Origin of the sequence: Lascolabacillus massiliensis, assembly GCF_001282625.1 — a bacterium.
Classification (GTDB): domain Bacteria; phylum Bacteroidota; class Bacteroidia; order Bacteroidales; family Dysgonomonadaceae; genus Proteiniphilum; species Proteiniphilum massiliensis.
Genome location: NZ_CTEJ01000002.1, coordinates 982,914 through 1,213,599, shown reverse-complemented (window position 1 = coordinate 1,213,599; position 230,686 = coordinate 982,914). Strand labels below are relative to the sequence as shown.

184 protein-coding genes and 3 tRNA genes (2 of these 187 only partly in view) are annotated in these 230,686 nt (G+C 37.3%); 104 read left to right on the top strand and 83 right to left on the bottom strand.

What is annotated here, in order from left to right; genetic code table 11:
- The 6 genes from gnd to BN1354_RS09860 all read left to right on the top strand — a co-directional run.
- On the top strand, nucleotides 1-656 hold the 3' portion of the coding sequence (gene gnd, locus BN1354_RS09885) for a decarboxylating NADP(+)-dependent phosphogluconate dehydrogenase (protein WP_053826999.1). Its footprint begins 799 nt before the window's first position; the window shows 656 of its 1,455 coding nt (coding positions 800-1,455); its start codon lies beyond the left edge, outside the window; it ends in the stop codon at nucleotides 654-656.
- A gap of 14 nt (nucleotides 657-670) precedes the next feature.
- Nucleotides 671-1,954: a nickel-dependent putative hexonate epimerase gene (locus tag BN1354_RS09880; RefSeq protein ID WP_045090621.1), complete on the top strand. Its 1,284-nt coding sequence runs from the start codon at nucleotides 671-673 to the stop codon at nucleotides 1,952-1,954.
- 89 nt (nucleotides 1,955-2,043) lie between these two features.
- Nucleotides 2,044-3,465 (top strand): Gfo/Idh/MocA family oxidoreductase, encoded by a 1,422-nt coding sequence (locus tag BN1354_RS09875; RefSeq protein WP_053826998.1) that lies wholly within the window; start codon nucleotides 2,044-2,046, stop codon nucleotides 3,463-3,465.
- A gap of 40 nt (nucleotides 3,466-3,505) precedes the next feature.
- Nucleotides 3,506-4,864, top strand: coding sequence for a 3-keto-disaccharide hydrolase (locus BN1354_RS09870; RefSeq protein ID WP_053826997.1), 1,359 nt, complete (start codon nucleotides 3,506-3,508; stop codon nucleotides 4,862-4,864).
- A 185-nt stretch (nucleotides 4,865-5,049) separates the two neighbouring features.
- Nucleotides 5,050-5,991, top strand: coding sequence for an oxygen-dependent tRNA uridine(34) hydroxylase TrhO (trhO, locus tag BN1354_RS09865; RefSeq protein WP_082331573.1), 942 nt, complete (start codon nucleotides 5,050-5,052; stop codon nucleotides 5,989-5,991).
- A gap of 102 nt (nucleotides 5,992-6,093) precedes the next feature.
- A complete protein-coding gene (locus tag BN1354_RS09860; protein ID WP_053826996.1) occupies nucleotides 6,094-7,281 on the top strand; it encodes a helix-turn-helix domain-containing protein in 1,188 nt (395 codons plus the stop codon).
- A 64-nt stretch (nucleotides 7,282-7,345) separates the two neighbouring features.
- On the opposite strand, the gene BN1354_RS09855 is transcribed toward BN1354_RS09860, so the two are convergent.
- A complete protein-coding gene (locus tag BN1354_RS09855; protein ID WP_045090625.1) occupies nucleotides 7,346-7,846 on the bottom strand; it encodes a flavodoxin in 501 nt (166 codons plus the stop codon).
- A 137-nt stretch (nucleotides 7,847-7,983) separates the two neighbouring features.
- On the opposite strand from BN1354_RS09855, the gene BN1354_RS09850 reads away from it, so the two are divergent.
- The 3 genes from BN1354_RS09850 (at nucleotide 7,984) to BN1354_RS09840 (ending at nucleotide 10,893) form a co-directional block, all read left to right on the top strand.
- Nucleotides 7,984-8,055, top strand: a tRNA-Arg gene (locus tag BN1354_RS09850).
- A 94-nt stretch (nucleotides 8,056-8,149) separates the two neighbouring features.
- Nucleotides 8,150-8,938, top strand: a complete 789-nt coding sequence (locus BN1354_RS09845) for a 3-keto-disaccharide hydrolase (RefSeq protein ID WP_053826995.1) — start codon at nucleotides 8,150-8,152, stop codon at nucleotides 8,936-8,938.
- A gap of 71 nt (nucleotides 8,939-9,009) precedes the next feature.
- On the top strand, nucleotides 9,010-10,893 hold the full coding sequence (locus BN1354_RS09840) for an AMP-dependent synthetase/ligase (protein ID WP_053826994.1): 1,884 nt from the start codon (nucleotides 9,010-9,012) through the stop codon (nucleotides 10,891-10,893).
- Between the two features lie 229 nt (nucleotides 10,894-11,122).
- Here BN1354_RS09840 and feoB read toward each other — a convergent pair whose 3' ends face one another.
- On the bottom strand, nucleotides 11,123-13,696 hold the full coding sequence (feoB, locus tag BN1354_RS09835) for a ferrous iron transport protein B (RefSeq protein ID WP_045090628.1): 2,574 nt from the start codon (nucleotides 13,694-13,696) through the stop codon (nucleotides 11,123-11,125).
- 152 nt (nucleotides 13,697-13,848) lie between these two features.
- On the opposite strand from feoB, the gene fumC reads away from it, so the two are divergent.
- The 6 genes from fumC (at nucleotide 13,849) to rlmD (ending at nucleotide 23,176) form a co-directional block, all read left to right on the top strand.
- Complete coding sequence (fumC, locus tag BN1354_RS09830) at nucleotides 13,849-15,246, top strand: class II fumarate hydratase (RefSeq protein WP_053826993.1); 1,398 nt, start codon at nucleotides 13,849-13,851, stop codon at nucleotides 15,244-15,246.
- A gap of 124 nt (nucleotides 15,247-15,370) precedes the next feature.
- Entirely contained in the window at nucleotides 15,371-17,011 is a 1,641-nt protein-coding gene (locus tag BN1354_RS09825; RefSeq protein ID WP_053826992.1) for a fumarate hydratase, read from the top strand.
- A gap of 41 nt (nucleotides 17,012-17,052) precedes the next feature.
- The gene (locus BN1354_RS09820) at nucleotides 17,053-19,557 is read left to right on the top strand and encodes a glycoside hydrolase family 2 TIM barrel-domain containing protein (RefSeq protein ID WP_053826991.1); all 2,505 of its coding nucleotides are present in this window, start codon (nucleotides 17,053-17,055) and stop codon (nucleotides 19,555-19,557) included.
- 1,081 nt (nucleotides 19,558-20,638) lie between these two features.
- A complete protein-coding gene (locus tag BN1354_RS09810; protein WP_154904851.1) occupies nucleotides 20,639-21,001 on the top strand; it encodes a hypothetical protein in 363 nt (120 codons plus the stop codon).
- A gap of 26 nt (nucleotides 21,002-21,027) precedes the next feature.
- The gene (locus BN1354_RS09805; RefSeq protein ID WP_154904850.1) at nucleotides 21,028-21,432 is read left to right on the top strand and encodes a T9SS type A sorting domain-containing protein; all 405 of its coding nucleotides are present in this window, start codon (nucleotides 21,028-21,030) and stop codon (nucleotides 21,430-21,432) included.
- Between the two features lie 334 nt (nucleotides 21,433-21,766).
- Nucleotides 21,767-23,176 carry a 23S rRNA (uracil(1939)-C(5))-methyltransferase RlmD gene (gene rlmD / locus BN1354_RS09800; protein ID WP_045090636.1) on the top strand — a complete coding sequence of 470 codons (1,410 nt, stop codon included), beginning with the start codon at nucleotides 21,767-21,769 and terminating at the stop codon, nucleotides 23,174-23,176.
- A gap of 39 nt (nucleotides 23,177-23,215) precedes the next feature.
- Here rlmD and BN1354_RS09795 read toward each other — a convergent pair whose 3' ends face one another.
- The 3 genes from BN1354_RS09795 to BN1354_RS09785 all read right to left on the bottom strand — a co-directional run bounded on the left by BN1354_RS09795 (nucleotide 23,216) and on the right by BN1354_RS09785 (nucleotide 25,043).
- Nucleotides 23,216-24,121: a TraB/GumN family protein gene (locus BN1354_RS09795; protein WP_082331571.1), complete on the bottom strand. Its 906-nt coding sequence runs from the start codon at nucleotides 24,119-24,121 to the stop codon at nucleotides 23,216-23,218.
- 16 nt (nucleotides 24,122-24,137) lie between these two features.
- A complete protein-coding gene (locus BN1354_RS09790) occupies nucleotides 24,138-24,446 on the bottom strand; it encodes a hypothetical protein (RefSeq protein ID WP_045090637.1) in 309 nt (102 codons plus the stop codon).
- Nucleotides 24,447-24,515: 69 nt separating this feature from the next.
- Nucleotides 24,516-25,043 (bottom strand): ferritin, encoded by a 528-nt coding sequence (locus BN1354_RS09785; protein WP_045090638.1) that lies wholly within the window; start codon nucleotides 25,041-25,043, stop codon nucleotides 24,516-24,518.
- A gap of 190 nt (nucleotides 25,044-25,233) precedes the next feature.
- On the opposite strand from BN1354_RS09785, the gene spt reads away from it, so the two are divergent.
- On the top strand, nucleotides 25,234-26,424 hold the full coding sequence (spt, locus tag BN1354_RS09780) for a serine palmitoyltransferase (protein ID WP_053826986.1): 1,191 nt from the start codon (nucleotides 25,234-25,236) through the stop codon (nucleotides 26,422-26,424).
- A gap of 103 nt (nucleotides 26,425-26,527) precedes the next feature.
- On the top strand, nucleotides 26,528-28,006 hold the full coding sequence (gene guaB / locus BN1354_RS09775; protein WP_053826985.1) for an IMP dehydrogenase: 1,479 nt from the start codon (nucleotides 26,528-26,530) through the stop codon (nucleotides 28,004-28,006).
- Nucleotides 28,007-28,044: 38 nt separating this feature from the next.
- Here the strand turns inward: guaB and BN1354_RS09770 are convergent, their stop codons facing one another.
- On the bottom strand, nucleotides 28,045-28,800 hold the full coding sequence (locus tag BN1354_RS09770; protein ID WP_154904849.1) for a protein-L-isoaspartate(D-aspartate) O-methyltransferase: 756 nt from the start codon (nucleotides 28,798-28,800) through the stop codon (nucleotides 28,045-28,047).
- 185 nt (nucleotides 28,801-28,985) lie between these two features.
- Between BN1354_RS09770 and BN1354_RS09765 the strand changes: the two genes are divergently transcribed.
- Nucleotides 28,986-30,113: a C40 family peptidase gene (locus BN1354_RS09765; protein WP_053826984.1), complete on the top strand. Its 1,128-nt coding sequence runs from the start codon at nucleotides 28,986-28,988 to the stop codon at nucleotides 30,111-30,113.
- A gap of 17 nt (nucleotides 30,114-30,130) precedes the next feature.
- On the top strand, nucleotides 30,131-31,312 hold the full coding sequence (locus BN1354_RS09760; protein WP_053826983.1) for a dipeptide epimerase: 1,182 nt from the start codon (nucleotides 30,131-30,133) through the stop codon (nucleotides 31,310-31,312).
- On the opposite strand, the gene BN1354_RS09755 is transcribed toward BN1354_RS09760, so the two are convergent.
- From BN1354_RS09755 to BN1354_RS09745, 3 genes are all read right to left on the bottom strand, one after another.
- Entirely contained in the window at nucleotides 31,309-31,692 is a 384-nt protein-coding gene (locus BN1354_RS09755; RefSeq protein ID WP_053826982.1) for a DUF3037 domain-containing protein, read from the bottom strand. The two genes, BN1354_RS09760 and BN1354_RS09755, sit on opposite strands and share 4 nt — an antisense overlap.
- Nucleotides 31,679-32,449, bottom strand: a complete 771-nt coding sequence (locus BN1354_RS09750; protein WP_197272073.1) for a HipA family kinase — start codon at nucleotides 32,447-32,449, stop codon at nucleotides 31,679-31,681. The genes BN1354_RS09755 and BN1354_RS09750 overlap by 14 nt, the downstream gene beginning before the upstream one ends.
- 79 nt (nucleotides 32,450-32,528) lie before the next feature.
- Nucleotides 32,529-33,083 (bottom strand): nicotinamidase, encoded by a 555-nt coding sequence (locus BN1354_RS09745; protein WP_053826981.1) that lies wholly within the window; start codon nucleotides 33,081-33,083, stop codon nucleotides 32,529-32,531.
- 139 nt (nucleotides 33,084-33,222) lie between these two features.
- On the opposite strand from BN1354_RS09745, the gene BN1354_RS09740 reads away from it, so the two are divergent.
- Nucleotides 33,223-33,585: a DMT family protein gene (locus BN1354_RS09740; protein WP_045090646.1), complete on the top strand. Its 363-nt coding sequence runs from the start codon at nucleotides 33,223-33,225 to the stop codon at nucleotides 33,583-33,585.
- A 146-nt stretch (nucleotides 33,586-33,731) separates the two neighbouring features.
- On the top strand, nucleotides 33,732-36,107 hold the full coding sequence (locus BN1354_RS09735) for a TonB-dependent receptor (RefSeq protein ID WP_074010758.1): 2,376 nt from the start codon (nucleotides 33,732-33,734) through the stop codon (nucleotides 36,105-36,107).
- Here the strand turns inward: BN1354_RS09735 and BN1354_RS09730 are convergent, their stop codons facing one another.
- The gene (locus BN1354_RS09730) at nucleotides 36,108-37,529 is read right to left on the bottom strand and encodes an amino acid permease (RefSeq protein WP_074010757.1); all 1,422 of its coding nucleotides are present in this window, start codon (nucleotides 37,527-37,529) and stop codon (nucleotides 36,108-36,110) included.
- Nucleotides 37,530-37,543: 14 nt separating this feature from the next.
- Nucleotides 37,544-38,221, bottom strand: a complete 678-nt coding sequence (locus BN1354_RS09725; RefSeq protein ID WP_053826978.1) for a DUF554 domain-containing protein — start codon at nucleotides 38,219-38,221, stop codon at nucleotides 37,544-37,546.
- Nucleotides 38,222-38,356: 135 nt separating this feature from the next.
- Here BN1354_RS09725 and BN1354_RS09720 point away from each other — a divergent pair, with 135 nt between their 5' ends.
- The 4 genes from BN1354_RS09720 (at nucleotide 38,357) to BN1354_RS09705 (ending at nucleotide 41,535) form a co-directional block, all read left to right on the top strand.
- Nucleotides 38,357-38,809: a DUF4494 domain-containing protein gene (locus BN1354_RS09720; protein ID WP_045090648.1), complete on the top strand. Its 453-nt coding sequence runs from the start codon at nucleotides 38,357-38,359 to the stop codon at nucleotides 38,807-38,809.
- On the top strand, nucleotides 38,806-39,468 hold the full coding sequence (locus BN1354_RS09715; protein WP_053826977.1) for a YggS family pyridoxal phosphate-dependent enzyme: 663 nt from the start codon (nucleotides 38,806-38,808) through the stop codon (nucleotides 39,466-39,468). Before BN1354_RS09720 ends, BN1354_RS09715 begins: the two co-directional genes overlap by 4 nt.
- A gap of 99 nt (nucleotides 39,469-39,567) precedes the next feature.
- Nucleotides 39,568-40,545, top strand: coding sequence for a dihydroorotate dehydrogenase-like protein (locus tag BN1354_RS09710; protein WP_053826976.1), 978 nt, complete (start codon nucleotides 39,568-39,570; stop codon nucleotides 40,543-40,545).
- Between the two features lie 45 nt (nucleotides 40,546-40,590).
- A complete protein-coding gene (locus tag BN1354_RS09705) occupies nucleotides 40,591-41,535 on the top strand; it encodes a hydrogen peroxide-inducible genes activator (protein WP_053826975.1) in 945 nt (314 codons plus the stop codon).
- Nucleotides 41,536-41,723: 188 nt separating this feature from the next.
- Here the strand turns inward: BN1354_RS09705 and BN1354_RS09700 are convergent, their stop codons facing one another.
- Both BN1354_RS09700 and BN1354_RS09695 read right to left on the bottom strand, forming a co-directional pair.
- Entirely contained in the window at nucleotides 41,724-44,153 is a 2,430-nt protein-coding gene (locus BN1354_RS09700; protein WP_053826974.1) for a TonB-dependent receptor, read from the bottom strand.
- A gap of 119 nt (nucleotides 44,154-44,272) precedes the next feature.
- On the bottom strand, nucleotides 44,273-44,623 hold the full coding sequence (locus BN1354_RS09695; protein WP_052673248.1) for a hypothetical protein: 351 nt from the start codon (nucleotides 44,621-44,623) through the stop codon (nucleotides 44,273-44,275).
- A gap of 122 nt (nucleotides 44,624-44,745) precedes the next feature.
- Between BN1354_RS09695 and BN1354_RS09690 the strand changes: the two genes are divergently transcribed.
- The 5 genes from BN1354_RS09690 to BN1354_RS09670 all read left to right on the top strand — a co-directional run bounded on the left by BN1354_RS09690 (nucleotide 44,746) and on the right by BN1354_RS09670 (nucleotide 50,941).
- Entirely contained in the window at nucleotides 44,746-45,282 is a 537-nt protein-coding gene (locus BN1354_RS09690; RefSeq protein ID WP_053826973.1) for an HD domain-containing protein, read from the top strand.
- 64 nt (nucleotides 45,283-45,346) lie between these two features.
- Nucleotides 45,347-45,949: a nucleotide exchange factor GrpE gene (locus BN1354_RS09685; RefSeq protein WP_045090654.1), complete on the top strand. Its 603-nt coding sequence runs from the start codon at nucleotides 45,347-45,349 to the stop codon at nucleotides 45,947-45,949.
- A gap of 1 nt (nucleotide 45,950) precedes the next feature.
- Nucleotides 45,951-47,108, top strand: a complete 1,158-nt coding sequence (gene dnaJ / locus BN1354_RS09680) for a molecular chaperone DnaJ (protein WP_045090655.1) — start codon at nucleotides 45,951-45,953, stop codon at nucleotides 47,106-47,108.
- Nucleotides 47,109-47,269: 161 nt separating this feature from the next.
- A complete protein-coding gene (acs, locus tag BN1354_RS09675) occupies nucleotides 47,270-49,177 on the top strand; it encodes an acetate--CoA ligase (protein WP_053826972.1) in 1,908 nt (635 codons plus the stop codon).
- Nucleotides 49,178-49,306: 129 nt separating this feature from the next.
- Nucleotides 49,307-50,941 carry a sialidase family protein gene (locus tag BN1354_RS09670; protein WP_053826971.1) on the top strand — a complete coding sequence of 545 codons (1,635 nt, stop codon included), beginning with the start codon at nucleotides 49,307-49,309 and terminating at the stop codon, nucleotides 50,939-50,941.
- A gap of 24 nt (nucleotides 50,942-50,965) precedes the next feature.
- Here BN1354_RS09670 and BN1354_RS09665 read toward each other — a convergent pair whose 3' ends face one another.
- The 23 genes from BN1354_RS09665 to lysS form a co-directional block, all read right to left on the bottom strand.
- Complete coding sequence (locus tag BN1354_RS09665) at nucleotides 50,966-51,889, bottom strand: dihydrodipicolinate synthase family protein (protein WP_053826970.1); 924 nt, start codon at nucleotides 51,887-51,889, stop codon at nucleotides 50,966-50,968.
- A gap of 54 nt (nucleotides 51,890-51,943) precedes the next feature.
- Nucleotides 51,944-53,206, bottom strand: coding sequence for an MFS transporter (locus BN1354_RS09660; RefSeq protein WP_053826969.1), 1,263 nt, complete (start codon nucleotides 53,204-53,206; stop codon nucleotides 51,944-51,946).
- Between the two features lie 66 nt (nucleotides 53,207-53,272).
- A complete protein-coding gene (locus BN1354_RS09655) occupies nucleotides 53,273-54,487 on the bottom strand; it encodes a cyclically-permuted mutarotase family protein (protein WP_197272048.1) in 1,215 nt (404 codons plus the stop codon).
- A 15-nt stretch (nucleotides 54,488-54,502) separates the two neighbouring features.
- Nucleotides 54,503-56,458, bottom strand: coding sequence for a family 20 glycosylhydrolase (locus tag BN1354_RS09650; protein WP_053826968.1), 1,956 nt, complete (start codon nucleotides 56,456-56,458; stop codon nucleotides 54,503-54,505).
- A gap of 14 nt (nucleotides 56,459-56,472) precedes the next feature.
- Entirely contained in the window at nucleotides 56,473-58,149 is a 1,677-nt protein-coding gene (locus BN1354_RS09645) for a sialidase family protein (protein WP_053826967.1), read from the bottom strand.
- Nucleotide 58,150: 1 nt separating this feature from the next.
- On the bottom strand, nucleotides 58,151-60,250 hold the full coding sequence (locus tag BN1354_RS09640; RefSeq protein ID WP_053826966.1) for a GDSL-type esterase/lipase family protein: 2,100 nt from the start codon (nucleotides 60,248-60,250) through the stop codon (nucleotides 58,151-58,153).
- A complete protein-coding gene (locus BN1354_RS09635; protein ID WP_053827261.1) occupies nucleotides 60,243-60,917 on the bottom strand; it encodes a GDSL-type esterase/lipase family protein in 675 nt (224 codons plus the stop codon). The genes BN1354_RS09640 and BN1354_RS09635 overlap by 8 nt, the downstream gene beginning before the upstream one ends.
- A 93-nt stretch (nucleotides 60,918-61,010) precedes the next feature.
- Nucleotides 61,011-62,618, bottom strand: coding sequence for a RagB/SusD family nutrient uptake outer membrane protein (locus BN1354_RS09630; RefSeq protein ID WP_053826965.1), 1,608 nt, complete (start codon nucleotides 62,616-62,618; stop codon nucleotides 61,011-61,013).
- 24 nt (nucleotides 62,619-62,642) lie between these two features.
- Nucleotides 62,643-65,888, bottom strand: coding sequence for a SusC/RagA family TonB-linked outer membrane protein (locus BN1354_RS09625; protein ID WP_053827260.1), 3,246 nt, complete (start codon nucleotides 65,886-65,888; stop codon nucleotides 62,643-62,645).
- Between the two features lie 86 nt (nucleotides 65,889-65,974).
- Nucleotides 65,975-67,150, bottom strand: a complete 1,176-nt coding sequence (locus tag BN1354_RS09620; protein WP_053826964.1) for a n-acyl-d-glucosamine 2-epimerase — start codon at nucleotides 67,148-67,150, stop codon at nucleotides 65,975-65,977.
- A 415-nt stretch (nucleotides 67,151-67,565) separates the two neighbouring features.
- Nucleotides 67,566-68,294 carry a nucleotidyltransferase family protein gene (locus BN1354_RS09615; protein ID WP_053826963.1) on the bottom strand — a complete coding sequence of 243 codons (729 nt, stop codon included), beginning with the start codon at nucleotides 68,292-68,294 and terminating at the stop codon, nucleotides 67,566-67,568.
- A gap of 17 nt (nucleotides 68,295-68,311) precedes the next feature.
- Nucleotides 68,312-69,727 (bottom strand): RapZ C-terminal domain-containing protein, encoded by a 1,416-nt coding sequence (locus BN1354_RS09610; protein ID WP_045090665.1) that lies wholly within the window; start codon nucleotides 69,725-69,727, stop codon nucleotides 68,312-68,314.
- A 27-nt stretch (nucleotides 69,728-69,754) separates the two neighbouring features.
- Nucleotides 69,755-71,701 carry an NAD(+) synthase gene (locus tag BN1354_RS09605; RefSeq protein WP_231623100.1) on the bottom strand — a complete coding sequence of 649 codons (1,947 nt, stop codon included), beginning with the start codon at nucleotides 71,699-71,701 and terminating at the stop codon, nucleotides 69,755-69,757.
- Complete coding sequence (locus BN1354_RS09600; RefSeq protein ID WP_231623099.1) at nucleotides 71,698-73,572, bottom strand: peptide deformylase; 1,875 nt, start codon at nucleotides 73,570-73,572, stop codon at nucleotides 71,698-71,700. The genes BN1354_RS09605 and BN1354_RS09600 overlap by 4 nt, the downstream gene beginning before the upstream one ends.
- Nucleotides 73,573-73,637: 65 nt before the next feature.
- Entirely contained in the window at nucleotides 73,638-74,387 is a 750-nt protein-coding gene (locus BN1354_RS09595) for an inorganic diphosphatase (RefSeq protein ID WP_053826961.1), read from the bottom strand.
- Between the two features lie 111 nt (nucleotides 74,388-74,498).
- Nucleotides 74,499-75,371: a PKD domain-containing protein gene (locus BN1354_RS09590; protein WP_082331570.1), complete on the bottom strand. Its 873-nt coding sequence runs from the start codon at nucleotides 75,369-75,371 to the stop codon at nucleotides 74,499-74,501.
- 32 nt (nucleotides 75,372-75,403) lie between these two features.
- Nucleotides 75,404-77,068, bottom strand: a complete 1,665-nt coding sequence (locus BN1354_RS09585; RefSeq protein ID WP_053826959.1) for a RagB/SusD family nutrient uptake outer membrane protein — start codon at nucleotides 77,066-77,068, stop codon at nucleotides 75,404-75,406.
- A gap of 18 nt (nucleotides 77,069-77,086) precedes the next feature.
- Nucleotides 77,087-80,074 carry a SusC/RagA family TonB-linked outer membrane protein gene (locus tag BN1354_RS09580; protein ID WP_074010756.1) on the bottom strand — a complete coding sequence of 996 codons (2,988 nt, stop codon included), beginning with the start codon at nucleotides 80,072-80,074 and terminating at the stop codon, nucleotides 77,087-77,089.
- 71 nt (nucleotides 80,075-80,145) lie between these two features.
- Nucleotides 80,146-80,961 carry a class II fructose-bisphosphate aldolase gene (locus BN1354_RS09575; protein ID WP_053826957.1) on the bottom strand — a complete coding sequence of 272 codons (816 nt, stop codon included), beginning with the start codon at nucleotides 80,959-80,961 and terminating at the stop codon, nucleotides 80,146-80,148.
- Between the two features lie 21 nt (nucleotides 80,962-80,982).
- Nucleotides 80,983-82,110 (bottom strand): SIS domain-containing protein, encoded by a 1,128-nt coding sequence (locus BN1354_RS09570; RefSeq protein ID WP_053826956.1) that lies wholly within the window; start codon nucleotides 82,108-82,110, stop codon nucleotides 80,983-80,985.
- Nucleotides 82,111-82,355: 245 nt separating this feature from the next.
- On the bottom strand, nucleotides 82,356-83,705 hold the full coding sequence (locus BN1354_RS09565; protein WP_053826955.1) for a glucose-6-phosphate isomerase: 1,350 nt from the start codon (nucleotides 83,703-83,705) through the stop codon (nucleotides 82,356-82,358).
- Between the two features lie 46 nt (nucleotides 83,706-83,751).
- Complete coding sequence (locus BN1354_RS09560) at nucleotides 83,752-84,747, bottom strand: NAD(P)H-dependent glycerol-3-phosphate dehydrogenase (protein ID WP_045090668.1); 996 nt, start codon at nucleotides 84,745-84,747, stop codon at nucleotides 83,752-83,754.
- A gap of 25 nt (nucleotides 84,748-84,772) precedes the next feature.
- The gene (lysS, locus tag BN1354_RS09555) at nucleotides 84,773-86,509 is read right to left on the bottom strand and encodes a lysine--tRNA ligase (protein WP_045090669.1); all 1,737 of its coding nucleotides are present in this window, start codon (nucleotides 86,507-86,509) and stop codon (nucleotides 84,773-84,775) included.
- A gap of 278 nt (nucleotides 86,510-86,787) precedes the next feature.
- On the opposite strand from lysS, the gene BN1354_RS09550 reads away from it, so the two are divergent.
- The 10 genes from BN1354_RS09550 to nuoE all read left to right on the top strand — a co-directional run bounded on the left by BN1354_RS09550 (nucleotide 86,788) and on the right by nuoE (nucleotide 95,294).
- A complete protein-coding gene (locus tag BN1354_RS09550) occupies nucleotides 86,788-87,129 on the top strand; it encodes a DRTGG domain-containing protein (RefSeq protein WP_053826954.1) in 342 nt (113 codons plus the stop codon).
- Entirely contained in the window at nucleotides 87,129-87,539 is a 411-nt protein-coding gene (locus BN1354_RS09545) for an ATP-binding protein (protein WP_053826953.1), read from the top strand. The genes BN1354_RS09550 and BN1354_RS09545 overlap by 1 nt, the downstream gene beginning before the upstream one ends.
- A gap of 4 nt (nucleotides 87,540-87,543) precedes the next feature.
- On the top strand, nucleotides 87,544-88,899 hold the full coding sequence (locus BN1354_RS09540; RefSeq protein WP_053826952.1) for a [Fe-Fe] hydrogenase large subunit C-terminal domain-containing protein: 1,356 nt from the start codon (nucleotides 87,544-87,546) through the stop codon (nucleotides 88,897-88,899).
- Nucleotides 88,900-88,909: 10 nt separating this feature from the next.
- On the top strand, nucleotides 88,910-89,257 hold the full coding sequence (locus tag BN1354_RS09535; protein ID WP_074010755.1) for a hypothetical protein: 348 nt from the start codon (nucleotides 88,910-88,912) through the stop codon (nucleotides 89,255-89,257).
- Between the two features lie 23 nt (nucleotides 89,258-89,280).
- On the top strand, nucleotides 89,281-89,997 hold the full coding sequence (locus BN1354_RS09530; protein ID WP_045090673.1) for a PHP domain-containing protein: 717 nt from the start codon (nucleotides 89,281-89,283) through the stop codon (nucleotides 89,995-89,997).
- A gap of 56 nt (nucleotides 89,998-90,053) precedes the next feature.
- Nucleotides 90,054-90,617, top strand: coding sequence for an ATP-binding protein (locus BN1354_RS09525; protein ID WP_053826951.1), 564 nt, complete (start codon nucleotides 90,054-90,056; stop codon nucleotides 90,615-90,617).
- Nucleotides 90,618-90,681: 64 nt separating this feature from the next.
- On the top strand, nucleotides 90,682-91,077 hold the full coding sequence (locus BN1354_RS09520) for a (2Fe-2S) ferredoxin domain-containing protein (protein ID WP_053826950.1): 396 nt from the start codon (nucleotides 90,682-90,684) through the stop codon (nucleotides 91,075-91,077).
- A gap of 10 nt (nucleotides 91,078-91,087) precedes the next feature.
- A complete protein-coding gene (nuoF, locus tag BN1354_RS09515; protein ID WP_053826949.1) occupies nucleotides 91,088-92,914 on the top strand; it encodes an NADH-quinone oxidoreductase subunit NuoF in 1,827 nt (608 codons plus the stop codon).
- Nucleotides 92,915-92,945: 31 nt separating this feature from the next.
- Complete coding sequence (locus BN1354_RS09510) at nucleotides 92,946-94,724, top strand: NADH-dependent [FeFe] hydrogenase, group A6 (RefSeq protein WP_053826948.1); 1,779 nt, start codon at nucleotides 92,946-92,948, stop codon at nucleotides 94,722-94,724.
- 60 nt (nucleotides 94,725-94,784) lie between these two features.
- Complete coding sequence (gene nuoE / locus BN1354_RS09505; protein ID WP_045091060.1) at nucleotides 94,785-95,294, top strand: NADH-quinone oxidoreductase subunit NuoE; 510 nt, start codon at nucleotides 94,785-94,787, stop codon at nucleotides 95,292-95,294.
- Nucleotides 95,295-95,302: 8 nt separating this feature from the next.
- Here the strand turns inward: nuoE and hydE are convergent, their stop codons facing one another.
- The 3 genes from hydE to hydG form a co-directional block, all read right to left on the bottom strand.
- On the bottom strand, nucleotides 95,303-96,391 hold the full coding sequence (gene hydE, locus BN1354_RS09500; protein ID WP_053826947.1) for a [FeFe] hydrogenase H-cluster radical SAM maturase HydE: 1,089 nt from the start codon (nucleotides 96,389-96,391) through the stop codon (nucleotides 95,303-95,305).
- Entirely contained in the window at nucleotides 96,351-97,589 is a 1,239-nt protein-coding gene (gene hydF / locus BN1354_RS09495; protein WP_053826946.1) for a [FeFe] hydrogenase H-cluster maturation GTPase HydF, read from the bottom strand. Before hydF ends, hydE begins: the two co-directional genes overlap by 41 nt.
- 86 nt (nucleotides 97,590-97,675) lie before the next feature.
- Entirely contained in the window at nucleotides 97,676-99,097 is a 1,422-nt protein-coding gene (gene hydG / locus BN1354_RS09490) for a [FeFe] hydrogenase H-cluster radical SAM maturase HydG (RefSeq protein ID WP_045090680.1), read from the bottom strand.
- A 408-nt stretch (nucleotides 99,098-99,505) separates the two neighbouring features.
- Here hydG and dapA point away from each other — a divergent pair, with 408 nt between their 5' ends.
- From dapA to BN1354_RS09445, 9 genes are all read left to right on the top strand, one after another.
- Nucleotides 99,506-100,399, top strand: coding sequence for a 4-hydroxy-tetrahydrodipicolinate synthase (gene dapA, locus BN1354_RS09485; RefSeq protein WP_053827258.1), 894 nt, complete (start codon nucleotides 99,506-99,508; stop codon nucleotides 100,397-100,399).
- A gap of 119 nt (nucleotides 100,400-100,518) precedes the next feature.
- Nucleotides 100,519-102,552 (top strand): M13 family metallopeptidase, encoded by a 2,034-nt coding sequence (locus BN1354_RS09480; protein WP_053826945.1) that lies wholly within the window; start codon nucleotides 100,519-100,521, stop codon nucleotides 102,550-102,552.
- A 47-nt stretch (nucleotides 102,553-102,599) separates the two neighbouring features.
- Nucleotides 102,600-103,211: a riboflavin synthase gene (locus BN1354_RS09475; protein ID WP_053826944.1), complete on the top strand. Its 612-nt coding sequence runs from the start codon at nucleotides 102,600-102,602 to the stop codon at nucleotides 103,209-103,211.
- 26 nt (nucleotides 103,212-103,237) lie between these two features.
- A complete protein-coding gene (locus tag BN1354_RS09470) occupies nucleotides 103,238-103,798 on the top strand; it encodes a nitroreductase family protein (protein ID WP_045090684.1) in 561 nt (186 codons plus the stop codon).
- Nucleotides 103,799-103,978: 180 nt separating this feature from the next.
- Complete coding sequence (locus BN1354_RS09465; RefSeq protein WP_074010754.1) at nucleotides 103,979-105,319, top strand: BamG family beta-barrel-assembly machinery protein; 1,341 nt, start codon at nucleotides 103,979-103,981, stop codon at nucleotides 105,317-105,319.
- 168 nt (nucleotides 105,320-105,487) lie between these two features.
- Nucleotides 105,488-106,852, top strand: coding sequence for a tetratricopeptide repeat protein (locus BN1354_RS09460; RefSeq protein WP_045090686.1), 1,365 nt, complete (start codon nucleotides 105,488-105,490; stop codon nucleotides 106,850-106,852).
- Between the two features lie 11 nt (nucleotides 106,853-106,863).
- Entirely contained in the window at nucleotides 106,864-107,544 is a 681-nt protein-coding gene (lptC, locus tag BN1354_RS09455) for an LPS export ABC transporter periplasmic protein LptC (protein WP_154904848.1), read from the top strand.
- 4 nt (nucleotides 107,545-107,548) lie between these two features.
- Nucleotides 107,549-108,835 carry a hemolysin family protein gene (locus BN1354_RS09450; RefSeq protein ID WP_053826941.1) on the top strand — a complete coding sequence of 429 codons (1,287 nt, stop codon included), beginning with the start codon at nucleotides 107,549-107,551 and terminating at the stop codon, nucleotides 108,833-108,835.
- A 124-nt stretch (nucleotides 108,836-108,959) separates the two neighbouring features.
- Entirely contained in the window at nucleotides 108,960-111,089 is a 2,130-nt protein-coding gene (locus BN1354_RS09445; protein ID WP_053826940.1) for a peptidylprolyl isomerase, read from the top strand.
- A gap of 98 nt (nucleotides 111,090-111,187) precedes the next feature.
- On the opposite strand, the gene BN1354_RS09440 is transcribed toward BN1354_RS09445, so the two are convergent.
- Nucleotides 111,188-112,849 (bottom strand): diphosphate--fructose-6-phosphate 1-phosphotransferase, encoded by a 1,662-nt coding sequence (locus BN1354_RS09440; RefSeq protein WP_053826939.1) that lies wholly within the window; start codon nucleotides 112,847-112,849, stop codon nucleotides 111,188-111,190.
- Between the two features lie 193 nt (nucleotides 112,850-113,042).
- Between BN1354_RS09440 and BN1354_RS09435 the strand changes: the two genes are divergently transcribed.
- Nucleotides 113,043-115,766, top strand: a complete 2,724-nt coding sequence (locus BN1354_RS09435; protein ID WP_053826938.1) for a 2-oxoglutarate dehydrogenase E1 component — start codon at nucleotides 113,043-113,045, stop codon at nucleotides 115,764-115,766.
- 99 nt (nucleotides 115,767-115,865) lie between these two features.
- Nucleotides 115,866-117,227 (top strand): 2-oxoglutarate dehydrogenase complex dihydrolipoyllysine-residue succinyltransferase, encoded by a 1,362-nt coding sequence (odhB, locus tag BN1354_RS09430; RefSeq protein WP_053826937.1) that lies wholly within the window; start codon nucleotides 115,866-115,868, stop codon nucleotides 117,225-117,227.
- 53 nt (nucleotides 117,228-117,280) lie between these two features.
- Here odhB and BN1354_RS09425 read toward each other — a convergent pair whose 3' ends face one another.
- The 4 genes from BN1354_RS09425 to BN1354_RS09410 form a co-directional block, all read right to left on the bottom strand.
- Nucleotides 117,281-119,647 carry an ATP-dependent helicase gene (locus BN1354_RS09425; protein ID WP_053827257.1) on the bottom strand — a complete coding sequence of 789 codons (2,367 nt, stop codon included), beginning with the start codon at nucleotides 119,645-119,647 and terminating at the stop codon, nucleotides 117,281-117,283.
- Between the two features lie 65 nt (nucleotides 119,648-119,712).
- Entirely contained in the window at nucleotides 119,713-120,186 is a 474-nt protein-coding gene (locus BN1354_RS09420) for a hypothetical protein (RefSeq protein WP_045090693.1), read from the bottom strand.
- Between the two features lie 119 nt (nucleotides 120,187-120,305).
- On the bottom strand, nucleotides 120,306-122,891 hold the full coding sequence (mutS, locus tag BN1354_RS09415; protein ID WP_197272072.1) for a DNA mismatch repair protein MutS: 2,586 nt from the start codon (nucleotides 122,889-122,891) through the stop codon (nucleotides 120,306-120,308).
- A gap of 210 nt (nucleotides 122,892-123,101) precedes the next feature.
- A complete protein-coding gene (locus BN1354_RS09410; RefSeq protein WP_045090695.1) occupies nucleotides 123,102-123,791 on the bottom strand; it encodes an SIR2 family NAD-dependent protein deacylase in 690 nt (229 codons plus the stop codon).
- Nucleotides 123,792-123,920: 129 nt separating this feature from the next.
- On the opposite strand from BN1354_RS09410, the gene BN1354_RS09405 reads away from it, so the two are divergent.
- From BN1354_RS09405 to BN1354_RS09355, 11 genes are all read left to right on the top strand, one after another.
- On the top strand, nucleotides 123,921-124,505 hold the full coding sequence (locus BN1354_RS09405; RefSeq protein WP_045090696.1) for a BamJ family beta-barrel-assembly machinery protein: 585 nt from the start codon (nucleotides 123,921-123,923) through the stop codon (nucleotides 124,503-124,505).
- Between the two features lie 32 nt (nucleotides 124,506-124,537).
- Nucleotides 124,538-125,548: a BamJ family beta-barrel-assembly machinery protein gene (locus BN1354_RS09400; protein WP_053826935.1), complete on the top strand. Its 1,011-nt coding sequence runs from the start codon at nucleotides 124,538-124,540 to the stop codon at nucleotides 125,546-125,548.
- 443 nt (nucleotides 125,549-125,991) lie between these two features.
- Complete coding sequence (locus BN1354_RS09395) at nucleotides 125,992-129,072, top strand: SusC/RagA family TonB-linked outer membrane protein (RefSeq protein WP_053826934.1); 3,081 nt, start codon at nucleotides 125,992-125,994, stop codon at nucleotides 129,070-129,072.
- Nucleotides 129,073-129,102: 30 nt separating this feature from the next.
- Nucleotides 129,103-130,704 (top strand): RagB/SusD family nutrient uptake outer membrane protein, encoded by a 1,602-nt coding sequence (locus BN1354_RS09390; RefSeq protein ID WP_074010753.1) that lies wholly within the window; start codon nucleotides 129,103-129,105, stop codon nucleotides 130,702-130,704.
- 573 nt (nucleotides 130,705-131,277) lie between these two features.
- Nucleotides 131,278-134,436 (top strand): SusC/RagA family TonB-linked outer membrane protein, encoded by a 3,159-nt coding sequence (locus BN1354_RS09385; RefSeq protein ID WP_082331568.1) that lies wholly within the window; start codon nucleotides 131,278-131,280, stop codon nucleotides 134,434-134,436.
- Between the two features lie 18 nt (nucleotides 134,437-134,454).
- On the top strand, nucleotides 134,455-136,056 hold the full coding sequence (locus BN1354_RS09380) for a RagB/SusD family nutrient uptake outer membrane protein (RefSeq protein ID WP_053826933.1): 1,602 nt from the start codon (nucleotides 134,455-134,457) through the stop codon (nucleotides 136,054-136,056).
- A gap of 26 nt (nucleotides 136,057-136,082) precedes the next feature.
- Nucleotides 136,083-137,996 (top strand): hypothetical protein, encoded by a 1,914-nt coding sequence (locus BN1354_RS09375; protein ID WP_053826932.1) that lies wholly within the window; start codon nucleotides 136,083-136,085, stop codon nucleotides 137,994-137,996.
- 390 nt (nucleotides 137,997-138,386) lie between these two features.
- Nucleotides 138,387-141,542, top strand: a complete 3,156-nt coding sequence (locus tag BN1354_RS09370; protein ID WP_053826931.1) for a SusC/RagA family TonB-linked outer membrane protein — start codon at nucleotides 138,387-138,389, stop codon at nucleotides 141,540-141,542.
- 22 nt (nucleotides 141,543-141,564) lie between these two features.
- The gene (locus BN1354_RS09365; protein WP_053826930.1) at nucleotides 141,565-143,079 is read left to right on the top strand and encodes a SusD/RagB family nutrient-binding outer membrane lipoprotein; all 1,515 of its coding nucleotides are present in this window, start codon (nucleotides 141,565-141,567) and stop codon (nucleotides 143,077-143,079) included.
- Between the two features lie 28 nt (nucleotides 143,080-143,107).
- Nucleotides 143,108-143,827, top strand: a complete 720-nt coding sequence (locus tag BN1354_RS09360; RefSeq protein ID WP_053826929.1) for a BT_2262 family domain-containing protein — start codon at nucleotides 143,108-143,110, stop codon at nucleotides 143,825-143,827.
- 11 nt (nucleotides 143,828-143,838) lie between these two features.
- Nucleotides 143,839-144,510 (top strand): lipid-binding protein, encoded by a 672-nt coding sequence (locus BN1354_RS09355; protein ID WP_074010789.1) that lies wholly within the window; start codon nucleotides 143,839-143,841, stop codon nucleotides 144,508-144,510.
- Between the two features lie 81 nt (nucleotides 144,511-144,591).
- Here BN1354_RS09355 and BN1354_RS09350 read toward each other — a convergent pair whose 3' ends face one another.
- The 5 genes from BN1354_RS09350 to BN1354_RS09330 form a co-directional block, all read right to left on the bottom strand.
- On the bottom strand, nucleotides 144,592-145,806 hold the full coding sequence (locus tag BN1354_RS09350; protein ID WP_053826927.1) for an MFS transporter: 1,215 nt from the start codon (nucleotides 145,804-145,806) through the stop codon (nucleotides 144,592-144,594).
- Between the two features lie 116 nt (nucleotides 145,807-145,922).
- On the bottom strand, nucleotides 145,923-147,281 hold the full coding sequence (locus tag BN1354_RS09345; protein WP_053826926.1) for a GntP family permease: 1,359 nt from the start codon (nucleotides 147,279-147,281) through the stop codon (nucleotides 145,923-145,925).
- Between the two features lie 32 nt (nucleotides 147,282-147,313).
- Entirely contained in the window at nucleotides 147,314-148,516 is a 1,203-nt protein-coding gene (locus BN1354_RS09340) for a glycoside hydrolase family 88 protein (RefSeq protein ID WP_053826925.1), read from the bottom strand.
- A 301-nt stretch (nucleotides 148,517-148,817) separates the two neighbouring features.
- A complete protein-coding gene (gene rpsO / locus BN1354_RS09335) occupies nucleotides 148,818-149,087 on the bottom strand; it encodes a 30S ribosomal protein S15 (RefSeq protein ID WP_045091064.1) in 270 nt (89 codons plus the stop codon).
- A gap of 85 nt (nucleotides 149,088-149,172) precedes the next feature.
- Nucleotides 149,173-150,441: a carboxypeptidase-like regulatory domain-containing protein gene (locus BN1354_RS09330; protein ID WP_053826924.1), complete on the bottom strand. Its 1,269-nt coding sequence runs from the start codon at nucleotides 150,439-150,441 to the stop codon at nucleotides 149,173-149,175.
- Nucleotides 150,442-150,642: 201 nt separating this feature from the next.
- Here BN1354_RS09330 and nadB point away from each other — a divergent pair, with 201 nt between their 5' ends.
- From nadB to BN1354_RS09305, 5 genes are read left to right on the top strand one after another with little or no spacing between them, the layout of a single operon-like run.
- On the top strand, nucleotides 150,643-152,223 hold the full coding sequence (nadB, locus tag BN1354_RS09325) for an L-aspartate oxidase (protein WP_045090704.1): 1,581 nt from the start codon (nucleotides 150,643-150,645) through the stop codon (nucleotides 152,221-152,223).
- Nucleotides 152,220-153,062: a dihydropteroate synthase gene (gene folP / locus BN1354_RS09320; protein WP_045090705.1), complete on the top strand. Its 843-nt coding sequence runs from the start codon at nucleotides 152,220-152,222 to the stop codon at nucleotides 153,060-153,062. Before nadB ends, folP begins: the two co-directional genes overlap by 4 nt.
- A 5-nt stretch (nucleotides 153,063-153,067) precedes the next feature.
- Nucleotides 153,068-153,832: a diadenylate cyclase CdaA gene (gene cdaA, locus BN1354_RS09315; RefSeq protein ID WP_045090706.1), complete on the top strand. Its 765-nt coding sequence runs from the start codon at nucleotides 153,068-153,070 to the stop codon at nucleotides 153,830-153,832.
- 10 nt (nucleotides 153,833-153,842) lie between these two features.
- On the top strand, nucleotides 153,843-154,943 hold the full coding sequence (gene recF / locus BN1354_RS09310; protein ID WP_045090707.1) for a DNA replication/repair protein RecF: 1,101 nt from the start codon (nucleotides 153,843-153,845) through the stop codon (nucleotides 154,941-154,943).
- A 22-nt stretch (nucleotides 154,944-154,965) separates the two neighbouring features.
- The gene (locus tag BN1354_RS09305) at nucleotides 154,966-155,259 is read left to right on the top strand and encodes a DciA family protein (RefSeq protein ID WP_045090708.1); all 294 of its coding nucleotides are present in this window, start codon (nucleotides 154,966-154,968) and stop codon (nucleotides 155,257-155,259) included.
- On the opposite strand, the gene BN1354_RS09300 is transcribed toward BN1354_RS09305, so the two are convergent.
- The 11 genes from BN1354_RS09300 to rpe form a co-directional block, all read right to left on the bottom strand.
- Nucleotides 155,256-155,870 (bottom strand): hypothetical protein, encoded by a 615-nt coding sequence (locus BN1354_RS09300; RefSeq protein WP_045090709.1) that lies wholly within the window; start codon nucleotides 155,868-155,870, stop codon nucleotides 155,256-155,258. The two genes, BN1354_RS09305 and BN1354_RS09300, sit on opposite strands and share 4 nt — an antisense overlap.
- A 73-nt stretch (nucleotides 155,871-155,943) precedes the next feature.
- The gene (secG, locus tag BN1354_RS09295; protein ID WP_045090710.1) at nucleotides 155,944-156,291 is read right to left on the bottom strand and encodes a preprotein translocase subunit SecG; all 348 of its coding nucleotides are present in this window, start codon (nucleotides 156,289-156,291) and stop codon (nucleotides 155,944-155,946) included.
- Between the two features lie 9 nt (nucleotides 156,292-156,300).
- On the bottom strand, nucleotides 156,301-157,047 hold the full coding sequence (locus tag BN1354_RS09290; RefSeq protein ID WP_053826923.1) for a hypothetical protein: 747 nt from the start codon (nucleotides 157,045-157,047) through the stop codon (nucleotides 156,301-156,303).
- Between the two features lie 5 nt (nucleotides 157,048-157,052).
- Entirely contained in the window at nucleotides 157,053-157,562 is a 510-nt protein-coding gene (lptE, locus tag BN1354_RS09285; protein ID WP_053826922.1) for an LPS assembly lipoprotein LptE, read from the bottom strand.
- Between the two features lie 13 nt (nucleotides 157,563-157,575).
- The gene (locus BN1354_RS09280) at nucleotides 157,576-158,802 is read right to left on the bottom strand and encodes a sigma-54 interaction domain-containing protein (protein ID WP_053826921.1); all 1,227 of its coding nucleotides are present in this window, start codon (nucleotides 158,800-158,802) and stop codon (nucleotides 157,576-157,578) included.
- Nucleotides 158,803-158,820: 18 nt separating this feature from the next.
- On the bottom strand, nucleotides 158,821-159,651 hold the full coding sequence (locus BN1354_RS09275; protein ID WP_053826920.1) for a 1-acyl-sn-glycerol-3-phosphate acyltransferase: 831 nt from the start codon (nucleotides 159,649-159,651) through the stop codon (nucleotides 158,821-158,823).
- A gap of 24 nt (nucleotides 159,652-159,675) precedes the next feature.
- Nucleotides 159,676-161,058, bottom strand: coding sequence for a phosphoglucosamine mutase (glmM, locus tag BN1354_RS09270; RefSeq protein ID WP_053826919.1), 1,383 nt, complete (start codon nucleotides 161,056-161,058; stop codon nucleotides 159,676-159,678).
- A gap of 18 nt (nucleotides 161,059-161,076) precedes the next feature.
- On the bottom strand, nucleotides 161,077-161,637 hold the full coding sequence (locus tag BN1354_RS09265) for a BamK family beta-barrel-assembly machinery protein (protein WP_045090715.1): 561 nt from the start codon (nucleotides 161,635-161,637) through the stop codon (nucleotides 161,077-161,079).
- Nucleotides 161,638-161,708: 71 nt separating this feature from the next.
- Complete coding sequence (locus tag BN1354_RS09260) at nucleotides 161,709-162,767, bottom strand: DHH family phosphoesterase (protein WP_053826918.1); 1,059 nt, start codon at nucleotides 162,765-162,767, stop codon at nucleotides 161,709-161,711.
- 112 nt (nucleotides 162,768-162,879) lie between these two features.
- The gene (locus BN1354_RS09255) at nucleotides 162,880-164,475 is read right to left on the bottom strand and encodes a ComEC/Rec2 family competence protein (protein ID WP_053826917.1); all 1,596 of its coding nucleotides are present in this window, start codon (nucleotides 164,473-164,475) and stop codon (nucleotides 162,880-162,882) included.
- A 39-nt stretch (nucleotides 164,476-164,514) separates the two neighbouring features.
- On the bottom strand, nucleotides 164,515-165,165 hold the full coding sequence (rpe, locus tag BN1354_RS09250) for a ribulose-phosphate 3-epimerase (RefSeq protein WP_053826916.1): 651 nt from the start codon (nucleotides 165,163-165,165) through the stop codon (nucleotides 164,515-164,517).
- A gap of 424 nt (nucleotides 165,166-165,589) precedes the next feature.
- Between rpe and BN1354_RS09245 the strand changes: the two genes are divergently transcribed.
- The 7 genes from BN1354_RS09245 (at nucleotide 165,590) to BN1354_RS09215 (ending at nucleotide 173,602) form a co-directional block, all read left to right on the top strand.
- Nucleotides 165,590-166,702: a TlpA disulfide reductase family protein gene (locus tag BN1354_RS09245; RefSeq protein WP_053826915.1), complete on the top strand. Its 1,113-nt coding sequence runs from the start codon at nucleotides 165,590-165,592 to the stop codon at nucleotides 166,700-166,702.
- Nucleotides 166,703-166,899: 197 nt separating this feature from the next.
- Nucleotides 166,900-167,988 carry an N-acetylmuramoyl-L-alanine amidase family protein gene (locus BN1354_RS09240; protein ID WP_045090720.1) on the top strand — a complete coding sequence of 363 codons (1,089 nt, stop codon included), beginning with the start codon at nucleotides 166,900-166,902 and terminating at the stop codon, nucleotides 167,986-167,988.
- Between the two features lie 12 nt (nucleotides 167,989-168,000).
- On the top strand, nucleotides 168,001-168,894 hold the full coding sequence (locus BN1354_RS09235) for an MlaD family protein (protein ID WP_045090721.1): 894 nt from the start codon (nucleotides 168,001-168,003) through the stop codon (nucleotides 168,892-168,894).
- A 348-nt stretch (nucleotides 168,895-169,242) separates the two neighbouring features.
- The gene (gene dnaA / locus BN1354_RS09230) at nucleotides 169,243-170,646 is read left to right on the top strand and encodes a chromosomal replication initiator protein DnaA (RefSeq protein ID WP_045088756.1); all 1,404 of its coding nucleotides are present in this window, start codon (nucleotides 169,243-169,245) and stop codon (nucleotides 170,644-170,646) included.
- 112 nt (nucleotides 170,647-170,758) lie between these two features.
- Nucleotides 170,759-171,697, top strand: a complete 939-nt coding sequence (locus BN1354_RS09225) for an HNH endonuclease signature motif containing protein (RefSeq protein ID WP_053826913.1) — start codon at nucleotides 170,759-170,761, stop codon at nucleotides 171,695-171,697.
- Nucleotides 171,697-172,974, top strand: a complete 1,278-nt coding sequence (locus tag BN1354_RS09220) for a metallophosphoesterase family protein (RefSeq protein ID WP_053826912.1) — start codon at nucleotides 171,697-171,699, stop codon at nucleotides 172,972-172,974. Before BN1354_RS09225 ends, BN1354_RS09220 begins: the two co-directional genes overlap by 1 nt.
- On the top strand, nucleotides 172,961-173,602 hold the full coding sequence (locus BN1354_RS09215; protein ID WP_394331734.1) for a ribonuclease HII: 642 nt from the start codon (nucleotides 172,961-172,963) through the stop codon (nucleotides 173,600-173,602). The genes BN1354_RS09220 and BN1354_RS09215 overlap by 14 nt, the downstream gene beginning before the upstream one ends.
- 42 nt (nucleotides 173,603-173,644) lie before the next feature.
- Here BN1354_RS09215 and BN1354_RS09210 read toward each other — a convergent pair whose 3' ends face one another.
- Nucleotides 173,645-174,313: a carbonic anhydrase gene (locus BN1354_RS09210; RefSeq protein WP_045088758.1), complete on the bottom strand. Its 669-nt coding sequence runs from the start codon at nucleotides 174,311-174,313 to the stop codon at nucleotides 173,645-173,647.
- Nucleotides 174,314-174,455: 142 nt separating this feature from the next.
- Entirely contained in the window at nucleotides 174,456-176,582 is a 2,127-nt protein-coding gene (locus BN1354_RS09205) for a Tex family protein (RefSeq protein ID WP_053826911.1), read from the bottom strand.
- Nucleotides 176,583-176,683: 101 nt separating this feature from the next.
- On the opposite strand from BN1354_RS09205, the gene radA reads away from it, so the two are divergent.
- Together radA and BN1354_RS09195 are read left to right on the top strand one after the other, a co-directional pair.
- Complete coding sequence (gene radA, locus BN1354_RS09200) at nucleotides 176,684-178,051, top strand: DNA repair protein RadA (RefSeq protein WP_053826910.1); 1,368 nt, start codon at nucleotides 176,684-176,686, stop codon at nucleotides 178,049-178,051.
- 65 nt (nucleotides 178,052-178,116) lie between these two features.
- Nucleotides 178,117-178,187 (top strand) — tRNA-Cys (locus BN1354_RS09195).
- A 20-nt stretch (nucleotides 178,188-178,207) separates the two neighbouring features.
- Here BN1354_RS09195 and BN1354_RS09190 read toward each other — a convergent pair.
- The gene (locus tag BN1354_RS09190; RefSeq protein WP_053826909.1) at nucleotides 178,208-178,522 is read right to left on the bottom strand and encodes a sll1863 family stress response protein; all 315 of its coding nucleotides are present in this window, start codon (nucleotides 178,520-178,522) and stop codon (nucleotides 178,208-178,210) included.
- A gap of 235 nt (nucleotides 178,523-178,757) precedes the next feature.
- Between BN1354_RS09190 and BN1354_RS09185 the strand changes: the two genes are divergently transcribed.
- From BN1354_RS09185 to pgeF, 3 genes are read left to right on the top strand one after another with little or no spacing between them, the layout of a single operon-like run.
- Nucleotides 178,758-179,333, top strand: coding sequence for an adenylate kinase (locus BN1354_RS09185; protein WP_045088761.1), 576 nt, complete (start codon nucleotides 178,758-178,760; stop codon nucleotides 179,331-179,333).
- A gap of 30 nt (nucleotides 179,334-179,363) precedes the next feature.
- Nucleotides 179,364-180,491: a GTPase ObgE gene (gene obgE / locus BN1354_RS09180; RefSeq protein ID WP_053826908.1), complete on the top strand. Its 1,128-nt coding sequence runs from the start codon at nucleotides 179,364-179,366 to the stop codon at nucleotides 180,489-180,491.
- Nucleotides 180,492-180,493: 2 nt separating this feature from the next.
- Nucleotides 180,494-181,309, top strand: a complete 816-nt coding sequence (gene pgeF / locus BN1354_RS09175; protein WP_053826907.1) for a peptidoglycan editing factor PgeF — start codon at nucleotides 180,494-180,496, stop codon at nucleotides 181,307-181,309.
- A 96-nt stretch (nucleotides 181,310-181,405) separates the two neighbouring features.
- On the opposite strand, the gene BN1354_RS09170 is transcribed toward pgeF, so the two are convergent.
- The 4 genes from BN1354_RS09170 to BN1354_RS09155 all read right to left on the bottom strand — a co-directional run bounded on the left by BN1354_RS09170 (nucleotide 181,406) and on the right by BN1354_RS09155 (nucleotide 186,273).
- Nucleotides 181,406-181,981: a superoxide dismutase gene (locus tag BN1354_RS09170; RefSeq protein WP_045090725.1), complete on the bottom strand. Its 576-nt coding sequence runs from the start codon at nucleotides 181,979-181,981 to the stop codon at nucleotides 181,406-181,408.
- A 289-nt stretch (nucleotides 181,982-182,270) separates the two neighbouring features.
- Nucleotides 182,271-184,466, bottom strand: coding sequence for an ATP-dependent zinc metalloprotease FtsH (gene ftsH / locus BN1354_RS09165; protein WP_082057310.1), 2,196 nt, complete (start codon nucleotides 184,464-184,466; stop codon nucleotides 182,271-182,273).
- Nucleotides 184,467-184,504: 38 nt separating this feature from the next.
- A complete protein-coding gene (rsfS, locus tag BN1354_RS09160; RefSeq protein ID WP_045088764.1) occupies nucleotides 184,505-184,864 on the bottom strand; it encodes a ribosome silencing factor in 360 nt (119 codons plus the stop codon).
- A gap of 167 nt (nucleotides 184,865-185,031) precedes the next feature.
- Nucleotides 185,032-186,273 (bottom strand): 3-keto-disaccharide hydrolase, encoded by a 1,242-nt coding sequence (locus BN1354_RS09155; RefSeq protein ID WP_053826906.1) that lies wholly within the window; start codon nucleotides 186,271-186,273, stop codon nucleotides 185,032-185,034.
- Nucleotides 186,274-186,495: 222 nt separating this feature from the next.
- Here BN1354_RS09155 and BN1354_RS09150 point away from each other — a divergent pair, with 222 nt between their 5' ends.
- The 6 genes from BN1354_RS09150 to BN1354_RS09125 all read left to right on the top strand — a co-directional run bounded on the left by BN1354_RS09150 (nucleotide 186,496) and on the right by BN1354_RS09125 (nucleotide 192,205).
- On the top strand, nucleotides 186,496-187,428 hold the full coding sequence (locus BN1354_RS09150; RefSeq protein WP_045088765.1) for a bifunctional riboflavin kinase/FAD synthetase: 933 nt from the start codon (nucleotides 186,496-186,498) through the stop codon (nucleotides 187,426-187,428).
- 4 nt (nucleotides 187,429-187,432) lie between these two features.
- Nucleotides 187,433-188,260: an aldo/keto reductase gene (locus BN1354_RS09145; RefSeq protein ID WP_053826905.1), complete on the top strand. Its 828-nt coding sequence runs from the start codon at nucleotides 187,433-187,435 to the stop codon at nucleotides 188,258-188,260.
- Nucleotides 188,261-188,511: 251 nt separating this feature from the next.
- Nucleotides 188,512-190,416, top strand: a complete 1,905-nt coding sequence (locus tag BN1354_RS09140) for a beta-N-acetylhexosaminidase (RefSeq protein ID WP_053827254.1) — start codon at nucleotides 188,512-188,514, stop codon at nucleotides 190,414-190,416.
- Nucleotides 190,417-190,532: 116 nt separating this feature from the next.
- Nucleotides 190,533-191,162, top strand: a complete 630-nt coding sequence (locus BN1354_RS09135; RefSeq protein ID WP_045088768.1) for a 50S ribosomal protein L25/general stress protein Ctc — start codon at nucleotides 190,533-190,535, stop codon at nucleotides 191,160-191,162.
- Nucleotides 191,163-191,216: 54 nt separating this feature from the next.
- A complete protein-coding gene (gene pth, locus BN1354_RS09130; RefSeq protein WP_053826904.1) occupies nucleotides 191,217-191,777 on the top strand; it encodes an aminoacyl-tRNA hydrolase in 561 nt (186 codons plus the stop codon).
- Between the two features lie 23 nt (nucleotides 191,778-191,800).
- Nucleotides 191,801-192,205, top strand: a complete 405-nt coding sequence (locus BN1354_RS09125; protein WP_053826903.1) for an RNA-binding S4 domain-containing protein — start codon at nucleotides 191,801-191,803, stop codon at nucleotides 192,203-192,205.
- On the opposite strand, the gene BN1354_RS09120 is transcribed toward BN1354_RS09125, so the two are convergent.
- Genes BN1354_RS09120 through BN1354_RS12180 form a run of 3 tightly spaced genes read right to left on the bottom strand, consistent with a single transcriptional unit; the run spans nucleotide 192,202 to nucleotide 193,667 of the window.
- Complete coding sequence (locus BN1354_RS09120; protein ID WP_045088771.1) at nucleotides 192,202-192,909, bottom strand: 2-phosphosulfolactate phosphatase; 708 nt, start codon at nucleotides 192,907-192,909, stop codon at nucleotides 192,202-192,204. The genes BN1354_RS09125 and BN1354_RS09120 overlap by 4 nt on opposite strands.
- 31 nt (nucleotides 192,910-192,940) lie before the next feature.
- A complete protein-coding gene (locus tag BN1354_RS12185; protein WP_053826902.1) occupies nucleotides 192,941-193,348 on the bottom strand; it encodes an ATP-binding protein in 408 nt (135 codons plus the stop codon).
- 34 nt (nucleotides 193,349-193,382) lie between these two features.
- A complete protein-coding gene (locus BN1354_RS12180) occupies nucleotides 193,383-193,667 on the bottom strand; it encodes an ATP-binding protein (RefSeq protein WP_053826901.1) in 285 nt (94 codons plus the stop codon).
- 390 nt (nucleotides 193,668-194,057) lie between these two features.
- Between BN1354_RS12180 and kdsA the strand changes: the two genes are divergently transcribed.
- Genes kdsA through BN1354_RS09095 form a run of 3 tightly spaced genes read left to right on the top strand, consistent with a single transcriptional unit; the run spans nucleotide 194,058 to nucleotide 196,869 of the window.
- Nucleotides 194,058-194,852, top strand: coding sequence for a 3-deoxy-8-phosphooctulonate synthase (kdsA, locus tag BN1354_RS09105; RefSeq protein WP_053826900.1), 795 nt, complete (start codon nucleotides 194,058-194,060; stop codon nucleotides 194,850-194,852).
- Nucleotides 194,853-194,863: 11 nt separating this feature from the next.
- The gene (locus tag BN1354_RS09100; RefSeq protein WP_045088773.1) at nucleotides 194,864-195,439 is read left to right on the top strand and encodes a Maf-like protein; all 576 of its coding nucleotides are present in this window, start codon (nucleotides 194,864-194,866) and stop codon (nucleotides 195,437-195,439) included.
- Nucleotides 195,440-195,474: 35 nt separating this feature from the next.
- Nucleotides 195,475-196,869, top strand: a complete 1,395-nt coding sequence (locus tag BN1354_RS09095; RefSeq protein ID WP_045088774.1) for an aspartate kinase — start codon at nucleotides 195,475-195,477, stop codon at nucleotides 196,867-196,869.
- Between the two features lie 9 nt (nucleotides 196,870-196,878).
- Here BN1354_RS09095 and hflX read toward each other — a convergent pair whose 3' ends face one another.
- The 3 genes from hflX to mnmA all read right to left on the bottom strand — a co-directional run bounded on the left by hflX (nucleotide 196,879) and on the right by mnmA (nucleotide 199,834).
- Nucleotides 196,879-198,132, bottom strand: coding sequence for a GTPase HflX (gene hflX / locus BN1354_RS09090; RefSeq protein WP_053826899.1), 1,254 nt, complete (start codon nucleotides 198,130-198,132; stop codon nucleotides 196,879-196,881).
- Between the two features lie 110 nt (nucleotides 198,133-198,242).
- Entirely contained in the window at nucleotides 198,243-198,731 is a 489-nt protein-coding gene (locus BN1354_RS09085) for an outer membrane beta-barrel protein (RefSeq protein ID WP_053826898.1), read from the bottom strand.
- A gap of 38 nt (nucleotides 198,732-198,769) precedes the next feature.
- The gene (gene mnmA, locus BN1354_RS09080; protein ID WP_045088777.1) at nucleotides 198,770-199,834 is read right to left on the bottom strand and encodes a tRNA 2-thiouridine(34) synthase MnmA; all 1,065 of its coding nucleotides are present in this window, start codon (nucleotides 199,832-199,834) and stop codon (nucleotides 198,770-198,772) included.
- 201 nt (nucleotides 199,835-200,035) lie between these two features.
- Between mnmA and recJ the strand changes: the two genes are divergently transcribed.
- The 3 genes from recJ to mgtE are packed head-to-tail and all read left to right on the top strand — an operon-like array spanning nucleotide 200,036 to nucleotide 205,079.
- Entirely contained in the window at nucleotides 200,036-201,751 is a 1,716-nt protein-coding gene (recJ, locus tag BN1354_RS09075) for a single-stranded-DNA-specific exonuclease RecJ (RefSeq protein WP_053826897.1), read from the top strand.
- 20 nt (nucleotides 201,752-201,771) lie between these two features.
- The gene (locus BN1354_RS09070; protein WP_045088779.1) at nucleotides 201,772-203,742 is read left to right on the top strand and encodes a RecQ family ATP-dependent DNA helicase; all 1,971 of its coding nucleotides are present in this window, start codon (nucleotides 201,772-201,774) and stop codon (nucleotides 203,740-203,742) included.
- Nucleotides 203,739-205,079: a magnesium transporter gene (mgtE, locus tag BN1354_RS09065; protein ID WP_045088780.1), complete on the top strand. Its 1,341-nt coding sequence runs from the start codon at nucleotides 203,739-203,741 to the stop codon at nucleotides 205,077-205,079. The genes BN1354_RS09070 and mgtE overlap by 4 nt, the downstream gene beginning before the upstream one ends.
- 211 nt (nucleotides 205,080-205,290) lie before the next feature.
- Here mgtE and BN1354_RS09060 read toward each other — a convergent pair whose 3' ends face one another.
- The 3 genes from BN1354_RS09060 to BN1354_RS09050 all read right to left on the bottom strand — a co-directional run bounded on the left by BN1354_RS09060 (nucleotide 205,291) and on the right by BN1354_RS09050 (nucleotide 208,512).
- Complete coding sequence (locus BN1354_RS09060) at nucleotides 205,291-206,841, bottom strand: 4Fe-4S binding protein (RefSeq protein WP_053826896.1); 1,551 nt, start codon at nucleotides 206,839-206,841, stop codon at nucleotides 205,291-205,293.
- Between the two features lie 4 nt (nucleotides 206,842-206,845).
- On the bottom strand, nucleotides 206,846-208,222 hold the full coding sequence (locus BN1354_RS09055) for an aldo/keto reductase (RefSeq protein ID WP_045088782.1): 1,377 nt from the start codon (nucleotides 208,220-208,222) through the stop codon (nucleotides 206,846-206,848).
- A gap of 216 nt (nucleotides 208,223-208,438) precedes the next feature.
- Nucleotides 208,439-208,512: transfer RNA gene (locus BN1354_RS09050), tRNA-Arg, on the bottom strand.
- Between the two features lie 203 nt (nucleotides 208,513-208,715).
- On the opposite strand from BN1354_RS09050, the gene BN1354_RS09045 reads away from it, so the two are divergent.
- The 11 genes from BN1354_RS09045 to tsf all read left to right on the top strand — a co-directional run bounded on the left by BN1354_RS09045 (nucleotide 208,716) and on the right by tsf (nucleotide 220,522).
- Nucleotides 208,716-209,648: a ring-cleaving dioxygenase gene (locus BN1354_RS09045; protein ID WP_053826895.1), complete on the top strand. Its 933-nt coding sequence runs from the start codon at nucleotides 208,716-208,718 to the stop codon at nucleotides 209,646-209,648.
- Nucleotides 209,649-209,655: 7 nt separating this feature from the next.
- Nucleotides 209,656-210,282: an alpha/beta hydrolase gene (locus BN1354_RS09040; RefSeq protein ID WP_053826894.1), complete on the top strand. Its 627-nt coding sequence runs from the start codon at nucleotides 209,656-209,658 to the stop codon at nucleotides 210,280-210,282.
- A gap of 47 nt (nucleotides 210,283-210,329) precedes the next feature.
- Entirely contained in the window at nucleotides 210,330-210,680 is a 351-nt protein-coding gene (locus tag BN1354_RS09035) for a cupin domain-containing protein (protein ID WP_045088785.1), read from the top strand.
- Nucleotides 210,681-210,973: 293 nt separating this feature from the next.
- Complete coding sequence (locus BN1354_RS09030) at nucleotides 210,974-211,606, top strand: hypothetical protein (protein WP_053826893.1); 633 nt, start codon at nucleotides 210,974-210,976, stop codon at nucleotides 211,604-211,606.
- A 413-nt stretch (nucleotides 211,607-212,019) separates the two neighbouring features.
- Nucleotides 212,020-215,244, top strand: a complete 3,225-nt coding sequence (locus BN1354_RS09025) for a SusC/RagA family TonB-linked outer membrane protein (protein WP_053827253.1) — start codon at nucleotides 212,020-212,022, stop codon at nucleotides 215,242-215,244.
- Between the two features lie 18 nt (nucleotides 215,245-215,262).
- On the top strand, nucleotides 215,263-217,008 hold the full coding sequence (locus BN1354_RS09020) for a RagB/SusD family nutrient uptake outer membrane protein (RefSeq protein ID WP_053826892.1): 1,746 nt from the start codon (nucleotides 215,263-215,265) through the stop codon (nucleotides 217,006-217,008).
- A 63-nt stretch (nucleotides 217,009-217,071) separates the two neighbouring features.
- Nucleotides 217,072-217,572 carry a hypothetical protein gene (locus tag BN1354_RS09015; protein WP_154904846.1) on the top strand — a complete coding sequence of 167 codons (501 nt, stop codon included), beginning with the start codon at nucleotides 217,072-217,074 and terminating at the stop codon, nucleotides 217,570-217,572.
- A 211-nt stretch (nucleotides 217,573-217,783) separates the two neighbouring features.
- The gene (gene rplM, locus BN1354_RS09010; protein ID WP_045088788.1) at nucleotides 217,784-218,239 is read left to right on the top strand and encodes a 50S ribosomal protein L13; all 456 of its coding nucleotides are present in this window, start codon (nucleotides 217,784-217,786) and stop codon (nucleotides 218,237-218,239) included.
- 5 nt (nucleotides 218,240-218,244) lie between these two features.
- On the top strand, nucleotides 218,245-218,631 hold the full coding sequence (gene rpsI, locus BN1354_RS09005) for a 30S ribosomal protein S9 (RefSeq protein WP_045090730.1): 387 nt from the start codon (nucleotides 218,245-218,247) through the stop codon (nucleotides 218,629-218,631).
- 185 nt (nucleotides 218,632-218,816) lie between these two features.
- The gene (gene rpsB, locus BN1354_RS09000) at nucleotides 218,817-219,674 is read left to right on the top strand and encodes a 30S ribosomal protein S2 (RefSeq protein ID WP_045088789.1); all 858 of its coding nucleotides are present in this window, start codon (nucleotides 218,817-218,819) and stop codon (nucleotides 219,672-219,674) included.
- A gap of 26 nt (nucleotides 219,675-219,700) precedes the next feature.
- Nucleotides 219,701-220,522, top strand: a complete 822-nt coding sequence (gene tsf / locus BN1354_RS08995) for a translation elongation factor Ts (RefSeq protein WP_053826890.1) — start codon at nucleotides 219,701-219,703, stop codon at nucleotides 220,520-220,522.
- Nucleotides 220,523-220,634: 112 nt separating this feature from the next.
- Here tsf and BN1354_RS08990 read toward each other — a convergent pair whose 3' ends face one another.
- The 3 genes from BN1354_RS08990 to BN1354_RS08980 form a co-directional block, all read right to left on the bottom strand.
- Nucleotides 220,635-221,276 (bottom strand): 4'-phosphopantetheinyl transferase superfamily protein, encoded by a 642-nt coding sequence (locus BN1354_RS08990; protein ID WP_053826889.1) that lies wholly within the window; start codon nucleotides 221,274-221,276, stop codon nucleotides 220,635-220,637.
- A gap of 7 nt (nucleotides 221,277-221,283) precedes the next feature.
- A complete protein-coding gene (gene gldE / locus BN1354_RS08985) occupies nucleotides 221,284-222,567 on the bottom strand; it encodes a gliding motility-associated protein GldE (RefSeq protein WP_262494912.1) in 1,284 nt (427 codons plus the stop codon).
- A 124-nt stretch (nucleotides 222,568-222,691) separates the two neighbouring features.
- Nucleotides 222,692-223,135, bottom strand: a complete 444-nt coding sequence (locus tag BN1354_RS08980; protein ID WP_053826888.1) for a single-stranded DNA-binding protein — start codon at nucleotides 223,133-223,135, stop codon at nucleotides 222,692-222,694.
- Between the two features lie 261 nt (nucleotides 223,136-223,396).
- On the opposite strand from BN1354_RS08980, the gene BN1354_RS08975 reads away from it, so the two are divergent.
- Nucleotides 223,397-223,684: an HU family DNA-binding protein gene (locus BN1354_RS08975; RefSeq protein ID WP_045088793.1), complete on the top strand. Its 288-nt coding sequence runs from the start codon at nucleotides 223,397-223,399 to the stop codon at nucleotides 223,682-223,684.
- A 287-nt stretch (nucleotides 223,685-223,971) separates the two neighbouring features.
- Complete coding sequence (locus tag BN1354_RS08970) at nucleotides 223,972-225,540, top strand: Rne/Rng family ribonuclease (RefSeq protein ID WP_045088794.1); 1,569 nt, start codon at nucleotides 223,972-223,974, stop codon at nucleotides 225,538-225,540.
- A gap of 69 nt (nucleotides 225,541-225,609) precedes the next feature.
- Here BN1354_RS08970 and priA read toward each other — a convergent pair whose 3' ends face one another.
- The 4 genes from priA to BN1354_RS08950 form a co-directional block, all read right to left on the bottom strand.
- Nucleotides 225,610-227,856, bottom strand: coding sequence for a replication restart helicase PriA (gene priA / locus BN1354_RS08965; RefSeq protein ID WP_053826887.1), 2,247 nt, complete (start codon nucleotides 227,854-227,856; stop codon nucleotides 225,610-225,612).
- A 9-nt stretch (nucleotides 227,857-227,865) separates the two neighbouring features.
- Entirely contained in the window at nucleotides 227,866-228,507 is a 642-nt protein-coding gene (locus BN1354_RS08960; RefSeq protein WP_053826886.1) for an outer membrane beta-barrel protein, read from the bottom strand.
- A gap of 193 nt (nucleotides 228,508-228,700) precedes the next feature.
- Nucleotides 228,701-229,456: a succinate dehydrogenase/fumarate reductase iron-sulfur subunit gene (locus BN1354_RS08955; RefSeq protein WP_045088797.1), complete on the bottom strand. Its 756-nt coding sequence runs from the start codon at nucleotides 229,454-229,456 to the stop codon at nucleotides 228,701-228,703.
- Nucleotides 229,457-229,497: 41 nt separating this feature from the next.
- Nucleotides 229,498-230,686 carry the 3' portion of a fumarate reductase/succinate dehydrogenase flavoprotein subunit gene (locus tag BN1354_RS08950; protein ID WP_045088798.1) on the bottom strand. Its footprint extends 755 nt past the window's final position, so 1,189 of the gene's 1,944 nt are visible here — the last part of the coding sequence; its start codon lies off the right edge, out of view; the stop codon is at nucleotides 229,498-229,500.

Here is a 230,686-nt window from a genome sequence, read left to right as displayed (position 1 = left end):
GGACTGCCGTAACTGCATTGGAACTAGGTATTCCTCTCACTCTTATTGGAGAGTCTGTTTTTTCAAGATGTCTTTCTGCACAGAAAGATCTCAGGGTAAAAGCATCTAAGCTATTAACCGGTAAAAGTCCTGATTTCAAGGGGGATAAGGAGCAGTTTATTAATGATCTTGAACAAGCAATTTATGCATCTAAGATTATCTCATATGCACAGGGTTATGATTTGATGATGGAGGCTGCAAAAGAGTATAAGTGGAATCTCAATTATGGAGGTATTGCACTTATGTGGCGAGGAGGATGTATTATACGTTCCCGATTCCTTGGAGATATTAAAAATGCATTTGACAATAATCCTAAGCTGGAGAATCTGTTGCTCGACCCATTCTTTAAGGATGCAGTTCAGGTAGCTGAAGAGAGCTGGCGCAGGGTATGTGCAACAGCGCTCTTGAATGGAATTCCTGTGCCTGCATTATCTTCCGCTTTAGGGTATTATGATGGTTTCAGAAGTGAGCGCCTTCCTGCAAACCTATTGCAGGCTCAAAGAGATTATTTCGGAGCTCATCAGTATGAGAGACTTGATAGTCCGCGTGGAAAATTCTTTCATACCGACTGGACTGGCAGGGGTGGCAGCACTGCTTCCACTACTTATGATGTATAAACATATCAAAAAAGATGATTTATTTCGAATATGGCTCCACTCAGACAAGTTTATCGAATGATGATCTTAGAAGAGGACTAACTAAGGCATTGGATAGATTGGGTGAACGGCATAAGGTGCTTGCCGTTCCGCCCGATTATACTCGCCTGCCAAGTAAAGCGGGAGAACTGACCAGATTTTCATGGGAGTATTATGGTGAGAGGCTGACAGATATTCTTCCTGCACTTGGGACACACACTCCAATGACTGACAGACAGATAACCCATATGTTTGGTGATATACCAAGGAGCCTGTTTAGAGATCACGACTGGCGAAATGATGTTATGACTCTTGGAGAGGTGCCATCGGAGTATGTGAAATGGATTTCCGAAGGCAGGGCTGACTTCTCATGGCCTGCTCAGGTTAACAAACTTATTATAGAAGGAGGGTTTGACCTGATACTTTCTATTGGTCAGGTTGTACCTCATGAAGTTGTGGGAATGGCTAATTACAATAAGAATATTCTTGTAGGAACAGGTGGAAGTGAAGGTATTAATAAAAGTCACTATTTAGGTGCAGTTTATGGTATGGAGCGAATGATGGGGCGCTCAGATACTCCTGTTCGCCGTGTATTCAATTATGCTACAGAGAAATATCTGGCTGAATTGCCAATAGTATATGTTCTTACCGTTGTAGGAGTAAACAGTAAAGGTGTTGAGCAAACTTTTGGTCTTTTTATAGGTGATGATACGGAAGTGTTTGACAGAGCAGCCAAACTGTCACTTGAAGTCAATTTTGTGATGGTGGATAAGCCTCTGAATAAGGTGGTTGTCTGGCTCGACCCGGAAGAGTTCAAGAGTACATGGCTTGGAAATAAATCAATTTATCGTACCAGAATGGCAATTGCTGATGGGGGTGAACTAATTGTGATTGCACCAGGATTGAAAGAGTTTGGAGAAGACAGGGAGATTGACAGGTTGATACGTAAATATGGTTATCATGGGACACCATTCACACTAAAGGCAGTATCAGAAAATAGTGAATTAAGAGAGAATCTGAGTGCTGCAGCGCATCTTATTCATGGATCTTCAGAAGGAAGATTCTCTATTAAATATTGTCCAGGTAAAGAGTCATGGAATCTTACAAAAGAGGAGATCGAAAGTGTGGGATTTGAATATGGTGATATTGATGAAGCAATTAAAAAATATAATCTTCCATCTCTGAAAGAGGGATTTAATATAATTCCCGGAGGAGAAGAGATATATTATATTTCTAGTCCGGCTTTAGGTCTATGGGCTTATAAAGATCGGTTTAAATAACAAGAAGCATTTTACACAAATTGGGATTACCAATCTATTGAGTAGGATATAAATACCAGAGAATCGAAAGACAATAATTTAAAAATATCATGACAACAAGAAGAGATTTCATAAAAAGTGCTGCTCTGGCTTCAGCCGGACTGGCAATTGGTTCTGTTAGTAACAAAATGAATGCAGCTAGCTACAGTAGAATAGTGGGAGCCAATAAGAAGATTAATCTGGCACATATAGGAATAGGAAACAGAGGCTGGGAGATTATAGAACAGTTTGATAATACAGGTCTTGCAAATGTGGTGGCTCTGTGTGATGTTGATTTGGGTGCTGAACAGACAAAAAAAGCACTTGCAAAGTTTCCTCACGCCAGACGATTCAAGGATTTTAGGGAGATGTTCGATAAAATGGGCAATGAGATTGAAGCAGTAGCTATTGCAACCCCTGATTTTGCTCATTTCCCCGCAGTTATGATGTCAATGACCTATGGAAAGCATGTTTATGTTGAGAAACCACTAAGCAGAACCTTTTATGAATCAGAATTATTAATTAAAGCTGCTAAGAAGTATCCGAAAGTTGTCACACAAATGGGAAACCAAGGTCATTCTGAAGCCAACTATTTCCAGTTTAAAGCATGGACTGAAGCTGGAATAATTAAGGATGTTACTGCAATTACTGCTCATATGAATAATGCCAGACGTTGGCATGGATGGGATACAAATATAAAGCATTTCCCAGCAGCTGAGCCTATACCTGAAACTCTCGACTGGGATACATGGCTGATGTCACGTGGCTATCATGCTTACAATAAAGATTTTCATAGTGGTCAGTGGCGTTGCTGGTATGACTTTGGAATGGGTGCTTTGGGCGACTGGGGTGCGCATATTATTGATACTGCACACAGATTTCTTGATCTTGGTTTGCCTGAAGAGATTACTCCTTTGAAGCTTACAGGACATAATGATTTCTTTTTTCCGATGTCAAGTACAATTGAGTTTAAGTTTCCTAAGCGTGGTGATATGCCTCCTGTAGTAATTACATGGTATGACGGAGTTGATAATATTCCTCCTGTTCCTGAAGGTTATGGAAAGATGGAACTTGATCCAAATATTCCAGCAGTAGCAGGAGGGAAGATACAGCCTGCCAGATTAAATCCGGGAAAGGAGATATATAGTAAGGAGTTAACATTCAAAGGTGGATCACATGGAAGCATCTTAACTATTATACCAGATGAAAAGGCTAAGGAGTTGGAAAAGAGTCTTCCAGAAGTTCCGGAAAGCACCTCTAATCACTTTGCGAACTTCCTTCTTGCCTGTCAGGGAAAAGAACAGACCAGGTCACCTTTTGAGATCTCAGGCCCTCTAAGTCAAGTATTCTGTCTTGGAGTAGCAGCACAGAGGTTAAATAGAAAAATAGTTTTCGACAGGGATACAAAACGAGCAACAAATGATGCTTTTGCCGATGCTTTCCTTATAGGAGAGCCTCCCAGAAAAGGCTGGGAAGATTTCTACAAAATTTAATGATGATGAATAACTGATAAATAAATAAAAACATAAAACAATGAAGAAAAACATTTTAATGTTAATTGCTGTATTTATGATATTAGCTTCATGCAAGCAGCAAGGCCCGGAATGGAAAGATCTTTTTAATGGTAAGAATCTTGATGGATGGGTGAAATTGAATGGTACCGCAGAATACAGGGTTGAGGATGATATGATTGTAGGTGTTTCCGAGATGAATACACCTAACACATTTTTAGCTACAACTGAGACCTACGGTGATTTTATTCTTGAGTTTGATTTCAAGGTTGATGATGGTTTAAATTCAGGTGTACAGTTCAGAAGCTTAAGTTTACCTGAATACAATAATGGACGTGTGCATGGATATCAGTTTGAGATAGATCCATCAGATCGCTCCTGGACAGGTGGAGTTTATGATGAGGCACGGCGTGGTTGGATTTATCCTATGAACTACAATCCTGAAGGTGAGAATGCATTTAAAAAAGGAGAGTGGAACAGTGCCCGCATTGAAGCTATTGGTAATTCAATACGTACATGGGTTAATGGTGTTGAATGCGCTAATTTGCTTGATAATACAACTACAGAAGGGTTTATTGCATTGCAGGTGCACTCTATCAATAATGAAGAGTTGGCCGGCAAAACTGTATCCTGGAAAAATATTAGAATTCTCACTGACAACCTGGAGCAATATAAAACGCCTGTGAATAGTAAAGTGAAGCAACTTAATCAGATTGCCAATACAATTTCTGAGCTTGAAGCATCAGAAGGTTGGGAGCTGCTTTGGGATGGTAAAACAACCAACGGATGGCGTGGAGCTAAACTTGATGAGTTCCCAGAGAAAGGCTGGGTAATAGAAGATGGAATCCTTAAGGTTCTTAAAGGAGACGGTGGTGAGTCAACAAATGGGGGTGATATAGTAACAACAAAGCCTTATAAAAATTTTATGTTGAAAGTTGATTTCAGAATCACTGAAGGTGCTAATAGTGGAATAAAATATTTTGTTGATACAAATTTAAATAAGGGAGAAGGTTCAGCTATTGGATGTGAGTTTCAGATACTTGATGACAGGAATCATCCAGATGCAAAATTAGGGATAAATGGTAACAGAACTTTAGGTTCACTTTATGATCTTATTGCTGCCCCCGAAGATAAACCGTTTAGAAGTGGATTTTTTAATACAGCTATGGTGGTTGTGCAGGGAAACCATGTTGAACACTGGCTAAATGGTGTAAAGATAGTTGAGTATGAGAGGAATACTGAAGAGTGGAATGCACTCGTACAAACAAGCAAATATAAGGATTGGCCTAATTTTGGCAACGCTGAAGAAGGTCTGTTGCTTCTTCAGGATCATGGAGATGAGGTATGGTTTCAAAATATAAAGATTAAAGTACTTGAGTAATATAGCAGATCGACAGGGGGATATTTAATTATCTCCCTGTTTTTTTAGTCGTCAGAAAAGATATCGATATTCCTTATCTATCATAAAATAAATCTCTTACAACTTATAAAACAGAATAAAATAAGCATTAAATAATAATATCTGTCTATTTTTGTACTATAAGTTAATTATCACAGCTATAAGTTATGCAAGTTCTACATAACCGGTTCTCTAATAAAGAACTAAAAAGACGTATGTTGGAAGAGAAAGAGCCAAGAGTAACTATCTCTTTTTATAAATATTTTCATCTCGATGATCCTCAGCAATTCAGGGATGAACTTTACATTAAATTTTACGAAATTGATGTTTTTGGACGAGTTTACATCGCAACAGAAGGAATAAACGGACAGATTTCTGTACCTGAAAATAAAAAAGACAGGTTTAAAGAAATTCTTTATAATTGTCATCCTGAGCTAAATGGGATAAGACTTAATGAAGCCCTTGATAATGATGGGAAATCGTTTTGGGTTTTACGTATGAAAGTGCGTAATAAGATTGTTGCAGATGGAATTGAGGACCAGACTTTTGATTCATCCAAAACAGGAAAGTATTTAACAGCAAAGGAATTCAATAAATTAAGTGAACAGGATGATACCATAGTAGTTGATATGCGTAACAGCTATGAATATGAGGTTGGACACTTTAGCAATGCTGTGGAGATACCTTCAAGAACATTCCGTGAACAATTGCCTAAGGCAGTTGAGTTGTTGCAAAATCACAAAGATAAAAACATCATAATGTATTGCACAGGAGGTATAAGGTGCGAAAAAGCCAGTGCATACATGCTGCATAACGGATTTAAAAACGTATATCATGTAGAAGGCGGAATAATTGAGTATGTAAAGAAGGCTCGTGAGGAGAATCTTCCCCTTAAATTTATAGGCAAAAACTTCGTCTTTGATGAACGTTTGGGAGAAAGGGTTACTGATGATGTAATTTCTAAGTGTCATCAATGTGGAGAACCAAGTGACAGGCATACAAATTGTGCCAATCAGAAGTGTCATGACCTCATTATTCAATGCGAAAGATGTGCTGAAGAGTTTAAAGGATGCTGTTCACACGATTGTGTGCAGCATTTAGTTCCTTAAAAACTACTATTTAAATTGTGAAAAAATAAAAATATTGCAGCTTAAATTATTAGAAGATTATAAAAAGCCCTATTTTTGTGAAAAATAAACTGCATTATGCATATGGCACAACAATTTTTTACTGGGTTGCCGCTATTTGTGGTTCTTTTTTGGCTGTTACTTTTTATTTTGGAATACAAGAATAGTGATTTAGCAAAGCGCTTCTTGGTTGTTTTCTTAGCAGTTGCCTCGTTAAATTATCTGGCTCATTGGTTTTATTTTAATCATAACTACACTGCTTACAATATTCTCGATAGTGTCTGGGTATTTACCTCTCTTGCAGCTTATCCGATATACTACTACTATATACGTTTACTTACTATAGATACTAAGATAAACTTAAAATGGATTTGGATTCTCTTTCCGGCGATTCTGCTTTCCCTTTTTTCTGCTATCCTGTATCTGTTGATGAGTCCAGAAGAAATCACACTCTTCACAAAGGAAATTCTCTATCATACACAAAGCAACGAGTCAGAATACTCGACTCTGATTAATCTGCAAACTTTAAGAAGAAATCTGGTACGAATAGTATTTGCATCAGAGGTTGTTTTAGTACTATATTTCGGACTTAATTTAATTAGCAGTTTCAACGAGAAGGTTAGATCTTTCTACTCTAATATTGAAAATAAGGAGTTGTCTAAAATCAGGTATATTCTCTATTTCTTGGTTATTGCATCTATAATATCAATTTTATCCAACTTTATTGGAAAAAACTATTTCACAGATCACTCTTATCTTCTGGTTATACCTTCAATTGCACACTCCGTTGCTCTTTTTGGAATGAGTTATGTTGGTTACAAACAGAACTTTACTATTCATGATCTTAAAATAGAAAAACAGAATTATACTTCAGAAGACTCAGATGAGTCAGAGAGGAATGAAGAAATATTTACAACTAATCAGCTTGACAGACTCTATTTAAGGCTCGAATCGTTATTTGACGATAAAGAGATATTTAAAGATCCTGATCTAAGGTTAAATGAGGTGGCTCGTTTATTAGGAACCAACCGGACTTATGTTTCTAAACTGATTAATACCAGAAGAAATGTTAGTTTTAATGATTTTGTCAATGAGTACAGAGTAAGATATTCAGAAAAGATATTGACATCATCTGACTATTTCTCTCATTCCCTTGAAGAAATAGCTTTAGAATCAGGATTTTCGAGCACAAGCTCTTTCTACAGATCCTTTGTGAAGAAAAATGGAATACCTCCGGGTAGATATAGGGAAAAAAAAGGGAGAATATCATGATGATATCCCCCCCCTGCATATTGATAACCTAAACGAATTGTTCAACTTATATTTTATAATATAATTAAACGAATTCTTTTTTTAATTGTTCAACCCATTTAATCAGTCGCTCCTCCGTCAAATCATACTCGTTATCCTCATCAAGAGGTAACCCAACCCATACACCATCTTCTACGGCGGTTGAATCATCATAAGTATAACCTACATCGGGTACTTTGCCAACCACTTCAACCTTATCGTGGATCTCGTCATAAACAACTTTCATTGATTCCGCAAAACTTGTTGAGTAAGAGGCACTGTCGCCCAACGCAAAAATAGCCACCTTTTTACCTGTAAAATCAATTTTTGCAAATGAAGGTAGAAAACCTTCCCAATCGTCCTGTAGATCACCAATACCTGTTGTTGAAGTTCCTACTATTATATATTTATAGTCCTCTATTTCACTAAGAGAAACATCTAATACATTATAAATATCCGCATTTCCTTCGAAAAGATCCTGAACCTGTTTTGCAACAGATTCGACACTTCCTCCCGAAGTTCCATATAATATAGCAATTTTATTCATGTTTGTTTTCTATTATTGTGCTTGTCTACTTTTAGTATCTAACAGTTAAGTCAAAAAAATGTTTTTTGACTGATAGTAAATGTAAATACTTTGAAGATAAAGGGAAATATGCTACTTTTGCACACTAACTACATAACGGCGCGGTAGTTCAATGGATAGAATAGAAGTTTCCTAAACTTTAGATCAGGGTTCGATTCCCTGCCGTGCTACTTTTTTTTAACTTTACCATCAAGCATGTTTACACCTTTAATAACTAAATTATCTTTGCGCTATAATAAATAATATTCAATACACCATTTGTTTATGAAACAGAACAAATTATCTATTTTTATTGCACTATTAATTGCAACTTTTATTTCGTCTTGCAGCCCGAAATCATCTGAAAATGAGTGGATACAACTTTTTAATGGAGAAGACCTGACAGGATGGACTCCAAAAATTGTAGGCTATGAAGCAGGAGATAATTTTGGTAATACATTCAGAGTAGAGGATGGGATGATTAAAGTGAGGTATGAGGAGTACGATTCACTTAGAGATAGATTTGGACATCTTTTCTATAAGGATGAGTTTTCTCATTACAGGCTTAGAGTAGAATACCGTTTTATTGGGGAGCAGACTCCGGGAGCCCCTGGATGGGCTTACAGGAACAGTGGACTTATGCTGCATGGACAAACACCGGAGTCAATGGAACTGAATCAGGATTTTCCAACATCAATAGAAGTTCAGCTTCTTGGCAGCGATTCAGTTGCAGAGAGAACAAATATGAATGTTTGTACTCCCGGAACCAATATTGTGATGAATAATGAATTGATTCTTGATCACTGTATAAACTCATCTTCTGAATTGTTCTTTGGTGATGAGTGGGTTACGGCTGAAGTAGAAGTAAGAGGGAATGATGTAATTTATCATATTATAAATGGTGATACAGTTTTACAATATACAAATCCTCAACTTGATGAAAGGGATCATACATATGCAAGACTGATAGAATTGAATAATGGAGATAAGATGTTAAGTAAGGGTACTATCTCATTGCAAAGTGAAGGGCACCCTATAGATTTTCGCAAGGTTGAAATTCAGATACTTGAATGATATACTGTTAAAATGTCGTTAGCTATTAAAAGTGGACCGGGAAATTATTAATCTTATTTTAGTGTTAAGAGATGGGAAAAACAATCATTGAGCTTTTAGAAGAGTCGGTATCTAAATATGGAGATAAGCCTTTTCTTCATGAGGCACGTTATGGAGAAGATTATACTTCTATTACTTACCTTGATGTGCAGAGGGAGGCTATTCGTTTTGCAGCCGGATTAATTGCTCTTGGCGTTGAGGCTGGAGATAGAGTTGCATTAATATCTGAAGGGAAAAATAACTGGGTGTTAGGAGAATTGGGGATACTTCATGCAGGTGCTGTTTGTGTACCACTTTCGGTAAAGCTTGAAACTGAACAGGATATTACTTTTCGTATAAATCATTCTGATACAGTTATGGTGCTTGCTTCTGATCAGCAGATCGCAAAACTGCGCCCAATGAAAGATAAATTACCTACAGTGAAAAGATATATCTTGCTGGATAAGATTGAGAGTGTGGATGATGGTGAGATATTTTTCGATGCTGTTAAAGAATTGGGTGATGCATTACTTGCTACCGATAAAAAGCGGGTAGATGATCGAATTGCAGCAGTCAAACCTGAGAGTCTTGCTAATATTTCATATACCTCAGGTACAACTGCCAATCCAAAGGGAATAATGTTGTCACATAATAACTATGTATTTAATGCAGAACAGGCTGTAGATCATTTGAATGGCATTCCTTCATATTTCAGAACACTCTTGATACTCCCATGGGATCACTCTTTTGGTCATACTGCCGGTATTTATGCTTTTATGAAATGTGGAGCTTCAATTGCTTCGGTAGCTGCCGGTAAGAGTGCAATGGAGATTCTGCGGAACGTACCTAAGAGCCTTAAGGCTATCAATCCTCACCTGCTAATGAGTGTACCCGCACTTGCAGCTAACTTCAGGAAGAATATTGAGTCGGGTATCGAAAAGAAAGGGAAAACAGCGTATAGTATGTTCAAGCAGGGACTCAAAGTGGCATATAGATATAATGGTGAAGGTTATAACAGGGGGCGAGGTAGTCGTGCTTTACTAAAACCATTGGTGAAATTTTATGATCGGCTCTTCTTCTCAAAGATTAGGGAGAGTTTCTCGAGCAATATGGAATATTTTATTGGTGGAGGTGCACTTCTGGACATTGAGCTTCAGCGGTTCTTCTACGCTATAGGGATACCAATGTATCAGGGCTACGGACTTTCTGAGGCTTCACCAATTATTTCTGCAAATAGTAAGAAGGAGCATAAGCTTGGATCTTCAGGCAAGACAATGCCTCGTATGGAAATTCGTATAGGTGATGATAATATGAATCCATTACCTATAGGGGAGAAGGGAGAAATTCTTATTAGAGGTGGTAACGTAATGATGGGATACTGGAAAAATCCTGAAGCAACAGCAGAGACTATTGTAGATGGGTGGCTTCGTACAGGTGATATGGGCTACCTTGATGCTGACGGATTCCTTTATGTATTAGGTCGCACCAAATCACTTCTGATAAGCAACGATGGAGAAAAATTCTCACCTGAAGGAATTGAAGAGTCAATAATGGCTAAATCAGAATATATCAATCAATGTGTACTTCACAACAATCAAAGTCCATACACAACAGCCTTGCTGACACTCAATGCAGAGGTTTTGAAGCGACGCACTAGCAATCCGGAAGAAGCAGCAGCAATCATTGCCGGCGAGCTGGCCGAGTATCTTAAAGGGGGCAAGAATGATGGTATGTTTCCATATCGCTGGATTCCTTCAGCTTTCGCAATTATTGAAGAGCCTTTCAGTGAAAAGAATGGTTTAGTAAACTCAACAATGAAGATTGTTAAACATAAGGTTTACGAGAAATATGCAAAGGAGTTAGAGATGTTGCATACTCCCGAAGGGAAAAAATATGATTCAGAATATAACTTAAAAGTACTTCAGAATTTATTATGAAAATGAAATGATACACTAACGGAGATTTAACAATTGTTAGGAAAGGATTTTATTTTTCGTTAGGGATATGGTTTTTAATCGGCTCGCAACCTTTGCAACCAGCGCAATAGGAGGAATCTCTTTTAGTGAAGAAAAATCTATAGATATTCCGAAGCAGTATCAATCCTACCACTATTCCTATTATTATAACTATAAAGAGTTGTACGTCCATAATGTAACTGCTTTAAACCTAAATAAATAAACTTCCGATTTGAAAAACAAGTAGTGCAACTAACCAGGCCAGTCCTGTTGAATAGAGGACGCTGAATATTGCCCATTTCCAAGAATGGGACTCTTCTTTTATAGCTGCTATAGTTGCAATACATGGGAAATAAATAAGTACAAATAGCAAAAATGCTGTTACAACAAGTGGTTTAAAAACAGGATTGCCATCAGTGTCGGTTTCTGACAGGAGTCGCGACTGAAGCGACTCCTGGCTTTCACTGTCGCCTGTATATAATACTCCCATTGTGCTAATAACGATCTCTTTTGCAGCCATCCCTGAAAGGAGGCTTACTGACATTTTCCAGTCGAATCCAAGAGGACGCATTATTGGTTCAATAAACTTGCCTATCTTACCAATATATGAGTTCTCCTGATGTTCTATGTTTTGAATAAGTGTTATTTCTGTTAATATTTGATCTCTCTGATCAGCACTTATCTGATTATTTTCAAACCTGGTTTCAATATTAGCTATTTGCTGTTCATTTTCATTGCTTTGGGTGCTGTTTTGAGGGAAGTATCCCAAAAACCAGATTATAATTGAAGCTATGAGAATTGGTCCTCCCATTTTTCGCAGGTATTGACTGGCTCTTTCCCACATGTGTATTACAATCGACTTTAGAGTAGGCATGCGGAAAGGTGGTAGTTCCATTACAAATGGTGTATCTTCCTCTTTGAAAAGCGTCTTGCGGAATAGCAAAGCAGTGAGAGCTGCTATTATAATTCCGATAATATAAAGCGATAATAATGCAATACTTGCATTTTTAGGGAAGAAAGTGCCAATGAAAAGAATATAAACAGGTAGTCTGGCGCTGCATGACATAAAGGGGACTATCAGCATGGTAATCATTCTGCTGCTTCTGCTCTCAATTGTACGAGTTGACATTATTGCCGGAACATTGCAACCGAACCCCATAATCAATGGGATAAATGATTTCCCGTGCAATCCTATCCGATGCATAAGTTTATCCATTATAAAAGCTGCCCGGGCCATATAGCCTGAGTCTTCCATGAATGCGATAAAAAAGTATAAAATTACAATATTTGGCAAGAAAACTATCACCCCGCCTACTCCACCAATTATTCCGTCAACAACAAGATCTTTAAGAGGACCGGGAGACATATTGCTCCTGATAAGATTTCCAATAAATGAAACAAGATTCTCTATCCATTCCATAGGGTAATTACCTAATCGGAAGGTTGCTTCAAACATTATCCAGAGGAACAGAAAGAAAATTGGGAAGCCCAGGTATTTATTTGTCACTATTAAGTCGATAAGTTTACCCTTGTCAACTTTCTCCGGCAGTTGTTCGAGAGTCTCTCTTAACCCTCCCGCAATAAAACCGTACCTCGCGTTTGTAAATGCTGACTCAGCATCTTCTCTTAGTAGCTTTTCAATATAATTGCGTTCTTTATCTCTGCGTGCAATTATCTGATTATGTTTAGGAAGTCCTGCTATATGTTTTTCTACATCCTTGTCGCCTTCAAGCAGTTTTATACAGATATATCTTAACGATAGCTCCTTTTTCAACTTAAAACTGTCATTAAGCTCACGTTCCATTATGGAAATGGATTTTTCCAGTACCCTTCCATAAGGAAGTTGAGCAAAAGTGTGGTTTTTTTCATTTTTTACTCTTATAACCTCCTCTAGCAACTGAGGGATACCTTCGCCCCTCTTGCCAACTGTGGGTACAATTGGAACGTTAATGAGTTTTGAAAATGTGTTATGTTCAAACTTTCTACCACTGCTCTCAAGTTCATCATACATATTGAGAGCAATTACCATTGGCACTTCAAGATCCAGAAGTTCTGTTGTCAGATATAGGTTTCTTTCCAAGGCAGAAGCTGAAACTACATTTACAATGACATCCGGCTTTTCTTCCAGTATGTAGTTACGTGCATAAAGTTCTTCAGGAGAATAAGAAGAAAGTGAATAAGTTCCCGGAAGATCTACCAGTGTAAAATGGTAATCATTATGTCTCAGGTATCCCTCTTTGGCGTCTATAGTTACACCACTGTAATTTCCTACATGTTCGTGAGCACCTGATGCCAGGTTAAATATTGAAGTCTTGCCGGAGTTGGGGTTGCCAATAAGGGCTACTTTAATATTTTTTTCTTTTAATTTCCTTTTATTAGACTCATCATTCAGTATAACTCTGTTTGGTAATTTAATTGCCTCTTGTTTGTGGTTTTTATACTTAATACCATTGAATGTATTAATATTTGTCAACTCATCTGTTGCTGAAGATTTGCCCGAGAGGATATTTACATCGTCTGAATAACCATTTTCGGAATATCCGTTTTGGGTAACTTCGGATTTCATAATGGTAATTTCAATCATCACCGCCTCACTACGACGTAAAGAGACTTCATACTCCATGATCCCATATTTAATTGGATCCTTAAGTGGAGCATTGAGAATTGATTTTACCTCTTCACCGCGTACGAATCCCATCTCCAGGATCCGCTTCCTGAATGCACCATTACCATTTACTTTTTTGATATATGCTGTTTGCCCTGTTTGTAGTTCTGACAGTCGCATCTAAAACCTTCAATTTTTGTCTCGCAAAGATACATCAATTTCTTCTATTATTTATAACCAGTATAAATAATGTAAGGTAATTTAGTTTTTTTACAGAAACTATTAACAGATGGATTTGTTGTAAAATCAAGAGAATATAAAAATCAAAAAATATGGAGTATAGAATCGAAAAAGACACATTGGGAGAGGTGAAAGTACCGGCACAAAAGTTATGGGGTGCTCAGACAGAGAGGTCCCGGAGTAACTTTAAGATAGGGGAATCTGCATCCATGCCAATTGAATTGATCTATGGGTTTGCTTACCTTAAGAAGGGAGCAGCTTATGCAAATCATGAGCTTGGGGTATTGTCAGTTGAAAAACGTGATCTTATTGCAAGAGTCTGTGATGAGATTCTAGAGGGAAGACATGATGATCATTTTCCTTTGGTTGTATGGCAGACAGGATCCGGGACTCAAAGCAATATGAATGTGAATGAGGTTATTGCTAATCGAGCGCATCAGCTTGCAGGTAGAAAAGTGGGCGAAGGAGAAAAGGTACTGCAGCCAAATGATGATGTGAACAAATCGCAATCATCTAATGACACATTTCCAACAGCTATGCATATTGCATGTTATAAAAAGGTGGTAGAGAATACTCTTCCGGGTCTGCGTCAGCTTCATAAATCATTAGAGAAGAAGTCGATAGATATGGCTGATGTGGTGAAAATCGGACGTACTCATCTTATGGATGCAACACCTCTGACACTTGGACAAGAGTTCAGTGGTTATGCGTCTCAGCTCGAACATGGAATCAAAGCAATTGAAAACACATTGCCACATTTGGCGGAACTTGCTTTAGGTGGTACCGCTGTTGGCACAGGCCTTAATACACCAAAGGGATATGATGTTTTAGTTGCAAAATATATTGCTGAATTTACCGAACTACCTTTTGTTTCTGCTAAAAATAAATTTGAAGCACTTGCAGCTCATGATGCAATTGTTGAAACACATGGTGCATTAAAGCAGATTGCTGTATCTCTAAATAAGATTGCAAATGATATACGTTTACTTGCATCTGGACCAAGAAGTGGAATAGGTGAGATCAATATACCTGCAAACGAACCAGGTTCTTCAATTATGCCTGGCAAGGTTAATCCAACACAGGCTGAAGCACTGACTATGGTTTGTGCTCAGGTAATAGGGAATGATGTTGCTATAACAGTGGGGGGGATGCAAGGGCATTTTGAATTAAACGTGTTTAAACCTTTGATGGCAGCTAACTCCCTTCAGAGTGCACAACTACTGGGTGATGCAGCACGCTCTTTTGATATACACTGTGTACAGGGTATAACACCAAACAGAGCCAGAATAAAGGAACTGCTAGAAAATTCACTTATGCTGGTGACAGCCCTAAATACCAAAATAGGTTACTACAAAGCTGCAGAGATTGCAAATGAGGCTCATAAGAATGGTACTACACTTAAAGAGGAGGCTGTACGTCTTGGATATGTGACAGCAGAAGAATTCGATGAATGGGTACGACCTGAAGATATGATTGCCCCGTTTAGTTGATTAAAGGTTAACAGTTATTATAGACGGCGTCGTTTCAAGATGCCGTTTTTTCTTTGTATTTTTGTATACTTATTTATCGATAGACCAAATAATTAACAATAAAATAAAATTTAATTTAAAGTTTATGGCTACGAAACCATTTGTTTATCAGGAACCATTCCCAATGTCGGAAGATAAGACTGAATATTATCTGCTTACCAAGGATCATGTTTCTGTTTCAGAGTTTGAAGGGAAAGAGATCCTAAAGGTCTCAGCTGAGGGATTAACGCTTATGGCACAGACTGCATTTCGTGATGTGGAATTTTTACTGCGTCCTGAACATCAGGAGCAGGTGGCAAAGATTCTGAATGATCCGGAATCCAGTGAGAATGATAAATTTGTGGCTTTAACATTTCTGCGTAATGCGGAGATTTCTGCTAAAGGAGTTCTTCCTTTCTGTCAGGATACAGGTACAGCAATTATAACCGGAAAGAAGGGTCAGAATGTATGGACAGACACCAATGATGCTGAAGCTCTTTCCAGGGGTGTATATAATACTTTTGTCAATGAAAATCTTCGTTATTCTCAGAATGCAGCACTTAACATGTATGATGAGGTTAATACAGGTACAAATCTTCCTGCACAGATAGACCTGTATGCTGTTGAGGGAAATGAATATAAATTCCTTTTTATTGCAAAGGGTGGAGGTTCGGCCAACAAGACATATCTGTATCAGGAAACAAAAGCATTGCTTACTCCCGGAAAATTGGAGAACTTCCTGATTGAGAAGATGAAATCACTGGGTACAGCAGCTTGTCCTCCTTATCATGTTGCTTTTGTTATTGGTGGGACATCTGCAGAAACAAACCTTAAAACAGTAAAACTGGCATCTGCAAAGTATTATGATAACCTGCCAACAGAAGGGAATGAACATGGTCAGGCTTTCAGAGATATAGAACTTGAAAACAGATTGAAAAAAGCCTCTGAGGAACTTGGACTGGGAGCACAGTTTGGAGGAAAGTATTTCGCTCATGATATACGTGTAATTCGTCTACCTCGTCATGGTGCTTCATGCCCTGTAGGTATGGGTGTTTCTTGCTCAGCCGACCGTAATATAAAAGCAAAAATCAATAAAGATGGTATCTGGATTGAGAAACTGGAGGATAATCCTGCAAGATTAATTCCTGAGGAATATCGCCAGGTTGGTGAAGCAGGAGGAGTTAAGATAGATCTGAATCAGCCTATGGAAAAGATCCTTGCAGAACTATCAAAGTATCCTGTTTCTACACGTCTGTCTTTGAACGGAACTATTATAGTTGGTCGCGACATTGCTCATGCTAAACTTAAAGAGCGTATTGACAGAGGTGAAGGTTTGCCTCAGTATATGAAAGATCACCCAATTTATTATGCCGGTCCGGCAAAAACTCCTGCAGGATATGCATCGGGATCTATGGGACCCACTACTGCTGGTAGAATGGACTCTTATGTTGATCTTTTCCAGTCACATGGAGGAAGCATGATAATGCTGGCAAAAGGTAATCGCAGTCAGCAGGTAACAGATGCTTGTAAAAAGCATGGTGGATTTTACTTGGGTAGTATTGGCGGACCTGCAGCTATTCTTGCTCAAGAGAGCATAAAGAGCCTGGAGTGTGTTGAATACCCGGAACTCGGGATGGAAGCGATTTGGAAAATAGAGGTAGAGGATTTTCCTGCTTTTATACTTGTTGATGATAAAGGTAACGACTTCTTCCAGGTGGTTACTCAGCCAAACTGCAGTTTTAGTTAATACTCAGAACTGACAATATTTGGTGGTTTAAAAATAAAATTATGAAGAGAACGAGTTTAATTATAATATCAATATTAGCAACTATTTTCATGTCATTAGGGCAAACACGCTCTGTAGTTACACTTGAAAAGGGTTGGAAGTTTACAAGAGAGGATAACCCTCAATCAAAGGAGGTTGTATATGATGACAGTAACTGGGAATCGGTTCGAGTACCACACGACTGGGCAATTTATGGTCCTTTTGATAAGAGCAATGATATCCATCATATGGCAATTGTTCAGGATGGACAAACCTCAGCAATTGAGCATTACGGAAGGACTGGAGGACTGCCTTTCACTGGTGCCGGCTGGTATCGTATCAACTTCACTATACCTGAATTTAGTGACAGTAAAAGGGTAACCGTTAAGTTTGACGGTGCAATGAGTAATGCGCGTGTTTATGTAAACGGTAAAGAAGCAGGTTTCTGGCCATATGGCTACAACACTTTTTATTTCGATATAACTGATTTGCTTAATGATAACGGTAGGGATAATACCCTTGCAGTCAGACTTGAAAACTTGGAAGAGGGTTCACGCTGGTATCCAGGTGCAGGTCTGTATCGCAATGTTCATATCATAACTACAAATGATTCTCATATACCTGTATGGGGAACATATATTACCACTCCTGAGGTTAACGATGAGTTTGCGAAAGTTGACGTGAAGACTAAGGTTGTAACTGCAGGAGAAGACTATAATGGGAAAGGTGTATATAAACTGGTTACAGAGATTTTAGATGGTGATGCTAAGCTTGTTTCATCTACTGAATCAGTATTGACCACTTTCGATCAGAATGAGTTTTCTCAGACTCTTATCGTAGAGAATCCAAAACTGTGGGATATCAAACAGCCAAATCTATATAAGGCTGTCTCTAAACTTTATAAAGATGACCAATTGGTTGACGAGTACAACACCACATTCGGTATCAGAACTATAGAAGTAGTTGCAGATAAGGGCTTTTATCTGAACGGTCGACTCGTTAAATTCCAGGGTGTATGTCTGCATCACGATCTCGGACCTCTTGGGGCAGCTGTAAATGATGCTGCTATTCGTCGCCAGATACGTATAATGCAGGATATGGGTGTTAATGCGATTCGCACTGCTCATAATATGCCATCACCTGATTTCGTGAGAATTGCCGATGAAATGGGTATGATGGTTATGGCTGAGTCATTCGACAGCTGGAGAATACCAAAAGTTAGAAACGGTTATAATCTATATTTTGATGAATGGGCAGAGAAGGATCTGGTAAACCTGATTCATAACTTCAGAAACAGCGCCAGCGTTATAATGTGGTGTATTGGTAATGAAGTTGAAGAGCAGAGTCACCCACAGGGAGCTAAAGTTGCAAGTTTCCTTCAGGATATAGTTAAAAGAGAAGATCCTACACGTCCTATCACTAATGGGATGGATCGACCGGACCATGTTTTTTCAAATGGTATGGCAGCAATAATGGATGTGCCGGGATTTAATTATAGGTCATTCCGTTATCAGGAAGCTTATGATATACTCTCTCAGCAGGTGATTCTGGGAACTGAGACTACTTCAACATTCAGTTCGCGCGGTGTATACAAATTCCCTGTAGAGCGCAAACAGATGGCGATGTATGATGATCACCAGGCATCTTCTTATGATGTAGAACATGCAGGCTGGTCTAATCTTCCTGAAGATGATTTTATTCAGCATGATGACCTGCCATTTACAATGGGAGAGTTTATATGGACAGGTATTGATTACCTTGGTGAGCCAACTCCTTATTACAGTAACTGGCCAAGTCACAGTTCTCTGTTTGGTGCAGTAGACCTTGCGGGTATTCCAAAAGACAGATTCTATCTATATCGCAGCCACTGGAACAAAGAAGAGGAAACACTTCATATCTTGCCTCACTGGAATTGGGAAGGTCGTGAAGGTGAAGTTACTCCCGTTTTTGTTTACACTAACTATCCGTCAGCTGAACTTTTCATTAATGGAAAGAGTCAGGGTGTAAGAACCAAAGATCTTTCTGTTGGAATTGAAGGCAGCTATACAGCTGAGGCACAAAAATCTTTTGAGCGTCAGAAAAGATATCGTCTTATGTGGATGGATACCAAGTATGAACCGGGAACAGTTAAAGTTGTAGCTTATGATGAAGATGGCAATGCAGTTGCGGAAAAAGAAATTCGCACAGCAGGCAAGCCACACAGACTGGTTCTTGAAGCCGACAGGAATGTTATCTCTGCTGATGGAAAAGACCTTTCGTTCATAACAGTTTCAGTTGTTGACAGAAACGGCAATCTTTGTCCCAATGTAAGCGAACTTGTGAAATTCAACGTAAAGGGAGCCGGATCTTATCGTGCAGGTGCCAATGGCGATCCTTCAAGTCTTGATCTGTTTCATCTTCCACAGATGCATTTGTTCAACGGTAAACTGGTAGCAATTGTAGAATCTTCAGAAACTCCCGGAACTATCACTCTTGAGGCCAATGCAAAAGGATTGAGGAAGGGTAGTATTAAGATTCAGACGAATTAGCATAGAGTTTAAATAATTTACAAGTGGGCCATATCGCTGAAAATGTGATATGGCCTATTTAGATTTATATCAACTATGTTCTTTATTTTAATACATTAACTAAGCTTGTGATTATATAACATAAAATTAACAAAACATTTTAATGGTTTTACATCATATATATATAACCATTGAATGTCTAATGTCTTAAAAATTAATATTATGCCAGAACTAAGTCCACCAGACAGTTTCGCTTGCTAATAAAATCATATTAGCAATATTTACGTTTTATTATTTATTCAAAAAAAACAATTATGAAAAACAAATCAATTTTATTAATTACTCTTTTCACTACAGTAATTTTGAAATTATTGTTAGGATGTGATGAAAAAGTGAAAATGGAATTATCAGAAGATGTATATTCAAACGAACAAATGACAACGCGACTATCGGAAAACCCTAAATGAGATTATCCTGTAAAACCAGGTACAGAAAAATGGAAATCACTAAAAACCCATTCAAAAAAAGTATTATTATGTCAAATACCTGATAGTGTACTTAAAAAATGTTCAACACAAACACTATTAAGTTTATGTTTGAATTATCCACTCAATTTTGACTTTTATGCCTATAGCTCATTGAAAGAAGGTGTTGTAAAAGTGTCAAAAGAATTTAATGGTTTGATCGAACTATTTAATAGGGATGATAATTTTTATGTATTATTGAAATATATCAACTTAGCATTAATCCAGAACGACATAAACTCAAAGATCTATACTGAAGAAAAAGGTGAAGTTATATATCAATATTCATTGATTGAATGCTTATTGAGTTTCGATGAATGTCTTAATAATTCTACAAAAGAGGAATTATTATTGTTGAAGGAAGAAATGGCTAAAATTTTAAATTACAAAATTTCTAATCCCGAATTATTTAGTGTATACTCAAAGGGGGGCCTCTTTACTTTTAATTGCTAACTCATTAAAGAAAATTACACCAGAATTAAATTCTCTGAAGAAACGGAAGTTTTTATAAATACTGGTATACTGAACAATTACGATGTTTATACAGAATTATTAAGTCATCTCTAATAATTATTACTATGAAAAAATATTTATTCATTTTGATTTTGCCTATTATCTTATCTTTTTCTAATTGTGAAAACCGAAGTGAGGCAATGGAAGAGATAGAAATAAGTGTTTGCGGTACTGAGAACCCAGCTTGGTTATTATCTGAAATATCAAAAATAACAGAATTAAGATCTCATAGACCTGTCAAAGTATCGTTTTATATTGATGGTGATACAGAAATTGTATCAATAGAGGATCTGGTAAATTCAAATTTCTCTGAGGGGTTGATGTTTTTTTATTGCAACGGTGAAAGAATAGAATTTAATTCAGAAAAACACAATCAATATTTAAAATTGTTGAAAGACAATAAATTTACATTATTATGGTCTAATTAAGATTTTAAGAAAATGAAAGATTTCATTTGTTGTATCTTATTTATATTGTCATCCATTCTATTACCTTTCATGCTGAAGGTACTTATAGTGTTTCATGCCAGATAATTAGCCCTTGTGGATTTGGTTCTGCAGCAAATACTATTGTGACAGTATCAAGAAGTGGATATTTCACACTTTTCCCTAATCCTGCAACAGATATTGTTACTATAGATATTGCTGGAAAAGAAAATAATGATTATGTAGACGAACCGATTAGTTTTGGGAGTCAGCTTTACAAAATTGAGATTTGGAATGAGTTTGTTATGATTAAACAATTTACTACTGATCAGCGAGCCTCTCAAGTGTCTGTAAGTGATCTACCTGCAGGGGAATATGTAGTAAAGGTGAACTCAGGAGGGAAGTTTTATATACAGACTTTTATTAAAAAGTGAATTTAATTGCTTGCTATTTTTTAAAATGGAGGGGTGATAACATATTTATTTAATTGGCCCCTCCATCTTTGATATGATTCAAAAAGCTGAAACTGACAAGACTGGAAATTACCTTGGAACTATTTGGTTAGAAAAACATAATGCAAATGATATTTTTGTGAAAGACATGAAGATGAGTGGCTGAGGATTTGCTTATTATTTCTTTGATTGTGGATGAAACACAATAGTACATGAAACTCCTCTCACAGGAATGAAGTTGAATTTTGTCGTGTATAGGAATATACCGTATTAACATAGAAAATGCCTATCTTTGTATCTCCAAAAAATATAAAGAATGGCAAGAAAGAGAAAACAACTTCCCCTAATAGAGAATGTGCTTATAACTGATGTGGCAGCTGAAGGCAAAGCAATTGCCAAAGTGGATGGCATGGCAGTATTTGTGCCTTATGCAGTGCCGGGTGATGTAGTAGATATTCAGCTTACACGCAAGAAAAGCAGTTTCGCAGAAGGTAAGGTTGTACGTTTCGAGAGCTATTCTGAAAATAGGGCTGTGCCTTTCTGTGAGCATTTTGGGGTATGCGGAGGTTGCAAGTGGCAGAGTCTGCCTTATGAAGAGCAGCTGAAATACAAACATAAGCAGGTTGTAGATAACCTAGAGCGTATTGGAAAGATTGAATTGCCTGAAATTAGTCCTATACTTGGTGCACCTAAAACAAATTTCTACAGAAATAAGCTGGAGTATACTTTCTCTGATAAGAGATGGCTTACGGATGCTGAGATATCGTCGGATAAGGAGTTCTCTCGTAAAAATGCATTGGGCTTTCATATTCCTGGCATGTTTGATAAAGTGCTTGATATCAATAAGTGCTGGCTGATGGATGATCTCCAGAATGATATAAGAAACAGTTTTCGTAAGTTTTGTCTTGATAATGATTACTCCTTTTTTGATCTTCGTAATCAGGAAGGGTTGATGCGAACACTTGTTGTAAGAAACACTTCTATTGGTGAGTGGATGCTTATTGTTGTATTCTATGAAGATGACCGAGAGAAAAGAGAAAAACTGATGAGTCACATTCAGACTGAATTTCCTCAGATAACTTCATTATTATATGTCATCAATCAAAAGGCAAATGACACAATTACCGATCAGGAAGTTATTACCTGGAGTGGGCGCGATCATATTTTTGAAGAGATGGAGGGCCTGAAATTCAAAATTGGTCCAAAATCATTTTATCAGACAAATAGCGAACAGGCATATCATCTTTATGAGATTGCTCGTGAATTTGCACAGTTAAGCGGTGATGAGTTGGTTTATGATTTATATACAGGTACCGGCACTATTGCCAACTTTATTGCACGTGATACCAAAAAGGTAATTGGCATTGAATATGTTGAAGAGGCAATTGCGGATGCAAAAGTAAATTCAGAGATTAACGGAATTAGTAATACCCTTTTCTTTGCAGGTGATATGAAAGATGTTCTTACAACCGAGTTCATAAGCGAACATGGCAGGCCTGATGTAATTATTACAGACCCTCCACGTGCAGGTATGCATGAAGATGTGGTAAATGCAATACTTATAGCAAAACCTGAAAGAATTGTTTATGTAAGCTGTAACCCTGCAACACAGGCTCGTGACCTCAGTCTGCTGGATTCCAAATATAGAGTAGTACGAGTCCAACCTGTAGATATGTTTCCTCAGACACATCATGTGGAGAATGTTGTGCTATTAGAGAAAAAGTAGACTTTAAATGGATAAAATAGGTTTATAGACTCATTATACCTATTTAACCGGCTCAACAGTATAGCCCAAACTTCTAAGTCCTTCAATCAAACCAACTTCTCCGGGTAAGTGCAGGCAACCTACGGCAATGAATGAAGACTTATCAGCTATTATATCTGGTAGTTTTCTCAGCCATTTATTATTTCGGTCCCTGTTTAGTGCATTTTTCTCCTCTTCTGTACTTGGGCATGGATCATTTGGCAATTCTTTCTCAGAAAGCTCATAAAGTACATTAATGTCATAGGAGTGATATGCAACATGTAGTTCATCCATCTGTTCTTTAAGTAAATCAGGATTCTTAACCATGCACATTAACATCTCTGCTTGACGCTCAGGAGATTGCAGATTAAGCAACACCTCTATCTGATCTTCTGTTGACTCAAGTCCTATTACTGGCCTGTTTCTCAATAATGCTTCTTCCTGAAAGTGCTGATCCATACTAATCTCATTTGAGAGTGTTGGATAAAACTTCTGATATAGAGTTAAGGAAATTAAATTAGAAAGGAGTGCCGGTTTCATGATTCCTAGTTGTTCAAGACCAACTCCTACAAGATTCCTTAACGTGCTGTCAAGTAATTCAATATCTTCCTCTGATATGAGTGAGTCATAAGTTACGCCATTCGGCAACATTGATTCGCTCATTATTTTCATCTGCATCTCTGCCATATTGCTCATGTCCAGCTCTCCAACTACTTGTTCTGTGTTTTCAAAAGAGTGTTTTAGTCCGGGTACTGAATCAAGAAATGTTATGGGTACAAGATGATGCGTCCCAAAAAGATATGAAGGACTTTCCAGTCCATTACCTGAAATACTCCATAATAGTGAGTTGTTGTCAACTTTTGACTGAACTGTACATGACAGCATCATTAATAATGCTGTTAGTAATAACAGTGATTTTCTATTCATAATGTATTTGAATGTTTCAAACTAAGTCTGCCTCTCTTGTGTCGCTAAATGAAGGCTCCTCTTTTCCTATCTTAAGGAAATCGAAAAGTATCCAGAATATGGTAAATGAAGGTATAAAGTCTGTAACAGGCAGCAGTTCCTCAATAAATGTAATTAGTGAGGTGTATTTACCTCTTTTATTGCCAAACAACTTGTAACTTATTGACGCTGCAACTGGTGCCCATATGACATCAATAACTGGTCCGGCAACAGGAATAGCGGCTGATGCCATTCCTATAGCATCAAGTAAAACACATTTGGCTAATTTTATATATTTATTACCCATGGGTAAATTTTAATATATAAACCAGGGAGTTTTAATTCCCTGATTTATATATTTTTATATATGTTTGTTTTAAGCTTCCTGAGAACTTTGAGAACTGTTTAAAGGTGTATAGGATCTGGTTGCAAGTTCCTTGTCCATCATGTAAACACCAATTCCATTGTCTCCAATAAGTTTTAATGCATCAACCATACCTTGTGCTGTTTCCTCTTCTTCTACCTGTTCGTTTACAAACCATTGAAGCATGTTTTCAGTTGCGTAATCATTTTCGCTGCGTGCAATTGCTACCAGGTTATTGATTAACGATGTAACAACTCTCTCATGTTTTAATGTGTCTTCAAACGCTTGTAGAGTTGAATCCCATGAAGTTTGTACTCCCTCAATTGGTTGTAATACAACTTTATTTCCTTTTGAAGTCAGGTAGTTCATGAATTTAAGTGCATGATCCTGTTCTTCATGAAATTGTACTTTAAACCAATTTGCAAAACCGGGCAATGCATTGTTTGCAAAATGAGCCGACATAGAAAGATAGAGATAAGCAGACCATAATTCGGCATTAATCTGTTTGTTGATTGCTGCTTCTAATTTTTCACTGATCATAATTTTACTGTTTTATTATTTTTGTACCATACTTTGTTAAAACGCTCTGTTAAGAAAAATGTTTTGTAAAAGTAATCACTTTTATTATTAATAAAAACTGTGTTAATCATGATGTGAATATTGTTTTTAAATTTATTACTATCTTTGTACAATGGCTTCGTGAAAAAATATTTTTATTAATTTTCTTCAAATGAACTTGCTAAGAGAAAAAATGATGAAATATGATGCCCCGCAACGTGCGAAGGCAGCAGGAATATACCCATATTTCAGGGCTATAGAAAGTGATCAGGATACCGAAGTTGTCATAAGTGGCAAGAAAGTACTGATGTTTGGTTCTAATGCATATTTAGGACTGACAAATCATCCAAAAGTTATTGAAGCTGCAGTAGCTGCAACTAAAAAATATGGGACCGGAATGGCGGGCTCTCGTTTTTTAAATGGGACTCTGGATATACACATAGAATTGGAGAGAAAGCTTGCCAATTTTATGAATAAAGATGAAGCTATTGTATTTTCTACCGGATTCTCTGTAAACGAAGGTGTTTTAGGTTGCCTTACAGGTCGTGAAGATTATATAATATGGGATGAAAGAGATCACGCTTCAATAATTGAGGGATTAAGGACCTCTTTTTCTACGAAGTATAAATTCAGGCATAATGATATGGCACACCTCGAGAAGCAGCTCAAGCGCTGTGATGCACAGAGTGTTAAGCTTATTGTGGTAGATGGTGTGTTTAGCATGGAAGGTGATTTGACCAATCTGCCTGAAATTGTGAAACTGGCTCGTAAATATAATGCCAATATAATGGTTGATGAGGCTCACAGTTTAGGAGTACTCGGTAAAAAATATAGTGGTCGCGGTGTATGTGATCATTTTGGCTTACTGGGAGATGTGGATCTGGTAATGGGAACCTTTAGCAAGTCACTTGCATCTATTGGAGGTTTTATAGCAGGAGATTATCCAGTTATCAACTATTTGAGACACAATGCAAGAACTAATATCTTTAGTGCAAGTATAACACCGGCTGCTACTGCGGCTGCTACTGCGGCACTTGATATTTTAAAGTCTGAACCTGAGAGGGTAAAGCGACTTTGGGAATTGACATACTATGCAATAAATCAATTTAAGGAGCGAGGGTTTGAATTAGGACCTACTTCAACTCCAATTATGCCACTCTATGTTAGGGATAATGATAAAACATTTCTTATTACAAAAATGCTGTTTGAAAATGGAATATTTGTAAATCCTGTGGTTTCACCTGCTGTTTCTCCCGGAGATACTCTCATACGTTTTTCATTGATGGCAACACACACAATAGATCAGATTGATTTTGCAATAGAAAATATCACAAAAGTATTCAAGAAATTAGATTTGTTATAATCCATTGCATTATCCTATACAATGTTATTTAACATCAAGAAAGAGAGTCGTTAGATAAAAAATATATACTTTTGTATGCAATAAAAATATAAAGGTAAAGTTTATGTCATTTATTGCAGATAAAATTGTTATGGAAGGTTTGACTTTTGACGACCTCCTTCTTGTTCCAGCCTATTCTCAGGTGCTACCACGTGATGTAAGCCTGCAGACAAAATTCTCAAAAAATATAATGCTCAATATCCCTATGGTTTCAGCAGCCATGGATACTGTAACCGAAACTGTTATGGCTATTGCTATAGCAAGAGAAGGTGGTATTGGAGTTATACATAAAAATATGAGTATTGATGAGCAGGCAAAACAGGTAAAAGCGGTTAAACGCGCTGAGAATGGAATGATACTGGATCCAATAAGCATCACTCCTGATAAAACTGTATCAGACGCACTGGGTCTGATGTCTGAGTATAAGATTGGAGGGATTCCGGTAGTCAACGGTGATAATATCCTGGTTGGTATTGTTACTAATCGTGATCTCCGTTTTGAAAAGGAAATGGATAAGAAGATAGAGGTGGTTATGACAAAGGATAACCTTGTTACCACAACAATTTCTACTGACCTTGATAATGCAGCAGAGATCCTACAAAAACATAAAATAGAAAAACTACCGGTTGTAGATGCCAACTATAAGCTGGTAGGACTTATCACATATAAAGATATCACAAAAGCTAAAGACAAGCCTTTTGCCTGTAAAGATGAACAGGGAAGACTTCGAGTTGCAGCAGGAATTGGTGTTACTGCAGACTCTATCGAGAGAGCAACCGCACTAGTTGAAGCCGGGGTGGATGCAATAGTTATTGACACTGCACATGGTCATTCAAAAGGTGTTGCTGATATGTTAAAACTCGTGAAGGAGAAATTCCCTCAAATCGATGTGGTAGTAGGTAATATTGCAACTCCGGAGGCTGCAAAGTTTCTAGTTGAAGCCGGAGCGGATGGTATAAAAGTAGGTATTGGACCAGGTTCAATTTGTACAACCCGTGTAATAGCAGGTGTGGGTGTTCCTCAACTATCTGCAATTTATGAAGTATCAAAAGCGCTTAAAGGAACTGGAATACCTTTAATTGCAGATGGTGGACTTCGATATTCAGGCGACATTGTTAAAGCACTTGCTGCAGGAGGCTCTTCAGTAATGATGGGCTCTATGCTTGCAGGGACTGAAGAGTCACCGGGTGAAACTATCATATTTAACGGAAGGAAATTCAAAACATATCGAGGCATGGGTTCCCTTTCTGCAATGCAACAGGGTTCTAAAGACAGATACTTTCAGGATGTTGAGGACGATATTAAGAAACTTGTTCCGGAAGGTATTGAAGCCAGAGTTCCTTTCAAAGGCACCTTGCAGGAAGTTATCTACCAGATGGTTGGAGGTCTGCGTGCCGGAATGGGTTACTGTGGTGCCGAGAATATTGAAAAACTTCACGAAGCAAAATTCACCAGAATTACAGCTGCAGGATATACAGAAAGTCATCCTCACGGTGTTATGATTACACGTGAAGCACCAAATTATAGTAAAGGAAGCGAATAAATAATATTAAGAGATATTTTACCCAGGGGTTGATGAGTTTACTTTTCAACCCCTTTTTGCATTGGTACAAATATAAAATCACCATGTAAAGACTCTTTAAATGACTCTTCTCCGGTTCGTTTTATAATTGTCATTTTTTGTCCCGATCTACCACCTACAGGTACAACCATCCATCCACCAATTCGCAATTGATACATTAGCTTTTCTGGAACCTTATCAGGTGCAGCTGTAACAAGAATCTTATCAAACGGGGCATCATCCGGTAATCCTTCATAACCATCACCATAAAACAGATGGGGGAAGTATCCTAACGAATTCAATCTCTTCTTAGCAGACAGATATAGTTCTTCATATCTTTCAATACTATACACATCCGCTCCCATTTCACACAGTATAGCTGCCTGATAACCGCTGCCGGTACCAATTTCCAGTACTTTCTCTCCAGGCTTAATTCTTAAAAGCTCTGATTGGTAAGCAACAGTAAATGGCTGAGAGATTGTCTGTCCTCTCTCAATAGGCAATGGTCGGTCAATATAGGCTGCACCTCTTAACTCTTCATCAACAAATTCATGTCTCGGAACATTAGCTATAGCCTTGAGAACAAGCTGGTCTGAGATTCCTTTCTGTTCAAGCTGCTTTGCCAGCTTAGCAGCTTCTGTCATCTGCCGGGAGTCCATAATTACTTCAGGATTTGTATTTCTACTTTTAGTCTTATTAGAAGAACAGGTAATTAATCCTGCACAGCAAAGTAGAATTGTTAACAGCGTGATTTGATGTTTTCTTATTGTTTTCATCTTTCAATCTGTTTACATTATTATTACAAAGATAGTGTATTTCTGAACTTTATGCTGAATATCTTTAAATTCAACAATTTTTAAAAGAAATGTCGTATATTTCGAGTATCTATTAAAAAGGGCTTTTAGATATGAACAAAGGTTTCCTAATACTTTTTATATGTATCCTTTCAATACAAAGTTGTATGGTTCAGAATAACGATGCAGAGCAGATAATCCGTAATATTCAGGAGAAATATGCACCTGACAAGAGAGTGGAGGTGTTTAATGTAGAACTATTTCGAAAAGATAATAGATTCATTATTAAAGGAGAAACTACCAGCAGTAATGCACATAAAATACTATTAAGTGAATTAAAAAATATTTATCCTGACATAGAGGATTCTGTTCGTGTTCTGCCTGATATAAGTCTTGGTGAGAAAACCTTTGGCGTTATTTATAACTCTGTCGGGACATTAAGGAGTGCTCCAAGATATAGTTCAGAGATGGTGTCTCAGGCATTGCTTGGAACAATAGTAAGAATTCTCGAAGAGCAGAGAGGGTGGTTGCGGGTGCAGACTCCTGACGGATATATCGGATGGATATCGGGCTCGGTTAAATCCATGACTCAGGAAGAGCTGAATGAGTATGAGAGTAAAGAGAAAGTTATCATTACAAGTAATTTTGCCATCTCATATGAAAATGCCGATGTTAACTCATTACCCGTATCAGACCTTGTAATTGGAAACATATTAAATCTCATGTCTGAAGGGAAAGACTATTTTGAGGTCATTTATCCTGATGGAAGAATAGCTTTTATTAAATCGACAGATGCCTTAAATCTTAGTGACTGGAAGAATAATATAGTACTGACTGGAGAAAGTATAGTAAACACTGCCTATAAGTTTAAAGGTGTTCCATATCTTTGGGGAGGTACTTCAGCAAAAGGACTTGATTGTAGTGGATTTACCAAAAGTGTCTACTTCATGCATGGGATTGTTCTTGCAAGGGATGCATCACAACAGGTTAATCAGGGCGAATTAGTGGATTCTGCAGGAGACTTTAGCAAACTTCTTCCCGGAGATCTTATGTTTTTTGGATCAAAAGCCAAACCAATTGCAAAAACTAAAGAAGAGAGTAAGGAGAGAGTTGTACATGTAGGAATATATATAGGGAATAACCACTTTATTCATGCATCAGATAATATTCATATCAACAGTGTAAACCCTGTAGATGAACTCTATGATAAATTTAATGCAGGCAGATATCTGCGTTCAAAAAGATATATTACAGATGGTAAGGTTATTAATGTAAACAGATTTGAGCCTTTATAATTCAAGTTTATTTTAATATGGACAAAGAGAGACGTCGTTTTATAAGATCGGCTGCAATTGCTGCAGTAGCTTTTGCATCACCTGAATTTTCGATAAACAGTGCTGCAAAAAACAATATGCTCTTCAGTATCAATAAACATCATAACTCTTCCTCTAAGATGAAACTTTCATGGACTCCCTATAACCTACAGCTTAAACATACATTCACCATTTCAGGCTTCTCAAGAACTACTACACCGGTAGTACTCACAGAAATTGAGTATGATGGAGTTGTTGGGTATGGAGAAGCATCTCTTCCACCATATTTGGGTGAATCACAGGCCTCTGTAATTGACTTTTTAAAACGGGTTGATTTATCCGGATTTAACGATCCTACACATATTGAGGATATTGTACATTATGTCGATTCCATTGCCATAAACAATACAGCGGCAAAGGCTGCAGTGGACATCGCCCTGCACGATCTTGCAGGAAAGATTATAGGAGCCCCATGGTATAAAATGTATGGATTTGACAAGAGAGATGTACCAGATACAACTTTTACAATTGGTATTGATACAGATGAGGTGGTAAGAGAAAAAACCATTGAGGCTAAAGATCAGTTTAATATCCTTAAAGTGAAAGTTGGCGGTCCCGACGATAAAAGAATGATTAATGCAATTCGTTCTGTTACAGACCTTCCGTTATCGGTAGATGCTAATCAGGGATGGACTGACAGACATGAGGCTCTGGATATGATCTACTGGCTTAAAGAGCAGGGTGTGGTAATGGTTGAACAGCCCATGCCAAAGAATGATCTTGACAATATATCCAGACTTACAGAAATGAGTCCTCTCCCAATTTTTGCTGATGAGTCCCTGCAAAGACTTAGCGATATTGAACGATTGAAAGGTGTATTCTCTGGTGTAAATATAAAACTGATGAAGTGCACCGGTATGCACGAAGCCCTGAAAATGCGCAACATGGCAAAAGCATTGGGAATGAAAGTGATGATGGGATGTATGACTGAAACATCCTGTGCAATCTCTGCTGCTTCACAACTATATTCAGGAATGGATTTTGCTGATCTTGATGGTGCTCTTTTAATAAGTAACGACTGTTTTGATGGTGCGGTACTCGAAAAAGGTAAAGTTATAGCATCAGATTTGCCGGGCATTGGGGTAACTCCAAATCGTGAATTGAATTTTAGCCATAATTAGACAACCAATTCGATAAATAGTCTGTCAAAAGTTCTATCCAGATCATTACTCTTTCCTGCGTGGACGGGGGATGTCTGAATTATTGTACTTCTTACCGCTGTAAGCCATCTGAATCGTTCAGGTATATCATATAAAGCAATTGGAGCGTAATCGCAGTTTCCATCTGCAATATTTTTAAATGTCTCAAGACTTTCTATCACTTCTTCGTATTCCAGACCTGTGCACATAAGCTGAAACTTTTCTGGACAGAGATGATATTTTAATCGAATATACTTCTCTTCTTTTGAGAAGAGAATAAGTCCGACATTGAAAAACTCCTCCCTCTCCACTTTAGGCACCAGTCGGATAACAGCATAATGATATAATTTATCCTCTCGCATCTTTAGCACTATTAAGGAATATGGCAGAATTTGACAGCCTTTTTGTTAGAAAATTAAAGTAGATTTTCCTTACTTCATCCGGACTTTCACTGATGTGATCCCATTTAACCCAATCATCTGGAATAAGGTCTACAATTTCTCTCAGTATATTATCATTTAGAATATTATGCGCAATCTCATCAGCTTCATCAAGTTTTGATGCTTGCGATAAAAGTATGTGATCTTTAATAAATGGAAATGGATTAAGTGCATTCTTATCAAAATCTTTCCATGAGTGATGAAAATAAAAAGATGCCCCATTATCAATAATCCAAAGCTCCTGATGCCACCAGAGCAGATTGCTGTTATTATGTGTGCGGTCGATGTTGGTTGTAAACGCATCAAACCACACAATAATTGAAGCGAGCAAAGGATCGATCTCTGTTTTCGGGTCATAAGCCAAGGCTCCTGACAGGTAGTGTAATCCCAGATTAAGCCCCTTACTCCCTTTCAGTAAATCCTGAATTTCTTCATCACCTTCTGTACGTCCAAAATCTTCATCCAGATGTGCAAATACCAGTTCTGGAATATTCAATCCCAGGACCGATGCAATCTTTCCACCCAGAAGTTCAGATATCAGCATTTTAGTACCATGACCTGCCCCGCGGAATTTCAGTACATACTTAAATCCGTCGTCCGCTTCAGCTAAAGCAGGCAGGGACCCTCCTTCACGCAAAGGGAGAATATACCTTGATACATTAACGCTTCGTAGAGTAATATCATTTGACATCTTGAATACAAAGATACTAACCAAAAATGATTTTACATTATTGTGAGCATTTCAATCCGGGAGTTTTCTATAAAACATCAGAAATGTCTTCAGATTCTATCAAAATACAACCTTTTGAATACATTTCGTTAAGAGCCTCTTTGCCATCACAAGGCTGAACATTCACAGCTGCAATTGCATCTGTTATAACAAAAGTGTGAATACCGTTTTTAACAGCATCCAGAGCCGTCTCTTTAACGCAGTAATCAGTTGTTAACCCACAGATATAAAGTGTTGTAATCTCATTCTCCTCAAGATAATTTGCGAATGATAAATTTGTAGCCTCAAAAGCAGAGTAGCCATCATCTTTATTATATGTACCCTTAATTAATTTAAGATCAATTTTTTCGCTTTTCAGGTCAGGATGAAATTCAGCACCCTTTGTACCAGCAACACAGTGTACCGGCCACTTTTCAAAATGTACAGAATCTTCAGGATGCCAGTCCTGTGACGATATAACCAGGTCAAATTTCTTGATTATTTTGTTTATAGTTGGTACAATTTTATCTCCATCTTTTACACCCAGTGCACCACCGGGACAAAAATCATTTTGAACATCAACAATTAGCAGAGCTGTTTTCATATAAATTATCTCCTAAATTCCTAAATATATAACTATAACAAAAGATATGAGATGGTGTTCATTAGCTGAAAGTTCGGTAGTGCATAATATTGTTTGTATTCTAAAATGTTGTATTTTTGCGCAATTTTTTTGAAATGATATGAACTACATTCTTACAATCGGACTTTTAGTAATTTCAAATATATTTATGACGCTGGCATGGTATGGTCACCTAAAGCTGGCAGAACAAAGCTGGTTTAGTAAATTACCTCTTATTGGAGTAATCCTTGTAAGCTGGCTTATTGCATTTTTTGAATACTGTTTTCAAGTTCCTGCCAATCGTATTGGATATGAAGGCAATGGAGGTTCTCTTTCATTACTTCAGTTAAAGGTGATTCAAGAGGTTATCACTCTGGTAATTTTTGTTCTGTTCTCCTCATTTGCATTTCAGACAACTTTGAAAATGAATCATCTTATAGGATTTGTCTTTCTTGTGCTTGCTGTCTATTTTATTTTCAAGTAATGTGATTAAAGAAAAAAATCACTAATAGTAGTGATTGTTTCATCGTTCTAATTAATATTACTTTGCATTATATCTTAGGTTAATTTTAAGACTACAATAGAGGATTGATCTATTGTTGTCTTTTCTATTTAAATAAAATTTCAAATATGAAGAAGTTGATATTGTTAATGTCTGTAGTTTGCTACACTTTTATTACTGCTTCAGGAGCAGATTATGAAAAAGAAAATCCACAAGATACATTAAGGGTATATTATTTAGACGAATTTGTGATTAGTAGTTCCGTGAAGGAAACAAATAACCTGAAAAATATGCCAACCGCTGTTTCGGTTGTATCTCCTAAGCAGCTGCAGAATACACAGATTGAATCACTGCCTGATCTAAGCAGTTATATACCAAACTTCTTTATACCCACTTATGGTTCAAAAGTGTCCACTCCTATTTATATTAGAGGTATTGGTGCACGGTTAGGTTCTCAAACAGTTAGTTTGTATGTAGACAATGTGCCAAGCTTCAATCCATCAGCTTTTGATTTTGAATTTCAGGATATTCAGCGTGTAGAGGTATTGCGAGGAGCACAAGGAACACTTTATGGCAGAAATGCAATTGGCGGCATTGTGAATCTTTACACCCTGTCTCCTTTAGCATATCAGGGAACCCGCTTGACAATGAGTGGGGGCAATTATGGCCAGTTTTCACTAATGGGCTCAAATTACAGTAAGCTTTCCAACAATTTTGGTCTCTCTGCAGCAGCATATTATAAGCGCGATGATGGTTATTTTACTAATAGCTATACAGGAGAAAAAGTCGACAATTCAGAAAATGCCGGAGGCAAAATTAAATTAGAATGGCAGGCATCACCTGATTTTAAAGCAATGCTGTTTGGTAATTATGATTATGTTACCGGTGGAGCATTCCCCTATATGCATGTCGATTCAACCAGATCCAGTTTTAATGAACCCTCTTCCTATGATCGCCATCTTTTTACAAACGGATTGTCTCTTGAATGGCGCAGGAGTGGCTTCACAGTTCACTCAACAACCGGATTTCAGTATCTGAAAGATGATATGAAAATGGATCAGGACTATACCTCCAATTCTGTTTTTTCTATAAATCAAAAGCAAAAGCAGCATTCTATTAGTCAGGAGTTTACCGTTAAGTCAGACTTAAATAAAACTTATAGCTGGGTGCTTGGTGCATTTGGATTTTATGACAGAAGAGTTGTAGATACACCTGTAGCAATTAAAGAGGATGGTATGGTTGCCATGCAGGGTCATCTCGATACAGCTATGGAGAGAATGGGAGCCCCGCTTAGAATTGTCTACGCTAATGATAGAATTGATCTTCCCGGAATATATACAAAACCCTCAAAGGGAGCGGCTCTTTTCCACCAATCAACAATAAATGATCTTTTTGGTGTTGAAGGCTTGTCAGCTACAGCAGGTTTGAGATTCGACTATGAGCAGACTGCCATAGATTTCTCTACTGAAAGTGATGGTGGTGATGTAAATCTTAAATTTCAGATTCCAAACAGACCAATGCCTGATATATTTGTTGAGGGAGATACTTTAATTGAAGGGTCTTTCAGCAGGGATTTTGGTCAGCTTCTTCCAAAATTCGCATTAAAATATAATTACTCACCTACTTCAATGATTTATTTATCAGCCTCTAAAGGATATAAAACAGGCGGATATAACGAACAGGTGTTCTCCGAAGTGCTGCAAGGAGCTCTTTCGGAATCAATAATGAGAAATGCAATGAGCGGAATGCCTCCCGGAATGTTGCCTGGTGGTGGTGCTCCCGGAAATGGAGATGAAGATCCAAGTCTGGAGGAGATGCTTTCATATGATCCTGAAACAAGTTGGACATATGAGCTGGGTGGTCGCTATGAAATGTTAAACAATAAACTTTCACTTACATATGCTCTGTTCTACTCTCGAGTAAATGACATCCAGATAATTAAACTTACAAGACAGGGAACTTCAGGCAGAACAGTGGAAAATGCCGGTAAATCAGAAAGCAAGGGATTTGAGTTGAGTGTTAAGTACAGTCCTATTAGTAATCTTTCATTTTATGGTGATTATGGCTTTGCTAATGCTCGATTTAAAGACTATCAGGCATCTGAGGATGTAAATTATGCAGGAAATTATATCCCATTTGCTCCTCGTCATACTTTAAGTCTGGGAGCCGGTTATGTATATAAATTTGGTAATGGATCTTTTATTGACAGATTTATTGCTAATGTTCAATATACAGGAGTAGGAAAAATATACTGGACTGAGTCTAATGAAGATGTAAATGGCGAAGAGCTTTATCAGCCATTTTATGGTTTGGTAAATGGAACAGTAGCAGTTGAGAAAGGTGTTTTTTCTCTGGAATTATGGGGAAAAAACCTATTAGGAAAAGATTATAATTCATTCCTTTTTGAGGCGTCCGATATGACTACAGGAAATACTAATTCATTCGTTCAGCGTGGTTATCCTGCCAGAATAGGAGCTACATTAAGATATACATTTGACAGATAATCAGAGAATGATTTTCCCTGAAAAAATCAGACCGGTTATTATCAGTGATCCAATTAGCAATAAAACTATAACAGCCCACTCCCAAGGTTTGGGCTGTTTTTTTTGCTCTCTTTTTGCTTTTATAAAGAGAAGTGATCCTATGGCATAAAATAGTAAGGAAAGAATAAGATATTTAATACCTACGGCAAATATTACATAAAGAGAGTAGATCGTACCCAACAGTGCAATAATAAGATGATGCAATGATTCCCTTTTTCTGTTAATCATTGCAATCTTTACAGCATAAAGTGATGACAGTAAATAGGGAATAAGCGCCAGCGTAGTTGCAATTGTTATAGCAGCCAGATATGTCTCGTTTAGTTTAGGCGACAATATTGAAATAAGAAATATTTGAGTAAAACCCTGAGTAATCAGAAGTACAGTTACGGGGGTTCCGTTTTTGTTTACCTTTTTAAATATACGGGGAAGAACATTATCAACTGCTGCAACATATAGTGTCTCAACCGACAGCATAATCCAGGAGAAACTTGCACCAAGCACGGAAACCATAATTCCAAGCTTCACTATCACTCCTCCGGCTGCACCTACCGCAGTCTGCTCAAGAACCAGTGCCAAAGGAGTCTCAGATGCTGCTAATTTATCTGCCGGTATAGAGGACATTGCAATAAAAGTGATCAGCATATATACCCCAAGCACAATAAGCAGAGAGATTATAATAGTAAGTCTGACAATCTTCTGACTTTTGGCTCTTCCAGATAATACCGATGCTGCCTCCATTCCCACGAAACACCATAAAATAATTGCCATTGCACTTTTAATCTGTATCGTGGGCGATATTGGTTCACCTGTTGAGGCAAGTCTTGTTTGCCAGTTTTCTACAATGAAGAGATCACTTTTTACCAGTAAAACACCTAGAACTATTATAAGAATAACAGGAATCAGCTTTGCAGTTGTTACTATGAAATTAAGTATGGCGCCTTCTCTTATACCCGCTTTCAGTATAAAAAAGAATATCCAGATAATAAGTGAACCAATAATAAAAGCTTGTAGGGGTGAAATAGCTTTATCGCCCAGCAGATCATTAAATGTCTTAAAAAATAGTACGATAAATCCAATGTTGCCAAGCCAGCCTAACGACCAGTATCCCCATGCTGAATTGAATCCCATGAAATCGCCAAACCCATCACGGGCATAGGCATAGATACCACTTTTCAATTCTGGTTTTCTTGCTGCGAGATAAACAAATACCAGAGCAAGCATCAAAGCTCCGAATCCACCTATAAGCCAGGCAATCATCGCACCTTGTGGATTAGCCGAACTGATGAGATCTTTAGGAGAATTAAATATGCCGGATCCAATCATCGATCCGAGGGCTATAAAAACCAACAGCCATAAACCTAACTTCTGATCTTTCTTTTGCAACTTTTGAGAGGAATTTAGTTAAAAATCCATAGTAACAGCACCACTATAACCAGAGAGGGAAGCATATTCATAATGCGGAGTTTCTTTATTTCAAGTATGTTGATACCTAATCCTATTAATAATATTCCTCCTACATTGGTTAGTCCCAGTATAATATCATCAGTGAAAAAATGGGATGCAAACATGGCAAATAGCGTCAATGATGCCTGAAATAAAAAAAGTGGCAGAGCAGAAAATGCTACACCTACTCCAAATGCAGAAGCCAGGAGTATTGCAGAGAAAAAATCCATCATCGATTTAGTATAAAGGAGATCAGGTGACCCTCCTGTTCCTTCCTGTATAGTGCCAAGTATAGTCATCGAACCTACGCAAAACAAAAGAAAAGCAGTAACCAATCCCTCTGAAAACCTCTCACTCCCAATTTTGAAGCGCTTTTTAAGGTACTCACTCAACTGTTCTGCACCTTTTTCCAGGTTCCACCACTCACCCAAGAGAGAACCAATAGCAAGACTGCTAACTATTATAAGTATTTTTTCCATGCTCACAGCCATAGTGGCTCCTATTGCAAGAGTGAAAAGTCCAATTGCCTGAAAATAAATTGATGTAACTCTTCCAGGCATTTTTTTATTGAGAACAAGACCTAGTAGTCCGCCCACCAGTACCGCTACTGTATTTACAATGGTTCCAATCATTTTATTAAGATAATTTGCAAAAATAGTATTTAAAACCGAATAACTGCAAATCACTTCAGCTTTCACAAAATCTCCTTTTCATTTCTATTTTATCCTTATCTTTGTTATCCTAATAAAATAAATTAATAAGATTATATGTACAACTGGTTTGAGTGTAAACTGAGATATGATAAAATGCTGGAGACCGGCATTCAGAAAACTGTTACAGAGCCTTATCTGGTGGATGCGTTGTCATTTACCGAAGCTGAGGCAAGAATTATAGAAGAGATCAGACCCTTCATTTCGGGCGAATTTACTGTGTCTGATATTAAGCGAGTTAAATATTCAGACTCATTTTTTAATGAAACAGGTGATAGATATTATAAGGCAAAACTGTATTATATAACACTTGATGAAAAAAGCGGTTCAGAGAAAAAAACTGCTGTAAACATGCTCGTTCAGGCATCTGAACTTAAAGAGGCAGTTGAAATTATTGAGGCTGAAATGAAAAAAACTATGATAGACTATTCAATAGCGTCTGTCACAGAGACAGCTATTATGGATGTTTTCCCATATACGGGCGATAAGGTTACTAATAAGGAAGAATGAGTATAAGATCAAAAATAGAGGCGTTAAAAGAGACTGTTCCATCGAATGTAAAGATTGTTGCTGTTTCCAAATTTCATTCAAATGAAGAGATTATGGAAGCTTATAATGCCGGACAGCGATTGTTTGGCGAGAGTCGTGTACAGGAGCTTGTGCAAAAACAACAGGAACTGCCAAAAGATATTGAGTGGCATTTCATTGGGAATCTGCAGCGTAATAAAGTAAAACAGATTGCCCCTTTTGTTACGTTAATTCATAGCTTAGATAGTGAGAGGCTAATGCGTGAAATTGAGAAGCAGGGTAGCGCCAATAACAGGGTAATACCATGTTTGCTTCAGATACATATTGCAGATGAAGACACTAAATCAGGATTCTCTCCCGAAGAGTGTCGCAAGTTCTTGTCAGAAGGCAGATGGAGAGAATGCAGGCATGTGAAAATTTCGGGCCTCATGGGTATGGCCACATTTACTGAAGATGAAAAAAAGGTGAAAAATGAGTTCGATCAGCTTAAGTCGCTTTTTGATGAATTCAAAGATCTTCATTTTAAAGATGATGCTGATTTTAAAGAAGTTTCAATGGGAATGACCGGCGACTACCCCCTCGCAATTGAGTCAGGGAGTACAATTGTAAGAATAGGGACACTTATATTTGGAAGTCGCTGATAAACGATGACATTATTTTTAAATATAACATATCGATTTTATCAATAAAATTCCCTATTTTTGTTTATTATGAAATTTTGAAAAACATTTCTTCATCGTATGACTACAAGTTTACAAACAACATTTGCGGGGTTAAAACTAAAAAATCCCATAATTGCTGCAAGCAGTGGGTTAACAAATTCTATTAATAAGATTATAGAACTGGAAAACTCAGGTGTGGGAGCAATAGTTTTGAAATCTCTTTTTGAAGAGCAGATTGAAAATCATTCAGAAAAACTATCTCAGATAGCAGATTACCCGGAAGCTGCAGATTACATCAATACTTATGTTCAGATGAATCATATGGATAAATATCTTGATTTAATCAGATCGGCAAAGAAGCGTTGCAGTGTGCCAATTATTGCAAGTATAAACTGCTATAAAATGGCAAGATGGACTGAATTTGCAAAAACTATTCAGGATGCAGGAGCTGATGGTTTGGAACTTAACCTGTTTGTTCTAAATGCCGGTGAGTTTGGAGATACATATCTTGAGGATACATATGTTAATATTGTCAGGGAACTAAAAAAGGTTATCCATATACCGGTTGTAATCAAAATGGCAAAGAATATCAGTAATTTACCGGGACTTGTTTCAAAGTTGAAGGCTCTTAGAGCTGATGGTATAGTGTTGTTTAATCGTTTCTATCAGCTTGATATTGATATTAAGACTCTGGAGTTAGTACCAGGTCCGGTTTTCAGCAACCCTTCTGATTTCAGTGATACTTTAAGGTGGACCGCAATAGTGTCGGGTCGAGTGCCTGATTTTGATATTGCCTGTTCATACGGTGTTCATTCATGGGAAGATGTAATTAAGGGAATTCTTGCAGGTGCTGGAGCAATACAATTATGCAGTACATTATATGAAAACGGTTTGGAAACAGTTGATCATATCCTTACATGTATTGAAGAGTGGATGAACCAAAACAACTATACAAATATTGAGGAGTTTAAGGGTAAATTGAACTATGCAAACATAAAGAGTCCATACCTGTACGAACGTGTACAGTTTATGAAGTATTTCTCAAACTACAAGTAATATACAGGTAATTTTTATGTTTCATTTGATTAAAGAATAAGCTTTATGAATATACAACAGTTAGAATATATTATTGCAGTAGATAACTATCGCCATTTTTCCAAAGCTGCAGAGGCATCGTTTGTAACACAGCCAACACTGAGTATGATGATTCAAAAGCTGGAGGAGGAGCTGGGAGTAAAAATATTCGATCGTTCACAACTGCCTGTTCAGCCAACAGAGATTGGAGAACGTATTATCGACCAAGCCCGCGTTGCTGTTGCTCAGGTTAATCATATAAAGGAGATAATTCTGGAGGAGAAAGGTATCGTAAAAGGGGTGTTCAGACTCGGAATAATTCCTACTATCTCTCCCTATCTTTTGCCTAAACTCATGCAGGTTCATCGTGACAATAATTATGATATCAGAATAATTATTTCAGAGCTTACAACCGATCAGATATTAAAAGGTTTATCTAATGATTCTCTTGATGGTGGAATTCTGGCTACTCCGCTGAAAGAACCTTCGATAAATGAAACCCCAATCTATTACGAACAGTTTTTTGCATATGTTTCACCACTTGAGCGATCTCTGTATGCAAAAAATGCATTGGATGAAGATGATCTGAATGCTACTAAGTTATGGTTGCTTGACGAGGTGCATTGTTTCAGGACGCAGATTCTTCACTTGTGCAATCTTAAGAAAAGAAAAGGTGCAAATCAATCCATTTTCTCCTATGAAGCGGGCAGTATCGATACACTTATAAATATTGTAGATGAGAATGAGGGTCTGACTGTTATTCCAGAAATGGCTATCGCCAACCTCAGTGAGAAGCAAAAAAAGAATGTAAGACCATTTAAAAACTCAACTCCTGTACGTGAAGTCAGTCTCGTAACCCGTAAGGAGTTTATCCGCGAAAGGTTGATCAACATTATTGTTGATGAAGTGAAGGAGGCTGTGCCAAAATCTCTCCAGGATGAGGCAATGAAAAAATATGTAATTCCGTTATAATTATATTGACAGTTTACACACTATTGGTACTTGCTTAACTCTTACTTTGCTCTTACCTTGTTCTTATGTTGCTCTTTTAAATAAGGAGCATGTAAGAGTAGAATGTGACCAATAAAATAGATATGTATAAATAAAATAGGTGCAACTTTATGCAGTTGCACCTGTTTTGGTTTAATGTTTTTTGATAGTTAGAGCAATATTTTTGTACCTATGAAAAATGTTCTTGGCATTCCAGGTCCATAAATGTAGTTGCTGGCTCTTCCTGCACCGGTATCAAAATCTTTCTGAAATGAGTTGAAAATGTTTTGAATGCCAGCATTCAGCTCAAGCTTTGTGTCATGATAAACATTAATAGTGTATGCAATTTTTGTATTGAGTTCAAAAAATGATGGAGATTTTTCAGTTATATAAACTGTAGAGAACTTGTCAACACCTTCTACACCAAAACCTGCATCATGAGGCACAAGCATACTGCCAGTATAGTTGCCCGACAAAGAGGCTGTAAACTTATCTGTTGGAGCTAAAGTTATCACTAAATATGCATAACTGTCAGGTGTTCGCATCATTCTTTTCGTAGGTATTACCTTATCTAATTCTTCCTCTTCGGGTGTTTCAGGTTCCCACCATTTTCTCTCCTCTTCATACAGACTTTTTTGAAATGTAGCCCCTGCCTGCAGATCGAGTTTATTGTTTAATGCAATTCTGCCTTCAAGGTTCATACCATACACCATCGCTCCAGAGCTTGCATTCTCTATAACAATTTCATTTCCAAGTCTTACATCAGTAAAAGGGTTGTTTAGTTTTGTATAGAATCCCTCGATAAGCAGGTTTAATAGTCTGTTGTTATCTATCTGATGATAGAAATCTACCGAGCCACTAACACTGTTTGATCTCTCTTCTTTCAGCTTTTCAGAGAGTATCCTCACTATCTGTTTACCTCCTGCAATATCCACATGGAGGTTTTCATCGAATATCTGAGGCGCACGAAAACCCGCACTATATGTAAGTCTGAAGTTAATATTTTCGGTTGGGTTGTACCGCATATTAATTCTAGGACTGAAAATTGCGTTATCCACTAAATTATGCTTATCAAGTCTTCCACCAACAAGAAAGCTCCACATTTCAATTTTCCATTCATTTTGGATGAATCCACTTAATGTATATGTTTTCTGTGAAATTTTCTCTGTTCGGTAGCCACTTATATCATCAAGTTCACTCCCAAGGTATTCAGCTCCGGCAGTAAGGTCAGCCGGCATGAACCACAGATTGCTGAACGATCGGATATAATGACCTCCAATCTGATAGGTGAGTTCAGATGTTGTACCAAAGGAATTTAATCGTGCTTGGTTGTTCTTTATTATTTCATTTATGCTTTCGATTTCATCTTGAGACATACCTGGTTCAATTGCAGGTACATTATTATTAAAAGGAGTACCTGCACCATAGTAACTTGCTCTTTCCGTATGACTGGCAGCTGTATAGAGATTAAGTTTGCTTTTTTGATCAGATGAATATTTATCGAAGCTCAGAGAACCACTATTAATGTAATGCTCAACTTGCTCTGTTATAAAACTTTCATAAGGTTTAAGATCTAATCTGTCTCCACCACGCCGGAACTCATGAATATTCCTGTATTCAAGGGTAAGCTTTGAATATACACCTGTTTTAAGGAAAGATCTAAATCCGAGTGACCTGTTTTTTAACGAGGGCAGCTCTGTAAAGCTATCTCCATCTATATCAAACCCATCTCTTAGGCGGTGCTGACCATAAACCATTATACCTGCATTTCGAGTGTCATTTACAAGTGAGGCATTAAATGTTGTGTTATTCTCTAAACTACCGCTGCTGTTTATACTTGATAAGGTGTGAGAGAACTCACCACTGTTTCTAATAGGTTCCCGCGTTATAATATTAATTGTTCCTCCTATGGCATTGGCTCCGAAAAGGGCAGATCCGCCTCCACGAATTATTTCAATTCGTTCAATCATATTAGCAGGTATCTGTTCCAGACCATAAACACCAGCTAGTGCTCCAATCATCGGCCGAGAGTCGATGAGAATCTGTGAATATGAACCTTCCATACCATTTATTCTAACCTGTGTAGTTCCACAATTCTGGCAATTATTTTCAACTCTTAATCCGGGTTGAAATTTAAGTCCATCCGACAATGTTTTTGAATTTGTTACATCTAATGTTTGCATATCGAGAACACTGACTAGTGATGGTGCAGTTCTTCTTGTTGTCTCATTTCTATTTGCAGATACAACCACTTCATTAAGTGAAGTTGACGACTCTTCCAGTTCAAAATTTATCTCTATTGTTTTTCCGGCTTCAATGTTTACTTCTCTTGAAACTGTCTTGAATCCAATCATAGACACTTCAAGAGTGAAATTGCCTGTGGGAAGATTTCTTAAAAAGTAGTGGCCAGTACCATCTGTAGTTATCCCAATTGTTGTGCCCTGCAGTTTAACTGTTGCATATGGGAGATGTTCATTGGTTTTTTTATCCAAAACATGGCCATAAATATTTGCATCTGTCTGATCTGTAATGTTATTATCCGCTTTGATATAGTTGTTAAATAGTACAACTATCAGAGTGATTATTATAAACTTCTTCATTCTGTTGTTTGATTTGAGTGTATAGTTATTCTGTATGAGACTATCAGACTATGATAGGTCTACTATTTTATCAATCATAGATGAAATGATTGTGTGGTCTGATATCCAGACCGATCTATTCACAGAAATGAAGGAGGAGCCCTGAGCAGTAATGATGTAGTGGGGCTAATTATGTGCAGGTGCTGATAAAGATTGCTATATCTTATCTTTTTTAGGGGAATATTACCTGAAAGATCTACATCAGGTATTATATCTGATGTTATTGATGTGTTGAAAAGCTGATCGAGCAGCTGAAGCTCTTTTTCAGAGTGGTCATGTGAAGGTATTTCACCTAACCTTATAGGGTGTGAGTGAACGTACCTGATGTTGTTAATATAATGTGAATGGGTGAAAAGTGTGATACTGCATACGTATAATGTAAACAGCAATGGATAAAACAAACTAAGCCTATTCAACCTTTTTTTCAGCATATGTTGACAAATATATGTTATTTATATTTTCTCACTTATATGTTTAGACTAAATTAACAAATATGAATCAGCTGACAGATTGATATTTTTATGCTACCTTTGTAGCTGGAAAACCGATATTTATGGATCCAAATATAATTATAAGAAAGTACTATAAAGAAGGAACTAAATTATATGATATCTATATGTCTCATTGTAGCGATGTGACAAAAAAGGCTCTTGATATAGTTAATAAACATCCTGAGCTGGCTGTAGATGTTAAGTTTATAGAGGAGGCAGGAATGCTTCATGATATTGGGATTTTTAAGACCAAAGCTCCTCATATTGCATGTATGGGAGATATGCCATATATATGTCACGGTTATCTGGGACGAGAGCTATTGACCGAAGAGGGGTACCCTAAGCATGGTAAGGTGTGTGAGAGACATACAGGTACAGGACTAAGTCTTGAAACAATCCTCAACAGGAACTTGCCAATTCCAAAAAGAGATATGAGACCCCAAAGTCTTGAGGAGCAGATAATCTGCTTTGCAGATAAATTTTTTTCAAAATCTCAGTTGGGAAAAGAAAAACCATTAAAGAAGATAAGACAAAGCCTGAGCAGACATGGTTGGCATCAAGTAGAAATTTTTGATGAATGGTGTGAATTATTTCTTTGAAAAAATTATGGCAAACTATTTGCAGTAGACTTAGGGTAGATATTGAAAACAAAATAAATTATATATGAAACGTGGAACAGGTCAGCACGATAGTGCTAAAGACAGTGAAAAAGATATTAAGGACAATTTGACAGAAAACAGCGATAATTCAGCTAAGGAAGAAGTAAATAAAGATTCCGGGGAACAGGAGGATATTGACGAGTATACAAAGCTTAAGAGTGAATATGATGAGCTTCAGAAAAGTCATGAAGATCTGAATGACAGTTTCCTAAGGTTAAATGCTGAATTTGACAATTTCAGAAAAAGAACTATAAAAGAGAAAGCAGAGATCATAAAAAATGGAGGTGAGAGAGTTCTGCTTAATATTATATCATTAGTAGACGATTTTGAACGTGCACTTGACTCTTTGCATCAGTCAGAGGATAAGGATGCAATGCTTGAGGGCATGGATCTTATTTATTCAAAGTTCATCAGCTTCCTAAAACAAAATGGAGTAGAAGAGATCGAATCTGTAGGCATGCCTTTTGATGCTGACACTTTTGAAGCTGTTACAACCGTACCAGCACAAGATGAGTCACAGAAAGGTAAAGTGATTGATTGTATACAAAAGGGTTATAAATTGAACGATAAAATTATTCGTTTCCCTAAAGTAGTTGTAGGAGAATAATATGGCCGGTAAAAGAGATTATTACGAAGTTCTGGAGGTACCCAGAAATGCATCAGCTGAAGAGATAAAAAAGGCCTACCGAAAAAAGGCAATTCAGTATCACCCGGATAAGAATCCAGGGGATAAGGCTTCTGAGGAAAAGTTTAAGGAGGCTGCCGAAGCTTATGAAGTATTGAGTGACGAGAATAAACGTGCAAGATACGATCAGTTTGGACATGCAGGTGTAGGCAGTTCTGCATCAAGCGGTTTTGGTGGTGGAGGGATGTCAATGGACGACATCTTCTCTCAGTTTGGAGATATTTTCGGAGGACACTTTGGTGGATTTGGCGGTTTCGGGGGCTTTGGCAGTTCTCAGCGCGGAAGAAGGGTTAACAGGGGTTCTGATCTACGAGTGAAAGTGAAGCTTACACTAAAAGAGATTCTTAACGGAGTTGAGAAAAAGATTAAAGTTAAGAAATATGTCTCTTGTTCCCACTGCGATGGTAATGGCTCTGAAAACGGTAACTCTGTATCTACATGTACCACATGTAATGGTTCAGGGGTTGTAACACGTGTTGCAAACACTATACTTGGTCAAATGCAGACTTCATCAACCTGTCCTACCTGTAACGGTGATGGAAAAACAATAACAAAAAAATGTTCTAACTGTAATGGTGAAGGTATAGTAAGGGAGGAAGAAGTTATATCTATAAAGATTCCTGCAGGTGTAGCTGAAGGTATGCAGCTTTCTATGTCCGGAAAGGGTAATGCTGCACGTAGAGGCGGTGTAAACGGTGATTTGCTGATAGTAATAGAAGAGGAGGAAGATCCAAATCTTATCAGAGATGAAAATGATGTGATATATAATCTGTTCCTTAGTTTCCCAACTGCAGCACTTGGTGGAACCGTGGAGGTGCCAACAATTGATGGTATAGCTAAAGTTAAAATTGATCCGGGAACACAACCGGGTAAGGTTTTACGCCTGCGAAATAAGGGACTGCCCACTGTTAATGGATATGGAAAGGGAGATCAGTTGATACATGTAAATGTATATGTACCGGAGAATCTTAGTGCTAAAGAGCGTAAGCAGATGGAAGAGTTTGAGAAATCAGAGAGCTTTTCTCCTTCAGCAACCGCACGTAAAAGTGTGTTCAATAAATTCAGAAAGATGTTCGATTAGGTACTAAAAGAGAATATTTATATAAGAAAGTAGTGGTCAGATTATTAAAAATTCTGACCACTACTTTTTTTTATTATACAAAGCTAAGGATATCTAAAACTTTTTCACTCACAGATATGTTCAGAATTAAAATTGTTTAAACATTTAAAAATCCGGTAAATATGAGTAGTTACAGTATAGACTCTCTGGAACAATACTTTAAGGTGTATAGGAAATCAGTGAATAAACCTAAAAAGTTCTGGGGTAAAATTGCAGAAAATAATTTTACATGGTATCAGAAGTGGGATAAAGTTGTGGAGTTTGATATGCAGAAAGCGGAGTTTGTTTGGTATAAGAACGCAAAGCTTAATATAACAAAAAATTGTATCGACAGACATCTTGCCAACAGAGGTGATAAAAAAGCAATCATATTTGAACCAAATAATCCCGATGAACCATCAAGATTTTTCACGTACAGTGAGCTTTATACTGAAGTGTCCAAGATGGCTAATGTTTTACGTGATCAGGGTGTAAAAAAGGGTGACAGAGTCTGTATATACTTGCCTATGATTCCGGAACTTGTGTTTACAGTCTTAGCATGTGCCAGAATAGGAGCTATTCACTCAGTCATTTTCGCAGGCTTTTCAGCAAATGCTCTGTCAACCAGGATTAATGACTGCAATGCAAAGGTAATCATTACTGCTGACGGAGGATATAGAGGCAATAAAACTGTTGATCTTAAAAAAATTGTGGATGATGCTCTAAACAAAACTAATACAATAGAAAAGGTTCTCCTGGTAAAAAGAACTAATCAGGAAATAGATTTTAAAGAGGGGCGCGACATATGGCTGCAACCTTTGCTTGAACAGGCAGAAACTACCAGTAAAGCTGAAGTTATGGATGCAGAAGATCCTCTTTTTATACTATATACATCAGGTTCAACCGGCAAACCAAAAGGTATGGTGCATACAACCGCAGGATATATGGTATATGTTGCATATACATTTAAAAATGTATTTAATTACAAAGAAAATGATGTCTATTGGTGTACAGCTGACATAGGATGGATAACAGGCCACTCATATACAATATATGGACCCTTGCTTAATGGTGCGACAACAGTATTATTTGAAGGTATTCCGTCTTATCCCGATCACAGCAGATTCTGGAATGTAATACAAAAACATAATGTGAATCAGTTTTATACAGCACCTACTGCTATTCGTTCGCTTGCTAAAGAGAGAATAGAATTTGTACAGGATTTTGAAATGGATAGCCTTAAAGTGATCGGTTCAGTAGGAGAGCCAATAAATGAAGAGGCATGGCATTGGTACAACGACCATGTAGGTAATAAACGCTGTCCATTGGTAGATACATGGTGGCAAACTGAAACAGGAGGAATTGTAATCTCTGCCATACCTTTTGTTACACCAACAAAACCTACATACGCTTCTTTGCCACTGCCGGGTATCAGACCGGTATTGATGGATGAACTGAGAAATGAGATAGAGGGAAACCAGAAACTTGGTAACCTCTGCATTGATTATCCATGGCCGGGAATTGCAAGAACCATTTGGGGGGATCATCAGAGATATATTGATACATATTTTTCTAAGTTCCCGGGGAAATATTTTTCCGGTGATGGAGCTTTGCGAGATGAGGTTGGCTATTACAGGATTACCGGAAGAGTTGATGATGTGATTATTGTTTCGGGTCACAACCTGGGCACTGCACCTATAGAAGATGCAATCAATGAGCATCAGACTGTTGCTGAAAGTGCTGTTGTAGGATTTCCTCATGATATTAAAGGTAATGCACTGTATGGATTTGTGGTACTGAAAGAGGTTGGTTTATGGCGTGACAGAAATAATCTGTATAAAGAGATCAACCAGCTTATTTCTGATCAGATAGGTGGAATAGCTAAACTGGATAAGATACAGTTTGTAACAGGATTGCCAAAAACAAGATCAGGAAAAATAATGCGCCGTATTTTGAGGAAAATAGCGGAAGGGGAAAAGAGTGATTTTGGTGATATAACAACATTGGTAAATCCTGAAATAGTTGAAGAAATAAGCAAAGAGGCCTTATAATAATATAATTTATATACAATATAGGCAATTTACTGTTTTATTTATTGAGTATATAATTTGTTTTACTATATTTACTAATTATATACACCAGTATTATTAAAATATTATACAAACAAACTAACTTTTTTTATGAAAACTAAAATCTCTTTACTTTTTTTGTTGCAACTTTTTGCACTTACTTTTATAATTCAGGCTGCTGATACAGTACAGGTAAAGCAGACCAAGATTCCGATTCTTATTGACAGAACCGACAATGTATTATTCTATGTAAGGATTGATGCCAAGAGTTCCAAAGAGCTGAATGAGATAAAGCTTCGCTTTGCAGATGAAGTAAACCTTAGCGAAATTGCATCAGTAAAACTTTATTATAGCGGTACTGAAGCACCGCAAAGAAGAGGAGAGCTTCATTTTGCACCTGTGGGACAATATATATCCAGTCACTCACCCGGAGAGACTTTATCAGCCAATGAGTCATACTCCATAAAAATTAGTGAAGAGAAGTCACCTGGCAACGATGTAGTTTTTTCTCCCAATTATAAACTATTCCCTGGTATTAACTACTTCTGGGTAAGTTTGCAGATGAAACCCAACAGCTCTCTTGTCTCAAAAATAGATGTGGAAATGAGTTCTGTAAAACTTGATGGTAAGGATGCACCTTTATCAATGTTTTCAGAGAAGGCAGTTCATAGACTGGGAATTGGTGTGAGACATGCTGGTGATGATGGTTCTGCCTCTTTCAGAATACCAGGATTAGATACTTCAAATGAGGGTACACTTTTAGGTGTATACGATGTACGTTATAACAGTAGTGTAGATCTGCAGGAATATGTTGATGTTGGACTAAGCAGAAGTACAGATAAAGGTCAAACATGGGAGAAAATGAGATTACCTTTAAGTTTTGGTGAAACTGATGGTATGCCAAAGGCACAGAATGGAGTAGGTGATCCGGCAATTCTTGTTGACAAAAAAACAGGTACTATCTGGGTTATTGCAGCATGGACACACGGTATGGGGAATGGCAGAGCATGGACAAACTCAATGTCAGGAAATGGAAAAGAGACTACAGCTCAGCTGGTATTAAGTAAAAGTACAGATGATGGCAAAACCTGGTCTGAGCCTATTAATATTACAGAGCAGGTTAAAGATCCTTCATGGAACTTTTTACTGCAAGGCCCCGGTAAAGGTATAACAATGGAAGATGGAACATTAGTGTTTGCAATTCAGTTTATCGACTCAGAAAGAATGCCTCATGCAGGCATAATGTATAGTAAGGATCATGGAGAGACATGGAAAATTCACAATCCTGCAAGATCTAACACAACAGAAGCACAAGTGGTGGAAGTTGAGCCGGGTGTGTTAATGCTAAACATGAGAGATAACAGAGGAGGGAGCAGGGCTGTTGCTATAACTACCGATCTGGGTAAAACATGGAAGGAACATCCATCATCACGCAGCGTACTTCAGGAGCCGGTTTGTATGGCAAGTTTGATAAGTGTTAAAGCAGAAGATAATATAATTGGTAAGGATATACTCCTTTTCTCAAATCCCAATACAACAAAGGGCAGAAATAATATTACTATCAAAGCAAGCTTAGATGGTGGATTAACATTCCCGACAGAATATGATGTATTGCTTGATGAGGATTACGGTTGGGGTTATTCATGCTTAACTATGATTGATGAGGAGACAGTTGGCATCCTTTACGAAAGTAGTGTAGCACACATGACCTTCCAGGCTGTTAAACTGACTGACCTCATCAAATAGTTAATCAATCATTATAAATAATGATCAGAGCTTGTTGCATCGTTCGAAGAAACCGATTGCTTCAAGCTCTTTTCTTATTATAGCTTCTTCTTCAGATGTTACATTCTGGAATGGAGTACGATTGATACCCAAATCAATACCTAAGAATTTCATTATTCGTTTTCCGGCAACAATATTGCCTCTGTAACGAGCAATAACATTGATAACTTCCTGTGCAAAGTTTTGGTGATCAACAGCTTCGGCAATATTACCTTTATTATATTCATCAATAACGCTAACAAGAGTTTTACCAATGTAACTGCCAGTTCCGCTAATTCCTCCCTGAGCACCACCCATAATCAGAGCAGAAAGTATTGTCTCATCCTGCCCATGGAGCATATCAAATTTACCATTTTCATAGAGCATGCACTGATTGTATTCATACAGACTTTCATATGTGTATTTGATACCAGCCAGATTAGGGATTCTTCCATCTGCAGCTTTAAGGAAAGGAAGCATAGGAAGGAAAACTCCATTTAATGCAGGTATATGATAGAAATAGAATGGCAGATCAGGGGCGCCGCAAGCAATTTCTTCGCAATATTTTACAAGCTCTTCAACTCTTCCTGCTTTTGGGAATGGTGAAGCCATTGCACCTGTACCAAAAGCTCCTATCTCCTGTGCATGCTGAGCAAGCCTGAAGCTATCCTTTATACAGGTTGCCCCCACATGTACAATTACCTTAAATCCTTTGGGAGATACTGATACCCACTTTTCAGCAAGTTTCATTCGCTCTTCAACTGTCAGCATATAACCTTCACCCGAAGATCCGTTTATAAATACGCCTATCAGTCCATTTTTCTGCAACATGGATGCATAATTATCTATAGGGCTCAGATCCACTTCACCTTTTTTGTCAAAAGGAGTAAATGGTGCTACTATTAATCCTTTAATCTTTTCGAATTGCATACTTAGTATTTTTATTTGTTTACGATTTATAATTCTTATTTTTTGCTTTTAGCTTTAATTCTCCTGATTGTAAGTCAGTTCAGGTTTAGGTTTTACAAATATAAGCATCAGTACTACGGCAACTAATACTACAATTGATAATTTGCTGAAGTCTGCTCCCAGATTTCCTGCATCTGTTGAACTGCCAAGCATGAGAGTAACGATATAACCTGCAAATACACCCATCATATTCATTATTCCATATGCTGTTGCCCTTAGTTTCTGTGGTATAATCTGGCAAAGAATAGGCATGTTGTTTGTGTCAAACATACCAAAACCAATACCAAACAGCACAGCAGCACCAATTAGTCCTACATAGCTGTGACCATAGCCTAATAAAATCAGAGATGGAATAGTAAGCGTTAAACCTATAACGCTAGTGTAAATTCTTCCTCTTATATTTTTCTGTACCCACTTGTCAGAAAGTGGCCCACCAATAAGTACTCCAAAAAACGATGCGATAGCAATAGATATCGTAGCCATAGGTCCTGCCTTAGCCATTTCTACACCCAGATTCTCTGAGAATAGAGTAGGTAGCCAGTTTTTTGTTGCCCATCCCGGGAAACTTGGAGCCATAAAATAGAACAGCATTATCCAGAATGAGAGTGTTCCTAATATTAATCCGAATGAACTTAAAACAGAGGCTTTCTTAACTGGAGTTTTTTGAGGATCGACATTGAGTTTTGATGTTTTTGTTCCTGCATGACCCTCTTTATCAAATAGTATGAATATCAATAATACTGAATAAATTATTCCAACTATTCCAAACCAGTGAAATACAGTTTGCCAGGAGTAATTTGCGGCAATAGTAGCACCAAAACCACCGAGAGCCTGACCGGTATAAAGTCCCGACATATGTATTCCAATTGCCAGAGATCTTGTTTTTGAGCTATGAAAATCTGCAATCATAGCAAGTCCGGTAGGCAGATACAGCGCTTCACTTACACCCATTAGCGCTCTAAGCCAATAAACCTGACTGTAGGTCTCAGCATAACCCATTCCCCAGGTTACGGCCGACCAAACGAAAAGGCTGCCCACAATTAGCCATTTACGATTTACTCTATCTGCAATTATACCTGCTATAGGACTCATTAATCCATATATAAGCAGGAATATACCCATTATTCGTCCAAAGTTCTCTGCAATTGCCAGTTCACGGATATCCATCTGCATAGAAGATTGCATGGTAGAAAGCATCTGTCTGTCGAGATAATTCAGAAGGGCTACAAACCAAAGCAATCCAACTACTACCCAGGGATAATATTTACTGTTTCTCATTATTTGTCTTTTATATTGTTTCTTTGATTAATAATTTCAATTTGACCCCATATTAAGGGTGTATATTTACTCTGTTACAACCTCTCCCATATATGATATAGATGTTCTTAAACCAGGCTTTAACTCACCCTGCACAGCATAGAATCTGTTTCCATCAGTTACCAAAGTGGCACCGGCGCGTGCTGAGTTGGTTGTATTATCAATGGTTATCCATTCTCCTGTATGAGTATCATAAACCCTGCATTCAGTGTTGAACTTATAATATTCAACAGGTTGAGTCATATAATGCTTTGAGAAATTTAGATTTTTCTCCTTCTTTTCTTCAGGAGTTAATTTAGTATCAAATCCAATGTTATATTGCGTAGTGATTGCATCAAGGAATATATCATAATTTACACCACCAAGGCATATTATATATCTGTTGTTGATAGCAAACGCAGTTGCTCCTCCAAGTGAGAAGGGATTACCTGTTTCAGGGTCAATCTGCTCACCAACCACTGACCATACATTTTCAGCAACATCAAATCGTAAAATATCAGTGGCCATAGCCGGTTCTTGATTCTCATCACCACCAAAGAAGCCTCCTAAAAGATAAATATAGGTTTTACCTTCTGTTTCTAATGAAACCAATACTGGCTGTACTCGTGGTATTCCTGGGTAATCTGGCAATTCAATCCACTCACTATCAGTTTTAGTATCTAAGCAATAAAATTTATTGGAAGATTTGCCATCCACGATGCCACCACCAACAAATACAGTTTCATTAATGGAGCAACCAGAGAAATTGTCCATAGGAAAAGGTAAATCAGCTAATGGTTTGAGTGAAATTTCATTATTTGGTGATAGCGTCACCTTATAACAGGACTTTGATGATTCTTTTTCATTGTTACCACCTATCCATAGTGCTCCTTCTGAGACAGAAACAGAGACTCCATAGGCTGAGGGTGTTGGGAGCCGGCCTATAACTTTCCAATCTTCAGAAGTATTGTCATAAATCAATATCTCATCGTAAAAAGCTTTTGCTCCACCTTCAAAACCAAGCTTACCGGGAAAATTTGCTCCTCCTGCAACTATTAATTTCCCGTTAATCAGTGCAGCATAAGATGCAGATACACCTTTAGTTAAATCTCCGTTTAAACCGGCTGTTGATAATTTGTTCCAGTTTATTTTCATTGTATTGTTTTTTGATTTTTCACTTGCAGGCTGTTTACAAGAAAGTGTGAATACTGCTACAAGTGAAATAATAAATAGTTGCGATATGAAAGTAGTAAACGAATTCATTTTCAAATTCAACTCTTATTCTTTTATTTTCGAAGGGCTATATATTAATCCCGGCATTGCCTCTTTTCCGTCAGGAGTGACAAATATAAATGTATACATCCATTTCTGCAGCCTTACTTCAGGAGTACTGAATTTACCAACGGGCAGTTTCAAAAGTATCTTGTTCCATCCTTTATTTAACTGAACCTCTATTGGTTCACGGGCTATATAGTTCTCATTCTTAAGTGTAATCTCATTTGTCTTTTCAGTATGAGTATTTTCCCACACAGGAGCCGGAAGTTCCTGATCATTAATCCATATCTTACTACCTCGATAGTCCCATTGTCCCTGTGGTGCTGCAAGATCAGCTTCTGATCTGCTGTAGTCCTGAGTAGAAGCCCATAAACCTACTTTTTGAGACTTAGGAGACCATACCCATGTGTATGCATATGCTGTATGATTTTCCTGAGGGTTATCATAGAAAGCAGGAACAGTTTGACCCCAAACATGTCGTAAATAAATACCTGCACCAACTGCAGGGTTTGCATTATATACTTCTCCTTCATATGTATAACTATCACTTAGATTCTCTTCAGGAGGGAACGACATATCCAGATCTCCTTCGTTTGGAAATGGATCTGTAATATTCCATTTCAAATGGGTCTGTTTAACATAAGGGAAAGGTTCATCAGCAAAAATATACTTTTTATGCCAAAGCATGCGATCCTCAAAATTGGCAAACTCAATGAAAACAGGATCATTTTCATCAGTAGGCAGAATTACACCATTTTTATCAAAATATTCACTGCCGCCACCTCTCCAGGTACGTTCTGCAAACGCCATCATATTTGGATAGAAATAGTTTTGAAGTATAATTTCTTTTTCAGTTGGCAAATAACGATCATTCCAAATTGCAAGTATTGACCCGGCTATATCATCACTTCCCTGCACCTGATTGTATATTCTGCTGTTATATAACGCAACGATATCTCCAAAGGCATCGAAGTGATTTATATAATGAAACTTTGAATCTATCGCAGGTATACCCGGCTGTGCCTTGCCTTTATAACTCCATAGCTGAGTAGCATCAATCTCTCCCGGTTTATAATTCCAGCCGGGATTCCATGAGATTACCTTCTTTCCGAAACCACGGACATATTCTACCATCTCAGGAACAAAATCAGGATTAGTAAATTGCACTTCGTCAGTACCAATATGTATGTACTCAGCATCAGGGAAGACCTCTGTACAGATCTCTTCCATAAGCTCCTTTAATATCTTCATTCCTTCAGGAGATTGCATATCCACACCCATTGCACGTACAAAAGCCGCACTGTGACCCGGCATATCAATCTCTGGAATTAACATCATATTGTGTTGACGGGCCCAATCTGCAATCTCGTGAGCATCTTCAATAGTATAGTATTTTCCGTGTAAACGGGTGAAACTGCTGCTGTCGTTAAGTTGAGGGAATCGCTTGCTTTCTAGTCGCCATCCTTGATTTTCAGTCAAATGCCAGTGAAACACATTTACCTTATACTGTGATAAAAGTGAAATCTGTTTTTTAAGCTCTTCTACAGATATAAAACTTCTGCCAACATCATGCATAAAACCACGGACACGAAAAGCAGGCCAGTCGGTAATAACAACCTGAGGTATATACTGATTACTATTTTGTGCCTGTAAAATAAGTTGATTTAATGTTTGTTTAGCCCAAAAAACACCTTTATCGTTTACAGCTTCTATTATCACAGAGTCAGGAGTTACCGAAAGTCTGTATCCCTCCTCTTCAGGGAATGAGCTTATGAATTTTACTGATATTTTATCAGCATCAATCTCACCGTTTTTAAGCTGATGTTTTTTTGACCAGTCGACCACTACTTCCTGGGGCATTGGGAGCAATTGGAGCGACTCACTATTTTTTTTATTTGAGCAGGAAATAAGTCCTGATACTAAAAAAAGTACAAAAAGTAATTTGCTATTAAGTTTCATTTCTATTGTTTTTATTAAAGCTTTTCAGCCTTTACCCATTCAATTAGATAACCTTTGTCTCCTTTAACCCTGTCACTAAGCAGTTGCAGATAAGAGATGCCATGTAGAGACTCATCTGAAAGAGGTAATGACAATCTTTTTCTTTTATCTACATATACAATTGCAGCAGGTCTGGTTTTATTGAGATCCCATTCAATCTCTATTAAGTGTGGATTAGTATCCCTTATCTTTAGAATCTTAGTATTTAACTTAAGACTGAAGGGGGCAAAATATGATGCAGTTGTATCGGTTGGGTTGAACCATCTATCGTTAAGTATCAGCTCTCCCTGACTGTTTAAATCATTAAATTTAATAGACAGTGACAATTTTCCCTTATGAAAAGCAGGGAAATTCCATACAGCTCCTCTTACAGAGGTAAGCAATGTATCATCTTCGATATACTTTACCAGTAATTTCCCATCCTCAAGAGTACAACCCGGAATACGGTTATAGCCGCAATGGCCCACTATACCTTTGTAGTAATTAAAGACACTCCATTGGTCTAGTCCATCAGAAAAATCGCAAAAACGTTCATTCTCATATAGCCAGTCTACATTAAACCGAAGCATAACCCTGTGTAGTGGATGTTGACCAAGTGATACTAAAACTTCACCAGGATCGACCTCAATAAACTGACTCTGATGAACACTTTTGTCTATACCTGGTATTGTCCCGAAGTCTTCTGCATTTCTCCTGGGATCAAGATATAGTTCACGGAATCCCTGCCAACTTTTCCCATCATCAGAAGATATTGCTGCATGAATTACATTTCTGTTGGTAAAAACATCATCCCATACTCCATTAGTATTATTTACTTCGGGTAGAGGTGTGGTATTTGACCAAAGGAATAAAATCCTTCCATCCTGTAATCTGCCAATTGTAGGCATTGTAATTGTGCCATAGAATGGTGAGGGAGTTGCATCACTCCATGTTTCTCCTCCATCGTCTGAGAACGACTGATAGTGGTGATCTTGAGAAGTTCGTATAATCATCCACAATCTTCCATCTTTAAGTTCAATTACCGTAGGCTCTGCCGCACCGTGATTCCAACGTATACCATCATGAAATCCGCCTCCCTGATGGTCGGGAGTTGTGACAAGTGATGAACGTCTCCAGGTTCTTCCGTCATCATCTGAAATAAATGTGAAACATGCTCTTGGAAGACCTCTTTGCAGTCCATAATGTCCTGCTACAACAACACGTTTACCATTTCTGATAAAAACAGGTGGCTTCAGCATAATGCCCATAGAATCGGATACCTTAACCAGCTCTCTGCCACCGTTAAGCCCTCCATTAGTACGTATGGCATAAGTGCCCATACCCGGTGAAGATATTAGTCTTAAATATTCACCGCTGAGTGGACTGCGGGTATCGGCAAAGGGAATATTGTTTGGAATGTTTACTTTAGTCCATGTCAGCCCTTTATCTTTGCTTGAAAGATAAAAAGTTCCTTCGTCAGCCTGTTCACCATAATTGTAATGTCTGATTTCACCAGACTCAAGTAGTGAAAGACCAATATATGCATCACTTGGAGGAATGCCTATTACTTTTGGTTCCCATATTACACTGTCTGCCAAAGAAGTCCCTGCAAACATTATTGAAAATACTGCACTGAGCAAAAAAGTTGATATCACTCCTCTTTTATATATCATTCTATCGTGAATTATTATTAAACTGTGTTGAGAATGTTGATGCGGGCAATCCCTCAATGTTTATAAGATTGCCATCTGAAAAAGAACTCCAACCGTACCTTACATATCTTGGAGTTTTGACTTTAGAAGAAGTTACTTTAATCACATTTCCCTCGATTACTGTATCAGCAGGATAATAGAGTCCCGGGAATTCAGCAAGCTCAAATGATCTGGGAGCTTTTCCATCAGAAGTTCTAAGTCCTTCAGCATACTCGAAAGAGAGATAAACTGTATCATTTTCTATAAAGAAATCATGAAACAGAGGTCCAGAAGGTATAATATCATCAACACCATATGTTTTATTTAATGCCCAGCGAGCAAGCCTCTCACCTATTTGTCTCTTTTCACGAGGGTGAACATCGGTGCTGTCTCCAAGATCAGAGGAAACAGCCATTCCGCTATTTGGGATTTCGTACATGAGCCGGCGCTGACTATCCCTGAAATGCCCCCAAGTCTCTCTGCCCACAGCCATACTGGATAACTGTACATAGTAAAATGGCAGATCATCACTCCATGCATTTCTCCAGCTTTCAACCAGTGTAGGGAAAATTACTTCGTGCAATTCAACATTTTGTTCATTTGATTCTCCCTGATACCATATAACACCTGCGATATTTAGTCTTGTGATGTCCTGTATACCAGCTTCATAAAGATAAGAAGGTTGATATGGGTGGCGTTGTAAAGGGTTTTCAGAGAGCTCACTGTTTTTTTCTGCTCTTTCTCTGCACCATGGATTTATATAATCATTGTTTTTCCAGTTACGAAACAATCCAACAAGGCGAGGATGGTGCTCCAAAGTAAAACGGTCTATCCATGCCTCTGCCGGAGATCCACCTATAGCGTTCAGTATAAGTCCGATCGGTACATCTGTCTCCTGGTGCAATGTTTTGCCAAAATGATACGCAACTGCCGAGAAATCCTTTGCTGTTTCAGGTGTAGTTCTCTTCCATTCGGTTTTGGTAAAATATTGAAGTCGATTTATTTTATCAAGCGTCTCTTTATCCCATGCTACATTATTTGTATACGCAACAGGCTGCATATTGAACAATCTTACTTCAGGCAGATTTGCATCCTTTATATCATCAGAATAAGTAGCAGCCTGATTAAGTCGGAACTCCATATTTGACTGACCTGAACATAACCATATGTCTCCAATAAGTATATCTTTCAAGCTGATAACCTCATTACCATTTGAGATTGTAATGATGTATGGCCCACCTGCCTCTAAAGGAGGGAATTCAATTTCCCACTTGCCTGACCTGTTTACTGAAGTATCTCTTTTTTGATTATTGAATTCTATTTCTACTATTTCGTTAGCATTAGCTGTACCCCAGAATATTATGGGTTTATTCCTTTGTAGTACCATACCGCTGGTAAATATTGAAGCTGGTTTTAAACCTCCATAATCACCTGTTATGGCACCATATACTTTTTCTGCAATTATTTTTGCACCTTCACCAGTGGGATGCAGATTATCCGGGAAAAGGTCTGGTCGTTTATGTAGTGGCGTATGCAAATCAATCAACTCTACACCACTAATTTCAGCAATCACTTCAATTGTTTCTTGAATCTGCCAATACCAATCTCTGGTACTTGATTCAAAGCGCGAATGACCGGTAAATATTGGAGTCATCCTGCAAATCTTAACATCTGCATCAGGATTTACTTGTTTGAATGTATCGATCAGGTTAATATAGTCTCTTACAAATTCATCTCTGTACTTCGGCCATGCTCTTGGGTCTGTGTCATTTAATCCTAAATGAATTATAACGATGTCTGCTCTGAAATCAACAGCTTCTTTAAATTCAGGTAAATTCCAATAGGGTCTGTATCCATGTTTCATTAAGGTAGCTCCGCTGTGACCAAAATTTCCTACCTCATATTCATTGCCAAGCATTACTTGTAATTGAGCAGGGTATCTTTCTTCAGGATTCTCAATTCCCATACCATATGTAACAGAGTTCCCCACACAGGCAATCTTGATAGGTTGACCAAAAATTGAAGAAGTTACTAATAAATAAAAAGTAACAATAAGAACTATTTTGCTCCAAGTATTATTCATATATATATGGTTTAATTATTTCTATCCATTTTATATATCCCTCTCCCATGAGGTGTAGTCCATCATTTGTATATTCAGGATTAAGATTGTTCGTACCCGGAGTTACAAAATGACTATACAGGTCTATAAACTTTACCTTTTTACTATTTGCAAGAGACTCGAGTTTGTTGTTTAATGACTTGATTATTTCTTTATGCTTGGTATGTCTGCTAAACATACCGAATGAATCATTGACAGGTAAAATGCTTTGAATATAGATTAAACTATTTGGTGAATCAGACTTTATTCTATCTATAATTTTCTCTGTACCGGATACTATGCTGTCCGATGAAATACCTCTTGCGAGATCGTTTATTCCAATCAAAAGAAATATTTTAGAAGGCTCTCCATCTATAATTGAGTTTAGTCTGTCAAGTACTCCTTGACAAACATCTCCGCTGATACCTCGGTTTTTGATTCTTATATCATTCAGCAGTTCAGCCCACTCTCCTCCATTGGTAATACTATTTCCAAGGAAGATAATATCTTCATTAGAGACAGGTAGTTTCTCAAATAATGATACTCTCTGATAATAGAAAGTGGAGTGATTGCCATTCTGAGCCTGAATTGAGGCTACAAAGGCAAATAAAAACAATAATATAACTGATTGTCTAGTTAAGTATCTCATAAGCAAATGAGTAGTCATCTAAAAACTATCCAAAGATAGCGATAAATGTAATAAAATATCGCCATCTTTGGATTAATAAAGAGAATGAAATGTTTAATAACCAGGAGTTTGCTCTAAGGCATCATCATTATCAAGCAATGCTCTATCAATAGGCCATAATACTTTATGAGCTTCTGTTGACTCATTCAAAATTGGCTCACCATTAAAACTTGCCTGTGGTGTAAACACTAGAGGTTTTCCTCCTTTGGTAAGAGTCATACGACGTATATCCCACCAACGTTGTCCTTCCTGAACAAATTCTTTATCTTTCTCTGCAAGGATTGCAAGCTCGTTTGCTGTAAAGTCACCTGCTTCATAAGCAAACTCTGGCGACCAGTTTTCACCATATGCACGTTCACGAACAATGTTTATATATTCTTCAACTTTTGCATTATCACCTTCCATATTGGCAATTTCAGCTAAAGTCAGATATACCCATGAGAGTCTGTAGAAAGGCATGTCTCCAATCCATATACGAATACCACTAGAATTTATCAGACCAATATTTTTTCGTACATGGGTTCCTCTGTAAGTAAGATTACCCTCATCGTCTTTATAATATGCTGCAAGGAATGTAGCATCACGTCTGCTATCTTCAACATCAAATATACGGAAGAGCTCTTCCTTGTATTCATATCTTTGCATTGATCCTGAACCGGCTACCTGTAGTGGGTCTACAAATAAAGATCCATCTTCCAGATAAGAACTATTGGTTGTCTGCCCTGTTCCTATATTATAGACATAGCTTCCAAATCCGTTTGATGCTTCATTTTCAGCAAAACGAATAGCAAAGATAATTTCACTGTTAGCTTTATTTCTTGCATCAAAAACATCTGCAAAATTAGGCTGAAGACTTAGTCCGTAATTGTTTACTACATTCAGGAGGTGCTGTTTAGCTACAGCCAGATCAGAAACATTAGCTGCATTATTACCGGTAGTAACTTTTGAATTCCATAAATATACCTCGCCTATAAGCGCCTCTGTGGCAGCTTTGTTCCAGTAAACCTTGCTTCCCATTCCATAAGGGTTGAAACTGTTTACATCTCCAAAATAGTCAAGTGATTTCTGCAGGTCACTCTTGATCTGTGCCATTACCTCTGCCGGAGTAGAACGTGGTAAATACAACTTTGTAGGATCTAACTCTCCATCAATAACTTCAACACCTAAACGTAAGGGTACACCACCATATATACGATATAGGTCGAAATAGTAGAATGCTCTTAAGCCATAAACTATACCAAGGAAGTAATTCTTTTTATCAGTTCCAATAAAATCAGCATCTGATACTCTGGCAATGAAAAGGTTCAGGTTAGTAATTCTGCCATACAAATCACCAAACTTTGTGACACCCGTATTGTTTGAGTCAAAGTTTTGACTTGCAATTGCTCCTCCTGACACTGAAGATCCGTCACCACTGGTACCAGTAATGTAATGTCCTCCTCTTAACTCACCAAATGTAATTGTATGTTGCCATGCAGCATCTCTAAGATGTTTGTGAATACCATCGATATAACCTTCAGCATGAGCTTCTGTTTTCCAATACGATTCACTTCCGTAATAGTCGATAGGACCAAGATCCAGTGCGTCGCTGCATGATGTGTTTGTAGCCCCAATAAGCAACATCAGCAAGCTTGATAATATAGTTATTTTTGAAATCTTCATAATATTGAATTCTTCTTTAATTGATTAAAATGTAACGTTAACACCAAAAAGTAAAGTTCTAGGTAATCCATAACCTGTGCCACTTGCAATTCCGGCTCCGTAAGAACGTTCAGGGTTTGCAACCGGAGCTGCTGTCAGATAACCAAGGTTCTGACCTGTAACTGAAACATTCATTGCCTGCATATAAAGCTTTTTAGCAATTGTTTGTGGTAGTGAGTATGAAAGAGATATTTCACGGAATGCCAAATAGTCTCCTTTATACGCAAATAAAGTAGATGTACGATTTAAATTACCAGTACCTAATTGGTCAGCCCATACATAGCGTGGGAATTTTGCATTTGGATTTTCTGGTGTCCAGGTATTAAATACATCAGTTGTTGTATTATAAGTACCCTGCATATTTCCAAGGAACCATGGAGTTGAGTTGTCATATGTCCAGAAATCTAATCCGAAGTCGAATCTTCCATATAAAGTGAAGTTTTTATACGTGAAGTTTGTATTAAAACCACCAGTCCAGCGTGGTGTAGTGTTTCCAATTTTTACCTGGTCAAAATTGTCAATTACTCCATCACCGTTAATATCTTTCCACTTAGCATCACCTGGCTCTATTAGTATCGCATTTGCCTTTTGGTTATCTGTTAGAGCATTATAGGCATCAGGTCCATACTGATATTTACCTTGAGCATTCCCTGTTTGTACAACAAGATTTCCTGGTATTTCATCTACACTTTTATAAAGCCCTTCAAATTTGTAACCAACTAATAGTCCTGGTTCCTGACCTTCCTGGTAACCACCAACGAAGACAGTTTCATCTCCATTTCCTGTATAAATCTGAACTCCACCCTGACGATTTTTTTCTAAACCGTTATCAGGTAATGATACAATAATGTTTCTATTGTATGTGATATTACCACTCATATTCCAGCTGAAGTCTTCTCTATTTATGATTCTTCCGGAAAGTTCTAATTCAACACCTTTGTTCTGGAACTCACCATTGTTATTTGTAATAGATGAGAAACCTGTGGTTGAAGGAAGTGCAAATGCTGCATATTTATCCATTGTTAAACGGTTATAATATGTCAGGTTTGCATTCAATTTATTCTCAAAGAAACTAACATCAACTCCAACTTCGAAAGTACGGGTTTTTTCCCATCTTAAGGCTGGGTTAGGAAGTGCTCCGATTAAGAAACCTGTACGGCCATTGTATGTTTGAGGATTATATGATCCTTGTAGTGTATATGCACCAATACCGCTTGCATTACCGTTAATACCATAACTTGTGCGGAGTTTACCAAAAGAAAGTGCTGGCAAGTTCTCTTTTACAAAATCTTCATTACCAAAGATCCATCCTGCAGAAAGTCCAGGGAAGAATCCCCAGCGGTTATCTCCTAATAACGATGAGTACCCATCCTGACGGAATACTGCTGAAAGTAGATATTTCCCTAAATAGTCGTAGTTAGCACGACCGAAATAAGATAAAATACGATATCTTGAGTGCCATGAGTCAATACCTCTCTTATTCTCACCACTGTCAGTTAATCCTAAATCCCAGAAATCATCTGTTGGTGCGTTACCACCTGATGCATTAAATCCTTTGGTATGTCTGTCAAAATACTCCATACCAAGAAGAACACTCACATCATGTTTACCAGCAAGTAGTTTATCATAGTTGATTGTCGCATTATAAGTTTGATTAATACTCCTGTCAAACTGTGCAGAAGAGTTTCTAGAACGATTCCAGTTACCTGGAGTTGTTTCGTAGTCTTTGTTAAATGACTCATAAAAGCCTTCGTCGTAATACCATTGTGCTGATGCTCTGGCTGTAAAGTCTTTTAAGAATTTTGCTTCGAATGACTGAATCATAGTAAATTTGTCAGTCTGGTTATCTCTCATAAATCTATGAGCTTGGTATGACTGGTTACCATCACCTGAGTTTGCTCCAAGCAACATATTTCCATCTTCATCTTCGAAACGTGCTGTTGGAGGAATAGATTGAATACGACCGAAGTAGTTTGCTTCACTTGTTTGAGTTGGAGGCATCGAATTCCAGTCTGCACGGTTGTAGTTGAAGTTTGATTTGCTTGTTAACCAATCAGTAACTTTGTAGCTACCATTTAAAACAAAGCTTAATCTTTCATAGAACGAAGTTATTGGTAAACCCTCTGAGTGGTTATAACCAACACCCGCATAGTATGTTCCTCTATCATTACCACCTGACATATTAATATTGTAATCTTGAGTAAATGAAGGATCAACAAAACTATATTTAGCAATATCAGTTTCTCTGTATATTAATGTATTCTGAGAGTTGATAGGATCGGGCATGGTTTTCCATCCTTTTTCAAGTAGGAATTTATTGTCATCATTCAGATTCATTAGATTCCATACCATTCTTTCATTATATACATTACCTGTACCAAGTGGGTTGGCAGCATTAAGTGAAGCTTTTGAAGCCCATGGTGTATTGTTGTATGCATTTCTCTGATATGTGATATAATCTTCAACACCTAAGAATGTATATGGGTTATTCACATAGTTTAAACCAAATTTAGCTGAGAAGTTTAATGCACGCTGACCGGCTTTTCCGTTCTTTGTTGTAACAAGAATAACTCCATTACTGGCTCTGGCTCCGTAAAGAGCAGTAGCACCTGCGTCTTTAAGAACCTCCATAGATTCAATATCTGCAGGGTTAATATCACTTAAGCTTGATCTTAACTGGCCATCAACCATAATCAGAGGAGAACCTGATCCGTCAAGGTTTGTACCTCCACGAAGTACAATTTGTGGAGTTGCACCCGGATTACCGGATGATTGAATAACTCTAAGACCAGAAACAGCACCTGAAAGTGCTTGAGCAGGGTTGGAGTACACACCCACTGTAAGTGTTTCTTCTGATACTTTGGCAATAGAGTTAGTTAATTTACTACGTAACTGAGTACCACCATAACCGGTTACAACTACTTCCTCAAGTAATTCACTGTCTTCTCTTAAAACAATGTTAATCGTATTTCGACCATTAACTGCAACAGTTTGAGATTGCATTCCTACGTATGATACAACAAGATTGCCATTTGATGGTACGTTGTCAATTGTGTAGTTTCCATCAATATCAGTGACTGTTCCATCGGCTGTGCCTTCAATTACAATGGTTACTCCGACTAGTGGTTCTTTGAACACGTTGTCAGTAACCGTTCCGCTCACTGTGATGTTTTGTGCAAAGAGTGAGGCTGAACTAAAAATCAGGAATAGACTTAACAGCCATCCTCTCAGTGCTTTTTCTGTTTTACGCATTTTCATTTTCATTTTCAATTAGTAACATGGATATTATTTGATAACTATATTAAATTATAAGTCTTTTATTGTTTGTTAATCTGTTCTAATGTCTTCCAGCATTGGAATAGGCCTCTGGGAACATGAAAACAACCTTTCCATTTTCCTCCTTTTAAATCAAGTAAAACTTTACCTTCTCTATTTAAGTATCCCCACCATTCTGGGTGTTCACTGTCTTTAAAGTGATTCCATGTATATTCGTGTAACTTTTCAAACCAGGCAATACACTCCTCAGAACCTGTAAGTTGATATCCTTTTAATAAAGCTATAAGCGCTTCAATGTGTACCCACCATAGTTTCTGGTCCCATTCCAGATGTTGAGGTGGAAATCCTTTACGGTCCATGAAATAAAAAATGCCACCGTACTTTTTATCCCATCCGTATTCCATTAAAGTTAATGTTGTTTTTACGGCCTTCTCAATTAAATCTTTCCTATTAAGTCTGACACCCAGGTCCATAATGAACCACATAGACTCAAGTCCATGTCCGGGATTAACTAGACGACCATCGAATGTATCTGATAATGTCCCGTCTGCGTTTAGGTTTTCCACTATAATTCCACCCAGCTCAGGACGAAGGAACACATCCATTACCTCGTGAATGCATTCTTCCATAGTTCGCTCTATCGTTTCTTTGTCAAGAAGATGCTCAATCTCAAGTGTAAGGTTGCTTAAAATCATAGGTAAGGAGAAGCTTTTCAGTTGGCGTGTTCCAGGATAAGCTTTATTCCATTTACCTTTTGGATTTTCTCTTTTGGAAAGTATCTTTTGAAATGTTTTTATTGCAATTTCAGAATACTCGTTGTTTTTAGTGGCAAGGCTTAACTGACCAAATGCCATACAGGCAAATGTGTATGAGAAAATATTATATGGCTCTATTAAAGGTTTTCCCTCTTTTGTGAGTGAAAAGTACCAATTATAATTACCATCGTGACCATATTTTTTCAAGAATTCAGCACCTTGTATAGCGCAATCGAGCCACTCTTGTTTTTTCTCCACTTTATTGTAAAGCATTGAGAAAAGCCAGACTTGCCTTCCTTGTAACCAGATGAATTTATCTGTATCAAATACATTACCTTCCCGATCAAGGCAGGTAAAGTAACCTCCAAATTCCTTATCCTGAGATTTAAATAACCAGAATGGTACTACGTTTTCTAAAAGTTCAGTTTTATAAAGTTTCTCTAAATTATTATAGTCTAACATTTTCTCACTGTTTTTTGATAAAAATCATTCTATTCATTGCCACTAATAGTTAAATATAAATTCAAATATAACCTACTAAATAAAAAAATTAACTATATGGCAAATTAACTACAAAAATATTTATAATGCAAAGTGTTGATTAAATACTTTATATACTTAACGATAATTAACTATATTATGTTAATAAGTCTGGTGGAGTTGATATAAATTCTTAAGTATTGAAATTGAAAGTAACCACTTATTTTAAAAATTATAAGTAGCTTCCAACAAGTAGAATATATGTTTTACTATCAGAGTATAGGGAATAACTGTGAAGTCAGGAGAGAAAAATATGTTAATTTCAGAGATAGATAAAAATGATCAATAGCAATTAATACCTTACTCACTATTAATAAAAATATTTAATAAATAGATGCTAAGAGAAAAATTTATTTGCTTGTTCCAGTGACTCCATTTTACCTACATCAATCATTTGACTATTTTCATTGGAGTAGTATACTATTTTCTCATCATTGCAGATGGATAGGTAAAAATCTATGATTGAAAACCTGTCCTCAAACTTATGCATTTGGTTAAATATTTCAGGATTAATTATGTGAATGCCTGAAAATGCCATCTGAATATATTGGTTAGAATTGAATTCGGGAATAGAGGATTTCACCTCACCGGTTTTAATATTAACCCACCCCTTCAGTTGTCTTTCCGAGTCAAAGCAGAGGTACCTGGATGTTTTTCTGCAACTGCATACAAGTGTTGCTACAGCATTATTGTTTAAATGGTAATTATAGAGTTGATTCAGATCTATATTTGAAAGGATATCTACATTATGTACCAGAAAGGGTTTATTATCGTTAAAAAAATGGGAAGCCTTTTTTATTCCTCCTCCTGTATCAAGAAGTGATGCACGTTCGTCAGAGAATTCAATTCTTATATCAAAATATTTATTGGATTTCACAAAATCGATAATCTGATCACCAAAGTGATGGATATTTATTATTATCTCATCAAATCCTGCCAGTTTGAGCTTCTCTATAGTATGCTGCAATAATGGTTTACCCCCAACAGGCACCAATGCCTTGGGAGTTGTATCTGTTATTGGTTTAAGACGAGTGCCGAGTCCGGCTGCAAATATCATTGCTTTCATGAGATTACTGACAATACCTATTTAAACTCATGCTCAATATTCTGTTCTCTATGTACAAGAGAAACCTTTACACCAAACTTCTTATGTATATGTTCAGCTACATGCTGTGCTGCATAAACGGAACGGTGCTGACCTCCCGTACAGCCGAAGGAGATCATCAGGTTTGTAAAATTTCTTTCCATATATCGCTTAACATGCATGTCGACTAATGGATAAATGTTTTCAAGAAAATCTACTATCTCGCCATCATCTTCCAAAAATTTAATGACAGATTCATCCAGTCCGGTAACATTGCTATACCTTTCAAATTTCCCGGGATTGTTTATAGCACGGCAATCAAAAACGTAGCCTCCTCCATTACCTGAAACATCGTTTGGTATTCCTTTCTTATAGGCGAAACTGTAAACCTTTACCTCCAATTCTCGTTTACGTGTGTCTGCAAATTGTTGCAGATCAACCATCTCCCGCAGTAGTGTGTCAAGATATGGATATTCACTGAATCCCTCTCGAAGTAGTTCACGTAAGTTGTTAAGAGCAAAAGGGACACTCTGAATAAAATGAGGTTTCTTTTCAAAATATCCGCGGAAACCATATGCACCCAATACCTGAAGTGTTCTGAAAAGTACAAACTGACGTAAACGATATTTAAATTCACTCTCATCAACTTGTTTATATTTGCCGAGTGACGTAATATATGTTTTAATTAGCTCTTCTCTTAGATCAGAAGAGAAATTTGCTTTAGCTTGCCAGAGAAAAGATGCAACGTCATAGTGGATCGGACCTTTTCTCCCTCCTTGAAAATCAATAAAGTATGGAGAGCTGTCAACAAGCATGACATTACGTGACTGAAAATCGCGATACATGAAAGTATCTGACTTATCCTCTAAAAGTGTTGAGGCAAGTTTTTCAAAATCATTTTCCAGAAGGTCTTCTCTGAAATCCATACCTGTGGTCTTCAAAAAACTGTATTTGAAGTAGTTCAAATCCCACATTACTGATCGAAGATTAAACTCAGAAAGAGGATAGCATATACTGAAATCAAGTTCTTGTGCCCCCTTAATCTGGAAATCAGCTAATGAATATATGGTTTTATGAAGAAGCTCTTTCTCCTGGTGACTAAAAACACCGGTTAACCTGCCTCCTTTTATGGTATCAAAAAGTATTGTGTCTCCTAAATCCTGTTGAATATAAAACATCTCATCGTCAGATACAGCTAATACTTCAGGTACATTCAAACCTCTGCCCAAGAAATGTCTGGCTAAACAGATGAATGCGCGATTTTCATCTACTGACTCACCATGTACACCAATTAATGAAATATTATTACTTTGAAGTCTGTAATATTTACGGTTTGAGCCAGAAGTAGGCAAAACTTCTATAGAGGGATTTTTTTTACCTGTAAAATCAGAAAACAGTCCTATTAGTTGTTTCATGAAGACTAAATTTTTTATTCATTTATTCTACTCTATCTCATCTGTCCATATTTTTAAAACCGCATCACTAGGCATTCTCCATGAACCTCGAGGAGAAAGATTTACAGTTCCCACTTTTGGACCATCAGGCATACATGATCGCTTGAACTGCTGTTCAAAGAATCTTTTGTAGAATACCCTTAGCCATTTTTGTATCTCATCACTAGAGTATTTTTCTTTAAAAGCCAGAGTTGCCATAAATAATATGCGTTTTGGTCTATCTCCAAATCGTATCATACGATGAAGGAAAAAGTCGTGCAGCTCATAAGGACCCACAAAATGTTCTGTTTTTTGAGCGATCTTCCCTTCATTATCAGCCGGAAGCAGTTCAGGACTGAATGGAGTGTCAAGGATATCATGTAAGATTTTGCTGGTAGCATTATCAAGCTGAGTGTCGGCAATCCAACGTACAAGCGAAGAAACTAAAGTCTTAGGAACTCCACTGTTTACTCCATACATCGACATATGATCTCCGTTATAGGTAGCCCATCCTAATGCAAGTTCTGACATATTTCCTGTACCTACAACCAGTCCTCCAACTTTATTGGCAAAATCCATAAGAATCTGAGTGCGCTCTCTTGCCTGGCTATTTTCGTATGTAACATCATGTATTGCAGGATCATGACCAATGCTATCAAAATGATGCATAACCGCATCTGTTATTGATATCTCTTTTACTGTAATACCTGCAGATTTCATAAGTGAAACTGCATTTGAGTAGGTTCTGTCTGTTGTTCCAAATCCGGGCATTGTTATTCCAAATATATTCTCACGAGGATAACCGAGTAAGTCAAATGTTTTAACAACCACCAAGAGCGCCAGAGTAGAATCAAGTCCACCCGATATCCCAATTACAGCTTTATCAACTCCAGTATGCAGTAATCTCTTTGCAAGTCCATGTGTTTGTATATTGAAAAGATCTGTAAAACTGTCATTCTCCTCTCCCTTAGAAGGTATAAATGGGTATGGATTAAAGCTTCGGTACATTTTCTCAGGGGATATAGGTACAATCGGACACTCAATCTCAGTTAAATAACCTGATGCATTATAAATAATATTTGTGTCAACCAGCTTATCGTGACGCAGTGAAGTGATGTCAATATCTGCGATAATTACTTCACTATCCAGTGAAAACCTTTTTGACTCAGTAAGCAGTCTTCCATTCTCACTAATGATACAGGCTCCGGAAAACACCAAATCGGTTGATGATTCACCTACACCGGCAGAAGCATAAACATATGCCGAACTGCATCTTGCTGACTGTTGCAAAACAAGTGATTTTCGATACTTGTATTTTCCTACCAGCTCATTGCTTGCGGAAAGGTTGAATATAATATCTGCATCCTGCATTATTGGCTCTGAAGAGGGAGGCAGAGGAGTCCATAAGTCTTCACAAATCTCAATTCCGAAATTTCCGTAAGGGCTTGTGAAGACCATTCCTTCAGAAGTGATGGGAACAACTTCGTTATTTATATCTACATTGAATTCACCAATTCCGGTACCGGTGGCAAACCATCTCTTTTCCTGAAACTCGTCGCTGTTAGGGAGAAACTTTTTTGGAACCAGCCCAATTATTCCTTCGTTTGACAAAACAGCTGCTACATTGAAAAGACTATTTTTAATCTTTAGTGGTAACCCAACTATTACAATGATATCCCTCTTTTCTTTAACAAAATCAGATAAATCTATCAACGATGTTAAAGCCTTTTGCTGAAGTGCTTCCTGAAAAAAAAGATCACCACAGCTATAAGAAGTTATGCTGAGTTCAGGAAAACAGATTATCTGTACATCCTCTTTAAGTGCTTTTTCTATAACCGACTTAATTTCGTTTGTATTAAAGTCGCAGTCTGCCACTTTTAATTTTGGTGCAGAAGCTGCAACCCGAAGAAATCCAAGATCATTAATATTCATTTCTGTAGCCTTATTTGTTGTCATTCTTTCTTTTGTGATATAATCTCCAGCTTATAATCCCATTTGTTAAAATACAGATTCTCTTTTTCGGTTTCAACTTCACCTCTTTGGAAATCTACAGTTTCGCTCCTTGGAAACTGTTTTGCAGGATAAAATTTACCGGAGAAATCGTTGTTGATATACAGTCTGTATGAGTCAATACCTGACATGAAGAATTTTCTTCCAATCCTGTTATTAAGTGGTTCTCCGCGACCAAACGATACATCTACCGGAATCCACCCTACACCTTCAAAATAGACTTCAGCCCAGTCATGAAGATTAACTTCTCCAGGGTGAGTCATCCATCCGCTTTGCCAGCGTGCAGGGATACCTTTGTATCGCAACATGCTTATTAAAAGTAGTGCTACCTGACCACAATCACCTTTATTATATTGAAGCACATATTCCGGTATATTTGGTATAGTTGAATATTCCAATGCACTGGCCCAAGGGAAATTTGAAGTTATATAACTATATATAGATTGTAAATTCTCTATTTCTGATTTATCATTCCTTGTTATGCTGTCGGTCAGACTTCTGATGTTTTCTGAAAAAACAATATGGGGAGGTTTCTGAGAGGTATATTTTCTATAAAGTTCAGAATCTTTATTATATGGTTTAGGAGTTATTTGTGATAAATCAAACCATTCACCCTGTGATGTGAAAGAAAACTCCACAGAAAAAGTAATCGGTTCTCCTTTCTTAGCTACTTGTTCCATATAAATTGAAGTGTGTTCGGTCTGATCTTCAGATAATATATAATTGTCTTGAGACGCATTGATAAAAGAGACATTAGTCTGACGATCAATATCCATTCTTGGATATGGCAACCATGCCTTTACTGTCTCTCCAACATTAACTTTACTTTCAAGTACTGTGATAGTGTATTTCACATGAGTGGATACTTCCGGCAGAACATACTTGCCTTTTATATCAGTTTCAGAAATTTCATTCAGATGAGTGTCTAAAATGTTTTTTGCACCTGCCTCCGCACTCTTTATGATGGATGAATTTATAAACTGACGAGCATCAGCATTCACTCTGAAAATATTTGGAGCTGCGTTTCGGAAATATCTTTTCTCCCCTTCAATAATTCTGAATTCAAGAATCCCTGACTCCTCCCATTCATCAAGTTGTTTCTCGGTTGGAGTAAAATTGTGATTACTCTGAATCCATTTTACTATGTCATCTCTGCTTTTGTTGAAGTCGAGGGCGACTCTTCTGTCAAGTTCATCTGAATTAATTAGTGGCTGGCAGAGTCTGTCAATAAATAAAATGCCATTTAAATGATCATACTCATGCTGGAAAATAACAGAGGTGAAGTCACCCATTCTGCTATATCCTTCAAGACGTTCATTTATCAAATTGCCGGAATCATCATAATATTCAACATCAATCCATGGAAATCTAATAGAATTCCCTCTTAATTCAGGTATTGAAAGACAGCCATCGCGCTCAAAACAGACTGTTTCAATCGGGTGACTTACTATTTTAGGATTTAAAGCTGTCTCTACTAATTGCTCAGGATGATTCATTCTCATAAATAGGAATATGTTCTTTAGAACGCCAACCTGAGGAGCAGCAATTCCTACACCACCCGAAGCATATAAAGTATTTTTTAGTCTTTTAAGAAAATACCGCAAATCTTCATTTCCTGCAATTGAGTCAGCATCGATATCTGCAGATTCCATTCTCAGAATTAATGAATCAACCTTATCTGTAGTTTGCAAAACCCTAAAAGGAGAGTCTTCATCTCCATTATATATTATTTCCAGTTCTCTTTCCGTGAAAGATTGAGAAAAGATCAATGTAAATTGAAAAGAAAACAATATAGAAGCTAGAGTTTTGAATTTCATAACCATACTGCTGATTACTATTGTTGTAACAAAGATATCAAAAAATGCTTATTAAATATTGTCTGTTATATTCTGATTGTATCAGTCAGATGAATTATTTCAGGGAGATTATCGAGAAGTTCAGTCATAGAATGAAACAGAAGTGAGGCACCTGCATCCATAAGCATTTCATCACTTAGCAACCCTGTATTCACAGCAATGGTAAAAATACCAGCAGCCGCAGCAGATTCAATACCAAGTGGAGCATTTTCAATGACCAATGCCTGGTTAGGAGTTAACTTTCCACCCTTCTCTAACCCCATAAGATATGGTTCAGGATCAGGCTTACCATTCACTACATCAAAAGCGGTAACCATTGTTTCCGGGGAAAATGTGTCAGGAAAATGAGAGTCGATCCTGTCCAGTAGTGATGGCTGTCCGGAACCTGTAACCAGTACAGTTTTCATTTCATTATCTTTGACAAATTTGAGAACTTCTTTTGATCCTTTTATAATTGCATTATCATTAATCTGTTGAAACAGTTCTGTTTTGCGTGCATATATTTTATCTTTCTCCTCTCTGGTTGCGCTTCTTTTAAATTCTCTTTCAGTTATGATGTTTATAGTAGATTTGCCAACACGACCTTCATGAAAATAAAACTCTATGGGTTCGGTTGACTTATATCCAAACTCCTCCATTGTCATTTGCCATGACTTTGCATGTGCAGGCATGGAGTCGTAAAGAATACCATCCATATCAAATAGAACTGCCTTTAAATCAAAATTTGTGTAGTTATGTTTTCTGAGATAACTCTCAAACTGCTTACGTATGTTCATAAAAAATAGAAGTATAATATTAATTGCAAAGTTACAATTAATATTATACTTCTAAAGTCTGGTTATTATTGCTGAGCGACGGTTACTTATCAGCGCTCAGTCATAAGACTCTTATTGTAGTTTCAAAGTCATTAATGGAGCCGGGTCACCAGTTGCTGTATTTGGAAGTACACCATTATCAGACCAGTTTTCATCAGATGAGAAAATACCGATACCAATTTCTGGAGCAAGTGTTGCAGGAATCATTTCTTTAATGATATACATCTCAATTGCTACAATATCACCGTTAATGGTTTTTGGAGAGGACATCTTGATAATACCGCTTCCGGGACCTAAAACTTCAGTCCATGCCCAGTCGTCCTGAGCTGCATCTGCCGGGAAGTTGAATACTGTTACATCCTCCAGATTGGCAGAGATGAAACCTTCCAGTAGAAATTCAGCACCACAAGGATCCCACAACCAAGTATTTCCTCCTGTTGAAGAATTATTGTCTGCATTGATAAAGATATCAATTGGGAATACTTTTGACTCTTCAAGTACCAGGTAAATATAGATATAGTTATCGTCAGAAGTTGCTTTCATCTCTTTAAGGGCTGACTCTTCATCCAAAGTAGTTACTGATGCAAGTGCTTCTGCAGGAACATTATCCCAGTCATCGAAATTACCATCAATCTGGATTAATGCAGGTTTCTGTATTTTAAGCATCTCCTTGATGGTTTTAGATCCACCCTCACCTGTAGCAGTAAATGTGATAATATAGTTTCCCGATTCTGCATATACATGCAGCGGATTCTCCTCTGTTGATGTATTGCCATCGCCAAAATCCCACATGTAGGTGGTTGCGTCAGTCGAATAGTTAGTAAACTGCACTGTTATACCATCTATCTGATAATCAAATAAAGCCATTGGCATTTCTGCTTTTTCGCATGATAGTAAAATAAATGCTAAAATGCCTATTAGTGAAAATCTTATGCAATTTTTCATTGTTTTATATATTTAATTGTTATTACTCTTAATTAGTTTACAGAAGTTTCGTCGAAAGGTATAGGATATTGAATCTTAGGATTATCCGGACTAATTACTTCCCATGGCTGTACGCCTGCAAATCTGCGATCCATCTCTTTATTATTGCGATATACATCAAACATGCGGTGCCCTTCAAACGCTAGTTCGAGACGTCTTTCATCCAGAACCACATCCAGCACTGAACTGTATCCTCTTTCTGCTAAATTGGATGTTGTGAACAGAGCATCACCTGATAATCCGGCACGCTGACGGATAACATTTACATCGGCCAGAGCTTCTGCGCTCCTGTTTAGCTTTGCATAGGCTTCAGCTCTGTTGAGAATAACTTCAGCCCATCTGATCATTACAGGTGAACTTAACATCGGATCTCCATCCTGATAAGAGAACTTGCTGATGTAATAGAGTGGGAAACTATTCCTATTCTGCATTCTACGAGTTAATCTAACTTTATGCTTAGTTCCATTCCAAATGATATAGTTTTGCGGATAACCGTTTACAATTTCTGTTTCCACCGTAATGTTCTGTGAGCCTTCGGTGAAAAAGTATTTGTTTGTAGAAACATTGAGTTCAACATCACGCAGTTCATTTGAACGGAAGTCTTCTGTACCTTCACTTGCCACAGGCCAGCTGATCATCATAGATGATGAATTAGGATCATATTTAGGGATTACAAAAGAGCGATATCTGATATCTTCTGGATATCTTTCATAAAGGTCATTCAACGGGTCTGAAGAAAATACTTCACCCCAACCCATACCATCATTCAGATACATAGAGGCGATTGATGATTGACCTTGTGATTCCAGAGAGGTGTGAGCAATTGCCCATAATGTCTCTCTAGAGGTTAAAGCATTCGCGAAATAACCCGGGAATGTTGCAGAAGATTCCAGTTTTGACTCAGGAGTAGCTCCGGCTAGCATTTCATCTACAAGGTCTATAACCTCCTGATTCATTCCCATATAAAGGTAAACTCTGGATAGCAGACCCTGTGCGGCAGCTTTTGATGCAAATCCAGCATTACCTCTGCGGGAACCAATACTCATAAGTCTGATTGCCTCCTTAAGGTCAGCTACAATCTGATCATAAACTTCACCAACAGTAGCGAAGTCAGAGTTGGATGTATCTGTACTTGTACGTAAAATAATTCCCTTGTTTTCTCTGCCCTGCGAGTATGGCTTTGCGTATAGAGTTACAAGGTGCAAGTGAGTAATAGCCCTCAAGAAATAGTTTTCTCCCTTAATATGGTCTGATTCTACTGAGGCCCCATCCTGTACATTTCCGATTACTGAATTTGTACCCAGAAGAATTCTATAACCAAGCCACCATAATGTTGAAACATTTTTCAATGTATTGGTAGTCCTGTAAACCGCTGCCTCATATAGAGGGTCGGTTGTACGTCCTGACAATGTAACATTATCACCCGGATATTCCGTCATCATCATATAGTGTCTGATATAGGTGTTGCCACTGGAATACAGCCCTTTATACTCATATTCATCCTTGAACATTGAATAGTTGCCTTCAGTAATATAAATTGCGCCTCCCGGGTCTGCCGACAGCTGATCCGGAGTCAGTGCATCAGAAGGAAAATAGTCCAGATCGCATGAGGTAACTAAGAACAGAAGTGAAATTGTATATAATAATATCTTTTTCATAATTTCCTTTTTTTAAAATTAAAAGCTTATTTCCACACCAAATAATATCTGTCGACTAATAGGATAGTTATCAGCATAAAGACCAGCAAGTGAATATTCTGTTGATTTTAAACTTACTTCAGGATCCATTCCGGAAAAGTTTGTAAAAGTTAACAGGTTGTCACCTGAGATATAAAGTCTGCAGTTCGACATTGATACTTTCTGCAACTTACTTTGTGGTATATTGTAACTTAAAGTCACATTCTTAATCCTGAAAAAGCTTCCATCTTCAAGGAATCTTGAGGATATATTATTTGATCCTTTGTTACCGTTCATAACTGCTTTAGGGTGGGTTGCAATATCTCCGGGTTCTCTCCATCTGTTCCATCCCAGCTTGCTGTTCTCAATAGACATCTGATTATAGCCCAGGTATGCACCATCACCATCAGAAGACATACGGTTATAATTGTATATTTTATTACCGTATACATAATTGGTATTTACATTGAGGCTAAATCTCTTATAAGTGAAATTGTTAATAAAACCACCACTGAATTTTGGAGTAGCTTTTCCCATAACTTGTGGTGCAGCCTGTGTGTAATCGTTTGTAGTTGTTCGCTCTGTTATATCTCCATTTTCATTTCTGGTGATTTTTTCCCATAAAGGATCTCCATTTTCCGGATCAACACCAACCCATTTTGGCATATACCAGCTGAATATATCCTGACCGGGCTTAACCTCCTGATAAATCATATTTCTTGTAAGCAGGAATGGCTCATTATTGGGAGTTTCAGTAACTCTGTTTTTATTGAATCCTATATTGAACATGGTATTCCATGTGAAGTCAGGTGTAATGATATTTCTAGTATTTAATTGTACCTCAACCCCTTGATTACGTACGCTTCCAATATTTTCCATTCCTTCGAAGAATCCTGTGGAAGGCTTCTTGGGCACAGCAAGCAGAAGATCTTTATTGTCTATATTATAAAGGTCAAAGTTTAATTCGATTCGATTGCCAAAATTAATATCAACCCCTAAACCTGACATATAAGCTGTTTCCCAACCCAGATAAGGATTGCCCGAGCGCTCAGGAGTTGCACCTACTAAATCCTGATATGTACTGTTCAGAGAGAAAGTAGAGAGATAGCGGAATGACCCTATATTAGAGTTACCTGTAACACCATAGCTCGCACGAAGTTTTAGGAAGCTAATAAGATCACTGTCCTTTAAAAACTCTTCATTACTTAATAGCCATGATCCTGAAACTGAGGGGAAATAGCCAATTCTTCTTTCAGGACCAAAAGTAGAGCTGGCATCTATACGGTATGATGCAGTAGCAAAATAGCGGTTGTCGTAGCTATATTGTCCTTGTGCAAATGTAGACCAACCTGCACCCGGTATTCTGTATCCGCCCACTGCATAAACAGCTGCAGCATTCAAGGCATCCATGCCGTTTGGCATACCAATACCTGAAGCAGAAGTGAACTCATTTTCATAGCTGCTATATTCCCATCCAATCAAACCGTTTAAAGAGTGGTCACCAAATTCTGTATTTGCTTTTAGAAGATTTGTAGTACTAAAAGATCTGTCATGACCTACATCATTTTGTAGATAACCCTTAGCAAATTGGGGACTATATGATCTTGGATCAATAAATTGTGCATATTTATATGTGCCTTGTGAAAATCTGTTAGTAGTAGTAAATACAAGCCAAGGTAGTATTGTCCAGTTGAACTGAACATCAGCAACAACTCCGAATGATTTTGATTTACTATAGTTATACTGTTCATTATGGAGTGAGTTCCATTTATCTTGAGAATACCAGGTCTTGCCATTATCAGGGCGAGCAGAGCTTGTTATTTTCACTATTTCACCATTTTCATCATATGGAATATCCCAAGGCATCTTTGTATACGCATCATTTAAGGTTGTCCAGCTTGATGTTCCCTGGTCCTTCGAGTTTGTATAAGAAAGCCTTACATTCAAATCAAGATTGGAATACAATTTGGCATTCAAATTCAAGCGTGCAGAAATCCTATCGTAATTTGTGTTGATAAGTGTTCCATCTTCATTGTAATAGTCAACACTGGCAAAATAGCCTAACCTGTCTGTACTTCCTGAGATAGATGTGTAATAGTTTTGCTGCAAAGCTGTAGAGAAAAATGCATCCTGCCAGTTGTAATCCAGGCCGATAAGATAAAATGGACGCATTTGTTTGAATAGTGAAGGACTGATCATCTCCTTATGCATTAGGAAAAGTTCTCTTGAGTCCATCATTTTATAATTGCCGAACAATGGGCTTTTTTGACCTACTCTGGCTTTGAAGTCTATTTTTGTAGGTTGATTTCTGGATGCTGATTTTGTAGTCACAACGATTACACCACCTGCTGCAGCAGAACCATATAAAGCTGTTGCTCCTGCATCTTTCAATACTGTTATGGTTTCAACATCATTTGGATTGAAGGTTCCATATGGCACTCCATCAACAACGTAAAGAGGGTCAGCATCTGCAGTTATGGATCCTGTGCCTCTGATTCGTATTTCAGCATCTGCTCCCGGCTGTCCTGTAGAGTTGAATACCACAACACCGGCAACTTTACCTTGAAGTAGATTCCCAACGTCAGAAGAGCTGACATCTGTGAGCTGGTCGGCTGATAAGGTTACTACAGAGCTGGAAAGTTCTGCTTTCTTCTGACTTGAATAACCCATCACAATAACCTCCTCCATCATATATGTATCCGGATTTAAGGTAACATTTATTGTACCTTGTCCGCTTACAGTATATTCCTGAGGAACAAAACCTACGAATGTAAAAACAAGCACATTTCCAGTTGCTGTTTCGATCGTATAATTACCATCTATATCAGTAACTGTACCATTCGTAGTACCTTTGACCAAAACGCTTACTCCCGGCAGTGGCTGCTGGTCCTCAGCCGATACTACCGTTCCTCTTATAGTAACCTGTGCATGGATACTAATAGAAAAGAGGAGAAAAAACATGCATATTAACTTTAGTTTGCTTTGCATAATGTTAATTTTATAAATATTTTAAAATCATTCTCTTGTTTTCTGGTACACCTAATTTATCACACTATTTATTATAAGCTCACAACATTATATTTATTTATAAGTAATTCAACAACCTGTTCAGTTGCTTTAGGAAATACTTTGCGCAAATCTATTTCATCACTGTTCAGTAATATCTGTTTCAATGATTTCATGAATGTGTTTTTAATCTCTGTGGCAAGGTTCACTTTTGCAATTCCGTTCTGGATTGATTCTTTAAGCATTTGGTCAGGAATTCCTGAACTTCCATGTAGTACCAAAACGGTATCTATTGCTGCATGGATCTCTTTGAGTCTCTCAATATTTAAATTTGGTTCTGATTTATAAAACCCATGTGCTGAGCCAATCGCAATTGCAAGAGCATCAACACCTGTTTGTTTTACAAATTCGGTTGCCTCTTCTACGGATGTATAGATACTATCTTGGTCCTGGCCAAGCTTTGCAATATATCCCAGCTCTGCTTCAACATTGGCACCATACTTCTTGGCCTCTTCAACAACAAGGCTGGATATTCTCACATTTTCTTCAAAAGTCTCATTGCTGGCATCAATCATTACAGAGTCGAATCCCTGTTCAAGACATCTCTTTACCAGTTCAAAAGAGTCACCGTGATCAAGATGAATCCATCCTTCTACCTGATAAGTTTCAAGTGATTGTCGGGCAAGTGCAACAGCTTCTTTCAATCCCATATACTCAATTGAACTTCTTGTTAACTGCAGTATAACAGGCACATTAGATTTTGATGCAGCAATAAGTATACCCTGCAAAGTCTCTAAATTATAGAAGTTAGTTGCTAGAATTGCTTTCTGTTTTTGTTGATACTCCTTTAGTTTTTGCTGTAATTTCATTATTTAATTAACCTTAAAAAATTAGTAAATGATAACTCCTTCAACTACCCTTGCGATTTTTCCACTCGCTGAAGGATTGTCAGGGTCGAGTTTTAGATCAATTGATTTATAAAATCCGAGTAATTGACCGATTAATACATACAATATAGCATCAAATTCAGTAAAATTCATTCTATCCGGCAACACTTCCAGATCAAAAACTACATTTCCTGTTGAACGTTTTTTCTGTGATACATAAATCTGAGCTATCGGCTTAACCTGTTGGTTAGTCTGAACTACAAGATCTCTTTCATACTGAAAAACTTTATCATCATTAGAGAAAAGGTAAACCAGTAATGTTTTCTCATTAATGGCAGCTTTTGGGCCATGTCTAAGTCCCAGGAATGAGTCAAAGAGACATACAACTTTACCATCTGTAAGTTCCTGTAATTTAAGGTGACACTCTTCTGCAATACCTTTAAGCTCTCCTGTCCCAAGAAAAACAGCCCTTTCAAAATCAAGAGCTGCTATTTTTTTTATCTGGTCACTGTAAGTTGAAATAAAGTATTCTCCCTTTTTATAAAGGTTGTCGATACCCTCCTTTTTATTCACTATTTTCTTAACATCAAAAAGAAGCATTGAAGCCAAAAGCATTGAAGAGAAACTGCTCGTCATTGCAAGTCCCTTATCATTAGTCTCAGGAGGTAAAATCAATATCAGCCTGTTATCTTCTGCATATTCTTTAACCAGTTTGCCATTCTCGTTACAGGTAATGATTATATGTGCAATATTGTTATGACATATTGAGTCGGCAATATTAACAGCAGCCAGGCTCTCAGGACTATTCCCTGATCTGGCAAATGAGACAAGTATATATTTTTTATTTTTATTAAAAATAGCCTCTGGATGGGTAGTAATATCAGTTGTTGGAACTGATTTTACGCTATAAAAGCCATACTTTGGCATTACGAATTCCAGTATATTTCCAATAAAAGATGATGTACCCGCACCGGTAAGTATAATGGTAGTTTCTTCATTGTAGTGACTGGTCATGAACTCAGAAATCTCTTTTTCCTTATCTAAAAGTATTTGATAAGTCTGTCTCCACATTTCAGGTTGTTGGTAAATCTCATGTATAGTGTCAAATGATGTAGTCTGTATGCTTGCCATATTATATAGCTTTAGGATGTATGCAAAAGTAAAACAATCCGAAACCATCGAAAGCTTCGAAAACATGTTTAAAAACATAATTTTTTTGTCGCTAAAGTTAAAGTGCTGTAATTTAATATTATGGATATAAGGATAAAGCGAAAAAAACCTTTCGCGAGGTTTCGGAATAGTATATTAAAAGGGGGAATGAGTTTCGCTATGTTTCATTCCCCCTCTTTATGTCAATTAAAGTCTGTATTATTCAATTAAAGTTTCGATTTGATAGACTTTGTAGCTTCTTCATATCCCGGTTTCTCCAGCAATGCAAACATATTGCTTTTATATGCTTCAACACCGGGCTGGTTGAAAGGATTTACCCCCAGCAGATAACCACTTATGCCACAAGCTTTTTCAAAGAAGTAAATAAGCTGACCTATATATTTTTCATTTAGCTCTGGGATTTCAATTAAAATATTAGGAACTCCACCATCCACGTGAGCTAATCGTGTTCCCAATTCTGCCATTTTATTAACTTCGTCAACTCTCTTGCCTTTCAGATAGTTCAATCCATCCAGGTTAACCTCATCATGAGGTACAAGCACTTTCTTATTAGGCTCTTTAATAGATATTACAGTTTCAAAAATAGTGCGTTCTCCTTCCTGAATCCATTGGCCCATAGAATGGAGGTCAGCTGTAAAGTCAACAGCTGCCGGAAATATTCCCATTTTATCCTTACCCTCACTTTCTCCAAAAAGTTGTTTCCACCACTCAGCAAGAAAATGAAGTTTAGGATGATAATTAACAAGAATCTCAATTTTCTTGCCTCTTCTGTACAACTCATTACGGATTACTGCATAAATAGCAGGTAGATTATAATCAAATGATACTGTTTTATCAGTTGCCTTCTCTATCTCTGCGGCACCTGTAACCAATTTCCTGATATTTATTCCTGCAACAGCTATCGGCAGCAAACCTACGGGAGTTAAAACAGAATAACGACCACCAATATTATCAGGAATGATAAATGTTTTATATCCTTCACTATCAGCTAAAGTGCGGAGAGCTCCTTTCGTAGCATCGGTAATTGCAACTATACGTTTTTTAGACTCTTCATTACCAACTTTTTTCTCAAGTAAATTCTTTAGTAACCTGAAAGCGATTGCCGGTTCTGTGGTTGTACCTGATTTTGAAATATTGATTATACCAAACTCCTTATTTTCAAGATAATCAATCATTTCAGACAGGTAGTCCTCACTAATATTATTTCCCGCATACAATATAACTGGGTTCTTGCGTTTCTTTTCCGGCTGTAACCAATCGAATGAGTTTGTTAACGCATCTATAACTGCACGGGCACCGAGATAGCTGCCCCCAATACCTACAACCACAACTACATCACAATGAGTGCGTAAAACTGTAGCTGCTTCTTCGATGTCACGAAACTCCTCCTCTGTAATTGAAGATGGCAGGTCAACCCAACCAAGGAAATCACTACCTTCCCGAGTACCATCATGCAATGCATTGTTTGCTGAAGTAGCTAGCTCTGATTTTCTTAGAATCTCTTCTTCTGAAACAATTCCGGCAAGATTTTTAATGTTAATTTGAATGCTATCCATATATTTATATGTTATTTAAGTTTGAATACAATGTAACAGAAAATCATTAAAAGAAGTCTATAAGATTTTTTATGGCACTCTTAGGTTCAAGTCGCTCATACAGAATTTTATAAACAGTTTCAACAATTGGTATATTAACCTTAAAACGGTTGTTCATTTCATGTATACACTTAGCTCCATAGTAACCCTCAGCGATCATTTCCATTTCAAGCTGAGCCGTTTTAACTGAATAACCTTTTCCAATCATAGTTCCAAGTGTCCTGTTTCTGCTGAATTGCGAATAACTTGTAACAAGCATATCACCAAGATAATGCTGATCAGTAATATTACGTTCAATTGGAACAACTGTATTCAGAAAGAGCGACATCTCTTTTGCACAGTTACTCATCAGTACAGCCTGGAAGTTATCTCCATAAAGTAATCCCTGACAAATACCAGAAGCTATTGCGTAGATATTTTTCAAAACTGCAGCCAGCTCAATCCCAACCACATCATTTGAAGTACGTGTTTTTAGAATTCTGGAAGATATGGATTCTGACAAAAGATTTGCTTTCTCAATATCCTTACTTGCTGCAGTAAGAAATGAAAGTCTCTCCAATGCTACTTCTTCAGCATGACATGGACCGGAAAGCACTCCAATATTCTCAGTTGGAATCTTAAAATTATCAGCCAGATATTCACTCATAACCATATTATCGTTAGGAATAATTCCTTTCAATGCTGATACCATGAACTTACCTCTGAATGTGCTGTTCCATATGCGTCTGAAATATTGCTTTACATAAGGAGAAGGGATTGCAATGATTACTGTGTCAGAGTCTTTTATTGCTCTTTCGAGATTTGAGTAGAATGTGATCTGAGCCAAATTGAACTTGACATTAGTCAAATAGCTCGGATTGTGTCCGAGTTTATAAAAACCTTCAATCTGATCATCTCGACGGATAAACCAATTTATATGTTTCTGGTTCATCAGCACCATTTTTGCTAATGCCGTTCCCCAAGTTCCTCCACCCAGGATACAGATTTTACCTATTGAATCCATTTCTATTTTATTTCAGCAAGTTGGATTACTCCTGTCCGGAAGCGTTTGCTACCCATGTTTTAACCTCTTCCGGAGAAGGATTATTTAGTTCCAGCTTCATTTTTTTATTCAAGCCGCAAACTTCCTGGTGAAGTTTGTTTGGATTTAAATCGATAAGATCACTAATTTGTGTATAACCTGCCTTCTGTACTAGTTGCACCCACTCTTCAGGAATACCAATTTTTATAAAATCAGAGACTGTATCTCTTTTTACTCTTTTTTCAGGACGCATGAGTGGGAAAAGCAGAACCTCCTGAATAGAAACCTGTCCGGTCAGTAACATTGTTAGTCTGTCCATACCTATACCCATACCGGAAGTAGGAGGCATGCCATACTCAAGTGCTCTTAAGAAATCCTGATCAATGAACATTGCCTCATCATCTCCTTTTTCAGAGAGTTTGAGTTGCTCTTCAAAACGTTTTCTCTGATCAATCGGGTCATTTAATTCGGTATATGCATTTGCAAGCTCCTTGCCGTTTACCATCAGCTCAAACCTTTCAGTTAACTCAGGATTGTCCCGATGCCTTTTACAAAGAGGTGACATCTCAATGGGGTAATCAATAATAAATGTTGGCTGGATATATTTACCTTCTGCTTTTTCTCCGAAAATCTCATCAATAAGTTTACCTTTACCCATTGTTTCATCTTGCTCCACACCAAGCTTTTTGCAAACTTCTCGCAATTGGTCCTCATCCAAACCACTTATGTCAATACCGGTATGATCCTTAATTGCATCAATCATTGTAACCCTTTTATAGGGAGCTTTAAAGTCGATTTCATTTTCACCAACCTTTACTTTTGTAGTACCAAGAACTTTAAGGGCAACATGCTCAAGCATCTGTTCGGTGAACTCCATCATCCATCTGTAATCTTTGTATGATACATATATCTCCATTACAGTAAACTCAGGGTTGTGAGTGCGGTCCATCCCCTCATTTCGGAAGTTTCTTGAGAATTCATAAACCCCTTCAAAACCACCAACTATTAGACGTTTCAGATACAGCTCATTTGCAATACGTAAATATAGATCAATATCAAGAGCATTAAGGTGAGTTATAAATGGTCTCGCAGCAGCTCCGCCGGGGATACTCTGTAATACAGGAGTATCCACCTCAAGATAACCCTCATTGTTAAAAAATTCACGCATCGCATCAAATATTTTTGTGCGCTTTGTGAAGATGTCTTTAACATCTTCATTCACAAGAAGATCTACATATCTCTGACGATAACGTAATTCAGGGTCGGTAAATTTATCAAAAGCCACACCATCCTTCATTTTAACAACAGGAAGTGGTCTCAAAGACTTAGATAATACCGTAAGTTTTTCTGCATGAACTGAAATTTCTCCCGTTTTTGTACGGAAAACAAAACCCTCTATGCCAATGAAATCTCCAATATCAAGCAACTTTTTAAATACAGTGTTGTATAGCTCCTTATTTTCATCCGGGCATATATCATCACGTGTTATGTATACCTGAATACGCCCTTTTGAATCCATAAGTTCAACAAAAGAGGCTTTACCCATTATACGGCGACTCATTATTCTACCTGCAATTTTTACATTACGGCGATCAGAATCATCCTCAAATTCATTTTTTATATCGATGGAGTATGAGTCAACATCAAAACCTGATGCCGGATAAGGTTCTATACCCAACTCTCTTAATTCATCCAGACTCTGCCTGCGAATTATCTCCTGTTCACTAAGTTCTAAATTGTGCATAACTAAATAAAAATCATACAAAAGTACAAAATAATTTACTAAAGTATACTTTTTATAAACTCTACAAATCAAAAGAGTAGAATTAAAAAATAATTATTAACAGAGAATGGATTAATTTATGCATTTTAATATGCTGATAAGTAGTGATTTAATATAGTTTTCTTATTTAACATAGTTAAGACGATAAAATTAAGGAAATATTTCTTTAATTCATCGTAATTTATTACATTTGAGCAGTTATACTGTAAACAACCTGTCTTGTCTAATAATAAGAAAACATGAAGTTGCAAACGATATGCGACATAGTTGAAGGTAGAATTATAAATGAATCTCAGAATTCATCAGATTACACTAAAGCATTTGCTTCAGACTTGATGAGTGATGTACTTAGATTTCCAATGGAAAACACTGTTTTAATAACAGGACTCTCAACAATACAGACAATACGAACAGCAGAAATATCAAACTTGTCATGCCTGATAATTGCAAGAGATAAAAAGGTGTCGGACGAAATGATAGAGCTGGCAACTAAAAGCAGAATCTCAATTATATCTACTCAGACAACAGTTTATGAAATATCAGGATTATTATATAAGAATGGTTTAAAACCTGTTTATTAATGAAAATGCAATACTTTATCAAGGGTGGGGACTTCAGCGAAGGTGGTCGTGCCAGTACTGAGGTAAAAAGTATTATTAAACAGTTTAATATATCCCCGGATAAAGTACGTCGTATAGCAATTGCACTTTACGAAGCTGAGATGAATGTGGTTGCACACGCTTACAAGGGTACTATGGAAGTAGATCTTAGACCCGACTATATAAATGTAGTTTTTGTAGATGAAGGTCCCGGAATTGAGGATATTGAAAAAGCTATGCAGGAGGGTTTTTCTACCGCTTCTGAAGAGGTGAGGCAAATGGGTTTTGGTGCAGGCATGGGTTTACCAAACATAAAAAAAAACTGCGACGAAATGTTGCTTTCATCTTTACCCGGAACAGGCACAAGACTCGAAATAAAAGTTTTGTTTTAAGACTATGAAAGACAGGAACTATACGCATTCGATTCAGATCGATATAAATAAATGTATCGGCTGTTCACACTGTATGCGTGTTTGTTCTACACAGGCAATCCGTATTGTTGAAGGGCACGCATTAATTCAGCCAGAAAGATGTATTGATTGTGGAGAGTGCTATAGGGTATGTCCGCAAAGGGCTGTGTATGCTAAGGATGACGGACTTAAATCTGCAGAAAAATCAGGCTATAAAATAGCTCTCGTTCCATCAGTATTTATTGGTCAGTTTTCATCTGAGTACTCAGCAACTCAGGTTATGGATGCGATTAAACAGCTGGGATTTGATGATGTGTTTGAGGTTGAACAGGCTATTGACTTTATAAAGGAAGAGTATATGAAACTTAAATCAGATGAGTTGCAACGCCCTCTGATAAGTTCATTTTGCCCAGCGGTGGTACGCTTGATTCAGGTAAAATATCCTTCTCTTACACACAATATTATCAGGCTCAAGGCTCCGCATGATATTGCAGCTATATATCTCAGGGAATCAAAGAAAAATTTAGTTAAAGAAGATTCCAGTATCCATATCTATTACATCACTCCTTGTGCAGCAAAGATAGTGGCAGCACTCTCTCCGGTTGGTGAAGATAAGTCTGCAATTGATAGTACGATAAACATGACAGAAGTTTACAATCGTATTTCTGTGATACTGATTGGAGAAAAGAACTCCGGGAAGCACAAAACAGCAGCAAATATGAGTCCTGATTCCGTGCAATGGTCACTTTCAGGAACCGAGAAAAAATATTACGCAGGCAGAAATCTTGCTATCGATGGAATAGAGAATGTAATAGAGTTTCTTGAGAAGCTTGAATCTGGACATATAAAAGATATCGATTTTCTCGAGATGAGAGCTTGTGATCAGGGTTGCGCCGGCGGTATCCTATGTCCAGGCAACCGTTTCCTGACAGTAGAAAGATTAGAACAGAGACAAAAAAGATTGGAGAATCTGAAATCAGTCAACAGGGGAAAAGTATTCAATTCATTATTGGATTACAGTGAAAAACTTCATGAATCTTCTGGTGTTGACCCGGTTTATCCTAGAGATGGTCTGTTGCTTGACGACGATATGGAGAAGGCATTGATTAAATTGCAGCGAATTAATCGGTTAGAGTCATACCTGCCCGGATTCGACTGCGGAGCATGCGGTGCACCGAGTTGCAGAAATCTTGCTGAGGATATTATAAAAGATAAAGCCACAATATCTCACTGTGTGTTTGTTCAGCGTATAATGGAGAAAAATTATAAACTTAGTCCTGATCAGGCTTTTACAGTAATTGAAAAGATATGGGGTAAAGGTAGATTAGATAAATTATATTAGATCAGATCATATGGTAAAGGATCTTAAATATCTTGTAAATAAGTTGGGGTTAGAATGCAAAGCCAGTAAAAATCTGCTTAGCAGGGTCCCAAAAGGAGCATATGTGTCCGACTTGCTAAGTGAAGTAATGGGCAAAGCTCGTGAGGATATGATATGGATAACATCTCAGGCTCATAGAAATATTATTGCAGTAGCCAGTTTAAAAGAGCTGAGTGCAATAATAATTGTAAATGAGAGAGGAGTTGAAATGGATGTTCTAGAAAGTGCAGAGTCGGAAGGGGTTGTTGTTCTCTACTCAAGTTTGCCTGCATTTGAAACTGCGGGTAAACTGTATTGCAGTTTGTATGATATAGAGTAACTACTGTAAAGTGTGGAACTGTTATGGGTTATTTTAATGCTGATCTGCATATTCATACATGTCTATCTCCTTGTGGTGATGTAGACATGAGTCCGCGAAACATTATAAACATCGCTATTGAGAGAAATTTGCAGATAATTGCAATAACAGATCATAACAGTACGCATAACGTGAGTGTTTGTGTAGAGCTTGGCAACAGAAAAGGATTATTTGTGATACCCGGTTGTGAAGTAAACACCATTGAAGAGGTACACTGCCTATGCTACTTTCCTCATCTGTGGGCACTAGATGATTTTCAGAAATATCTTGACAGCCGGATTGCAAATATAAAAAATGATCCTGATAAATTTGGATATCAGGTAGCAGTTGATGAGAATGATGTTATCATATACGAAGAAGAGCGCTCTCTGTTTATCGGTATAATGGATAGTATTGATACTTTGGCAAAAGTGGTACATAAATTGGGAGGATTATTTGTGCCTGCACATATAGATCGTCCTGTAAACTCTCTTTTCAGTCAACTCGGTTTTATACCAAAAGATCTTGACTATGATGCACTGGAAGTTTCTAAGAGAACTACAGTGGATGATTTTACAGAAAAGCACCCTGAACTGAAAGGAGAGTTTTTTCTTCAAAACTCTGATGCGCACTATACTGATGATATTGCTGTAGCTTATAACATGTTTAAGATGGAATCGGCAAACTGGGAATGCTTCAAATTGCTATTCAACAAACAATAATTTCATATTTATATGATGAGAGAATCAGTTGATTATCAAGTATAAGCTGTTTTGGAATGGTAGATATGGCGATGCATATGATGGATATTGCACAAAACTCTATAAGAGCTGGTGCGAAAAACATTTGTATCAGCTTCTTCGAGGATAACGATAACAATGTTTTAATATTCAGAATCATAGATGATGGTAAGGGGATGAGTACTAAAGAGCTGAACAGATTGAGTGATCCCTTTTTTACAACCAGAACTACAAGAAAAGTAGGACTTGGAATCCCTCTGCTTAAGATGACGTGCGAACAGTGTGGTGGCCATCTTACTGTTACTTCTGAAAGTGGAGTTGGAACTACTGTCGAAGCAACATATCGTACAGATAATCCTGACTGTCTGCCTATAGGTGATATACCTGGTTACCTGACAATGTTGCTGATAGCAAATCCTCTATTAAGGATTAGATTTTCATACAAAATTGATAAAGAGGAGTTTATTATTGATAGTACAGAGCTAATAGAAGAGGGAATAGACTCTCAACAGCAAGGAGTATCCGGTCTGATTAAATCATATATAAAAGATAAACTGGAGCAGTTGATTCTCTGCAGATCTGAAAAAAGCCTTTTATGCTGAAATTAAAATAGGAAAAACATCGAAGATATAAATGTCTGTAAATTAACCTGTAAACTTTAAGTATATGAGTGAAATAAAAACATTAGCCGACCTTAAGAAAAAACAGGAGGAGATGCTAAACAGGATTAGATTAAGGGATAGTGCTGAAAATCCCGGATCCTTTGTGCAAGTGAAAGTTGCTATGGCTACATGTGGAATAGCCTCAGGTGCAAAAGAAGTCATGGAGTACTTTGTAGATGAGCTCGATAAAAGATCAATTCGTGCAATTGTTACACAGACCGGCTGTATGGGTTATTGCTATGCAGAGCCAACTGTAGAAGTTACACTGCCGGGAAGAGATCCTATTGTGTTTGGTTATGTAACTGTCAGTAAGGCAGATGAAATAATTGAACATTATATAAAAGAGGGTGAGCTGGTAGATGGCATCATTCCTCAGAATTATAATACCATAAAATCTTAAACAGCTGTATATGAGTAAGTATAAAATACATATTTTAGTCTGTGCAGGCACCGGATGCAGTTCTTCAGAAAGTAATCTGGTCTATGAGATGTTGCTAGATGAGGTCAGTAGAAAAGGACTTAGCGGTGATGTACAGATTATTCGTACCGGATGTTTTGGTTTTTGTGAAAAAGGACCAATAGTGAAAGTTCTGCCTGATAATACCTTTTACACTCATGTCAAACCTTCAGATGCTAAAGAGATTATAGATGAGCATATCATTAAAGGGAGGAAAGTATATCGGCTGCTTTATACAGATCCTGAATCGGGAGAACATTTGCCTGATTCAAAGCATATGGGATTTTACCAAAAGCAAATTCGTGTAGCCCTTAGAAATTGTGGAACAATCGACCCTGAGAATATTGATGAAGCAATTGCACGTGATGCATATCAGGCATTGGGGAAGGTAATCACTGAGCTGGGACAGGAAGAAACAATAAATATTATTAAATCATCAGGCCTGAGAGGTCGTGGTGGAGCTGGTTTCCCAACGGGACTGAAATGGGATATTGCCAAAAAAAATGTTTCCGATCAGAAGTATGTGGTATGTAATGCTGACGAGGGTGATCCTGGAGCTTTTATGGATCGTTCTATTCTTGAGGGTGATCCGCATTCTATCATAGAAGCGATGGCTATTTGTGGATATTGCATAGGCGCCACAAAGGGGTTGGTTTATATTCGTGCTGAATATCCTCTTGCAGTAAAGAGACTGAAAATTGCTATAGCTCAGGCTCATGATTATGGCTTGCTAGGTGATAATATATTTGGTACTGATTTTTGTTTTGATGTCTCTTTAAAATATGGTGCCGGAGCTTTTGTTTGTGGAGAAGAAACAGCTTTGATACACTCAATGGAAGGGAAAAGGGGCGAACCTTCAAATAAACCTCCTTTTCCTGCACAAAGCGGATATCTGGGCAAGCCAACCAACGTGAATAATGTGGAGACTTTCGCAAACATTCCTGCAATAATTCTAAAAGGAGCAGAGTGGTTCTCTTCTATAGGAACAGAAAAGTCAAAGGGAACCAAAGTTTTTGCACTTGCCGGAAAGATTAATAACGTAGGCTTGATAGAGGTGCCAATGGGTATCACTTTGCGTGAGATTATTTATGAAATAGGTGGTGGTATTAAAAATGGCAAGAAATTTAAAGCGGTACAAACAGGCGGACCTTCAGGCGGATGTCTGACAGAAAAACATCTGGATATTCCTATTGACTATGAAAGTCTTACAGCATCAGGTTCTATGATGGGTTCGGGAGGAATGATTGTTCTCGATGAAGATGATTGCATGGTGTCGGTAGCTAAATTTTACCTGGAATTTATTGTTGACGAATCTTGTGGAAAATGTGCTCCATGTCGTATAGGCAATAAGCGCATGTTCGAGACACTCAAAAGGATAACTGAAGGAAAAGGGACACAGGAGGATTTAGAAAAACTCAAAAATCTTAGCTATGTAATTAAGGATACATCTTTATGCGGATTAGGACAGACTTCACCCAACCCTGTTCTTTCTACCATGGAGAATTTCGTGGAGGAGTATAATGAACATGTATTTGATAAAAAATGTCGTGCAGGTAAATGCACTAGTCTGCTTTTCTATATCATTTCACCAGAGGAGTGCATAGGATGTCTTGCTTGTAAGAGGGCATGTCCTACACATGCAATTAGTGGTGAAAAGAAAGAGGTGCATGTAATAAATCAGGAAATATGTATTAAATGTGGAGCTTGCATGGAAAAATGCAAATTTGATGCCATCAGCCTTAGAAGTGACTATCCAAAAGTGTCGGCGGAGATGGCTTAATGATTTTAACTGTATCAAAAAATAGAAAGATATGATTGAACTTACCATAGATAAGAAAAAAGTACAGGTTGAAGAAGGTACAACTATTCTTAAGGCAGCCAGGATGGCTGGAGTAGAGATACCTACACTATGTCATTTCGAACTGTGTGATATGGGTATTGAGAATAAACCCGGTGGATGCAGGATATGTGTAGTTGAGGTTGAAGGACGTAAAAATCTGGCCCCCTCATGTATAACAGAAGCACAGGAGGGGATGGTTATAAATACCCATAATATAAGAGTGCTGAATGCCCGAACTACTGTTTTAAAATTGATTATTTCAGACCACCCGTTTGACTGCCTTGTATGTGCAAAGTCGGGACAGTGTGAACTGCAAAGCCTGGCTACACAATTCAATATCAGAAGTCTGCCATATGAGGGTGAACAATCCAGATACAGAAAAGATACATCACCTTCAATTATCAGGGATATAGATAAATGTATAATGTGCCGCAGATGCGAAATGATGTGCAACGATGTTCAGACAGTTGGTGCACTTTCAGCTGTAAACCGTGGTTTCATGTCAGCTGTAGCTCCAGCTTTCGAGATGAATCTGGAAGATTCACCATGCACTTATTGTGGTCAGTGTCTTTCTGTTTGCCCTACAGGTGCACTTACAGAGGTTGATCATACAAATGATATAATTCGTGCACTTAGTGATTCATCAAAAACAGTAATTGTGCAGACTGCACCTGCTGTCAGAGCAGCTCTCGGAGAGGAGTTTGGGTTAAAGCCAGGCACTTTGGTTACCGGTAAGATGGTGTCAGCATTAAAAGAGCTTGGCTTTGATTATGTATTTGATACAGATTATAGCGCTGATCTTACCATAATGGAAGAGGGAACAGAGCTGTTACAGCGCCTGAAGGCATTTATGTCGGGAGATACCAATGTTCGTTTACCCATACTTACATCCTGTTGTCCCGGATGGGTAAACTTTTTTGAACATAATTTTCCTGATCTGCTGGATGTTCCTTCAACTGCTAAATCTCCTCAACAAATGTTTGGAGCGATTGCCAAAACCTACCTCGCAGATAAGATAGGAGTAAGCAGAAAAGATCTTATAGTGGTTTCAATAATGCCATGCATTGCTAAAAAATATGAGTGTCAGAGAGATGAGTTTAAGGTGGATGGAAATCAGGATGTTGATTATTCAATCTCTACCCGTGAACTGGCTGCTTTTATTAAGGAAGCTAATATAGATTTCCTGAATCTGCCTGATTCAGATTTTGATGATCCTCTGGGTGAATCCACCGGTGCAGGGGTCATTTTCGGTAATACAGGAGGGGTAATTGAGGCTGCCTGCAGAACTGCATATGAACTTTATACAGGGAAAAAACTTGAGAAGGTTGAATTTGATAATTTGCGTGGCATGGAGGGGATACGCTCTGCGAAGGTTGATTTTGGCGGACTTGAGCTTAATATAGGTATTGCTCATGGTTTGGGTAATGCTCGCAAACTTTTGAATGAGGTTAGGGCAGGAACATCCAAATATCATGCAATAGAGATCATGGCCTGCCCGGGTGGGTGTATTGGTGGCGGAGGTCAGCCATATCATCATGGCAAAAGCGAAATTCTGAATAGACGTGCAGCAGCTATTTACTCTGAGGATAAGAGGAAAATAATTCGTAAATCGCACGAGAATCCTTCAATAATCAAACTTTATAATGAGTTTCTGGGCGAACCGGGCAGCCACAAAGCACACAGTTTGCTTCACACTGAATATTTTCCTAAAAGTAATGAGGTTACTCTTCATTTGAATGGTGAGATATAAACAAAATATGTAAATATTATGAGTCAGAATATTAAAGTTAATCCGGAAGTATACAGCTTCATGGAAAAAGTGACCGGAACAGATAATGTGGAGGTTAGAGTTAATCTCTCAAAGGAGAAGGTCGACAAGATAAACAATATATGTAACATGTTTGATAACGAGCCACTTGAATTAATAAACATATTACATGAGGCACAGCATGAGTTTGGTTACCTGCCGGCAGAGGTGCAGGATGTAATTGCACATAATCTGCATATCTCTGTAGCACAGGTGTATGGTGTTGTCACATTTTATTCGTTCTTCTCCATGATACCTAAGGGAGAACATCCAATATCAATATGTACAGGTACAGCCTGCTATGTTCGCGGTGCTGAAAAAGTACTTGAGGAGTTCAAGAAAGAGTTGAATATTAAAGTAGGTGAAACAACCTCTGATGGGAAGTTTTCAATTAACTGTCTCCGATGTGTTGGAGCTTGTGGACTCTCGCCTGTGGTATTAGTTGGGGAAAGAGTTTTTGGCAGAGTCTCTCCTGATGGAGTTAAAGCAATTTTAGATGAGTATAGGAAATAGCTGATATCCTATTCTGGTATACATCTTGACCAGTTTTTAGTATAATGCTTTGAATTTCCCTGTTTATTATAGCCTATCCTATGAGAAATAGTCTCTAATCTTTTTTCCAGAAGGGCAAGTTCATCTTCAAAACTAAATAGAGGCTCTGATCTGTTTTCGTATAGGAGATATTCTTTTCTATAAAATAAAGGAGTGATGTTGGGCATTATTACATTTGCTCCTATTGCTATAGCTTTTTCAGTTGCCTTTTGGTCTAAAACTTTGAGGGCAGTGGTTGCAGCAATATTAATATCTGGCATTAATATCCTTGAGAGTGAAATCATTTTTAATGCAAGACTCAATCGAACAGTAGTAATAGGTAATTGTTCCCTGAATTTATATAAAGGAGTTTTTGTATGTTCAATGTAAGGCCCCATTCCACACATGTCGATATTTAAATCCCTCATGAAAATAAGATCATCTGCAAGCATTTCTGTTGTTTGAAACGGCAGACCAATCATTACTCCAGTTCCCAGCTGATAACCTGTTTTTCGTAATAGCTCCAGAGCATTTCTACGATTTGTATAATTATGTAGTGTATCTTTAGGGTGAAGCTTTTTATATAGCTCTTCAGAAGAGGTCTCAATACGCAGCAGGTATCGGTCAGCACCACTTTCAAACCACCTGAGGTATGTCTCCTCGCTCTGCTCACCACAGGAAAGTGTAATACCTATATTGTTATTGGTGATTTTTTTTGATTCTCTGATTATCTTGTCAATCTTATCTGAAAATGATCTTGATGATCTCTCTCCCGATTGAATGACAATTGATCCGTAACCCTTTTCATAAGCATATTTGACTGACTCTATTACCTCTTCATATTTTAGAGTAAACCGGGTAATGTTGTTGTTTGATTTTCTGATTCCACAATAAAAACAATCCTTATCGCAAATGTTTGATAGTTCAATTAATCCACGCAAATAAACTTCATTGCCAACGTTTTTAAGTTTGGTCGCAGTGGAGTAATCAAACAAAGCTTTCTCTTCCTCACCTGAAGAGGATAAAAGATCAATCAATCTATCCCTCGATAAAGGGTAGTTTAGGATTGTTTCTATCATACTCGTAAAACTTTCTGAAAATTGATACTACTCTCTCAAACACTCCGTTTACATATGCCAGAGCCATTCCATAATTGGTAACCGGAATTCCTCTTTTGATGAAGGGGTTTATTCTGTTTGACAACTGTTTACGTGTTACCATACATCCTCCGCACTGTATAACCAGAGCAAAATCATCAATATTTTCAGGCAAAGGAGACAGACCCGAAATTATCTTGAAGTTTAGTCTCTTCCCTGTGAATTCTTTTAGTTTCTTTGGTATTTTTACTCTGCCGATATCATCACAACTTGTCTGATGTGTGCAGCTCTCCAGTATCAAGACATTATCCCCATCCTTAAGGTTTGAGATACAAGGCGTTCCCCTTAAATAAGCAATCAGGTTCCCCTTTAATCTTGCAAAAAGTATACTGAAGCTGGTTAAAGGGATGTTTTCAGGCAGCTTCTCTTTTACAGATTTGAAAATCTGGCTATCCGTGATTACCAGTGCAGGTGTTAATCCACTCTTTAAGAAATCTTCAATTTCATCTTCTCGTAAAACTACCGTGATGCAATGATTATCAATAGCATCACGTATAGTTAGATTCTGTGGATAAATCAAACGACCTTCTGGAGCTTCACTGTCTATTGCTATAATGATCAGGATTAAATCTTTTGGCTTTACAAGGTCTCCTATAAGTGTTAAGTTCTTGTATACTGTTTCAGGTATAATCTTCTTAAGTGAATTGATCAACAGGTCTCTATCAGTTGAATTGAGGGTGCTTATATCTATAATTTCAGCATTTGTGTGCCATTTGATTGCATTTTTTGTAATTGCTGCTATTTTGCTTATATCATTTTTATTATGAACAATAATATAGGGTACATCATGCTCTTTAAACTGATCAATCAGTCTTACCTCATAATCACCGAACTGATTCCCGGCAATCAGGAGTATTGCGCAATCAACCCTGCGGATAACTTCTAGTGATTTTTGAATCTTCAGATGCCCGATTTCACCCAAATCATCAACTCCTGCTGTGTCTATTATGGTGGCCGGACCAATTCCAAATATTTCTACTGTTTTTTTTACTGGGTCGGTAGTCGTCCCCTTTTTTTCAGAAACAATTGAGATATCCTGATCGGTCAGCATATTTATTAATGAGCTCTTGCCTGTGTTTGTGCGACCGAAAATTCCTAAATGAAGATTTGTTACGCTCATGATTTAATTAACAATTTTCAGATCAGGCCTTATGCCTTAACATTTAAATATCATATAATTATTTTAGAGGGAAATTGTCAAAACCTTTAAAAATACAGGTCTCTCTCTCCCATTTCAATTCTGCTAATTTTTTCTTTTACCTCTTTTTCTAAATTTGCACTCAATGATTTTAAATTGTTTTCAATCACCATCATGCCTTTTAATCTTGTCTGCTCGGGTGCATAATCAAACAGATATTCGGCCAGGGTTAAGATTGCATTAGGTGTGCAGAATCTTTTAATGAATCCTGGAACAGAAAATTCCATAAAATGCTCTCCTGTTCTTCCTAACCTGTAGCATGCAGTGCAGAATGATGGGATCATATCTTGTTCAAGCAGCTCATCTATTATATCATTTAATGGGCGATCATCACTGATTTGGAACTGACTTCTATCAATGTTATGACTATTTCCTTTGAATGAATAGCTGCCTAGCTCTATTTTGGATCCACCATCTATTTGTGAAATACCATATTGTATAATCTCATCTCTTACTATAGCAGGCTCTCTCGCGGTAAGTATCATACCGGTATATGGAACAGCTAATCTGAGAATAGCAACCAACCTGACAAAGTCCTCATCAGAGATAAAATAATTGGACTCAATATTTAAGTTTGATGCATCCTTAATCCTAGGAAATGAGATAGTATGAGGACCAATATTATAACAGGCCTCAAGGTGATTAGTATGCCTCACAAGTCCCATAACCTCAAAACGCCAATCGTACAAACCTATCAAGGCTCCTATTCCCACATCATCAATTCCAGCCTCTTGTGCCCGGTCTAAGGCAGTCAAACGCCAGTTATAATCAGCCTTTCTGCCTGATGTGTGGTGCTTTTTATATATTTCGGGATGATATGTTTCCTGAAAAACCTGATATGTCCCAATTCCGGACTTTTTTACTATTTTATATCCCTCAATATCCAGAGGTGCTGCATTAATATTCAGGCGTCGGATTTCCCCATTACCTTTTTTCACACTGTAGGCAGTCCTAACCGAATCTGCTATAAACTCCGGAGAGTATTCAGCATGTTCACCGAAAACAAGGATTAGTCTCTTCTGACCCTCATCCTCAAGTGCTTCAACCTCTTTTATTAGTTCATCATTAGTTAGAGTTTTTCGTACCTGAGCCTTATTGGAGGCTCTGAACCCACAATAGTCGCAGTTATTTGAACATCTGTTTCCAACATAAAGAGGAGCAAATAGAACTATTCTGTTTCCATATATATTTTGCTTCAGCAGTTTGGCTCCCTCTTTAATTTGCTCTATTAAGTCAGTATCAGTTGCATTAATAAGAGTTGCGACTTCCTCCAGGTTTAATCTTTCTTTTGACAGTGACTTATCAATTATATCCTTTACCTTATCAGCCGAACAAGAAGTATTATTCAGGTATTGCCATATCTCCTCCGCATCAATAAACGGCTGCATTGGAATATCAGGAACACGGTATTTTTCAGGAGTAAATTGCATAATATAGTAGTTACAGGTTATCACAAAGATAACATTAATAGGTTGATATATAATATTACTATGACTCAAAATTTATAGTAATATCGGGTATACTTCAGCCGAAGATTCCTTATACATACCTTATGTGCAGATAAGCTATGTATAAGGTATCTATAAGTGATCTTTGGACTAAGTGTATTTATAGCCTTAATTAGGCTTACTCATTATTGAGATTTATGTAAACAAAAATTAGGACAATACAGGATTAAACTTAAATATGTGAATTCATATATGTAATTGTAATAGTGACAACAAAATCGATCTGTTTTTAGTGTGCGTTTTGAAAATTGTGTACCTTTGTATTTCTGGATCATTTTGTTTTTAAAACAGGTGATACGTAATAAAACTGTAAGTAAAATCTATCATTTCATGACAGAAGTAAACTTGAAAGGCTTGGGAGTAGCCATGATCACTCCTTTTAATGATGATGGTTCGATCGATTATGAAGCTTTATCCCGCTTAATTGATTATCAGTTGGATAATGGAACAGATTATATTGTGGCTCTTGGCACAACTGCTGAAACTCCCACACTCTCTAAAGATGAGAAAAAAGAGGTATCTAGATTCATAGTTAAAAAAGTTGACGGAAGGGTACCGGTTGTTTTGGGTGTAGGAGGTAATAATACTTTAGCACTTGTTGAGGAACTGAAAAGGTCTGACTTTAGTGGTATTAGTGCAATACTTTCGGTAACTCCTTATTATAATAAACCTACACAGGAGGGACTTTATCAGCATTATAAAGCCCTCTCGGAAGCATCACCTCTGCCTCTGATCTTATATAATGTGCCTGGCAGAACAGGTGTGAATATGACTTCTGAAACTACTCTAAGAATTGCAAATGATTGTAGTAAAGTGATCGCAATAAAAGAGGCATCTGGTAAACTGGATCAGATTGAAGAAATTATAAAAGGGTCCCCTAAAGGTTTTTCTGTAATTTCAGGAGATGATGCTGTAACAACTGCAGTAATTGATATGGGAGGGATAGGTGTTATTTCTGTTTTCGGGAATGCTTTTCCAAAGGAAATGTCATGGCTAGTGGATTGTGCACTTAAAGGTGATTCTATTAATGCCAGAAATAAAATGGAGGAGGATTTTAATGAGCTTTTTCACCTTATTTTTATAGAAGGAAATCCAGCAGGTGTGAAATCAATTCTGAGTCAAAAAGGTATAATTAAGAACAGATTGCGATTACCACTTGTACCAGTTAGCGATAAGACTGCTTTAATGATAAAAGAGGCTTTGAGTAAAGCTAAATATCTTTGACAATCCTGAATATCTTATGATTTGAGGTACATTACTGTGTTGGTTCTAACCATCTGACAGTAATTGAAATATATTTTGTATTTTTGCACATTAAATAATTGAATTCAAATTTTCATCACATGAAACGATTATTGTTCCCAATTACAGTTTTTTTTATAATGACGACAATAGGCTGCACTGAACAAGGTAAAACCGGTATGACTCAAGGTCTTAATATCTCTGATATGGACACAACAGTTAGCCCGGGTGAAAGTTTTTATCAATATGCTACAGGAGGATGGCAAAAAGCAAATCCTATACCCGATGAGTATGCGCGTTACGGATCTTTTGACAAACTACGTGAAGAGAATCAACACCAGATTCAGGCCTTGATTCAGGCCTTGAGTGGACAGGATTATGAGAATGGCACCAATGCTCAGAAGGTGGGAGACTTATATTCTATAGGAATGGATAGTGTAAAATTGAATAGCGATGGTGCTGAGCCAATTAGACCATTGTTACAGAAAATTGCAGATGTAGTGAGTAAAGAGGATATAATAAGAGTGTCTGCGCAACTTTCAAAAGTGGTTTCAAATCCATTCTTCGGCTTTTCTGTTGGTCCGGACGATAAAAACAGCAGTATGAATATTGTTCATATATATCAATCCGGTATTGGAATGGGCGACAGGGATTACTATCTTTTGCAGAATGAGCATTCACAAAATCTTCGTGCAGCTTATATAAAGTTGATGGAGACACAATTCCAGAATACAGGTTATAGTGAAGCAGACGCTAAAAAAGCAGCTGCTAATGTGATGAAAATTGAAACTGAGCTTGCAGGTGCGCATGTGACAAAAGAGATGCGTCGCTTACCGGAACTTAATTACCATAAGCTATTGGTCTCAGAACTTGATAATCAGGTTGCACCATTTGCATGGAATATATATTTTGATGAACTAGGCGCTGCCGGTATTGATAGCCTAAATGTTTCTCAGATTGAACCGGTGAAAGCTGCAATTGCCATAATTGAAAGAGAACCGATTGAGGTGCTGAAAGATTATCTTAGCTGGAAAGTTATAAATTCAGCTGCAAATTATTTGAGTGATGATTTTGTAAATGCTAATTTCGAGTTTTATGGTAGAACAATGAGTGGAAGTAAAGAGCTACGCCCTCGTTGGAGAAGAACCATAGATGCAGTTAATGGTGCAATGGGTGAGGCAGTTGGACAACTGTATGTTGAGAAGTATTTTCCTGCTGAAGCAAAAGAGAGGATGCTTAATCTCGTTGAGAACCTGAAAATATCTCTTGGCGAACGTATTAGTCAGCTGGAATGGATGAGTGATGCTACTAAGGAAAAAGCGCAGGAAAAACTTGGTACATTTATCGTAAAGATTGGGTATCCCGACAAATGGAAAGATTATTCATCACTTGAGATTAAGGATGATTCATACTGGCAGAATATTATGCGTGCTTCTGAGTTTGCATGGGAAGAAATGATGGATGAGCTTGGAAAACCGGTTGACCGTACAAAATGGTATATGTCTCCACAAACAGTAAATGCATATTATAGTCCTTCATCAAATGAGATATGCTTCCCCGCGGGAATATTGCAGCCCCCATTTTTCTATATGGATGGTGATGATGCTATAAACTATGGTGGAATTGGTGTTGTTATTGGACATGAAATGACACATGGCTTTGATGATCAGGGCAGGAAGTTTGATAAAGATGGTAATCTTACCGACTGGTGGACAGCGGAGGATGCTGCCAGATTTGATGAAAGAGCAAAGGTGTTGGTAGATTTCTTCGATAATATTGTGGTACTTGACACTGTGCATGCTAATGGAACATTTACATTGGGTGAGAATATTGCCGACCATGGTGGTCTTCAGGTTGCATATCATGCTTTTCAGAAAACAGATCAGGCTAAAAAAGATGAAAATATTGATGGCTTCACTCCAGCACAACGTTTCTTTTTAAGTTATGCCGGACTTTGGGCAGGAAATGTTCGCGATGCTGAGATTCTAAGGCTCACTCAAATCGATCCGCACTCTCTTGGAAAATGGAGGGTTGATGGAGCTTTACCTCATATTGAAGCATGGTATGAAGCATTTGGTATAGATTCTGAGGATCCTATGTATGTACCGGCAGAAGAGCGTGCTTCTATCTGGTAGATAAAAATATGGGATAATTTACTAATAAAATAAATCTGTTTTTTAATATGTTTTCTGGAATAGTTGAAGAGGCTGCAACTGTTGTTGCATTGGAAAAAGATCAATCTAACCTTAATATATCTCTGAAATGTTCTTTTACAAATGAATTGAAAATTGATCAGAGCATATCTCATAATGGGGTATGCCTGACTGTTGTTTCTATTGATGGTGACGTTTATACTGTGACAGCTATAAAGGAGACTTTAGATATTTCAAACCTTGGTCTGCTTGAAGTTGGTAGTAAAGTTAACCTGGAGCGCAGTATGATGATGAATGGCCGACTTGATGGACATATCGTACAGGGGCATGTAGATCAGACTGCTATTTGTAAAGATGTGACAGAGGTTGGTGGAAGCTGGTACTTTACTTTTGAATATGAGTTTGATAAAGAGAAGGCCGCTAAGGGTTATATGACTGTTGATAAAGGTTCTGTAACTGTAAATGGTGTAAGTTTAACTGTGGTTGAGCCTACTGATAACAGTTTTAAAGTTGCTATAATTCCATACACTTACGAACATACAAATTTTCATCAAATTAAAGTGGGAAGTGTAGTGAATCTTGAATTTGATATAATTGGAAAGTATATTAGCCGTTTGCTCAATCTTAATATAGAGCAATAATAACTTAGCGTTGAAAAATGACAAATATGGATAGTATTGATTTTCTTGAATTTGTCTCTTCACGTCAGAGTGTTCGTGCATATGACACAAACCGACCGGTAGAAAAGGAGAAAATTGAACGTATTTTAGAGACGGCCAGATTGTCTCCTTCTGCTTGTAATGCTCAGCCTTGGCATATTATTGTTGTTGATGATCCGGTAATAAAGAACAGGGTGGCTGATGCCACTTCTGCCCGAGCTCTGGGTATGAATCATTTTACTAAACAGGCTCCCGTGCATTTAGTACTGGTTGAGGAAAAAGTAAACCTATCTTCAGGCATTGGCGGATGGGTGAAACAGAAAGATTATGCACAGATGGATTTGGGTGTTATTGCAGCACATATAGTTTTAGCAGCTCATGCAGAAGGATTGGGCTCATGTATTCTTGGATGGTTTAACGAGCCAGCAATGCGTGAGATACTTTCAATTCCAGACTCAAAAAGAGTTTGGCTGGATATAACAATTGGATATAGCACTCAGTCCTTAAGAGAAAAAAAGAGAAAGCAAATTAATGAGATAGTATCATATAACGGATATAAAAAGGGTTAATCCTATAGCGAAAAATCATATCATACTTGAGTGTAAAAAGTTTATAATCATTAAACTTTAATCTTTTTAACAGGATGTTGTTAAGGTTTTGTTGGTGACATCATAAAAATATGTCATCTTTGTAACCACAAATTTTTTTATGAAACTAAGTGACCGAGGCTGGTTGATATACCTAAACAAATGAATATTAAGAAAAAACGTTTCCCTTTACTGATCGCTTTTCTTACGATTACCACAGTGATTTTAGCACAACAGGTAGGTTCCAATTCCCCATATGGGAGATATGGATTTGGTGTTCTGTCTAACCCAGCTTTGGGTGCTTCAGAAGCAATGGGTGGTATCAGTTATGGTTTGCGCAGAAGCCAGCAGGTTAATCCAGGAAATCCGGCTTCTTACTCAGAACTTGACTCTTTAACTTTTATTTTCGATTTAGGGGTATCAGCTCAACTATCCAGTATGAGCGATGGGGTAAACAGTCGCGATTTCTATAATGGAAATCTTGATTATATAGCACTCCAATTCCCATTATTCCGTAATATGGGGGGAAGTGTGGGTTTACTGCCATACTCAAAGGTGGGATATAATTTTGGAAACAGACGTTCATTGTCTGATATTCAATACTTAGAAACATACAGAGGAACAGGCGGCCTAAGCCAGGTTTACTTCGGTGCTGCATGGGAACCTTTCAAAAGTTTATCAATAGGAGCAAATGTATCATATCTTTTTGGTAATTTTTCGCATAGCAGGATAAGTACTCCTGTTACGAGTAATGCACTAATCAGTGAAGGTAAAAACAGATTCTCGATTCGTGAATTGAAATATGATTTGGGACTTCAATACTCCTATAATATCAGCAATACTAAATCGATTACCTTTGGGGCTGTTTATTCTCCTCAAATAACAACAAAAGCTGATGTCTATTCTTCAGTAATGAACTATACTTCTGATCCTTATCAAAGTCCAGATCTAGAGCCTGTTCAAATTATCAGTAGTGATACATTGAGTGGAGAGGGTTTTCAAATTCCACAGACTTTTGGAGCAGGGTTGACCTATCAGACTGAGAATTTTTTAGTTGGAGTAGATGGAACATACCAATTATGGAAGAATTCAGCGTATTCAAGTCAGCTCGATGGATTGACGGACAATAACAGGTATAACGATCTTTATCGTATAAATGCCGGTGCAGAGTATGTGATAGATCCCTATAGTCAGAACTTTTTTAACCGTATACGCTTCAGGGGAGGTATATCATACTCAAACTCTTATATTAATGTAAGTGTAAGTAATCCCGAAAGCAGTCAGAATATAGGAATGGGTAGTTTTAATGAATATGGCATAAATATTGGACTTGGATTACCATTTCACGATTTAAGAACTGGACATTTATCTATGTTAAATATAGGTTTCGGATATTCCAGACAGGATCCAAATAGCCAATTTATGGTGGGTCAGGATATGTTCAAAATATCTGTAAATATGAATGTTAATGAACTTTGGTTCTTCAAACGACAGTTTGAATAATTAAAATTGCCAGGTTTTTAGAATTATTTTTTTAACTTCGGCAACTGTTTAAAATATAATTAACTGAATATTAAATGGGAAAATGACAAAAAGAATCATATTAAACCATTCTTTTAACATTTTGTCCAAGTTGCAGTAATAAAACAACAACAATAAATATCAAACAATATGAGAAAATTATTATTAACTGGTTTTTTGGCTATAGCAGTAATAGCCGGAGCAATTGCCCAAAAAGCGGGATACGATCCTGTGAACGCGCCTTTTGGTCATGGAGAGGACAGCGTAAATTGTCGTGTTAATCTAAGTTTGATGCAAACTGCAGCTAAAGCTGAAGCTTATGAATCTGCTTTGATACCATGGTCATCAGTTTACGAAAACTGTCCAGCCGCAAGTAAGAATACATTTATTTACGGTCCCAGAATTTTCAAAGCTCTTTATGAGAAAGAGACTGATGCTGCAAAGAAAAAAGAGTACCTCGATAAGACTCTGGAAATATATGATAAGAGGATAACCTATTTTGGTAAAGATGATCCGAAAGAGACAATAATTGCATATAAAACATATGATTATATGGAATTAATGGGTGATCAGGCAGATCAGAAACAGATTTATGAATGGTTAAATGAATCTGTAAATGGGTTGAAAGATAAAATGTATCCTCTTGATGCTTACTCATATTATATGCTTTCTTCTTTGAGTCTTTATCTGAACGATAATTCTTTAAAGGATCAGTATATTTCTGACTACTTTAATGTAATGGATTATATAGAAAAAGCTATTGCTAATGCAAAAGCTGCTAATGATCAGGGAAGTGCTGACTATTTAGGAATAGTTCAGGAAGGTATACAAACTGCGTTTGTTAATAGTGGAGCAGGAGATTGCAAAACACTTACTGAATATTATGCAGATAAAGTGGAACCTAACAAAACTAATAAAGAATTTCTCAGTGAAGTTGTAAATGCTTTGGGTTCTATCGGTTGTAATGATTCTGATTTGTATTTTACTGTTTCAGAATATCTGCATAAGCTGGAGCCATCAGCTAATGCTGCTTTAGGTCTTGCAAACAAGAGTCTGAGAGATAAAGACTACGAAACAGCAGTTAAATATTACAGTGAGGCAGCAAATTTGGAAACTGACAAAGTTAGAGCTTCAGAGTATATGTTGCAACTTGCAAGTATCTTCTCAAACCAGCGCAATTTTGCAAGAGCAAGACAGGCTGCATATGATGCACTGGAATATAATCCAAACAATGGAGATGCTTATATACTGGTAGCTCAGTTGTATGCAAGTTCAGCAAATAATATTTTCCCCGAGACCGAAAAAGCAGGCTTGGTATACTGTGCAGCTGTAGACAAACTGCAAAAAGCAAGATCAGTTGATCCAAGTGTAGCAAGTAAAGCAAATAGCCTTATCAGCAGCTACTCTGCAAGGTTCCTGGATACTGAGACTGCATTTATGATGGGTTATAAAACTGGTGAAACAGTATTCATTCCTGGTTGGATTGGAGAAAATACTACAGTAAGACTTAGATAAATATCTATATAGTGTTGAAGTTACAACACAACATATCAAAATTTAGGCGCATAACAACCACCCTTTGGCTGGTTGTTATGCTGCTTTATTTCGTCTCCTGTAAGAATGGTAATGACAATCTTGTTGATTTTAAGTATGATCCTGAGGTAATACCTACAATGATTACTGACTCTGCATATCAGTTGCTTTCAGACTCAGGTGTAACTCGCTATAAAATCTCTTACGATGTATGGATGGTATTTGATAAGGCTAAGGAGCCGTATCAGTTTTTTCCAAATGGTCTATACTTAGAAAGGTTTACTCCCGATTTTACTACTGAAGCTACAGTAGAGGCGGATACTGCCTGGTACTTTGATGATAAAAAGTTATGGAGATTGAGAAGTAACGTTCATGTTCAGAATATGCAGGGTGAAGAGTTTAATAGTGAAGAACTCTTTTGGGATATGGAGAATGGAAAGGTTTACTCTAATACTTATATCGAGATTAAACGAAAAGATTCACAACTTAAAGGTTATGGATTTGAGTCAAATGAACAGATGACTGATTATAGGATTTTTCGGCCTCACGATGGAAAACTTCCTTTTGTTGACAAACCTTCAGTACCAACAGACTCTCTTGAAATTGAGAAAACTGATTCTACTGCAAATATTAATAAAATTGGTGATCAGGAAGCAATTATATTAATGGAATAAAGAGATGACAATATCTTTAGAAATAGTATTGTGGATTACATTTCTTATCTTGTCGATATTCTTTTCAGGTATAGATATGGCTTTTGTTGCAACAGATAAGCTTCAGTTTGCTATTACCAGGAAAAATAAAGGGGTTTATAATTTTATGCTAAATTCAATCTATGGAAATTCCCGAGAATTTTTAGCAACATTGATAATTGGTAAAGTTATATCTCTAGTCCTGTTTGTATATTTTACAATACTTATTTCCGGAATTTTTTTTAGAAACTATTTTGTTCAGGATTGGATCAGTATTATTCTTATAATTTTATTTACCACTTTTATTATTCTTATATCTAATGAGCTTATACCTAGAACATTATTCAAGATTAACCCAAGTTCATGGATAAAGGCTTTTGCAATACCATCATTTTTCTTCTTTATCTTGCTTTTTCCGATCGCATATATTTTTATTTTTATTTCTGAAGGAATACTGAGATTGTTTGGTTTGAAATTTATTCAGCCTGTTGATCAAACATTCAGCAGAGTGGATCTGGACACTTTCGTGAAAAAAAATATAGATGATCCTTCCAGAATCAGCGAAATGGATTCAGAAGTAAAGATATTCAGGAATGCCTTGGATTTCAGCTCGATGAAACTGAGGGATTGTATGGTTCCAAGAGCTGATATAGTAGCTGTTAGTATTGATACAGATATTGATACTCTAAAAGATAAGTTTATTGAGACCGGCATTTCCAGGATACTGGTATTTAAGGAGGATATTGATGATATTGCAGGGTATATTCATATGTGGGAGATTTTCACAAATCCGAAAGACTGGACTAAAAAAATTGCTTCTATTTCATTTGTTCCAGAAAGTATGCAGGCTAGCAAACTCATGAGTGAACTGATGCTACAGCGTAAAAGTATTGCGGTTGTTGTGGACGAATTTGGGGGTACTTCAGGTATTGTAACTATGGAAGATCTTGTAGAAGAGATTTTTGGAGAAATCGAGGATGAATATGACATTAAATCTAAATTTGTTAAAAAGGAGTCAAAAGGTCAGTATGTACTTTCGGGACGCGTAGAAATCGACCATCTCAACGAGGTTTATGGACTGGAGATACCTGAGTCAGATGAATACTCAACAGTTGCAGGATACCTTCTTCACCATACTCAGCGTTTTCCTAAAACTTATGAAAATGTAGTTATAGGTGATTATAATTTCAAGATATTGAAAGTTACAGATCGTAAAATTGAGGTAGTCCGCCTGATAACTGACAATAGCAAAGAGATTGAAACTTCAGTATAATTAATAAAATGTGGTTTTTTAGACAAAAATAATATAGTTATCTACTTTATTTTTACTAACTTCGTGCCCTGATTTGAATAAAAATATTTTTTAACGTTAATTGAAACAGACTAATAGATTTTAGATGGCAACTTTACAAAACATCAGAAATAAAGGACCGCTGCTGGTCATTGTTATAGGTGTAGCACTGCTAGCCTTTGTGTTAGGAGACCTTTTCAGTTCCGGATCATTGCTTGTAGGAAAAGCAAGGGATAGAGCTTTTGTTGTTAATGGAGAAGTTATAACAACACAAGAATACTCAAACAAGATAACTGAATTTGAGGAATTCCAAAAAATGATCAGCGGACAATCTTCACTAGATGAAAACATTTCATTACAGATTCGTGAGGCAGTTTATCAGCAAATGGTTCGCGACAGATTGCTTAAAGATCAGGCTGATGATCTTGGATTAGTAGTAACAAAGGAAGAGATAAATGATCTTGTATATGGTCAGTCTGTTTCACCTATTTTACAACAGTTACCATTTTTCGTGGATCCCCAGACTGGAATATTCAGCCGTACAGCATTAGTCGAGTTTTTAAATGTTATCAATACTCCAAACCCAAATCCTCAGGAACAAGCTTTAGTGGATCAGTATAAATCATTATGGCTGTTCATTGAGAATATGATTAAAACCCAGCGTCTTGAAGAAAAGTATATCTCTCTGCTTTCCAATTCAGTTATAGTTAATGATTTAGAGGCTAAGAGAACATTCGATTTATCACAACAGAATGCTGAGATCGAATATGTTATGAAGAGCTATTTTACTGTACCTGATTCTAGTGTAACAGTAACTGATAAGGAAATAAGAGATTTCTATAATAAAAATAAGAAATCGTTTAAGCTTGAAGCTCCAATTGTAAAGATATCATATTTTACTAAAGAGATTGTTCCAAGTGATGAGGATTTTGCTGCAATAGAGCAACAGTCACATACTGCTTTTGAACAGTTACAATCAGCTGTAAATCCTGCAACTGTTGTTGCTGATTATTCAGATATCCCATATCGCGATGTATTTATGGGTGAAAGATTGCTTACACCTTCTCAACTTGACTTTGCCAGAACAGCAAATATTTCTGATATATATGGACCAGTACGTGAGGGTGATTCATTCCAGCTTTATAAGCTTGTTGATAAAACTGTTGCACCTGACTCAGTATATCTAAGTATGATGGCTGTACCAACATCTACAATGGTAGGACAAGATTCAGTGATAACACAATTTGTTGATAGTATTTATAACTCTATTAAAAACGGCGAATCGTTTGCAAATGTGGCTAATAGTCTGAATCCCGGTTCTAACGGAGGTGATGTGGGATGGGCAAGAGAAATTGATCTTCTTCCTTTTGGTAAAGAGATGGTTGATGCCGCGTTCAATGCACCGGTAGGTGAGCCTGTTAGGATATCATTGCCAGGACAGCAAGTAATCTTCCAGGTAGAACAAAAAACAAAACCTGTGAATAAATTCAAGCTTGCAGTAATAAATATGCCTGTATTGCCTAGTGAGAAAACATCAAATAATATAGATAACGAGTTAAATCAATTTGTCTCAAAAGAAGATATTAAACAAAACTTCAATCAATTGGCAACTGAAGCAGGATATATGGTCATTCCGAATATGTCGTTCTCTGCTAATGATTTTTCTTTGGGACAAATATCAGGTTCTCGCCAGGTAATTTCATGGGCTGTTAATCAGAAGGAGATTGGTGCAGTCAGAAAATTTGATCTTACAAATTTAAGAATAGTTGCAAGAGTAGATGAAGTTATTCCGTCAGGTACTAGTCCAATTTCAGAAGTTGCTGACATTATCAGAACGCAGTTAATCAATAAGAAAAAGGCTGACAAAATAATAGCTGATTTAGAGCAGCAGAACATTGCATCTATAGAAGATTATGCTGAAGCTATGAATTCAAGAGTTGATTCAGTTAGATTTGTAAACTTTACAACACAGAATATAGTTGGTTTGGGATATGAGCCTGTTATTAACGCTGTGTCATCATTTGCGCCTCTTAATACAGTTGTAGGACCTATGGAAGGTAATATGGGTGTATTTGTTACGAAAGTTATTGATCGTTCTGAAGGAAGTGCGGAATATAACGACAAAGAGCAGAAAGAATCACTGTTGAATAATAATGCTTACAGATTACAAATGCAGGCATTAGAAACTCTTAAGAGTAAGCTGGGAGTTGAGGATAACAGATATAGGTTCTTCTGATTCAATATTTATGTGGAATAAATTTTCAAAGTGAATAAATAAAAGGGCCGTCCCGTGAGGGGCGGCCCTAATTATTTAAATATACTTATATATATATATTAGAAAGTAATTTTTCCTGTCTGTTCCAATTGTAATGTTTTACTTGGTTGATCACATACTTCTGTAGGACCAAAGTACTGTATTGGACCAGGATATACGTAATCAGTATGAATTGCCCACTCTGCACGCTTTTCTTTATAATATAAGAAAGGAGCGCCATCAAGCTTCACTAAAGCTTTTTGAATTACAGGCTTCATTTCTCCATGACGACGTTCAAGATTAAGCATCATAGTGATTGGAACACCACCGGCTACCCATTCAGCTGCAGGTGCTGTAGTATTTTTTACAGATGACATATAACCTGTTTTACCAGATGCTACAAGCATTGATGCTGTATATCCTAATGAATAGCAATAGTCGGCATCATAGTTTGAAGGAGCTGCGCAACGGCCTTCATATCCAAAGAAATGAGTGATGCTGGCAAATTTACCTTTATATTTACCTTCTTTTGCCCAATCGCTAAGTTTTTTACTAACCATCTCAGTAAGCAGTTTCTCTGTTTCAATAAGAGATACCTGTACATTACCATGTGGGTCGCGGTCAAGTGTAAGCTGACGAGCTACAGTTTCCGGCAGACTTGCATATATCTCTGAGTTTTCAGGAGATAATTTACTGATAATATATTCACGCTTACCTGAACGACGTACAAGGTCGAACTCTTCCTGATTATGAGCGAGGAAATCATTAAGTTCGCTAATAAGGTTTTTCATCGCCGGGATGAATTCAATTAAACCTTCAGGAATAATAACAGTACCGAAGTTTAAGCCATTCTCTGCTCTTTTTGCGATGACACCGGCTATATATTCAATAATATCATCAAGAGACAAGCCTTTCTGCTCAACTTCTTCTGAAATAATACAAACATTAGGGTGAGTCTGAAGTGCACATTCTAATGCGATATGAGACGCAGATCGCCCCATTACTTTAATGAAGTGCCAATATTTTCGTGCTGAGTTACAGTCGCGCTGAATATTCCCAATTAATTCAGAATATACTTTACAAGCAGTATCAAAACCGAAAGATGTTTCAATCTGATCATTTTTCAGGTCACCATCAATTGTTTTTGGGCATCCAAGCACTTGAACACCTGCATTAATAGATTTGTAGTATTCAGCTAATACACATGCATTAGTATTAGAGTCATCTCCTCCAATAATCACAAGTGCTTTTATGTCAAGTTTCTTAAGAATTATCAGACCCTTGTCGAACTGTTCTTTTGTTTCAAGCTTAGTACGTCCGGATCCAATAATGTCAAAACCTCCTGTATTCCTGTATTCATCTATTATCTCGCTTGTCAATTCCTTATACTGATGATCTATTAAACCGGAAGGTCCAAGAATAAAACCATATAATTTGCTGTCTTTGTGTATACGTTTTATTCCATCAAAAATTCCGGCAATAACATTATGTCCTCCCGGAGCTTGTCCTCCCGATAGTATAACACCTACATTAACAGGATCCGAAGCGCCGATTTCGCCCTCTGCCTGTTTAAAAGTTACAATTGGTAGACCGTATGTGTTAGGGAATAACTCCTTTATCTCTTTCTGGTCAGCCACAGACTCAGTAGCAGCACCTTCTGCTATTTTTACATTGCCTTTAAGACCCTCAGGCATTTTAGGGACATAATTAGTCCTCGCAATTTGTAAAGCGCTTTTAGTCATGAAATTTGAAATTTATTAATTGTCTTGTTAATTACTTAACTGATAAGTTTATTTGGAATGTCAAATATACGATTTTTTCGTCTAATAATCATTGAATTTATCTAACTATCATTGAATTTATATCTATTAGTTGTTTTTAATGAACAATTTCACCTCCTTTACTATTTATATATAAATAAATATTTATTTACCAATGAATACCGGAAATGAATTCGATTCTATGGAGATCGAAGCAATAGAAGATTTGTACAAAAAATACAAAGAAGCGCCTGAAAGTGTTGATGAAAGTTTTCGTTATTTTTTTCAAGGCTTTGACTTAGCTACAAACCGCTTCCCTTTAATACCAAATGAAAAAAATGGTGGTATAGAGCATTCCCCCAAAGAGTTGAATGTAATGCGTCTTATTACAGCTTACCGAAGAAGAGGGCATCTGTTTACCAAAACCAATCCTGTTAGAGCCAGAAGGAGCTACACTCCTACACTTGCAATAGAAAACTTTGATCTTTCAGAGAAAGATCTGGATTTAGTCTTTGAAGCAGGTAAAGAAGTTGGTCTTGGAAGAGCAACCCTACGTGATATAATTACTCTACTTGAAGAGACCTATTGTGCCTCTATAGGTGTAGAGTATCGATACATGACTAATCCTGATAAAGTGAAATGGCTTCAGGAGAAGATGGAGAGCTCAAGGAACAGGGAGGATTTGCCGATAGAAAAGAAATTGCATATCCTTAGTTTACTGATAGAGGCTTCAGGCTTTGAGGATTATATGCACAAAAAGTTTGTTGGACAAAAGCGTTTTTCTCTTGAAGGATCAGAATCCATTATACCTGCACTTGAAGCTATTATTTCCAGAGGGGGAGACTATAATGTAAATGACATTGTAATTGGGATGGCACATCGTGGAAGATTAAATGTGCTTACCAATATTATGAAAAAGCCATACTCGCAGGTATTTCGTGAATTCAATGCACAAAATTATGATGAAGAGATAAAATATGGTGATGTTAAATATCATCTTGGATATAGTAATACTATTGATTATGAAGGACGTAAAATCTCTATGAACCTTGCTCCAAACCCCTCACATCTTGAAGCAGTTGGTCCGGTTGTTCAGGGAATAGCACGTGCTAAACTTGAGAACGATCATAATTTGAACTATGATGAGGTATTGCCAATTGTAGTTCACGGTGATGCTGCAATTGCAGGACAAGGTGTAGTTTATGAAACTATACAATTTTCAAAGCTTGGAGGTTATAAAACTGGAGGTACAATCCATATTGTTATTAATAACCAGGTAGGGTTTACAACCAGCTACCTGCAGGCAAGATCAAGTACATACTGTACAGACGTTGCAAAAGTTACACAATCGCCTGTATTTCATGTTAATGGAGATGATCCTGAAGCAATGGTTTTTGTAGCTAAATTAGCTCTTGAATTTCGCCAGGAGTTCAATACAGATGTTTTTATCGATCTGCTATCATACAGAAAATATGGTCATAATGAGGGGGATGAGCCACGTTTCACTCAACCTGAGTTATATGATATTATAGCCAAACATAAGAACCCCAGAGATATCTATGCAGATAGGCTTATATCAGAAAAAGTAGTTGAAGGAGCAGTTTTTGACAAAATGGTATCCGACTTTCACAGAAAACTCGATAAATCTTATGAAGACTCTTTAAAGTCGAACAAGTTAAATTTCCAACCTTTTTTGTCAGATAAAAACAGTCATTTACGTCTACCGGCACTACAAGACTTCGAAAAAGAGGTAAACACAAAAGTGTCACGTGAACTATTCCTGGATCTGGCAAAACGCATTACAACTTTACCAGGCGACAGACAGTTTTTCAATAAGACAACCAGACTCTTTTCTCAACGTGCCTCCATGATAGAGGCCAATTCTTATGATTGGGCAATGGGTGAGTTAATGGCTTATGCTACACTTGCAAAAGAGATGATTCCGGTTCGCTTAAGTGGTCAGGACTCAGAAAGAGGCACATTTTCTCATCGTCATGCAGAAATAGTTACTGAAGATGAGGGTACAGAAAAATATTTTCCATTGAAAAACCTGGGTGGCGAGCAGGCTCCTGTAAGAGTATACAACTCTATGTTAAGTGAATATGGTATACTTGGATTTGAATATGGCTACTCACTTGCATTTCCGGATGGTCTGACTATATGGGAAGCTCAATTTGGAGATTTTTATAATGTCGGACAGGTTATAGTAGATCAGTATATATGTTCAGCACAGGAAAAATGGGGTCTAAAATCAGGACTGGTAATGTTTTTACCTCATGGTTATGAAGGGCAGGGGGCAGAGCACTCAAGCGGAAGAATGGAGCGTTTCCTCGCACTTTGCGGTAATAATAATATGCAGGTGGTCAATTGCACCACTCCTGCAAATCTATTTCATGTAATACGCCGGCAAATGTATCGTGATTTCAGAATTCCTCTTATAGTATTTACTCCAAAGAGCTTGTTGAGACATCCTGAGTGTACATCTTCAATTTCAGACTTCACAGAAGGTCGATTTATGGAAGTAATAGAGGATACAGAGTTACAATCTAAGTCTGAAATCAAGAGACTCATTCTCTGTACCGGCAAAATCTACTATGAACTAAAGGACGCCCGTCGTGAAAAGAATTCAGGAGATGTATCAATTATACGTCTGGAGCAGCTGTATCCATTTCCGGAAAAACAGATTAGAGATCTGATCAATAGCTATCCAGAAGATACAGAGCTTGTATGGGTACAAGAGGAGCCGTTAAACATGGGAGCATCTCTTTATGTTAAACAGAGGCTGGAGGATAAGAATATCCAGGTGATAAGCAGGCCTGCAAGCGGGGTTACAGCTGAAGGATTAACAGCACTTCATAAAATCAATCAGGCAAAAATCATTGATAAGGTTTTTGAATAAATTATGGAGCGAATATTTAAATTTTAAACAAAGTAACATGATAATGAGTTAAATTAAAATCATTAGAATATTTAGTCTCATTTAAACTAAAACCAAATAATGGCAATTATAGAAGTTAAAATCCCCAGTCCCGGTGAATCAATCACACATGTAGAGCTTTTCCATTGGCTTGTTGAAGATGGTGCTATTGTTGCAAAAGATACCGAAATCGCGGAACTTGAATCAGACAAAGCAACTCTTATGCTTGTTGCATATGAATCAGGTAAGATATCATTTAAAGCAAAGGAAGGGGATATGCTCGAAGTAGGTTCAGTTGCATGTACAATTGACACTTCAATACAACCCTCTGCTGCAGCCTCTGTTTCTCCTGAACCGGATAGTACAAAAGCGACTTCTGATTCAGTAAAAGCGGTTGTTACGGAAGATTCATCTAAAGTAGTAAAATCCAGAGAGACTGGAGAAACTCCCGAAAAGGATAAATTAACTGTGAATGCAATTTCTTCCGAACCGGAAACGAAAAAAAGTGAAGCTCCTGATCAATCTGATTTAGGAAAGGTGAAAATTACTCCTTTGGCACAAAAGGTAATGGATAAGTATGAGTTGTCGGTTGAGGATGTAATAAATGGACTTAAACGTTTAAAAAGAGAAGATGTTGAAGCTGTATTAAATGCAAAAGATAATACAGAAGCTACATCTCAGCCCCTAACATCCGGGTTAAAGAGGCAAGCAAGCAGAGAGTCAAAAACAGAAAGGTTAAGTTCTTTACGCAGAAAACTAAGCGAACGTTTGGTTTCAGTAAAGAATGAGACTGCAATGCTAACCACCTTCAATGAGGTGGATATGAAGCCTATAATGGATATCAGGAAGAGAAATCAGGCCAAGTTTACAGATAAATATGGTATAAAACTTGGTATCATGTCTTTTTTCATGAAAGCAGCATCGGTAGCACTTCTTGAACATCCAAATGTAAACAGTATGTTAGATGGAGAGAATCTTATAACATTTGATTATACTGACATCTCAGTTGCAGTAAGTGCACCAAAAGGCTTAATGGTTCCTGTAGTACGCAATGTGGAAAGTCTTGGTTTAGCTGAGATTGAGAAAGCAATCGCTGATCTGGCCGGAAAAGCCCGAAGTGGCAAACTATCTATTCCTGAAATGACAGGAGGTACTTTTACAATAACAAATGGAGGAGTTTTTGGATCCATGATGTCAACACCTCTGATCAATCCGCCACAGTCGGCTATACTAGGTATGCATAATATAATAGAACGACCAGTAGCGATCGACGGACAAGTTGTTATACGCCCAATGATGTATGTTGCATTGTCTTATGACCATAGAGTTATTGATGGAAAAGACTCGGTAGGCTTTTTATTAAGAATTAAAGAGCTTCTGGAGAATCCAACTGATATTCTATTCGGGGGAAGCAATAGTGAGAAAGCTCTCTTGGAACTTTAATCTACTTTATTGATATTAGGTTTTTCTTTATTTGGGGGGAAAAGGTGACTATTTCACTTTTTCCCTATTATTTTAAATTTTGCGAACTTAAGCAGCAGCTGTTTTCTGCCTGCAGACTCAAACTCAACTATCGCCCGGCGGTCATTTCCACTCATTTCGATAGATGTAACTTCCCCTTGACCGAATCTTTCATGTTCAATTATATCTCCCTCCTCAAGCTCCTTTGCCTCTTTTGATAATGGCATAGAAGATGAGCTGTTATGTACAGAAACTAGTCTCCCTGTACTAGGGCCGGCTTTGAATGAGCTCCTGTCAGATCTTTCTGAGTATATGTTTTTATCAGTCCTGCTCTCTCGTTGCAGTCTTTGTTCACGCATCGTACCCCAGAAATCAACAGCCTTATCTGTTGTTGCGGTACTAAATGAGCTGTTTGATTCCATATAGATATAAGCAGGATCAATCTCTCTCAGAAACCTGCTTTCGACAGCCGAAGTTGTCTGACCATTTTTGAATCTGCTTCTGGCATATGTAATTGTGCAGGTTTTTCTAGCACGGGTGATAGCAACATAAAAAAGACGTCGCTCTTCTTCCAGTCCTCTAATTTCTGATTTTGTCATGGATGATGGGAAAAGATCTTCTTCCATACCAACTACAAACACATTATTAAACTCAAGACCCTTTGCCGAGTGAACAGTCATTAAAGTAACCTTTTCAGCCTCCTCTTCTTTATCAGTATCCTGATCAGTAAGCAGAGAAACTTCTGACAAGAAATCAACTAACCCGATCTCCTCTTCTCCTTGCTCCTGCCTTGTAGATACAAACTCATTAATGGCATTAAGAAGTTCTTGGATATTTTGTGAGCGGCTCATTCCCTCAGGTGTAAGGTCCTGATATGCTTCATGTGCTATGCCTGACTTTTTTAATACCTCCTGAGCAAGTTCAAATGCATTAAGTGATTCATTTTTATCAATAAATTCACATATGAGGTCATAGAAAGCTTTAAGTCTTTTCTGTGTTCCTGAATTCACATTCAGATTATAATCAATAGGAGTAGATATTATCTCCCATAAACTTTTCTGATGAAGTGTCGCAGCAGACGATACTTTGCCAACCGTAACATCCCCAATTCCCCTGGCAGGATAGTTGATAATTCTACGAAATGCCTCCTCATCAGAAGGATTAACTATAAGCCTGAAATAGGCAATCACATCTTTTATCTCTTTACGTTGATAGAACGATTTGCCACCATAAATCCTGTAAGGAATATTTTTCTTTCTCAATGAATCTTCAAATATTCTCGATTGAGCATTAGTTCGATAGAGAATAGCAAAATCACTATATGCAGAATGGTTCTCCAGCCGCATCCTTGCAATCTTGTTTGCAACAACAAGTCCCTCCTCAAAATCAGAAAAAGTACTGATTACCTCCATTTTCTCGCCAACCTCATTTTCAGAAAACACATCTTTGGCGATCTGCTCAGTGTTTTTCTTAATCAGGCTATTTGCTGCATTTACTATATTTTGAGTAGAACGGTAGTTCTGTTCAAGCTTAAAGACCTTTGTTTCAGGGAAGGTGGATTTGAAATTTAATATATTATCGATATTTGCTCCACGGAACGAATAAATACTTTGAGCATCATCACCCACTACGCACACACGATGATGCTCATCAGCAAGTTGTTTAACTATCAGGTGCTGAGCAAAATTGGTGTCCTGGTACTCATCTACAAGTATATACTGAAACTGATTACGATATTTATCAAGAATTTCCTTATGATCACGAAACAGTATGTTAGTATACATCAGCAGATCATCAAAATCCATACTGTTGGCAGCGCGCAGGCGATTTTGGTATCTCTTATATATCTCAAAAATCTGAGGCTGTCTTGCTCTGTTGTCATACTGAATAATTTCAGTATTTGCTGCATACATGGTTGGAGTAATCAAACTGTTCTTTGCTCTTGATATCTGTCCGTGAACATGGCCTGGCCTGTATTGCTTATCATCAAGATTCATATCTTTAATAATAAGCTTAACCAGATTATGTGAATCAGACGAGTCGAAAATAGTGAAATTGGATTGAAAGCCTATTGAATCAGCTTCTTTGCGGAGTATACGTGCGAAAATAGAATGAAAGGTACCCATCCACAGGCTTCTTGCTTTTTTCTCTCCAACAAGTTCTGCAATACGTGATTTCATTTCCCGTGCAGCTTTATTGGTAAAAGTAAGTGCAAGTATATAGTAAGGAGGTAAGCCCAATTCAAGCAGATAGGCAATTTTGTGAGTGAGTACACGTGTCTTACCCGATCCCGCTCCAGCTATCACCAGTGAAGGACCATCACAAAACTCCACGGCCGCTCGCTGTGCCTGGTTTAACTGATCCAGTAAACTAAATTCGTTGTTTATTTCTGTCTTATGCATATACACAAAAGTACAAAAAAAACCGCTCTCAACTGAAAGCGGTTTTATAATCATTAAAAGGACTTTTATCTGAAAGTGTATCGCAAACTCAATGCAAAACCGCTATACCAGTAATCATTATAATCGTTTGTGAAGTTAAAAGATGGCTTCCAGTCGAGAGAAATATTAAAAGGAGCACTCGGGAAAATATATTCCAAACCTCCAATCAGATCAGCTCCAACCAAAAACGCACTATTATAACTGTCTTTATGTTTGTGTATACCTCCAATATGAGCACCCAGACCCACATACCAGTCCAATCCCGGTGCATTAGGTACAGGCTGTTGATATTCATAAAGACCTGTCAGCTGAAACCATCGTGGTGAAGCTGAAAGGATGAACTCACCTGCATTAGAAGGTGCAAAGAAGTGTTTTAGTGATAATCCGCTGTCATATCCCAAACGCACACCAAATGCCGTATTATAACTCTGGGCTTGTAATGTTGTAGTTGTGAATGCTGCTATAAGCAGTCCCGCAAAGATTAATTTTTTTAGTTTCATAAGTCAATTTTTTCGTTAAAAAATAGTTTTAGTTCTGGTTCTTTCACAATTCAAACAAATTACTTTACATTTTGTTTGTGATTGATTAATGAAATTTATAAATACTTTCAAGATAATGTTTATTTACCTTTAACAATCTTCTTTATTTCATTAAGCTTATTAAGTGCATCGATTGGAGTTAAATTGTTCACATCCAAATTGATTATCTCATCTCTTACCTGACTTAATATCGGGTCGTCAAGCTGGAAAAAACTAAGTTGATACCCCTCCTGTTTTTCCACAAAATCCTTTATAGGTTTTTTAATATCACCTTTACGGTTTGAGTTCTCCATCTGAGATAGTATAGCATCTGCCCTTTTAGTAATACTTTGCGGCATACCGGCCATCCTGGCAACATGAATACCAAAGCTGTGCTCACTTCCCCCGGACTTCAGTTTACGAAGAAATATAACTTTATTATCAATCTCTTTTACCGATACATTGAAATTCCTGATACGTTTAAAAGACTTCTCCATCTCATTAAGTTCATGATAATGTGTTGCAAACAGAGTCTTCGCTCTTGCTTTAGGATTCTCGTGAATATACTCTACAATAGCCCAGGCAATTGATATCCCATCATAAGTACTTGTACCCCTGCCAAGCTCATCAAAAAGTACAAGGCTTCTGTCAGAAAGATTATTCATAATATTGGCAGCCTCGTTCATTTCCACCATAAATGTAGATTCTCCTAGCGAGATATTGTCAGATGCGCCAACCCTTGTAAATATTTTATCAACCAGACCTATCTTTGCTGACTCAGCAGGTACAAACGATCCTATCTGAGCCATCAGAGTAATCAGAGCAGTTTGACGGAGCAAAGCTGATTTACCAGACATGTTTGGTCCTGTAATAATTAATATCTGTTGATTATCATTATCCAGATAAACATCATTAGAGACATAAGGCTCATCTGCAGGAAGCTGTCTTTCAATTACAGGGTGTCTTCCTTTTTTTATATCAATAACAAGGCTCTCATTAATCTCAGGACGAATATAGTTATACCTCTCGGCCACATTTGCAAACGAAAGGAGGCAGTCAGCACGAGCAATTATATTTGCATTATTTTGAATAACAGGAATATAACCTATCAGACTTTCAACCAGCTCTGTATATATTTTGTTCTCCAGAGCTATTATCTTCTCTTCAGCACCAAGAATCTTCTCCTCATACACTTTCAGTTCCTCGGTAATATATCTTTCAGCGCTAACCAATGTCTGTTTTCTGGTCCAATCTGCAGGCACTTTACTTTTATGAGTATTTCGCACCTCTATATAATATCCGAATACATTATTAAATGCAATTTTAAGAGAAGGTATTCCCGTTCTTTCACTCTCCCGTTGCTGCAATTTCAGAAGATAATCCTTTCCCGAAAAAGCAATATCCCTGAGTTCATCAAGATCCTTATTTATCCCTTTTCTTATAAATCCACCCTTATTGATCAGAGCCGGAGGATCAGAAACAATCTCCTTTTCTATCTTTTCTCTCAATACCGGACATGGATTCAATAATTCACCCATCTCCCTTAGATTGCTATTGTCAGAATCAGCAAAGGCCTGCTGGATAGGATCAATTGCATTCAGTGCAACTTTTAGCTGAACCACCTCTCTTGGATTAATTCTGCCAACAGCCGCTTTAGAGATAATTCTTTCCAGATCTCCAATAAGAGAAAGCTGTTGAGCAAGAAACTTTTTCAACTCAGGATCACGAAAAAAGTACTCAACTATATTTAAACGATCATTAATTGGCAAAACATCTTTTAGTGGAAAAACAACCCAACGTCTCATAAGACGTGATCCCATTGGAGATATAGTCTTGTCAAGGATATCCAGCAAACTTTTACCACCTTCATTCATTGGAGAAAGCAGCTCCAGGTTTCTTACCGTGAATTTATCAAGACGTACAAATCTCTCCTCTTCAATTCTGGTTAATGATGTTATATGTTCAATATTTGGATGCTGAGTGATATCCATATAATGTAAAATAGCTCCAGATGCTATGATACCTTGTTCAAGCTGCTCAACACCAAAACCTTTAAGGCTCGCAGATTTAAAATGCGCCAATAGTCTGTCACGAGCTGCATTTTCAGTAAAAATCCAGTCATCCAGAACCGAGGTCATCCATCCCGAACCAAATATCTCCTCAAATTTCCTTTTTTTTGAATGCTCAATCAAAATTTCCTTAGGAGAGAAATTAGATAACAGTTTGTCAATATTGTCCTTTTTACCTTCAGTAGTAAGGAACTCTCCTGTTGATATATCAAGGAATGATATACCTAAAAGATTGTTTGTAAAGTGAATCGCACAGAGAAAATTATTCTCCTTATGGTTTAGAACATTGTCATTTATCGATACACCCGGCGTAACCAGTTCAGTTATACCCCGTTTTACCAGTTTTTTAGTTGTCTTTGGGTCCTCCAGCTGGTCACAAATTGCTACCCTTTTCCCTGCCCTGACAAGTTTGGGCAAGTAAGTATCAAGAGCATGATGAGGGAAGCCGGCCAATTCTACAAACTGTGCAGCACCATTGGCTCTTCTGGTTAGAGTTATTCCTAAAATCTCAGATGCTGTTATCGCATCATCCGAAAAAGTCTCATAAAAATCACCAACTCTGAAAAGCAGTATAGCGTCGGGATGTTGACTCTTTATCTCAACAAACTGCTTCATCATTGGTGTTTCTGCTATTTTTTTTGCCACAAGCTACAAATCAAGTTAATTTAAGCAGGCTTAGTTGCCGCTATTTCAAATCAAAAATACAAAAAAAACAACACTCTCAAAAAGTACTTACTCACACCTCATACTTACTTCGCTCTTATGATCTTCTTTTAAAATAAAAGAATCCAAGAACAAAGAGTGTTGAAAGAAACATTAAAGTGCAATTTATGTTAACAGAATTTTCTTTAATTCCTTCACACCTTCTGAAGCTCCCATTCTGATATGATGTATGTCTCTTCTTCCGGTATTTACATCTTTAGGGTCAATAAGATAAACAGGGGTGTCATACTTTACGTCATGAAGCAGACCGGCTGCCGGATAAACATTCATTGAAGTGCCAATAATTACAAATATATCAGCTTTACGGGTGATTTCTTCAGCGACTGACATCATAGGGACCATCTCTCCAAACCAAACTATGTGAGGACGTAACTGAGAACCCTTCTCGCATGTATCACCTAAAAGAATTTCACATTTTTCAGGGTCAATATCATAGACTAGCGACTCATCAGCCGTAGACCGTGATTTCATCAATTCGCCATGAAGATGAATAACAGATGAGCTACCTGCCTGTTCATGCAGATTATCAATGTTTTGAGTAATAATATTAACTTCAAAATGTTTTTCCAGGTCCACCAGTCCATAATGTCCCTCATTAGGTTTCACAGAAAGAAGTTCACGTCTCCTGATATTATAAAAGTTAAGTACCAATTCAGGATTTGCCCTGAAACCTTCGGGAGTTGCAACCTGTTCCACTGGATATTTATCCCACAGTCCCCCAGAATCTCTGAAAGTAGAGATACCACTTTCTGCGCTCATACCTGCACCAGTTAGAACCACCAATCTCTTTTTCATAGTTTTTTACCTCTTTTTATCTCAAATATAGCTTTTTATACCAAGATCAAAACATTTTACGAGTTAAACATACTCTATTTATAATTTAAATCGTACTTTTGTACGATAATTCGAAAAGTAAATATATTAATGGACAAATTAAGTTATGCATTGGGTATGAGTATGGCCTCAAACCTAATGAATTCAGGACTCAAAAATATAGATGTTGATTCCTTTGTAAAAGCCTTCACAGAGATCATGGATAACAAAACTCCTTCAATGTCTCCACAAGAAGCAAATCAGATATTACAGGACTATTTCACCAAACAACAAGACGAGATGCTGAATAAGAATCTGGAAGCAGGAAAAGCTTTCCTGGAAGAAAATAAAAAGCGAGAAGGTGTTGTAACATTACCAAGCGGGTTACAATATGAAGTAATTAACGAAGGTGATGGTGCAATTCCCAAAGCTACAGACAAGGTTAAATGCCACTACCATGGTACACTTATTGATGGTACAGTATTTGATAGCTCAGTACAGCGTGGTCAGCCGGCTGTTTTTGGAGTAAATCAGGTCATAAAAGGATGGGTTGAAGCACTTCAGCTTATGTCCGTTGGCTCAAAATGGAGATTATATATTCCTTCAGATCTTGCCTATGGAAAGCAGGGAGCGGGTGGTTCAATTGAGCCAAATACAACTCTGATATTTGACGTGGAATTATTGGGAATTGTATAGTAAAAAAAATACATATAATAATATTAAGTAAAATGAAGAAAACAATTTTAGGCACTTTTAGTGCATTAGCAGTTTTGGCGGTTATGATGATCTCCTGCGGAGGAGCATCTACTCCAAAGACCTCCTTGAAAAATTCTGTTGACAGTGTTTCTTATGCTTATGGAGTTACAATGGCTGATCAGGGATTAGCACAATTTCTTGAGCAGGCTGGTGTTCTTTTAAGTACATCAGACATTGAGTATGATTATCAATTGAGGATCGCTGCGGCAGATTCAACAGAAAAAGCTGCTTTACTTGCAGAGAAGGCAGCAAAAATTGATTCAATTAATAAAGTTAACGGACCAAGATTAAATGAATTCATCAAAGGTATGAAAGAGGCTATTAGTCTTGATGAAAAATCTCCCTATGCACATGGATTAAGTATAGGTGTACAGTTTTCACAGCAGCTTCTGCCACAGTTTAACTCTATGGTCTATGGTGAAAACTCGGATCAAAAAGCAAATAGTGATCAGTTACTTGCTGGTCTGATCTCAACATTGAAGAATCAGGAACTTGCAATCAATAAACTTGATGCAAATAATTTGATACAGACAGAAATGGAGAAAGCTCAGGAAGCACAGATGAAGCGTCAGGAAGAAGAGCTTAAAGAACAGTATCAGGATGAAATTGCTCAGGGTGATGCATTTATGTCGGAAAATGGATCAAGAGAAGGAGTGGTTACTCTGCCTAGCGGATTGCAGTATGAAGTTATTAAAGAAGGAAAAGGTGCAACTCCTACAGTAAGTGATAGAGTTAAAGTGCACTATCATGGAACGTTGATTGATGGAAGCGTTTTCGACAGTAGTGTGGAAAGAGGTGAACCTGCAACTTTCGGAGTAACTCAGGTTATTGCAGGATGGACCGAAGCTCTTCAGCTTATGCCTGTAGGTTCAAAATGGAAACTTTATATTCCTTATGACTTAGCTTACGGTTCTTCGGACAGAGGTTCAATAAAACCTTTCTCAAACCTTATTTTTGAAGTTGAATTATTAGGCATTGAATAATAAGAAATATCAGTTTTAGTAAAATAAGCTTTTATAATGAAGCAGCCTTTTCGGGCTGCTTTTTTTGTATCTATAATATCAGATCAAATTAGGAAATGTTAAGATTAAATATTGCCGTTAAATCATTACAATACTTGTAGGTTGTTTGCCTGGGTTTATGATTAAGCTTTAAAATGAAAAAAAATGGCCTGAAAAACGATGAAAATAGAAATAAATATAAAATATTATTTAGAAAGTGTTGCAGTTTGAATAAATGTTATATATTTGCAAAAATAATATATATTAATTTAAAGGTTAAAAATAATATAATAACTGGTTATGCAATTAATCACTCTCTGGTTAGTTAATTGAAAGACTTTGTTAATCCCTTTTCCGAGAAAATTACATTTAAGATTTAAATATATATCCCTAAAGAATAGTATATAATTTTAAAAGTTGAGTTTATGAAAAGAAAGCTTATTTTGTTTTTTACCCTGCTCTTTACAGGGGTGGGGATTCTGATGGCTCAGACACAAGTTCGAGGAATCGTTGTGGATGAATCAGGTGAACCGGTTATAGGAGCCACCATATTAATTAAAGGCACCTATCAGGGAACAGTTACTGATATAGATGGTAATTTTACGCTGACCGCACCAGTCGGAGGTACTCTCGTGGTTTCTTATGTAGGATACATAACAGAAGAAGTTGCTGTGAGTTCCCAGGTAAGAGTTGTGTTAACAAGTGATACGGAGCAGCTGGATGAGGTTGTTGTTGTTGGTTATGGTACACAAAGAAAAAGAGATGTTACCAGTTCCATTTCTCAAATCAGAGGAGATGATTTAGCTTCAAAAGCATCTCCAAGCTTTATGCAGCAAATGGCAGGTAGAGCTTCTGGTGTACAGGTTATTTCACCTTCAGGCGATGTTACTCAAGCACCAAGAGTAATAATCAGAGGCGTGGGAACAATCTCCTCATCAAATGCACCTCTCTATGTAATTAATGGAGTTCCCGTAACTTCAGGTAACGTAGGCTACTCTTATTCTAATAATAATGCTCTTGCAGACATCAACCCTTCGGATATCGAATCTTTCGAGATTTTAAAAGATGGAGCTGCAACAGCTATCTATGGTTCACGTGCTGCTAATGGTGTTGTTTTGATTACTACAAAACAGGGAAAACAGGGTGCAGCAAAAATATCTTATGACTCTTGGATGGGCTGGTCAAAAGCTGCAAAGCTTTACGATCTGCTAAACGCCGAGGAATTTGTTACTATTGCAAATGAAAAGTATACAAATGCCGGAGGAAATCCTCAGGCTAATATGGATGAAAGAGGTACAGACGTAAACTGGTATGATCATGTTTTCAGAACAGGATTCCAGCATAGTCATACTGTATCAATATCAGGTGCTTCCCCACAGACACAATACTTTATGTCTGCAGGGTTTACAGATCAGAAAGGTCTTGCAATTAACAATAGTTATAACAGGTACACCTTTTATGCAAGAGCTGAACATAAATTCCTGAAAGATTATCTTTCTGCAGGATTTTCTCTTAATGCATCCAATCAGGTAAATGCAGGTCCTGTTAAAGGTACAAACTCAATTAGTGACAATATGTATGCAAGTTCAAGGATGTTGCCAAACGTGGCAGTTTACAATCCTGATGACCCAACCGGATACAACATAGATCCTTCCGATCGTAAGTCACTCGCAAAGGGTCCAAACCTGCGTACAATCGAAAATACTATTCCAAATATAGTATGGGTATTGAAGAATAACAGACAATCAAATATCTCGTACAGGTTGCTTCCAACTGCAAATATTGATATAAAGCCTGTAAGCTGGCTTACATATAGAATGCTTGTAGGTGCTGATGTAAATTTAATTGACGATAGCTATGTTTGGAAACCAGAGTCGGGAGATGGTTTTGGTTATAAGGGACTTATAAACAGATCTTCTATAAAGAGACAGCGCTGGAATTTCCAGAATATTTTAAGTTTCAACAAATCATTTGGATCTCACAATTTAGATGCAACGGCAGTTGCTGAGTGGACAAATTATACATATAATCGTTTCACTGCGGGAGCTCGTGATTTTTCTGATCCATTCTTTGTAGATGAGATTATTTCTGACACATATGTAACCCAGAGTTCAGGAGGTAGTGTTACTACAAACGGTTTGGCTTCATATATTTTCCGTGCAAATTACAATTACAAAAGCATGCTCTATATTGGCGGATCTGTTCGTCGTGATGGTATTTCAAATCTGCACAGAGATAATCGCTGGGGTACATTCTATGGAGGATCTGCTGCATTCAGAATTTCAGCAATGAATTTCTGGAGCGAAAGCCCAATAAACGATGTTATTAGTGATCTGCGCATAAGAGGTAGTTTTGCAGAAGTTGGAAATGACAGACTTTCGGGCGACTTCATGTTCCAGGATATTTTCGCTGGTCAAAAATATGGAGATCAGGCAGGTATTGCATATTATCAGGCAGGTAATCCTGCACTGAGATGGGAAAAGCAAAAAATACTTGACTTTGGTTTTGATGCCGGTTTTATGCATAACAGATTTAACCTGGTTTTTGCTTATTGGCAAAAAGACAACAGTGACATTGTTTTAGATGTTCCTACTCCTCCATCATTGGGTATTCCATGGAATGAAATTGCACAAAACTATGGTCAAATAGAAAATAGTGGCATAGAGTTAGAAGTAGGAGGTAATATAATTCAGAGAAGCGATTTTATCTGGAAAACTGCTTTCAATTTTTCAACACAGAAAAGCAAAGTTGTAACATTAGTGAATGATATACCTTATGAACACTATATACTTCGTGAGGGTGAATCGGTGAATGCTTTATGGGGTTATAAATATGCAGGGGTAAATATGAGTAATGGTAACCCCATGTATTACAAAAAGGATGGATCAATAGTTCAGGGTAATATAACTGATTCAAGATATTATGCCTATAATCCAAGTAATCCGACAGATTTAAGTCAAACTGATAACCTGGTTGAAGAGGATAAGTTTATACTTGGCAATTCACTTCCATCATGGTTTGGTGGATGGGACAATACATTTACCATTGAAAATTTCGATTTCAATATTTTCTTCCGCTTTTCAGGAGGTAACAAAATTGCTAATGTTACTCGCAGAGATATGCTAGATCAAGGCTTCACAAACAGCAGTAAAGAAATATTGAACAGATGGCAAAGTGTAGAGAATCCGGGTAATGGAGATGTTCCAAAATTGTGGTACGGAAAAGGAGCATTCATTAACAGAACAGGTGAAGGTATGTCACGATGGATCGAAGATGGGGATTTTCTTAAACTTCAGAACCTGGCAGTTGGATATAACGTACCTCAGGAAATATGCAAACAGCTTTGGGTTGAGAGAGTTAGAGTTTATGTACAGGGTCAGAATTTAGCAACTTTCACAAAATACACAGGTTTAGATCCTGAAGGTTATACTGTTGTTCCGGGAGTTGACTGGAATGGTAATCCTCAGCAAAGAACTGTAGTCTTTGGCTTGAATATTGGTTTTTAATTAAATGTTTAACGAAAATACAGATGTAATATGAAAAATATATTATCTATTTTATTTTGTGTGGCATTGCTTTTCAGCTGTACTGATCAGGCAATTAATCTTGATCAGAAAGATGCTATACCCTATGATGTGGCATTTGCGACAGCCGATAGATGTGAATTAGCTATTATTGGCTGTTATGATGCGGCTCAGAGCGGTTATTACCCGGGTAATAACCAAAGAAGAGGTTATCCATTCGGCGCTGCTTCTGTTGAGCAGGGTGATATGAAGGGTGAACTTATGGTAAATGTACAGCAGTTTTTCGCCGTAACATATAATGGAGATTATAATGTGTCATCTCCAAATGGTCAGGCTCACTGGGAGTGTACTTATCAAATGATAAATAAAATTAATATTGTAATTGAAGGTCTCAGAACTGCTGCAGAAAACGGTGTATTGACACAAGAAGAGGCGTTGGATGGAGAAGCAGAAGTGCGTTTTTTAAGAGCCCTTGGGTTTCATGAACTGTTAGTTTATTTTGCACTTCCTTATGCAGCTACTGCTGATGCTTCGCATTATGGTGTTCCAATCAGTACTGTTCCTATCAATACAATTGAAAAAGTAGAGGAGGCAAAAGAAGCAGGAAGAGCAACAGTGGCTGAAACATATAGTCAGATACTTGAAGATCTTGAATTTGCAGAACAGAATCTTGCAGCAACAAGATCTGGTGGTTTGAAAATATCACGTGCAACCAAAGGTGCTGCCATAGCTTTAAAAGCCAGAGTGTATCAGCATATGGGTAATTGGTCAAATGTAATTGCTGAATCAAATAAGATAGTAAGTGCAACAGCACCTTTCACAAGTCCAATTGGAGGTTATGCATTAACAGCCGAGCCAGAAGGTCCATTTGTTAACAACAGTGGTAACAGTGAGTCAATATTTTCAATTGAAAACAGTGCATTGGATAACGCAACAAATAACGGTTCACTTTCACAATTCTATTCAACAGTGCGCAGTTTGGTTGCCGTAAGTCCTATTATCATTAATGCTGATTATTGGCTTGAAAGCGATCTTAGGCGTGAGCAGCTTTTGAAAAGAGCTCAGTATGGAAGTGTTAATGCATTCTGGTCTTGGAAATACCGTGCAGGTACTGTTATGGATGACTGGACACCGGTAATTCGTTATGCAGAAGTTTTGCTTAATTACGCCGAGGCTGAAGCACGTCAGAACGGAGTTACTCAAAAAGCTGTAGATCTGCTTAATGCAGTACGAAACAGAGCTGTAACAGATCCTGAGTTACAGTTCACACTTTCATCATTTGCAAATGTTGATGAGTTGATGGACGCCATACTTAAGGAGAGAGAAATTGAGTTTCTTGCTGAAGGTAGACGTTGGCCGGATATACATCGTTTAACGTACGACAGCAAATATGCAATTAAAAGTAAGGATGGAAAAGCCGGCATTCCCGATAAAGCTTCATGGGGTAGTATGAAAACAGAATCATATGACCCGGCTTCAGGAGTCGTAGATCCAGAGATAATAAAAACAGCAGGTTTTAATTTCGAGGATAGGAGATATATTTTTCCAATACCACTATCTGAGATATCTTCCAATCCAAAGATTGCAAGTCAACAAAATGCCGGCTGGAATTAAACATCATTATTATTATTTTGTAAGACTGCTCTTCGGGGCAGTCTTATTTTTTTGTAGACCTTAATAAGTAAATTCTGCTATTAGTATTTTGTCTTACCATTTTTCATAGATAACCTCGATTAGGCATCAAAAATGTTAGTTACGCGGTTAAAAAGTTGCATAATGATTTTTTATATCTTACTTTTGCATCTTCTCGATTTTCGAGAAGTTGATTAGGTTATTCAATTGTTAAAATAATAAAGTTTTTGCATTGTTTTCTAAGTTAAAAAATGAGCTGAAATGCAATAAAAGTTACTAAAACGATCTTTTTTGCAACTATTTCTCCTTTTTTTTAAAAATAATGTGACAAAAAATTATTAGTTAAATAAAATAATTTATATTTGTGAGATGAATCAAATCTATGTAAATGTTAAAGTGTGGGGTGAATTGATAAATAACTTTAGTCAGAAGCCACGAAAACATTTCTTTTTCTAAAAAGCAGTACAACGAATTTGTCAATCTAGAATATAGATTTGAAAGAATATTGAAGTAAAAATAATAATAATGAAAGTGTTTAATTAAAAAGTAGAGTTTATGAAAAGGAAGCTAACTATGGTTTTAGCCCTATTCTTTATTGGAATAGGAATTGTTGTAGCTCAAACACAAGTACGTGGTAATGTGACTGATGCTTCAGGTGAACCACTAATTGGGGTTACAATACAGGTAAAAGGTACTACACAGGGTACTGTTACTGACTTTGATGGCAATTTTTCTCTGTCTGCTCCTACCGGAGGGACATTGGTTGTCTCATATGTTGGTTTTGTTACACAAGAGGTACCTGTGAGTGCTAGTGTTAATATAATCCTTCATACAGATACAGAGTTGCTGGATGAAGTGATTGTCGTTGCCTATGGAACCTCAACCAGGGGTACATTTACAGGTTCTGCCGGAGTTGTTGATTCGGAAAAACTTGAAATGCGTCAGATATCCAACGTTTCTAATGCCCTTTCAGGTAATGTTGCAGGTGTTCAGATTCTGAGCAATGATGGACAACCCGGATCTTCTGCTACAGTACGTATTAGAGGTGTTGGTTCTATCAATGCAGGGATGGATCCACTTTATGTTGTTGATGGTATACCATTTGATGGCGATCTATCATCACTTAACCCATCTGATATTGCGTCTATGACAGTATTGAAAGATGCTGCTTCAACTGCATTATATGGTGCCCGTGGAGCAAATGGTATCATAATGATTACAACAAAACAAGGTAAGGGAGGCTCTACAGTTAATTTTGAAGCAAGATATGGTGTAAACTCACGTTCAATCAAGAACTACGATGTTATGACCAGTCCAAAGAATTATATAGAAAAATCTTATCAGGCTATTTATAATGCCGGTGTATATTCGTTAGGATATGATCCTGTAAGAGCAAACAGATATGCAAATACTACTTTGACAAAAGAAAGTGAAGGAGGATCAGGTTATACAATATATACTGTCCCTGAAGGAGAGCTTCTTGTAGGTACAAATGGTATGCTTAATCCTAACGCAGTATTAGGTTACAGTGATGGGGAGTATTACTATACTCCTGATAACTGGGCTAATGAAACATTTAGCAATAACCCACGTCAGGAATACAATCTATCAATTTCAGGTGGTAATGACAGAGGAAATCACTACATATCTTTTGGATATCTGAACGACCAGGGTATTGTTCCAAATTCAGCCTTTGAAAGATACTCAACACGTTTTAACGGTGATTATAAAGTTAAAGAGTGGCTTAAGGTTGGTGCTAATATGAACTACAACTACTCAAACAGCCGCTTCTCTGATGAAAATACAGCTACCAGCTCTTCTGGTAATGCATTCTTCATTGCAAACTATATTGCACCAATTTATCCAATATATGTAAGAAATGCATCTGATCAGCAGATAAAACTTATAAATGGTAAAACTGCTTTTGATTATGGTGATGGACAAAGTACAAACTTCAGCAGAAGTTTTATGTCAATAGCCAACCCTGCAGGTGACCTGTTTTTTAATGATACCAACTATGCAATGGATATTTTCAATGGTAGCTGGTATGCAGAAGTTTCTCCTCTTGAAGGATTAACATTGACTGCGAGATACGGTCTTAACGTGAACAATCGCAAATACAGCGATCTAGGTAATGCATATATGGGTCAGAGCTCTTCTTACGGAGGTACTGCTTACCAGCAACTAAACAGATATTACGGATTCAACCAGCAATATCTTGCACACTATAGCTATACAGTGGATGAGAAAAACAACTTTGACGTGACAGTTGGTTATGATGAGTATTCTTACAGTAACCAAATGCTTTTCGCTTCAGGTCAGAATCTATATAACCCAGAAAGTTATTATGTAAGCAATGCTATTGATAACTTGAGAGGTGGTGGTACACTTAATGAATATGCAACCCGTGGTATTATTTCACGTTTGAACTATTCACATGATAATAAATATTTCGCTAACGTAGCATACAGAAGAGACGCATCATCTCGCTTCCATCCAGATAACAGATGGGGTAACTTCTGGTCAGCAAGTGCTGCCTGGATGATGAGTGATGAAGAATTCATGGAAGGAGTTGACTGGTTGAATATGCTAAAGCTTAAAGCATCATTTGGTCAGCAGGGTAACGATAATATTGGTAACTACTATGCATGGTTAGACCAGTTTAGAATGACAGGTGCTGACGGTGTATTTGCTGATGGTGCACTTATATATAAAGGGAATGCAGATCTTTCATGGGAAACTTCAACTTCCTATAATATCGGTTTCGACTATGCAATGTTTAATAATTCATTGACTGGTAGTTTAGAGTATTTCGGAAGAAGATCAGGCGATATGTTATACAACAAGCCAACAGCAGGTAGTTTGGGTTACACATCAATCCCAATGAATATTGGTTCAATGACCAACTCCGGTTTAGAATTAGATGTTAACTGGAATGTTGTTAATAATCGTGATATAAACTGGGATGTATACTTTAATGCAACTTCAATTAAAAACAAAATTAATGAATTGCATCCCGACCTTGAAGGAAAGATGATTGACGGAACACGTATCTATGAAGAAGGTGAGTCAATGTATCGTATGTACCTTGTTGAATATGGTGGTGTTAATCCAGAAAATGGGGTTGCACAATATTGGGCTACAGATCCTGATACAGAAGAGAGATATCTTACAGAGGACTATGCAGTTGCTCAGAATTACAGAATTGCAACAAAAGACCTTCTTCCAAAAGTATATGGAGGTTTTGGTACTTCAATTACTGCTTATGGATTTGATGCTGGTATTCAGTTCGCATATCAGCTAGGTGGTAAGATTTTTGATAGTGGTTACCAGAGATTAATGCATAGTGGTCTTTCAGGCAGCGCCGGCTTCAACTGGCATAAAGATATTTACAATGCCTGGACTCCAGAGAACACTAATACTGATGTTCCGAGACTTAACGCTAATGACAGATATGCCAGCTCAACATCAACACGTTTCTTGACGAGCTCAAACTATCTGAGTCTTAACAGTGTAAGCTTAGGATACACTATTCCTGTTCAGAAATTAGCATCTGTAGATATTAGCAGAATTAGAATTTATATGGTTGCAGAAAATGTTGGAATCTTAACAAGCAGAAAAGGATTAGACCCAAGACAGAGTTATATTTCAGCTACAACTGCATTATATACTCCTATACGTTCAGTATCCGGTGGTGTTAGTTTAACATTTTAATTGAAAATATAGAAGATTATGAAAATAAAATATTTAATAATAACAATTGCATCATTAGCTTTTTTGTTTACAGGATGTAATGATTTAGACACACTGCCTCTGGGAAATGATGTTACTTCTAAACAAAAGGAAGAAACATACATGTTGAATCCTGAAAGAGCAGAGGCGGGGGTAAATGCCATCTTTGCTCAGTTCAACCAGTATATGCCTAATGAAACAGCACTTGGTGCCAGCAGACATAATGACTTTGGTTATCCTTCTGTTATGTTGTTCACAGACGCCAACGGTATTGATGTTGTATCAGATGATAATGGTTACAACTGGACTGGTAACAGTCTTGATTTTACCGATAGAGTTTACACCTCAAATGAGGCTCAGATTATGTGGAATAACTTGTATGCTCTGATTTATACAGCAAATAATGTTATCGGACCTATTGATGCTGATACAGATGATCCACAGTCTCAATACTACTTAGCACAGGGATTAGCAGCCAGAGCATTCAGTTACTTTAATCTGGTTCAGTTATATCAGTTTAATTATGTAGGAAACCAAAGCAAACCGGCTGTTCCTATTATTACTGATGAAAACTCAGATGTTGCTGCTCTTGAAGGAGCGCCTCGTGCAACTGTTGAAGAAGTATACACTTTAATATTAAATGATATATCAAGTGCAATCGGACTTTTGGAGTCTGCTCAAGAGGGTGGAGTTACACGTGCCGACAAACGTTATTTTGATCTTGCAGTAGCTTATGGACTTAGAGCAAGAGTGAATTTGACAATGCAGAAGTGGTCTGATGCTGCAGCAGATGCTACTAAAGCAATTGCTGAAACTTCAGCTGTACCTACAGGTTTAACTGAAGCTAATAAACCAGCTTTCATGGATGTCAATGAGAAAAACTGGATGTGGGGAATAATTATTTCAGAAACTGACCGTGTTGTAACATCAGGTATTGTAAACTGGATTTCTCATATGGGTTCGTTCAACTATGGTTACGCTAACTTTTCAGGAGGAAAACAGATTAATAAGGCATTGTATAATTCAATCTCAGACACTGATGTTCGTAAAGGATGGTGGACAGATGCTGATGGAGTATCTGCAAACCTGACAAAAGAACAACAGGAAACAATTGACTCTTATGGTTATGATCCTTATACACAAGTTAAGTTTGCTCCTTATCAGAATGTGATGAAGAATTCAACTAATGCAAATGATATTCCATTAATGCGAGTTGAAGAAATGTATCTTATTAAAGCTGAAGCAGAAGCTATGAATGGTGGAGGAAATAGTACTTTAGTCGATTTCGTAAGTACTTACAGAGATCCTGATTATTCATTCTCTTCCACAGATGCAGCTGAAATACAGGAAGAAGTTTTCCGTCAGAGAAGAATTGAACTTTGGGGCGAGGGTCTCAACTGGTTCGATATTATGAGACTAAATAAGCCTGTAGATCGTCGCGGTGGTGGTTTTCCTAACGCAACTATGGTTTTCAATATACCTGCGGGAGACCCATTATTATTATGGAGAATTCCTCAGAAAGAGATTATTGCTAACCCTGCATTAAACGAGGAAGATAATAATCCTTCTGCTCCAACACCTACGCCAGTTGCAGATATTTAATGTTTTACCTATAATTTAAGATATATATGAAATTAAATAGAATAATAAAGGCTTTTTCATTGTTGCTGGTGGTTGCATTTGCTGCTTGTAGCGACTTTGAAGATACTGAGCTTCTAAGCCCGGAAAAACCAGCCGGTAATCAAGGAGTGTTTTTCCCTACAACTAATGTTACAGCTCATGAACTAGAGCCAACAGACCCAACACAGATTACAGTAAAAGTATCAAGAACAGTTTCATCTGGCGCTGCCAGCATTCCGTTAGTAGTTGTTACTAATGATGAGGGTGTATTTAATGTTCCTGCTACTGCAAACTTTGCAGATGGTGAAACTGAAACAGATGTTGTTGTTACTTTCCCTAATGCAGGTGAAGGTGTTACATATAAACTTGTTATAGCTGTAGAAGGTGATCAGTCAGTTGATCCTTATGGTGAAGGTGCTGTTTCTGTTGCAACTCAGGTTACACGTATTAAATGGACTCCGGTTGAGAATCCTTTTATTTACAGAGATGGTACTTTTCAAGGTGCCGGTTGGGGTGATAACTCAAGACCAATGTATGTTTACGCAGAAAAAGCTCAACTTGGAGCCTCAGTACGCTATAGATTAAAAAATGTGTATAAACCTGCTACATCTTCAACTCCAGATGCTGATGGTGTGTATAATGGTTTTTATAGCTTTACTCCTGGGTTTGATTCAAGCAAAGACTGGTATACAGTAATTGAAATTCATTCTGCTGCAGGAACATCTGGAAATGTATCAATGTTCACACATCAAATTGGATCTGAACGTTCAACATATGGAAAGATCTCTATTGGTTCAAAAGCTGGCTCATTTGGCACTCTTTCCAATAATAAGATTACTTTCCCTGCTGGTACTCTTCTGTTTTATGATGATGATGGTAGCTATAATGCACAACAAACACTTATATACCTGACAAAGGAAGCCTATATTAAAGATAACATGCGAATTACTGATTACAATGATGTAGAGTATGTTGAGGTTGAAGGTGAGTTAGGTAAATATGAAACATTAGCTTATGGTGAAACTTGGGATAGAACATTATATAAAGCTATTGATATAGACTCTACAAATGTTGCAAGTGAATATAAAAACTTATTCTACCTGGCAGATCTTTATGCTGAAGGTTATGGACTTGCTTTCTACTATGATAAGACATCAGGAAAGGTAACTATACCTGAAAGTCAGAAGATCGGAACTAAAGTGTTTGGACAAGATCTGTATGTTTCACAAAGTGATAATAATGAGTCCTCTGTTGTTGTAAACTATAAAGGGACATCAATATATACTTTTGGCCTAACTTTCCACTTCAGTGATGGTACTATTGTTGGTGATTTTGCTGAAACATTCTTCTATTCAGAAGAGGCTTTGACTTATACTAAAGAAGATTTCTTAGGTGAATTCACACTAATAGGTGGGTCAGCTCCAGCAGACGTGGAAATTGCTGAAGAGTCACCAAATAGCTTTGTAATTACTGGTATTAGCAGAGCTGAAGAGGTAGTTGCTGAATTTAGTCCTGAAGATCAAACTTTGTCAATTACCCCTCAGGAATTAGCAGATGTCACATTAGGTGAGGGTGAAGATGCAGCTACTTATAACGCTGTTTGGTATACTCAAACTCCTGGCGGCTTAAGTGCTAGTGCAGCATTAGAATTTGAATTCGATTTAAGAGGCAATTTGATTGTATCAGAATCAAGTGTAGGTACCGGATTTAGAATTATCGGCTATAATGTAGAAGATGAAGATGATGCAGGATATTTGAATACAAACTTAAATCCAGCATTTATACCGGTTGTTGCTGATGCAGAAGAACTGGAATTACAAAGTTCAGTAAGCCTCAGAAGTGCAAACAAATCAGGTGCTAATTTCTCAATACAAGGAAAAATATCTAAGGATAAAAAAAGGAATATTTCGCGAGCTTTTTAGTATTCTAAAAACAACTTAGATTTAAGCATTCAATATAAACTGCTTCACGGTAAATCGTGAAGCAGTTTTTTTTATACATACAAAGACTAGAACAGAAATTTGTTAATTGCTTCTTGCCATTTCATAGAAACTGTTTGTAAGAGTTAAAATGTGATTTTATTTCTCAAGCTCTTTTCCAGAGTTAAAAACAGCAAAACGATAGAAAAATAGTGTAAAAATGACAAATGTCAAATAATAGTCCGCTAAAGTTAAAAATAGACGGAAAAACGACATTTTATAAATTAAAATATTACATTTGTGGTCTATGATATTTCGATCCAAATGTTAAATGAAACAAATGTTTTAGTCGATAGTACTATAATGAAAATGATTAACTAACAAGTTGAGTTTATGAAGAAAAAACTTTTTGTGTTTTTGAGCCTGTTCTTTATGGGAATAGGTGCTATTGTAGCTCAAACTCAGGTACGTGGCACTGTGGTTGATGAAACCGGAGAGCCAGTTATTGGGGCTACAATACAAATAAAAGGAACCGGTCGTGGAACTACTACCGATTTAGATGGTAATTTCCAGCTGTCTGCTCCTGAAGATGGTGTATTGATAATTTCATTCGTGGGATATCGACCACAGGAGATACCGGTTACTGCTTCTCCAAGAATAGTACTTGTAGAGGATACTGAATTGCTTGATGAAGTGGTAGTGACAGCTTTAGGTCTGACCAGAGAAAAAAAGACTCTGGGTTATGGTGTGACCTCAGTTTCGGGAGATGAGATTTCAAGTGCTCAGACAATTAACCCGATGCAAGCACTTTCCGGGAAAGTTGCCGGTTTGGATGTCTCTTCTGCTGCTAATCCCGGTGGTACGCAAAATATTGCGATTCGCGGGTTTAGTTCATTTGGTAATAACCAGCCACTATATGTTGTTGATGGTGTTCCAATTACTAATGCTCAAAACCGTTCAGGATCTAACCTTAATTCACAGGCTGACTTCGGATCAGGTATAAATGCACTTAACCCAAATGATATTGAAAATATTACAGTGTTAAAAGGATCTGCTGCTTCTGCTCTGTATGGATCAAGAGCGGCACAAGGGGTTATAATGATTACAACAAAGTCTGGCCGGAATACCGGTGGTGAACTACTGGTTACTTATGATGGAAGTGTTACGGTTCAGCAGGTTGGTCGTATCCCAACAGAACAGACCATGTTTGGTCAGGGCTGGAGTGGTGACCGTGCTTTGGATGAAAACGGCAACTGGGGAGCTCCATTCGATGGGAAAGACCGTGTGTGGGGTAATATAGTTGACAATAGTCAGCAGATTAAACCATATGTATATCTGAAAAATCGTATACGTGACTTTTATGATTTTGGTATTGGGTACAACAACTCAGTTTCTGCAACGGGTGGTAACGATAATACGCAGTTCCATGCTTCTATTTCACAGAATTTTATTGATGGCCCGATACCTACTGATGATGACTCATATAAAAGGTATACAATTGCATCAAGTGGGTCGCATAAACAGAATAAGTTTACTATAAGCACCTCAATAAATTTCAGTTCTGAAAGAAATGAGGCCTCTCCAACAGGTCAGGATAACTCTATTTATCGTTCATTGAATGAAATTGCTACAGATATATCTATTGTAGACTTGAAAGATCTGAATAACAAATTTAATAATGTAGATAATTACTTTACTCCTTATGGAATGAATCCTTATCACATTCTTAATATTAAAGAGGCTGTTCAGACCAAGAATAAATTTTTCGGCAAACTTCAGCTGGATTATGATATTCTTGATAACCTGAAGCTTACATATAGGTTTGGGGGTGACTATGAGGCTACAATTGCTGATACTCATTTCGATGCTATTGTTTTTACTCCAGGTTCACCTAATGATGGCTCATCAAATGCAAGTCCAGGTTCTTATGATCAGGTGAGAAGACAGAGAGTTCAGATGAATCATGACCTCATTTTAAACTATAATGCTAATTTCGGGGACTTCTCCTTTAATGCAATTGCTGGAGCAAATACAAATGAGCAATCTTACAATGCTTTGGGTGGAGAAATAACTTCAATAGATATACCTGGATTCTATGATTTCACAAACTCATTAAGTCCTTCTACTGCAAATCAGGCTTCAAGCCTTTATCGTTTGTGGGGTATGTATCTTAATGCTGACCTTGGTTTCAGAGACTATCTGTATCTTACATTGACAGGCAGAAACGACTACTCATCAACATTGCCACTCGGGAAGAATTCATATTTCTATCCAGGTGCTATGATCAGTTTCCTTGCAACAGACTTCTTTAACTCCAGAGGTATTAATACAGGTATTGTGGATTTCGCTAAGTTAAGATTCTCTTTCGGTCGTACAGGTAAGGATGCGGGATTATATGCTGTATATGATAGACTTGTTGCGTCAGAACTTACTAACCCGGGATATCCAAGTGTTGATAACCTGTCATTTCCATTGGGTGGTGTAAATGCTTATACTGTTTCAAATACAGCAGGAAATATCAATCTGAAACCTGAGCTGACAGATGAGCTTGAAGTGGGACTAGATATCAATCTGTTTAAGCATAGAGTAGGTCTCGAATTATCATATTATAACAAGATGACTAACGGACTGATCTCTACTCTACCAATTGACCCAACTACAGGTTATACTGCACAAGTAACAAACTTAGGCGATGTAAGAAACAGTGGTGTGGAGATAATGGCAAACTTTGTTCCTGTGAGAACAAGAGATTTTGAATGGAATATCTCATACAACTTCACTAAGAATTATAATAAAGTTGAACGTCTGGATGTACCAGAAGTTTTCCTTGGAGGTTTTGGAGGTATGGGTATCTATGCAGTTGAAGGAGAGCCCATTGGACAGTTTAAATCTCAAAAAGCACTTAAAACTGTAATAGATGGTGTTGAACATACTATTGTGGATGGTAATGGAAATCCTCAGCCAACACCTAATGAAGAGTTTCTTGGAAAGGATATTAATGAAAAATATCGTATGGGTCTAACCAACTCTTTTACTTTTAAGGGTCTTACTTTATCTGGAACTTTTGACCTTAGATATGGCGGAAGTATTTACAGTTACACAAAAGACTACATGCATTGGGTAGGAAGTGGTCCTGAAACAATATATAACGACCGAAATCCGTTTATTATTCCTAATTCGGTAGTTGATAATGGAGATGGAACTTACAGTGAAAACACAACTCCTGTAGATCCAACAGCTCTGCATACTTTTTATAGTAACGGAGGATTTAACTATACTGACTTTGCTGTAATTGACAGATCTTATCTGAAGCTTAGAAATCTGAGTCTGGCTTATGAACTACCGTCATCAATTGCCGGTAAATTAGGTGTGAGAGCTATCAGCGCTTCTGTAACAGCTTCAAATATACTTTTGTGGACACCTGCAGAAAATATGTATATCGATCCAGAGGTTACAACCTTTGGTAACAATATTGAGGCTAAGTTTGGAGAGTTTGGTACTAACCCTCCTTATCAGACATATGTTTTCGGGTTAAATATTTCGTTTTAATAATTAGTAAATATCAGAAAATATGAAAAATAAAATATTAATAATAATATCAGTCCTGTTTATGTTGCTTGCTTCGTCAAGTTGCAATGACTGGTTGGATGTAAACCACGACCCGAATGCACTTGAGGAGATCCCTGATGCAAAAGTATTGCTTCCGGCTGCCCAGGTTGGTATTGGCAATAATCTAATGGGTTGGGATTTTGGTTTCGGTGGAGCATTTTGGGTTGAGTATTGGACACAATCATATACAGCATCTCAGTTTAAATCTCTTACTGAGTATCTTCCTCAGGAGTTTAATACTGCTTATCAGTCTCTGATGAGAGAACCGATGAATGACCTTAAGCGTATAAAAACAATGTCGGCTGAAGATGAAAATAAAGGCTACTATTTCGTAGCTGAGGCATTATCAATCTTCACATGGCAAATTATAACAGATGTGTGGGGTGATATGCCATATTTTGAAGCTTTGAAAGTGGATGAAGGAATATTACATCCTAAGCAGGATACAGGTGCTGCCATCTATGAAGATTTAATGTTGCGTATTAATGCATTGCTGGAAACTGACTTAAGCGGCTCTTCAATCTCTCCTGAATCGGATTTTATATTTGAAGGTGATCTGGATCAGTGGTATCGTTTTGCTAATTCTCTTAAATTGAAGTTGATGATCCGTCTGTCAGAAACTCCCGGTTATAATAACTCTTCTGTATTGAGTTTTATTCAGAGCGCTGATTTGCTGACTACAAGCGCAAAAATTTCCGGATCAGTGTGGAATGATGCAATGGAAGGAAAACGTCATCCTATGAGAGAGTTTCAGGCTGGAGGTGCTAACTATTTTTCAACAAATGTTATAGCTGCAAAGAACTTTATCGATTATTTGAGTGTGAATGATGATCCCCGACTTAGCAAATTGTTCAATGGAACAAAAGGTGCTTTCTATGGTGATTTTGATTCTAAAGAGGACTCAGATGGTAATGGTACAAATGATGCAAATGAAGCTTATGCAACTGTAATTTTCTCAGGTAATATGGACTTAATGATAATGTCTGACTGGGAGGTTAATTTTTATATTGCTGAAGTATATGCACGCGCTGCACAAAATGCACAGGCAAAGGAATTTTATGATGCAGGGGTAATAGCATCTCTAAGTCAGCACGGTATTAGTGATACAAGTATAATTGAAGATGGTGGTTATGCTGCATGGACAAATGGAACTGTTGAACAAAATATTAAACAGATTGCAATGCAGAAGTGGGTTGCAAATGCTAATTATCAGCATATTGAATCATTCCTTGAAAGGAACAGGACAAAGTATCCATCAGTAAATGATATCGATATAGAAGCTAACAGGCAGTTTGCATTTAACAATTTTCCGGTAGGAGATCTCACGATCTCAGTGAAAGGAAGAGCTCTTCTTAATGGGAATTTACCTGCATCTCCTTTATATCCAACTTCCTATTTATTCAGGAATAATAATGCACCTTCTCAAAAAGCAAATGTTGGCGAGAAAGTATGGTGGAATATGAAGATTGGGAAATAGTATTTACCTGATAATTAATTAAGAAGATATGAAAAAATTTAAATATAGTTTGATTTTAATTTCCGCTTTAATCTTTTTCTCATGCGAAAAAGAAACAGAGGGAATATCCAGAGTCACCTATTATGTGGATCTCACTTTAAAAGGAAACCCTGTAGAATTTACTCAACTTGGAGGATCATATGATGAGCCGGGTTGGACTGCAATTCAAGAAGGTGAAGATGTATCAGGTGATGTGAAAGTATCCGGAAGTGTTGATACTAATAAAGCAGGGTTGTATAATATAACATATAGCGCTGTAAATGTAGATGGTTTTGCAAAAAATGTAACACGTAAGGTTGTTGTTTACGACCCAACACCATCTCCACTAGAATCCGGATTGTATAAAGTATCTAAGTCAAGCAGCCGTACATCATTTGGTTCAGGACCAGGATCAGCAGGTTCAAGCGAGTTTTCTTCTGAACCCACTATCCTGATTTATCAGGTATCACCTGGTAAGTTTTATACTTCTGATTTTATTGGTGGTTATTATGAGGTGGGAAGAGGATATGGTGCCACATACGCCATGACAGGTAATTTTTTACTTAATGATGATCTTACCATTACACTGGTTGATAGTAGAATAGCCGGATGGGGGGATGGACTTGATGATGTTGTAAATGGCAGTTATTCTCCGGAAACAAAGACTCTTACCTACACAGCTCAGTATGCACTGTCATATGATTTTAATATAATTGCAACAAAACAATAATGAAATATATTATGAAGAAATTAGCTTATATAATTAGTGCTGTATGTTTGCTCTGTATGTTTACATCCTGTCAGGAGGAGCTGGATAACTGGTACAGTGAGACATTTGAGTACAGCGGTAGATTTGTTTTCAAACTTATGTCAGAAGATATGTCTGATACATATATTGATTATGAAGGTTATGAAATACAGATTTACAATACAGCGGAAAACATTCAAAATAACGTTTGGATTGATGATCATGGATTAATCTTTCCTCTGAAAAGCAAATTTGTATTTACAGGTAATGCCTCTTCTTTTAAATCTGTAACTGAAGATTTTGCGCAACTTCCTGAAAATATTCATTCAACTGAAGATGTACCATCTGTTGTTCCAACAGCTGCAGGTCAAACTTATACTGAAGAGGAACAATGGTATATAAAAGCGGCGATTCTTGAAGGTAAAATTTTACCTAAAGCTGCTACAACCCCAGGTGGCAATCAAGCTGACAGCATTTATATGAAAATCAGACTTTATAGTGGTGCAGCTACTTTCACCAGCTATGAAGTACCCGTGGCTTTAAGGGCAGATCCCGAAGTGCCCGAATATGCATGGAAGTTTACTTCAGCTGTTCCTAATCCTGAAATGGAAGAAACATATGTTATAGGAGGATACAGATATACCGGTATGCCTGAAGATATGTAATATAGTTAGTTACTTGTTCTATTAATTGATTAAGACCTGAGGGTAAAAACTTTGTTCTCAGGTCTTAAATTTAAATATATATTAGATATCTATTTTATCTAATTTCATTGCCGGTTTAGTGAAAAATGCAATAACCCCGGTTAAAATAATCACCAATCCTGAAATAATAAAAGATGTGTTCAGGCCTATTGTATCTGCAATGAAACCAATCCCAATCAGACCGATCATCGATGGTATAAGTGCTACAGCATAAAATGTAGAGAATACTCTTCCAAGTGCAGCTGGATCTATTTTATTTTGTACCAATCCGGTAAATGCTGAATTGTAAACAGCTCCTGCTATTCCACTTATGCAGGTCAATATGGCAAACCATATATAACCGTTTGGAGATAAGATTCCTGACCCCATGAAAGCCATACCTAAGAGGATGTAGGTCCAGTTAATTAATCCAACACGATTTACTTTATAAACTTTAACTCCCATAATTGCACCACCTGCAAGTGCTCCAACACTCCACACTGCTTCTATAACCCCAGCCTGAAACTCTGTTCCGTTGAAATAATCTAATGTCATGAGAGGGAAAAGTACACTAATTGGTATAATAAAGAAAAGTATTATAATTGAGTAAAGAAAGACAAGACTTAGTCCTTTGTTTCTTAATACAACCATTGCTCCTTCTTTCATCTCTTTTAAGAAGTGACGCTCGCTGTTTTCTGTTTTCTCAGGATTCGGAATATTTACGAAAAAGAGAGAGGATACAGCGATTAATGCTCCTGCAACATCAAAAATAAGTACATACTCTATATCCCATATTGTAATCATCATTGCTCCTAATGCCGGACCGGCTATCTGACTCACAGATGCTATTATCTGGTTTATTCCAGCTATACGGGTTAACTGGTCGGAAGGAGCCAGTAGCGGTACAGAGGCTTGCATTGCCGGCATATGAAATGAAGATCCCACAGATCTGAGTGCTAATAATGCAAATATGTGCCACAGTTCTGCTTTGTCGAACCAGAAGAGGAGTGCAAGTATAAGTGTACAAAGAGCAATGAAAGTGTCAGCCAGCATCATTATTCTCTTACGGTTCCATCGGTCGATAAGCGCTCCCGTAAACGGTCCGATTACAGTTTGAGGAAGCATACCGGCAATTGCAGCAAAAGCTAATATTTCGGCTGATCCCGTTTGCAGACTTAGCCAAATGATAATTGCAAAATTAACTAGACTGCTGGTTAAAATAGAAAAAAACTGGCCACTCCAGATAATTGTAAAGGTTCTCTTCCAGTTGTTATTCATAAAAGTTGGACATTCTAATTTACAGCAAAAATTTTACAGACAGAGCTATAACAGTTTATCAGCACCAACTGTTTACAAATTGAGTAATAATTAAGAAGATTAATGAGAACTGTTTTTTAATTAAAAAACAGGCTTGCTAAAAGAGTAAAACCAAGTCCGCAAAAAGCTATTATTGATTCCATTACTGTCCAGCTCTGCAATGTCTGTTTTTCATTCATTCCCAGATATTTTCCTACAAGCCAGAAGCCACTGTCATTTACATGTGACAGTAATGTTGCTCCAGATGAAATTGAGAGTACTATTAATGCCCTTTGAGGATCGCTTAGGGCGAATTCAGAAATTAAAGGTGCTACAAGACTTGCTGCAGTAATCATTGCTACAGTAGCTGAACCTTGAGTTACTCTTACAGCAGCTGAAATCATCCATGCAAGTAGTATTGGAGGTAATGGTGAATTTACCATCGATTCAGCCATCATTTGTCCTATTCCGCTATCTATCAATACCTGCTTAAGTACCCCGCCTGCTCCTGTAATAAGGATAATAATTCCTGCGGGGCCCAATGCCTTGGTGCTGAGTGTTAGTATCTTCTGCTTATCCATACCTCTTTTTAGACAAAGAAAATAGATCGCTATTAATGTAGCTATTATTAATGCAGAGAAAGGGTGGCCTAAAAATTCAATAATGTCTGTCCAGATCGATTTACTTATCACCTCATTTGCAACTGCTACAGTTGTAAATGTATTTAATAGAATTAGAATGAGTGGTACTGAAATTATTATGGCAATTGAACTGAAAGAGGGATATTTTTTAGAGTCGAATTCCAGTTGAGTTTCCTCAAATACGTAATTATGTTCCAGGTGGATCTTTTTAGATATAAACTTTCCAAATACAGGACCGGCAATAATTGCGGTAGGTAATCCTATAATAAACCCCAAAAGAATTACCCAGCCAAGTTGGGCATTAATAATGTCAGCGACAGCTACGGGTCCCGGTGTTGGAGGTATAAAGCTATGTGTTACAGCTAAACCGGCGAGAAGTGGAATTGCATAATATAGCAATGATTTTTTTGTGTCGCGTGCAAGAGCGTATACAATTGGTACAATAATAATAAATCCAACATCAAAAAATACAGGAATACCTACAAGAAAGCCTGTAATGACCATAGCCCATGGAGCGCGATCCTTCCCAAATTTATTTATGAGATAGTGTGCCATAGATTCCGCACCTCCCGAACTTTCAAGCATCTGGCCGAAGATTGCACCAAGTCCTACAACAGTTGCTACGAATCCCAACGTACTGCCCATCCCTTCCTGAATTGATCTGGTTATGGCACTGAGTGGCATACCGGTTAGGATACCTACATATATTGCAATGAGCAGTAGTGATATAAAGGCACTTATCTTTAGTTTCAGCACCATGAATAGCAGTAGAAACACTGCAGAAACAATTATCAGCACTATTGTCAGAGTTGTCATAACTGTGCTTATAACTTAGAGTTTATGTACTATTATTTGTTCTCGAGCTCTTTTTTTCTTTTCAAAGCCTCAAGATAATAATAATCTGCATAATTCAGAGGCACATCAACCTCGGAGTTGTGAGGAAGACTTCCAACGGAGTGCATTAAAATAAAATCTCCATTTTCACCTAGTTCAGCACGATATTCAGGTCCTGACAGTGTAGTAATTATATTATCAGCAATTGACTTATAATCTCTATCGTTTGAGAACGTTGACAATTCATATAAAGCTGAAGCTAAAATAGCTCCGGCTGATGCATCGCGATAGGTGTCAGTGATATCATCGGCACTTATATCCCAATAAGGAACACCGTCTTCAGGATAGTTAGGGTGGTTGAGAACATATTCTGCACTTTTGATAGCCTGCTCAAGATATACAGGATTACCAGTTTCTCGATAACAGATAACAAATCCGTAAACACCCCAGATCTGACCACGAGACCATGTGCTTTCGTCAGAGAATCCTTGATGGGTATTTCTGTGCCTGACGCTCCCATCATTTGTGTCGTAATCGATTACATGCCATGTACTGTAATCAGGTCTGTAATGATTTTTAATAGTAGTGTTTGCATGGTTTATCGCAATATTATGAAATGTTGAGTCACCTGAAAGTTTTGTAGCTTCAAACAGCAGTTCCAGGTTCATCATATTATCTATTATTACCGGACACAGCCAATCATTGGATTTATTTGCATTCCAGGATTGTATTATACCTGCAGCAGGTTTGTATCGGGTAGAAAGTGATTTCGCAGCATTAATTATTACATTCTTGTAGGCTTCGTTACCTGTAAGTCTAAGACCATTGCCATAGCTGCAATAGATCATAAATCCCACATCATGGTTTCCTGTATAATATTGAATAGAATCCAGGGCTTCGGTATATTTAATTGCCAATGGTTTCCATTTTTCATCACCTGTCAACTCATAAAGATACCAAAGACTTCCTGGAAAAAACCCTGATGTCCATTCTGTTGCAGGTATATACTTCATCTCACCGTCAATAATAGATTTAGGATTCACTAAATTTGCAAAATCTTCAATCTTATCAATCATTAAAGAGTACTGATTTGCAGAAAATGAGACATTTTCTCCAATAAAACTGGTATCGTTCTCATCATTATGCTGGTTTGAAGAGCATGATACTATGAAAACTAATAAGACTGTAAAGTGTAACAGAGTTAATAAATTTTTCATATATAAATGTTTTTAAAATTAAAAAAGAGGCCACCTCGATCGAGAAGGCCCCTTTTGTACTGGTTAACGTGATATTAGCATTAAGGTAAAAAAGATTGTTTTAGGTTATCGATACAAAGATAGGCCACTATTTTGAATGAGCAAAATAAAAAAACATATTATAAAACATAGTTTTAGAATATGTTTTTTTGGATATTTGCATTGTTAATCACTTTAAGTTGCTGATTTATCATGTCTTAGGTGTATATATAAAAAAAGAGGATAAAACTTGATTCTACCCTCTTCTTAATTTTTATGAGAATTATTTTCTAATACCTAATTCTTTAATGATTGCACGATATCTTTCGATATCCTTGTCGATCAGGTAATCGAGTAAACGGCGACGTTTACCAACTAATACTCTCAATGCTCTTTCAGTGTTATAATCTTTTTTGTTTGACTTCAAATGCTGAGTCAAATGCGAAATACGGTATGAAAACAATGCTATCTGCGCTTCAGGTGAGCCAGTATCAGTGTTAGACTTTCCGTACTTTGCAAAGATTTCCTGTTTTTTAGTAGAATCTAAATACATGTTTGTTTGTAATAAAACGTTATAAAAACTTTGGGATGCAAAGATACCTCTAATTTTTTTATATACAAACGGTTTGCTGTTTTTTTCAATTTCGGCGGCGTAATTTATCACTCAATCTCTTGATAGCATCATTTATTTCCTGATCAGGCTCTATAACATTATAATCGCCCCAAAAATCCGGATCAAGGAAATACTCTACTCTTTCAGCGATTACATCAGTAGATCTAATTCGTTCTTCTCTGGGAAATTTAATAACATTGTCAGTGTATCTGTCAGTTACAGCGATTTCTGAACCAATTGTATAGTTAGTGGCAAATAGTCCGAAGAAACGGTTGGTCCACCTTACTCTGAACTCTACCTCTGTACTACTATAATTAAAGTACCATTTTCCATCGTCTTCTATAAAATCAACCGTATACTGTGCTTTTTCAACCTCTACCCGCATTTTAGAAGGTTTACGCCTGATGAAAATATTTGATGCATCCTTTCTGTCTTCTACATTCATGTTGAATTCCATGCGGGCAAAAGCCAGTGATTCGTAATCAAGGTAAATTGTTCCTCTGAACAGTATCTCATCAATTTTGTTAATCGGCTGGAAATAAATTTTATAATGCGGCTTGTTATTAATATTTATAAGCCCCTCAATATGGTAGGAATAATCAGAACCATCTGTTCCAAATACTATCTCCGGATTTTTCGCAATATCCAGTAAAAGAGCGTCACTTATACCTCCCTGAAATTTCATAAGAACAGTGTCACGAGGAGATATATCTGTTGCCTTTCTGCCGATATATATACGAGCCTGATCGTTACTATAAGATCTGTAGGAGGCTTTATAAACATCCAGAACAGCTTCAACAAGTGAAATGTGCTTGGAGCCTTTTTTTACCGATTCGCGGTAGAATGCAACCATCATATTGGGTTCGGCTGCATAGTTTTCAGGAATTCTTCGTAATGCATCCTGTAGAAGATGAGTACCGTCTCCGGAAATAACCTGCAATTCACTTAACTGAATAGGAGATGGGACTAAAGTTATGTGATTGTTGGGACTATCTATAAGAGTGACAACCGGAATTTCCATGTTTGAATATCCAAGATGACGGATAATAAGTGTAGAATTTCTGGATTCTGCCGGAACTCTTATGGAGAAATATCCATCTTGGTTGGTTACAGTAGATACATTTACACTTTGAACAGAAACACTTGCATTGACTAATGGTTGGTTAGTATCACCTCCTAAAACTCTTCCTCTAAGTACATACGTTGCATCTTGCTGTTGCACAATATTTGCCGAATTGAGGGCAGTAAAAGGGAACAGACTAAGGATCAGAAAAAAAGTGATTAAGTTTTTCATTTGATATGTTTCTTTTTATAAATGTGACTTATACAAAAAAGAATATTGATCCAATATCGTAACTAATTTATCTTCAGCTAACAAAGTAAACTAATTCGTACAAATATACAAATTAATATGAGATATTTAACTGTGAGCATTATATTATTGCGGTAACCCCGATAATTGATTAAATTTGTGCGTTTAAATACAGAATATACAATGGTATACAGATATGACTTTCTAGTAATTGGCTCAGGTATAGCAGGTATGAGCTATGCTTTGAAAGTGGCAAATTATGGTAAAGTAGCTATTATTGCAAAAAACCAGCTTGAGGAAGCAAATACTTATTATGCACAGGGGGGTATAGCATCAGTTACAAATCCATGGGATAATTTTGAGAAGCATATTGCTGACACTTTGGATGCCGGGGGCGGGCTTTGTGATCAGTTGGTTGTTGAAAAAGTTGTCAGAGAGGCACCTGCTCAGATCAGAGAGCTTATTAACTGGGGCGTGAATTTTGATAAGGATGATAAAGGTAACTTCGATCTTCATAAGGAGGGTGGACATTCCGAATTCCGTATTCTTCATCATAAAGATAATACAGGTGCTGAGATTCAGGTCAGCTTGATAGATGCGATAAGGAGACATCCGAATATAGATGTATTTGACAACCATTTTGCAATTGAAGTACTCACACAACATCACTTGGGTCAGGTAGTTACTCGACATACACCCGGAATTGAGTGTTATGGTGCATATATCCTGAACCAGGAGACAAATGAGATTGATACTTTTTTATCAAAGGTTACAATGATGGCTACAGGGGGCATAGGATCAGTATATCAGACTACTACCAATCCTGATGTGGCAACAGGAGATGGCATTGCCATGGTTGCACGTGCTAAAGGAGAAGTGAAAGGGATGGAGTTTGTACAATTTCATCCAACTGCACTTTATCACCCAGGAGCCAGACCCTCATTTCTTATTACTGAAGCGATGAGGGGTTATGGAGGAGTGCTCAAGACCTTGAAAGGAAAGGAGTTTATGCATAAATATGATGAGCGGGGGTCACTTGCTCCACGTGATATAGTTGCTCGTGCCATTGATACAGAAATGAAGGAGCGAGGTTATGATCATGTGTTTCTGGATGTTACTTTTAAAGATCCGGAGGAGACAAAAAAACACTTTCCTACTATTTATCAGAAGTGTCTCTCATATGGAATTGATATAACAAAAGATATGATCCCTGTTGCTCCTGCTGCTCATTATCTATGTGGGGGAATCAGTGTAAATCTTGATGGAGAGACAAGTATTGGTCGTTTGTATGCCAACGGTGAGTGTGCATGTACCGGATTGCATGGAGCAAATCGTCTTGCATCAAATTCTTTAATTGAGGCAGTTGTGTATGCCGACGCTGCAGCTAAACACTCCGTTCCGCTAATTAAAAATTATACCTTTCAGGAAGATATCCCACCATGGAATGCAGAAGGAACAACCTCTCCGGAAGAGATGGTTTTAATTACACAGAGCTACAAGGAGGTTGGGCAGATAATGTCATCTTATGTTGGTATTGTCAGATCAGATATCAGACTTAACAGAGCAATGGATAGGCTAAATATCCTGTTTAGGGAAACTGAAAATCTGTTTCAAAGGTCAATTGTTTCACGTGATATATGTGAATTGAGAAATATTATAAAAGTTGGATATCTTGTAATTAAACAGGCAATGGCTAGAAAAGAGAGTAGAGGATTGCATTTTACAGTTGACTATCCTGATCGTGATCCAAATTCAGTTTTATGAATAAATCAATAAATATAAATGGCTCTCTGATTGATCTTTCATCACCTCTTGTGATGGGTATTCTTAATGTTACACCTGATTCATTCTTTAAAAACAGCAGGAAGCAGTCTGAAAAGGATATCATAAACAGGTGTAGGCAAATTATGGATGAAGGGGGATCGATTATTGATTTAGGAGCTCAATCCACTACTCCGACATCAAAACTGTTAACAGCGGCTGAAGAGGCCGAAAGATTGATACCTGCACTAAAAATTATTAGGAGAGAGTTCCCAAAGGTAATTGTTTCAGTAGATACTTTCTATGCTGATGTTGCAAAACAGGCTGTGGAAGAGTTTGGCGCGAATATAGTAAATGATGTGTCAGGTGGACAGATTGATGATCAGATGTTCCCGGTTATTGCATCATTAAATGTTCCATATATATTAATGCATATGAGGGGTGTTCCTCAAACTATGCAGAGTATGACGGATTATGATGACTTTATTCAGGATATATTATACTATTTTTCTGAAAGGAAGGCGAAACTCAACTTATTAGGTGTAAATGATGTGATAATTGATCCTGGTTTTGGATTTAGCAAGACTCTTTCTCAAAACTACGAATTAATGGCATATCTTAAATATTTTCATATCTTTGAGGAGCCTATACTTGTTGGTATATCTCGTAAATCTATGATTTATAAACTGCTGGAATCAACACCCGAAGATAGTCTTAATGGCACCACAGTGCTAAATAGTGTAGCTTTGCTGTCTGGAGCAGATATTCTTCGTGTACACGATGTTAAAGAGGCTGTGGAGTGTGTAAAGATAATTGGTAAGTTGGCTGAGTACGATAAATAAAAGATATGTTAGCTCATTTTGGTATAAAGGATTTTATTGATGTTGTTCTGGTTGCTTTACTACTGTTTTATCTATTCAGATTAGTAAAAATTTCAGGACTCAGACCGCTGTTTATCGGTATTCTGGTATTCATGGTAATATGGATCTTGGTTTCACGTGTATTTAATATGGTGTTACTGGGGTCGATACTTGATCAATTTGTAAGTGTTGGCTTATTTCTGTTAGTAATTCTTTTTCAGGATGAAATAAGAAGGTTTTTAATGTCGTTAGGCTCAAAGAAGAGATGGAATTATATTACAAAATTGATCTTTCCAAGTGAAAGAGATAAAAAGGATCAGTCGCACCTAACAGCAATTGTACTTGCTTGTATGAATCTATCGAAAACAAATACAGGAGCACTAATTGCTGTACAGGGTGATATTCAAATGGGTCTATATGAACAAACGGGTGAAATAGTAAACGCTGATATTTCCTCAAGATTAATTGAGAATATATTCTTTAAGAACAGTCCTTTGCACGATGGTGCTATGATAATTGTAGGAAAGAAAATTAAAGCAGCTGGTTGTATTTTGCCAATATCTCAAAACCCAAATATTCCTAATCACCTGGGATTAAGACATAGGGCCGGACTGGGTATATCTCAGGAAACTGATGCGAAAGTGATAATTGTATCAGAAGAGAGAGGTAGAATATCGTTTGCCTCTCAGGGACGTTTGAAACTGAATATTACTCCTGAAGATTTACAACGGCTTTTAATTGCGGAGGATTAAAGATAATCAGATGATTCTTAAAGAACTGTCAATAATAAACTACAAAAATATCGCTCAGGCTGAGCTTCAACTTTCACCTAAAATAAATTGTTTCATTGGGAACAACGGGATGGGAAAAACAAATCTGCTTGATGCAGTTTACTACTTGTCATTTTGCAGAAGCTACACTAATCCTGTTGATTCACAGATAATAAAACATGACTCTGACATCTGCATGCTGCAGGGGAAATATATCTTTGAGGATTCAACACAGGAAGAAATTTATAGTGGAATTCGCAGAAGACAGAAAAAACAGTTTAAAAGAAATAAAAAAGAGTACGAGCGCTTATCTGATCACATTGGATTAATTCCACTTGTTATGATATCACCTGCCGATATTGAACTTATTACCGGGGCAAGTGAAGGAAGACGCAGATTTATGGATATTGCCATTTCACAGTTTGATAAAGAGTATCTTCGTGCATTAGTGAGGTATAATAAGGCATTGCAGCAAAGAAATGCACTTCTTAAAAACGATGAGGATTTAATTGATATTACTCTGTTAGAACTGTGGGAGGATCAGATGGTTGAGGATGGTGTTTTAATTTATAATAAACGAGTGGAGTTTATTATGAAGCTTACTCCAATGTTCAACGACTTTTATTCACGTGTAAGCGGTTCTGCCGAAACTGTTTCATTTGAATACATATCACAATTAAATGATGGTGATTTTAAGGACAAAATGAAAGGTAACCGTCAACGAGATTTATCTATTGGTCATACAACAGTAGGTGTTCACAGAGATGAACTTGAAATGTTACTTAATGGATTCCCGATTAAAAAAATTGGTTCTCAGGGTCAGAATAAAACATATTTCGTTTCACTGAAACTGGCTCAATTCAAATATCTGCTTGATACTGGTAATACCACCCCTATACTTGTTTTGGATGATATTTTTGACAGGTTGGATTCAAAAAGGGTGGAGGAGATAGTGAAGCTTGTCTCAGAACCAGAATTTGGACAGATCTTTATGTCAGATACCAACCGGGAATCACTTGATAAAATACTTGACAGACTTAATAACGACTCTCACATTTATTCGGTTATTAATGGAGAGATTAACTTGATCTAAACAAAAGGTAAACAGAATAAATATGCAAAAGAAAAATAGTCAGCCTATTTCCAAGGCAATGTCTGACTTTTTTAGTGCAAACAGCGAACTAAAGATGAAGCTGGCAGAATATCGTGCAGTAAATGGATGGAATGAAGTCCTTGGAGAGGGTGTATCCAAATACACTAGGAATGTTTATTTTAGAAGAAATATATTATACGTACAACTATCATCGGCAGTTTTACGTGCCGAACTACTCATGAACAAGAAGGGGTTGATTGATAAAATAAATGAATATGCTGAGTCCCCTGTTGTAAAAGATATTGTTTTGCGTTAAAAGAATGCAGACACACCAAGGTAGAATCCATCAGGATGAGGCGAATTGGGGCGTTGAGCCAGATCGTAATTAAGTGTAATATGTGTGTAACCTAATCTGAAACCTGCACCAACAATGAGTGAAGGTACGAAACCATTTGATTTAATTACTTCTCCTGTTGATTTGTAAGTCAGTTTCGACCAGATATAATTTAATTCCGGCTGAGTAAATATTGTAATAAAATGTACAGGGTAAGTATAGCCGAAAAGGTTAATTCCCAGCAAATTATCTTTATTCTCATAGTTAGAAAGATTTGCCCTGGAATAGTAATATTTTATGCCGGTACCGGCCATAAAATATTGATTGAACTGGTAACCAATCTGTGGCCCCAATCCAAGATGTGTATAGTTCCGACTTAAAGAAAGTCCGAGGTTTGCACCGAAACGCAATTTGCTTTTGTCGAATAGTTCTGCTTTACTCTCGTTGTGATCAGTGATCCGATAATATTCCCTGCCAGAGGAGTGTATATTGCGAGAGTCGTCTGCTCCAACCCTGATTGTATCATAACTGAATCCCTGTGCATTTGCAATAATAGGTAAAAGTAAGAGCAGATATATTAACCAACTTCTCATTTTATCAAACTTTGAAACACAGGGAACAATTCAGTTAGCTGATTTTCAGACAATCTGCTATATAGCAGATAAATTACTCTGTAGGAGTTTCTGTAGGCTGAGCTTGAAATGGAGTTACAGGTGTAACATCAGGCGCAGTTGATGGACTAAGTGGTGCAGGTTGTTGAACTTCAACCTGTGACTGTGGCAGAGCAGAGCTTGAAGCTGTGTATTTAGCAGTCAGGATGCTTAGTAAAATCACAATAGCGGCTAATGTCCAAGTGAATTTTTCAAGGAAATCTGTAGTCTTTCTTACTCCCATAATTTGGTTGGATGAAGAAAAACCGCTTGCTAAACCACCACCCTTTGATTTTTGAACTAATACAGCAAAAATCATCAGTATCGAAGCTAGCAATATCAGAATGGTGATAAAAATATACATAATAACTATTTATTTGTTTTTTTCGTTTATAATCAAATACTCCAGGAAACGAATTTGGTCCGCAAAGTAACTACTTTTTTTCGGAAAAGTCAAACTTAATCGCTTAATTATTGTAAGTGCCTGTTCATATTTCTTTTGCTTGATATAAATCTTTGCAAGTGTTTCAGTTAGAAACTCATTCCCTTCATCATTTACAATATCATCAACATGTTTTTTCTTATTGCTGTCACTCTTTTCCTTAAATGGGCGTATTTGAATTGGATCTGATTCATTGTTTTTTATGAAAGCATCTATTATGTCTTGATGCTGAAACGGTTCGGGAGAAGACTCCCGCCTAGTTTCTTCTCCTAATGATTCCAGATACCCAAAGTAATCTGTTGTGACATAATTTATCTCTGGTGTATAAGTTGGTGTTTCATTTATATCCTCTTTTCCAAAAGAGGTAAAGTACGAATCAAGTAATGCTTCTGTTCTGTCCCTTTTCTCTTGAAAGTTCCTCCCTTGAGGGAAAAGTAGAGTTTCATATTCCTCATTATAGATCATATAGAAAAGTTTTCTTCTATCGGCACATAAAACTGCTGTTTTAGCTAATTCTTCACCATACTGTTCATTATCGGATTTCAGTAGTTCTCTAGTGTAAAGTAGTCTGGCAGATTGAAAGTATGGATACTCTTCTATGATACATTGTAATTCATCAATTGATAAATTTTCAATGGATTCATCATCTATCAGCCGATATAAATTATCCTTTTCCATATACCTTACCAGTTAGCCATCGTAGCATTGAATATCTGATCTACAATTTCATCAATAAGTTCATTAATCAATTGATCTTGAACTGAGTCGAATACTGTATTACTAGAGAAAGTACGGTTTGCAGAAATAGTCTCTTCCATTTGAGGTGCATCTGTTTTATTATTGCGAAACCTCATTCTAACAGTCATAGTTAATCGTGTCTCTGAAGCAAATGCATCTTCCTGAACTGCTAATGGTGTTAACTGATAACCTACAATTTCTCCCTCAATTTCCATATCACCATTCTGATCAACCAGTTGTAGTTTGGTGTTACGGGTAAACATATCAATCATTGATTCATTAAATCTTTGTTCGAGAGGAGGATAGACTAAAGGAGCCTGATTTATAAAGCGTCCAATAGTCAATGTCTTTGTAAGATCATAATCAATGGATGCAGTCCTGAAAGAATAGGAAATACGACATGAGCTAACCACAAAGATCAGCAATAACAAAGAAATATATTTTATACTCTTCATAAGTGGTTTTTTATTATAAATCGTACTCCTTAATTTTTCTGTAAAGTGTACGTTCAGATATTCCAAGATCTTTAGCTGCTAATTTTCTTTTACCGTTATGACGCTCAAGAGCTTTAGCAATCATATCTTTTTCCACTTCACTAATAGACAGTGAACTTTCTTCATACTCTGTAGCTTCCTGTATGTCATGACCTTCAGTTTTACTTATAGCAAAATTATCTGTGAAATGTTCATATTTCACAGGAACAGCTACTCGTGTGTGATCACTTGGTATTATAGTTGAAGAATGAGTGCCGGAATCTTCTAATATACTGTTTACTACCTGCTTGAGATCTGATATGTCCTTTTTCATATCAAACAGTACCTGATATAGAATCTCACGCTCATTGGCAAAAGATTTATGTTCAGACTCATGTATCTTTGATAATGAAACAGGAAGCATACCAACTTCATGATCCGGCAAATAGTTTTGCAATATTTCAGATGTAATAATACGCTCCTTTTCAATAATTGATATCTGTTCGGTAATGTTTTTTAGTTGCCTTACATTGCCGGGCCATCTGTAACTTTTTAGTAGTTCAATTGCATCTTCTGACAGATTGATTTGCGGCATCATATACTTTTCAGCACAGTCTGCAGCAAATTTTCTGAATAACAGAGGTATATCGTCTCTACGATTGCGAAGTGGAGGAATACGAATGGGTACAGTATTGAGTCTGAAGTAGAGATCTTCTCTGAATTTACCTTTTTCAACTGCATTAACCAAATCTAGATTAGTTGCAGCAACTACTCGCACATCACTCTTCTCTACTTTTGAGGATCCTACTTTTATAAATTCTCCACTCTCCAATACTCTAAGCAGACGCGCCTGAGTTGACAAAGGCAGTTCTCCCACTTCATCCAAAAACAGTGTTCCACCATCAGCAACTTCAAAATAACCTTTTCGGGTTCCTGTAGCACCGGTAAAAGAGCCTTTTTCATGTCCAAATAGCTCAGAGTCAATAGTTCCTTCAGGTATGGAGCCGCAATTGATTGCAAAATATGGTCCATGTTTTCGTTTACTGAACTGATGAACTATCTGGGGGAAGTTTTCCTTGCCGACTCCACTTTCACCCGTAATTAGTACAGACAGATCTGTTGGTGCAACCTGTAGTGCTATATCAATTGCACGATCCAGTTCAGGAGACGTACCAATTATTTCGAATCTTTGTTTGATTTGCTGTATTGATTGCTTCGCCATAAATGAGTGAATGTTTTTTTATTTTTTTCCTAACGAATAAGTTCTTTCTTTAAGGAATTTTCCTAGTTCAACTGTATCACCATTTAACTCTTTTATAACATCCGGCATTATAGGTTCGCCTAAAGTAATTACAACTTTTTTGCCTTTTTTATTGTATAGCTCGTGACATAACCTAAGATTACGAAACTTCCAGCCAAACATTCTTGAAAGATAAAAAGACATACTGTTATGCCCTGAAATATGAACAGGAATTACAGGTATACCTGATTTTTGAATAATCTTAAGTACGGCTGGTTGCCAATCCCTATCCTCGATCACAAATTTTCCTTTTTTAAAATATAGGTTTGAAACAGCTCCGGCAGGAAAAAATCCCATAGGATATTTTTTCTTAATATGAGCAATGCTTTCCCTTATACCGCCAAACGTTACCTTGTTTTTATCTTCATTACCAAATGGGTCTACAGTGATAAAGTTTTCTGACATTGTGTCGATAAGGCCCAAAATATGATTAACCATTATCTTGTAATTATCAACACGACTAGCAAAAGTTTCTATTACTGCAATACCATCTATATGACCGTATGGGTGATTTGAGACTGTGATGAATGGCTTATCCTTAAAATCATCCAGAACTTCAATATTTTGTAATATACGTATTACTCCTAATTTATCCAAAACATCTTTGCAAAATTCGTGGCTTGTAAGATGTTTTGACCGGTTGTAAATTTCATTTGGGACATGTAAAGCCGAAATCTTTATGCCAATATCAATAAGTTTGTCACCATAGCTTCCACGAAATACCGGGTGTAAACCCCTTAAGTCATCTCTACTAATTAATGCGTCCTTCATTAGCCCTAATTCATAAGTTAAAGTTTAAGCAAGCTCTTTTATCAGTTTGATAATCTTTTCTCCTATGTTTTTTGCATCTTCTTCAGAACCTGCTTCTGAATAAATACGAATTATGGGTTCTGTGTTAGATTTTCTCAAATGCACCCATTTGTCTTGGAAGTCAATTTTTACACCATCTATGTCTGTTACTTTTTCATTACTGAATCTCTCTTTTACCTTTTCCAGAATGTTGTCAATATTCATATCCCTTGTAAGTTCTACTTTCTGCTTCGACATAAAGTAAGAAGGATATTTTCTTCTTAGCTCAGAAGGCTTTTTCCCGGTCTTGGCAAGCTGTGTAAGAAATAGAGCTATACCTACCAGAGCGTCGCGACCAAAGTGAGATGCAGGATAGATTATACCGCCATTTCCTTCTCCACCTATTACAGCTTTCACCTCTTTCATCTTAGCAACAACATTTACTTCTCCTACCGCAGCAGCATAGTAATTTCCTCCCTTCTGAACTGTTACATCTCGTAGAGCTCTTGATGAGCTGAGATTTGAAACAGTATTACCGGGAGTGTGTTCTAATACGTAATCAGCTACTGCAACCAAAGTGTACTCTTCTCCGAAAGGTTCACCATTTTCACAATATATTGCTAATCTGTCGACGTCAGGGTCAACAGCAAACCCTACATCTGCTTTTGAACTACGTGTCAGTGACGATAGTTCAGTAAGGTTCTCAGGTAAAGGTTCAGGATTATGAGAGAAATTACCATGAGGTGCACAGTGCAGTTTAAAAATCTCTTTTACGCCTAGTGCATATAATAGCTCAGGAATTGCAATTCCACCCACTGAGTTTACACAGTCAATAGCAACACGGAAATTAGCATCCTTAATCGCTTTTGTGTCTACAAGATCCAGCGAAAGTATACTTTGGATATGCTCATGCAGATATTGCTTCTGAGTTATTTTACCCAATTCATCTACTTCAACAAATGAGAACTCCTCTTTTTCCGCATAAGATAATATCTTTTCTCCATCTTCGGCACTAAGAAACTCACCTTTATTGTCTAATAGCTTCAAGGCGTTCCATTGCTTAGGGTTGTGACTGGCAGTTATGATTATACCACCGGCTGCATTTTCTTTAGTTACTGCAATTTCTGTTGTAGGTGTCGTAGCCATACCGATATCAGTGACATCACATCCCATGCCTATTAATGTGCCAGTTATCACACGATGTACCATTTTACCTGAAATGCGGGCATCACGGCCCACTACTATAACAGGTTTACCTGAATTGGAACTTTCTTTGATAAAAGAAGCATAAGCAGCTGTGAATTTAACTATATCAAGAGGTGTCAGGTTGTCTCCGGGATATCCCCCAATTGTGCCTCTGATTCCGGATATTGATTTAATTAATGTCATAAAAATTGTTTATTGGAATTACCAAATCTGATTTTCGAATCTGTATTCCACATAGTCGTAATATGTGGGTTGATATTGTTGTCTGTCAGTTGCAGAACCCATATTGAATGGGACTATTAATTTTACAATTCCATTATGGCCAACTCTAGTTAATGGGACAGCCAGACCGGGAATATTGTAATAGTTTTTGCTGTTTGAGTTTACAGGACCGTAAAATTCTATCTCAAAAGGCATTGTGCTTGTTAAGTTGGAGAATTTTACAGAATCATCAACCATAAAATATACTCCACTGAAACGAGCATATACTTTTTCTGCTATCTTAAGATTCTTTGTTGTATCTCCATAGTCAACAATATTATAATATACTCCTGATTCGGGATCTTTGTAAAAATCACCTTGATTAAAGACGCCGTTGCCAGGGAACTTTTCCAGTACCGAAAAATTATTTTTAAGTATAAAAAGTTCTATGGCTTTTGTCTCATCTTTAAGATAATCTGCATAGGTTTTCCTATCCTTGCAAGATGAGGCAAAAAGCAGTAGCGTGGATAATAGTATAAAAATGGTTTCAAATCTTTTCATGTTTATCTTTGTGTAAATAAATTTGTAGACAAAAATACATAAACTAAACAATAACTATTATTTAAAATGGGTTAATCCTCATTAACTGCCATTATTAATCTCTCCTTGTATTTCTCCAATCCTTCTGAATAAATTTTTAATGCTTCTTCCAAGCTGCCCTGAAATTCTCCTCCTGATGCGTTTACATGTCCACCTCCATTAAAAAACTCTGAAGCAAACTCATTGCATCGGAATGATTTCTGAGATCGGAATGATATCTTGACCATACCTTCCTCTTCACGTATAAATGTTGAAAAAATGATTCCTTTGATGCTTAGCGGATAATTTACAAATCCTTCTGTGTCGCCTTTGCTGTAACGGAATTGCGACTGATCTTCGTTTGAAAGATAAAGTAGGGCTGCATGTTTGTCGTGATAAACCTCCATCCTTTGAGAAAGGGTAAAGCCTAGCAATCTGAATCTCTCTTCAGAATAGTTGTTGAAGACTTTTGAATAAATTGCATCTTTGTCGATATCCTTTCGCAGTATCATGCTAATTATTTCATATATCTCGGGATCCGCAGAATTGTAAGTGAAACCACCGGTATCCGTCATCATTCCACAGTAAATAGATTCAGCTTCGGCTTTTGTCATTTCACTATATTCTCCTGCTTGATATATGAATCTGAATATCAATTCACTTGTTGATGAAATATGAGGCTTAGAAACAATTATGTCGAAATCTTCACCTGGAAAAGGGTGATGATCAATCATTATTTTTTTTGCTTTGGAGGTTTCCAGTACAGTTGACATTTCTCCTGCTCTTTTTAATATATTATAATCGAGAGAGAAGATCAGGTCAGCATATGAAAGAATTTTTGCTCCTGCTGATGGATTGTACTCAAATATTTCAATATTATTTGCTCCATCCATCCATTTGAGGAAATATGGGAATGAATTGGGAACAATTATCATTACATTTTTTCCTCTGTTCTTAATAAAATGATACAGTGCGAGCGAGGAACCTATAGCATCCCCATCAGGAGATATATGCGTGGTTATTACAATCTTATCAGAGTTGTCAATATAGTCGATAATCTGTTCCACTTTGTGGGGTTCAATTACTTCGCTTATATATGGTAAATTATGCATTTTACTATTTAAATCTTTGATGCTAATCAACAAAAGTAGTAAAAATTCAGTTATAGTATGTCATCTTTGCATACATCGTCGCATATAATACACGAGCAAATATATTATTTTATTACCCATTTATAAGAGTATATGTAGAGGTCAGTGAAAACATCAAAATTGAAGAAAGGGCGATAATCAATGACTTAGATCTATGGCTGAATAGCCAGTGGCCAAAACTAAATGTTATTGTAAAAAGTAGTAAAAGCTGTAACACTGAGATACTTATATTTGATATCTGTGCTAAAGGCAACATTTCAACTTTATAAACAATGAATATTGTGATTTCTGTAGCTGTTTTAATAAACCATTGGAATATGCTGAATAGAAGCTCAAATACTTTTAAATTTAAATGAGTTAGCAGACTGATTATTATTAAAGGTACGACAGAGTATATTATTACTCCAATTAGCGGTACTACTAAAATATTTGTTATTATGAAGTATGTCGGGAATGTCCCGAAATAAAAGAGTACAAGAGGGAAAACCCCTAATTGAGCTGATAGAGATATTGTAAACAGATTATAAACGTATTTTGCAACTATATTGGAAGGTGTGTATATAATATTAAACTTAGGCATGAAAAACAGTATGGCAACAACTGCAGCAAAGCTCATCTGAAAACTTATATCGAATAGGAAAAATGGGCGATATATAAGAATAAAAAACGCGGCAGCCGACAGAGTATTATAGGTAAACCCCCTTCGGTTGAATATTTTAGCGATGCAGTTTATAGTGAGCATTATAGCTGCTCTGATTACGGAAGCTGACATGCCTGCAATAAAAACGTATGACCATAGAATAATGATTATGATCAACTGTTTAACTTTATTTGTTGTCCCCTGCTTCCTTAAGAATGAGAATAAGAGACTAATGACTACATATATTATACCGACATGCAATCCGCTAACTGCAAGAACATGGGCCGTGCCTGATATTCGAAATGCTTCCCGAAGGTCTTCTGTAAGATCCTCTTTATATCCAAGTGTTAAAGCTGATATTAAGGAATAAGCATCATCACTCAATTCAAAACTTTTATAAAAATTCAGAGCTTTTAATCGAAATCTTTGAGATATTGTATATAAAGAGACTGATTTCCTGTTTGTGTTTTCCCATGCAGTTGAGGGTATATATGCTGATCCTGAATAACCCTTAATTTTCATATATCTGACATAATCAAAGGTGTCAATTTTTTCGAAATTTCTAAAAGCTTGTATTCTGGCCTGAAACACTATCTCATCTCCTGGCTTAAGTGAATAGGATCGATCATCCTGCTGTATATACAATATTACTTTTTTCCCTTCCTGATTGTTGATCTTTACGTCACATGCGATAGTCTTAGGTTTAATTTTAGGAATATCAGTAATAGTTCCTATATAATATTGTGTGTTTTCATTGAAATTGTAAAGAGCTTTTTTTTCATGTTGATGATATTGCACCTGTGTTAACGATACAATAAATAAAAAGGTGCCGGCTCCAAACAGCCATCTAAGGTGGAATCTGTTTCTGTTACCTATTATGAAAGATATAAAGATTATGATTATGCCGGAAATTCCAGATATCAGTTTACTATAGTAAGAGAAGTCGGGCAGACATGAGCTAATAACAATACCTGTAATTACCGGGATCAATAACCTGAAAAAAGGTGTTTTCCCAATCTCACTGGACATATTATTAAGGTAAATAAAAAGAGTATAAAGAAAAAACCTTTAAAGAGCTTTTAATTGACGAATGGTTTCTACTGGATTTTCAGATGAAAATACAAAACTGCCTGCAACAAGCGCATCAGCTCCGGCATCTACCAGTTTCCTGCCAGTTTCCAGGTTTACTCCTCCATCTACTTGTATTAGGGCAGAAGCATTTTGCCTTAGAATCATATCTTTGAGCTGTGTTACTTTCTTTACTGAGTTTTCAATAAATTTTTGGCCCCCAAATCCGGGGTTAACCGACATTAGAAGTACCATGTCGACATCTTTTATTATATCCTCTAATAAGGAAACCGGAGTGTGAGGATTAAGTGTAACAGCAGGCTTCATCCCATTATCCCTAATTTGCTGCACTACTCTGTGTAAGTGTGTGCAAGCCTCAAAATGTACATTCATATATGTTGTACCGGTAGCAGCTATTTCCTTGATGAACTTTTCAGGCTGTACTATCATCAAGTGTGTATCAAGAGGCTTTTTTGATATCTTTTTCAGGAGGTTGGTAACTGCAAACCCAAAAGAGATGTTTGGCACAAAGACTCCATCCATAATGTCAAGGTGGATCCAATCTGCTTCACTGCGGTTTAGCATTTCAATATCCCTTTCGAGGTTTAAAAAATCTGCGGATAAAAGTGACGGTGCAACAATTGTGCTCATAATTAACATTTTTATTTATTCAAAAGTAGTTGAAAAAACTTAAATATCCAACTATCAATTAAATGACGCCACTATCAGCAATTTTAAAGTCAGTAATGCTTTATGGATGAAATGTAAGAACTTTCAATTAGTTTAAACAGATTATCTTGTCAGGGAAATTAAGCTCCTCTACAATATATACAGATGAGGCAAACTGTCTTATAACAGTAGAAGTAATTTTAGACAGATTCAGACTGTCCGTCATATAACTATTTTTTTTGTCAGGAATTTCTGGAATAAATAAACTCATTTCATCTTTGGTTGTTTAATTAAAACGTAACTACTTATTCAATATTGTAACTAGTTAAAATAAAAACAGTAAATTATTACTTATGTGTATTATTTACATATCTTTGCAACGAATTAAAACTAAAAAAGAATTAGAATGAAGAAAACAATTTATTTACTTTTGACTGCTGTAGTTTTTCTAATGTCATGTCAAAATAAAAATTACACTATAAAAGGTATAGTTGCTGACTCAGCATACGAAGGCACAAATGTGTACATGCAGGAAATGACAGATAACTCTATGATTGTTACTGATACTGCAGTAGTTCAAAATGGAGAATTTACATTCACAGGGTCAGCTGAGACTTCAATTCTCCGATTTGTTACATTAGACGAGACCGTAAATTATGAGAATGAGATTAGAGTGCCAGTATTGGTAGAACCGGGTAGAGTAGAACTTGTATTTGACTCGGTAATAACTGTTAGTGGTACTCCGGTTAACAATGCATATAATGACTTGAGAGTTGAGCAACGTGCACTTATATCAAAAATAAGAAAAGTTGTGGAACGCTTTAATAATGCCAATTCAGAAGGTATTATGACAAGTGAACTTGAAAGTGAAATTAATCAGGAATATGACAATATCAGCAATCAGTTAACCCAACTAAACTTTGATTTCGTTAAGAGTAACATTGGAAATCAACTTGGTCAGTATGTATTTGTTTCTTCTTCATCTATGTTTGAGCCTATACAACAAAAGGAAATTTTATATCTTGCTGATGAATCCTTCAAGTCAAAAGAAACTGTACAAAGAATAGTAGAACGTTTAGAGAGTCTCGATAAAGTGGCTGTAGGCAAGAAGTTTGCAGATTTCACATTAAAAGATCCTGAAGGAAACGATGTTTCACTTTCTGATTATGCAGGACAGGGCAAGTATGTTCTTGTTGATTTCTGGGCTGCATGGTGCGGACCTTGTCGACAGGAAATGCCAAATGTTGTTGCTGCATACGATAAATATAAATCTAAAGGATTTGAAGTAGTAGGGGTCTCTTTTGATCAGGATTATGATACATGGACTAAGGGTATTGCTGATCTTAAGATGACATGGCCACAGATGTCAGATCTGCAATACTGGGATAGTCCTATTGTTGATCTTTATGCTATTCTGGGAATTCCTCATACAGTTCTTTTGGATAAAGATGGAGTAATTATTGAAAAAGATCTTAGAGGAGATGCTCTTAATGAAAAACTGGCTGAATTAATGCCTTAATGCATAATTCTCCATATAGAATATAAATGCTTATAAAAAGTGGATTTAAAATGGTCCACTTTTTTTATGTTTCCTGTTATAATAGAACGGATTCACCATGTTAAAATCAATGAATGTAGATCTAATTGTTACATGTGGCATCTGAAATAGTTTTCAATAAAAAATTTATACCTATTTTTGCATAAAAGAGATTAAATATGAAACCATCTGAAAGAATCCTCATTTTACTTTTAGGTGTCTTTCTGACCATTTTTTACACCACTTCACTAACTGCACAAAGCAGAAGTTTTACTGTAGTGATAGACCCCGGACATGGGGGAAGAGATCCCGGTGCATTAGGGTCAACATCAAAAGAGAAAGATATCGTTTTGTCTGTAGGACTTAAATTGGGTAAATTAATAGAAGATAATCACCCTGATGTAAAAGTTATATACACACGGGATAAGGATGTTTTTGTACCTCTTAATCAGCGTGCAACAATAGCCAATAAGGCTCATGCAGATCTCTTTATCTCTTTGCATTGCAATGCTCTTGACAGAAGAAAAACTTCACCACAAGGAGTGGAGACTTTTGTACTTGGTTTACACAGGAGTAATGATAACCTGGATGTGGCAAAAGCTGAAAACGCCGTAATTATGTACGAAGATGACTACTCTGTGAAATATGAGGGATTTAACCCTAATGAACCGGAATCTTACATAATTTTTGAATTTATGGCAAACGAATTCCTTGATCAAAGCGTTCAGCTTGCCTCATTAGTTCAAAATCAGTTAGTCTCAAACTCTAAAAGAGTAAACAGAAATGTTCGTCAGGCAGGATTTCTTGTGTTGCGCGAAGTGGCAATGCCCAGTGTATTAGTTGAATTGGGATATATAAGTAATAAACAGGAAGAGAACTATTTGAAAAGCAGTAGTGGGCAGACCTCATTGGCAAACTCAATATATAATGGCTTCAGGGAGTATAAGAGAGAACATGACAAGAAGAGTTTTGTTTTCTCGAACAGAAACCTCGGAACACCTGATAGCAGGTCGGGCGGAGTAGTTCAGTCAATCGGAGGAATAGAGTACAGAATACAGATATTCGCTTCTGTCAATAAGCTGGAAAATGGAGCTCCTGAATTTAAAGGTCTAGGACCAGTAGATTTTTATAAAGATGGCAACCTTTATAAGTATACATATGGAAAGACCAATAATCCAAATGATTTAAAAAACGAGCTCAGAGATGTAAAGAAGAAATTCAAGGATGCTTTTATAATTGAGTTAGAGAATGGCAAACGCGTTAAATAAACAGTAATGAATATGAAAAATAATCTGAGCAGAAATGCGTTAATCGGACTGGCTTTTATAGCTAGCTTATTTATGATATACTTCGGGATTAATTTCCTGAAAGGAGCAAATGTCTTTAAGAAACAGAATCAATATTATGCAATATTCGGAGATGTGTCAAAATTGCTGATCTCTTCACCTGTCTATGTTAAAGGTTATCAAGTAGGACTAATCAATAATATTAAAATGGCAGATTCAGATCCTATCCAGTTTTTAGTAGGTATAAACCTTGAGGAAGATTTTAAAATTCCAGAAGGAAGCTACCTGCAATATGGAATAGATATGTTTGGAGCATCTACCGTTAATCTGGTTTTAGTGGCTTCTGACAAATATCTTCAACCAGGAGATACACTTTCTGGAGATAAAGAGATAGGTCTAATGGATGGTGTAGCCGGAGTTATGCCAAGAGCGGACTCAATTCTTATTAAAATTGATTCAATAGTTTATTCACTAAACAAATTAATTTCACACCCTGTAGTAGAAAGCTCAATTATAGGATTAGGGTCTGCTGTTGATCAGCTTAATAATACAAGTATGAGCCTTAACAGGATTGTAAATACAATTGAGAAAGACCTGCCTCAGATAAGTCAGAATCTAAATTCTGCAACAGAAGATTTAAAAACCGTAAGTGATAATCTCTCACAATTTGATTTAAATAAAACTTATGCATCGATTGATGAGACAATAAATAATTTAAAATTGTTAACAGATAAGTTGAATAGTAACAATAATTCACTAGGATTATTGTTGAACGACACTAGTCTTCATGACAGTATAAATGTCACAATAGACAATGCAACCCGGTTGCTTGAAGACATAAGAGAGAATCCTGACCGATATTTGACAATAAGGTTGAAGCTATTTTAAAATTGCGATAAATAGACTCATTCTAAATAGAGTGAATTGCTTAGTCCATATTTGATCATGCTGTTAGCCCGACTAAATGAGAGTTTGAGACAATAAATTCATAAATTTTAAAGACTCAAAGGTTTTTTTTATATCTACTTGTTAATCAGCTTGATTTGATTTTGCGTTGATGTGTAAATGTTTTGTTATGAGGATATTAGCTCTATTTGATTGATTGATAGCATTTTCTCCCGATAATCGATTTTGAAGAAAAAGTTTCATTTTTATTTCTCGTTTTTTTTTTCAAAATTTGTAATTCAATTGCGAAAAGAGAAAATCATTTTTATTTTTTTGAACTTTTAGAACTAAATGAATAGTAATTGCACTGATTTATGGAACAACTGTCTGAATGTGATTCGGGATAATATCCCTGAACCGGCATTTAATACATGGTTTGCACCTATTGTTCCTTTAAAATACGAGAAGCAGGTACTTACTATACAAGTTCCAAGTCAATTCTTCTATGAATATCTGGAAGATAAATATCTCGATCTTATTCAACAGACTCTTTATCGTGAAATTGGTGAAGGTACTATACTGAATTATAGGATTCTTGTTGAAACAGAAAGTAACACCGCAGTAGAAATGCGCGGTGAAAGTAAGAAGTTTCCCTCGATTGAAAATAAACCTAATAAGAGAGTTACTGCTAAAGTTCCAAGCCCTTTTGATATAGTTGAAACTCCTGAGTTTGACTCACAGATAAACTCTAAATATACATTCAATAATTTCTTCGAAGGAGATAGCAATAAATTAGCTAGAACCGCAGCTGATGCAGTTGCTCTGAATCCTGCTAAAACTGCATTTAACCCTTTTTTTCTACATGGTAATTCCGGTGTAGGTAAAACGCATTTATGTCACGCTATCGGCTCAAAAATTCTTGAACTATATCCCGAAAAGAAAGTACTCTATATCTCAGCGCATCTTTTTAAGGTACAATACACAGATGCCAGAAGATTTAATACTATCAACGATTTTATTAATTTCTATCAGGGTATAGATGTGCTTATAATTGATGATATTCAGGAACTATCAGGTTTAGAGAAAACTCAAAATACATTTTTCCACATATTTAATCATCTCCATCAGAATAATAAGCAGTTGATTATGACTTCTGATTGCGCGCCTATGGATATGCAGGGTGTTGAGGAGAGATTACTTACGCGTTTCCGTTGGGGACTAACTGCACAGCTTGAGCGTCCTGACAAGGAGTTACGAAAGAGGATTCTGCAAAATAAGGTGTTATCTGACGGTCTTTCTATACCTGAGGATGTAATCGATTATATTGCTGAAAGTGTCACTGAGAACGTACGCGACCTTGAAGGTATCATCGTTTCACTTATGGCTCACTCAATAATCAATAATCGTGAAATAGATATGAATCTTGCGCGAAGAGTTGTTGAGCAGAGTATTAAGTTCGAAAAGAAGCGTATTACTGTTAAGAAGATACAGGAGACTGTTTCAGATTTTTATAATATAAATAAAGATCTAATTCAATCTTCATCTCGTAAACGTGAAATAGTACAAGCACGTCAGGTTACAATGTTCTTCATTAAAAAGCATACCGAACTGTCACTTTCACAAATAGGGGTACAAGTAGGAAACCGTAGTCACGCTACTGTACTTCATGCTTGCAATACAGTCAAGAACTACTATGATGTTGATAAAAGTTTCCGTTCTGATCTTGAAGAAATAGAGAGAATGCTTAAATCATAATATCCTAGCCTCTCTTTAATATTACCCGCAATATTCACTTTTCCCCTATTTCTCTTTTGACTAAGTAAAGTAAATAACTATATTTGCTGTACTCAAGTATATCATATAAGAAATGAAGTATTTAAATAACAGCAGCTTAATCCTGATTATGCTGTTGATAGGTTTTTCTCTGAAAGCTCAGGTACCTGAAGGATATTACTCATCAGCTGAAGGCAAAAGTGGAGCAGAACTTAAAACAGCACTGTTTAATATAATAAAAGAGCCTAAAGTAGTAGCTTATTCAGAACTATGGAAGGCATTTGAGAAAACTGACTCCCGAAAAAATAATATTGTTTGGGATATTTATTCTGATAATGCTATGGGAAGTGCTGAATACTACTATACATTTTCTAAAGACAGATGTGGAACTTTCAAAAAAGAGGGTGACTGCTATAATCGGGAACACACTTTGCCAAGAAGCTGGTTTAAAGGTTCAAGGTTGCTTGAATCTGATCTTTACCACGTTTATCCTACCGATGGCTATGTGAATAACCGCCGGAGTAACTTTCCTTTTGGTGAAGTTGGTATTTCAATCTGGGAATCAACAAACGGATCTAAGGTAGGACAAAACACTTTTGGGAATTATACTAAAACTGTTTTTGAACCTATAGATGAATATAAAGGAGATATAGCTCGTACCTACTTTTATATGGTTACAGCATATGAGGATATAGTTCCTTTGTGGAGATCTGATCAATTAAGTGAAAGTAGTTATCCCGGACTAAGTGAATGGTCACTACAACTTCTGCTTAAATGGCACCGACAAGATCCTGTGAGCTTAAAAGAGGTTCGAAGAAATGAAGAGGTGAGCAAAATTCAGGGTAATAGAAACCCATTTATTGATTACCCTCAGCTTGTAGAATATGTTTGGGGTGCTGATAGTTCTTTGGCATTTGAGCCAGATAGTTTGACAGACAGTTTCGTATTAATAGAATATAGTCCTTTTGAACGTTGGCTTACACAACAAAGATGGGTAGAAAACCTAAAACAGTATTTTAACAGAGAAAAGTGATGAAGAAGACATGCATTACGTTTTTTCTATTCTCATTATTCTTCTTTACTACATTTGGATCAGTCAAAAGAGACACTCTTACAATTGCGGTAATAACTGACATACATTATTTGTCATCGGAATTTACTGAAGAGGGAGATGCTCTGGATGCTTATGAAAGGATAACTGGCAGAAATATTCAAGATTTGCATGAGGTACTTGATAAGGTACTGACCAATTTAATTGAAGAAGATGTTGATATATTGCTTGTCACTGGAGATATTACCAATCATGGTGAGAAGTTGAGCCATAAAGAATTCATTGATAAAATATTACCACTTACTGAGACCGGTGTTGGCGTTTATATAATACCCGGTAATCATGATATTAATATACCTAATGCAAAAAACTATATCGGAGATAAGGCTGGTCATGCTGAAAATATATCAAAAGAGGAATTTACTAACCTCTACAAACCTATGGGGTTTTCAAATGCAATCAGCAGAGATAGTTGCTCTTTAAGTTACTTGGCAGAGATAGACCAAGATACATGGTTGCTTGCAATAGATACAAATCGCTATGATGAGTATGATAGCGGTTATATTTCTGCTGGCAGGATAAGGCAGGGGACAATGCAATGGATCTTGAATATTCTCACAGAGGCCGATAATAAAGGTATACGCGTTTTAGGCATGATGCATCATGGTCTAATTGAGCATATGTCACTTCAGAGCACATTTTTCCCTGAATACCTTGTAGAGGATTGGAAGAAAAATGCTGATATGCTTGCAGAGGCTGGACTTGAGATTGTTTTTACTGGTCATTTTCATTCCAACGATATTAGTTTAAGAACCACAGCTTCAGGCAAAACAATATATGATGTGCAGACCGCTAGTTTGTCTCAGTTTCCATTTGCATATAGAATAATGAAATTAAGCGACAGAAGTATATCTATAGATACTAAATTTATTACCTCTATTCCCGGAAACGAGAATTTGGAAGAAGAGTATAAGAGAAAGCTAGAATCTGCAACACGCCGAGCTGCAGTCAGCAAATTAAAAGATCTTGCCATCCCTATGTCTGAAGAGATGAAAAAGGTCCTTTCAGATCTTATTGTGAAGCTGAATATTGCTCATGTAAAGGGAGATGAAAAAGAAGATCCCGAAATTATGTCTGCTGTAAAATCCTTCGCTTTATTACTGGGAAATGATACTGAAGAGGTTGATTTCTCTTTTGATTTTCCTCCTGAAGACAATAAACTTGTTATTGAATTTAGATCACGTGATGAGAAAAATTAAGAGAAGTGATATGAGGGAGAGTGATAAACACCTGAAGTTATGCCTGAAGCATGGAGTCATTGAAGCTGGATGCGATGAGGCTGGTCGAGGCTGCTTAGCGGGACCGGTATTTGCAGCTGCAGTAATACTTCCTGAAAATTTTAACTGTAATGAACTAAATGATTCAAAACAGCTGACATTGAAACAGAGGAATGAGTTGAGGTATGTTATTGAGGAAAATGCATTAAGCTACTCAGTTGCTTTTTGTAACCCTGAAGAAATAGATCATCTTAATATCCTATGGGCATCAGTAGCTGCAATGCACAGAGCGTTAGAAGGACTTAAAATATTGCCTGAGCATATAATTGTAGACGGGAATCGTTTCAAACCTTTTAATGAAATACCATATAGCTGTGTAGTAAAGGGTGATGCAGAGTACCAGTCGATTGCAGCAGCTTCAATCTTGGCAAAAACATACCGTGATGAATATATGAAAAATCTTCATGATCAGTTTCCGATGTATGACTGGGATTGTAATAAAGGTTATCCTACTCCAGCTCATAAAAAAGCAATTCGTGAAAATGGAATCACTGTTCATCATCGTAAAAGCTTTAACCTGTTTGAGAGACAGCTTGAACTGGACTTTTAATGTCCTAATGTGTACTTATCCGGTTTTATCAATAATAACTACTCATTCAATCCTGATAAATCTTTTTAAATTGCGATCATAGTTATATATCTCACCTGTATCAATATGATAATACCACCCCATTACATTCAGTTTTCCCTCTTTTACTCTTTTCTTGATGTAGCTATATTTTAACAGATGGTTCATCTGCTCCACAACATTTAGCTGTTCTGTAAAAAGAGTTCGCTCCTCAAGAGTGATCTTGTTTTTTGCTATCTTTTGCTCAACAATCTTCTTGACCGGGTGCGCAAGCTCCATCCATTTCTTTGTATGAGGAAGGTTCTTGAGCTCTTTATCCTGATATAACGCAGCACATCCGCCGCAATTTGAGTGGCCGCAAACAACGATGTTGCTAACATTCATCTGGTTAACAGCAAACTCAATTGCTGAAGTTGTAGCAAGATAGGTGTCTGAATGTCTTTTATAATGAGGAACAAGGTTGGCTATGTTTCTTACAACAAACAGCTCTCCCGGGAAAGTTTGTGTAATTAGATTAGGCACTACACGTGAATCGGAACAACCTATAAATAATGTGTGAGGATTCTGCTTTTTTCCCAGTTCTTCAAAAAACTGTTGCCGGGGTATATACTCATTTGCCTTAAACTCTCTTATACCTTCAAATAATCGTTTATAGTACAATGAGTTAAATTTTTCCTTCCCATGTAACTCCATTCGTTAATTATCTTATCAATTAGTTTTCCATGTAATAACATATTAAACACACTTTCGTTTAATATTAAACATAACTTCCATGATAAGTTATTAGGGGGATAAATATTTAATAATATGAAAGCAGCTAAAACATTATGTCTAATTAATCCACACCTTTTAAACTTAACTGAATTCTTTTCCTCTCCAGGTCCACCGATAACACCTTTACATTCAGGTGCTGATGCAGAGAAACCACCTCCCCGGGATTTGAAATAAAGTGGTTTGCCATTTCAGAGATATGAACCAGTCCGTTTTCCTTGATTCCGACATCTACAAAACAGCCGAAATTTGTAATATTAGTAACAATTCCCGGTAATATCATTCCTTCTTTAAGATCATTGATCGTACGTATGTTTGGATCAAACTCAAGTAGCTGCACTTTAGATCTGGGATCTCTTCCCGGCTTTTCCAGCTCAAGAAGTATATCAGTAAGTGTTTCTTCACCTACAGAATCTGTTTTATATCTATCTATTTCAATGCTGTCAATCAAAGGCTTATTGTTGATTAGTTCCTTAACTGAAGTATTCAGGTCTTTTGCCATTTTCTCTACAATAGGGTAACTCTCCGGGTGAACTGCTGAGTTGTCAAGCGGATTAGTTGAATCTGGTATTCGAAGAAAACCGGCAGACTGTTCAAAAGCTTTGGGACCTAATCGCGGCACTTTTTTTAATTCACTGCGTGACCTGAACGGACCATTCTCACTTCTGTAATCAATGATATTTTGTGCTAATGTATCTCCTAAGCCTGAAACATATGTAAGAAGATGTTTACTTGCAGTATTAAGATTCACTCCAACCAGGTTCACGCAACTCTCCACAGTCTGGTCGAGCGCCTTTTTAAGTTTATTCTGATCTACATCATGCTGATATTGACCAACACCTATAGATTTAGGGTCAATTTTTACAAGCTCAGCAAGAGGGTCACTTAGTCTCCTGCCTATAGATACAGCTCCACGAACTGTAACATCGTAATTTGGGAACTCTTCTCTTGCAATTTTAGATGCTGAATATACTGATGCTCCACTTTCGCTAACAACAAAAACTTTTACCTCTTTTTCGTATCGCAGATTTGTAATAAATCTTTCCGTCTCTCTACTGGCAGTCCCATTTCCAATAGCAATAGCATCAATTTTATAAGTTGAAACCAGCTTCACAACTTTATTGCCAGCTTTGGAATACTCATTTTGGGGTGGGTGAGGATAGATGGTTTCGTTATGTAACAAATTACCCTGCTGATCCAGACATACTAGCTTACAACCTGTACGGTATCCCGGATCAATACCAAGTATTCTCTGTTGTCCAAGTGGTGGGGCCAACAGTAATTGCCTAAGATTATCTGCAAAAACTGATATAGCCGACTCATCAGCTTTTTCTTTAGACAAGGCGGCAAATTCAGTCTCAATTGAAGGTTTTAGCAATCGTTTATAAGCATCAACCACAGCGTCTTCAACATGGTCTGCAGCCTCTGTATTATTCTTGGCATAACGTGGTACCAACCTGTCAAGACATTTGTCCTCATCGACTGAAATAGAGACCCTTAGAAAACCTTCTGATTCTCCCCGTCGTATTGCAAGTATGCGATGAGAAGGACATCTGGCCAAGGGTGCAGAAAAATCGAAATAGTCAGCATACTTTTCACCCTCTTCCTCTTTTCCACTTATAACCTTTGATGTAATTACAGCTACGCGTGAGAATATATTCCTGACAATCTGTCTTGTATTAGCATCTTCATTAACCCACTCTGCAATGATATCACGAGCACCCTGAAGGGCATCTTCCTCATCTTTTACTTCTTCATTAATGAATTCAGATGCTATTGAGGAGACAGAACCTGACTGCTGACTCATAAGCCATTTTGCCAATCCTTCCAATCCCTTTTTCCGTGCTTTCTCAGCTCTGGTCTGTCTTTTAGGCTTAAAGGGTAGGTATATATCTTCTAGTTCTGTACTATCCCAACTTTCTGAAATCTGCTTTTCAAGATCAGGTGTAAGTTTTTCTTGTTCAGAGATAGATTTTAATATGAACTCCTTTCGCTTCTCCAGCTCAAGAAACTTCTCACTTAAATCTTTGATCTTAGAAATCTGCACCTCATCAAGACCACCGGTTGCCTCTTTTCTATAACGACTGATAAAAGGGATAGTGGCACCTTCATCAATTAGTTTAACAGTACTTTCAACATTTTTTGCTGATAGGTTAAGCGATTTTGAAATAAGTGAAATAATTACAGACATAGGTAAATGGTTTATTTGAGATACAAAAGTACAAGAAAATTATGTATTTTTGTTCAACAGCCAATTAGGATTGGAGTGGTTCGGAATATAAGATATAGATAATGGCAAAACTTAAATCGGTCTATTTTTGCAGTAATTGTGGGTTTGAATCTCCAAAATGGATGGGGAAATGTTCAGCTTGTGGCGAGTGGTCAACATTCGTAGAAGAACTGGTACGCAAAAATGCTGTATCAGCTCAGGAAGATACACGTTCGTTTAGTGATATAAAAAGCAAACCCTTGCCTCTGAAGGAGATTAAAGCGGATGAGGAGCAAAGGATTGATATGAGAGATGAAGAACTGAACCGTGTATTGGGTGGGGGACTGGTTCCTGCATCTGTTGTTCTGCTTGGTGGTGAACCAGGTATCGGTAAATCAACGCTAGTACTACAAACAATACTAAAGCTCAGGGGTATTCGCACACTGTATGTCTCAGGTGAAGAGAGTGCACGACAGCTTAAACTGAGAGCTGACAGATTGTCAATTGAAAACGACGACTGCCTGTTGCTTTGTGAAACAAATCTGGATGATATTTTTAAACATGCAAAGGAGGTTGCTCCTCAGCTTCTGATAATAGATTCTATTCAGACTATTTTTACCGAATCACTTGAATCTTCACCCGGTAGTATTTCTCAAGTACGCGAATGTGCTTCATTATTGCTGAAGTATGCAAAACAGAGCGGTATACCTGTATTACTTGTGGGACATATCACAAAAGATGGCAGTATAGCCGGGCCAAAGATACTGGAGCATATAGTGGATGCTGTACTGCAGTTCGAGGGCGATCAGCATTATATGTATCGTATCCTGAGAGGTATAAAAAACAGATATGGAAGTACAGCCGAATTGGGTATCTACGAGATGAATCAGACAGGGTTGCGCGAAGTAAGTAATCCTTCGGAACTACTGCTAACGCGAAATCATGATGAGTTAAGCGGAGTTGCAATTTCGGCTGCAATTGAGGGGATTCGTCCATTTCTAATAGAGACTCAGTCGCTGGTAAGCACTGCTGCATATGGTACTCCTCAGCGTTCAACTACAGGTTTTGAGTCGAGAAGATTAAACATGCTTCTCGCCGTTCTTGAGAAAAGAGCAGGCTTTAAGCTGGCTCAGAAAGATGTATTTCTGAATATTGCAGGTGGACTCAGAGTTAATGATCCCGGTATGGACCTTGCAGTTATAAGTGCTGTACTCTCTTCCAGTCTTGATATTTCAATTGATAATGATACCTGTCTCTGTGGGGAGGTGGGACTTTCAGGCGAGATTCGTCCAGTAAATCGAATAGAACAGAGGGTTCAGGAGGCTGATAAACTTGGTTTCTCACGTATACTGATTCCACATAATAATCTTAAAGGGTTTAATAAAAAACTCTCAATTGAAATTATTGAAGTGAGAAAGGTAACTGATGCTTTCAGGATGCTTTTTTCATAATTAATACAGAACCTTTTTGTTACTAAAAAAATATATCTTATATTTGCATCCTCAAAAATAGAAACGGTACCTTGGCCGAGTGGTTAGGCGTCGGTCTGCAAAACCGGTTACGGCGGTTCAAATCCGCCAGGTACCTCTAGTCAAAGAGTCATTTACTTAAGTATTGTTTCTATCTTTCCTGAAAGCTTCGGATACATTGGCGAAGTTTTCTTTCCATGCAATTGAAACAGCTTCAAAAAACTTTCCAGCACTATCTCTGATTACTTCCCATTTGGGTTCGGCAATTTTTTCATACTCCTCCAGTTTGGATGAGAGGCTATCTCTTAACTCTTTTAGTTTTTCAAGTTGATCACTAAATTCTTCTTTTGCATCATCTGCAACCTCGCTGGCTTTTTTCTCCAATCTCTCAATGCAAGCAGCCAGTTCATCAATCACTTTTTGTGTCCTCTGTCTGAAATCTTCTTCTATCATGATTATTTTTTATGATTATTATAAATTTGTAAATGTTTAGTAATTAAAGATACTAAAGTTTGTTTTATTGTTCTAATTTAAATAATTTGCTTTATATATAAAACGGTAATTTATAAGATTGGTTCAATCTATCATTTCTATTAAAACAGCATAAAATCATCAATATGGAATAACATTATGTTACCGAAATCGGTGGAAATATGTATCTTTGCAACTTATTTATTGAAATTTAATTATGCTGAATATTGTAATTTTTGGAGCACCTGGTTCTGGAAAAGGCACTCAGAGTACTAAAATCTCTGAGAAATATGCATTGGAGCATATATCAACCGGTGACATGTTGAGAGCAGAAATAAAAGCAAATACTGAGTTTGGAAAAAAAGCAAACTCATATATTTCTAAAGGACACCTTATCCCTGATGAGGTAATGATTGATAAGCTGGATGATTTAATGAAGAAAAAAAACGGTGTAAAAGGTTTTATTTTCGACGGATTTCCCAGAACAATCGCTCAAGGTAAGGCACTGGACGAAATGTTGGAAAAATATGATGAAAAGGTAACTGTAGTGTTAAGTCTCGAAGTTGAAGAGGATGAACTGGTAGATCGAATTCTTAAAAGGGGTGAGATATCAGGACGTTCTGATGATAATCGCGAAACTGTTGAGGCAAGGTTAAATGTTTATCACAATCAGACTGAACCGTTGAAAAATTACTATAGCGAGCAGTTTAAGCTGGTTAGAATTCCGGGACAAGGTACTATTGATGAAGTGTTTGAATCAATTTCTACTGTTTTAGACAGAATAATTGGTTAAATTCACAACTTACTTAAAATATTTATCGAAATGGCGGAAACAAATTTTGTAGATTACGTAAAAATATTTTGCCGCTCAGGTAAGGGCGGACGCGGATCTGCGCACTTCCGCCGAGAGAAATATATTCCAAAGGGTGGACCTGATGGTGGTGATGGCGGCGATGGAGGTAGTGTAATTCTTCGGGGGAACCGTAATTACTGGACATTGCTACATTTGCGTTACCAGCGTCACATATTTGCAGGACATGGAGAGCCGGGAGGAGGTGCACAGAGGTCAGGTAAAAAGGGTGAGTCAAAAATTATTGATGTGCCATGTGGAACTGTAGCCTATGATGCTCACACCGGTGAATTTCTGTGTGATATTACAGATGATGGTCAGGAGGTGACACTTCTCAAAGGAGGCCGTGGTGGTTTAGGCAACCAGCATTTCAAAACGGCAACCAATCAGGCACCCCGATATGCACAACCTGGTGAACCTCATGAAGAGCGATGGGTAATTCTTGAACTTAAGCTTCTTGCAGATGTAGGATTAGTAGGTTTCCCAAATGCCGGAAAATCAACACTACTGTCTGTTGTATCAGCTGCTAAGCCTAAGATAGATAACTATCCTTTTACAACTCTTGAGCCTAATCTTGGTATAGTAGAATATCGCGAAGGGAAATCTTTTGTGATGGCTGACATACCTGGAATTATAGAAGGAGCCAGTGAGGGGAGAGGGCTTGGACTGCGTTTCCTAAGACATATAGAGAGAAATTCTCTTCTTTTATTTGTTATCCCGGCCGATAGTAAAGATATAAAAGAGGAGTACTATATACTGTTGAATGAATTAAAGAAATATAATCCTGAAATGCTTGATAAGTCTCATATACTGGCAATCTCCAAATCGGATATGCTGGATGAGGAGCTTATGGATGCAATAACTGAAGAACTTCCTGATCTTCCTTATGTTTTTATTTCTTCTGTTACAGGTTTTGGAATTCAACATCTGAAAGATGTTTTATGGAGAGAACTTAATTCGGAGAATTATATCCCAATTACAGTATCACGTGAGAGTCTCGTACATCGTAATCTTGATATCTCTCAGCTTGAATTCGAACCTGAAGAGGATTTTGAAGACGAGGATGATGATGATATGTTTTATGATGAAGATGATTTTTAGATATGAAGAGACATCCTCAGTATACAAATTTACTTCTGTTTGATATCCTTGACAAGGAGGAAGGTATTGTACATTTCTCAACCACCAGAATGGGAGGTGTGAGTAATGGTCCATACTCTTCATTCAACATGGGTAATTTTTCTGATGATAATCCTCTTAATATTTTCCAAAACAGGAACATTCTTGCAAGAATGTTCTACATGGATATCAGTAAATTCGTCATCCCTCACCAGACTCACGGAACAAAGGTGTTAAAGATTGATGAGGAGTTTATGAATCTCGACTCAGCTTCTTTAATAGAGACATTGTATGGAATCGATGCAACTATCACAGATATAAAAGGGATATTTTTATGTGCAACAACAGCCGACTGCGTTCCTATCATTGTTTATGATAAGGTTAGTGAGTCAGTTGCTGCCATTCATGCAGGCTGGAAAGGTACATCCGGCAGAATAACTGAAAACACTATAACTGAGATGCAAAAACAGTTTGGCTCTAACCCGGGGGATATGATAGCATGTATTGGTCCTTCGATTAGTGCAGAGCATTACGAGGTAGGCGAAGAGGTTGTTGATCTGTTTTCAAAAAAAGGCTTCACTATCTCTGACCCGGAAGTTGGATTCAGAAACAGGAGTACATCGAAATACCATCTCAATTTAAAAGAGATAAACAGAAGAGAGCTAATAAGGTTAGGTATCAAAGAGGATAATATAGAGGTAGCTGATATGTGTACCTACTCCCTTGAGAATCTTTTCTTTTCTGCCCGGCGTCAGACGGTACATTCAGGCAGAATGCTTACAGGTATAATGATGAAATAGAGATAGATTAAAGATAAAAAAAGGGGAATGAATATTTATCCATTCCCTTTTAATTTTATAAATAGATTACGTACTATACCGGAAGATTGCTTTCAATTAATAACGTGCACTTACAACGTCCCAATCTACAATTTTCCACACTTCCTTCAGATGGTCAGCACGGCGATTTTGATAGTCAAGATAATAGGAGTGTTCCCATACATCAAAACCTAATATTGGTGTTAAACCTTTTGTAATAGGATTGCCGGCATTGCTCTCCTTTTCTATGGAAAGTTTACCGCTTGAGTCTTTCGCCAGCCATACCCAGCCTGAACCAAATACGGAAACTCCGGCAGCATTAAACTCTTCTTTAAATTTTTCGAATGATCCGAATTGCTCATTAATAGCATCAGCTAATTTGCCTTTTGGCTCACCACCTCCATCTTTTTTGAATGATGTGAAGTAAAGGTTATGATTCAGAATTTGACCAGCATTATTAAAGATTGCTCCATCACTCTCCTTTACAACTGTTTCAAGATCTGAGTTCTCAAACTTAGTGCCTACAACAAGTTTATTTAAATTATCTACGTAGGCCTGATGATGTTTACCATAGTGGAGTTCCACTGTTTGCTTACTGATAACCGGCTCTAAAGCATCGGTTGCATAAGGTAATGCTACTTTCTCAAATTTCATATTTATACTATTTTTAGAATTATTATTTTCGTTGTTTTTTGCATTCGAGCTGTTGCAATTAAGTAATGTAAATGCAAATAGACCCGATAAAAGTAAATAATGAACTGTTTTCATAATTAATGATGTTCGTTAGTTGTAATCATATAACGAACAAGAAAAGGTATTGTTCGATAATCTTGATGTGTCACACTTTTCTTTACGATTTATACACCTATTATAAAAAAAGCCTGAGCACTAATACTCAGGCTTTTATATGATGTTTTTTTTTAATTATTAAATTTTTCTATCATTAGTTATCTTTATTTATCTTTTTTTCTGCATTGTTTTTCTCTTCGCTTTGTGGACTAATTTCCTTTGTTTCTTCACTTTCCGGGAGCTTAACATCATCACCTTTTACCTTTGGTTTCAGTTGTGCTGAATCACTATCAACCCCTGACGACCCGGCTTTCTTTTCTCTGTCGACCGATTCAGTGTGAATGAAAATATTCTCTCCCGAACCTACAGGTTTTAAAGATGGAATCTGCTCATTAGAATCAACTTTATTGTTCTCCAGAATCTCCTCTGAACGAGATATCCAAGGTCTTTTTCCGAAAATATGCTCAAGGTCGTTTGAATAGATAATTTCTCTCTCAAGTAATATTTTTGCCAACTTATTATGACCATCACTCTTTTCAGTAAGTATCTTCTTGGCGCGGTCATACTGCTCAGCAATCATAGCCTTCACTTCAGAATCTATCAATTTGGCTGTTTCATCACTGTAAGGTTTAGAGAATGGATACTCCTGACCTGATGAGTCGTAATAGCTGATATTAGGCAGTTTTTCACTCATACCCATATAGGTTATCATTGCATATGCCTGTTTTGTAACCCTTTCAAGGTCATTCATTGCACCCGATGATATCTGTCCTATGTATAATTCTTCTGCTGCACGACCACCCAATAATGCACACATCTCATCGAGCATCTGCTCTTTAGTTGTAATCTGTCTCTCTTCAGGCAGATACCACGCAGCACCCAATGCCTTGCCTCTTGGAACTATTGTCACCTTTACCAAAGGATTGGCATGTTCCAGAAACCAGCTTAATGTTGCATGTCCTGCTTCATGTATTGCAATTGATCTTTTTTCATCCTGGGTGATGATCTTGTTTTTCTTTTCCAGACCGCCTACTATTCGGTCTACAGCATTCATGAAGTCATCTTTCTGAACGAATTTCTTTTTATTACGTGCCGCAATCAGTGCCGCTTCGTTGCAAACATTTGCAATATCAGCGCCGGAGAAACCGGGAGTCTGACGAGAGAGGAATTCAACGTCTACTGATTCATCAATTTTAATTGGGCGAAGGTGTACTTTAAATATCTCCTTGCGGTCGTTAAGGTCTGGCAGTTCCACATATATCTGTCTGTCGAACCTACCTGCACGTAACAGTGCTTTATCCAAAACATCAGCGCGGTTTGTGGCAGCCAGAATTATTACTCCGCTGTTGGATCCGAAACCATCCATCTCTGTAAGAAGTTGGTTAAGTGTATTCTCACGTTCATCGTTTGATCCGAAATTGTTGTTCTTGCCTCTGGCTCTACCTACAGCATCTATCTCATCAATAAATACTATACATGGGGCTTTCTCTTTTGCCTGTCTGAACAGGTCACGTACTCTTGATGCACCAACACCAACGAACATCTCTACAAAATCGGAACCTGATATAGAAAAGAATGGTACATTGGCTTCGCCGGCAACTGCTTTTGCGAGAAGGGTTTTACCTGTTCCGGGAGGACCTACAAGAAGTGCTCCTTTAGGTATCTTACCTCCAAGGTTGGTGTAGTTCCCGGGACTCTTTAAAAACTCTACAATTTCCTGAACCTCCTCTTTTGCTTCAGATAGTCCGGCAACATCTTTAAAAGTTACCTTCTGGCTCGAATCACGGTCAAACAGTTGTGCTTTAGACTTACCTACATTAAAGACTCCTCCACTGCCTCCGCCTCCGCCTTGCATTCTTCTCATCATCCAGATCCAGAATGCAATCAGTAATACAAATGGCAGGAATGTGAGTAAAACACCCCAAAGCTCTGAAGTAGTATCGAATCGAACCTCAATATCATAGTTTTTTTCTGTCTTTACGGAGTCAATATATTCAGAAATAGCATCTGGTGAGGGACCTTTTACTAATATAACAGGTGTTCTGCCTGTTCTGGCTGATTCTCCAAAAACTGTCTCAACCGACTCCTCCCTGATAACAGCTTCAGCAGTCTCCTTATTATTATAAATAACCACACTTTGTATGCGATTATCGCTTACATACTCCTGAAACTCAGACCATGTGATCTCTTTAACAGTGTTGTCCTGACCAAAAAACCACATACCCATAAGTATTGCCAAAACAATTGCATATACCCAGTATGGGTTGAAAGGTCGTTTTGGATTACTGCCACCAAGCTTAGGACGCATGGTAGGTTGTTTCTTTTGTTTATCTTGATTCGTATTGCTCATTTATTTGAACCTCTTTTATTGCTTGGTAATTTAACTTTTTAATCTAAATTAGGAATGCGCTCAGAATGTGCATCGCCCCAAAGTAAATCTATATTATAGTAATTTCTTAATTCGGGAAGAAAAATATGAACTATTACATCTCCATAGTCCATTCCTATCCATTCTGATTGCTGCTTACCCTGAACCCGGATTGGGTATTCATTAGTTTTTTCTTTAACAATTTTCTCAACAGATTCTGCAAGTGCAGATACCTGTGTAGGTGAGTTACCTTCGCATATCACAAAATAGTCGCACACAGCTCCGGTAATACCTTTTAAGTTAATAGTATTTATGTTTTTCCCTTTTTTCTCCTGAATTCCTTCAATAATATTCTTAAGTAGTAAGCTTTTTTCTGTCATTCTTTATTTTAAGTGAGTTAGTAATACAAATATAGGTTGAATTTTTTGAAATCGATATAAAAAAGATGACAACCTTTTGTTTATAACAAGAATATCAAAAATGGTGCCAAAGAAAAAGAGAGAGCAATTATGCTCCCTCTCTTAACAAATTATGTATTAAGTTTGTTTTAGAGTGTCTGTAAAATCAGATTTCTCCAAAGAACTTTTATGCCACCTCCATCATGAATCTGTAAAGCGATACGGCCCTGAGCAGCACCAATCTTTTCGTCATAAAGGTCAACCATCTCCTCACCGTTAAGATATGTCTTCACATTGTCACCTTTAACAATAATACGCAACGTGTTCCAATCGCCCACTTTAAGTATCTCCTCTTTTTCGTCCGGGATCTGTACAAGCCATCCACGTCCATAAGATTCATAAATACCTCCTGTGTCATGTCCTTTTGGAGCAACCTCTACCTGCCATCCGTTTACAATAGCACCCGGCTCAATAAATGAACGAATGAAAACACCTGAATTTCCATCTGCTTCCTGTTTGAACTCTACGCTAAGGTCAAAATCATCGTAATATTCACGTGTTGCAAGATAGCCATATTGTTTGTCCGGACCGCTTTCGCACACCAGTAGACCATCTTCTACATACCATTTCTCGGTACCATAAACTTCCCATCCCTGAAGATCTACTCCGTTGAAAAGATTAACCTCTTTGGTTTTGCGTGGAAGCTTTTTAATCTTCACATTACGGAACCATGCTGCGGAACCATGGTCCTGTAAGCAGATAACACCTTTTCTTGCCAAACCATACTCTGGGGCATTTTCCCATTTACCACTGTTTTTACGGGCAAACCAATCTTCAGTCCACGCTTCAAACTCAATAACCTTTTCTCCGTTAAGCCAATGTTCTACATGCCCATTGTCAAAAACAATCTTTGATGTATTCCATTCGCCTGCAGGCTTTGTTTTTAACTTTGCAGGATCAGTGGTATACATGGCATAGTCAGCAGCAGTTTTTTGCCAATCCTCAAGCGGTTCCGGAAATCCTTCATCATCAATCAACTGATATTCAGGTCCGGTTATATAAGGAACTGCAAATTTAGGATTCTCTACAACATGATAAAGAACACCACTATTGCCACCCTCTGCAATTTTCCAGTCCCAAACCAGCTCAAAGTTCTCGTAAATCTTTTCGGTTACAATATAACCATGTTCATCTGCACCTTCTCCTTTTGCCTGAATCATACCATCTTCGGCAAACCATGGGGCAGTAAGAGATTCACCGTTGTAGTCGCGCCAACCGTTGAGTGTAGTGCCGTCAAAAAGCAACTCCCATCCGTCATTAATTTCCTCCTGAGTAAGGGTGTTATGTTTACCTTCACTCGTGCAGGCTGATGTAAATGTCATAATCGCCATTAAAATAATTAAGTAAAATTTAGACTTCATAGTTAATACTATTTTTATATGATTAAACTTGTTTGATATCCATAAAATATGTACAAAGATATTGAATAATTGATTCTTGTTGTTACTTTTACGTATAATTATAACATTAGAACCCTGTTCAGATCTTCAGTTTTAAACCAAAAGGTCTGATCAGACGTTTATTTAACACAAAAACAAAACATTCTGTATATTTTGGAACGAATTGATCTTACAGGAAAGAGTATAGTTGGAGGCTCATTCGTGGGCACGATTGGCTTTTTTGACGGTGTTCACTTAGGTCACAGATATCTGTTAAATCAGGTGAAAGAGGAGGCAAAACGTCTTAATTTGCCCTCAGCCGTTGTTACCTTCCCTGTTCATCCTCGAAAAGTACTTCAGAAAGATTATCAGCCAGCACTGCTTTGCAGATATGAAGAAAAAATTGAGCAATTACAAACTACAGGTATTGATTATTGCATTACTCTTCCCTTTACTACTGATATTGCAGAGATGACTGCTCAGGAGTTTATGCAGCAGGTGCTAAAACAGGATATTGGAATTCATACATTAATAGTTGGATACGACCACCGATTTGGACATAACCGTGAAGATGGATTTCAGGAGTATGTGAAATATGGCAATGAGCTGGGAATGAATGTAATAGAGGCCAGGGAGCTTCAGATTGATGGTGAGAATGTTAGTTCAACTAAGATAAGGCGACTGCTCAAGAATGGCGAAATAGAGAAGGCAAATAGTCTGCTGACATACAATTATACACTCTCCGGAAAGATTGTTGAGGGCTACCGCGTTGGACGTACAATTGGCTTCCCCACTGCAAATATAAAATCTTGGGAGAGATATAAAGTGATACCAAAACTTGGGGTATATGCTGTATTGGTTCACATTCGTGACATAATTTATGAAGGTATGCTGTATATAGGCACTCGTCCCACACTACATGACGACCCTGAAATCAGTGTTGAAGTGAATATTTTCAACTTTAATGCCGATCTGTATGATCAGTCGCTTACAGTTGAATTTATAGACTTTATTCGTGAAGATAAAAAATTTGACAGAATGGAAGAGCTGATAGATCAGATACATAATGACAAGAGTCTGGTTCTGCAGCGACTAAAAAACATGTAACCTTATGACTAAAAAAATTCTTTTGAACAATGATGTAAGTATTCCTGTAATAGGACTTGGTACTTACAAAATCGGAATGAATGATGATGAAACTTATCGTGCTGTTAGAACTGCTCTCGACAAAGGCTACAGGCATATTGATACTGCCACATTATACATGAACGAGAAGCCGGTTGGAAAGGCAATACGTGAAAGTGGAATCTTGCGGGAAGATATTTTTGTGACAACTAAACTATGGGGAACTGATATTCTTAACAATCGCATTCAGATGGCTTTTGAAGGTAGCCTCAAAAATCTGAGACTCGATTATATCGATCTTTACCTTGTGCACTGGCCTGTAAAAGGTATGGTCTCATCTGCATGGAAAGCGATGGAGGATATTTATATAGATGGTAAAACCAGAGCAATTGGTGTTAGTAATCATCTTATACACCATCTCGAAGAGCTGCTCAAAGATGCAACAGTAATTCCTGCAGTAAATCAGATAGAACTACATCCCTATCTAATACAACAGGAAATTATCGACTATTGCAAAGGTAAAGGAATAGTTCCCGAAGCCTGGAGTCCTCTAGGAAGCAAAAAAAATTCACTTCTGCAGGATGAAACTCTTGTAGATATTGCCGGCAAACATGGCAAATCACCTGCTCAGGTAGTTCTCAGATGGAATATTCAGAAAGGGATTGTTACAATACCAAAATCTTCACATGAAGAGAGACTCGCCGAAAATATAGATATATTCGATTTTAGACTCTCAGATGATGAAATAAAACAGATTGATAAACTGGATAGAAATAGACGCACAGGAGTTCATCCCGATTTTATTGAGTTTTAGGACTGAATAATAGTGATCACTTCTCATGTCAGGATTGAATATTGACCATGCATCGCCCATACATTGTCCGTATCATCCTCTTATCTTTTTCATACTATCTTCATATCGACGTCATAAATTAATGAGGAGGATAAAGACAATGTCCCTATGATATATTCTTAATCTATATTTAATTAAATAGTTATTATAAGTTTTTTTGTACGTTTGTGATAATAAAAAATTCAAATATAAAATTTAACAGCAATATCAAAATGAAGAATAATTTACTATTAATTTTAGTGATAATGTTTAGTCTTACCGGAAACGCACAACAGGTTGAGCGTGCAGTTTCAATTATTCCGGAGCCGGTATCTGTGAATAAGAAAGGTGGTCACTACGTGTTACCGGATGAGATAGTTGTTTCTGTTCCAAAGGGAGGAGAAACCGAATATGTAAATAACCTTCTAAAGGAGAAGCTTTCTCTTGCACCGGGTAAGAAAGTAACAATCACCGAGAATAATTCTAATGCTAATATCGAACTTGTTTTAAATAGCAGCAGAAATGAAAAGATTGGTGATGAGGGTTATGAACTGAATGTAACTAATCAAAAGATCACTTTGAAGGCTAATAAACCTGCCGGATTGCATTATGGTGTGCAGACTCTTTTTCAGCTTTTACCTCCTCAGATAGAGAGTGATAAGCTTGAGAGTAATGTTTCGTGGCAACTGCCTCAGATTGAGATAGTAGACTATCCAAGAGTAGGCTGGAGAGGTTTAATGCTTGATGTTTCACGCCACTTTTTTACAGTGGATGAGATTAAGAAGTATATCGACAATATGGCAAAATATAAATACAATATCTTCCACTGGCATCTTACTGATGATGAGGGATGGCGTATAGAGATTAAAAGTTTGCCAAAGCTTACTGAGGTTGGGGCATGGCGTACCGAACAGATAGGATGGTTTGGAGGTTTCTCTGATCCTGATCCGGATGCACCTAAAAACTATGGAGGTTTTTATACTCAGGAAGAGATAAAGGAAATTGTAAAGTATGCTTTGGATAGAAATATTCAGATTATGCCTGAAGTTGATGTGCCTGGTCATAGTTCTGCAATTCTTGCTGCTTATCCCGAGCTAGCATGTTTCCCTGAAAGTGGAGATCATTTTGTGAGAACGGGTGCTCCATTCCTAGACTGGAATACAGGTGGCCGTCCAGCTGCTATATATGAGAATACTCTTAATCCGGCAAATGAAAAAGTATATGAATACCTGGATAAGATTATTACCGAATTGGCTGAATTATTTCCATTTGACTATATACATACCGGTGGAGATGAGGCTCCATACACTTTCTGGGAAAAGAGCAGTGATGTGAAAGAATTGATGGCCAGAGAGAATCTTAAGAATATGGCAGAAGTACAGTCATACTTTGGTCACAGAGTAGAGGAAATTATTCTTTCAAAAGGAAAGAAAATGATGGGCTGGGACGAGATTTTAGAGGGTGGAATTTCGCCAACTACTGCTCTTATGAGTTGGAGAGGTGTTAAGTATGGTATCGAGGCATCAAATTCAGAGCACTATGTTGTGATGAGTCCTACCAACTTTGTATATTTGGATTATATGCAGGCAGACGTGGCTACTGAACCTCGTGTTTATGCATCATTGAGACTTAATCAGACCTATAAGTTTGATCCTGTACCTGAAGGTGCAAATGCAAAATATATCTTGGGAGGACAGGCAAACCTGTGGACAGAGCAGATATACAACATACGTCAGGCTGAATATATGACATGGCCTCGTGGATTTGCTGCTGCTGAATCACTATGGTCACCTCGTGAAAATAAGGATTGGGACAAATTTGTATCTAAAACTGAGGATCATTTCAAAAGATTTGATTACGCTAAAACCAAATATTCGCCTGCAATATATGATCCTTCAATTAGTGTAACCAAAGAAGGTGATGATTATTATGTCACTCTTACACCTGAGATTAAAGGATTGGATATTTATACCAGCTTTGATGCATCAACTCCTGATAATTTCTATCCAAAATATACAGAGGCACAGAAGATTCCTAAGGATGCCGATATAATGAGGATTATAACATACAGGGGTGATAAACCTATTGGGCGATTAATATCTATTCCTGTTGAAGATTTAAGAAAAAGAGTGAGATAGATAATTGCATAATAATTAGTAAATCACTATCTTTGCGCCGCTTTTTTGAAAGCTCCCGTGTGATGGGAAATAAAGAGAAAGCACTTTATTTTGAGTAACACAAACAAAATTAAAAAATGAAAACATTTGAATTAAAAGGCGAGATCAGAGATGGTTTCGGAAAGAAAGCAGCCAAATCGTACCGCAGCGAAGGTTTAATTCCTTGCGTAGTATATGGTGGACATGGAAACGAGAACCTGAATTTTGTAATAAAACAGGGTGCAGTACGCAATTTGATTTATACTCCGGAAGTATTTCTGGTAAATCTTGATCTTGGAGAAAAGAAAATGCAGGCGATCCTGAAAGAGGTTCAGTTTCACCCAGTAAAAGAGCAGATTCTGCATATTGATTTCTTACATGTATTTGAAGATAAACCAGTGGTAATTGAATTACCGGTACGTCTGAAAGGTCTCGCAGCTGGTGTTAAAGCCGGTGGTAAGTTGTCACTCGATTTAAGGAAGCTGAGAGTAAGAGCATTAGCAGCTAATTTACCTGAGGAGTTGGTTATAAATGTAGAAAAGCTTGCACTTGGAAAATCAATCCAGGTTGGCGATCTGAGTTTCGAAGGTCTTGAGTTGCTAAATGCTAAGAACGCTGTTGTATGCCGTGTTCAGTTGACACGTGCAGCCAGAGGTGATGCTGCTGCAGCTGCAGCTGCTGGAGTTGAAGACGAAGAATCAGAAGAGTCAGAATCTTCAGAAGAATAATTCTTCAATTGATTTACAGTTCGAAACACCAAATTGTAATTGTAAAATTGTGAAATGAAATATTTGATAGCGGGATTAGGCAATATTGGGCCTGAATATGAAAACACCCGCCACAATATAGGTTTTATGGTATTGGACGCTTTAGCAAAAGCGTCCAATGCTGTTTTTGAGGATAAACGATATGGTTTTGTGGCTGAGATGCGACTTAAAAATAAGCATCTGATTTTATTAAAACCATCAACATACATGAACCTTAGTGGAAACGCTATAAGGTATTGGATGCAAAAAGAGAAGATTGAGACTAAAAACCTGCTGGTTGTAGTAGATGATCTTTCTTTACCTTTTGGAACGCTGCGATTGAAATCCAAAGGGAGTGATGCCGGACATAACGGACTTAAACATATACAGGGCCTTATCGGTCAGAAGTATCCCAGACTTCGATTCGGTATAGGAGATGATTTCTTTCCCGGATCACAGGTTAATTTTGTACTTGAAGAGTTCTCAGATGAGGAGAAGACAAAGTTGCCTGAACGTATCGAAAAGGCTTGTGAAATAATTCGCAGTTTCTGTCTCGCAGGAATTGACATAACAATGAATCAGTTTAATAATAAATAACTGATCCGATTGCTAAAGATATAATGGAAGAGGTTAGAGTAGACAAATGGTTGTGGGCTGTGCGCATTTTCAAAACTCGCACTATTGCATCAGAAGCTTGCAAAAAGGGTAGAGTAATGGTTAATAATATTTCTGTTAAACCATCCAGGACTATTCGCAAGGGTGATATAATACAGGTCAGAAAACCTCCGGTTACCTACTCATTTAAGGTACTTGCACTTGCAGACAAACGAATGGGAGCGAAGATGGTTCCTGATTTCATGGAGAATATTACTCCGCCTGACCAGTATGAAATACTGGAACTGAATAGTATCAGTGGCTTTGTAGATAGACAGCGAGGTACTGGCCGCCCTACAAAAAAAGAGCGTCGTGATCTTGAACAGTTCACCGGCTCTATTGATTTTGATGAATTTGACTGGGACGATTAATATATCTTCCCGTCAGATTTATTATAAACAGGGACAACAGACATGCTGTTCTGAGTGAGACAATAAGCTGCATCACTTACTGCACCATTGTCAACAAGTCGCCTGTAATGATCACTTACCTCTATATACCCCATTAAATCATTTTTTACACGATTCCACAGTTCAAGAGTCATTCTGATTGAATCAGAATCAAATTCTACATTACTCTTTTCCATTGCTTTTTCAGCAAAAACTCCGCCAAAAAGGGTATCTTCAATACTTATCCGGTTGTTCCATCCAGCACATAGAATAACCACTCTTTCTGCTGTATTAATACATCTTTCAACTAATGCATCAACATTTATGAATGTACCTATAAGCAGCTCTCTGCAATCGCTTGCGGCTTCAATTGCTCTGGTGCCGTTTGTTGTGGTAAAAACGACTTCCCTGTCTTTCACTTTTTCGGGAGAGTAATCAAAAGGAGAGTTTCCGAAATCAGCAAAATCACATTTCTGTGTCTTTCGCTCAGCGCCTACCAGGTAGCCTTCGGACTTATAGGTTCTTGCCTCATCAATACTTGAGACAGGGATTATTGCACTTGCCCCGTTGTTTAGCATTGTACACATAGTTGCAGATGCCCTGAACACATCCACAACAATTACCGTATCATGGTCGCTTTTATAATGGGGATAAAGGGCAGGAGAGGGGCAAAGATCCAGTTTCATGTTTTTTTCATACAAATATAAAGAATCAAATCTATTCCTGTCGCATCATTTTACCCTCTTTTTCATATTCTCTCCTGATACCTAACAATAGATCATCTGAAGAGATGATATTTGAATTTTTTTCCAATGTTCTTAATCCTGCAAACTGAATTATATTAACAATATTTGCACCGGTCAAATTATACTTTCGTGCAATCTCTTCCAAATTAACGTCACTCATATATTCTCCAAAGTCAGGAAGATAATTCTTCCACAGATTCAACCTCTCTTCAGCATCCGGATTATCAAATTCGATTATCGAATTGAATCTCCTGATAAAAGAAGTATCAAGATTCGATTTCATATTTGAAGCCAGTATTATGAGTCCCTCATGTGACTCAATACGTTGCAGTAAATAAGAGACCTCTTGATTGGCATATTTATCGTGAGAATCACTCACATTAGTTCGTTTCCCAAAAAGAGCATCAGCTTCATCAAAAAAAAAGAATCCATTCCTTTTTATCAGCTTTATCGAAAAGTCTGGATAGGTTCTTTTCTGTTTCTCCTATATATTTTGACACTACAACCGACAGGTCTATACGATAAACATTTCGGTTTGTATATTTACCCAAAAGGCATGCAGTGAGTGTTTTTCCAGTTCCCGGAGGACCGTGGAAAAGTACCCGGTAACCTGGTTTTATCTTACCCTTAAGATTCCATATTTCAAGAAGCCGGTCGTTATATTTCAGCCATGTCTCAATCTCTTTTATTTCAGCCATTGTCTTGTCTTTTAGTAATCAACAAATGATATATTTTGAAGTGCTATTGATTTGTTTAGCCCTATGCTAGAGAAATAATTTTCCAACTGCTCTTTTAATATTTGAAGAGTCTCATATATCATATCCTGATATTTACTATTTTATGTGATTTTTAACTAACTCTTCCAAAATAGTCTGTTTTTTAAAAAAGTGTTAGGAATTTTCCTGCATAAATTTGTATTATTCACGCATTAACAAATAGAAGGTAAAAATATGTAAACATATATAGTAATGTGGTTTAGGGTGTTACAATCAGAGGGTCCTTTTTTTAATTTGAACTAATTTATTTTAGTTCAATTTCTTATCTTTGCCTTCTAATAGCAACGTTGTAAAGGATCAAAAATATTAACTATGGATCTCTCATATTTAAAGTCAGATAATTTTTTCCTGTTAGCAGGTCCCTGTGTCATTGAAGAAGAGGATATGACATTAAGGATAGCTGAGAGACTAAAAATAGTAACTGATAAGCTTTCAGTTCCTCTGGTGTTTAAAGGCTCATTTCGTAAAGCAAACCGCTCCCGAGTAGATTCTTTCACCGGTATAGGTGATCAGAAAGCATTAAAAATTTTAAGAAAGGTTCATGATACTTTTCAAATACCCACTGTTACAGATATTCATGAGAGTCACGAAGCGGCCATGGCTGCCGAGTATGTTGATGTCCTGCAAATTCCAGCATTTCTATGCAGACAGACAGAGCTTCTTGTTGCTGCTGCAAAAACCGGAAAAGTTGTTAATATTAAAAAAGGGCAGTTCCTATCTCCTGAGGCGATGAAGTTTGCTGCACAAAAGGTTACAGACAGTGGCAATGAAAAAGTGATTCTTACAGAAAGAGGCACAACATTTGGTTATGGTGATCTTGTGGTTGATTATCGTGGTATCCCCACAATGAAAGAGTTTGGATTTCCGGTTGTAATGGATATAACTCACAGTCTGCAACAACCAAATCAATCGTCAGGCGTAACAGGTGGTAAACCTCAATTGATAGAAACGATTGCCAAAGCAGCAGTTGCTGTGGGTGCAGATGGACTGTTTATCGAAACACATCCAGACCCTATAAGTGCAAAATCTGACGGTGCCAACATGCTTCCTTTAGATCAGCTTGAAGGGTTACTGACAAAATTATTAAAAATTCATGCTGCTCTATAAACTGCATATAGATGAAACTTACAGATTACCGTATTATACTGGCATCTAATTCCCCCAGAAGGAAAGAGCTTCTTTCAGGAATTGGTGTTAAATATGAGTTCAGAATGTTACCGGATATAGATGAATCATATCCTGAAACAGTTTCAGCAGATGAGGTTGCTGGATACCTGGCCGAAAAGAAAGCCTCAGCATATCTTCCCGAACTTAATGATGATGAGCTCCTGATTACTGCAGATACGGTAGTGTTGTTGGATAGTATAGTTATTGGTAAACCTTCAGATGAGGCAGATGCTATCAGAATGTTACAACTGCTGTCAGGTAAAACTCATAAGGTGATAACAGGAGTATGCCTGACTTCAAAAAAGAAACAGGTAGTCTTTTCAGATACTGCCTATGTTACTTTTGGAGAATTGAGCAGAGAAGAGATAAGTTATTATGTATCGAACTATAAGCCGTACGATAAAGCAGGTGCTTATGGTGTTCAGGAATGGATTGGTTATGTGGCAGTTGAAAAAATCGAGGGTTCATATTTTAATGTTATGGGCTTGCCAATCTTCAAGGTTTATAAAGAATTGAAACAGTTTTAATTTTCAAGTTATTCATTATTTATTAAAAAAAAATTATGCTCACAGTAGAGAAAATAGGTGGTACGTCTATGTCTCAGTTTCAAGACGTAATGCAAAATATAATAAAAGGCAACCGTAAAGGTGATGAGCTATACAACAGGATATTTGTTGTCTCTGCCTATAACAATGTTACAAACTGGCTGCTGGAACATAAGAAGACTGGCGAACCCGGAATATATAACAAGTTTTTAAATGGCGAGGATTATAGTATTGCACTGGATCAGTTCTGTCAGCGCTTACTGCTTATCAATGATGGATTCGCGGATTATGGACTTGATCTTAAGGAGGCACGTGATTTCATAAGATTCCGTGTAGATCAGGCAAAAACGTTGCTTTATAGTCTAGGCAAGGTACTTGCATCAGGTTATGTTAACCGTACCGATATACATCTTGCTGCCCGTGAGATTCTTGCATCAATAGGAGAGGCACACTCTGGCTGGAATTCTGTTAATATTCTTAATAATAACGGTATAAATGCACGTTTTATAGATCTGTGTGGATTCAATGATAACGAACCCTTAACCATTGATGAGCGTATACATAAAGAGTTTAAGGATATAGACTTCAGTAAAGTACTTTGTATTGTTACCGGATATACCAAAGGAACAGAAGGTATTATGAGAGCTTTCGACCGTGGCTATAGTGAAGTTACTTTTAGTAAGATTGCTGTTGAGGTTAAGGCTGATGAAGCTGTAATACATAAAGAGTATCACTTGTCGAGTGCCGACCCCAAAATTGTGGGTGTTGAAAACAGTATTCCGGTTGGACACACAAACTATATCATTGCTGATCAGCTTGCTGATATTGGCATGGAAGCAATACACCCAAAAGCTGCTAAACCTCTTGAGTTGGCTGGTATTGACATTAGAATTAAGAATACCTTTGAACCTGATCATCCAGGAACAATAATTTCTCGCGATTATATTTCTCCTGAGCCAAGGGTGGAAATTGTATCAGGCTCACGCAAAGTGATAGCTATAGAGGTTCACGACCCAATGATGGTTGGAGAGGTAGGATTTGACAGCAAAATAATGAGCTATTTCATTAAATATAATGTCAGCTACATTCTTAAATCCACAAATGCCAACTCTATCACAATGGTAGTCTGGGATAATGAGAACAGTAAAAGTCTAATCAATATCCTAAAGGATGTATTTTACAAAGTTACTGCAAAACCGATGGCTATAGTGTGCGTTATGGGCACAAATATTGCTCTTCCCGGATTCCTATACCGTGCCTCACAAGCATTATATGAAAAAGGGATCAATATAGAGAGTTTTGCTCAGTCGATGATGCAGGTTAACATGCAATTCGTAATTGTTCGCGAACATTATGAGGATGCTGTTATTGCTCTTAACGAAGCACTTTGTAAAAAGCCGAATGAAAATTAAATGTGAGGATTATTCAGCCTGGTCATCCCCTTGATCAGGCATATCCTCTTCATAGTCCTGATATAGAAAGTCGTTATAAGGGAATCGTGTTATATGAATCTCTTTCACTTTATCATATATCAGCTCCTTTAGTTCATCAATGTTTTTCTTCTCCTTTGCAGAAATAAATATACAGTTCTCTTTTAGCTTGCTGAACCATGTTTGTTCAAGTTCTTCTAGAGAGTAATTTTCTCTTTTCTTAGGTGTAAGATCATCTTCCTCTTTTACGGTGTGAGAAAATGCATCAATTTTATTAAAAACAAGTATAGTTGGTTTTTCTGTTTTATCAATTTCAAACAGTGTTTTCTCTACAACTTCAATCTGCTCCTCAAAAGCAGGATGTGAAATATCTACTACATGCAGAAGGATATCCGCTTCTCTGACCTCATCCAGGGTTGATTTAAATGATTCAACCAGGTGGGTAGGCAGTTTTCGTATAAAACCAACTGTATCGGTAAGCAGGAAGGGCAGATTTTTTACAGTTACCTTACGTACAGTTGTATCAAGAGTGGCAAACAGCTTATTCTCTGCAAATACTTCACTCTTGCTGAGCAGAGTCATTAAAGTAGATTTACCAACATTGGTGTAACCAACCAGTGCAACACGCACAAGCTTGCCCCTGTTTTTGCGCTGAACAGTTTTCTGTTTATCAATATCCTTAAGCTGCTGCTTTAACCTTGAAATCTTATCAAGAATAATTCTTCGGTCAGTCTCCAGCTGCGTTTCACCCGGTCCGCGCATAATCGTTCCACCACCACCTCTTTGTCTCTCAAGGTGAGTCCACATACGAGTTAGCCTTGGCAGCAGATATTCATACTGAGCAAGCTCTACTTGAGCCTTAGCGTGAGAGGTCTGAGCTCTCATAGCAAATATGTCAAGTATCAGACTTGTTCTGTCCATTATTCGTATTTTAAATTCCTTCTCTATATTTCGAAGTTGTCTGGCCGAAAGTTCATCATCAAAAATCACGACACCCACCTCATTATCTTCATCCTTAATAAAATCTCCGATTTCCTGAAGTTTACCCTTACCAACGAAAGTAGCAGTATTAGGTGTGTCCATTTTTTGTAAAAATCTCTTTATTGGCCTTAGTCCTGCAGTCTCAGCAAGAAATGCCAGCTCGTCAAGGTATTCATTTACCTTATCTTCATTCTGATCTTGTGTTATGAGTCCAACAAGAACAGCATTTTCATTTTTTATCTCTTGAGTAATAAAGTCTTTCATATATTATTATGCTACTTTACATTTTTGATTAACACTATTTATTAGGTAAAGTTGGTTCAGCTTCAAATGAACTCTCTTCAATTTTTGTGATAGTGTGTGTTATTAAGTATCTAAAACCAAAATCCAAACCCAGCCGATAGTAATACCTGCGAGTAGTCACGTATGAACTGATATTTAAGTTCAAAGTTTGCTCTCACCCTATAACTGATATCATGCTGAAAACCCATTCCCAGGTTTGCCCCCAAGCGTTGTTTATTTGTTCTTGGCATCCCCTCATTTTTATCAAATACCCAGTTAGAATAGTGAATTCCTCCAATTGGATAGAGTGAGGCAGTAATTGATAGAGGTAAAACATAATGAGTATCAGCGTCAACCATCCACATGCCCTTGTCATTTATTTCGGGGAAATAAGTAAAAGAGGGTGCAATTCGCAGGTTATTGGTCCGATAGTAATGCAGGTGACCACCCACACCAGGTCTGTTAATCTCTGTGCCGTATGCTACATGAGCTCCAATACCAACAGTTCCTTCAAACTGAGCAAACAGTTGAGGGATGGAAAATAACATAAATAGAGCAAGTAATTGAATGGTTCTTTTCATCAGGTTCTGTTTTAAAAGAAACAAAGTTAATTAAATTGTCAGATTATCATCCCGCTACCAAGACATAACCCGGCTTCTTTGTCGTATACAACACCAAACTGACCAGCGGCGATTCCCTGAACCGGCACTTCAGAGTGAATAGAATACATGTCTCCTTTTTTCGAGATCATACCTTTTGTGAATTCGGGAGTATGTCTGATTTTAAAGCGAATCTCTTTTTCTCCTTCAAAATCACCCCAGATATCTTTTGTTATAAACTCAAATCCCTGCAGATTAATGGTGTCTCCATACTGATGTTTTGTATCATAACCCTTGGATACGTATATGATATTTCGATTGATATCCTTTTTGATAACAAACCAGGGGCCACCACTAAGTCCCAGTCCCTTTCGCTGTCCAATCGTATGAAACCAGTACCCCTGATGCTTGCCCAGAATATTTCCGGTTTCCAGTTCCACAATCAACCCCTCTTTTCTGCCCATGTAGCGTTCGATAAACTCATTGTAGTTTACCTTGCCCAGGAAACAGATACCCTGACTATCTTTTCTTTTTGCTGAAGGCAGATTCTGTTCTGCAGCTATATTTCTCACTTCTGATTTCAAGAGATTGCCAATTGGGAACATAAGTTTTGAAACCTGAACATAACTAATCTGTCCAAGGAAATATGTCTGATCTTTTACATGATCTTTTGCAGTCGACAACCAAGTTAAGTCATCCAACTCAGTAGTAGTAGCATAATGACCTGTTGCAATCTTATCAAATTCATGACCCCATTTCTGCTCAAATACCCCAAACTTAATCATCTTGTTGCACATCATATCAGGGTTGGGTGTCAATCCTCGTTTCACTGAATCTATCGTATAGCTAACAACCGTATCCCAGTATTCCTCATGCAGAGAAACAACTTCAAAGCGGCAACCATATTTTTTAGCTATATATGTAACAATCTCGATATCTTCTTCAGAAGGGCAGTCAATATATCCATCTTTATCTTCCATTCCTATCTTGATGTAGTAGATGGTTGGATCATATCCCATCTCCTTAAGCTGGTGTACTACAACCGAACTGTCCACTCCACCTGATACTAAAGCTGCAATCTCCATTTTTTTGTCTTATCTTAATTTTGAGGTACAAAGATAATCAAAACAAAAAAATAATGCTATCTTTACAACTTCGGAATGGTATAAGTGCAATAAAACCGTTACTGAGATAATATAGTAGCCCTAATCATCCATGATTAAAGGCGACTCCCACTCCCCGATGCGAATTCGGGCTTCTAGAGAAAAGAAAAATGATATATATAAATGACTTACAGATGGAATTATTCAACCCTATCAGACTACCAAAAAAATAAAAAAGATGAATTAGCGAAAGAATTAAATTCAAATCCCGTTTTAGCCGAACTGCTTATCAATAAAGGCATTGAAACAAAGGAAGAGGCAATGAAGTTTTTATATCCAAGTCTGGATGACCTGCATGACCCTTTCTTACTTCCCGATATGGATAAGGCAATCAGGCGAATCGAGAAAGCTCTTGGAGAGAAAGAGAGAATTCTTATATACGGTGATTACGATGTTGACGGCACAACAGCTGTAGCGTTGGTTTACAAGTTCTTTCGGGGGATAACCAATAATATTGATTATTATATTCCTGACAGGTACGATGAAGGGTACGGCATTTCGTTTCAAGGAATCGATTATGCCGTGAAAACGGGTGTTAAGCTCATAATCTCGCTTGACTGCGGTATAAAAGCATTAACCAAAGTGCAATATGCCAAGGAGAAAGGTATTGATTTTATAATTGGCGACCATCACGTACCTGATGAAAAACTACCCGATGCAGTTGCAGTGGTTGATGCCAAGCGTTCTGACTCTAAATACCCATATGATGAATTATCCGGTTGTGGTGTAGGATTCAAGATTGTTCAAGCTTTCTCTCAAAGAAATGGTTATCCTTTTTCTGATATTGAACCACTTCTGGATCTGGTAGCAGTTAGTATAGCCTCAGATATTGTACCAATTACAGGCGAAAACCGTATTATGACTCATTACGGTTTAAAACAACTTAATTCCAATCCAAGTTTCGGTCTCAGAGGTATAATTGAGATCTGCGGTCTTCACCGCAAACATATTACCGTTAATGATATTGTATTCAAGATAGGTCCCCGCATCAATGCATCAGGCAGAATGATGAACGGAAAAGAGGCTGTTGATCTTATGCTTGCTAATGATATGACATCAGCAAGGGAAAAGAGTCTAAATATAGACCAATATAATCTTGACCGTCGCGAACTGGATAAAAAAATCACAGATGAGGCTATTGACTATATTGATAATAATCTTGATATTGAAAATCAAACTTGTATTGTTTTATATAACGAAACATGGCATAAGGGTATTGTTGGGATTGTCGCTTCCAGACTGAGTGAGAAATATTATCGACCTGCCGTAGTCCTGACAAAATCAAGTGGTATGATTTCCGGTTCTGCGCGCTCAGTACCTGGTTTTGATGTATATAAAGCGATAGAATCTTGTCGCGATATACTTGAAAACTTCGGTGGACATACATATGCAGCAGGTCTTACACTCCGGGAGGAAAACCTGCCGGAGTTCAGGGAGCGTTTTAAAAGACTGTCATTCGACGGTCTCGAACCAAAGATGATGTCTCCACAAATTACTGTAGATGCAGAGATTACATTCTCACAGATCACACCTGATTTCATTGAAGGACTTAAACTGTTTAATCCGTTTGGTCCTGAAAATGAGAATCCTGTTTTCCTTACCAGGAACGTTACTGATTCAGGATACAGCAAGCTTGTAGGTAAAGGACAGCGTCATATTAAGCTCGATGTAATAGACAGTTCAGTCAGAACACCTCTGCCAGGTATTGCTTTCGCACAACACTACTATTATGAACGTATAAAAGAGGGAAAACCTGTAGATATCTGCTATACAATTGAGGAGAATACACACGGCAGCAGATCATACACACAGTTAATGGTTAAAGATATAAAAGAGTAGATTACAGAGCAAGGTTGAATATGGAAACGGAATTGTTTCACAATATATTAAAAGAGTATTGGGGATACACTTCTTTTCGTCCTCTGCAGGAGGATATTATTCAATCTGTATGGGAAAAGAGAGATACTCTTGGTCTGATGCCTACTGGGGGAGGGAAATCTCTCACATTTCAGGTTCCTGTAATGGCAATGGATGGAATATGTCTTGTTGTGACACCACTTATTGCACTAATGAAAGACCAGGTAGACAATCTCCGTGAAAGAGGAATAAAAGCAGCTGCTGTATACTCTGGAATGTCGAGGGATGAGATTATCACCACCCTCGAAAACTGCATATTTGGAGGCTATAAGTTTCTGTATGTCTCTCCTGAACGTCTCTCTTCCGATATTTTCCTTACAAAGCTGCAGGCCATGGATGTATGTCTGCTTGTAGTTGATGAATCTCACTGTATCTCACAGTGGGGATACGATTTCAGGCCCTCTTACCTTAAAATTGCAGATATCAGGGAAACTCTTATTAATGTTCCTGTACTTGCTCTCACTGCAACAGCCACTCCCGACGTAGTAGATGATATCCAGGAAAAGCTTCGTTTTAAAGAGAAGAATGTTTTCAGAACAAGTTTCCTCAGGGATAACCTCTCTTATGTTGTCAGATCAGCAGACAATAAAGTTGGTGAGCTAATTCATATACTCAAGTCAGTTCCAGGTTCAGGGATAGTCTATGTCAGAAGTAGAAGACAAACCAAGGAGATTGCACAGACTCTTAAAAAGGAAGGGTTAAGGGCAGACTATTTTCATGCAGGTCTTTCTTATGAAGACAAGATTTTTAAGCAAAATGCATGGAAAGATGATGAGTGTCCTGTAATTGTTTCTACCAATGCTTTTGGTATGGGTATAGATAAGCCTGATGTGCGAATAGTTGTTCATATGGACCTTCCCAACTCACCCGAAGAGTACTTCCAGGAAGCAGGTCGTGCCGGCAGAGATGGTAAAAAGTCATACTCAGTCATATTATACACAAAATCAGACAGCGTCAAACTTAAAAAAAGAATTAGTGATACATTTCCTGAAAAAGAGCTTATAGTTCGTGTGTATGAGGCACTTGGAAACTACTTTCAGGTAGCAGTTGGATCAGGTGCAGGCAGAGCGTTCGATTTTGATCTCATAGAATTCTGCAGTCGTTTCAAACTACCCTCACTTCAGACTCATCATGCTTTGAAAATTCTTGAGCTGGCCGGATATCTGGAATATACTGATGAAATTGATGCTCGTTCAAAACTGAGATTTCTCATTTATAGGGATGATATGTATTCTTTGCGACTGGAGCCGATAACTGACGAACTTCTTCACACTATTATGAGAAGTTACACCGGAGTGTTCTCTGACGATATTTATATAGATGAATCTATGCTGGCAAGCAGGATAGGCAAAACACGTCAGGAGGTTTATGATATTCTTGTCAACTTATCAAAGCTGCGCTATATATCTTATGTTCCGGCTAAAAAAACACCATTTATAATCTACACCTCCTCACGTGAGGATATTAAGTTTATTACTATACCTCAATCAGTATATGAAGAACGTAAAAAGCGTTTCAGTAAAAGGATACATTCTATAATTGACTACGCCGAAAACAGTGATGTCTGTCGTAGTCGTATGCTGTTGGTTTATTTTGGAGAAACCAATTCAAAAGACTGCGGTTGCTGCGATGTCTGTCTCAGAAAGAATGAGTCTGGACTTAGCAACTGGGAGTATCGACTGATCGGAGAAAAGCTGGAAGAGGCCTTTAAATCACAAACTACTTATCGTTTAAATGAACTTGTTGATTCTATCTCAGAGTCAGAAACTTTGGCAATATCTTCTTCAGAAACAACATCCTTTAGTAAACAAGGCGAAAACAATGATAAAATAATCAAGGTAATCCGTTTTAAGATCGATTCGGGGGAATTGATCTTGGAGGATGACAGGATTTCGAAAGGAAAACGTTTATGACAAATGCTCACACAATTATTCACACGCTAATAAAGAATGAGGTGTGGACTTTGCTCAAAGAGGAGCTTACTAAGTTGGATGTACCTGCAATTGTTACGCTAATCGAGCGAAGCAATGAGCTGCAGTCTACCATCTTATTCCGCTTTCTTCCCAGGGGAAAAGCAAAACAGGTGTTTCAGGAGCTCGATCCTTCCAAACAAAAAAAAATCATCGATGGACTTGCTCAGCATGCAACTCTCCTGACCAACCTGATGAATGATATAGAGCCGGACGACCGAACAGCTCTTTTTGAAGAGTTAACCGGAAAAGTGGCTCAGCAGCTGATGCAGCTTATGAGTAAAGAAAACCTTCAAATAACCACTCAACTTCTTGGCTACCCTGAAGACAGCATTGGACGGTTGATGACTCCAAAGTATGTTGCCGTAAAGTCGCACTTTACTGTAAAAGAAACTCTAAGTCATATTCGCCGATTTGGAGTAGATGCCGAAACCTTAAGCGTGGTTTATGTTGTTGATCAAAACTGGAAACTAATTAACGACCTTCGTATTCGGGATATTTTGCTAGCAGATCCCGATGATAAAATCGATGATCTTACTAAACATGAGTTGATCGTGTTAAGCGCGTTTGATGATCAGGAGACTGCTGTTCATGTTTTCAAGGATTATAATCGTGTAGCCTTGCCGGTTGTAGACAGTTCAAACACCTTGCTCGGTATTGTTACGGTAGATGATATCCTCGATGTGGCAGAAGAGGAACAGACCGAAGACTTCCACCGATTTGTCGGTGTTAAAGACGCTATTATAAACCCTGTACAAGCATCAGTCTCTTTTATCTATAAAAAACGTATCGGATGGCTTATGGCACTGGTTTTAATGAACATATTCTCGGGCTATGCGATGTCGCGTTTCGACACAGTTATAGAATCCATGGTCTCATTAGTGTTTTTTCTACCTCTCCTGATTGATAGTGGCGGAAATGCCGGTTCGCAATCAGCCACGCTAATGATACGGTCGCTTGGAAAGGGTGATGTTCGTGGAAGAGACTGGGTACGCTTATTGAGCAAAGAATTAGCTGTAGCACTTCTGCTTGGTCTTACAATGGCAGTAGGTGTTTCTGTTGTAGCATCTTGGCGTGCTCCGGATATTATTCCGGTTGTATCACTCACAATGGTTCTGATTGTAGTTGTAGGGAGTGTGGTAGGCATGCTATTGCCTTTTGTTTTCACCCGTCTTAAGTTAGACCCTGCCACTGCCAGTGCGCCGTTGATAACAACCATATGCGACATCTCAGGCGTGCTTATTTATTTCTCTATGGCAAAATTGTATTTCGGGATGTGATAAAAGTCGTTTTTCAGTTATAAAGGTGATAGATACAATGTGAATTTGCCGTACCAAGTCTGTCTCTTCTTCATACCTTCTTCTTATACTCTTCATATCAACCTCATAATTTAATGAGGATGATAAAACCCATGTACATCCTTTTTCAATGCTTAGTATTACTTAATAATATTCGAATAAATATTGATAGAATATCACACTTTATTATCGACTAATTCAATATCCGATGTTTTTTATAACCTTTTACAAATATAGCCGTTAGTGGACGAGCAGGGCAGATATACTCGCAAGCACCACAACCGATACATTTATCTTTGTTCACTACAGGAACAAGTCTCAAATCGACTGTATTTGCATTTGGTTGATCGGATGGGGGAGTATATGGGTCTCCGTTATCACGATATTTACGGGTAATAGCATCTGTGGGACAGATTCTCCAGCAACCGTCGCAATTTACATCATCTTTAACAACAATGCAATTCTCACGTATGTATATCGCATGTCCCAAAGCCACCTTTGTTTTTTCTTCTTTTGAAAACTTTGTAATAGCATTGGTTGGACAAACATCGGAGCAAACTGTGCAATCTGTTTTACAATACCCACGTTCGAAAGAAAGAGTAGGTTGCATAACAGCTGTCCATCCATATTCGTTTACAGATGGGTGAATAATTTTTTCAGGGCATTGATTGACACACAACAGGCAGGCAGTGCATTTACTGTTGAGATTTTCATGACTCAGCGATCCGGGAGGAGAAATGGGAACAGGTCGTTTATATCTTTCTTTTCGGACTGCCGGAAATTTAATCATACTTCTCTTTTTTTCCTGAGCTCTCAATTCTGCAGCAGAAGCAGTTAATATAAGTGAAGTTATGAGAAACTGACGACGAGAAGAGCTCTCTGGTAAAACGCCTATTTTTTCAAATGGCTGCTCTACGGTTCTTTTTCTTAATGAGTAGCTCATACTTCCATCTTTGCAAGATTCAATACAGTTGAAACAGGTAACACATCGTGTATAGTCTATAGTATGGTTTTTAAAATCTATACATGATGCCTTGCAATCCCTTGCACATCTACCACATGTGGTACAAGATGTTTTGTCAATTTGGAGTTTAAAGATTGAGAATTTGCTTATATATCCAAGTATAGTACCAACGGGACAGAAAGTGTTACAGTAGGTGCGACCGCTTCTCCATGCAAGTAATCCTATTATTAAAAGTGATAGTGAGGCCAGTACTAACGAAAATATGCTCTTAATCCATATCTGAGAAGTAGTGAAAGTATAACTCTGATCTCCCAGTATTTTTGCAAACAGATTGTTTGCTGATTTGTATACAGGACTGATCAGTTCAGTCGCTATGCGACCATACGATCCGTAAGGGTCTAATATTGCGGTAATAAAGCCTATTCCGGCTACAACTCCAACAGTAAAAAACGCAAGAATTGTAATTCTTAATATGGTTTTTGCAGCAGAGTAGCTGTATCGGCGTGCTTTTTTGGATTTAATTCTTCTGGCAAAGTAAGAGATGATATCCTGATACACTCCGGTAGGACAAATAATAGAACAGTAAATCCTGCCGAAAACAAAAGTAAGCAGGACCAGCAGAATTAGTACAACAACATTGATCGATAGCAAAGCAGGTACAAACTGAAGCTCTGCGAAATAAGCAAAATACTTGTTCAAAACTCCCGAGATATCGAGAAATAATAATGAAATAACAATAAAAAAGGCTATTGCCAAAGCAACTCTTATTTTCTTTAACATGGCATCAGGTTGTTTTTAATTGTTGAACAAGGTTGTCTATATTTAGTAATTCTGTGGGTATTTTTATGTTCTGAGGACAGGTAATTTCGCACTCCCCGCAATTAATGCAATGGTTTGCCTGCTCCAGTTCGGGAATAGTACGGTTGTAATCTGTTAAAAATGCCCTGGATGAACGTTTAAACTCAGCATCGCGAGGCCCATCCAGATTTGGCAGATTGCTATCCCAGGTAGCCTTGTTGTAATATAGCAGCACTCCCGGAATATCAACACCATATGGACATGGAACACAATATTTGCAATCTGTGCATGGGATAGTTTTTATGGAACGTATTATATCTGCAGCTGTGAGTAGCATATCTTTTTGTTTATCATTAATCTGAACAAGAGGAGAGAATGTTTTAATATTTTCCTGCAGATGTTCCATTAATGTCATGCCACTCAATACCACCATAACATTCGGATGTGAACCTGCAAAACGAAATGCCCACTGTGCTGGTGTGCTGTTAGGACTCTCTTCCTGCATCATCTCCAATACTGCTCGGCTTACTTTTGCAAGACGACTTCCCAGCAGAGGTTCCATAATCATTACCGGAATATTTCTCTCCACCAGTTTATTGTACATATATTCGGCAGGAACATACCCATACTTCCAGTCCAGGTAGTTCATCTGAATCATCACGAAATCCCACTCTACAGGCTCAGCAAGGACTTTGTTAAATAGTTGCTGATCTCCGTGAAAAGACCACCCCAGGTTGCGTATACGTCCTTCCTTCTTTTCATTCAGCAGGAAATCCAGCATTCCCCATTCTTTATAAATGCGCTCATACATTGAATCACTACTTAGGCTGTGCAGGTGATAATAATCGAAATAATCTACCTGAAGTTTTTCCATCTGCTTGTGATAAGTAGCAATTGCATCCTCTCTTGATTTAACGCTACCTGGTAATTTTGTTGAGACATAAAAACTGTTTCTTGGATATTTTTTCAGTATTTTACCGGTAAATGTCTCAGATTCACCCTGGTGGTACATCCATGCAGTATCATAGTAGTTAATGCCGTGTGCCATAGCGTAATCGATAAGCTGTTCTGCTTTTTCCTCATCAATGAATCTCCTTACCCCTTCAGGAGTCTCTCTTTCCACTGTAGGATAGCGCATTGTACCAAATCCTAACAGAGAAATCCTGTCACCAGCTTTTGACAATGTTCTATAAGTCATTTTATCTGTTGGGATGTTCGTTAAATCCGGAACGATCTGGTCGGTTTTTATTTTTTTCCCACAGCTGTTCAGATAAAAGCTTGCTGGTATAGCTGCTGCACCAATTCCCATGTATTTTAAGGCTGCTCTTCGCGAGATTTTATGTTTTCCATCGTCCCCTTTCATAGCTTATATGTTTTTTATAGTATGTCACAAATATAGATAAAAGTTTAAATTTTTTTTATTAAGAACTAAAGAAATTAAAGTCCTGACTCCCCTCATGTTGCCCACTCCAGTTAATAGGACAGGAAAAGATTTACTGTACCATTATTCTTGAATATAACAAAAAAGCCACCTGACTTTTTTACAGTCAGGCAGCTTTTAGGCGTGCGTTGTTTCGAGTGACCCCGCCAGGGTTCAAACCTGGAACCTTCTGATCCGTAGTCAGATACTCTATTCAGTTGAGCTACGGGGCCTTATTTGAGAGTGCAAAGATACATCAATTTCATAAAATCACAAAAAAGTTGACTTATAATTTTTAGTCTTATAATATACATGTTGATTTTAAACAGCTTAAGCATATTAATTAGTAGTGATTTTTAATGTTCAGTATTAGAGTGTGAACTTTTCGATATACAGCTTGTTATAGATAAATAGAATAATAAAAATACAGATATAGATGAAAACAGATATATTAGGGCTGCATCATGTAACTGCAATATCCAACAGTGCACAAGGCAATTTTGATTTTTACACAAATGTACTTGGCCTCAGACTTGTAAAAAAGACTGTAAACTTTGATGATCCCGGTACTTATCATTTCTACTTTGGCGATGAGCAGGGTACTCCCGGCACAATAATAACTTTCTTTCCCTGGGAGGGAATAGGTAAGGGTGTTAATGGTGCCGGAATGGCAACACATACTGCCTACTCAGTTCCTTCGGGAAGTTTTGATTTCTGGAAAAGCAGACTCCAGAGTTTTGGAATCGAATCTCAAGAGAGTGTTATCTTTAATGAGAAAGTTTTATCATTTAATGATCCAGACGGAATGCAGTTGCAACTTGTAATTCCTGAAAAAAATGATGACAGAGAGCCGTGGACAACGGATCAGATTGGGAAAGAGGTTGCTATAAGAGGATTTCATACTGTTACTCTTACACTTTGGTCGGCCGGACCAACTGCAAGTGTTCTGACAGATATATTGGGGTACACTCAAATTAAGCATGAAGGCAACAGGTATAGATTTGCAGTTGATACTGTAAATAATGCAAATTATATAGATATTTTAGAGGATAGTGAAGCACCGGGTGGAAGAAATGCCGGTGGAACCAATCATCATATAGCTTTTAGGGTTAAGGATGATAATATCCTTATGGAGGTTAGAAAAAGAGTGACTGAAGCAGGTCTGCAGATTACTCCAAAAATTAATCGCGATTACTTTTTCTCACTCTATTTCAGAGAGCCGGGAGGAGTGTTGTTTGAACTGGCTACCGATAACCCCGGATTTACTGTTGATGAACCACTTGATAAACTGGGCAGTTCTCTAAGGTTACCAAAAAGGTATGAGAGTATGAGGGATAAGATTGAGAGTGTTCTTCCTGATTTAAAATAAGAAAATAATGTCACATATACTTGATATAAAATATGGTGGAGTATCGGTTAATGAGGCTGATAAAGCTATAATTATGCTTCATGGAAGAGGAGGAAAAGCAGAAGATATCCTCTCGATATCACAATATCTTGAACTTCCCGGTTTTGCACTCGTTGCTCCACAAGCAACAAATAGCACCTGGTATCCCTATTCTTTTCTTGCACCAATAGAAGAAAATGAGCCATGGCTATCATCAGCTATCGATATTGTTGGTAAGACATTTGAAGAGTTGCTGAATCATGGTTTCACTGCAGAAAATATCTATTTTCTCGGATTCTCTCAGGGAGCCTGTCTCACTTTGGAGTACACAGCTCGTAATGCACAGCGTTATGGAGGAATTGTAGCCTTTACAGGAGGATTGATAGGAGATGAAATTGATCCTGCAAAATATAAAGGAGATTTTGAACAAACACCTGTTATGCTGAGTACCGGTGATCCAGATGCACATGTGCCTGTTGATCGTGTTCTATCTACTTCAGGTTTCTTTAAAGAGATGAATGCTTCGGTCACTGAAAAGGTTTTCCCTGGCAAAGTGCATTCTGTTTCAATGAAAGAGATTGAAATTGCAAATAATTTGATTTTTGGTCAGAAATAGTAGCAATTAATTTATGATCACTTTATTACAATATTAATAGGATAAGTATGAAAGTTACTCGTGTATATAGTGATGAAAACGGAGAGTCTCGTTTTGATGAAATTGATGTACCACTTTTTAATAAAGGTGAGATCGGTTACCTCTCAGAATCAGTTGCAGTGAAATCACTTCAGTTCCGAAAGGTGCCACCTGATTATGATTATGATTTTCACAACGCGCCTCAGCGGCAATATATTGTTTTGCTTGATGGGGGTGTTGAAATTGAGACCTCACTTGGTGAGATAAGAAGGTTTCAGACAGGTGAAATTTTACTGGTTGAAGATACGGCAGGAAAAGGACATCGCACAAGAAATCTGGAAAAGAGAGAACGCACATCGATATTTATCCATCTGCTATAGAGGATATAGTTGCAGTTAAATATTGATTTCCCGATTGGAGTTAAGTCCGATCGGGATTTATTTTTATGCTAAAAAATCAAATTGGAATGTTTATTGTTAAAATATTAACTTCTGTTCAAAATGTAGCTGATTTAGATTACTTTTTACTACAAAAAAGGAGTAGCAGGTAATTGTATTAACATAATTAAGAAAATAAAAGACAAAAAACATAAAACAAAATTAAGCTTATGACGTTATAGTGAAAGATTGAATTAATATATTTTAAACGTTAAACCTTCGATAAATTTTAATCTATGAGCCTAAAACATTTTTCTATTTTAATTTTTATTGGTTTGCTTGTGCTTTCCTGTGGTGGGAACAGATCTTCGGATGAAGGGAAAGACGGATCGCCCGGACTTTCTGAGGCTGTAGGTGGTTTTAGAAACCTTAATAAAGCTGCGAAAGCTGCTGAGGACTGGGAAAAGAAACAGAGCGATTTGCAAAGCAAAACGCCGTTAACTAATGATGAGATGAAGGCTGTTTTGCCGGAAAGTTTAGCCGGAATGAAGCGCACAAGATTCTCTGTTGGGGATGCTTCTATGATGGGTTTGGTTACAGCTCAGGCAACTTACTCTGATGATCAGAACAGGAGTGTTGAGTTGTCGATTATGGATGGTGCAGGAGAAGCCGGTTCAGGTGTGATTGCAGTATATGTGATGTCTCTTTCAATGGAAATGGAAGAGGAGACTGAGTCGGGATTCAGTAAAAATACAACAATTAATGGTAGTCGTGCTTCAATTAAAGAGCAGAGGGGGGATGACTGGGTAAATTCTGAGATAGGAGCCTTGGTGTCAGATAGGTATCTCGTGACGCTTAATGGATCAGGGTTGACCTATAAGGAGTTGGAGGATGTTTTTAAGGAGCTCAATTTTATAGGTCTTAAATAATAGATCAGGTTCTACTTCTTATAATATACGGCAGAGCGATGTTCTGCCGTATATTTTTTTAAATAAATAGGTAATGGATAGACTTCACTGATACACACATGTTAGGTATTATTAAAAATAATTTAACATGTGGTTTAATAATTATTTTGTTGAATATTTTGCAAAATTAATGTTTGTTGCTATCTTTGGGCGTGTACTAGTGAAAGAGAATTAACCTAAAATGTTGTAAAGTGCTGAAAATAAGGTAGAGGAGACTATTATGATGGCCCGGACGCCTGTTTCGGACTTATATTGTTAGCAAAATTAAATTGGAGTTATGTTAAATTTATTCATTAACTATTAATCATTGTTTTATGCAAAAAGAAAAACATTTGTTTTCAGAGTTGAGAAAGCTATGTCTGCTTTCTTTACTGATGATTGCCAGTGCAGGCTTGATGTTTGCACAGGTAAATGTTACCGGGGTGGTAACTGATGCTGATGGGGAAACACTCGTAGGTGTGAATGTTATCGAGAGAGGAACGGCACATGGGACTATCACCGATATAGATGGTAAATTTGCCCTTGACGTTGCTTCTCCGAATTCATATTTAGTATTTTCGTACGTGGGTTTCACTACCCAGGAAGTTCAGGTTGGAAACACTCGCAATTTCAATATTGTGTTGCAGCTCGACATGGAAACACTCGAGGAGATTGTTGTAGTGGGATATGGAACACAAGCAAAGAAAGATATTACAGGTTCTGTTGCTGTAGTAAACACCGAAGATCTTTTAATTACTTCAGGTTCTTCAGCAACACAACAGCTGCAGGGAAAAACCCCCGGTGTTTATATCGGGCAAACTGGTTCTCCCGGTTCTGCAACTATGGTTCGTATCCGTGGTGTGAACACTGTTAATGATAACGGTCCGCTATACGTAATTGACGGTGTTGCTACACGTAACCAGAACTTAAGTAGTTTGAACCCTAATGATATTGCAAGTATGCAGGTATTGAAGGATGCTTCTTCTGCTGCAATTTATGGTGCACAGGCTGCCAATGGTGTAATTCTTATTACAACAAAATCAGGTAGCAGAACAGGAGCTCCAAAACTTACCTATGATGCATATTATGGTGTGCAGAAGACAACCTCAAGATATGATCTTGTAAACTCTATGGATAGGTTGAATTTGGAATGGGAAGCACAAAATAACTCTTTCCTGATTCGTGGTACTAAATTTGATGAGGATGGAAATGAAAGATTCCCGACTCATCCTCAGTTTGGTACAGGTCCAACTCCAAAGATTCCTAACTATATGACTACAACCGGTGCTAACGGTAGAACTGACATTAACATTAATGACTATTCATTCCCAAACAACCAGATGGTTAAGTTTTCTGACACAGACTGGTGGGATGAAGTTGACCGCACAGCTCCAATACAGAATCACCAGTTGTCACTGGTAGGTGGTAATGACAGGGGTCAGTATCTGCTTGGTCTTAACTATTTCGATCAGCAGGGTACTGTAATTCACTCTTACTTCAAACGTTATCAGACCCGTATCAATACATCATTTGATATACGCAAATGGTTCAGAGTTGGTCAGAATTTACAGTTTACATATACAAAAGATCAGGGATTGCAGAGCAGTTCGTCAGAAGCTTCTGCCTATTCTTATACTTACAGACCTTCACCGTGGGTGCCTGTTAAAGATGAGTTTGGCAACTGGGCAGGTTCTAAGATTGCAGGAACAGGTAACTTTGTTAACGTTGTTGCACGTGAAACAAGAAATAAAGACAACTATTGGGTAAATACCCGTCTGTTTGGTAACCTATGGGCTGAACTGGATCTTATGAAGGATTTGACTTTCCGTACCAGTTTTGGTCTTGACCATTCTACATATTGGGGTTATAATATGAGCAAGAAGGATCCTGAATTCTCTGAAAGTCCGGGTACAAACTATTTCAATGAAGAGGCCAACAGTGGTTACAACCTGCAGTGGCAGAATACTCTTACTTACAGCAAAAGATTTGGAGACGTACATAGCTTAACAGTACTTTTAGGATCTGATGCTTTAAGAGGTGGACTTGGAAGAACACTCCGAGGCAGAAGATATAATTATCTGTTCGAAGATAATATTGATACATGGACGCTTCAGATGGGTGAAAACGACAACCAGAGACAGACTGAGTCATGGTATTGGGGTGAAACTGCACTATTTGGTGTGTTCGGTCGTGTTGACTATGGATTCGCCGACAAATATCTGTTCACTGGTATTGTACGTCGTGATGGTGCTTCTCGTTTCTCTCAGTCACAACGTTACGGAACATTCCCATCTGCATCTTTCGGATGGCGTGTTTCTGAAGAGGCCTTTATGGAAAATACACGTGATTGGTTAGATGACCTGAAGCTTCGTGTTGGTTATGGTTTGACAGGTAACTCTGAAATTCCTCGCGCAACTAACTTTGCATCTCTTTTCACAACTACTCCTGACAGAACAAACTATGACCTTTCAGGTGCAAATACAGGTACTTGGCTGGGATACAGACTATCTACATATGGTAACCCTGAAACCCGCTGGGAGGCTACAAAACAGCTGAACTTAGGTTTGGATATAACTTTCGGACAGGGTCGCTTCAATTCAACTCTTGAGTTCTATAATAAAGAAACTTCTGACATGTTGATTGGTGCTGCTTATTCTAACCTTGCTGGTGAGCCCGGAACTCCTTATATCAACTATGGTAGTATGAGAAACAGAGGTTTTGACTTCGCTTTCAATTACACTGATAGAAAAGGTGATTTAGGATGGGATATTGCACTTAACCTATCAAGATATGAAAATGAAGTTCTTTCTCTTGCAGCAGCTGATGATTATGCAATCTACCAAAGTGGAGTACGTATCTCAGATTCTGTAACAAGAACTATTAAGGGAGAACCAATTTCACATTTCTTTGGATATAATGTAATTGGATTCTATGAGTCAGAACAGGATGTATTGAGTTCACCAACTCCTTATGGTACAACAGCTAGCGCTATTACAAGTAATCCTGGATCTTATGTAGGTAAATTTAAATTTGAAGATGTTAATGGTGATGGCAAGATAGATAGCAGCGACCGTACTATCATTGGTAATCCTCATCCAGATCTTGTTGGAGGTTTGAACGTAGGCTTGACTTACAAGAATTTTGACTTTACTATGTTCTGGTATTCATCAATAGGAAATGATCTTTTCAACAACACCAAGTATTTCACAGACTTCCCATTGTTCGGTGGTAACCGTTCAACAAGAATGAGAGATTTGTCATGGAAACCGGGTGCAGATAATTCAAAGGCTATTCTTCCTATTCTGGACTCTAATGACAGTTGGGGTGGTGCAGTATCAAGTTCTTACTATGTTGAAGATGGTTCATTCCTGAAACTAAAGAACCTTGTATTGGGCTACACACTTCCTCAGGATTTAGTGAGAAAAGCTACAATTGAGAGACTGAGACTTTATATTCAGGCTGAAAATGTTCTTTCTTTTGACAGTTACACAGGATTAGATCCGGAATTCACAAATGCGGATACAGGTGAGGGTAGTGGAGCTGACCTTAGAAGAGGACTCGATATGGGTGGTTGGCCAACCACAATGCGTTTACTCTTTGGTGTTAACTTTACGTTCTAATCTTTAAAATTAATAAGTATGAAAAAAAATATATTATTGACACTTTTAATATCAGTATTTGTAATGCTGAGCTCCTGTGGAGAGGATTTCCTTTACATTGCTCCTCAGGGAAGTATCGACCAAAATGCGCTAATGAACCAAACTGGTATTGACCTGCTTACTACAAATGCATATGCAAACTTCTCTGAAAATGGTTGGGGTGCATCTATTACCAACTGGACTTTCGGAAGTATGTATGGTGGTGATGCCAACAAAGGTTCTGACGCTAATGACCAGTCTGTTCTGAATACTATGGAAACATATAGTATTTTAGCAAATAATGGATATATAGGTGAAAAATATTCTTGGGTATATAAAGGTGCCAAGCGTACCAATGTTGCCATTCAGACTATAAACGAAACTGAAGGTCTGCCTGATGCATTCAAGAATTCAAGACTTGGCGAAATGTATTTCCTTCGTGCATTGTTCTATTTTGAAGGAATCAGAGTATTCGGACCATATCTTCCATGGGTAGATGATACATTTACTGAAAATGATCCAAAGGTTCATAACGATATCGATATTTATCCAAAAGTATTGGCTGACATCGATCAGGCAATTGCGCTTCTACCTGCAACACAACCAGAAGTTGGTAGAGCTAACTCTTGGGCAGCAAAAGCACTTAAAGCAAAAGTTCTGATGCAGAGAGGTGATTTAGCAGCTGCTAAACCAATTCTGAAAGATGTAATTGATAATGGTGTTACTTCTAATAATCTGAAGTATGGTCTTGAGAATGATATGGATAGAAACTTCTATAGTCCAACTGATAATGGCAAGGAATCTGTTTTTGCAATTCAATTCTCAAACGACTATAACAATGCTAATCCTGGTATCTCAATTGCTTATCCTCACGGTGGAGCAGGTGGACCTGGTGGTTGCTGTGGTTTCTTCCAACCCTCTAATGAATTGGCAAACTCCTATAAAGTTGATGCAAACGGTCTTCCTTTCCTTGACAAATCATACAGGGATGCTCCTTTCGTAGCTGAAAGAAATACAGATCCTGCAGGTTATCTGTCAGTTAACGGAACAATGCCTGTTGACCCACGTCTTGACTTTGCAATTGGTCGTTTTGGTATTCCATATAAAGATTGGGGCCTACCACAGAACAACTGGGTAAGAGATGTTGCAAATGGTGGTTTCTATTTGCCTAAAAAACATGTTTATACTAAGGAAGAGCTTGATGCAGGTCTTGCAAATGGTGGTATACACGATGGTTGGGCACCGGGTTCTGCTATCAATTATCAGTATCTGAGCTTCCGTGATATTCTTCTTCTTTATGCTGAGTGTCTTGCTAATGATAATCAATTGGCAGAAGCTATGAGTTATGTAAACATGATTCGTGAAAGAGCCGGACATGAGGATAATATTATTTTATTGCCAAATGGTGAGCCAGCTGCTAATTATCTGGTAAATCCTTATCCATCAACTCATGCTACATTCACTAATAAAGATCTTTGTATTGAAGCAATCCGCATGGAACGTAAGCTTGAACTTGCAATGGAAGGACAGCGCTGGTTTGACCTCACTCGTTGGGGAGGACAATATATGGCTACAACTCTTTCTGAATATGTTGACTTTGAAAAGAATTTTATTACTAAATTTGCTTCGTCAGCTAAATTGGATGCAGCTAAAACAATGTTCCCTCTACCAGATGGTCAGATTCAAACAATGGGTAACGACGAAAATGGGAATCCTTATTTAGTACAACCGGATCCCTGGAAATAGAACTATTTTATAAATCGATAAAAAGGGAGGGCAACCTCCCTTTTTTTAATAAATTAATTATATATGGCAAAGTATAACCTGTTTATCTGTTTTGTTTTATTAATCGTGTTGATGGGCTGTAACAGCAATAGCAGCGAAAATAAGAATGAGGGTTCAGCTGAATTTGGTGAGTTCACATACAAGTTTAGTATGGAAAGTGTGGATAATTATAAAGTAGAGTTTCAGATGAATCCCGATTCAACATATAAGATTGTACAGCAGAACATGTTCTTTGATAGATTTGCAGATAGGAGAAACCCAAGTACCAGGGAGGGTAAGTTGACCGCCGAAGAATTTGCCAGGTTTGATAAGCTTATCAGAGAAAGCAACATTTACAGCATGGAAGATGCATACGGTTTTGATGATGAAACCGAGAGCCCAATTATGTATATCATTGAACTTAATGATGGGGATAGCGTGAAATATGTTTCTATTAATCCTGAAACACCTCAAAACTTTTCATGGGAGTTTTCCGATTTAATTGAATTCACTACTAAGTTTATGGATTCTAAATTGGTAGATTAAGAAAATAAATTTTTTCATAAAAGAAAATAGCTTTAAACTCTTTGTTAATATATTGAATTATTGTAACTTTGCAGTCCGATTATTAGTTTTTTTCGATTAAGAGTTTGATTTTAAGCTTTTTATTTGCCTATTCTGTCCCTTAGCAAGACAAAACAGGAAGCAGAAAGAATCAACTTCACATTAACTTACTAATTAAATTAAACAAACAAGAATGGATACGCTTAGTTATAAAACCATTTCTGTAAACAGAGAAACGGCTCAGAAAGAATGGGTTGAAATAGATGCCACAGGGCAGACATTAGGGCGTCTCAGCTCAAAAGTAGCAAAATTACTTAGAGGTAAGTATAAAGCCAGCTTCACTCCACATGTGGATTGCGGTGATAATGTTATAATTCTGAATGCAGATAAAGTAATACTTACAGGAAATAAGTGGACAGAACGCACCTATTACCGCTATTCGGGATACCCAGGTGGTCAGCGTACATCTACACCATCAGAACTGATGGCAAAAGGTCCGGACAGACTCTTCAAAAAAGTTGTAAAGGGTATGCTGCCTAAAAATAAATTAGGTGATGCATTATTAAATAATCTGTTTGTGTATGCCGGTAATGAGCACCCACATCAGGCACAGAAACCAAAGAAAATCGATATTAACAGTCTTAAATAATAATGATGGAAGCAGTAAATGCAATAGGAAGGCGTAAAGCCGCAGTGGCCAGGGTTTTCGTAACCGAAGGTACCGGAAAGATCGTTATTAATAAACGTGAATTAGAAAATTATTTCCCATCTTCTATACTTCAGTACATAGTAAAACAACCATTAAATACTCTGAATGTAGCTGATAAATATGATATCAGAGTAAATCTAGATGGTGGTGGTTATAAAGGTCAGTCAGAAGCCGTAAGATTAGGTATTGCACGTGCTTTAGTGAAAATAAATCCTGAAGATAAGGCAGCATTAAGAGCTCAAGGCTTTATGACACGTGACCCACGTGTAGTTGAACGTAAGAAACCGGGACAACCAGGCGCCAGAAAGAAATTCCAATTCTCAAAACGTTAATATATTGGATATGTATGAAATCCGGATTATACCGGATTTTTACATAACAGCTGCGGTGCAGGCTAATACGTTTAGTATCTAAATTATAAGGACGTTATCCCTCAGAAGAGTTTAGTAAAGGGTAATTTACCTTATGATTCGACTAAAGAAAAAGAAAGTAAACGAATAATAACAAAAAAATCAAAATGGCAAAGTTAGAATTTGACCAACTATTAGAAGCCGGAGCGCATTTCGGCCACTTAAAAAGAAAATGGAACCCGGCAATGGCTCCTTACATATTTATGGAGCGTAACGGTATTCACATTATCGACCTTTATAAAACAATTGCTAAGACTGAAGAGGCTGCTGCAGCTATGAAGCAGATGGCTAAATCAGGAAAGAAAATCCTTTTTGTAGCTACAAAAAAACAGGCCAAACCTGTTATTGAGGCAAGAGCTCAAAGTGTGAACATGCCATACGTAATAGAGCGTTGGCCAGGTGGTATGCTTACTAACTTCCCAACAATCCGTAAAGCGGTTAAGAAGATGGGTAGTATTGATAAGATGATTAAGGATGGAACTTTTGATACTCTTTCTAAGAGAGAAAAACTTCAGATAACTCGTCAGCGTGCTAAACTGGAAAAGAACCTTGGTTCTATTCAGGATCTTACTCGTCTGCCTTCTGCAATTTTTGTTGTGGATGTGATGAAAGAACAGATAGCTGTAAGAGAAGCAGAACGTTTGGGAATACCTGTATTCGCAATCGTGGACACTAACTCTAATCCTTCAAATGTTGATTTTGTAATTCCTGCTAATGATGATGCTTCAAAAGCTATTGACCTGATTATAGGTGTTCTTTGCGATGCTATCAGAGAAGGTCTTGAAGAACGTAAAGTTGAGAAAGCCGATGCTGCAGCTGCTGAGGAACAGTCAGAAGATGCACCACAACGCAGAGAACGTAAAACTAAAGCTGCTAAGAAAGAGCGTGTAAAGAAGGAGGATTCTGAAGCGATGAAAGCAGCAGTGGTTAGCAAGTTCGCAAAAGATGTAGAGGTAGACGATTAATAAAAATAAAAAAACAATATATATATATGGCAGTAACAATGGCAGATATACAGCACTTGCGCAAAATGACAGGTGCCGGTATGATGGATTGCAAAAATGCTCTGAATGAAGCGGGTGGTGATTTCGATAAAGCTATGGAAATTATCCGTAAAAAAGGACAGGCTATTGCAGCTAAAAGGGAAGATCGCGATGCTTCTGAAGGTTGCGTACTTGCTAAAACCGAAGGTAACTTTGGTGCAGTAGTTGCACTACAGTGCGAAACTGACTTTGTAGCAAAGAATGAAGACTATATTGCTTTAACAGAGCAGATACTTGATCTTGCTATGAGCAAAAAACCTGCAACACTGGACGAACTGCTTGCTCTTGAACTTAACAACGGAACAGTTGCTCAGGTTATCACTGATAAAATGGCTGCTACCGGTGAAAAGATGGAACTTGGCTACTATGAGTTTGTAACCGCTCCTTATGTAGCTTCTTACATACACATGGGTAATAAACTGGCTACCGTAGTTGGTTTTAATAAAGCTGATGTTGATGAAAATGTAGCTAAAGATGTTGCTATGCAGATTGCAGCTATGAATCCAATTGCTGTCACAGCTGATGGAATTCCTGCAGAAGTAAAAGAGAAAGAACTGGAAATAGCTCGTGAGAAAGCTCGTGAAGCAGGTAAGCCGGAAAACTTACTTGATAGAATTGCTGAAGGTGCTCTTACTAAATTCTATAAGGAGTCTACACTTCTTCAACAGGAATTTGTAAAAGACCCAAAGAAAACTATCGAACAGTACTTGAAAGAAAGTGATAAGGAATTGACAGTTACAGAATTCAAACGTGTATCACTTAGCGTTTAATAATAATATAACTGTTTCTTAATCAGATATAATTTTAAAAGCTCCGGACAATTCCGGAGCTTTTATTTTTAGTGTTGATTTGATATGTCCTTAAATATAGTTGACTTGAAAGTTAATTCTTTAAGGTGTCTACTACCCATGTAAGAACATACTCAGGATGTATCTCGTAATGCAGATTATATGTTCTGGTTTCTTTTGTTCTATATTCCGTAGCAGTAATAATGCCATTTTGAGATGGAGTGAATTTATGAATAAAGAGATGTTTTTTGAAATCAATACCTTGAGCATTAATCAATTTGAACATACACTCTTTAGCCGACCAGTGCAGAAGTTGATGAAGTATCTTCTTTTCAGGGTCAATATACTCATTTTCAGAAATAAATTTATAGGCTAGCTTCTCTACTCGATCTGACTTAATCTCTATATCTATTCCTACAGGATATAATTTATTTAGTAGAATTGCTGCATGATCTTTGGTGTGAGATATGCTTATGTGGTAGGAGTTATCAGCAAGATAAGGCTTGCCATCTTCGTGATTTTGAATGATCTTAATTTCACCAAGAAGCTCAAAGAGCATAATTCTAGTGGAAAGCCACTCTATTACACGTCTCTTTGACCCGATACTATTTATATAATTGTCAGCTTCAGAACGGATACTAGGAGGGAAAAGCTTTAAAAGCTCATCAATAGATTCATCCATTTTCCAAATACCCATCAGAGATCCGTTGTCAAAATAATCTTTTCTGATAAGCATATGTTATTTATTCAACTTCTTTTGTTTTTAATTTTGGAGGAATGTAGCGAACTTTAATAATTCTTTTCTTACTCATCTCCTCTGCCTGGAAAGTATATTTTTTATATGTAAAAGTTTCTTTCCGCTTTGGGAAATCTCCTTTCAACTCAAGTAGTAACCCTGCTAAAGTATCAACTTCATCAGACATTGCTTCGAAATCCTTTTCCGGGACATTCGTAATCTTAATAAAATCTTCAAGAGGTGTTTTACCTTCAAATATATATGTACCGTCTGCGGCTATAGTATATAAAGGCAACTCTTCATCATACTCGTCACTGATATCTCCTACAATCTCTTCGAGTATATCTTCCATTGTAACTAGACCAGATGTTCCACCATATTCATCTACAACTATTGCCATATGAATTTTATTTGACCGGAATTCTTCCAGCAAATCATCAATTCGTTTTGCACCGGGCACAAAATATGCAGATCTGATAAGTGACTGCCATTTAAAATTGTGTGGTTTGCCAAGATGAGGCAGAAGGTCTTTTACATAAAGTATCCCTTTTATATTGTCGGGATTATCCTCATATACAGGTATACGTGAGAATCCTGCTTCAACAATAAAGTCTATTACATCAACAAAAAGTGTTTGAATATTGATGGCGATCATATCACTTCTGGATATCTTGATGTCATCCACACTTTTATCTCTAAACCTGATAATACCTTCAAGCATCTCTTTTTCCTGATCTCTTGTAATTTCATCAGAAGTAATTTCAAGTGCTTTTGATAAGTCTTCCATCGACAACTCATGTTTACTATATGAGAGTGGGCGTGTATATGAGGTTGTTATTTTTGCAAGTAATCCTGAAAAAGGGCTCATCAACCTGCTTATAACGGTTATTAGCGGAGCATATCTGTTGGCGAATTTAAGTGGATCGTGTGATGCGTATAGTTTTGGGAGAATATCTACAAAAAGAAGAATTATAGATATTGTTATAACTGCCTCAAGTATAAGTTTTGAGCCAATTTCACCTGCAAAATAGGGTAACCTGTTTAGTAGATATATTGTTAATACAGCTATTGTTACATTAAGTAAATTATAAGCCAGAACTAATGAAGCCAGTAGGTTTTCGGGCTTTTTTAGTAATGTGTTAGCCTTGTTTGTTATAGAGTCAGAAGATGAATATTTATCTTGACTGTACTCTTGGCTTAAGGAGAAATAAGCAACTTCTGAACCGGAAACGATAGCGTTCATAATTATAAGCAGAAGCAGCAAAACTGATATAAAATAGTCTAAAGCCACAGGTGTAAATACCGGCAGGGCTATTTGTAAAATCGATAAAGGGTCAGGATCCAAGTGACTAAGATTTAGTGAAACAAAAAGAGAATGTTACAATAACATTCTCTTACAAAATTACGATGTTTTTTTAAAACGGCAAATCATCCATATCAGAATTATTATCTACTTCATTTGATGTGTTTTCTGATACAGGGGGATCGTGTCTGCCCGTTATATTTTCATTCTCAACTCCACCTGATCTTTTACTAAGTAACTCCAGGTTATCGGCAATAATCTCTGTTATATATCGTTTAACACCGCTCTGATCATCATATGATCGAGTTTTTATCTTTCCTTCAATATAAACTAATGTACCTTTTTTTACAAATCTCTCTGCAATCTGAGCTAATCCTCTCCAGCATACAACGTTGTGCCATTCAGTTCTCTCAGGAACCTGAGTGCCGTTGGATGTGGTGTAACCTCTCTCAGTTGTTGCTACTGAAAAATTTGCTTTTGCAACGTCATTGTCGAAATACTTCATTTCCGGGTCTTTGCCTACATTTCCTACTAATATTACTTTATTCACCGACATAACTAATAATTTATTTGGTTTGAAATAGAGCTGTTAAGCTTTAAAGCAAAAATAAACATTATTTTATAATTACGCAATTATAAAACCTATTGTACTTAATAATCTATAATCTTAATTCTGAGGCATTTTCAATTAATTCAAAAAGAGAAAATTTCTAGAGATTTATTTTTAGGGTTGAGAAAAAAGCTATATATTTGCAGTCCAAAAATTTACTAATTAGAGAGTTGCTGTAATTATTAATTATAAAAATATATAAATAAAATGACTAAAGCAGATATTGTAAACGAAATTGCGAAGAGGACTGGTGTAGACAAAACATCGGTGTTATCAACAGTTGAATCTTTCATGGATGTGGTAAAAGATTCATTGGCTAACGATGAAAATGTATATTTAAGAGGATTCGGAAGCTTCATCGTTAAAAAAAGAGCTCAAAAAACTGCGCGTAATATTTCAAAGAATACAACTATCATCATACCAGCACATAATATACCCGCATTCAAGCCATCAAAAACGTTTGTTGCTCAGGTAAAGGAAGTTAAAGTAGATTAATTAAATAATAGGAGATTTAAAACATGCCAAGTGGAAAAAAAAGGAAAAGGCATAAAATGTCTGTCCATAAAAGGAAAAAGAGACTAAGAAAGAACAGGCACAAAAAGAAAAAATAAGCCTGTAGTTAATTTCAGCCATATACAGGAACAAACTTATAAAAAAACCATTAGGGAAATAAGTTTGTTCTTTGTGTATAAAACTACAAGGGATGATTCAGGAGTGAACTCCCTTTCTGTTGTGATGACAGAAACCCAACATTATTTTAATCATTATTAAAAAAAACAATTGTGACAAGCGAACTTGTTGTAGATGTTCAATCAAAGGAGATAACCATTGCTGTTCTTGAAGATAAGAAGTTAGTTGAACTTCAGCAAGAAGATCAGAATGAGTCTTTCTCGGTTGGAAATATCTATATGGGCAAAGTTAAAAAACTTATGCCCGCCCTTAACGCAGCATTTGTGAACGTGGGACACAAAAAGGACGCTTTTCTTCACTATTTGGATTTAGGGGTTGAATTCAACTCGATTCTGCAGTTTCAGAAACTGGTTGAAGACAAGAAAAAGATTCCGCAGCTCCAGAAGATGAAGCTGCAGCCCGATATCGATAAAGATGGGTTAATCTCTGATGTACTCAAAGTAGGTCAGGAAATTTTAGTGCAAATTGCAAAAGAGCCAATATCTACAAAGGGTCCAAGATTAACAGCAGAAATCTCATTCGCGGGAAGATTTATGGTTTTAATTCCGTTTATCAACCGTGTATCGGTATCACAGAAAATTAAGTCAAGAGAGGAACGAGCACGTCTACGTCAGCTTATTCAGAGTATAAAACCCAAAAATTACGGGGTTATTATCAGGACAAATGCTGAAGGTAAGAGAGTAGCCGACCTCGATGCGGAACTTAAGATTCTGGTTAAAAGATGGGAAGATTGTATTGGAAAAATACAGAAAGCTAAAGCGCCATCTCTGATTTATGAAGAGACAGGACGCACTGTAGCACTGTTACGCGATATTTTCAATCCCTCTTTCGAACAGATACACGTCAATGATAGTGACGTGTCTAAACAAATTGCCGAATATGTAAATCTCATTGCACCTGACAGAAAAAATATAGTAAAAGAATATAAAGGTGCTCTGCCAATTTTAGACAATTTCGGCGTTACAAAACAGGTAAAGTCGCTCTTTGGAAAAACTGTTACATTTAAGAATGGTGCTTATCTCATTATCGAGCACACAGAGGCGTTACACGTAATTGACGTAAATAGTGGTAACCGCAACAAATCAAAACTAGGGCAGGAAGAAAGCGCATACGAAGTAAATGTTGCAGCTGCAGAAGAAATTGCCCGTCAGCTTAGATTACGCGATATGGGAGGCATTATTGTTATCGACTTCATCGATATGAATAAAGGTGAGCATCGGAACATGTTATTGTCCAAGATGCAGGAGCTGATGTCGACTGATAGAGCGAAACATAACATTTTGCCATTGAGTAAGTTCGGTATCATGCAGATAACTAGACAGCGTGTACGACCCGAAATGGAAATTGCCACAAGCGAAGTTTGCCCCACTTGCTTTGGTAAAGGTAAGATAAAGTCATCTTTCTTATTCACAGATACTCTGGAAGGTAAGATTGATTATTTAGTAAATAATCTGAAAGTGAAGAAATTCAGTCTGCACATACATCCTTATGTTGCAGCGTATGTTCAGCAAGGTTTCTTTTCGTTGAAAGGTAAATGGAAGAAGAAGTATAATGCAAACTTGAAAATAATCCCTAATCAGAAACTGGGATTTCTGCAATACGAATTCTACGATAGAGACGGAAATGAAATTGATCTGAAGGAAGAGATTGAAATGAAATAGTTTCCGTAATAACGGGACTAATAATAGTAAAAAAACCGATACTCCATCCGGAATATCGGTTTTTTGCATTTATACTCTATCTACATCGTATTGAATTGTAATATACTTGAACTCCCTCTTGGAGTGAAATTTTGACTCTGCAGATTTTATAGCTTCACGTGTTTTTTTCAGTGAAAAATTGTTATCGAGTTTTATTAGTATTTCTCTAAAATGGTAGCTTTGTATATAACTAACTATAGGTTTACCGGGTCCCTGTATCATTTCACCAAAAGTGATTCTGAGTAATTCAGCAATATATCCGGCAGCAGCTTCAACTTTGTGCTCTATTTTATCTTTAATAATAATTGAAATAAGTCTGGAGAAGGGTGGATAGTTAAACATTTTTCTTTCTGCCATTTGAGAGTTAAAAAAACCTTCATAATCGTAGTTTAATATATAATCATATATCGGTTGAAGCGGATCTGCACTCTGAATTATAACTTTACCCTGTTTGTTTTTACGTCCCGCACGTCCGGCAGCCTGCATCATAAGTTGAAAACCGCGTTCGTGTGATCTGAAATCGGGGAAGTTGAGAAGTGAATCTGCAGATATTACGCCAACAACCCCTACATTTTCAAAGTCAAGACCTTTTGAAAGCATCTGAGTGCCAATCAGAATCTGAACTCTTTTGCTTTGGAAATCATCTATGATTTTTTCATAAGCATCTTTGCCCCGAGTTGTGTCAAGGTCCATTCTTCCAACAAAATAATCAGGGAATAGACTTTCAACCTCTTCTTCCAGCTGTTCCGTGCCCTGCCCCAACTTCTTAAGATTTTCAGAATTACAAGATGGGCATTTTGCCGGCAATGTATATGTGGCATTACAATAGTGACAAATCAAACGGTCACGTTTTTTATGATAGGTGAGCGAAACATCGCATCTCTTGCATTTTGGGGTCCAGGCACACTGTTCACATTCAACTAGTGATGCAAAACCCCGACGATTTCGAAAAAGTATAACCTGTTCTCCATTTTCGAGACTCTGATTCATTTGATCTATAAGTAGAGGAGCCAAAACAGATTTCATCTTTTTCCTTTTTCTCAATTCAAAGGTGTTTACTATTTGAATCTCAGGCATCATAATGTTTCTGTAACGTTCCTGCAGCGTTACTAGTCCATATTTACCCGTTTTTGTATTATAAAATGATTCCAGTGAAGGTGTAGCTGAACCAAGAATGGTTTTTGCATTACAAAGATGTGCCAGCATTATGGCTGTATCACGGGCATGATATCGCGGTGATGGATCCTGTTGTTTAAAGCTTATTTCATGTTCTTCATCAATGATGACTAATCCCAGTTTATTAAAAGGCAGAAAAATAGATGAACGGACACCTAAAATGATTTCGAAAGGATCTTCAGACATCATTTTACTCCATATCTCTGCTCTTTCATTGTCATTTATTCTGGAATGATATATGCCTATTTTACTACCAAAGACAGCTTGTAAACGTTGTGTCAACTGGGTTGTGAGTGCTATCTCGGGAACCAGATAAAGAGTCTGTTTACCCATTGAAAGCGCATCTTGTATTAAATGCATATATATTTCTGTTTTCCCGCTTGATGTAACTCCATGCAGAAGACAGGTTTGCTTGAACTCCAAACAGTTCTTTATCTCTTTATATGCTCTTTGTTGAACTTCATTAAGAGGGAATAGATTACGCGTTGGTTTTAAATCTGTATTTAATCTGCTTGTCTCGATAGTAACTGATTGCAACACACCTTTGACAATCAAGCTTTTTAAGGCAGAAGTTGAATGACATTCTAGTTCAGAGACCTCTTTTCTACTGATATATTCTGACTTTCTTTCGATGAGTATATTCTCTATTTGTGAGTATAGGGATTGTTGTTTTTGTGCTTTCCCGATAATTTCCCTGATGATATTGGGATTCATATCAGGATTTATCTTTATAACTGTCTCTGTCCTAGGTGTGAATCTTGATTTAAGATTTTCTGATTTCATAGAGGAGGGGACAGCCGCATTAAACACATCACCTAAAGGGGACAAATAATAAAAAGAGATCCATTCCCATAAGTTGAGTTGCTGCTCGTTCACTAAAGGTTGCGAATTTAGTAAGGAATGAATCTCTTTAATATCTATATCTTTAAGTTCTTTAGATATAGTATCTTCTATTTTGTAAATTATAGCTGTGTAATATCTTTTGTTGCCAAAAGGAACAATTACTCTAGATCCTCTGGCAATTTTGTTCCTCATTTCAGCTGGTACAGCATAGGTATATAGATCGGAAAGAGGTAACGGTAATATTACATCAGCAAACATTTACTGAAATCAAAAATATATGGTTCCTGTAATTGTCCAGGACTCGTTTTTACCATTTAGAGGATCATGCCAGTTTGGAACATCTACAGAGTAATTATCTGTAAGCTTAACGCTGTAATTCAAACCAACCTGCAGAAAGCTGAGCAATTCCAGACCAATTCCGAGGTTAGCACCTGCCTGAAATTCTTTTGCTTTCACATCGTCAGCTAAACCCTGAATGTCAATTTTGTCTCCATCAATTAAATATCCAGCCCATGGTCCGGCAGTTGCAAATAGTCTTAGTGGTAGTAAACCCAGACCCATTTTCAGCTTAGCATTGACAGGAAGGTTAAGATATCTGTTTGATACATCTCTGTCGCCTCCCTCACCTGTAAGATTGGAGATTGTCATTCTGTTGTCATTATAAAGTAATGCGGCATCAATACCAAAGTTTGCAACACCTAGAGGTAGAAACATAGCTTCGATTGATGGACCTATACTGTATGATGTCATATTCTCAACATTAAAAGTCTCATCGAGAGTTTTAAATTCCGGATTATTAAGTCCCACACTTGCTCTAACACCAAAATTCACTTGTGCAAAAATTGGGCTGCTTAGCAGCAATATAAATATTACCACTATACTGGTTTTGATAATTCCTTTTGTCTTCATATTAGTATGTTTTGGTTGTCACTAATGTTAATTAATACCCGATTTGCTTCACAAAGTTATACCTGTGACTTAAATTAAACAAAGAAGATTGGAAATTGGTTGTTAAAGAAATGTAAATAGTAGTATATGAAAAAAAAGCGTCTCATCACCATATTAGAGTGAGAGACGCTTTTATTCCTTTTAGGATATTATACTAATCTTTGAATTTTGCTTTAAGAAATTCTCTGTTCAATCTGGCAATATTTGAAATAGAGATATTTTTAGGACATTCTACTTCGCATGCACCTGTATTTGTACAGTTACCAAAACCAAGTTCATCCATTTTAGCAACCATAGATTTTGCACGTCTTGCAGCTTCTACCTTACCTTGTGGTAACAGTGCCAGCTGGCTTACTTTCGCAGATACAAATAGCATTGCTGAGCCATTCTTACAAGCAGCAACGCATGCTCCACAGCCAATACAAGCAGCAGCATCCATTGCCATTTCTGCCTGATCATGAGGGATTAGTATAGCATTTGCATCAGGAGTTCCACCAGTATTAACCGAAGTATATCCACCTGCTTGTATTATCTTGTCAAAAGCAGTTCTGTCAACTATAAGGTCCTTTATTACAGGAAATGCAGTAGATCTCCATGGTTCAACAGTAATAGTATCACCATCATTGAATTTACGCATATGAAGCTGACATGTTGTAATATCTTCATCCGGACCGTGTGGATGTCCATTTATATAGAGACTACACATTCCGCAAATTCCCTCGCGGCAGTCATGATCAAATACTACCGGTTCTTTACCTTCATTAATTAGTTTTTCATTTAATATATCAAGCATTTCAAGAAATGAACTGCCTTGAGATATATTTTCCAATGGGTAGACTTCAAAATGTCCTTTGTCTTTTGGTCCGTTCTGACGCCAAACTTTTACTTTTATATTGATATCTTTATCCATGATTATTCAATTTTTAAATGTTCTCCTGTTTTATCAACAGATTATGATTTATAGTTTCTCTGTTGGCGAACAACAAATTCGTAATCGAGTGATTCCTTATACATAACAGGCTCATTATCCTCACCCTTATACTCCCAGCAAGAAACATATGCGAATTCATCATCGTGTCTTAAAGCTTCACCTTCTTCAGTCTGGTGTTCAGTACGGAAGTGACCTCCGCAAGACTCTTCTCTATTGAGTGCATCGCGAGCCATCAGTTCTCCCATCTCAATGAAGTCAGCAAGTCTGAGCGCTTTCTCCAGTTCAATATTAAGTGTAGATTTTTCACCCGGGATTCGAACATTAGTCCAGAAATCCTTCTTGATCTCCTTAAGCTCCTCAATAGCCTTTTTAAGTCCAGCCTCATTTCTGGCCATACCAACGTATTCCCACATAATATGACCAAGTTTTTTATGGATACTATCAACAGAGTGCTTTCCTTTAATATTCATCAGGCGCTCAATTCTTTGATTGATCTCATTCTCGGTCTTTTCAAACTCAGGTGAATCAGTTTTGATGTGAGGAACTGATATCTGGTCTGATAAGTAATTCTGGATTGTGTATGGAAGTACAAAATAACCATCAGCAAGTCCCTGCATAAGAGCAGATGCGCCAAGTCTATTAGCCCCGTGGTCAGAGAAGTTAGCTTCGCCAATGGCAAATAGCCCAGGAATAGAAGACATCAGTTCGTAATCTACCCAAATACCTCCCATTGTATAGTGGATTGCAGGATAAATCATCATAGGAGTTACATATGGATCATCATCAACAATCTTTTCATACATCTGGAAAAGATTACCGTATCTAGCTTCAACTACATCCCTACCAAGTCTTTCAATTGCATCAGCAAAATCAAGATATACAGCAAGACCTGTTGTACCCACACCATAACCGGCGTCACAGCGTTCTTTGGCAGCTCTTGAAGCTACGTCACGTGGAACAAGGTTACCAAATGCCGGATAACGACGCTCCAGGTAGTAATCGCGATCTTCCTCTTTGATATCTGTTGGTTTAAGTTTTCCTTGTCTTATTGCTTCAGCATCTTCTTTCTTTTTAGGTACCCAAATACGTCCATCATTTCTGAGTGACTCTGACATAAGTGTCAATTTGGATTGAAACTCACCATGTACAGGAATACATGTTGGGTGAATCTGAGTCATACATGGATTAGCCATATATGCACCTTTTTTG

Bases quoted from the DNA above. Each gene is read 5' to 3' on its own strand.
- BN1354_RS09540 (WP_053826952.1), top strand. From the start codon at position 87,544: ATGAAAGACAGGAACTATACGCATTCGATTCAGATCGATATAAATAAA.
- BN1354_RS09470 (WP_045090684.1), top strand. From the start codon at position 103,238: ATGGATAGTATTGATTTTCTTGAATTTGTCTCTTCACGTCAGAGTGTT.
- BN1354_RS09040 (WP_053826894.1), top strand. From the start codon at position 209,656: ATGTCACATATACTTGATATAAAATATGGTGGAGTATCGGTTAATGAG.
- BN1354_RS09265 (WP_045090715.1), bottom strand. From the start codon at position 161,637: ATGAAAAGATTTGAAACCATTTTTATACTATTATCCACGCTACTGCTT.
- BN1354_RS09030 (WP_053826893.1), top strand. From the start codon at position 210,974: ATGAGCCTAAAACATTTTTCTATTTTAATTTTTATTGGTTTGCTTGTG.
- BN1354_RS09870 (WP_053826997.1), top strand. From the start codon at position 3,506: ATGAAGAAAAACATTTTAATGTTAATTGCTGTATTTATGATATTAGCT.
- secG (WP_045090710.1), bottom strand. From the start codon at position 156,291: ATGTATATTTTTATCACCATTCTGATATTGCTAGCTTCGATACTGATG.
- BN1354_RS09665 (WP_053826970.1), bottom strand. From the start codon at position 51,889: ATGCAATTCGAAAAGATTAAAGGATTAATAGTAGCACCATTTACTCCT.
- BN1354_RS09440 (WP_053826939.1), bottom strand. From the start codon at position 112,849: ATGACTAAAAGCGCTTTACAAATTGCGAGGACTAATTATGTCCCTAAA.
- pth (WP_053826904.1), top strand. From the start codon at position 191,217: ATGAAATATTTGATAGCGGGATTAGGCAATATTGGGCCTGAATATGAA.
- BN1354_RS09585 (WP_053826959.1), bottom strand. From the start codon at position 77,068: ATGAAAAAGATATTATTATATACAATTTCACTTCTGTTCTTAGTTACC.
- BN1354_RS09275 (WP_053826920.1), bottom strand. From the start codon at position 159,651: ATGAAGGACGCATTAATTAGTAGAGATGACTTAAGGGGTTTACACCCG.
- BN1354_RS09400 (WP_053826935.1), top strand. From the start codon at position 124,538: ATGAAGAAAACAATTTTAGGCACTTTTAGTGCATTAGCAGTTTTGGCG.
- BN1354_RS09125 (WP_053826903.1), top strand. From the start codon at position 191,801: ATGGAAGAGGTTAGAGTAGACAAATGGTTGTGGGCTGTGCGCATTTTC.
- BN1354_RS09215 (WP_394331734.1), top strand. From the start codon at position 172,961: ATGAGAAAAATTAAGAGAAGTGATATGAGGGAGAGTGATAAACACCTG.
- BN1354_RS09420 (WP_045090693.1), bottom strand. From the start codon at position 120,186: ATGAAACTAAAAAAATTAATCTTTGCGGGACTGCTTATAGCAGCATTC.
- dnaJ (WP_045090655.1), top strand. From the start codon at position 45,951: ATGGCCGGTAAAAGAGATTATTACGAAGTTCTGGAGGTACCCAGAAAT.
- BN1354_RS09525 (WP_053826951.1), top strand. From the start codon at position 90,054: ATGGTAGATATGGCGATGCATATGATGGATATTGCACAAAACTCTATA.
- BN1354_RS09155 (WP_053826906.1), bottom strand. From the start codon at position 186,273: ATGGCGATTATGACATTTACATCAGCCTGCACGAGTGAAGGTAAACAT.
- BN1354_RS09740 (WP_045090646.1), top strand. From the start codon at position 33,223: ATGAACTACATTCTTACAATCGGACTTTTAGTAATTTCAAATATATTT.
- BN1354_RS09380 (WP_053826933.1), top strand. From the start codon at position 134,455: ATGAAAATAAAATATTTAATAATAACAATTGCATCATTAGCTTTTTTG.
- BN1354_RS09550 (WP_053826954.1), top strand. From the start codon at position 86,788: ATGAAGTTGCAAACGATATGCGACATAGTTGAAGGTAGAATTATAAAT.
- BN1354_RS09630 (WP_053826965.1), bottom strand. From the start codon at position 62,618: ATGAAGATTTCAAAAATAACTATATTATCAAGCTTGCTGATGTTGCTT.
- BN1354_RS09810 (WP_154904851.1), top strand. From the start codon at position 20,639: ATGAAAAAATATTTATTCATTTTGATTTTGCCTATTATCTTATCTTTT.
- BN1354_RS09465 (WP_074010754.1), top strand. From the start codon at position 103,979: ATGAATATTAAGAAAAAACGTTTCCCTTTACTGATCGCTTTTCTTACG.
- BN1354_RS09755 (WP_053826982.1), bottom strand. From the start codon at position 31,692: ATGCGAGAGGATAAATTATATCATTATGCTGTTATCCGACTGGTGCCT.
- BN1354_RS09055 (WP_045088782.1), bottom strand. From the start codon at position 208,222: ATGAAAGGGGACGATGGAAAACATAAAATCTCGCGAAGAGCAGCCTTA.
- BN1354_RS09135 (WP_045088768.1), top strand. From the start codon at position 190,533: ATGAAAACATTTGAATTAAAAGGCGAGATCAGAGATGGTTTCGGAAAG.
- BN1354_RS09280 (WP_053826921.1), bottom strand. From the start codon at position 158,802: ATGGCGAAGCAATCAATACAGCAAATCAAACAAAGATTCGAAATAATT.
- glmM (WP_053826919.1), bottom strand. From the start codon at position 161,058: ATGACATTAATTAAATCAATATCCGGAATCAGAGGCACAATTGGGGGA.
- BN1354_RS09510 (WP_053826948.1), top strand. From the start codon at position 92,946: ATGATTGAACTTACCATAGATAAGAAAAAAGTACAGGTTGAAGAAGGT.
- rpsB (WP_045088789.1), top strand. From the start codon at position 218,817: ATGGCAAAGTTAGAATTTGACCAACTATTAGAAGCCGGAGCGCATTTC.
- BN1354_RS08960 (WP_053826886.1), bottom strand. From the start codon at position 228,507: ATGAAGACAAAAGGAATTATCAAAACCAGTATAGTGGTAATATTTATA.
- rplM (WP_045088788.1), top strand. From the start codon at position 217,784: ATGGATACGCTTAGTTATAAAACCATTTCTGTAAACAGAGAAACGGCT.
- BN1354_RS09650 (WP_053826968.1), bottom strand. From the start codon at position 56,458: ATGAAACTTAATAGCAAATTACTTTTTGTACTTTTTTTAGTATCAGGA.
- BN1354_RS09425 (WP_053827257.1), bottom strand. From the start codon at position 119,647: ATGCATAAGACAGAAATAAACAACGAATTTAGTTTACTGGATCAGTTA.
- radA (WP_053826910.1), top strand. From the start codon at position 176,684: ATGGCAAAACTTAAATCGGTCTATTTTTGCAGTAATTGTGGGTTTGAA.
- rpsI (WP_045090730.1), top strand. From the start codon at position 218,245: ATGGAAGCAGTAAATGCAATAGGAAGGCGTAAAGCCGCAGTGGCCAGG.
- BN1354_RS09610 (WP_045090665.1), bottom strand. From the start codon at position 69,727: ATGAAACAACTAATAGGACTGTTTTCTGATTTTACAGGTAAAAAAAAT.
- BN1354_RS09685 (WP_045090654.1), top strand. From the start codon at position 45,347: ATGAAACGTGGAACAGGTCAGCACGATAGTGCTAAAGACAGTGAAAAA.
- BN1354_RS09785 (WP_045090638.1), bottom strand. From the start codon at position 25,043: ATGATCAGTGAAAAATTAGAAGCAGCAATCAACAAACAGATTAATGCC.
- BN1354_RS09035 (WP_045088785.1), top strand. From the start codon at position 210,330: ATGAAAGTTACTCGTGTATATAGTGATGAAAACGGAGAGTCTCGTTTT.
- BN1354_RS08980 (WP_053826888.1), bottom strand. From the start codon at position 223,135: ATGTCGGTGAATAAAGTAATATTAGTAGGAAATGTAGGCAAAGACCCG.
- BN1354_RS09860 (WP_053826996.1), top strand. From the start codon at position 6,094: ATGGCACAACAATTTTTTACTGGGTTGCCGCTATTTGTGGTTCTTTTT.
- BN1354_RS09475 (WP_053826944.1), top strand. From the start codon at position 102,600: ATGTTTTCTGGAATAGTTGAAGAGGCTGCAACTGTTGTTGCATTGGAA.
- BN1354_RS09670 (WP_053826971.1), top strand. From the start codon at position 49,307: ATGAAAACTAAAATCTCTTTACTTTTTTTGTTGCAACTTTTTGCACTT.
- BN1354_RS09365 (WP_053826930.1), top strand. From the start codon at position 141,565: ATGAAAAATAAAATATTAATAATAATATCAGTCCTGTTTATGTTGCTT.
- BN1354_RS12180 (WP_053826901.1), bottom strand. From the start codon at position 193,667: ATGGCTGAAATAAAAGAGATTGAGACATGGCTGAAATATAACGACCGG.
- mutS (WP_197272072.1), bottom strand. From the start codon at position 122,891: ATGATGAAGCAGTTTGTTGAGATAAAGAGTCAACATCCCGACGCTATA.
- recJ (WP_053826897.1), top strand. From the start codon at position 200,036: ATGACTTACAGATGGAATTATTCAACCCTATCAGACTACCAAAAAAAT.
- BN1354_RS09260 (WP_053826918.1), bottom strand. From the start codon at position 162,767: ATGCATAATTTACCATATATAAGCGAAGTAATTGAACCCCACAAAGTG.
- BN1354_RS09590 (WP_082331570.1), bottom strand. From the start codon at position 75,371: ATGAAAAATTGCATAAGATTTTCACTAATAGGCATTTTAGCATTTATT.
- BN1354_RS09690 (WP_053826973.1), top strand. From the start codon at position 44,746: ATGGATCCAAATATAATTATAAGAAAGTACTATAAAGAAGGAACTAAA.
- BN1354_RS09600 (WP_231623099.1), bottom strand. From the start codon at position 73,572: ATGAAATTCAAAACTCTAGCTTCTATATTGTTTTCTTTTCAATTTACA.
- BN1354_RS09720 (WP_045090648.1), top strand. From the start codon at position 38,357: ATGTACAACTGGTTTGAGTGTAAACTGAGATATGATAAAATGCTGGAG.
- BN1354_RS09235 (WP_045090721.1), top strand. From the start codon at position 168,001: ATGAAAAATAATCTGAGCAGAAATGCGTTAATCGGACTGGCTTTTATA.
- cdaA (WP_045090706.1), top strand. From the start codon at position 153,068: ATGTTAGCTCATTTTGGTATAAAGGATTTTATTGATGTTGTTCTGGTT.
- BN1354_RS09620 (WP_053826964.1), bottom strand. From the start codon at position 67,150: ATGTTAGACTATAATAATTTAGAGAAACTTTATAAAACTGAACTTTTA.
- BN1354_RS09245 (WP_053826915.1), top strand. From the start codon at position 165,590: ATGAAGAAAACAATTTATTTACTTTTGACTGCTGTAGTTTTTCTAATG.
- BN1354_RS09395 (WP_053826934.1), top strand. From the start codon at position 125,992: ATGAAAAGAAAGCTTATTTTGTTTTTTACCCTGCTCTTTACAGGGGTG.
- BN1354_RS09760 (WP_053826983.1), top strand. From the start codon at position 30,131: ATGGACAAAGAGAGACGTCGTTTTATAAGATCGGCTGCAATTGCTGCA.
- BN1354_RS09575 (WP_053826957.1), bottom strand. From the start codon at position 80,961: ATGAAATTACAGCAAAAACTAAAGGAGTATCAACAAAAACAGAAAGCA.
- BN1354_RS09695 (WP_052673248.1), bottom strand. From the start codon at position 44,623: ATGCTGAAAAAAAGGTTGAATAGGCTTAGTTTGTTTTATCCATTGCTG.
- BN1354_RS08990 (WP_053826889.1), bottom strand. From the start codon at position 221,276: ATGCTTATCAGAAAAGATTATTTTGACAACGGATCTCTGATGGGTATT.
- BN1354_RS09855 (WP_045090625.1), bottom strand. From the start codon at position 7,846: ATGAATAAAATTGCTATATTATATGGAACTTCGGGAGGAAGTGTCGAA.
- BN1354_RS09330 (WP_053826924.1), bottom strand. From the start codon at position 150,441: ATGAAAAACTTAATCACTTTTTTTCTGATCCTTAGTCTGTTCCCTTTT.
- BN1354_RS09635 (WP_053827261.1), bottom strand. From the start codon at position 60,917: ATGAGATACTTAACTAGACAATCAGTTATATTATTGTTTTTATTTGCC.
- BN1354_RS09305 (WP_045090708.1), top strand. From the start codon at position 154,966: ATGCAAAAGAAAAATAGTCAGCCTATTTCCAAGGCAATGTCTGACTTT.
- pgeF (WP_053826907.1), top strand. From the start codon at position 180,494: ATGAAGAGACATCCTCAGTATACAAATTTACTTCTGTTTGATATCCTT.
- BN1354_RS09255 (WP_053826917.1), bottom strand. From the start codon at position 164,475: ATGTCCAGTGAGATTGGGAAAACACCTTTTTTCAGGTTATTGATCCCG.
- BN1354_RS09605 (WP_231623100.1), bottom strand. From the start codon at position 71,701: ATGACAACAAATAAGGCTACAGAAATGAATATTAATGATCTTGGATTT.
- BN1354_RS09120 (WP_045088771.1), bottom strand. From the start codon at position 192,909: ATGAAACTGGATCTTTGCCCCTCTCCTGCCCTTTATCCCCATTATAAA.
- BN1354_RS09205 (WP_053826911.1), bottom strand. From the start codon at position 176,582: ATGTCTGTAATTATTTCACTTATTTCAAAATCGCTTAACCTATCAGCA.
- BN1354_RS09095 (WP_045088774.1), top strand. From the start codon at position 195,475: ATGCTCACAGTAGAGAAAATAGGTGGTACGTCTATGTCTCAGTTTCAA.
- BN1354_RS09015 (WP_154904846.1), top strand. From the start codon at position 217,072: ATGGCAAAGTATAACCTGTTTATCTGTTTTGTTTTATTAATCGTGTTG.
- BN1354_RS09640 (WP_053826966.1), bottom strand. From the start codon at position 60,250: ATGAATAATACTTGGAGCAAAATAGTTCTTATTGTTACTTTTTATTTA.
- BN1354_RS09840 (WP_053826994.1), top strand. From the start codon at position 9,010: ATGGGAAAAACAATCATTGAGCTTTTAGAAGAGTCGGTATCTAAATAT.
- BN1354_RS09795 (WP_082331571.1), bottom strand. From the start codon at position 24,121: ATGAATAGAAAATCACTGTTATTACTAACAGCATTATTAATGATGCTG.
- mnmA (WP_045088777.1), bottom strand. From the start codon at position 199,834: ATGGAGATTGCAGCTTTAGTATCAGGTGGAGTGGACAGTTCGGTTGTA.
- BN1354_RS09190 (WP_053826909.1), bottom strand. From the start codon at position 178,522: ATGATAGAAGAAGATTTCAGACAGAGGACACAAAAAGTGATTGATGAA.
- BN1354_RS08975 (WP_045088793.1), top strand. From the start codon at position 223,397: ATGACTAAAGCAGATATTGTAAACGAAATTGCGAAGAGGACTGGTGTA.
- BN1354_RS08955 (WP_045088797.1), bottom strand. From the start codon at position 229,456: ATGGATAAAGATATCAATATAAAAGTAAAAGTTTGGCGTCAGAACGGA.
- spt (WP_053826986.1), top strand. From the start codon at position 25,234: ATGAACTTGCTAAGAGAAAAAATGATGAAATATGATGCCCCGCAACGT.
- BN1354_RS09100 (WP_045088773.1), top strand. From the start codon at position 194,864: ATGAAACTTACAGATTACCGTATTATACTGGCATCTAATTCCCCCAGA.
- BN1354_RS09170 (WP_045090725.1), bottom strand. From the start codon at position 181,981: ATGAAATTTGAGAAAGTAGCATTACCTTATGCAACCGATGCTTTAGAG.
- rpe (WP_053826916.1), bottom strand. From the start codon at position 165,165: ATGAGCACAATTGTTGCACCGTCACTTTTATCCGCAGATTTTTTAAAC.
- tsf (WP_053826890.1), top strand. From the start codon at position 219,701: ATGGCAGTAACAATGGCAGATATACAGCACTTGCGCAAAATGACAGGT.
- BN1354_RS09450 (WP_053826941.1), top strand. From the start codon at position 107,549: ATGACAATATCTTTAGAAATAGTATTGTGGATTACATTTCTTATCTTG.
- BN1354_RS09370 (WP_053826931.1), top strand. From the start codon at position 138,387: ATGAAGAAAAAACTTTTTGTGTTTTTGAGCCTGTTCTTTATGGGAATA.
- BN1354_RS09340 (WP_053826925.1), bottom strand. From the start codon at position 148,516: ATGAAAAATTTATTAACTCTGTTACACTTTACAGTCTTATTAGTTTTC.
- BN1354_RS09020 (WP_053826892.1), top strand. From the start codon at position 215,263: ATGAAAAAAAATATATTATTGACACTTTTAATATCAGTATTTGTAATG.
- hydG (WP_045090680.1), bottom strand. From the start codon at position 99,097: ATGCAATTTACTCCTGAAAAATACCGTGTTCCTGATATTCCAATGCAG.
- lptE (WP_053826922.1), bottom strand. From the start codon at position 157,562: ATGAAGAGTATAAAATATATTTCTTTGTTATTGCTGATCTTTGTGGTT.
- BN1354_RS09565 (WP_053826955.1), bottom strand. From the start codon at position 83,705: ATGGATAGCATTCAAATTAACATTAAAAATCTTGCCGGAATTGTTTCA.
- BN1354_RS09560 (WP_045090668.1), bottom strand. From the start codon at position 84,747: ATGGATTCAATAGGTAAAATCTGTATCCTGGGTGGAGGAACTTGGGGA.
- BN1354_RS09615 (WP_053826963.1), bottom strand. From the start codon at position 68,294: ATGAAAGCAATGATATTTGCAGCCGGACTCGGCACTCGTCTTAAACCA.
- BN1354_RS09655 (WP_197272048.1), bottom strand. From the start codon at position 54,487: ATGAATTCGTTTACTACTTTCATATCGCAACTATTTATTATTTCACTT.
- BN1354_RS09520 (WP_053826950.1), top strand. From the start codon at position 90,682: ATGAGTGAAATAAAAACATTAGCCGACCTTAAGAAAAAACAGGAGGAG.
- ftsH (WP_082057310.1), bottom strand. From the start codon at position 184,466: ATGAGCAATACGAATCAAGATAAACAAAAGAAACAACCTACCATGCGT.
- BN1354_RS09025 (WP_053827253.1), top strand. From the start codon at position 212,020: ATGATTGCCAGTGCAGGCTTGATGTTTGCACAGGTAAATGTTACCGGG.
- BN1354_RS09460 (WP_045090686.1), top strand. From the start codon at position 105,488: ATGAGAAAATTATTATTAACTGGTTTTTTGGCTATAGCAGTAATAGCC.
- hflX (WP_053826899.1), bottom strand. From the start codon at position 198,132: ATGAAAGACTTTATTACTCAAGAGATAAAAAATGAAAATGCTGTTCTT.
- BN1354_RS09360 (WP_053826929.1), top strand. From the start codon at position 143,108: ATGAAAAAATTTAAATATAGTTTGATTTTAATTTCCGCTTTAATCTTT.
- recF (WP_045090707.1), top strand. From the start codon at position 153,843: ATGATTCTTAAAGAACTGTCAATAATAAACTACAAAAATATCGCTCAG.
- rpsO (WP_045091064.1), bottom strand. From the start codon at position 149,087: ATGTATTTAGATTCTACTAAAAAACAGGAAATCTTTGCAAAGTACGGA.
- BN1354_RS09530 (WP_045090673.1), top strand. From the start codon at position 89,281: ATGGGTTATTTTAATGCTGATCTGCATATTCATACATGTCTATCTCCT.
- BN1354_RS09645 (WP_053826967.1), bottom strand. From the start codon at position 58,149: ATGATATATAAAAGAGGAGTGATATCAACTTTTTTGCTCAGTGCAGTA.
- BN1354_RS09290 (WP_053826923.1), bottom strand. From the start codon at position 157,047: ATGGAAAAGGATAATTTATATCGGCTGATAGATGATGAATCCATTGAA.
- BN1354_RS09790 (WP_045090637.1), bottom strand. From the start codon at position 24,446: ATGGGTAATAAATATATAAAATTAGCCAAATGTGTTTTACTTGATGCT.
- BN1354_RS09660 (WP_053826969.1), bottom strand. From the start codon at position 53,206: ATGAGAAACAGTAAATATTATCCCTGGGTAGTAGTTGGATTGCTTTGG.
- priA (WP_053826887.1), bottom strand. From the start codon at position 227,856: ATGTTTGCTGATGTAATATTACCGTTACCTCTTTCCGATCTATATACC.
- BN1354_RS09705 (WP_053826975.1), top strand. From the start codon at position 40,591: ATGAATATACAACAGTTAGAATATATTATTGCAGTAGATAACTATCGC.
- hydE (WP_053826947.1), bottom strand. From the start codon at position 96,391: ATGATAGAAACAATCCTAAACTACCCTTTATCGAGGGATAGATTGATT.
- BN1354_RS09300 (WP_045090709.1), bottom strand. From the start codon at position 155,870: ATGAGAAGTTGGTTAATATATCTGCTCTTACTTTTACCTATTATTGCA.
- BN1354_RS09845 (WP_053826995.1), top strand. From the start codon at position 8,150: ATGAAACAGAACAAATTATCTATTTTTATTGCACTATTAATTGCAACT.
- folP (WP_045090705.1), top strand. From the start codon at position 152,220: ATGAATAAATCAATAAATATAAATGGCTCTCTGATTGATCTTTCATCA.
- BN1354_RS09570 (WP_053826956.1), bottom strand. From the start codon at position 82,110: ATGGCAAGCATACAGACTACATCATTTGACACTATACATGAGATTTAC.
- BN1354_RS09405 (WP_045090696.1), top strand. From the start codon at position 123,921: ATGGACAAATTAAGTTATGCATTGGGTATGAGTATGGCCTCAAACCTA.
- acs (WP_053826972.1), top strand. From the start codon at position 47,270: ATGAGTAGTTACAGTATAGACTCTCTGGAACAATACTTTAAGGTGTAT.
- BN1354_RS09345 (WP_053826926.1), bottom strand. From the start codon at position 147,281: ATGACAACTCTGACAATAGTGCTGATAATTGTTTCTGCAGTGTTTCTA.
- trhO (WP_082331573.1), top strand. From the start codon at position 5,050: ATGCAAGTTCTACATAACCGGTTCTCTAATAAAGAACTAAAAAGACGT.
- BN1354_RS09045 (WP_053826895.1), top strand. From the start codon at position 208,716: ATGAAAACAGATATATTAGGGCTGCATCATGTAACTGCAATATCCAAC.
- BN1354_RS09435 (WP_053826938.1), top strand. From the start codon at position 113,043: ATGAATACCGGAAATGAATTCGATTCTATGGAGATCGAAGCAATAGAA.
- BN1354_RS09700 (WP_053826974.1), bottom strand. From the start codon at position 44,153: ATGAAGAAGTTTATAATAATCACTCTGATAGTTGTACTATTTAACAAC.
- BN1354_RS09390 (WP_074010753.1), top strand. From the start codon at position 129,103: ATGAAAAATATATTATCTATTTTATTTTGTGTGGCATTGCTTTTCAGC.
- BN1354_RS09580 (WP_074010756.1), bottom strand. From the start codon at position 80,074: ATGCAAAGCAAACTAAAGTTAATATGCATGTTTTTTCTCCTCTTTTCT.
- BN1354_RS09220 (WP_053826912.1), top strand. From the start codon at position 171,697: ATGAAGAAGACATGCATTACGTTTTTTCTATTCTCATTATTCTTCTTT.
- rsfS (WP_045088764.1), bottom strand. From the start codon at position 184,864: ATGACAGAAAAAAGCTTACTACTTAAGAATATTATTGAAGGAATTCAG.
- guaB (WP_053826985.1), top strand. From the start codon at position 26,528: ATGTCATTTATTGCAGATAAAATTGTTATGGAAGGTTTGACTTTTGAC.
- BN1354_RS09355 (WP_074010789.1), top strand. From the start codon at position 143,839: ATGAAGAAATTAGCTTATATAATTAGTGCTGTATGTTTGCTCTGTATG.
- BN1354_RS09410 (WP_045090695.1), bottom strand. From the start codon at position 123,791: ATGAAAAAGAGATTGGTGGTTCTAACTGGTGCAGGTATGAGCGCAGAA.
- BN1354_RS09535 (WP_074010755.1), top strand. From the start codon at position 88,910: ATGGTAAAGGATCTTAAATATCTTGTAAATAAGTTGGGGTTAGAATGC.
- BN1354_RS09875 (WP_053826998.1), top strand. From the start codon at position 2,044: ATGACAACAAGAAGAGATTTCATAAAAAGTGCTGCTCTGGCTTCAGCC.
- dapA (WP_053827258.1), top strand. From the start codon at position 99,506: ATGACAGAAGTAAACTTGAAAGGCTTGGGAGTAGCCATGATCACTCCT.
- BN1354_RS09710 (WP_053826976.1), top strand. From the start codon at position 39,568: ATGACTACAAGTTTACAAACAACATTTGCGGGGTTAAAACTAAAAAAT.
- lysS (WP_045090669.1), bottom strand. From the start codon at position 86,509: ATGCACAATTTAGAACTTAGTGAACAGGAGATAATTCGCAGGCAGAGT.
- BN1354_RS09185 (WP_045088761.1), top strand. From the start codon at position 178,758: ATGCTGAATATTGTAATTTTTGGAGCACCTGGTTCTGGAAAAGGCACT.
- BN1354_RS09350 (WP_053826927.1), bottom strand. From the start codon at position 145,806: ATGAATAACAACTGGAAGAGAACCTTTACAATTATCTGGAGTGGCCAG.
- BN1354_RS09735 (WP_074010758.1), top strand. From the start codon at position 33,732: ATGAAGAAGTTGATATTGTTAATGTCTGTAGTTTGCTACACTTTTATT.
- odhB (WP_053826937.1), top strand. From the start codon at position 115,866: ATGGCAATTATAGAAGTTAAAATCCCCAGTCCCGGTGAATCAATCACA.
- BN1354_RS09545 (WP_053826953.1), top strand. From the start codon at position 87,129: ATGAAAATGCAATACTTTATCAAGGGTGGGGACTTCAGCGAAGGTGGT.
- BN1354_RS09880 (WP_045090621.1), top strand. From the start codon at position 671: ATGATTTATTTCGAATATGGCTCCACTCAGACAAGTTTATCGAATGAT.
- nuoF (WP_053826949.1), top strand. From the start codon at position 91,088: ATGAGTAAGTATAAAATACATATTTTAGTCTGTGCAGGCACCGGATGC.
- BN1354_RS09385 (WP_082331568.1), top strand. From the start codon at position 131,278: ATGAAAAGGAAGCTAACTATGGTTTTAGCCCTATTCTTTATTGGAATA.
- fumC (WP_053826993.1), top strand. From the start codon at position 13,849: ATGGAGTATAGAATCGAAAAAGACACATTGGGAGAGGTGAAAGTACCG.
- BN1354_RS09595 (WP_053826961.1), bottom strand. From the start codon at position 74,387: ATGAACATACGTAAGCAGTTTGAGAGTTATCTCAGAAAACATAACTAC.
- nadB (WP_045090704.1), top strand. From the start codon at position 150,643: ATGGTATACAGATATGACTTTCTAGTAATTGGCTCAGGTATAGCAGGT.
- BN1354_RS09085 (WP_053826898.1), bottom strand. From the start codon at position 198,731: ATGAAAAGAACCATTCAATTACTTGCTCTATTTATGTTATTTTCCATC.
- mgtE (WP_045088780.1), top strand. From the start codon at position 203,739: ATGACAAATGCTCACACAATTATTCACACGCTAATAAAGAATGAGGTG.
- rlmD (WP_045090636.1), top strand. From the start codon at position 21,767: ATGGCAAGAAAGAGAAAACAACTTCCCCTAATAGAGAATGTGCTTATA.
- BN1354_RS09145 (WP_053826905.1), top strand. From the start codon at position 187,433: ATGACTAAAAAAATTCTTTTGAACAATGATGTAAGTATTCCTGTAATA.
- BN1354_RS09070 (WP_045088779.1), top strand. From the start codon at position 201,772: ATGGAAACGGAATTGTTTCACAATATATTAAAAGAGTATTGGGGATAC.
- BN1354_RS09770 (WP_154904849.1), bottom strand. From the start codon at position 28,800: ATGAAAACAATAAGAAAACATCAAATCACGCTGTTAACAATTCTACTT.
- BN1354_RS09820 (WP_053826991.1), top strand. From the start codon at position 17,053: ATGAAGAGAACGAGTTTAATTATAATATCAATATTAGCAACTATTTTC.
- BN1354_RS09715 (WP_053826977.1), top strand. From the start codon at position 38,806: ATGAGTATAAGATCAAAAATAGAGGCGTTAAAAGAGACTGTTCCATCG.
- obgE (WP_053826908.1), top strand. From the start codon at position 179,364: ATGGCGGAAACAAATTTTGTAGATTACGTAAAAATATTTTGCCGCTCA.
- BN1354_RS09225 (WP_053826913.1), top strand. From the start codon at position 170,759: ATGAAGTATTTAAATAACAGCAGCTTAATCCTGATTATGCTGTTGATA.
- BN1354_RS09140 (WP_053827254.1), top strand. From the start codon at position 188,512: ATGAAGAATAATTTACTATTAATTTTAGTGATAATGTTTAGTCTTACC.
- BN1354_RS09725 (WP_053826978.1), bottom strand. From the start codon at position 38,221: ATGATTGGAACCATTGTAAATACAGTAGCGGTACTGGTGGGCGGACTA.
- nuoE (WP_045091060.1), top strand. From the start codon at position 94,785: ATGGAAAAAGTGACCGGAACAGATAATGTGGAGGTTAGAGTTAATCTC.
- BN1354_RS09825 (WP_053826992.1), top strand. From the start codon at position 15,371: ATGGCTACGAAACCATTTGTTTATCAGGAACCATTCCCAATGTCGGAA.
- feoB (WP_045090628.1), bottom strand. From the start codon at position 13,696: ATGCGACTGTCAGAACTACAAACAGGGCAAACAGCATATATCAAAAAA.
- BN1354_RS09480 (WP_053826945.1), top strand. From the start codon at position 100,519: ATGAAACGATTATTGTTCCCAATTACAGTTTTTTTTATAATGACGACA.
- BN1354_RS09745 (WP_053826981.1), bottom strand. From the start codon at position 33,083: ATGAAAACAGCTCTGCTAATTGTTGATGTTCAAAATGATTTTTGTCCC.
- kdsA (WP_053826900.1), top strand. From the start codon at position 194,058: ATGGATCTCTCATATTTAAAGTCAGATAATTTTTTCCTGTTAGCAGGT.
- BN1354_RS09375 (WP_053826932.1), top strand. From the start codon at position 136,083: ATGAAATTAAATAGAATAATAAAGGCTTTTTCATTGTTGCTGGTGGTT.
- BN1354_RS09240 (WP_045090720.1), top strand. From the start codon at position 166,900: ATGAAACCATCTGAAAGAATCCTCATTTTACTTTTAGGTGTCTTTCTG.
- dnaA (WP_045088756.1), top strand. From the start codon at position 169,243: ATGAATAGTAATTGCACTGATTTATGGAACAACTGTCTGAATGTGATT.
- BN1354_RS09445 (WP_053826940.1), top strand. From the start codon at position 108,960: ATGGCAACTTTACAAAACATCAGAAATAAAGGACCGCTGCTGGTCATT.
- BN1354_RS09210 (WP_045088758.1), bottom strand. From the start codon at position 174,313: ATGGAGTTACATGGGAAGGAAAAATTTAACTCATTGTACTATAAACGA.
- BN1354_RS09060 (WP_053826896.1), bottom strand. From the start codon at position 206,841: ATGTTAAAGAAAATAAGAGTTGCTTTGGCAATAGCCTTTTTTATTGTT.
- BN1354_RS09765 (WP_053826984.1), top strand. From the start codon at position 28,986: ATGGTTCAGAATAACGATGCAGAGCAGATAATCCGTAATATTCAGGAG.
- hydF (WP_053826946.1), bottom strand. From the start codon at position 97,589: ATGAGCGTAACAAATCTTCATTTAGGAATTTTCGGTCGCACAAACACA.